Here is a 210,566-nt window from a genome sequence, read left to right as displayed (position 1 = left end):
GTGACCGCTGATCGAGTGACCGATCGGGCGTCACCGAACTACCAAGGCTAACATCAGATCCCGTCTGTACGGCGGACCGCAGGGGCGGGGTCCTCATCTTCTTCGTATTAAAACACAATCGCCGACCACTACTTAAGTCCTATGAACCTTCACTTCAAAGGTAGTTAGTACCACACAAGCTACCTGAAAGAGATACGAGTATAGAATGGAATTGAGTTTGCACGTGCAGTGAGGGCAGTTCTACGATAATAGATCAGTATCCTCAGCTGCGGACACTCCCGACCACAATAGTTAGCAACCAGCCACGGGAGTGTCACGTATGGCGAACGACTGTCGATCACAAGCACAAGGAATCTTGCTGGGGCTCGCGTGTGGAGACGCGCTCGGACGCCCAGTCGAATTCCAAGCGCCGGATCGAATCAAGCGAATCCACGGACAGGTAACAGAAATGCTCGCTCACGGCACCCACGGGCAGCCCGCGGGAACGATCACCGACGACACGGAGATGGCTCTCTGTATCGCTCGGAGTCTCGTAGAACACGGCACGTTCGAACCGGAGGATATCGCTGCCCGATTCGTCGACTGGAAGCAGTCCGGGCCGTTCGACATCGGGATTATGACCTCAAGTGCACTCCAACGGATCCAGAACGGCGAATCGTGGGACGAAGCTGGCCAGCGTGAGTGGCAGGCGAGCATGGAAGGTAGTAACGCCGGCAACGGCAGCCTGATGCGGTGTGCGCCATACGCCATCGCGTATCGAAACGAGCCAGCCGAACTCGTCGATATCAGCCGACAGTCATCAGCGATCACACACGCAGATCCGCGCTGTCAGTGGAGTTGTGCTCTCTTCAATCGGACGCTTGCAAATCTCCTAACTGGTGTCGAACGACCGCTCGAAACGATTCTGGATAACATTGGTTCAGAGCTGCCCGACGACGTTCGAAACGCCGTTGGACCGGTCACTGCCGCTCGCCATGGCGAACCGGCGGACATCTCTCTTGAGAACTCGGGATACGTCGTCACGACGCTCCAAGCAGGCCTATACCACGGATTGACAGCCGAGACTGCTGAAGACGCGATCGTCGACGCAGTGATGATGGGTGGAGACACGGATACGATCGGTGCCGTCACCGGCGCAGTTGCAGGTGCCCGCTTCGGAGACGGTGCACTGCCTGAGCGATGGTTAACCGAGATCAACGAAGCCAGCGAACTGCGGCAATTAGCGACCGATCTGATCGAATAGTGCGCCACCAGTTGCACTTTGCTCCCTGGACATATGTGTCTGTTCTGTCATTCGAATGTAAGCGAATCGCATGACACCGGCGAACCCGTTCCGAAACGTGATGAAATCAAATCGGCCGAAGAGGGGTTCCCCTATAGACGACGTACCGCCAGCTGTCAAATGTTGCCCGTCACGCAGAAGGATGGGCGCTGCAGGATTTGAACCCGCGACAGCTTGGTCCGAAGCCAAGTACTCTGTCCAGACTGAGCTAAGCGCCCTCATCGCTTCGTTCCCGATGGGACCGTATAAGTCACTCGATTTTCACCGGTTCCGACAGGGAGAGACACACCTACTATCGGTGATTTTCAGCCAATGACAATCACCGACGGGGGCCTTGGGTATGAGATTCCAAGAGCGACATAGACCATGACGGAAGCCGAGGCCCCGATACCAGGCGAGATGCGGTCTGACACGACGCCACTCGAGTTGCTGGCCGACGAAGAAGACGTCTGGACCGCCGTCCCCGCGGACGCAAGCGGCGACGAGCGGGTGAGCAAATGGCTCGCCGTCGAGGGGGAGGTGCTCTGTGATCTCGAGGAGTGGCGCTGAGACGCCGTTCCCGGAGCGGATCGAAGTTCGGATTTACTGACGATCGAATGGCGATCTGTTCGAGAGAGGGTGCCTGAGTCGGCGCTGCCATCGCAACGGTGGATCGCACCGTTTAACCAGTGTCCATGACCATCCCCGTGTATGACAGTCGGCGAGACGGGTCGTGGGTTGCTCGAGTTGACGCGGCCGATAAACGTCATTGCAGCGAGCGTCTTGACGTTTATCGGGTCGTTCGTCGCCGGCGGTGTCTCCGAAGAGCCGATGGCAGTCGTCGCTGCGGTCGCAGCGACGGGGCTCGCAGTCGGTGCGGGAAACGCGATCAACGACTACTTCGATCGGGAGATCGATCGGATCAACCAGCCCGAGCGGGCGATCCCCCGCGGGGCGGTGAGTCCACACGGTGCGCTGGCCTTTAGCGTCGTTCTCTTTGCTGGCTCGGTCGCCCTCGCGCTGACGTTGCCGTTGTTGGCGATCGGGATCGCGGCTATCAATCTCCTCGCACTGATCGCGTACACCGAGTTTTTCAAGGGACTGCCGGGGCTTGGCAACGCGCTCGTCGCCTATCTGGTCGGGAGCACGTTCCTCTTTGGAGCTGCAGCGATCGACAGCGGCGAGATCGGGCCAGCAGCTGTCCTCTTCGTGCTCTCGGCGATCGCGACGCTAACCCGGGAGATCATCAAGGACGTCGAGGACATCGAGGGGGACCGCGAGGAAGGGCTGCAGACGCTTCCGATCGCGATCGGAGAGCGCCGGGCGCTTTCCATTGCAGCGATCTTGCTCGTAGCCGCCGTCGTCGCCAGCCCGGTTCCCTACCTATATGCGGACTTCGGCGTCGCATACCTGCTTGTCGTCGCCCCTGCAGACGCTATCATGTTGGCCGCTGCCTACGAGAGCTTCGAGAATCCGACTGCCGGGCAATCACATCTCAAATACGGGATGTTTCTCGCTGCACTGGCGTTTATTGTCGGACGCGTCGCCCTCGAACTCTCGCTTTCGGTATAGGTGACGACACGTGCGATCACGATCAGTTAGGAGTCCACTAAATCGATCAATGTTTTATAATCAAAAGTACTATAAGCCGCTTCGCATAGTTCCACATAACACGCCGGCTACAGGGTGGGCTGTGGCACCAGCTCGTCGCGACGGCGATGGATGTGAGTATCCCGTATGTATGATCTTGCAGATGTCCTTCCGGACGTCGACCTCGAGCCGGGGACGAACGTACTCGTCACGGGCCCGCCACTAGCGGGCAAACGGCGAATCGCCTTCGACATCCTCGCAAGCGGTGCGAACCGCGGCGATGGCTCGATTATCGTCACCACGAAAGACAGTGCTGACAAGGTCCTCCAAGGCTTCGAGAGCCGCGTCGACGAGGGCGTCGACCCCGACGTCGGTGTCGTCGACTGTGTGACAAAGCAGCGCGGGATCGGGACGATCGACGACGACCCGCGGATCAAGTACGCCTCGTCGCCCGTCGATATGACAGGCATCGGGATCAAACTCTCCGAGTTCCTCCAGGAGTTCTACGAGACACGGGGCAACACCGAGAATCGTGTGCTCTTGCACTCCGTATCGACGCTGTTGATGTACTCGGATCTCCAGACCGTGTTCCGATTTCTCCACGTGTTCACGGGCCGCATTCAGAGCGCCGACGCACTGGGTCTCTACGTCATCGACACGACGTCACACGACGACCAGACGATGAACACGCTCAAACAGCTGTTCGACGCCGTCATCGAACTCGAGGAATCGGCCGACGGCGACGAGCCTACGATTCGGACGGCCGGATTCTCCTCTTGAGTGCTTGCAGTCGTCGCTGCCTATCCACTCGTTTTCACACCAGCGCCGAGAGACCGGTATTTTCACGCACAGGGCCCACGAAGGTCGTGTATGGACGACCCACGACGAGCGTTCCTCGAGACGTTGCTCACCACTGCGACGCCGTCCGGCTTCGAGGCGGCCGGCCAACGCCACTGGATCGAGTATGTCGAGGAGTTCGCCGACGAAGTGCGGACCGACGCGTACGGAAACGCCGTTGCCGTCCTCGAGGGTGGCGAGCCAACCGTCGCACTAGCTGGCCACAGTGACGAAATCGGCTATATGGTTCGGGATATCGAGGACAACGGCGCGATTCGTATGACGGCGATCGGTGGCGCCGATCGGACGGTTTCGAAGGGCCAGCACGTTCGCATTCATACGGACGACGGCCCGGTTCCGGGCGTGATCGGTCAGACGGCCATCCATATGCGCGACCGGGAGGACGAATCGCTCGACGACATCGACGAACAGCATATCGACATCGGCGTGAGCGATGCGGACGAGGCTGCGGAGTTGGTCGAGCGTGGGGATCCGATTACCGTCGAGCAGACGATCAGCGAACTGGCGAACGGCCGTATCGCCGCGCGGGGACTGGACAATCGCATCGGCGTGTGGGCTGCGGCCGAAGGGCTTCGCCGTGCCGCTGGCTCGGACCCCGACGCGACGGTCTACGCCGTCTCGACGGTGCAAGAAGAGCTCGGCCTGCAGGGTGCGAAAATGGTCGGGTTCGACCTCGAGCCCGATGTCGTCATCGCGACGGACGTCACCCACGCGACAGATGCGCCGGGCACACCCTCGGGTGAGAAAAACGGAATCGAACTCGGCAATGGGCCGGTCATCACACGCGGCAGCGCAAACCATCCGCGGGTCGTCGAGGCTGCCCGCGAGGTTGCCTCCGACGCCGCCATCGAGGTGCAATTACAGGCTGCAGGGAGCCGGACTGGAACAGACGCCGACGCCTTCTACACTGCACGTGGCGGGATTCCGTCGCTCAACCTCGGCGTGCCCAACCGCTACATGCACACCCCCGTCGAGGTACTCGATCTCGACGATCTCGACGCCACAGCGACGCTCCTCGGAGAGTTCGCGGCGGCTGCTCACGACTTTGAGTTCGCGGTCGATATCTGACGCCAGCGTGCTCGAGCGGCCGTGGCCGCTCTCCTCGCCGCGACCCTGAGACGTTTCACCGTTGCGTCCCTACGCCGTGGTATGACAGTCGACTCCACCGACGAGCTCGAGGCCGTGCTCGCCTTCGACACGATCGCTGTCGTCGGCTGTTCGAGCACGCCCGGGAAGGCAGCCCACAACGTGCCGAAGTACATGCTCGAGCAGGGCTACGATATCGTTCCAGTCAATCCGTTCGCGGACGAGATCTTCGGCCGCGAAGCCGCCGACACCCTCGCAGACGTCGCGGGAACGATTGATGTCGTCTGTGTGTTCCGACCCAGTGAGGAGGTCAGCGACGTCGTCGACGCCGTCCTCGAGCGCGACGACGTGAACGCGATCTGGACCCAATCTGGCATTCGCGACGACGACGCCGCGGCCCGCGCGGCGGCCGGCGCCCGACGGTCGAACCGTCGTCCAGGATCGGTGTCTGAAAGTCGAACATCGGCGGCTGGTGGCCTGAGACGACCCCTAGTCTCAGTCACGACCACCTGCGACCGCGTGTCCCTATTCGGCGGCCGCGTCGCCGGAGGCTGTCTCGGACGCTGCATCCGCGTTCGCCGCCGAGTCGGCGGTATCGGCATCGGCCTCGCGTTCGGCGTCGTCGATCGCCGCCTCTGCGAGGATTTCCTCGCCGTCGAGTCCTTGCTCTTCCGCGAGCGCGAGCAAGAGCGCGCGCTGTTCGGTGAGTTGGTGGTCCATACGCGTAACCGACTCGTGGGTTTCCTCTGCCTTCTCCTCGAGTCCCGTGATCCGCTGCTGGAGTTTCTGGACCTGCTTGTACATCGCCTCGGCCCGATCCGAGAGGTTCTGAATCTTCTTTGCAGTGCTGCCGAGTCCCATACCGGACAGATATGTCGTGGCGCTAATGGGCCTTTTCCCTCTGCCCGTTTTTAGAATGCGCATAGGTAACGAATAGCATTATTCGACAAATTTATTACGAACTATGGACAATCATGAAGTGAGCACGAGGTGATCAGCCATGGTGCGATCGAGCACACCGAGCACCTGGATGCAAGGCCTCGACCTGCCGTCCCAACTGTTCGGCGATATCGGTGGCAACGACTACGAACTGTACGAGGAGGACGACGAGTTCGTCCTCACGATCGACATGCCGGGCTTCGAAACCGACGAGATCGATCTGGCGTGGGACGACGGCGTCCTCAACGTCGCCGCCGAACACGCTGACGAGAGTCGTGGCCGCAAGAAGACCTACCACCGTCGGTTCCGCTTCCCCAAGACCGTCGACGACGAGGAGATCAGTGCCGAGTACACGAACGGCGTCCTCGAAGTCCGGCTGCCGACGGCCGGAACGACCGCCCAGGGCAAGGAGATTCCGCTCGAGGGGTAACTCGCCCGACGTGGGTGACGCCGCTCCCCCTCACATCCAGTGAGTCGACGCCCGGATTTCACCGGTGAACGGCGCCGTCGGCGCGTGTACCGCGTCGATCTGTGGGGTTCTGTTCTGAGTTCGTCGGTCGCGTCGACGAGCGGTCTCACTCTCGTTCGCACATCCGACACCTATGCGACTCCGCGTCAAGCCACTCAAACGGAAGGACGCAGGCAGCGGCCTGGCCGCGATCGATCGCGAGACGATGGCCGAACTCGGCGTCTCGAGCGGCGAGTTCGTCGCGATCGAGGGCCCCGACGGCCGCGTCGTCGCGCGCGTCTGGCCGGGCCGCAGCGAGGACTCCGGTCGGGGTATCGTCCGCATCGACGGCCAGCTCCGGCAGGCCGCCGGCGTTCGGATCGACGATCCGGTGGCCGTCGAACCGGCCGACGTCGAACCGGCCGAACGGATCACGATCGCGCTGCCGGAAAACGTCCGAATTCAGGGTGACGTCGGCTCGTATCTCAAAGAGCAACTCTCCGAACGGGCCGTCAGCGCCGGCGATACGTTCTCGCTGTCGCTTGGCTTCGGCCTCCTCTCGACGCGCTCGAATCGGCGGCTGCCGGTTACCGTCGTCGACACCGATCCGAGTGGTTCCGTCGTCGTCGGCAACGAAACCACCGTCGAGGTAACCGAACACGGCGGTGACGAGCTCGCCGTCGAAGCGACGGGGCCGCTCGAAACCGACGGCGAGACCGGCGGGCCGGACGTCACCTACGAGGACGTCGGCGGCCTCGACGACGAACTCGAGCAGGTCCGCGAGATGATCGAGTTGCCGATGCGCCACCCCGAACTATTCAGAGCGCTCGGCATCGAGCCGCCGAAAGGCGTCCTGCTCCACGGGCCGCCGGGGACCGGCAAGACGCTGATCGCCCGCGCGGTCGCCAGCGAGATCGATGCCCACTTCCAGACCATTTCGGGGCCGGAGATCATGTCGAAGTACTACGGCGAGTCAGAAGAGCAGCTGCGCGACGTCTTCGAAGAGGCTGCCGACAACGAGCCGGCGATCGTCTTCATCGACGAACTCGACTCCATCGCACCCAAACGTGAAGACGTCCAGGGAGACGTCGAACGGCGGGTCGTCGCCCAGCTCCTCAGCCTGATGGACGGATTGGAGCAACGCGGCGAGATTACCGTCATCGGCACGACCAACCGGGTCGACGCCATCGATCCCGCCTTGCGCCGCCCCGGCCGGTTCGACCGCGAGATCGAGATCGGCGTCCCCGACGCCGCGGGCCGTGAGGAAATCCTCCAGATTCACACGCGCGGCATGCCACTCGCCGACGACGTCGACCTCGAGCGCTACGCCGAGAACACCCACGGCTTCGTCGGCGCGGACCTCGAGAACCTCGCCAAGGAGGCCGCGATGACCGCTATGCGGCGAGTCCGGCCGGAACTCGACCTCGACGAAGACGAGATCGACGCCGAGGTGCTCGAGGCGCTCGAGATCACGGCGGCCGACTTCAAGAGCGCGCTGCGGGGAATCGAGCCTTCCGCAATGCGTGAGGTCTTCGTCGAGATCCCCGACGTGAGCTGGGACGACGTTGGTGGCCTCGCGGACGCGAAACAGCGTCTCCGCGAGAGCGTCCAGTGGCCGATGGAACACGGCGACGCCTACGAGCGGGTGGGTCTCTCGCCGGCCAAGGGCGTCCTCCTGTATGGGCCGCCGGGCACCGGGAAGACCCTGCTCGCGAAGGCAGTCGCCAACGAGGCCCAGTCGAACTTTATTTCGGTCAAGGGCCCCGAGCTCTTCGACAAGTACGTCGGGGAGTCCGAGAAGGGTGTCCGCGAGGTCTTCAGCAAGGCCCGCGAGAACGCCCCGACGATCGTCTTCTTCGACGAGATCGACGCCATCGCGAGCGAGCGCGGCAGCGGCGTCGGCGACAGCAACGTCGGTGAGCGCGTCGTCTCACAGCTGCTGACCGAACTCGATGGCCTCGAGGAACTCGAGGACGTCGTCGTGATCGCGGCCTCGAACCGGCCCGAACTGATCGACGACGCGTTGCTCCGGCCGGGCCGACTCGACCGTCACGTGGCGGTCGGCGAGCCCGACAAGGCGGCCCGCCGCGAGATCTTCGCGATCCACACTGCCGATCGGCCGCTGGCCGACGACGTCGACCTTGACGCGCTCGCGGCGGAGACGGACGGCTACACCGGCGCGGACATCGAAGCGGTCTGTCGCGAGGCTGCGACGATCGCGGTTCGGGATCACGTCCGCGCCGAGGCGACCGGCGAGGACCGCGACGTCGGGGCGATCGAACTCACCGCCGACCACTTCGAGCAGGCGCTCGAAGCCGTGTCGCCCGGTGAAGACGACACGTTCGGTGCCGAGGCAGTCCGGTTCGCGGACGTGCTCGAGGATGTCGAGGGTGAGAGCTGAGACCGGCCGCTTGACGAAGGCCGCAGTCGGCCGTGCTCGAGAATCGCTTCGAGATCGTGTTCGGGGCGTCGCTCTCGCAGACACCGTCTCATCGGCGACGACGTCCGCCATCGCACCCCCGCGTAGTCGGTCGCTTTTCGAGGCGAAAGGCCCTTAAGTACCGATCGCCTACCTGAAGTTGGATAGGTCGGGCAGTTAGGCCCTGCTCGCTACCCGCGCTATGGTCTTTAGCGGGGACCGAACGCCGCAGGCGTCCGGTCAGACCGACCGGGGCCTCGGGAGCCAACATAGAAGCCTCGTCCGTCGGGGACAGCGGTCTGCGATGGCCGTCCGCAGGGACGACCCATCGTAGTTAGTCGGCGACAGCCCATCAGGCGCGGAAGCGAGCAGTGGACCGCCGGACACCTGTCGCTCGACGGGTCGCGGGGTGGAGAAGGCAACCGAGATTCCCCCGGCCGGAACGCCGGGCAATTGCGGTCTTCCGCATTCATACAACGACCTTTTACACGGCACTCAGCGACGGCGACAGCAGCGTTGCTGCCGCACGCCGTCGCGTCGCTCGGTAAAAGGTCGATCAAAAGCATTCCTCCTTCCGTTCGTTACACTCACATCAGTCGTCAGCCCGCTCGCTCGGCCTGCGGCCTCGCTCGCGGTTCTATCGGTAACGGCCTGCCCTCCTCCGGGTCCTGCGGCCCTCACTGTCGTTCGAGCCGCGCTCCCGGCCATCGGATTTGAGACTCGAGGACCCGTACTGTTTCAAAAAGGAGCGGTTGGACAGCGTTATTCGGCCGGTTGGACGACGCTCTGGCCGCTGCCGCTCTCGAGGTGGAGACCGCCCTCGAGCGTGCGGACGGGGTAGGGGATGTCGATCCCTTCCTCGTCGAAGCGCTGTTTGACGGCGGTGACGTACTCGCCGCGGATGCGGACGAAGTCAGCGCGAGATGGGTTTGCGATCCAGAAGCGCGACTGGAGGCCGACATCGGACGAGCCGAGTTCGGTCAGTCGGACCGAAGGGGCGGGGTCGTCCATGATGTCGGGGTGGCGTTCGGCCTCCGCGACGATGATGTCGGTCGCCTGTTGGATGTCATCGTCGTAGCCGATCCCGAAGACGAACTTCAGCCGGAGTTTGTCGGCATCGACGGGATTTTTGAGGACGTTTTCGGTGAGCGCCGAGTTCGGCACCGTCAACAGTTCGTTGTCGAACGTTCGCACGCGGGTCACGCGGAGGCTGATGTCCTCGACGACGCCCGAATACGTCCCATCGTCCCACTCGATCCAGTCGCCGATGCGGAACGGTTTGTCCGTGTAGATGAAGACTCCGGCCACGAAATTCGAGATCACGTTCTGCATCGCCAGCCCGATCGCGAGCGCGCCGGCCGCAGCGATGCCGGCCATCGAGACGAGGAAGTTCCCGAACCCGGCGAAGCCGAAGGCGACCGAGAGCGCGAGAAAGGCGACGCCAAAGCGCGTGACCAACAACAGTGGGTTCTTGGCGTGCTCGTCGAGTTCGCGCCTGTCGAGGGCTCGCTCGACCAGCGGCACGAGCACCAGCCGACCGACTACCCAGATCACGGCGAGCGCGACGACGAACTTGATCGCGCCTTCCGCAGTACTGGCCTGTGCCGCAGTCAGTCCTGCGTCCTCGAGGGCGTTGCCGATCGGGCCGAGGTCCATAGTCCCGTTTTGGAGCGGGGCCACGGAACCATTCATCGATGCAACACTGCGGTGTGGCCGCGCGTGTCGACAAGGTCAGCGTTGACACGCTCGGCGAGGTCGGCCGCCTTCTCGTCGGTCGAACTGCCGGCACGGGCGGCCCGCAGGAATTTTACCTTTACGAGGTCTCTATCGGTCAGCTGGTCGTCGAGTTCGTCGACGACGGCGTCGACGCCGCTTTTCCCAACCCAGACGGTGACGTCGAGATCGTGTGCACGGCGCTTGCGTTCCTGAGTGTCCATATCCCCCTCTAAGAGAGCGAAGCGGTTTCAATCTTCCCGATACGGCACGTCGAGCAAATAGATCGATACTGCCGGCCAACAGTCATATGGTCTACTGTCACGGGTTCCTGCCGCACTCGCACCGTCACGCAGATGTGCCGGGACCCACTGACAGGCGTCCGTATCAGTCGTCGTAGGGATATCTCGCATGGGCACCGCACTCGCAGGTGATGACGACGTGGCCGTCTTGCAATCTGACGCGAGCGTTGTCTCCCGGCCGGAGATACGCATCACACTCGTCGCACGTAAATCGACGAAACGATCGCGGCAGCGTGAGCCGGTTTCGCTCTGCGACCCGCCGCGCAAGTCGGACGTAGTAGCGAGCCCGGTCGGCCTCGCCGTCCGCTGCCGCCGCTCGAGCGAGGTCGTGAAGCCGCTCGATCCGTTCGGCAGCAATGTCCATACCCCTCGTTTCGTCGGTGCGCCTATTGATGTTGCGCTCCGAACCGGCTTGGGTCTCCAGCGGATAGCTATCTTCTGTGCTAGATAACACCACGCAAATTATTCACTTGAAGAAACTATCTCTCAGAGTGAAAAGATTCTTTAGTGTGACACGTATTGCGTTAGAGTACGCAATATTGTTATATCGTAAATGATAGGAGGTGCTCTATAACGACATGAATTGGGACCCCATACCCCCTGACACCGGTGTCAGCCGCCGGTCGTTTTTGGCTGCCGGCGCAGCGGGGGCTGCACTCACGACAAGCGGTTGTATCGACCGTGTGCGGAGCGTGGTCGATTCGGCCGCGACCGAGCAACTGTCGCTGTCGATTACCACGCTGCCGGCGGAAGCAGACAGGCAGAGCGTCGGGATCGCCCGGCGGCTCGAGACGAATCTCAAACGGGTCGGGGTCGATGTTTCGATCGAGATGCGATCGCCATCGCAGCTACTGAAATCGGTGCTAATCGACCACGATTTCGATCTCTACGTCGGCCATCACCCTGCTGGATACGATCCCGATTTTCTCTATGAGATGCTTCACTCCTCGTTCGCCACCGAAGCCGGCTGGCAAAATCCCTTTGGGCTCACCAACATGGCCTTCGATACGCTCCTGGAAGACCAGCGGCGAGTTGACGGTGAGCAACGGAAACGACTCGTTCAGTCGGTCCTGACGGCACTGGCGGAGTCCAAGCCCTTCGAACCGATCTGTCATCCCGACGAATATCGTGTCGCCAATACGGATCGCTTCGACGGCTGGGACGAAACTGATCTCACGAGCCGACACGGCTACCTCGGGCTCGAGCCGGCCGACGGCGTCGAGCAGTTGCAGGCGCTCAAAACGGATTCCCGTGCGACGAGCAACCTCAATCCGCTGGCGGCGACGATGCGAGAGCGGGACACGACGATCCGGCTGCTCTACGATTCACTGGCGACTGTCCACGAGGGTGAGGTACAGCCGTGGCTCGCTACGGACGTGACGTGGACGGAGGAAACCACAAGCGACGAACAGGAACCGACGCTGACCGCGACGGTCACGCTCCACGAGGACTGTCAGTTCCACGACGGCGAACGGCTGACTGCCGAGGACGTCGCCTTCACTTACCGATTCATCAAGGACACGTCGCTCGGACGAGCGCCGACACCCTCGCCGGCGCCGCGGTATCAGAGCCACGTCGACGTGGTCGATCAGGTTACCGTCGACAGCGAGTACGAACTGACACTCTCGATATCAGGGAGTCGAGCGGTCGGCAAACGGGCGCTTACCGTGCCGATCCTGCCAAAGCACTTCTGGCGTGATCTGGTAGACCAGCGGGCAGCCAACGGCGAGTTCATGGCTTCACAAGGCCGATGGATCGCCGTTACGGGAGATCATATTCCGCCGATCGGCAGCGGGCCGTTTCAGTTCGAGGATCGGGTCAAGGACGACTATCTCCACTTTACACGATTCGACGATCACTTCACGCTTCGGGATGACGTCGAACTTCCCGGTCCATCCGTTGAGGAACTTCGCTTCGATGTCGCACCCAACAGTGAGACGGCGATTAGACAGGTAGTCGATGGTAACGCAGACCTGACGGCGTCGGAACTCGACACCAACACGCTAGATGCCATCCCTAATGTTCAGAACATCGAACAGTTGGACGAGCGCTCGCAAACGTTCTACCATCTCGGATTCAACGTCCGCAACGCGCCCTTCAGCAACACCCATTTCCGCCGTGCAGTCTCGCAACTGCTCCCCAAGCAAGCCATCGTCGACGATGCATTCTATGGGCACGCAACCCCAACCGCGACGCCGGTCACCGAGGAGTGGGTCCCTGAACGGCTCACGTGGGACGGCGAGGACCCAGTGACACCGTTCCTCGGGTCGAACGGCGAACTCAACGTGGATGCGGCGAAAGCGGCGTTCGAGACGGCTGGGTTCCGGTACGATGATAACGGTCGCTTGCTTGGAGGTTACTAGAAGCGATGCTCGCCGAGGTACTGACACAGCTTGCCCTCGTAATCACGATTCTGGTGCCGGTGTCAGTCGTCGTGTTCATCGGCCGTGAGCGCCTCGCTCGGACGCGTTCGGAGTGGCGAAACCGCCTCAGGATCGCTGGCCCGGTGATCGCCGTGTTGATCACCGTATTGCTGATCAACCGAGTCGCCAGACAGACCGCACCGGAGCTGTCGCAACAAATCGGGGTCCACCTCACCGGGACCTTTTGGGAAATCGAAGGAGAGTTCGTACTGATCTTCCAGTCGATCCAGACACCGGAAATAACAGCGTACTTCTCGGCTATTTATGTCTATGGCTATACGTTCCTGCTTATATTTCCGGTCATCGCGTACTTTACGCTCTCCGATACCCGTATCTTCCGGCGGCTGTTGACGGCGTATGCGCTTAACTACGCGATCGGTCTCGTCCTCTATATTCTCGTTATTGCATACGGCCCTCGGAACTGGTTGTCCGCCGAACTCACGGGTCGGATGCTGTATGAAACTCACCCTCAATATCAGTGGCTCACACGCGAGGTCAACGCCAGCACTAACGTTTTCCCGTCGCTTCACACCTCGCTGTCGGCGACCGTCGCGGCGTTCGCATGGGAGACACGATCGGAGTTTCCGAAGTGGTTCCCCGTCGCAATCGTCTTGGCGGTAAGCGTCGCGATTTCGACGATGTACCTCGGCATCCACTGGGGACTCGATGTCACCGCGGGCGTGATACTCGCAGCGACCTGTGTTGTCCTTTCGGATCGACTCGTCGACCGCTGGTCGGTCGCGGAGCTTTCAGAACAGGTCGCCAATCGGTTACCCTGGCCGCAGAAACAGGAGTGAACGATCGGTTTTTCGGTGACGGCATGTACCGTAACCGAAGCACAGCATCACGGACGATCTGGGCCCACCTCCGAACATAATACTGTTATATCCTGGCGCCCAACCATGGTAAACTGGCAACATGAACGGAGGACAGGCTGCCCCAGAACAAACCAGCACTGCTACCGACGGCACCGGTCTCAGTCGTCGGGCCGCGCTGGCAGCGACGGCTGGTCTAACAGTCTCGACCAGCGGTTGTATGAGCCGACTCCAGGATCTCATTACACAACAGAACGTCGACCAACTCTCGCTGACGATCACCACCCCTCCTGCCGAAAGCGACAGAGAAAGCACTCGGATCGCCCGGCGACTCGAGGAAGCCCTCAAAGCGGTCGGGATCGACATCTCGTTCGAGATGCGCTCTGGTGTCGACTTCCACCGGGCAGTACTATACGACCACGAGTTCGACATCTGTGTCGGCCGCCATCCGGGCGCAACTGATCCCGACTTCCTCTACGAGGCGTTGCACTCGCAGTATACCGACGAATCGGGCTGGCAGAACCCCTTCGGCTACTCCAATCTTGACGTCGACGACCTTCTCGAGAAGCAACGCCACGCCACCGAGACGGACCGCCGCGACGCCGTCACGAACATGCTCGAGGCGATTGCGCGCGAACAACCGTTCGTCCCGATCTGTATGCCCGACGAGTACCGCGTCGCCAACACGGACCGGTTTGCCGACTGGACCGACGGACACCTCGCGACCCGCAGCGGCTATCTCGGGCTCGAACCTGCAGCGGACGTCGAGACGCTGCGTGCCGTCCACACGGATGGGCGGCCGACGGAAAACCTCAATCCGCTCATGGCCGACTATCGCGGCCGCGGTACGTTCACCGAGTTACTCTATGACTCGTTGGCAACCGACAACGGAACCGGGGAGCTCACGCCGTGGCTCGCGGAGTCGTGGGAGTGGGACGGGGCGGTGCTCGACGTGCGTCTCCGAAACGGGTGTGTGTTTCACGACGACGAGCCGGTGACCGCCGCCGACGTCACGTTCACGTATGAGTTCCTCGCGGACATGTCCAGCGGCGATGATGAGGGTGAGACGCCCGCACCCCGGTTTCGCGGACAGGTCGACGCCGTCGAGGCGATCAGCATTCGGAATCGCGATCGCCTCGAGATAGAAATCGATGCGGGGCATGCGGCCGGTGAACGCGCGCTGCTCGTCCCGATACTGCCCGCCCATATCTGGCGCGATCGGTCCGACACTGGGGGGGGACTGGGGAATGGTGCCCTCGCTCAGGGCACCCCGACAGCGGTCGCCACGAACAACGTTCCGCCGGTCGGAAGCGGTCCCTACCAATTCGGAAGCCGAACCGAGGACAGCCGACTCGTCCTCGAGCGGTTCGACGAGCATTTTACGCGGCGCGCTGGCGTCGACCTGCCGGAACCGACCGTCGACGAGGTTTCGATCGACATCCCACCGAGTCAGGAGACGGCGATACAGGCCGTCGTAAACGACGCTGCTGACGTCACGAGTGCTCCACTCGATACGGAACTCGTCGACGGTGTCGAGACGTCGAGCGGCCGACAGGTGTTCACGTCGACGCCGTGGATGTTTTACTTCCTCGGGTTCAACACACGGAAAGCACCGCTTGGCAACCCTCGATTCCGGCAGGTCATCGCGCGGTTGATCGACAAGGAGTGGCTGGTCGAGAACGTATTTCACGGGTACGCCCGACCGATCGCGACGCCAGTCACCGAGGACTGGGTTCCCGACACTCTCGCGTGGGACGGACGTGACCCCGAAACGCCGTTTTTGGGCGCCGACGGCGAGGTGAACGTCCGCGAGGCTCGAGCGGCCTTCGAAGACGCCGGCTTCCGCTACGACGATCGGGACCGGCTCCGAGTGAGGCAGTAAGCAACTCACGTCGTCTTTCTTGTGCGAGAGAGACATCGCTCGTCGGAGTAGATGAGCGGCGAAAACGGGACGCTGAATTTTACTGGTCTTCGAGCGCGTCAGCGATGCGCTTGAGCGCGCGGGTCTGGTCGCGCATCTCGTCGCGGAGCTGTCGGACTTCGCGGACGAGTTCCTCGTTGCTCTCGTCCTGGCCGCCAGCGCCGGGCCCACCGGGACCAGCGCCGGGACCGCCGCCCATCATGCCGCCCATCATCTGGGCGAACGGATTGCCGCCACCCATGCCGCCAGGGCCGCCACCGCCGCCGCCGAACGGGCTTTCGGGGGCGTCGCCTTCGCCTTCACCCTCTTCGGCGCGCTTCTCGCGGATCTCTTCGACCCGCTCGCGGAAGGACTTTTCCTCGCTGTCGTCGCCTGCGTCTCCGTCGGGGGAATCGTTTTCGTCCGTCATACCATCGGATTCTGCTGCGGCGGGGAAAAGGATTGCCATGTCTCGAATGCTTCGATAGCTCGGGTGCTGGCAGGCGACGAGATGGTGCACCAGCTGTGAACAGGAACTACCCGAACGACCCCAGCGACGATTGCAGGTCACGACCTGTGGGGCCTTCCTCGAGGTCGTAGCCCACGAGGTCGCGCATGTCCACAGCGTAGATCGTCCCGCCGTTTTCGAGGACCAGCAGCCGGCCTTTGACGCCGACGACGGTCCCCGACGCGACCGTCTCGCGGACCGGTCGGGTTTCGAGGGCGAGCCCGTAGTCGAAGTCGAACCGATTGACGACGTCGAACTCCGAGAGGACGGCCTCCCAGGCGGCTTCGTCGACCGAGGCGGCGAGTGCAGCCACCTTTGGGCCGGTTCGAACCCGGTCGACCAGTCGCGTTGCGATCTCGGCCTCGAGTTCGCGGGCGATGCGACCGTTCGAAACGGTGTGGACGTGGGCCGCGCGGTCGGCTCCCTGTTCGCGCAGCCGGGTCTCGAGGCGCCACAGCTTGGTGACGCCGACCTTGAACGTGTCGGGGGCGAACGCTGCGATGTAGACGGCGTGGTCCTCGTGACAGTCCATCTCGTCTTTCAGACAGGTGCCGGTACAGCGGGCACAGACCCACGTGCTCGTATGATACTCGCAGTAGGGGGCCGACGGCCGGTCGCAGGCGATGTGCGTGCCAGTCTCGTCGATCGTTCCGGCGCAGTGGCGCTCGCCGAGCGTGTACGCGATCTCGTCACCGGCCGTGAGCGGACGGCTGTCGACCTCGCCGCTGCCGTTGCTGACCAGCAAGGCCGATCCCCGTCCGCTCGGTTCGTAGCCGACCAGTTGCACGGATTTGAGTTGTCACTGGGCGCAAATAGACGTAGCGTTCTCCGGACTCGAGCAGCGCGTGTCAGACCGTCGGACCCGGCGACGAGGACCGGCAGCGAAGGCCCTATACCGGTACTATCCTAAGCGCCGTCCATGCAAGCGCTGGTCATCGCGGCACACGGATCGCATCTGAATCCGGACGCCTCGGATCCGACCTATGCCCACGCGGATACGATCCGCGAGACGGGCGCGTTCGACGAGGTCCGCGAGGCGTTCTGGAAGGAAGAACCCCACTTCCGCGAGGTGGTCCGCACGCTCGAGGCAGACGAGGTGTTCGTCGTCCCCCTCTTTATCAGCGAGGGCTACTTCACCGAGCAGGTCATCCCGCGTGAACTGCGCCTGGACGACTGGGACCCAGAAAAGTGGGATTCGGACGGCACCAGCGCCTCACAGGCCACGCTCGAGGCCGCCGATGTCGGCAAGACCATTCACTACTGTGGGCCGGTCGGCACCCACGACGCGATGACGGACGTGATCGTCCAGCGGGCCGAAACCGCGATGGAGGACCCGGAAGTGGGTGAGGGCGTCGGCCTGTCGGTGGTCGGCCACGGGACCGAGCGCAACGAAAACTCCGCGAAGGCCATCGAGTACCACAGCGAGCGCATCCGCGACCGCGACCGCTTCGACGAGGTCAAAGCGCTGTTCATGGACGAGGAACCGGAAGTCGACGACGTTACGGACTACTTCGAGAGCGACGACATCGTCGTCGTGCCGCTGTTTATCGCCGACGGCTACCACACCCAGGAGGACATTCCCGAAGACATGGGGCTGACCGAGGACTACCGGCTCGGCTGGGACGTGCCCGCCGAGGTCGACGGCCACCGGATCTGGTATACGGGTGCCGTCGGTACCGAAGAGCTCATGGCCGACGTCGTCCTCGAGCGCGCGGCCGACGCCGGGGCCGACATCGGCGACGCCCGCGAGGCGGTTCGCGACCTCGCCGAGTCGGTCGCCGAGACCGACCACGAACCGAGCGCGGGAACGGGTGCGGGGGACTGACGCGTGACGATAGCGACGGACGACCTCGAGACGCTGACCGATCGCGCATCGGCCGGCGTCGCGTTCGACGGCCTCCGGATCGACGTGGAAGACGGCGACTACACTCTCGAGACGCCGGACAACGAGTGGCACGACCTCGACGAGGACGCCCTTCGGGAGGCGCTCGAGACCTGTGAGGAGTACGTCACCAACTGGCGCTACTGGCAGGAGACCGTCGGTGGAGAAGATACTGCCCGGCGTGCGTTCCTGCGGTGGTGTGAACACGCACCGATTCCGGATGCCGACGAGAACACAACCGAAGAGCTCGCGGTACCGACTCGGTACGACGCGCTCCGCGACGGTATCGACCGCCACTGGGGTCAGCTGGCGATCACGGCCCGCTTCGTCGACGTCGACGACCCCGACGGCGAGCGCGTTTACGACCTCTGGCACGTCGACGACGCCGACAGCGACCTCGCCGACCTCGAGGTCTACGACGACCCGCGCGACGCCCGCGAGATCGCAACCTACGACGAGGACGGCCGCTACCGGCCGCTGAAAACCGCGCCCACGCTCGTCTCCGGCTGGGCGTTTACTGGGCTTTCGGGTGCGGAACTCGTCGAAACGGTCGGCTTCCTCTATCCCGCCACGATCGCCAACTGGCACCGCGAACTGCGTGGCAACCTAGACGTCGACCACTGGACCGAGACCGCCGAGCGCCAGACCGGCATCTACGACGTGATCGACGAACTTCCCCGCGGGGCCGTCGACTGGATGGCTGAAGCCTGCTGTGTCGACTCGCAGTGTCTTCGGCGACGCGAGTGGGAGTACGACGAAGACGACGACTTGGACGTCGACGGCGGCGATGGGGCGTTCCCCTGCCGGGAACCCTGCTCGCTCGTCGTCGCAGCCGCCCGCAAGTGGGCTATCCTCGAGTCCGAAGAGGAACATACCTACGAACTCGAGCTCACGACCAGCGAACTCAACCAGCTCGAAGAGCTGATCGACGCCGTCGCCGACGGCCGGGTCGACGAGATTCGCGAGGCCGACGTCTACGACGGTGCGAACCGATATCGGGCGCGATATCTCCGGGCCAAGCGAGTCGGCGAGGACGGACTCGAGGCGACGCAGGTCGACGAATAGGTCTCCCGAGTCGCACTCGAACCGGACAGTTCGAACGCCAGCGTCCGATTCTACTGCAGTAACAGAAACAGCGCCACGACGACCCCGGCGACGACGATCGCCAGACCGGCCGTCGCGACCGGACCGCCGATCGACGCCGCGGTTAGCGCCCCGATCCCGAGCGCGACCACACCAAGCGCCAGTACCGCAAGCGTTCCCGAATCGAGTCCGCTGACGGCGGTCACCTGGTCGATCGCGCGCTCGAGCGGCGTCGGCTCGGGCGTCGAACGGGCCGGTTCGGCGAGCGATTCGTCGACGTCGACGTCCGGCGGACCGGGAACGACTGTGACCTCGATCGCGACCGATTCGGAGCCATAGCCCGTCAGGACCTCGAGGCGGCCGTCGACTGGTCGGTCGATCGCGTCGGCATCGACGGCGATCGGGACGGTCGTGACGCTGTTCGGTTCGACGTAGTAGTTCGCATCGCCGAGCGACGCGATCCGCTCGAGGTCGCCGTCGAGACGACAGTGGACGTGTGCGGGTGACTCGTGGCCCTGCAGTGAGAGGCAAAACGAGTCGTCGGTCTCGAGCACGGTGCTGGCCGGCTCGAGCGCGTTTGCGGACCTGCGGTTGACGTGGACGGTGACCTCGGTCGGTGACACGGTTTCGATGTCCGTCAGGCCGGCGTTTCTTCGCGCATGTCCGGTGGCAGCAGGTTCGGAATCCCGTCTTCGATCGGGTAGGTCTCGCCACACTCGGTACAGACGAGTTCGCCGCCGACGACCTCGTCGCCGTCGTACTCGGCGTCCTCGAGTTCCAGATCGTGTTTATCGAGCGGACAGCAGAGAATGTCCAGCAACGACTCCTTCATACTACGTAGGCTCGTCGCCTCCAGCAAAAGGTTTCGGGAACGTCCCGGACAGTCGCGAGTGATCCGCGCGGCTACTCGTAGGGGTTCTCGACGACGACTGTCTCCTCGCGGCCGGGGCCGACACCGACTGCGTAGATCGGCGTGTCGAGTTCGTCGCTGATGTACTCGAGGTACGTTCGTGCGTTCTCGGGGATGGCCTCGTAGCCCTCGGCGGCGACCGCGGCCCAGTCGACCTCGGGCCAGCCGTCGAAGGACTTGAACGTGGCCTCACAGCGGCCCCACTGTTCGGTCGTCGGGGGCACGGTGAAGATCTCCTCGCCGTCGAACTCGTAGCTGTGGCCGACTTTCACTTCGTCGAGACCAGCCAGCACGTCGATGTGGTTGATCGCGAGGCCGGTAAAGCCGTTCGCGCGGGTTGCGTGGCGCAACATCGGCATGTCGAGCCACCCGACGCGACGTGGGCGGCCGGTGACGGTCCCGTACTCGCCACCCTCGTCTCGGATCTGGGTCGCGAGTTCCTCTTCGTCCTCACCGGCACCCTCGTTCGGGTCGTAGTCGGGCGTCTGATCCTCGACGCCACCGAGTTCGGTCGGGAGCGGACCCGTGCCGACCCGCGAGAGGTAGGCTTTCACAATGCCGATGACGTCGCCCTGTCCGATGACGGTCGGGCCGAGGCCGGTGCCGACAGTCGCGCCACCCGAACTCGGATTCGAGGAGGTGACGTAGGGGTAGACACCGTGGTCGATGTCGAGCGACGTTCCCTGTGCGCCCTCGAGCATGACGTTGTCGCCGGCGTCGATACGTTCCTGGAGGAACGTCCCGCAGTCGACAGTCATGTCTTCCTCCTCGAGTCGCTTGCCGTACTCGCGGTAGGTCTCGTAGAGGTGGTCGATGTCGAACTCTTCGCCGGTTTCCTTCTCGAAGACCTCCTCTGCGAGGGCCTTCTTCTGGGGGACGACGTACTCGAGTCGCTCGCGAAGCACGTCTGGATCGAGTAGATCGCCGATTCGGACGCCGCGGCGGCCGGCCTTGTCCTCGTAGGTCGGACCGATGCCGCGTTTGGTGGTGCCAGCGGCGAGGTCGTCCTTTTCTTCTTCTTCGATCCCGTCGAGCGCGCGATGATAGGGAAGAATGACGTGTGCGCGCTCGGCCACGCGAACGTCCGGCTCGAGGCCGCGGTCGCGGAGCGTGTCGATCTCGTCGAACAGCGTCTCGGGATTGACGACACAGCCGTTGCCGAGGACGCCGACCTTTCCTCGGACGGCCCCCGACGGCACGAGCGACAGTTTGTACTTCTCTCCGTCGTGAACGACGGTATGGCCAGCGTTGTCGCCGCCCTGATACCGGGCGACGACGTCGGCGGCGTCGCCGTACAGGTCGACGACCCCACCCTTGCCTTCGTCGCCGAGTTGCGACCCGACGATAGTGACGGTCATAACAGCGTCGGGTTCTTGCCCGGCCGATAAACAGATTACGGTATACGGGTGTCACCACCGAGATCCACGAGGCAGGCTGCCGATCGATCGACGAGCCGCATCGACACTGTCTCTCCAGCATTCGGACGTCAGAGACGTCGAAACGGAGATTCAGGGACGTTCTGTCACCAGTTTCTCCCGCGACGGCTGACGGCCCTCAGACCGTTCGCTGCCAGTCGTATAATTCGATGGGAGGGACACGTCTTCTAACAGGAAACCGGCCACATCGGAAGCGTTAACTACTGACAGGAGTGATTGACATATTGGTCGTAGTCGTTTCAGCGCTCGAGAGTAACTTTTAAAAGGCCCAAAGACAAGTTAACAAATGCCATGATAGACCGACTTGAGAAGGAAGTCGATATGCTGGAACGACATCTGCAGGTCCTGAAGATGGTCATCGAGAACGAACCGATCGGGATCGTCAAGATGTCGAACGAGACGGGGTACCCGCACCACAAGGTCCGCTACTCGCTTCGCGTCCTTGAGGAGGAGAACCTCATCGAGCCCTCGAGCCAGGGTGCAATCAAGACCGAGCGCACCGCCGAGTTCGTCGATGAACTCGACGAAAAGCTCGACGACATCGTCGACAAGCTCGACGGCATGAAGATCGAAGACGTCGCAGAGATCGAAGGCTAGTCTCTCGTCCACGTCGGACGTTGTCGCCCGTCCCCGCGATCGACGCCGGTGCGACACGGACGGAGTACACTTCTTCCCACCGCGTTTCGGCCAGACTCGAGCGCTCGAGCAGCCGATCGTCTCCGGAAGTCACTCGTCAGAGCAACTGCTATCGGCAGCGATCAGAACGGCGATAACAGAATCGAGTGCGACCGGCTATAGCTCGGGCACGTTCATGTGGAACCCTTCCGAGCGCGACTCGACGAGACAGAGGTGATAGCCGGATTTGCGCGAGAGGTTGACGTAACTCAGCTTCGAGCTCCGGCTGAGGAAGCCGCTGCTCGTCGCCTGTTCGGCCACCTCGAGCGCACCGGGCTCGAAGTAACTCGAGGTAACGGCGATCGCGGCCGCCAGATCCGGATAGTTCGCCTTGACGGCGGAGGCGGCTTCCTCGAGTTCCGCGAGCAGGTCTTTCGTCGCGGGCTCGCGTGAGTCGTTGAGCGTGACCAGCAGTAACGGGTTCCCCATCTTGTCGAACGCGACGATGTCGAAGGTCACCTGCTCGGGGACGTCTTCAGTGTCGTCATCGGCAAGCGAGATGGTCGCACCGAGTTCCGCCCGATCGATCCGCGGGATCGCGTCGTAGAGGTCACCAAGTCCGTTCGCGTTCCCGGTGTCGCGGATCTCATAGAGGAGCATTTCGGTGAGCCAGTCGACGAACCGATACTCCATCGTCGTCTCGAGGAACTCGTCGTAAGACTGGCCGTCGACGGCAGTGTCGCTCGAGTCGAACCCGGTGTGGTGTTCCAGTCGCAGGTTCGAGGCGACCTCGCTCCGGTCGGCATCGCCACCGTGGGCCGTCTCGAGGGTCGGCTGGCTCTTCGAGGCGTACCTGACGAAGAGGTTCGTCTGCGAGAGCGCCTGCTGGGGCGAGAGCTGTGTGCTGGCACTGGTTCCGGCCTTCGCGTCGTCAGCCTCGCGCGTGCGGGCCTGCTCGAGTTCCGTCTCGAGGTCGTCGATCCGGGACTGGAGTCGGTCGATCGTCGCGGACAGGTCGTCGTTTTCGGCGCGCAGCCGGTCGCGTTCGGTCTCGAGTTCCTCGGCTTTCGTCGCGAGCGTATCGCGCTGTTCCTGCAACGTCTCGACTTTCTCGGTGAGCGCCGAAACCCGCTCGCGCTGTGTGTCGGCGGTGGCGGCGTCTCCCCCTGAGCGGGGGGGTTCCTGCGTCTGGGAGTGATCCGTCCGTGACTCGGACGTGCCCCCGGCCGACGCCGTGGCCGTCGCAGTTCGCTCCGTGGAACTGGCGTCGGACCGAGCGGTGTTCGACGGTGACGCAGCCGTGCTCGCGTCCGACGACGTCGACGGCTGGTCCATCCGGAGCTCGCGCCCACCCGTACTCGAGTCGGACTCCGAATCGCTGTTCTCCGGATCGATCGAGGGGATACGTCGTGTCTCGCGCCACTCCGCTTCGCGTTCGAACTCCTCCTCGAGTCCCTCGTCCTCGGTCGCCGCTCCGGACTCGGTGACGGAACCGTCACTGGCCGATCCGGTCGATGGCTCGCCGTCGTCGTCGACCCAGGAGATGTCGTTCCGATCGAGTTCCTCGGCCGCCGCTTCGATTTCGGCGAGGTCGGGGTTCGACGTCGACTCGGGATCGGCGTCCACTGTCGATGGTTCGTCGGTCGACGGTTCCTCGGCAACTGGCGCTTCCGCCGTCGACGCTGGCTCGGAGTCAATCGCTTCTGTCGATACCGCGTCGGCCTCGCTCTGCCCGCTCGAGTCTGGCTCCGTCGGGGCGTCTCGGTCCGGTGTCTGTGGAGTCTCGTCGACAGCGGACGGCTCGGAAGCGGACGCCGGGCCGGAATCATCAGTGGGCGCCGACTCGGTGATCCCGGCCGACGGCGACTCGGTCTCGGTCTCGCTGCTGTCGGTTGCCGTGATGCCCGACGGATCGTCCGTGAGGTCGATCTCCGACGACAGCGCCGACGGCTCGTCGTCAGTGGCGTCTTCGACCGACTCGGTCCCGGCCGTGCGAGCGGAATCAACTGCGTCAGTGCTCGAGACGTCGATCGGTTCGATCGATGACCCCGTCGTGTCGGGTTCCGAGTCGTCATCGGTCGCTGCGCTGGGTGCGCCGGCATCGACCGCGGCGTCGGAGGGTGGGGATTCGGTCGTCGATTCCGTCTCCGACGCCGAGTCGCCCGTTCCCGGCACGTCGACGACGTCGATTTCGACGTCGATGACCTCGTAGATGCCGACCTCGTCGGCCGCGCGTTCGAACGCCTCCTCGCCGGTGAGCAGCCGTTCGGCGTTCCCGATGTACGCCGCAGCCATCCGGCGACCGCCGTAGTAGACGGCGTAGTAGTCGCCGCTGAGGACGTTCTCGCTCAGTTCGACGTACCCGGTGAACGACCCACTCTGGAGCGTGTCGTCGACTTCCCGAAGCGGAGTCTCGTTCGTATAGTACTTCGCCCGTGTCTCGCCGCCCTGTTCTTCCATTGTACAGAGCAGGGGTAGCGACGGATGGGGTGCCTCGTAACACGTGCCCGAGACGGTTTCGAAATCTTCGATATCGCCATCGATGACACCGACGACGCGGCCGTTGAGCAGAAAAAGCCACGTGCCAGCCGCCGATACCGCACCGGAGAAATCAGCGTGGGCGAGATCGGAGAGACCGTCGAACCCGCCGTTGAACGGGCGGGAGTCCCACTCCTCGACGCGCTCTTGCGTGCGCGGATCCATACGTCAACAAGCGGGAACCGCACCAAATACGTTTCGCCTAGACAGTCACTAGATCTTGGATTCCGCGTCCTCGGCGAGTTCCTTCATCCGCTTGCCGATCCGGCCGGCACTCGAGAACTCGTCGTCGCTCATCGCGTTCGCGAGCGCATTGCCGAGGACGAAGACCGCGTGTTTGTGTTCGCTTTTCGACTTGTGGACGTGCGAGGGGTCGACGTCGAGCTGGCGGTAAGGGTCGAACAGCGTTTCGTCGACCTCCTCACGCTCCGAGAAGTACTCCATGATGACGACGAGTTCTTCGTGGAGCTCGAGGAGTTCGTCTTTATGCATACGCGCCGTTAGGAAGGGTTTCGATTTAAGCGTTGTGTGGCCACGTGTCGCAAAACCGAACCCGACCGCTCAGCGGCCGGGGTCAGCCGATTCGTCGTCGTCTCGAGACCGACGGGTAACCGCGAGCGTGACGATCCAGCCACCGAAAGCGACGGCGGCGACGAACTCGGGGACGGCAAACCACGTGCCGGTATCGACGCGGCCGCCGAGCGACAGCAGCCACCCTAGCCACGCGAGCGGGTGAACGTTCCCGAACCAGACCGACGCGACCGCCAGCCGGCCGTCGCCGGCCAGCGCCGCTCCCGAGCCGTAGACCCAGCTCGCAAACGGCGCCACGCCGAACACCGACAGCGCCGCGAGCCCGTGTAAGCTCCGCTCTACGTAGACGGCCGTGTGCTCGAGAAAGAAGACGCCGACACCGATCAGGCCGCCGACCGCGATCGCGAGCAGGACGACGCCGAGGCGTTCGACAGCGTTGCGACTCGTCGCCCAGCAGTGCCAGACGAACGGCAGGCCGAGCAGCCCGCCCGCGATCAGTCCACCGTTGAACAGGAAAAACGTCGAGGAACCGTACCGCCCCATCTCGGAGAGCGCTCTGTCCTGCCACGTGAACGTCTCGGGTGGGGCGATGATCGTCGCGAGGACGATCGCACCGAGGGCAACCGCCGGGGCGGTAACCCCATAGTACGTTGCGACCCGCGCCCTGTTAGCCATACGTCAATTCGTGCGTATATCGGTATCAAGGTACTCGTTCGAACCGCCGCTACGAGCGAACACGAAGGGCACAGTCCAGCGGACGCTCGAGCAGCAGGAAGGCACCCACACGACGGCAACGAGAATATCGATAGCCGGGGTCGAATAGGGTGACTGGACTACGTGACGGTTGCGATCAGTCGGCGCTCGCCGGGGTTTCGTCCGCGTTCGCGTCGACCGCTTCGCGGTGATCCGCGGGGAACCACGCGAGTTCGTGGTCGGCGGTGACGCGGACGCCGACGCGCTCGTCTAAGTCGATCCGATCGGAGTGGTTGTGCATACACTCGATGGTCTCGCCACTGTCGAGTTCGACGCGATAGAGGACGGTCGGACCGAGATAGCGCCGATAGACGACGTGGCCGTCGGCCTCCGCGCCGTCGGCGGGGTAGGCCGTGACGTCGTCGGGGCGAACGAGGAGGTCGACGGTGGAGCCGTCGTACTGGTGGGCCAATCCGTGGACGTCGTCGCGGAGAACGCGGCCGAGCGCGGTGTCGACGCTGTCGCCGTGGACCTCGCCCGAGAGGAAACTGGCGTGGCCCAGAAAGCCGGCGACGAACCGTGACTCGGGTTGCTGGAAGACCTGCTGGGGGGTGTCGATCTGTTCGATGTCGCCGTCGTTCATCACGGCGACGCGGTCGGAGATGGACAGCGCCTCCTCCTGGTCATGAGTCACGGAGATCGCGGTGACGCCCGTCTGCTTGATGATCCGGCGGACCTCCTCGCGCATCTCGACGCGCAGGTCGACGTCCAGACTCGAGAAGGGCTCGTCGAGCAACAGCATCTCGGGTTCGGGGGCCAGCGAGCGCGCGAGCGCGATCCGCTGTTGCTGGCCACCGGAGAGTTCGCCGGGATAGTGGTCGCCGTGGGCCTCGAGGCCGACGAGCTCGAGCAGTTCGTCGACGCGGTCCGCACGGTCGCCCTCGGGCCGGTCTTGTAGGCCGAATGCGACGTTCTCGCGGGCGGTCAGGTGTGGAAAGAGCGCGAAGTCCTGGAAGACGACGCCGACGTTGCGGTCTTCCGGTGGGACGAACCGGCCGTCGCCGGAGACGGGCTCGCCCTGGAGTCGAATCTGGCCGGCGTCGGGTTTCTCGAGGCCGGCGATCAGCCGCAGCGTCGTGGTCTTGCCACAGCCGGATGGGCCGAGCAGGGTCAGGATCTCGCCATCTCGGACGGCGATCGAGAGATCGCCGATGACATCCTGGTTCCCGTAGCGTTTCGCGATTCCGTCGAGTTCGAGAACCGTCTCCGTCGTCGATTTCGTGGACCGGTTCTCGACCGCTGATGTAAGCAGTTCTCCTTTGGCCATGTCTCGACCCCCCGGCAGCTGCCGGCGCACATTCCATTTAGGCGTGCCTAAATCACTTATAATTGCCGGTTCACTGCCAAACAGTGGAAACAGCCAGTCAGACGAGAGGAGACGGCCGATCCCGCCCTCGGTCAGAGTTCGACGCCGCTGGGGATCAGGCTGTGTTGCCGAAGGAGACTGCCCTCGTCGTCGTAGACCAGAAACGTCCGTTTGTCGTAGCTGACGAACGGCTCGCCGTCGAGTGTGATCTCGACGCGATACTGGCCCTCGTCGCCGTCGGTCTCGCCGTAGCGCCGTGCGGCTCGGATGAACTGCAAGACGTCACCGGCGTCTTCGTTGAGTTCGAGGATGAACTCGCCGGTGATGCGGTTAGTCACGCTCACTACCCCCTCAGTGTCGTCCTCGAGCGGTCCCTGTAGCCGGAGGGCTGCGTCCGTTTCGCTCGCCTCGAGAACGTCGCCGTCGGGACCAGTCAGGCGCTCGCGAAGCATCGCTTCCGGGCCGGTGAAGTCGATCGCTACCGAGGGCTTTTTCGGCTCGCCGTCGGTCTCGGCCCAGTCGATATTGGTGACATCTAACGTGAAGTGCTCGCGCCTCATTCCGTACGTGTTCCTTCGGTCTCGCGCAGTATGAACGTAACGCACGGAGAACACGTCTCCGGAGACACATCGAGATCGTCTGTTCGGCCAAGCTACCGGCGAGTACGTGATGTCTGTGTCGACGCCGGAGAGAGTAGAAACCCTTTAGTCTTCGACGGCGGTACGGACGGTGGGAAGCGCACGGCCGCAAATCCGACTCTGTCACCCCCTTTTCCGGGTGGCTTGGGATTGCGGAAGTGCACGGCGAGAGCCGGCTGCTGTCGGCGGACACGACGCCGCTCGAGGCGCGTGCGCGCTCGACAGCGAACACGAGCGGTCAGTGCGATTCCTATCCTCAAACAATGGCACGAATGCACACCCGCCGTCGCGGCTCGTCCGGTTCGGACAAGCCGTCGGCAGACGAACCGCCGGAGTGGAGCGACGTCGACCCCGAAGACATCGAATCTCGGGTCGTCGAACTGGCAGAGCAGGGCTACGATCCCAGCCAGATCGGGATGAAGCTGCGTGACGAAGGTGTCACCGGCACGCCCGTCCCGGACGTCAAGCTGGCGACCGGGAAGAAAGTCACCGAGATCCTCGAGGAAAACGACGCTACGTCCGACATCCCCGAGGACCTCCGGAACCTGATGGAGCGTGCCGTGCGTCTGCGCGAGCACGTCCGCGAGAACCAGCAGGACTACCAGAACAAGCGCGCCCTGCAGAACACCGAAGCGAAGGTTCGCCGCCTGGTCGACTACTACCGCGGCGACGAACTCGAGCCCGACTTCACGTACTCCTACGACGTCGCAGTCGAGCTCCTCGAGAACGAGTAACACCGAATGTCCACCGAGGGTCGATCCGTCGAGCCGGCGTCCGCCGCGAGCACGCTCGAGAGCGCCGGCTTCGTTCGGCTGATCGCCCGCGCCAGTGGTGACGCACTCGCCGCCAGCGGGCTCGTCGCGAGCGCGCTCGAGGCGACGGAGACGCCGTTTCAGGTAACCGTCGCGCGCACCGTCGCGGCGCGATCCGACCGAGTTCACACACCGACACACGAGGACGACGTGACCGTCGTCGTCGGCACCGCTGACGCGGCTTCCGACGCGAACGACGTCGTCGAACTCGCTACGGCCGATCGGCCGGCGACCCTCGTGGCAGTCGATCTCGTCCGCGAACTCGACGTGACGCCGGACCCGGTCGTCGCACTCGCCGGCGTCGTCGCAAGCGGCGGCGACCCCGGCGCGGGCGAAAGCGAGTGGCTCCTCGAGACGGCACGCGAGCAGGGCCTGCTCGAGCAGCGACCGGGCGTCGCGATCCCGACCGCCGACCCGATCGACGGGCTCGCACACTCGACCCGACTCCACGCGCCGTGGTCGGGCGACCGGGACGCGACCCGCGAGGCGCTCGCCGACGCCGTCGACAGTGATTCCACCGACTTCAGCGCGGACGACCACCGGGCGATCGGCTCGCTGGTCGCAATCGACGTCGTCGGTGCCGACGACGAAGCTGACGCCGCCGCAGAGACGATCGGTCGGGCCTTGCGACCCTACGCGACGCCAGACGGACCGTTCGCGACGCTCGGTGGCTTCGCCGATGTGCTCGCGGCGACGGCCAGCGCGGAACCCGGCACGGGCGTCGCGCTCGCGATGGGCCACGACGTCCGTGAGCCGGCACTTGCCGCCTGGCGCGAGTACGGCCGCCGCGCACACGACGCGCTCGAGACGGCCTCGACTGGCCGCTACGACGGGCTGTTCGTCGTTGGTATCGACGACGGCCCCGTCGACGCGGTCGCACGGCTCGGAGCGGCCTATCGGTCGCCGGAGCCGGCCGTCCTCGCTATCAGTGAGGGACAAAGTCCCTCGAGCAATCGGACGCAGTCCGATGATGGAACCGGCGAGGCGGCGATCGCGACCCGCGAGGCAGACCACCTCGGCGCGACCGTCGAGGCGGTCGCCCGCGAACTCGCGGATCGAGCGCCCGAAGCCGACATCGAATACGACGGCAGCCGGCGGCGTGGCTACCTGCGATTCAACCCCGACGTGGACGACGCGACGATCATCGCGGCAGTGAGGGAACTCCTATGAGTCGGCACGCGACGATTCGGACCGACCACGACGACGCGACGGTCGTCGCACGGGCGCTTCGCCCGGACAACACCGACGAGATGGAAACGACCGTCGAACGCGATGGAGAAACAGCGACGATCGTCACGCACATCGAACGCGAGACGACCAGCGGCCTGCAGTCGACGGTCGACGACTACGTCGCCAACCTCGAGGTCGCGATCGGCGTCGTTTCACAGGCACGGACCGTACAGGGCGACCAACCGACGGACACGGGAGCTGTGTCCGACCCCGATAGCGACTCAACACACGATACACAATGAGTGAACGATCAGTTTCACGCGCGAAACAGGAGAAGCGGTGGTACACCGTCCTGGCACCGGAGCAGTTCGACCGCCAGGAACTCGGCGAGACCCCCGCAGACGAACCGGAAAAGGTCTACGACCGAACCATCGAAACGACGCTCGGCGAACTCAACAACAACGCCAGCGAGAACAACACGAAGCTGACCTTCAAGATCACCGACGTCGGCAGCGACAGCGCCTACACGGAGTTCAAGGAACACTCCCTGACCCGTGACTACCTGCGCTCGCTGGTCCGCCGTGGAGCCTCGAAGATCGAGGCCTACGTCACCGTCCTCACGACGGACGACTACCGCGTCCAGATCCAGCCCGTCGCCTTCACGACCAAGAAGGCCGACGCGAGCCAGGAGAAGGCCATCCGCGAACAGATGGTTCAGATGATCGAAGACGCTGCCGAGGAGCGCTCCTTCGAGGAACTCATCGACAGCGTCGTCGAAGGTCGTCTCTCCTCCGCCATCTACGGCGAGGCCAAGACGATCTACCCGCTGCGCCGCGTCGAGATCCAGAAGACGACCCTCGAGGCCCACCCCGAGGAAGTCGCCGAAGAGGAAGCGACCGCCGTCGACGTCGACGAAGACGACGTCGCTGCGGACGACTGAAACGGGCAGTCGATACTCACGTTTTCGATCCTTTTTCGCAGCTCGCAGCAGTTAGGAGCCGACGGCTCGAGCACGGATGCGGCCGAAAATTACGTGTCGATCGACGAATCGAACCGGCGTGGTGTCGTCACTCGGAGACGATGATCTCGCCGAACATCTCCGCGCGTTCGTGTGGGATACAGAAGTACTCGTAGGTGCCCGGAACGTCGAACGTGTGTTCGAACGTCTCGCGTGGGCCGAGACGGCCGCCGCGTTGGCCCTGCCAGGCGTGGCGTGCCGATTCCTGATCCTCGAACCCACCGGTGGCGAAGAAGGAAGCCTCGTCCGGGATCCGGTCGTCGTAGGCGGTGACGGTGTGGTCGGCCTCGCTCGTGTTCTTCCAGACGACGGTATCGCCGACGGAGATCTCGTAGACGTCAGGGAGGAACTCGGTGCGGTTCATACCGATGTGACAGTCCTCGCCGGCACAGGGGCCATCTCCACCGGTACTGATCGCAGACGAACACCCTGCCAGCCCAGCCGAGACGGCGGTCCCGACGGCAGCGAGGTAGACACGCCGGTGCATATCCCATCGTTAGAAGAGTTGCCGTATAACCGCCCCGGTTCAGTTCTCGAAAGCAGCCCCGTGGAAACGAAAACACGTAAGGTACCTCCCCGTCGAATCGGCCCATATGCTCCCCCGGTTCGTCGGTCGACTGGGCGTCGCCGACGCGGTGACGATCGCCAACGCCGCGCTGGGGTTCGTCGCGGTCGTCGTTGCAGCCGTCGACATCGATCTCGCCGCCCGGCTGATCCTGCTCGCGGCGGTCGCGGACGGCCTCGACGGCATCCTCGCGCGCCGCTACGGTGGCACCGACGCCGGCCCCTATCTCGACTCGCTCGCCGACGTCGCCTCCTTCGCCGTCGCTCCCGCCGTCCTCTCCTTTACCGTCGTTACGACCGGCCTCGAGATCGGATTCGACGCGATCACCGCCGAACTTCTGGTTGTGACTGGCATCTGTGCGCTGTTCGTCGCGATGGCCGTCACCCGACTCGGGATGTACACTGCCTACGACGTTGCCGGCAGCCACACCGAAGGCGTCCAGACGACGCTGGCCGCGACGGTCCTCGGCGCAGCGATCCTCGCGGGCGAAACCCAGCCCGAACTCGTTCTCGCGGTCACCGCCGCGTTCTGTTACCTGATGGTCTCACGGATCGAGTATCCCGACCTGCTGGCTCGAGACGCCGCGATCATGGGTGTCGTCCACGTGCTCGCGATCCTCGTGCCGACCCTCGCCGGGCGGACGTTTCCGTACGCGCTGCTGACGCTCGGGCTGGCGTACATGACGCTCAGTCCCTGGTTCTACTGGGGCGAAACGGAGCGATCGTCGGAGACGGACGTCGACGTGCATGGAAACGCTTAGGACCGTGCTGACACGACTGTCGGGTATGCACACTGTCACGCGTCGGCGTCGTCCCCGGGTGGTACGATGAGCGAGGACGAGGCAAACGGTGACGACGCGGCCGCCGAAGCCGAACCGGACGAGGAGGAGTCGGTCGATCTCGAGGCCATCGACGAGCGACTCACGGCGCTTGCCGACGACCTCGAGGAACTCGATGCGGACCTCGAAGCGGCCGAGACCGAAGACGACCTCGACGTCGTCGAGGCGGATCTCGACTCGTTCCGAGACGAACTCGAGAGCGTCGAGGTTCCCGAACCGCCCGAGACCGACGAGGACGAGGAGGAAGACGAAGAGCCCGCACCCGAAGAGGAACTACAGGAGACGTACGACGAGATCGAGAGTGATCTCTCGGATCTCGAGTCCGATCTCGAAGACCAGCGCGGACCCTACGGCGAAGACGTCGTGGGCGAGATCGACAGCGCCAGCGGCACGATCACGAGCACCCGCTGGACCGAGGAGGGCAACGCCGAACTGATCGAGGCGGTCGAGGACTTCCTCGACGACCTCAACGGCCTGCTCGACAGTTCGGTCACGCTGGTCGACGAGGGCGACGACGTGTCGGCCCAACTCGACGCGACCCTCGACGATGCGACCGACGCAGTCGAGGCCGCAGCCCTCGATGCCGACGACGACGCGGAGACGATCGCCGGGCTCCTCGAGTCGACCGACGCTCTCCAGAGCGACATCGACGACGCGACCGAGTGGTCGGACCTCGAGGTCCGCGAACAGCTCCGTCGCGAGGGCTACTACGACGTACTCGACCACGTCAAAGACTACCCGCCGGAGTGGCACGCGCTCAAGGTCCACGAAAAGCGCGGCAACGTCGATCAGATCCTTCTCGCGCTCGAGACCTTCGACTCCGACTTCATGGAGGAACACTGTATGGAGGCCTTAGAACGGATGGGGCCCGAGGAAGCCATCGACCCGATGCTCCAGAAGGCAAACCGCCGTGACGAGGCTGCGATGGCCATCCTCGGCAAGATCGGCGTCGACGACGAGGAGGTCGTCGACACGCTCCTCGATTACGTCGACTCCAACCCGAACCTCCAGCAGCCCGCGTTCCGCGCCCTCGGGGAGATCGGCACCGAAGACGCCGTCGAGCCGATCGCCCAGCAACTCGTCGCCGACGAGGCCGACGTCCGTAGCTGGGCCGCCCGCGCGCTCGGCCTGATCGGCGACACCCGCGCCATCGAGCCGCTCGCGGACGTCCTCGAAGACGACGAGGCCGACCGCGTCCGCGCCAGCGCGGCGTGGGCACTCCGCCAGATCGGTACCCAGGACGCCCTCGAGGTCGTCGCCGACTACGACGACGACCGCGCCTACCTGGTGCAGGCCGAAGCCGAACGCGTCGATCTCGAGCCCGCAGCCTGACCACGAGACGACGTTCGTTCTTCGATTCGCATTCGACGCACACAGCGCTGAGCAGGTCCGGCCTCCGAGACTTTAAGTACGGACGCGCGCCCAAACCGGGCGATGACCTCTCGGCGGGCCGCCCTCGTCGCCGTGCTCGGCTGTTGTCTGATCGCCAGCGCAACGATACTCGTCGGATTCGCGTTCGCCACTGAAACGGCGGTGAGCGACCGGCCCGCCGCTCGAGCGGCCACGGAACCGAGTAGTAGCGACGGCGCGACTGACCGCGCTTGCCCCGCTGGAGCGTCCACAGCGCGTCCTACCGCTGAGCCACCGACGGACCCACAGATCGTCAGCCTCTACCCGAACCCCACGATCGCCGACAACGTCGGTGAGTTCGTCGTCCTCGAAACGCCATCCGAAACGCGGCTCTCGAACCTGACGCTCACGGACGGCCACACGACGGCGTCGCTTCCGAACGAAACGGTCTCCGGGCGCGTCGCCCTGAGCACGGCCCCGAACGTCACCGCGACGCTGACCGACGTCCCTGTCCTCGCACTCGAGGGCCACCTCCAGCTCGCCAACGACGGCGATCGCCTCAGCCTTCGAAACGAGACGGCGACGATCGATACGGTGTCGTACGACCGCGCGCCGACGGCCGAACGGTGGTATCGAACGGCGACTTCGGATGCGTCGACTCGCGCCACCGACGGCGAGTGGTGGCCCCGGGACGCGACCTGTCGTCCCGTCTCGCACACCGCGGTCGACGATGCGACGGCGTTCGTCCTCCCCGACGGCCCCGCCGTCCCACGGGAGACGATCCGATCCGCCGACGAGCGACTGTTCCTCGCCGGCTACACCGTCACCTCCGAGGAAGTCGCCGCCGACCTCGTCGACGCGGCCGACCGCGGCGTCGATGTCGAAGTCCTCCTCGAGGCCAGCCCCGTCGGTGGAACGCCGGCCCCGACCGCAGACGTCATTGAGACGCTCGAGGCCGGTAGCGTCGAGATCCGGGTCATCGGTGGCGACGGTGCTCGCTACCGGTATCACCACCCGAAATACGTCGTCGCCGACGATCGTGTGCTGGTCACCACCGAAAACTGGAAGCCATCTGGCGTCGGTGGCGAAAGTAGCCGCGGGTGGGGAGTCCGCCTCGAGGACGAGGCCCTCGCGACCGATCTTTCGGGCGTCTTCCGGGCCGATTTCGAGGGCTGGGATACGACCGCCGGCTCGGCCTATCGTGTGAACGCCTCGTTCGTCGACGACGAGGATCCGATCGTCACCTCGCGCGACACCGAGTTTCCGACGGCCCACGAACCCACGACGGTGTCCGTCGAGTCCGCCGAACTACTGGTCGCACCGGACAACGCCGAGCCTCGGCTCCAGGAACTACTCGCTGAAGCCGACGACGAGATTCTCGTCGTCCAGCCCAGTATCGCACCCGACGTCTCGCTACTCGAGTCGACCCTCGACGCAGCGCGGCGCGGCGTCGACGTTCGCATCCTGCTCGGATCGACGTGGTACAACGCCGAGGAAAACGAGCGACTCGCAGCCGACCTCGAGCGCCTCGCTGCCAACAACGATCTTCCGCTCGAGGTACAGCTCGTGGCGGACACCGATCGCTTCGAGAAGATCCACGCGAAGGGCATCGTGATCGACCGGGAGGTAGCGATCGTCGGTAGTGCCAACTGGAACGCGAACTCGCTCGAGAACAACCGCGAGGTGCTCGTCGTCCTCCACGGCGAGGAAATCGCGACCTACTACGCGGACGTGTTCGAGGCGGATTGGTCCGGCGACGCCTGGCGGTTTCCCATCGGGCTCAGCGCTACCGTTGTCGTCGCCCTCGTCGCTGCGGCGATCGTCGGCCGACGCTACGTGCGGTTCGGAGTTTCACCGTCCGAATACAAGTGAGAAAGTGGCGAATCCCGGCTGACAGTATCAATCCGCACGACCGCCGACCTCGAGGAGTTCGCAGTGATCGGCCTCAGGGTCGAAACAGTCGGGACACTGCTCGGGGCGGTCGATGATCGTGTCCAACCGCTCCGCGACAGTGTCGTCGATGACGCTCTCTAGGGCGCGGGCTTCGTCGCGAAACTCCTCGACTTCGAGGACGTTCGCGAGGAACCGTTCGATGATACAATAGGTCTGGAGGGCGTTGTGGGCTCGCTCGAGGCCCTCGTCGGTCAGGCTCGCGCCTTTGTACTTCTCGTGTTCGACGAGCTCGCGATCTTGGAGTTTCCCGATCATCTCGTTGACGCTTGCAGGGCTCACGTCGAGCAGATCCGCGAGCGTGCCGGTCGATGCGGGGCCGTCTTCGATTCGCTGAGCCAGATAGATCGCTTTGAGATATTGATCTGCAGTGTTCATGCCATCCCTCCGTCAGTGTCGCCGTGTGCTACGGCCGTGGTGCGCCGGTGTAACCGCATCCGGGTCCCGATACGGGCGTCGAACGGCGTCTCGCCGGTGGTGATCGCCGCAGGTTCCCGTCTCTCGCTCATGCTCTGTGCTCCATGATTTCGGTCACTTCTTCGACGCCCTCTTTTTCCTCCTCGCGGATCTCCGAGAGCGTCTCGAGCAGCCGATCGCGATCGACTGCGAACTCGGTATCGGAGGCTTCGATCGCCGTGATCAGGTCGTCGTAGAACTTGTAGGCCGTCTCCTCGTTGGCCAACTGATCGTAGAGGACGCCGTCCGTGTCCTCCGGCGGCCCGTACTGGGCGTCGACCAGCGCATTGATCTCGTCGTATTCGACCGTGTCAGCCTCGAGATCGTCGATCAGCGCCTCGAGTCGCTCACGGTGATCGGCCGACTCCGCGGCCGCTTCGGCGAGCAACTCTTCCACCTCCTCGTCGAAGTCCGCTCGCTCTTCCGGGGGGAGCGAGTCGATATGGAGGGCGGCGCGTGACTCGACGACTTCCTCCAGTACGACCCCGATCTGCAGCAATCGGGTCAACTGGTGGTCGCTCGAGACACGCTGTCCCAAACTCATATCTCCACAAGTGGGCCGCTGTTACTTAGGCGTCTCGGAGCACGGATAGCGAAAAACGGTAACGGACGGATCGAACAGAACGCGAAACGATCGGGTGCGACGCAGTTAGTCGCGCTGGCACAGGCGCCGTGGAATCTTCGATCCCACGAGCCGTTCACTCGCTCGTATAAACGAGACTCGGAGCGGAGCGAGAGTCTCGTTTACTCTCGCTCGCGCAGACGCGCCCCGATCAGTTCCTCGAGATCGTCACGGAGTTCGTCGACGTCGATCTCCTCGAGGACTGGCACGAAGAAGCCCTCGACGAGCATGTTGCGGGCCGATCGCGGGTCGACACCGCGGGAGGTCATGTAGAGCAAGTCCTCCTGGTCGATCTGGCCGACCGTCGCGGAGTGGCTGGCCTCGGTGTCGTGGTTGTTGATGATCAGCTTCGGGGAGGCGTCGGCCTCGGACTCGTCCGAGAGCATCAGCGTGTTCTCGCGCTGGTAGGAGCTGGTGTCCCACGCGTCGGCACCGACGTCCTGAACGCCCTCGTAGACCGAGCGAGCGACGTCGTCGGTGACGCCGCGGGTGACGAGGTCTGCCGTCGTGTGCTCGGCACGGTGCCAGACCTTCGCGTCGAGGTCGAAGTGCTGGTCGTTGTGGCCGTAGAAGGCGCCGACGATCTGCGTCTCCGAAGAGTCGCCGCTGAGCGTCGTCGAGACTTCAGTCTTCGTCAACTGCGTGCCGAGGTTGCCCTCGATCCAGTCGATCGTGGCGTAGGTGTCGGCGACGCCGCGTTTGACGGTGAAGTTGTAGGCCTCCTCCGAGAGGTTCTGGAGGCTGCCGTACTGGATGTAGCTGTTCTCGCCGGCAGCGACCTCGACGACGCCACTGTAGTACTGCTCCTCGGCCTCCTGGCCGGTGGACTGGCGCTCGAGGATCGTGACCGAGGACGACTCCTCGGTGACGACGAGCGTGTAGTTGAACAGCGAGCGGGAGTTCTGTTCGGTTCGGACGGTGACGTCTTCCGCATCGACGCCCTCGGGGACGTAGATGACCGTCCCGGTGCTGAAGAGGGCGGTCGACAGCGCGGTCAGGTAGTTCTCCTGAGGGTCAACGATGGAGCCGAAGTGCTCTTTCAGGAGGTCCTCGTGTTCCTGGACTGCCTCGGCCCACGGGAGGACCTCGGCGTCCTCGGGTCCGACCTGATCCTTGTCCTCGGCCGCGTTCAGCGGGTCCACGAGCGACTCGAAGTCGAGTTCGTGGAGGTTCGTCCAGTCCCGACCCGGCGTCCGGATGACGTCGGGCATGTCGAGGTTCTCGAGGGCCGCGAGGGCCTCGAGACGTGTCTCCAAGAGCCACTCGGGCTCGTCTAAGTCGCCCGAAATTTGGCGTACCTGTTCTTCCGTCAGATTGGCATGTACCTGCGTGCTCATATTATCCGAGGCTACCCTCCATCTCGAGTTCGATGAGGCGGTTGAGTTCGACCGCGTACTCGATCGGCAGTTCTTCCGTGATCGGCTCGATGAAGCCGGCGACGATCATCTTCTTGGCGTCGTCGTCGTCCAGTCCGCGCGACTGGAGGTAGAAGATGTCCTCGTCGCCGATCTTGCCGACGGTCGCCTCGTGGGCGACGTCGACTTTCGACTCCTCGATCTCCATGTACGGCATGGTGTCCGAGGTCGACTCGTTGTCGAACATCAGCGCGTCACACTCGACAGCGGTGCTCGAGTTCTCGGCACCGTCGGCGATGTGGACGAGGCCGCGGTAGTTGGTGCGGCCGCCGTCCTTGGAGATCGACTTGGACTCGATGGTCGAACTCGTGTTGGGCGCGTTGTGGTAGACCTTCGCGCCGGTGTCGATGTCCTGGCCTTCGCCAGCGAAGGCGATGGTGATGTGGGTGTCGGTCGCGCCGCGACCCTTGAGGATCGAGCACGGATAGAGCATGGTGGCTTTCGAGCCCATGCTGCCGGAGATCCACTCCATCGTCCCGTTTTCTTCGACGATAGCGCGCTTGGTGTTGAGGTTGAAGGTGTTCTTCGACCAGTTCTGCACGGTCGAGTACTGGACGTGTGCGTCCTCGCCGACGAAGACCTCGACGCCGCCGGAGTGGAGGTTGTGCGTGCCGTACTTGGGAGCGGAACAGCCCTCGATGTAGTGGACCTCGGAGCCTTCCTCGGCGATGATGAGGGTGTGCTCGAACTGGCCCATCCCTTCGGAATTCATTCGGAAGTACGCCTGGACGGGCATCTCGACGGTGACGCCCTCGGGGACGTAGACGAACGAGCCGCCGGACCAGACAGCGCCGTGCAGCGCAGCGAACTTGTTGTCGCTCGGCGGCACACAGGAGGTCATGAAGTGCTCTTTGACGAGCTCGGGGTGTTCCTGGACCGCGCGGTCCATGTTCATGAAGATGACACCCTTCTCCTCCCACTGTTCTTGCATGTTCTGGTAGACGACCTCCGACTCGTACTGGGCACCGACGCCCGAGAGGGCGTTCTTCTCGGCTTCCGGGATGCCAAGCTTGTCGAAGGTGTCTTTGATCTCGTCGGGCAGCTCCGTCCAGTCGTCGACGCCTTCGCGCTTGTCGACGTCAGGGCGGATGTAGGGAACGATCTCCTCGACGTCGAGCTCGGAGAGATCGGGCATGCCGGGCCAGCCGGAGGGCATCGGCATGTTCTGGTACTGCTTGAGCGCGCGGAGACGCCGCTCGAGCATCCAGTCGGGCTCGTCCTTGTCCTCGGAGATCATGCGGATGACCTCCTCGGTCAGGCCCTTGTCGGATTTCACCGCGGCGTTCTGTTCTTTCTTGAACTCGAACCGCGCTTCGGTGTCGGTTTCTTTGAGGTGGTCTTGTTCGGAACTCATAATTTGATTGTGTATATGGTTACGGCTGTAGGGTTATTACCGTTGTTCTAGCCGAATTCGGTTACGCAGTGCCGTAGACCTCTTCGCGGACCCAGTCGTACCCCTTGTCCTCGAGCTCCTCGGCGAGCTCGGGACCGCCGCTTTTGGCGATCTGGCCGTCGAGCATCACGTGGACGTGGTCGGGTTCGACGTAGTCGAGGATGCGCTGGTAGTGGGTGATCTGGAGAATGCCGGTGCCCTGCTCGTCGCGCAGCGCGTTGATGCCGGCGGAGACGTCCTGGAGGCGGTCGATGTCGAGTCCGGAGTCGATCTCGTCGAGGACGGCGACCGACGGCTCGAGGATGGCGGCCTGCAGCACTTCGTTCTGTTTCTTCTCCCCGCCGGAGAAGCCGGCGTTGAGGTAGCGCTGGGCGAACTTCTCGTCCATGTCCAGCTGTTCCATCTTCTCCTGGAGGATACCCTGGAACTCGGCGACGCCGACTTCGCCCTCGTCTGCCGGACCTTCCATCGGCGAGGTCTCGAAGCCTTCGTCCGCTTCTTCGTCTTCGCCGTCCTCGTCCTCGAAGAGCTCCTCGCGCTCTTCGATCTTGGCGTTGAGCGCCGTTCGGAGGAAGTTCGTCATCGTGACGCCTTCGATCTCGGCGGGGTACTGGAACCCGAGGAAGATACCGAGCGCGGCGCGCTCGTTTGGCTCGAGGTCGAGGAGGTCCCAGGTGCGCTGATCCTCGTCGATCTCGATGTCCTCACCGAACTCGTCGTCCTCGAGGTGCAACAGGACCTCACCGTCGGTGACCTCGTAGGCGGGGTGACCGGCGATGACCTTTGCTGTCGTCGACTTCCCGGAGCCGTTCGGCCCCATCAGGGCGTGGATCTCGCCGGACTCGACCTCGAGATCGACGCCCTCGAGAATTTTCTCGTCGCCCTCCGCTACTTCCGCATGCAGGTTGCGTAGTTCGAGACGTGCCATAGTATTCTGTCGTCTAATGAGTGGGTCGTACGACTAATAACGGTTTCGTATCCAATTGTATACAGTCTCCAATTAGCAAAATAAGTTTCCCATTCGAAAACCACTGTTTGGATAGGCCGTGACAACCCGTCATACGAACCCATCACTTACGGTGACGAAAACAGGCCGCTCGCAGGACAGACACGGCACCGCGCTCGATGCACGATCGTCGAATCGAAAGCGGCCACCTCGTCCGGCTGTTCGTGTCCCGCCTCGGTGATCGACGGTTCGTCCGCGTGAGACCGGTGTACAGTCACACCGGCCAGCTCACATGAACGAATCGAGCCCTTTCTGTTCCTGGCCGCTTTTGACTTCGTCCCAGGAGACGTCCAGCGCCTCGAGAATGCGCTCGATGGGGCCCTGCAGCGTCTTCTCGAGCATCTTCTCGTAGTCGACTTCGAACTCCTCGGGGATCTGGTCGTCGTACTCGAAACAGATCACGTCGGGATCGCGCTTGAACGCGCCGTAGAGGGGATCTGTGCGAGCGTCGAACCCCTCCTCCTCTTCGAGGCGCTCGAAGAACGAGGGATCGACGCGCTCGAGGTAGAGTCGCTTGGGTTTGCTCCCGCGCTGGAAGTTGGTGCCCAACAGGAGGTTGGCGTACTTCGCCCCGCGGACCTGTGCCGTGTCGGTGTCGTAGTTGTCCAGGCGCTTCCCGATGCCGCCAGGAATGGCGATCTCCTCGTAGGAGACCTCGCCCCCGAGGACGTCCTCGATGACGCCGTTGACGTACTCCTTTGCGCCCTCGATATCGCCCTCGCGGACGATCATCTCGATGACCTCGTGCTGGACTTCCTTCGTGATCGGCGCGATGTCCGAGCGCTGATACTCGAAGCCGACGATGTCGATGTCGTCGACGTTCTTCCCCTCCTTCCAGGTGATATGGCCCGCGTAGCGTTTCTTCTTGCCCGCCTGGAAGAACCGCCGGTAGAGTTTCTCGAACTCGATCTGGAACCGGTGTTCCTCGGCGTTCAGGTCCTCCTCCGCGAAGTCGTCGTAGCGACCGTTGATGTACTCCTCGATCTCGAAGGACTGCTCGAGCGCGTCGTCTTTGGGCACGTCGGGACCTAACTCGAGCATGACGCTGTCGGTGTCACCGTAGGTGACTTCGTAGTCGAGTTCCCGGGCGGCAGCGTCGGTAAACTCGATCACTTCGCGACCGGTTGCGGTGATCGCCGAGGCGGCCTCCTTGTCGTAGAGCCGGAACTGCTCCCAGCCGGAGACGCCGTACAGCGAATTCATGATGACCTTTACCGCACCCTGTTGGCGGTCGTACTGCTCGTATTCGGGCGAGCCGGGTTCGTGCTGGTTTCGCAGTTCCTTTTTCTCCTCGCGCTCGGCGAGCAGTTCCGTGATCATCTCGCGGTTGACGCCGTCGGGTTCCTTCCGGAAGTGGGTCCCCGTCGGCGCCTCGTAGGTCTCCCCTTCGTACTCGTCGGGGTCGACCCTCGTCTCCGGGCTGGCGTTGATCGTCGTCATGCACATCGGATACAGCGACTTCAGGTCGAGCACGGTGACGTTCTCCTTGACGCCCGTGATCGGCTCGAACACCGCGCCGCCCTCGTATTCCTCACCAGCCTCCTGTTGCCCTTTCGAGGGCAGTGCAAAGCGACCGTGGGCCTCGTGGAGGACGTACATGTCGACCGCGTCGCCAGGCGTGGGTGCGTCCTCTAACTTGCAGCCGACGAAAGACCGCACTTCGTCCCAGAAAGGGATGATCTCCTGCTGGCGGTCGAGTTCGACGCAGAGTTCGACGTCCCGGAGGTTGTACTCGAGCAGCCGGGTCGGATCGTCCTCCCAGAGGTCACCGATGTCGCCGGCGTAGCGCTCTTTGCCGACGCCGAGTTCGACTTCGCCGACGGCGTCGAGTCGGTAGGAATCGAGTTCCGAGAAGACCATCCGCTGGTAGCCATACAGCAGGTCGAAGACGATTCGGCCCTTGATGTCGGGGCCACCCCAGTTGCTGCGCCAGACCTCGTCGACTCGGGAAAGCCGGTCGATCGAGAGATCGTAGTCGTGGTGGGGGCCGGCGAGTTCCTCGAGGCGGTCGAGGAGATAGGGAGCGTCGAAATCTTCGAAGTTCCAGCCGGTCAGGATGTCCGGATCAGTTGCTTCGATGTACTCGATGAAGGCCTCGAGCATCGCTTCTTCTTCCGCGAAGCTCCGAATCTCGTGGTCGATCGCACCCTCGATCGGTTCGTAGTCGTCGATCTCGTCGGGAATCGGTCCGTCGCCGATCGGGGCTTCGTAGAGCCACATAATGTACTCGTCACGATAGGAGTCGTGGCTGGTGAGACAGACGATCGGTTCTTCGCCGTCCTCGGGGAAGCCCGAGCGGTCGTCGACCTCGATGTCGAAGGTGTTGACGCGCGGGTCGGCGTCGACGTCCGCGGCGTCGACCTCGTCGTGGGGAACGACCAGCGAGTCGTCGTCGGCCCGTCGCGCCGGAACCCGAATGCCGCTCCGGATGTCCTTGTCGATCAGAAATCGGTTCGGAAAGAGGATGTCGGCCTCGTAGTGGTCGAAGTCGTCACGCACCTGCCCGACGTCCCGTGGCGTCTGGCCGAAGATCTTGGTCAACTTCTCGCCGCGGATACTCTCGTATGGCTCGCCGTCCTCGTCGTACTCCCGGCTGCCCGTCAGCCGGTCGTAGGCCTCCTCAGGTGGCCGCTCGAGCGTGTCCGTCGGCGCGTAGAAGTACGGTTTGAAGCCGACCACCTGGACGTGTTCTAACTCGCCGTCGGGCGTGCGCCCGAAGACGTGCATGATCGGTCGCTCCTCGTCGCCGTAGCCGGCGATGGTGTAGTCGACCTGCATCACCGCGAGTTCGAGTTCACCCTCGGGTTCGGGGAGGGTCTCCTCGAGGACGTCGATCACCTCCGGGGCGTCGGTCCCGCCGTTGCCGGCGACGGCAACAGCCTCTTCTGCCGGCCGGTCGTCACTGTCGTCGGACTCGCCGCCGAAATCCGTGAGTCCGGTCTGGCCCGCCTCAGTCATGGTACTGGGGTTGGCAGGCGGTGGGTAAAAACCCCCAGATTCACCGCTCGCTGAGATCGTCTTCGGAACCGGCCTCGAGGCTCGGGGCGCTGCGTGGGCGGCGAGGGACCCGCCACGGACAAGCCTTGCAGCAGCAAGAAGACATTTAACGTGGTAACACATAGCACATAATCGGGTGATCGATATGTCTTCCCATCTAAACGACGACGCGGCAGATCGAAGTGAACTGAGTAGCATCCCTGAAGGGACTGCGACGATCGAATCCTACGAGACCGACGACGGCGTCGTCTTCTACGACGCGGAGAACCCCCTCGCGTGGGTAGAGACCTCCCGGACACTCACGCTCGAGGACCTGGCCTGATACGGACCGCTGTCTGTCAGTGCCGGCGCACCCACGATCGGTGTGCGTCGGGACACAGTTTCGACCGATTATCCGAAACAGATCGCGAAGCGAACGCTTTTCCGCTCGCTTATCATCGATTTCGATGTGGTATTCGACCGGACCGAGAACGAACCCGAGGAGTGGGACCCCGAGGAGGAACTCTACGATCCTGACAGTGACGGGCTGACGATCCCGCAGGTGGCGACCGAGGACGATCCGGACGAGGCGATAAGCGGGATCGACGTGCCGAGCGTGTCAACCGACGAGACAGACGTGTCAGGCGATCTTCTGCAGGCGTTCTGGGCGCTGGTGTTGGTCATCAACGCCGCCCTCTTCGTCGTCTCGCTCGGGGCCTTGCTGCTGGTGTTCGAAGGCGACGTGACCCGGGGTGGCATCCTCGTCGCGGCCGGCACCGTCCTGTTCGGGCTTGCCGGACGACGATACCGTTCGTTTCGAGCCGACAGGGACGACGGCACAGCGGACGACAGCCCCGCTGACGGGGATCGGTCCACGGACGATGCAACCGAAACGGCTTCGGGAGACGGTGCCCAACCACAGTCACCGACCCGATCAGATCGCAAATGAATACCGTAGAGGACGACACCGGCAAACGATACCTGCTTCTCAAACACTCCGACAGCGCGAGTCTCGTTCGCGATCCCGAAACCGGCAACGAGTGCTACGTTCAGAACGACCGCCTAGAGCCCGTCGACGGGCAATCGCCCCTCGAGACGGCTGCCCGAAGCGTCAGCGAGCCACTGCTAACGTTGCTGACGACCGTTCACGACGAGAAAACGCTCGGTCTGTTGCTCGAGCTCGCGACACGAGGGCCACTCGGCGTCCGCACCCTGCTCGACGCCTACGAGTTCTGCGAAAGCGACTTGCACGGCCGGCTGACAGTCCTCTCGGCTGCCGGCCTGCTCGAGGAGACCGACGTCGCAGGCGAACGGGGCTACCGGCTCACCGAGGATTGCGAGACCGCGCTCGAGGCGATTCGAGACATCGAACCAACAGGCATGCACGACGGGTCCGATTGACGCGAGAACCGACGTGTGGCTCGTCAGTCCGACGCGAGCAGTTCCGCCTCCGGGGGCTCGCCGCGCTCGAGTCGCGAGCGGTTCGACGTCGCGTCCTTCTCGACGCGGACGAGCGAATCGGCCGCCCCGACGAGTTCCTCGTCGTGGCTGACGACGACGATTTGCTCGACGTCGAAGTCGTTGCGCATCGATTCGATCAGCGAAACGAGTTGCGTGACGTGGCCCGAATCGAGGAACACCGTCGGCTCGTCGAGAATGAGCGGCGGCATCGGCGCGGTTCCCTCGACCCCTTCGGCCAGCAGCCGGTAGATCGCACACCGCAGGCTGAGATTGAACAGTGCCCGCTCGCCACCCGAGAGCTGTTCGGGCTCTAAGGCTTCGCCGTCTTTCTGGTAGACCGTCAGCCGGTAGTCACCGTCGAGATCGATCGCCGCGTAGGAGTCGTTCTGATAGACCAGCTCGAACGTCTCGTTGAGCAGCCGTTCTAGGGTCTCGACGTTGCGCTGGCGCAGTTCCGCCCGCAACTCGCCGTAGGTAGTCTGGAGCGTCTCGGCTTCCCCGTACAGCGACTCGAGGTGTTCACATTGTGCGTCGACGCGCTCTAAGCGCTCGCGGAGCCGCTCGAGGTCGGCAAGTTTCTCTTCGATGCCGCCAATCGCCCCCTGGACCTCGTCGCGTTCTGACTCGAGTTCTTCGAGTTTCTCGTCGACCTGCTCGATGTACTGCTCGGCGTTTCGCTTGTCCTCGCGGGCGGTTTCGACCCGCTCGTCGTCGAATTCGGACTCGAGGTCGCGTTTTCGCTCGCGCTTTGCCGACAGTGTTTCGCGGCGCTCGTCGTTCATCTCCTCCCAGTCCGCGATGCGCTCGCGAAGCGTGTCGATCTCGCGTTCGAGCGTGGCCCGTTCGTCGGCGATCTCGGCGATCCGCTCGAGGGTCTGGAGCGTCGCTTTGATCTCCCCGCGCTCCGTGTTGATCTCGCCGAGGGCGGCCCGTGCGTCGGCCACATCGTCCTCGCGTTCGTCGGCAGCGGACCGCTTCGCGTCGGCCTCGGCCTCGTACTCGTCGGCGTCTGCTCGCAGCTGATCACGCTGCTCGCGACGATCCGCGATGGCTTCGCGTTTCTCGGCGAGTAACTGCTCGACGTTTTCGCGGTTGTCCTCGAGTCGGGCAACCCGCCGTTCGACCTCGCACAACTCCTCGGCGCGGTCGATCCGCTCGTCTAGCTCGTCGCGTTCGGCCTCGAGGCGCTCGCGTTCGGCCTCGAGGGCAGTGAGTTCCTCCCGACGGTCGTCCAGCACGTCGACGTGTGGCGAGTCCTCGACGGGCTGGCCACACTCCGGACATTTGCCCTCCTCGAGCAGCCGTTCGCCCTCCTCGATCGCGTTCTCAGCGGTCCGGATGTCGGCGATGACGTCGTTGAGTTCCGTGGTCACCTCCTCGCGATCGGCTTCGAGGGACGTGCGGTGGGATTCAGCCGCGCCGAAGTCGACAGGTGCGTCGTCGAACGCGGCCCGCGCGTCCTCGATCTCCGCCTCGAGGTCCTCGAGTTTCGCCTCGCGATCGGCGATTGCCTCCTCGTCAGCGTCGATCCGTTCCGTGAGGTCGGCGGCGTCGTCGCGGGCGGCTGCGGCCTGTTTCTCGAGGTCAGCAGCTTCCTCGCGAAGCCGCTCGATCTCCTCGGTGCCGGTTTCGATCGTCACCGTGACGTCCTGGAGCTCGTCGGCGAGTTCATCGTCACGCGCCTCGAGTTCGTCGATACGAGCCTCGATCGTCGCTTCGTCGGGATCGGTCGTCTCGAGGGCCACTGTCTCGAGCAGGTCGGCACGCTCATCTGCCAGTTCCTCGCGTCGTGCCCTGCTTTCGCTGATCTCGTCGCGTGCATCCTCACGCTTGCGTTCGGTGGCTTCGATCTTCGATCGGAGATCGTCGATCTCTGCCTCGAGCGTCGCGATCTCCTCGCGGGTTTCTTCGTGGCGCTCGAGAACGTCTTCGGCCGTCTCGAGAGTCTCCTGAGCCTGCGTACGCTGCGTTTCGTAGTGATCGATCTCGTCACTGATCTCGGCACGGCGGGACTCGAGCTCGTTGAGTTGCGCGTGGAGATCCTGCGCTTCCTTTTGTTCGACCTGCTGCTGGAGGTCTTCGAGCACCTCGCGCTGGCCGTCGAGCACCGTTTTGACGCCGAGTCGGGCGTCGCTGGCCCGCTCGCGGTACTCCTCGAGTGCACCCAGTTGGAGGAGATCGTCGATCATGTCCTGGCGGTCGCTCGGCGACGCGTGGATGAGCTTGTTGACCTCGCCCTGCCGGACGTACGCGCAGTTGACGAACGCCTCGGCGTCCATCCGCAGGAGATCGGTCACCTCGCGGCGGACATCGCGAGCCCCCTCGATGGTCTCGGTCGGCGTCTCGAGGACGCATTTCGTCGTCGTCGCACGGTCACCGCGGAGTTTGAGTCGGCGCTCGACACGGTACTCGCGGCCGTCGTGGGTGAACCAGAGTTCGACTTCGCTTTCCTCCTCGCCGGTGGTGATCACGTCGTCTAACGTGCGGTCGTCTAAGGCCTTCGAGCCGTAGAGTGCGAAGAAGACGGCCTCGAGCAGCGTCGATTTGCCGCTGCCGTTGACGCCGTGGACGACGGTGACGCCGCGCTCGAGGGAGAGGTCGGCGTCGCCGTAGCACTTGAAGTTCAGTAGGCGGACGCGATCGACCCTCATGCGAAATCACCCAGGGAAGCGGTGTCTGCGTCGGCAGTTTCGTCGGCCTCGCCGGCGTCGTCGGTCGTGCGTTCGGCTGCGTCAGCCGTCTCGGCGTGTCCGTCCGCTCCGCCAGTGTTCGTATCGGCCACATCGGGCGCATCGGCTTCGGAATCGGGTTCGTCTGCGAGCTGGTCGGCGACCGTCGTCACGTCCTCGTTGCCCGGCTTGCGCTCCGGCGCGGGCTCGAAGGCCGACCGATCATCCTCGAGCAACTCGCGAACCCGTCGCTCGACTGTCTCGCGGACGTTCGCGTCGGCGAGGTCGCCGTTCCGGACGGTCTCGTCGATCTCGAGGGCGGCATCGCTGAGCCCCAGTTCACGGACGCGCTCGCGGACGGCGTCGTCCGGGTTGGCGAAGTTCACCGACACCTCGTCGTCCTCGTCCGGGAGTTCCCGCCGGTCGTTGACGCGGGCGACGAGCGCCCCGCGGTCGATCGCGAGTTCCTCGATCGCCGCGGGCGTGATCGGGCGGCCCTCGCCCTCGATGGTGACGATGACGACGGCGTCGTCGAGGTCGTGCTGGCGGACGCGTTCCTGCACACGGTCGATTCCTTCGCCCTCCTCGAGTTCGACGTCGACGAAGACGAACTCGCGAGTGTCGGTGAGCCCGCGACGGCTGATCGCGACCGACTCGTCGAACTCGACGATGTTATAGCCACGATCCGCACGCTCGCTGGCGCTTGCCCGTTCGGTCGAGCCACAGTAGGTGACCCACGTGTCACGCACCTCCGCAGTGTCGGGTTTGTGGTTGTCTCCCAGCAGGACGGCGTCGAAGTCGACCGTCGACTGCTCGAGGACGGTCTCGGTGTCCCAATCGGCGTGGGCAAAGGGTTCGAAAAGGCCGTGGCTCACCAGCGTGGCGTGATCGGCCGTCTCGGGGACCGGGTCGAACACGTACTCGAGGTCGTCCCGGCGCGAGCGGGGGACGAAGTCGAGGCCGTAGAACGCGGCGTCACCGACGACGACCGGTTCGGCACCGAGTCTGGTCGCCAATCCGAGATCCGCAAAGAGATCGAGCCACTGCGCGTCGCGTTTCGACTCGTGATTGCCGACGACGGCGAGAAAGGGGATATCGGCGTCGGACAGCGTTCGAAGCACGTCGATCGTCCCCTGCAAGTCGACCAGGCTCGGCCGGCGGTCGTGAAAGAGGTCGCCGGCGTGGACCACTGCGTCGACATCGTCGGCGACAGCGTCCTCGACGACCGAGCGGAACGCCTCGAGGAAGTCCCGTCGTCGCTCGGGCGAGTTGTACTGCTGGTACCCGATGTGGGTATCGCCCGTATGGATAACCCGCGTCATTGGCCAGTGGTTGGCGAGTCCACCCTAAAGGGATTCCGTCACCGGAGTGAAAGTAAAACCGAACCGTCACTCGAGGCAACGGATCTCGTCACACGGGAGCGAGACGCGCTGGCCGACAGGTTGTGAGACGATTACGTCGCTCCATCCACGGGCGCTGTCGGCACGAATCGAGAGGCGACCCAACCGATCGCGGCAGCGATAGCCGCGGGAATCGCAACGAGGAGTAACAATCCGAAGAAGGCACCACCGGCACCGCCGTCGACGGTGACACCCGGTCCGAACGCGATCAGGGGCACTGACAACAGGACGAGAGCGACGGCGTAGCAGGTCTTCGCGATCGCCTCCTGAACGGTCCGACAGCGGACGAGATAGCCGGTCGCACCCAGCCACACGGCGGGACCGACGAGAAGGATCCAGCCACTCTCAGTGAGGATTAACAGCACGAGGGTTTCGACGATGCCGACAGCAAGTCCGCCAGCAATGCCGACCAGAACAGTGAGCGTGTTGTCGACGAGGCCGTCCGGGTCCAGCAGTCGCTCCGAGTCGTCGTCGGCGAACGCGTCAGTCTCACCACGAGTGGCAAACGAGTCGGCGTCCGTACTGGCAGCGGATCGACGTTCGGTCGCGTAGTCGGCGGTCGTTGAGTCCGTGGGGAGATCCGCCCAGCAGTGCATGCAGTAGGTCGCCGTCTGCCCGACGGGTTCCCCACACTCCGGACAGTGCAGATCGAGAGGGCCCTCACTCATCGCTACTCCCCGGTCGAACGAGTCTCGTGGCAGTCGCGGTCATCGGTCGATCGTTTCCGGAGACAAGACACTCCCCGCTATTAACATATTCGTGCGGCAAGCGGCGGAGAAGACGCATCCGATGCGGCAAGCGGTACCGAGAGAGACATCGGTGAACTCACATCAACGAGCAACAGACGGCGACAAATTCGAGACCCCGATCAGGCGTCGATGTCGAGACTGTAGAGACGTTTGCGCGCGTCGGAGAACGAAAACCGCGAATCGACGACGTTCTTCTCGTCGAGTCGGTTGAGCGCATACCGGACCGTCCGGGAGGGCAGCAGCGTCTCGTCGGCGATCTGCTGTTGGGTCATCGTGTCGTTGTACTCGAGGACCTTCGCGACGAGTTTCGCACTCGGCGGCAGTTCGCGGACGTCGTCCCACGTTCCCCGATCGCTGGTCTCCTGTCGAATCGGCTCTGAAGCACTCATCTTACACCTCCATTTCGAATACGGGATAATAATATTTTCTATTCCATCTAATGCCTGCTAGTAATACATCGTAGTTGAGTGCACCTACCCGAAGCCTCTTAAGAACCAACACCCAAAGGACGGGTGATGAGCGACACTGTGGACGACGTCGACCTCCCATATGATGAGGACGAGGCGTCCCAACAGGAGAAAATCCAGGCGCTCGAGGAACGGCTGGAGATCCTCGAGGCGCAAAACGAGGAGATGCGCGACAAACTCCTCGATGCCAACGCCGAGAACAACAAGTACCAGCAGAAACTCGAGCGGCTCACGCACGAGAACAAGAAACTCAAGCAATCCCCGCTGTTCGTCGCCACCGTCCAAGAGATCACGGACGAAGGCGTCATCATCAAACAACACGGGAACAACCAGGAGGCGCTGACCGAAGTCACCGACGAGATGCGCGCCGACCTCGAGCCTGACGCTCGAGTGGCGGTCAACAACTCGCTATCTATCGTCAAGCCACTCTCGAGCGAGACCGACGTGCGCGCTCGCGTGATGGAGGTCACCGAGAGCCCGGATGTCAGCTACGAGGACATCGGCGGACTCGAGGAGCAGATGCAAGAGGTCCGCGAGACCGTCGAGATGCCCCTCGAGAAGCCCGAGATGTTCGACGACGTCGGGATCGACCCGCCAAGCGGCGTCCTGCTATACGGGCCGCCGGGCACCGGGAAGACGATGCTCGCCAAAGCCGTGGCCAACCAGACCGACGCCACCTTCATCAAGATGGCTGGCTCGGAGCTGGTCCACAAGTTCATTGGCGAGGGTGCCAAGCTCGTGCGCGACCTCTTCGATGTCGCCCGCGAGCACGAGCCCGCCGTCATCTTCATCGACGAGATCGACGCCATCGCCGCCAAACGGACGGAATCCAAGACCTCCGGCGACGCCGAGGTCCAGCGGACCATGATGCAACTGCTCTCCGAGATGGACGGCTTCGAGGAACGCGGCGAGATCCGCATTATCGCTGCGACCAACCGCTTCGATATGCTCGACCGAGCCATCCTCCGCCCGGGCCGGTTCGACCGCCTCATCGAGGTGCCAAAGCCAAACCAGGAGGGCCGCGAGATCATCTTCGAGATCCACACCCGTGGGATGAACGTCGCCGACGACGTCGACTTCGCCGAGTTGGCCGAAGAGGCCGAGGAAGCCTCCGGTGCCGACATCAAGGCCGTCTGTACCGAAGCCGGCATGTTCGCCATCCGTGACGACCGCACCGAGATCCGGATGGAAGACTTCCGCAGCGCCTGGGACAAGGTTCAGGCCGAATCCGAGGACACCGAGGACGTCTCGAAAACCTTCGCCTGAACGCTCTCGAGGTCGACAGCGATCTTTCTCTTCGTTTTCAATCGTCTACCGACGGCGCTCGAGAGACACGCTGGTGGGCCGTCGAACGCGATAGGAAACGCAGTCGCCGATTAGCAAAAGAAGACGACTCGTCGGGACGTGATCCAGTCGCTACAGCATCGAGAACACGAGCCACGGCACGATGAACATGGCCAGCGTCAGCACTGCGAGGATCAACACGTATCCGATGCCCGTTCCTGCTGCAGTGAGCCACGCGGGATGCTCGAAGTCACTGAGATCGACTGCCATGTCCCGTCTATCCGGTGACGCCCGCATAAGCATACCGGAAGCAGACTCGAGAATCGCCGTTTTCCGCAGGGCAGTCCACTAGCGGTAGATGTTCTGATACCGGTCGTGATACTCCTTGAGCGCGAGTCGCGCCCTGCGCCGCGAGGTGAAGCCGAAGCCGACCGCAGCGCAGTCCTCGTCGTCACACTCCCAGCGAAACGTGGCGGAGTTCGGGTCTCGAGTCACCGACGCATCCGTTTCGCACCGCGGACAGGTCCACCCCCACCGGATATCGCCTGCGTCCAGGCTCGGACGGTCCATATGGATCTACGCTCGAGTTGTAGCGAGCACATAAAAGTCTCCGACTCGATAGGTTTTGGCTTTAAATGAGAGCGATCAGCTCTCACACTCGGTCGGGAACTGACGGCTTATGCTGGACGAATCCAGGCGAGCCGATCGCCCCGCTCGAACTCTTCGTCTTCCCCGATCACGATCTCCTCGAGCGTGCCGGTGGCTGGTGCTGGCACGTCGACGCTCACCTTTTCGACCTGAAATTCGCAGATCGCGTTGCCCGCTTCGACGCGACTGCCCTTGGCTGCGAACCAGTTGACGACGACACCGACGTCCTCGTCTGCGTCGTCGGGCCAGCGATCGCTCGTCTCGACGGCGACACGGTCATCGGTCCCGCTCATTCGTCCCCTCGAACGGCGCGAACGGCAGCCGCGATGTCGTCCGTCCCCGGAACGACCTCGTCTTCCATCGGTCGCGCATACGGGATCGGCACGTCCGGAAGCGCAACGCGCTCGACACCCTCGAGGTCGTCGAGGCCGGCCTCGGCCACGCTCGCGATGATCTCGCCGGTGACGCCGTACGAGCGATAGTCCTCGTCGACGACGACCAAGTGGCCGGTCTTGGCGACGGAGTCGCGGATGGTGTCGGTGTCGAGGGGGACGAGCGTCCGGAGGTCGACGACCTCCACGTCGAGTCCGTCGTCGGCGAGGTCCGCGGCGGCCTCGAGCGCGCGATGGACGTGTAGCCCGAGGGTGACGACAGTCACGTCCGACCCCTCGCGTTTGACGTCGGCGCTGCCGAACGGAATCGTATAGTCATCCTCAGGAACCCCGGTCTTCGGGCCGTCGGGTGCCGGCAGCCAGCCGATCCCCATCAGCCGCTTGTGGAACATGTAGACGACCGGATCGTCGTCGCGGATAGCGTTGTGCATCAGCCCCTTCGCGTCGTAGGCGGTCGAGGGCACGACGACTTTCATCCCCGGGAGGTGTGCGAACGTCCCGTAGAGAGTCTGGGAGTGCTGGGCGGCGTCGTTGTACGTCCCGCCGACCGCAGCCGTCAGCACCATCGGGACGTTTATCGAACCGCCGCTCATGTAGGTGTTCTTCGCCAGCTGGTTGTAGATCTGGTCCATCGCGACGCCGAAGAAGTCGACGAACATCAGCTCGGCGATCGGCCGCATCCCCTCCTGAGCTGCACCGACGGCCGCGCCGATGTACGCCGTCTCGCTGATCGGGACGTCCATGATGCGGTCGCGACCGAACTCCTCGAGTAAGCCCTCGGTGCTGTCGAAGATGCCGCCGTAGTCCGCGACGTCTTCGCCCATGTAGAAGACCTCGTCGTCCTCGCGCATCTCGTGGGCGATCGCCTCGACCATCGCTCGGCTCATCGTCAGCGACCGGCCGGGCTGCTCGCTCGCGTCGTCTTTCTCCTGTTGTGCCATCAGTCGTCACCTCCCGTCTCCGCGGTCGATGGCTCGCTATCTGTCACGCCCGAGGGCGGATTCACGAACACGTCCTCGTAGGCATCCTCCGGCTCCGGTTCGGGCTGATCTTTCGCCCACTCGATGGCCTCCTCGACGCGGTCGTGAGCCCGCGAACGCAGGTCGTCGATCGTCTCATCGTCGACGCCGTGAGCCCGGAGGTCCGCCTCGAGCCGCTCGATCGAATCGCGCTGCTCGGCGGCGGCTTTGTCCTCGTCGGGGCGATAGGCCTCGGGATCGCCCATGAAGTGGCCCATGCGTCGGTGGACCTGGATCTCGAGCAGCGTCGGCCCGTTCCCGTCGCGGGCGCGTCCGACGGCCTCCCTGGCGGCGTCGGAGACGGCGACGGCATCGTCGGCGTCGACGCGCATACCCTGCAGGCCGAACCCGTCGGCGCGCTGAGCACCGTTCTCGACGTCGGTGACGCGCTCTTTGGGCATGCTGATCGCCCAGTCGTTGTCCTCGACGACGAAGACGACGGGCAGGTTCTGGACGCTCGCCAGGTTGAGCGACTCTAAGAACGCCCCCTGGTCGATCGCACCCTCGCCGAGGAACGCGACGGCGACGCTGTCGGTGTTGCGCTTTTTGGCCGCCAGTCCGGCACCGACCGCAGGTGGACAGCCCTCGGCGATGATGCCGCTGCACGCGAAGTTAACGTCGGGATCGAACAGGTGCATATGGCCGCCTTTTCCGCCACTCAGACCGCTTTCGCGGCCGAAAATCTCGGCGGTCATTCGCTTCAGGTCGACGCCTTTCGCGATGGCGATATGGTGGGGCCGGTGTGGTGCCGTGACCGTATCGTCGTCCCGGAGGTGCTGGCAGACGCCTGCGCCGGCGGCCTCGTGACCCGCCGCGAGGTGAAGTTCCCCCGGGATCGGGCCGGCGGAGATATCGAAGGCGGGCTGTTTACCCACCATGTACTCCTCCTGTAATCGTTCTTCGTACTGGCGCGCCGTCACCATGTTCTCGTACATCTCTTGTAACTCGCTAACAGCCACCATGATTCCTGTAGACGTAACGGAACGGACCGTCAAATAGCTATGCCGAGTCGAGGGATCGAACCACGATTGCTGGTGGAACTATCGCGGATACCGAACCGAACGAGCAGAAGCACACGTTTCGGACTGTTTTTACCGGGTGACCCGCTACGGACACCCAATGACGAAAATCGTCGTGGTGGACAATCACGGACAGTTCACCCACCTCGAGCGCCGGGCGCTTCGCGACCTCGGCGTCGACACGGACCTGATCGACAACGACACGCCACCAGAGGAGGTCGACGCCGACGGCGTCGTCCTCTCCGGCGGTCCAGACATGGACCGGATCGGAAAGTCTCCCGAGTACCTCGAGGCGGACATGCCGGTCCTGGGCATCTGTCTGGGAATGCAACTGATCGCCGAGGAACTCGGCGGACAGGTCGGGAGCGGCGAGTACGGTGGCTACGCCGACGTGTCGGTCGACATTGTCGACGAAGACGATCCCCTGACCGGCTCGCTGTACCCCGAAACCCGCGTCTGGGCGAGCCACGCCGACGAGGTCACGGAACTACCCGAGGGGTTCGAACTGACGGCGAAAAGTGACGTCTGCGACGTCGAGGCGATGAGCGACACCGACCGGGACCTCTACGGCGTCCAGTGGCACCCGGAGGTGGCTCACACTGAGGAGGGCGACGAGATCTTCGAGAACTTCCTGTCGATCTGCGAATCGCAGTAATTTCGCGGCCGATCCGACTCGGCTACTCTCGTGGATGTGATCGCTCTCGGACGGAAACTGGGCTCGTCACACAACTGAATTGAGCGATCAATAAGAGCGCATCAGGTCTGCCAGGCGAGCGAGAGTGTCGTATCGGATTCGATCCAGGCCGCATCGTTCGTTGTGTCGAAGATACGAACAGTACCATCATTCGTCTCTTTTGCGGCACATCGGGCGGGTTCGGACGGTGCTTCCGACATAGTAGGTTGGCGTCGGATGAGAACTATCAACACACGATATAGGTCTTGTGTCTCGCAGGCGCTCCACGAGTGGAGAATATAATAATACACTGGCTGAGACAGGTACCGGACGAAAACTGACCGAAATCGTGCCGGGGCTCGGCCGAGAGCGACTCGGCTGGTGACCAGCGGTGATTCGGTGACTACTCGGCCGGTTTCTCGCGCGCGGGACCCCGCTGGTGAAGTTCGATCCCGACGTCGTCCGGCTCGAGGACATCCGGAAGTTCCTGGTCTCGGTCGCCGGTAATGTCGGCGAGAATTTCTCTAATGTACGCGTTGAACAATTCGGGATGCTCGCTCATCGGGAAGTGACCGATTTCGGCGAGTTCGATCGCTGTTGCTCCCTCTCCAACTCCCTCGGCAGTCTGGCGGCCGTCTTCCGGCGTGGTCAGGTAGTCGTACTCGCCGTTGGCGATGTAGAGGGGACACTCGTCGGCGTTGACCTGATCGAGCTTGTCACGGTAGTCGTGATCGACGGAGTAGTAGTAGAGATCGCCCTTGAACACGCCCGTCGCGCCCTGCTCGTAGAGGTACATCGTCTCGCGCTTGGTTTGTTCGGGGCTCTGGGGAGCCATCAAACCCCAACACGAGTAGGCGTTGACCTCCGTCGTGTTCACCTCGGGGTGGTCGAGCCAGTCGATGTAGAACCCCGGGCTATGCGCACCGCACTCGAGGCCGATCAACGCCTGGAATCGCTCGGGATACCAGTCGGCTAACTCGAGCGCGATGTTGCCGCCCATGCTAGAGCCCATATAGATCGGGTCCTCGAGCTCGAGGGCGTCGGCAAGGTTGACGAGCGTCTCGGTAAACTTCTCGGCAGTCATCGTGTAATCGTCGGTCCACCACTTTTGGGTCGTCGGCGGCACCGACTTTCCGTGATAGGGCAGGTCGTGGGCGATGACGCGGAACTCCTCGGTGATTTGCTCGTCAGTCAGGAGGTGGCGCCATTCCTGACAGTTGTTGCCGGCCGTGTGCTGACAGAGGAGCGGAATGCCGTCCTCAGGACCGTTCTCCTCGAAATAGATCCGGTGGTTGACGCCCTCGACCTCCGTGTGGACGTACGACCCGCTGATCGGTTCGACGTCGCCTGGCTGGTAGGTCGTCGACATGTTAGCTCCCTCCGTCGTTGTGTGCGACCCGCATCAGATCGAGCGTTCGCTGGAACGCACGGAGATGCTGGAAGATTTTCTTGTTGTTGCCGGTCAGCTGGAGGTGGCCGTCCTCGTTGCGAACCGCGGTTCGATAGTGAGACGCGATAATCTCGTGGTTGAACGCGGGCGGTGTCTCCTGGACGAACTCCTCCCAAGTCTCGCGGTCGCCCTCGACGCCGAACGACCACTGGTTGTTCATCGTCGGGTTTGGCACGAGCTGTGTGATCTCGCCGCCGTCCATTTCGAGCAGGACGCGCTCGTCACCGATTTCGACGTAGAAATTCTCGGAAAATTTGTCATGTCCACGTACTTTCATTTCCTGATCGCTGTTGACGGTCTCTTTGTACGACTCCCACCACTCGTGGGTGCCGAGTTCTGTATCGTTCATCGAAACCACACGGCACGTTCGCCGAACGACCCGAAGTAGCTCACACAATAGTACCCGATAGCTCGAGCGTAAATACAACGACCGCTGGCCTGCAGCCACGGTTCACTCACAATCTGACGGTGTTTTAAATTGGCTCGAGCAGATGGTTTCGTCCGAAATGAGCAGATTGGGGATCTCATAACGCTGGGTGGCGCCATTTCTGACGCAGCCGCGCCGATCGTACAACTGTGCCGGAAACCAGTGATAGCAGCCCGTCTCAGTCGTGTTCGCGAGTCGCAGATGGCTGCGATACTCGGTCAGTCGTCGACCGATGCCGATCGTGACCGACGAACCCCGTCCAGTAGACGAGCAGGCTCGGCAGGACGAGCACGCTCGCGACGAAAGCGTACACGATCGAGGCCGCCGCGATGAGCCCGAAGTACTGCAGCGACGGCAGGAAGGCGAACGCGAGAATGCCAAACCCGCCGGCCGTCGTCGCCGCACTGCCCAGCAGCGCGCCGCCGGTCCCGGTCACCGTCCGTCGGAGTGGGTCGCCGGCCGCGTCGCTGCGCTCGAGTTCCTGGTGATAGCGCTCGCTGACGTGGATGCTGTAGTCGATGCCGAGCCCGATAGTGAGACTCGCGATCATGCCGGTGATGTAGTTGAAGGGGATCTCGAGCAGCCACATCGTCCCGAGGACCCAACACAGCGTCATGAGGACGGGACCGAGCGTCACGACGCCGAGCGAGGCAGCGCCCGCCGTCCGGCGGTAGACGACCAGCATCAGGCCGCCGACGACGGCGAGCGTGACGAGCAGGCTCGCGACGATCGTGTCGACGATCGCCCCTTCGGTTCGATAGTTCACCACGGTGGCCCGTCCCGTCGCCGTGGCGGTGAGTCCGTCGCCGTCGACGTGTGACGCCGCGTCCCGCATTGCCACCGTCACCTCCTCGTTGGACGCGTCGCCGGTAGCCGTCAGGACGAGCCGGGCGGCCGCGTACTCGCCGTCGTCGGTTCGGTGGACGACCGCCTCGGCCGTTGCGGGATCGGCGGCGACGAACTCGTCGTAGACGGTCTCGAGATCCGAATCCGGAACCCCGTCGCCGTCAGTGTCCGCCGCGTGGAACGTCGCGTTGAACGACTCGTTGGTCGCCGCGACGGACTCCATGGCCGTAAGCGGGCTCCGGACGGCGTGGTCGCCGCTCGAGAGTTGCGCGACCGTCCCGCTTGCCGTCGCCGCTCGCTCGGCGTCGTCGATCCGCTGTAGCGTCTCGGGATCGGTGAGATCACCTTCGACGAGCAACTGTGCGCGGCGATCCTGCCGGACGAACTCCTCCTCGAGCGTCTCGAGCGTCGCCGCCGCGGTGTACTCGTCCGGTGCCATCGCGTCGGGGAGATCGTGGGTCCAGTCGGGCTCCTCGGGGAGGAACGCGGCCGTCTCGAAGGTCGTCTCCACCTGCGTCGCGCCGTAGGCTCCGCCGGCACTGACGACGAGCGCGACGACGAGCACTACAGCCGGTGCCCGGCGGGCGAGCCGGCTGCCGACGGCGAGTACCGATCCCAGCCGGTCGCCGGTCCCGATCGCAGTTCGCCGCCGGTCGATGCCGCGGGCCTCGAGGAACGCGTCGAGTTCGACTTTGGCGGTCGGGACGAACAACCCGAAGACGGCGAGCGCGGCGACGATCCCGATCGCACAGACGAGGCCGAACTCCCTGATCGGGCCAATCGGGCTGACGAGGTTCGAGAGAAAGCCGGTCGCCGTCGTCCGCGTCACGGTGACGAGCGCGACGCCGACGCCGGCGAGCCCGGCGGCCATTCCAGCCGCTGGACCGCGATCACCCTCGTGTCGTTCCTCCCGGCTTCGCATGAGGAGGTGGATCGCGTAGTCGATCGACAGCGCGATCAGCAAGACAGGGACGGCGATGAAGACGAGCCCGAAGTCGATCCCGAGCCAGCCCATGGACCCGACCGTCCAGACGAGCACGAGCGCGACGCCACAGAGCCCGAGGACGACGTCGATCGGGTCCCGGTAGGCGATCGACAGGACGACGAGCACGAACACAAGCGCCAGCGGGCCGACGATACTGAGGCTGTCGGCCGACGCCGACGTGATCTCGTCCGCCGTGATTCCGTGGCCGAACACCGATGTCGATCCCTCGAGTTCCGACGCGGCGAGATCGCCGATCGCCCGCTGGCCGGTCACGATCGAGTCCGGAGCGGTGTCGGCGGCGACGTACTCGCCGTCAGTGTCCTGAACGACGGCGACGATAGTTCCCGACGCCGTCGGCTCGCCAGGCTCGTACGCGGTCGGCATGAGCGCGAACAGCTCGTCGCGGTCTGTTTCGGCGTCGAATACCCGTTCGATCGTCGCCGCGAGTTCGTCATCGTCCATGGACTCTACCTGCTCGATCTGGGCCGCCAAAGACGGCTCGAGACCGTCGGCAAGCGCCGCGCGATCGGTGGCAAGCGCCTCGTACTCGTCGGCGAGGAGGCCACGGGTTCCCTGCCGGATGGCTGCCTCGCGTGCCGTTTCGTTCTCGGCCTCGCGAAGCCGCTGGGCCGCCGTCTCGAACGTCGCGCCGTGGTCGTCGGTGAGTTCGACCGACGAGTTCGCGCGGACGGCGTCGAACTCGGCCTCGACGGATGCGTCGGGATCGTTTTCGAGGCGCTCGAGCGCCGCGGCAAGCGCCGCGTCGGTTCGGTTCAGCTCGGCCGCACGCGACTCGAGTTCGGCGGCTTCCTCCACCTGAATCGCTGCCGTCGCGATGGCGCTTGGAACGCTTCTGATCGGCTCGTCGTCGGCCAGCGTTTTCGACACGCGTTCGTCCTCGTGGAGCGCTCGCTGGAACTCGAGGATCGAGACGAGCGACGAGCGGTCGAGGACGTTCCCGTCGTCGGCCTCGACGACCACCTGTGCGGTCGTCGTCTCGGTGCCGCGTGTGGCGAAGTCGTCGTCGATCGCGTCGAGTGCCTCGCGTTCCTCGGATTCGACCTGAAATTCGTCCATCGCGGTGTCTTCCTCGACCGCGGCCGCGCCGGCCCCGATCCCGGCCGTCAGGAGCAAGACGACGACGAGAACGAGCCGCCTGTGCCCGACGATCGCATCGGCGAGGTCCTCAGCGTCCATCGCGACCACCGTACCGACCGAACGTTCGGTCCATAGCTGACCGAACGATCGGTAGGGTTGAAAAATGTGGTGGTTCTCGGTCGCGACCGCGGTGACAGCGAGGCCACGCGCTTATATACGGATCGACCGAACAGTCGGTCAGTATGGACGACACCCAGACGCCGTTCGACGAGTCGGCCGGCGGGAAGGAGGCGATCTTCGCAGCGACGTACCGGACGCTCGAGACGGACGGCTACGCCGACCTCTCGATGGGTCGTGTCGCCGACCAGGCTGCGGTGAGCAAGTCGACGATCTATCACCACTTCGAGAGCAAGGACGATCTGGTACGCGAGTTCGCGGAATCGCTGCTCATGCTGTACGGCGACGAACTCGTCCTCGAGACCGAGGGGAACGCCCTCGAGAGCGTCGAACGACTGCTCGACCTCGCGTTATTCGGGAAGACCGCCGACGGCGAACACCTCGCGGAGTTCGTCTCCGACGAGATTCACCGCGTCTATCTCGAGTTGCGAACGCAGGCCGTCCACGATCCCGACTACCGCGCGTACTTCGACGGCGTCGATCGACAGGCACGAGAGCGCCTCGCCGCCGTAATCGAGGCGGGAATCGAGGACGGGATCTTCCGCGACGTCGACCCCGACGCCGTCGCCGGTACGCTCTATCTCTTCGTCGAAGGGGCGCTCTTTCTCGGATGTACGACCGGCGATACCGAGTGGCTCGCGGACGTCCGCGATCAGCTCGACACCTATCTCGAGGGGCTGGTCCGCGACGAGTTCGCTGCCGACAGCTGACAGACTCGAGTTACACGCACACTCCCGTTGTGGTCGTCGACCCGTCGCAACTCGCCGGCTATCGGGCGAATCGACCGTCAGTATCTTGAGCGTCGGCTGAGATATGAGTGATAATGACAGCCGATACTGTCGGCCGGTTCGAACGCGCACTCGAGGGACTCGAGGTGGGGTTCGAGCGCGTTCCGGCCGCCGATGCGAGCGAGCGGATCGAAACGATCGTCGAGGAACCAGCCGTCGGCACGCCGCTGCCGTTCGAGGGCGTCACGCTCCCCGAGTCGGTGACGACGGCGCCGACGACCGCCGACCTCGAGACGGCCCGGACGGGCGTCACGCCGGTCGGCTTCGCGATCGCGGAGTACGGCACCGTCGCCGTCGAGTCGACGGTCGACGGCGTGGAGCCGATCAGCCTCTATCCAGAGCGCCACATCGCAGTCGTCGCGGAAAGCGACGTCGTCCCGGACTTAACGGCCGGCTTCGAGCGCCTCGAAGCAGGGTTCGAGCAGGGTCGAGACAGCGTCGTCTTCGCGACCGGCCGGAGCGCGACCGCCGACATGGGCGATCTCGTCCACGGCGTCCACGGCCCCGGTGATGTCGACGTGATCGTCCTGGAGGACCGCTAAGATGGCCCAGCGAACCCGATCGCAGCAAGCCGACCGAATCCGGCACCTGCTCGAGACCGAAGGCGAAGCCATCCACGCGACGGCGAGTGACTTCGACGCCAATCGACAGCGCGCGTACGGTGCGACCGACGACCTCGAGGCGCTACGAACCGAGGCCCGATCGATCAAGGAGGATGCCATCGATCGCCTTCCCGACTTGATCGACATGGTCAGGGACGCAGTCGAGGCCAACGGTGGCACCGTCTACGTCGCCGACGACGCTGCGGACGCGAATGCGTATGTGGCTGACGTCGTCCATACCGAGACTGAGGAACACGGGATCGCCGGCAGCGGTGACACCCCCTCGGTCGTCAAATCGAAGTCGATGACGACCGAGGAGATCGATCTCAACGATGCGCTTGCCGCCGATGGAATCGAGGTCACCGAGACCGATCTCGGCGAATGGGTCCTCCAGGTTGCAGACGACACGCCCTCGCACATCGTCGGGCCGGCGATGCACCTCTCCCGGTCGGAGATCGCCGAGTTGTTCAACGAGCGATTCGATCCCGACGAGCCGTTCGAGACGGCCGAAGCGCTCACCCGATTTGCTCGCGACTATCTCGCCGACCACATCCAGGAGGCCGATGTCGGGATCACCGGCGCGAACTTCGTCGTCGCCGACAGCGGGACGATCACCCTCGTCACGAACGAAGGCAACGCGCGCAAGTGTGCGGTCACGCCCGACACCCACGTCGCGATCGCGGGCATCGAGAAGCTAATTCCGACGCTGTCGGACCTCGAGCCGTTCGTCGATCTCATCGCCAAGAGCGCGACGGGCCAGTCGATCGCACAGTACGTGACGATGCTCTCGCCGCCGACCGACTCGCCGACACTGGACTTCGACGACCCCGAGGAGCCGATTACGGCCGGCGACGAAGCGAAGACGGACCGGGACTTCCACCTCGTCTTACTGAATAACGGCCGCATGGACATGCGCGAGGACGATCAGCTCCGTGAGACGCTGTACTGTATTCGGTGTGGGGCCTGCTCGAACTCGTGTGCGAACTTCCAGTCCGTCGGCGGTCACGGCTTCGGCGGCGAGACCTACTCGGGCGGGATCGCAACCGGCTGGGAGGCCGGCGTCCACGGCCAGGAGTCTGCCGCCGAGTTCAACGACCTCTGTACTGGCTGCTCGCGCTGTGTCGACGCCTGTCCGGTCAAGATCGACATCCCGTGGATCAACACCGTCGTCCGGGATCGGATCAACCGTAGCGAGGAGCCGGCGGCCACCGACTTCCTCGTCGACGGCCTCACACCTGATATGGAAGATGGTGGTCTCGACCCCGGCAAGCGCTTCTTCGGCAACATCGGCACGGTCGCGAAAGCAGCTAGCGCCACAGCACCCGTCTCCAACTGGCTCGCCGACGCCGACCCCGTCCGCGGGCTGCTCGAGCGCACCCTCGGAATCGACCGCCGCCGTGACCTGCCCGCGTTCCAGCGGGAGTCACTCGTCGACTGGTTCGAGAAGCGAGGTGGCGAAGCCGCCTCGAGTCGACGAGCCTCTCGAGCCGCACGGGACACCAGTACTGATATCGACCGTGAGGTCGTCCTCTATCCCGACGTCTATACGAACTACGTCGACACCGACCGCGGGAAAGCCGCGGTCCGAACGCTCGAGGCGCTTGGCGTCCCGGTACAGGTCCCCGACCTACCCGAAAGCGGGCGCGCGGCCCTCTCTCAGGGGATGGTCGCGACGGCCGACCGACAGGCCAGTCGACTCTACGCCGCACTGGCCGAGGACCTCGACGCCGGCCGGGACGTGGTCGTCGTCGAGCCCTCCGATCTGGCAGCCATGCACCGCGAGTACGAACGGCTACTGCCCGAGCGGTCGTTCGAGCGGCTCCGAGACAGTAGCTACGAGATCTGTGAGTGCGTCTACGGATTGCTCGAGAACGGGGCCGACCCGTCGGCGCTGTCGACTGGCGACGGCGCGGAGCCGGTAACGTATCACTCCCACTGCCAGCAGCGCACGCTCGACCTCGAAGCGCCGACGATCGCCGTCCTCGAGCGCTGTGGCTACGCCCCCGAGACGACGAGCGCCGAGTGTTGTGGGATGGCTGGCTCCTTCGGCTACAAACACGAGTACTACGAACTCAGTATGGACGTCGGCGAGCGACTCGCCGAGCAGGTCGACGGCGCGAAAACGGTCGTCGCGTCGGGCACCTCGTGTGGCGACCAACTCGAGGGGCTGCTCGAGCGGGACGTGCCACATCCGATCGAGTTGCTGGCACCCGGCTATCGGCTGTAGCGGCCGTCGGTACGTCCGTTCGAGCGATTCGTGGCACTCACCGGTTCGTCGCTTCGCACTGACGTTCACCGGAAACAGCCATACCACTCACACGTCGATCACCGATCTAGCACTGGCTAGGAACTCTCAAAGAGACCGAAAGAAGCCGTTCAGAACGCGAGACCGCGTCCGTTACTCCTCGAACAGCTCGTCGACCGCTTGCCGAGCCGCGAGCGCAGCATCGTCGGCGACCTGTTCGGGATCGGGGTCGGCCTCAGCGTCGGCCTCGGGCACGTTGAGGTAGACGTCGACCTCGAGGACGCCATCTTCGAACGTCACGGTGACGTCGAGATCGCGAACGGCCGACTGTTTGTACTGCGAGAAGACGTAGCCTTCCGCAGCGTCCGACGCCGTCTGGACGACGTCGTCGGCCGTCGGCTCGTTAGTCGGCATTTATGCGCCGCCAGCACCGGGGCCGCCAGCGGGGCTCGGACCGCCGCCCATGCCGCCACCGAGCAGCTCTTCGAGCTCGTCCTGCAGGCTCTCGAACTGGTCCTGTACGCGGTCTTCCTGCTTCTCGAGAGTTTCGAGGCGGAGCTCGAGCGAGTCGACCTTGTCCTCGAGGTCTTCCTCTGCCTGGTCGTAGTCGGTCTCGACGAGGAGTTCGCCGACGCTGCGGTACATGGTCGTTTCCTCGTCGATGTTCTCGAGTTCGTCGAGGGCGTTCTGGGCCTCGGTAAGGCCGGTTTCCGCTTCCTGCTTCTGGACGGCGACTTGCTGTGCCGTCTCCTGAAGGTCCTGTAGCTGTTCGATTTTCTCCTGTGCTTCCGGCGGCAGGTTTCCTTGCATACCTCGACCGTCGCCCTCCGGACTGATAAAGCCAAGCTTTGTGGTTCGCCGCGAATCGGCAGGCAACCAGTGCCACTGTTCTGCCGCGATCACTCCGATCCGCTACCGTCCGCCGCGACCGCGTCGGCTTCACCTGTCGGCGTCGCAGCGCTATCGGTTCGGATCGTGAGGTAGCCGACGACGAGGAACAGCGCCCCCCAGAGGAGGAAAACCGCGTCCCACAGGACGAGCGGGCCAGGACCGGCGGGCCAAACGTGGTGAATCCCGAGCAGGTGGTGATTCACGACCCCCTCGGCGAGGTTGAACACACCCCAACCCATGATCACCGCGCCGAGCAGCGTTCGGCCGGACTTCGGTACCGGTCGAAATCGCCACGCGCGCGAGAACAGGACGAGCCCGACGATCGTGAAGGTATACGTGCCGAGATGAAAGAGCCCGTCGGCAACCACGTTCAGCCGCAGGTTCGTCGCGACGCTCGCATCCGGATGCGACGACAGCATGTGATGGAACTGGAGGATCTGATGGAAGACGATTCCATCGAAGAACCCGCCGATCCCCAGTCCGAGCGCGAGTCCGGCAATCACGAGGGGCTTGGCGTCGGCGTCGAGGCCGAGCCACGTCGCAGGCTGTTCTGCCATACGGGTGGTTCGAAAGCGACGATAAAGACCGCGCGGCCTGCCGGTACAGGGCTCTGGCGGGTCACGCCTACTGGTTGGACTCGAGAATCCCTGCACCGGCGTCGGCAGTCCGCTCGGCGACGTCGACCAGCGAGAACCAGGTGTTCAGCGCGGCCCGCAGGGCGATCACGTCGTCGGCATCGATCTCGATACAAACGCGAGCGCCGTCACGCTCGAGGGTCGTCTGCGAGCGGTCGTCGTCGATCTCGCCGATCTCGCGGACGACGCTTTCGGCGACGAGTTCGGCACGCGAGACGCTCTCGTAGTCGAACTCGAGGGTCGCGTCGTGAGAAGACACGCTGACGCGTTACTGGACGTCGACTTCCTTGACGTCGCGGCTGCGTTCTTTCAGGAGCACGCGGTGGCCGCAGTAGGGACAGCGGACGCCGCCGTACTCGTCGAGCTGGACGTCGCGTTTACAGCGAGAGCATTTGTAACTCATACTGGACCTGAAGAGGTGGTTATTCGTCGTCCTCGGCGAGCGCAGCGCGGATGGAGCGCTGGACGGTGCGGCCGGCGGGGGTCTCCGGGCGGTAGGCACCGCCGGTGAAGACTTCGCCGGTCTCTTCGTTCTTCCAGATGCCAGTACCGACGCGGGTGACGTCGTCGCCGTCGACTTCGGCGTTCTGCATGTCGTCTTCGATCTCGCTGACGCGACGTCGTGCGACGCGGCCGTAGCGGGCACCGAAGCGGCCAGCGCTACCGACCTGTCCTTTCTTGGCCATAGTAGTGCTCTCTATCGCCAGCGGATTCTTAAACCTGTTGAGTCACGTCGCTTCGTGGACGCGATCGGCTCCGATCACGACCCACCGATTCGCTCGGTGGCCGGCCACGCCAGCAGTTCCAGCAAAACGACTGCGAGCGCAGCGAAATAGCCGACGACCGCAAGCGGCGCAGTGAACAGTCCCGATCCAATACCCGGTACCGCAAGCAGTGTGCGAACGGCGAGGCCGCTGACCGCCAGCAGCGGGATTAGCGTGAGGACGGCGTCCGGTCGCTCGAGCATAGCTAATTATATCTAATTACAGCCATCCCGTTAAGGCTCGGACAATCAGCAGCAAGTGTCACTTGCATCAGATACTGGCAGTATTCGCTCTCAGCATGTACTGTGCATGCCACACCTCGAGACCGGGCGGCAGCACGCACCCGCCTGTTTCGCGTCCATTTGCTGGTGAAGAATGACGATCAAGCAAACGGTGACAACGTATTATGCGTTCCGTCGTGGACAGCGTACCCATGCGGCGACGACGCTATCTCGCCGCCGGGGGCGGTCTGGCGGCGACGCTGACGGGGAGTGTGGAAGCGATCGAACGAGAGGTCGCGAAGCGGAGAAGTGCCGTTCAGGACGACGGCGCCACCGAGGTTCGAATCGTCGAGACGAACGCGCCCGTCGAGGGTGGATCGCTGCTCGAGGTGAGTGTGGCAGTCGAAAACACAGGTACGACGGCAGTGCGAGCAACAGTCGAGAGTTTTTACGAGGGCGAACATCGATCGACCGTCGAAACGACGGTTGGTCCCGGTGAAACCGAGACGATCGACTACTTCAGTTATCGCACCTATCCGGTCAGCCAGGACGGGACGGTCACGGTCCGGTTCGAGACCGACGACGACACGGCCGAACGCACCGTCGACGTCCTCGCCGTCGAGGAATTGGACACCGCACAGCTGTCACCAGACCCGGAGCTGACGGTACAGCCGGAGACGACGGTGCTCTTCGAGGTCGAATCCGACGCGCTCGGGGAGTACGGTGGACGAACACAGTGGTTCGTCGATGCCGAGTACGTCGGTTGGTCGATGGGACCCTGGTTTAGCACGTACTACGGCCATCGGGGAGCCGACTACTGGCAGACGACGTTCGACTCGGCAGGCACCTACGAGGTCGCTGCTGCCGTCGGCGACGACGAGCCCCGTCGAGCGACGTGGACGATCACCGTGGCGGAAACCGGGACCGCAGCGCCGACCATCGAGGGCAAGCGGCCGGCCGCCGAGTCACTCGCGGTGACAACCGACGAATCGATCGAACTCGAGCTGGATGTCGCACACTCCGACGGCGCGCTCGACCGCGTCGTCTGGTGGCTCGGCCACGCGGACGTCATCCTCGGTGAGACAGCGGTGAGCGGGAGCGAAGACACCGCGACGCTCTCGCTCGAGAGCGGCTGCCACGGGTGTCCGATCATCGCCTGGGTAATCAGTGAGAACGGAACGATCACGTCCGAACGGCCGTGGGTGATCGACGACGTCGGTGAAACCGATGCGGACCTGGCCGTGTCGATCCTCGAGACGAACGATCCCGTCGACGCCGGCGAGGTGCTCGAGGTCACGGCGACGGTCGAGAACACGATCGACACCGAAATAACACAGGATGTCGATCTGATCGTCGGCCACGATCCCGAACTCGTCGACAGCCAGTCGGTGACCGTCGGCGGGGGCGAGTCCGAAACGATCGATCTCGAGTTCGAAACGGCAGTCGTCAGGCGAACCCAGACGTTCCCCGCGCGGGTCGAAGCCGAAGACAGCGCCGACGAACGGACGGTCGAAGTGATCGGCACCGAGGATATCGGACTGGACGTGACGATCGTGGAGACCAATGCACCGGTCCAGACGGGCGAGTTTCTCGAGGTGACCGCCGAGTTCGAGAATAGCCACTCCACGGGACTTACGCGAGAGGTGCAGTTGATCGTCGGTCACGATCCGACGGTGGTCGATACGGCAGTGGTATCACTCGAGTCCGGCGAATCCGAGACGGTCACGATGGGGTACGAGACCGCACTCGTCAGGAACACTCAAGAGTTCCCGGCCCGGATCGAAACCGAGACTGGTTCGGACGAGGTTCCTGTCTTCGTCTACGTCGACGAGCCGCCGCTGACAGTGACGAACATCGAGACGAACGATCCGGTCGCGACCGGCGATGTCCTTGAGGTGACCGCAACACTCGAGAACACTGCCGAGTCGGAGACGACCCAGGAAATCGAACTGATCGTCGGTCACGATCCCGAACTCGTCGATTCCCAGTCGGTGACGGTCGCCGGCGACGAGACCGAGACGGTCGGTCTCGAATTCGAAACGGCGCTCGTCCGGCGAACGCAGACGTTTCCCGTACGGGTCGAAAGCGACGACGACGCGGCCGTCCGCGACGTCGAGGTGATCGGCACAGACGATGTCGATGTAACCGTGACGATCACCGGGACGAACGATCCCGTCGACGCTGGCGACGTACTCGAGGTGACCGCCGAAGTCGAGAACGCGAGCGAGGTCACCGTGACGCAGGATCTCGAGTTCGTCGTCGGTCACGATCCAACTGTCGTGGATAGCACGTCGAGACGGGTCGAACCGGGTGCCCGCGAGACGGTCACGATGGCGTTCGAAACAGCACTCGTGGAAAACGACCAGGAGTTCCCGGTTCGCGTCGAGAGCGCCGTTGCCTCGGACGAACGGACGGTCCTCGTCTACGGCACCGACGACAGGGACATCGAGATCGAGTTCGTCGACTGCACGCAGGCAACCGTCTCCGGAACGTTCGAAGACGGCGACGATCTGACCGTCGAGACGCTCTTCGTCGACCCAGCGGGCGTCGGCAACGCCCATCCGGGGATCACGATCGGCGACGCGATCGATGCCCCGTTTTCCGGGACGATTCGGCTCCAGATCAGCGATAACGAGGGGGTCCTCGAGCGGACCGACGACGAGGTCGTCGTCGGACTCCGAGACGACGGCTTCGGCTCGACTATCGGGACCGTCTTCGTCAACTGGTTCGAATCGGATGAGCGCCGCGAAAGCAACCCAAACGACTGCATCGACGAACGCCGGCCCGAGCGGCCGACGATCGCACTCGAGGACGTCACGCCCGCGGAAGACGACAGCTACACAGTCACGTTCGGCTACGAGAACCCGAACGCGCTCGAACTCTTTGGCGGCGCGTTCGTCGCGGGAACAACCGGGGACGAACCGCCCGCGCTCGAGCCTGGAACTCACTCGTTCACCGTCGAGTGGACACCCGAAACCGACGACGAGCGACTCGTCTGGGAGATCGACCTCGAGCACTACCTCTACGACGAGACGCTCCGGGCCGAGACGGAGCCAGCTGGCGAGTACCGAGATCCGGAGCCTGCGTTTTCGGTCGCCATCCTCGAGACGACAGATCCCGTGGTGGCCGGTGAGACGCTCGAGGTGACGGTCGAGGTCGAAAACGTCGGCGACGCCACTGGTTCCCAGGAACTCGCGCTCGCGGTCGACGGGCAGGTCGTCGACACCGCGCAGGTCGATCTCAAGGAAGGTGCGCTCGAAACGGTGACGCTGTCGTATCAAACCCGACCGGAGGACATCGGCGAACTCACGGTTACCGTTCGCAGCGAGGACGACGAGGCGACGGCGCAGGTGACCGTCGAGGAACCAGCCGAGCCGGCGACATTCGAGGTGACAACTGTGAACGCGACCGATCCGGTCGAAGTCGGAGCCACACTCGAGGTGACCGCCGAGGTGACGAACGTCGGCACCGAAGCCGGTGAGACTGACGTGTACCTGGATATCGACCAGCAACAGGGCGCCGGCACCCAACCTGTGTCACTCGCTGCCGACGAGACGGGATCAGTCACGCTGACGTATGCGACGACCCAGACGGATGTCGGCGACCGAACCGCAACCGTGCGCACCGACGATGACGCTGCGTCGATCCAGTTCACGGTGACTGAACCCGAAACGGCTGACGAATCGCCCGACAGCACTCCCGACGAGCAACCGGAAGAGCCAGAGACTCCCGAAGAATCAGAGCCACCGGAGGAACCTGTCCCCTCCGAGGAACCGGAATCGCCCGACTCACCCGGAGACGAACAGACAGAAGACTCCCCGGCGGAGCCGGTTGATGAGCAGCCGGATAATCAATCAGTTGAACCGGTCGACGAATAGCTATCGCCGCGATCGGCGACACTCGAGCGGCCGGCTTACCGACGGCCACCAGCCGCACGCCCATCGTCAGCGCTACTGAAACTCCGCTTCTGCGAGCACGTCGTTCAAATCCGCCCGAATTCGCTCCCCCATCTCCCGATCTCGAGCGGTCGTCACGACACGATTTTCCTGCACGCTCGAGCCGTCTCGGAGCAACATCCGCACGTTGCCGCCGTCGTCGGCGCGGGTAACCTTTGCGCGCATACCCGACTGGGAGCCCTTGCCGCCGGCGTCGATGGGGCCCGGAATGACCTTCTTGACGTGGGGGTGGCCCGCGACAGCGTGGATCGCCTCCATACCCGTTCGGCCGCCGATAAGCGTCGTGTGGCTGCCGCCGATCTTCTCGGCCGGCGGTGTCTCGACGACGTCGAGCGCGCGGTTGCCGCGGCGCTCGAGGACGGCCTGGACTGGCTCGTCGTCGTCGACGCGGTAGAAAGGATGGTGGAGTTCCTCGCGCACGGCGCGAATTACCGTCCGCGTGCCCCCGGCGTAGACCTCCTCGGGACGCTTGCGGCGGATTTCGTCGCCGATCAGGCCCGCGAAGTTCCGGAGTTCGATCGGCTCGTTCTCGCCGTCTTCCGGCGTCGTCGTGATCGTCGTCTCGCCGAGGATCTGCTCGTCGGGGTCCGCCGACCCATCGCGCTCGTGCGTCTCGTCCTCACCCGCGAGCATCGTGATGGTCGCCCTGTCACGTGCCGCCTCGAGGACGATCGCTTCGGTGTTGGCCTCCCGACAGACCAGACAGTAGTCCCCGGGTTTCTCGAGCGGCGATGCGCAGTGGCGACACTCCATGATCGCGTGTTGACACCGGCCGTGTAAAACAGCCGTGTTTTTCGCCGGCTGCCGCGGCGCTAGAGTATGTGCTCGAAGATCGTCCGGACGGACGCAGTATCGACGACCTCGTAGGGGATCCGGAGTGGCGAGACCGAGACCTGATCCGCGAGCACGGCGTGGCGGTCGGTATCGTCGGGATCGGGGATGTCCCGGTTGGCCATCTGTTGCCAGAGGCGGTTAGTCAACTGAAAGCTTCCGTCCTCGACCGTCGCATCCATCTCGTAGACGCGGGTCGGGCGCGTAATCGCATAGCCGTTTGGCTCGCGGTCCGGCCGAGGTACGTTGACGTTCAGGTAGTCGACGCGATCGAACAGACCGGTTCCGGGCGCGCCGCTGACGATCGTGGCGGTGATCTCGGCCGCTCGCTCGAAATCCGTCGGCTCGAGGTCGGTGTCGTAGCCGAGCGTATCCATCGAGACGGCGATCGATGGCGTCTCGAGGAACGCTGCCTCCATCGCCGCGCTGACGGTCCCCGATCGGGAGAAGACGTACGCACCGAGGTTCGCACCGGCGTTACAGCCCGAGACGACGATGTCGGGTTCGGGCTCGATGGCGTTGACGCCGACGATGGCACAGTCACAGGGCGTGCCGTCGATGGCGTACCCGAGTTCGTGGTTGGTGTGGGGAACTGGCGAGGTAAACGAATCCGACTCCAGATCCAGCGAGAGGTCGTCGGGCGAGGATCGCGTCCGGCCATACGACAGCGACCGGCCGACCGCGCTGCGGTTCCGATCGGGCGCGACGACGGTGACCGTGCCAACCGCCTGGAGTGCGTCGTACAGCGCCCGGATTCCGGGTGCGTCGATCCCGTCGTCGTTCGTCAGGAGAATGTGGGGGTCAGAATCCAGTTCCATTGCCGTATACCCCGTCTAGCGGTCGACGTACCTATCAGTTCGGTTCGCGGCTACCGTCCGCTACGAGGCCGTGTCGACCGTATCCCCCAGTTTTGCCCCGCAGGACGGACAGTATCGCGAGCCGTCAGTGACGACCGCCTCACAGTCGGGACAGGTGATCGCGCCGGTCGGGCCGGGGCCGCTCTCGAGAGCCTCACCACAGGACGGGCAGTAGTCGGCGGTCGCCGGCACAGCGGCGCCACAGGATGGACAGGCGTCGCCGTCCTCCCAGAGCACACGACGCCGTGAGTTCGAGACGTAATTGTACGCGGCCCAGACGACGTTTCCAACCCCCAGCGAGAACCAGAACGTCAGCAGCGCGACGACGATGTGCGAGCCGATCGATCCGAACTCCCGGTCGACCATCACGACACGGTCGGGCGTCTCCTCCTCGATTCGCCAGCCCTGCGCGACGAGGTCGTCGATCTCTCGCTGCACGCGTTTGCTACGCATGGGTGTCCGTTGGACACGAGCGGGCAAAAGGCTGTCAGCGGACCTGTACGCGATCGATGACAGTCGTGGTTACCATGGCAGGTATCGCCGGAGGCGAGCCAGCACTGATGGCTCGTGACGGACACGTAGTGTGGTCCCGTCGGCCTCGCAGACGGCCTCCGTCGCGGGAATCCGCTCGCCGTCCGGCAGCAGAAACGACTGTTCGCCGGCTGGCACCGTCCCACCGCTGCTCGCGCCGAAGAGGGCCTTCGATCGCCCGGTCGGCTCCGGAACCGGCTCGCTGTACTCGATTTCGTACACCGGCTGCCCGTCTTCGATCGTCTTCTGCCAATCGACGATCTCGCGGGTCTCGTCCGTGCCGATCATATGCGACCCTACTCGTACCACCGTCTAAACGCTTCGGCGACCGGCTCGAGACTCGTCGCTGCCGGGTACAACGGCGTTAGCCGAGATGGATCGGATCGACTTTCAGATACTCGCGGGAAACGACCGTCGCGTACGCCCCCTTCGGGAGCGCAAACGAGAGGGTCAGCGGATCGGTTTCGAGCGACAGATCCGTCCGCAGGAGGATCGCCCGCCGGGTACCGGTCGAGTGGAACTCACCGGGGAGGTCGAAGTCCGCGGGTTCTAAGCCGAGATCGTCGAGAACGGCGCGTTCGATCTCGCCCTGTTCACCGTCAGCCAGTTTCGTCTCGGTGCCGACCAGCGGTGCGGTGACGAACGCCCGGCCGCGCTCACAGTGGCGCGTCACCGAGTTGACGCGGCGCTCGTCGACCCGCTGGAGCCGGTCGGGGTCGGGCAACTCGAGGCCGTCGGGCGCGTCGGTATCGGAAAAACAGACGACATCACCTTCGACGGGCCGATCGAACGGCAGCCCGCGCTCGAGCCGTTCGGACAGCATCAGGTTGAACGCGTACGACTGGGCCGCGTGGACGAACAGCCGCTGGAGGTTCGAGGGGACGCGCTCGAGGGCCGCCCTGAACTGCGCGGGACCGGGCTCGCCGTCGTGTTCTGCGAGCGCGTGAATCATCGAGCGCTCGTACCGGAGGCGGTTGGGAACACGCTCTAAGGCTTCCTGCCAGTCGCGCGTCTCCTCGACGAAGGCTCTGGCTTCCTGGGTCGACTCCGGTTCCGCGTCCGTCGGGTTCCCGAGGTAGGCCATCACTGCGCCTTCCCAGTCGCCGCGAGCGATCGCGAGACCGACCTCGTGGGTGACCGGCCGGCGACTGCCGAACCGCTGCTGGCCGAAGAAGTTGGGGACGCCGATCGAGGTTGTGTCGCCTGAGTCGTCGCTCCCCTGGCCTTCGAGGCCGCCGAATTCGTGCAGTTCGTCGGTGATCACGGCGGCGTTGCCGGGACGCTCGGGATCGCTGATGACGAGTTCGAAGGCGTTGCCCGCGAGGTCGCCGAACTCGAGGTTCCGTCCCGCCCGACCCAGCACCTCGATATCGACACCATCTATCTCGGGGATCTCCTCGGGGTCGGCCCCGTAGACCGAGAAGAGCTGGGTCGTCACGGCGTACTTGTCTTTCGTCCCGGCCCAGTTGACTCGCTCGCGGGAGATTCCCAAGGCATCGGAGAGTCGCGCAGCGAAGTCGTTGGTGTCCCAGCCCTGTAGGGTCGCCCGGAAAACGAGATGGGGGTATGCGTCGGTGGGCGCGTCGACCGGTTCGGTGTCGAAGCGCTCGAGTTCGCGCACCCGGAAGTGCTCGTCGTCCGCGCGCAGGCGGCCGCCAACGCCGTCGGTCTCGGAGACGTAGTGATCCATGCCGACGGCCTGCTCGGTGGGATGGGCTGGGCGCATGCTAGTTGCCGGGGCTTGGTGTGCGGGGCCTAAATCGGTTCGTTCTCGCGGCCGGCGATTAGTCCGTCCGCGGAATCGATCGCGCACCGAGCGCGAAGGTGACGACGGCGAGCGCTGCGAGGATTCCGAGGTTCGCGAGTGCAGGGTCGACGCCGGCCACCGCGGATGTCGTCGCGTCCGTGTAGGTCGCGGCCCGCACGCCGCGTGCAAAGTAGGTCAGCGGCGAGAGATTGACGAGCGGTTCGAACCAGCCTGGTAGCTGGGACAGCGAGATGAACGTCTCCGAGAGGAACAACAGGGGAAGGCCGATCGCGTTGCTGGCTGCGACCGCACCGTCCTGGGAGTCGGTGTAGCTGCCGAGCATCGCGCCGACGCCACAGAAACAGACGACGCCGATCAGGATGTAGAGTACTAACAGCGGCGAGAACACGATCTGGGCACCCGTCAGAACGATCACCAGCCCGAGGATGAGCAGACTCGCCAAGCCGATGATCGCGGCGTTGACCGCCGTCTGGGCGAGCAACCACTCGGGACGGGTCAGCGGTGTCGTCGCGAGTTTCTCGAAGCGACTCCCCTCACGGTGACGTGCGACCTCGCTGCCCATCCGCGACAGCGGCGTAAAGAGGACGACGACGGCAAGATAGCCGGGCACATAGTAGGCCGCCGGCTCCGTGAACAGCCCATCGCCCGTCGGATCGGTCCGGATCAGTGCGCCGAAGATGACGATCAGGATCACCGGGAAGAAAAACGTAAAGAAGACCGCCGTCCGCCGGCGGACGAACGACCGCCAGCCGGCACTCGTCTCGGCCCTGACACGTCCCATCCGGCTCATGCTGTCTCACCCGTTTGCGCGAGATCCGATGCATCGCCCCCGGCGTCGTGGTCACCGCCGTCGAGGCGATCCGTTCGCTCGCGTTCGGTCGCGTCGGCCAGCGCGAGATAAACGTCCTCGAGGTCTGGCTCGGCCCACGAGAGTTCCGTGTACTCGATGTCCCGTGCCTCGAGGTAGTCGACCACCGTCCCGATCGCTGCGGGGTCGATTTCACGAACGACGACTGCGCTGTCGGGGTTGCGGTTGCGGCCGCGTTCCGGCCGCTCGACCGGGTACGCGAGGTCCGCGAAGGCGTCAGGGTCGGCCGCCGTCTCGACGGTGAGGCGGCTCGAGCCGCCGTGATCCCGAACGAGGTCCGCAGGCGTGCCCTGTGCGACGAGCGAGCCGTCGGCGAGCAGGCCGACGCGGTCGGCGAGTCGCTCGGCTTCGGCCATGTCGTGGGTGGTCAGCACGACCGTTGTCCCGGCGTCGGCGAGATCCTCGATCAGCCGCCAGACGGTGCGCCGGCCGGCGGGGTCGATGCCGGTCGTCGGCTCGTCGAGAAAGAGCAGGTCGGGGTCGTTGACCAGCGCGGAGCCGACGCAGGCCCGGCGCTGCTGGCCGCCAGAGAGGTCCTCGTACCAGGTGTCGCCAGCGTCGACGAGCCCGACGTCCGCGAGGACGTCTTCGGGATCACGTGCGTCGTCGTAGAGGCCGGCGTAGTACGCGAGCAGTTCGCGGGCACTGAGCCGGCCCGGTGGCGAGAATTCCTGTGGCAACACGCCGAGCCGGTCACGATCGACGGCTGCCGGCGATGCGCCGAGGATTCGTGCGCTGCCTCCGTCGGGCTCGGTCGTCCCCGTCAGCGCGCGGACGAGCGTCGTCTTGCCGGCCCCGTTCGGCCCGATCAGCGCGAAGACCTCGCCACGGGCGACCGACAGCGAGGCACCCGATAGGGCGACGGTCTCGCCGTAGGTCTTCTCGAGATCCGTTGCTTCGACTACGGCTTCCATAGCGGTCGGTTCCGGCGCATCGCGGGTAAGGGGTTCGATTCGACCGGCCGGAATGCGGCTCGAGCGACGCGAGCGAGAATCGCGCTCTTGCCCGTGCAGGCCCAACCGTTACTGGACGAACCGTGCTACTGGTTCGAGAATGACCCAGCTCGGATACACCCTCTCGAGCGAGGAACACGGCCCGACGGAGCTGGTCGACATCGCCCGTCGTGCCGAGGCCGCCGGCTTCGATTTCGTCTCGATCTCGGATCACTTCCATCCCTGGATCTCCGCGCAGGGGGAGTCACCGTTCGTCTGGTCGACGCTGGGTGCCATCGCGAACGCGACCGACGAAATCGAGGTCGGTGTCGGTGTCACCTGTCCGACGACCCGCATCCATCCGGTCAACGTCGCCCACGCCGTCGCCACCGTCGACGAGCTGCTCGGCGATCGCTTTACCTTCGGCATCGGTACCGGCGAGAACTTAAACGAGCACATCACTGGCGAGCGCTGGCCCGAACACGACGTCCGCCTCGAGAAACTCGAGGAGTCGATGGAGGTGATGCGAACGCTCTGGACCGGCGAGACGACGAGCCACCGCGGCGAGCACTACACGGTCGAGAACGCGCGCCTCTATACGGTCCCCGACGAGCAGCCGACGACGGTCGCCAGCGCCTTCGGCCCGCAGACGGCCCGGTGGGCGGCCGAGCACGCCGACGGACTGTGGTGTTCCGGGCCAAAGGGAGACATCGTCGACGGCTACGAGGACGCCGGCGGCGACGGGCCGAAGTACACCCAACTACACGGCTGCTACGCCGAGACCGAGCAAGCGGCGATCGACACCATCTACGAAGTGTGGCCCAACGGCTCGCTCCCGGGAGAACTCGGCCAGGAGTTGTCGACGCCCGCCCACTTCGAACAGGCCGCCCAGATGGTCGAAAAAGAAGACATCGCGGCGTCAGGGACCACCACGGAACCGGACCCGCAGGCCCACATCGACAGCATCGAGCAGGCGATCGACGCCGGCTACGATCACGTGTATTACCACCAGATCGGGTCGGCACAAGAGCGGGCGCTCGAACTCTACGAGGAGGACGTGCTGCCGTCGTTCTAGTTAAGTGGTCGCGAACGCGACGAACCGGTTGATCGCCTCGTCGTTCCCCGCGACGATCAGCATGTCGTCCTCGCGGACGACGAAGTCCGGTCCGAGGTCGGTTAACAGCTCGTCGCCGCGTTCGGCCGCAACGACGGTACACCCAGTTCGTGCCCGCAGGTCGACATCGCCGAGACTTCGACCGGCGATCTGTGGGGCGGTCGTCCGGACGAGTTCGAACTGCGTCTCCGGCGTGAGGATCTCTTCGTCCTCGATCAGTACAGACGCGAGCATTCGGCCGGTCACCGTCGAGAGCGACAGAACGTACTCCGCCCCGGCCCGGTAGAACTTCGGAACGTTCTCGGTTTCGTTCGCTCGGACGATGATCTCGACGCTCGGCGCCATCTGTTTGATCACCAGCGTCGCATAGATCGATGCCGCATCGTCGTCGAGCGTCAGCACGACCGACTGGCCGTCGGTGACCCCCGCCGTCTCGAGGACCGATTCGTCGGTGACACTGCCGACGATATCGACTCCCTCCGCGTCGGCGGTATCGATGGAGAACGTGGAGACGCCGTCGGCAGCCAGCGTTTCTACCACGGTTCGACCGACGACACCGTAGCCGCCGACGACCACACGATCCGGACGGCGTGGCAGGGTCGACACCGTTCGCGATTTCAGGTCCGTGAGGTCGTCACGGCGTCCCGCGACGAGCAGGATCGTGTTGCCGTCGATCACCTGGTTGGGGTCGGGGACGGGGACGAACTCGCCGTTGAACCACGCGCCGATGACGGTGATTCCCATCCGATCCCGAACTCCCGACTCGGCGATCGTCTGGCCGACGAGGTCGCTGTGATCCTGAACGAGCAGTTCGGTCACCGTGAAGTCCTCGCTGAGTTCGATCGTGTCCCGTAGCTCGGCCGAAATCGTCGTCGTCGCCTTCGTCGCGAGGCTCTCTCCGAGCACCCGCCGCGGGCGGACGATCTCGTCGGCTCCGGCGTAGCGGTGGTAACTCGCGACGTCTTCGCCCTCGGCGACGCTGACGATCGTCAGCTCGCTCGAGAGTTCGCGAGCAGTGAGGATCACCATCGCGTTGGTCTCGGCATCGATGTCAGTCACGAGCGCGCGGGCGTCGGTGACGTTTGCTGCCCGAAGCGTTTCCGCCTGATCGAGTTCGCCGTAGATGGCGTCGGCCCCTTCGTTGTCGAGTTCGACGACTAGTTCGGGATCGTCGTCGATGAAGACGTAGGGGACGTTCGCCGCATCGAGCTCATCCGCGAGCACGTCCGACCGCGGCGTATACGAACAGATGACGACGTGATCGGTCAGGTCGGTCGACTCTGGCGGCCGATCCTCGAGGGCCTGCTGGAACAGCGGCACGACGAGCAGCGGCAGCGCGAGGAAGACGAGCAGGACGCCGGTGAGGTTCATCGCGATCACCATCAGGTTCGTCGGGGCGCTCTGCCAGTCGGCTGAATCGCCGCCGAAGCCGGCGGTCGTCAGCGCTTCGATCACGAACTGGAGCGCCTCGAAGTACGACATGTTCACCTCCTCAAAGGCGGCCATTCCAGCCTGATAGATGCCAGCATAGACGAACACAAGGGCGAAAACAGCGGCCAGTGAGAGCGCGATCCGACGCCACCAGTAATTCATCACCGAGTGGTGACCGTCGAGCGATTTGTAACTTCGGGAACGACGCTCTCGAATGGCTTCTGACCAGCCATCGGCGGGCGATCACCGCTTCCAAACCCGTTTTGGCGGTCGCCGTCGAACGCGCATCCATGGAGTACACCACGCTCGGCAACACAGGCACGACGGTCTCACGGCTCTGTTTCGGAACTTGGCGCTTCGGTCGCGAGACCGGCGGCATCGTCGAAACAGACCGTGACGAGGCCCACGAGCTTCTCGATGCCGCCTGGGACCACGGGATCAACTTCATCGACACGGCCAACGTCTACGGCGACCCCGACGGGACCAGCGAGGAGTGGATCGGCGAGTGGCTCGACGACCACGACCGCGAGGACTTCGTTATCGCCTCGAAGGTCTACTTTCCCTTCGACGGCTGGGGCGAACCCGGGCCGAACGACTCCGGGCTCGGGCGCAAGCACATCCGCGCCCAGATCGAGGGCACCTTAGAGCGACTGGGGACGGACTACCTCGACCTGTACTACATCCACCGCTGGGACGAGGGCACGCCGATCGAAGAGACCCTGCGGACACTCACCGACCTCGTCCGGGAGGGGAAAATCAACCACCTGGGGGCCTCGAGCATGGCCGCTTGGAAGCTCACGAAGGCGCTGTGGACGAGCGACGTGGAGGGCCTCGAGCGGTTCGACGTGACACAGCCGATGTTCAACGCCGCCGACACGGACGACGTCGGCGACTACCTCGACGTCTGTGCGGATCAGGACATCGCGGTCTGTCCGTACTCGCCGCTTGCCGGTGGCTTCCTCACCGGAAAGTACGAGCGCGACGAGGACGGCACCGTCGTCGCGCCGGACGGCTCGCGGGCCAGCCTCACCGACCTGTTCGAAGATCGCTATACAAGCGCGACCGCCTGGGAGGTCCTCGAGGCCGTTGAATCCGTCGCCGACGACCTCGATGCCACGCCCGCACAGGTCTCCTTGCGGTGGCTGATGGAGCAGGATCGCTTTACCTGCGTGCCGATCGTCGGCGCACGCACCCCGGATCAACTCGCGGAGAACGTCGGCGCAGTCGACCTCGAGCTGAGCGACGAGCAGTTCGCCCGGATCGACGACGCTCGCGGTGGGGACGACGATGGCTATCGCTGAGTTCGCCGAGCGTTGCGACCCCGTCACGCGAGATTCGGTTCTGAACGTGAATACGAAAGACGCCAGTGGCATACGAATCTCGTCCATTGGCGTCGAATCGGCGGTTTGTCGACGGCCAGATGTCGGTGTCATACGGACTCCTGTCAGTCAGTTCCGGTGGGACCGCCACCGCCCTGCGGGTGCACCGGTAAATCGGTACAGCAGACCGTATCAGTCTCCCGTCGAATACGATGTGGATTCGTTCTCGGACGAACTCGTCGCTGATCCGAACCGCGGGCGGAACACGCGCCAGACGACGCTCGGGTGGAGCAGACTGGTTGCCGACCGTTCCAGTCGGAACACGCGGAAGAACGCCTCGGTTAGGGTGCCATCGTCGTGGGCTCGCCGGAGGAGGCGAGCGACGTACTTGTTGAAGAGGTCAGTGCCGAACGGTTTCGGTCCCGTCGTCCGATCAAACACGAAATCCTTTCCGACGGCGATTCTCCACGCCTCGTCGATGATCGCGTCCGTCCGGCGGAAGAACCGCGGTCCAAGGCCTGCAAGTCCGGCGGCGAGTTCGTGATGAAGCGCAAGCGCGTCCAGCGCCGCAACCGACATCCCCTGCCCGTAGATGGGATTGAAGCTAGCGATTGCGTCGCCCGTGACGACCAAGCCCTTCGGGAACCGGTCGAGAGAACTGTAGTGTCGCCGAACGCTAGCGGGGAACGGATAGCGCGTACTCTCCGAGACCCACTCCTGTTCGCGGAGTCGACGGCCGATTTCGTCCCGCGGTAACGCCTCGGCCCACTCGATAAACGTCTCGCGGTCAGCAGGGGCTTGCTCACCGTGGAGCCCCTGAAGAAGTACCTCCCACTGGCCGTCCTCGATGGGAAGCATCGCTGCACCTCGTGGCCGGTGGGGCTCCGGTGCGATGAGGACGCCACCCCGAACGTCCGGCGGCCGCTCGATCCGGACAGTGCTGTAGGTGACGTCGATCTCGACCGTGTCGACGTCGGGTACCGGATACCCGTGTGTCTCGAGCCACGTCGGGGTCCGACTCTGTCGGCCAGTCGCGTCGACCACGAGCGTTGCCTCGAGTATGGTCTCTTGTCCGTCTTCGTCGCGGAACCGCACCCCCGTCACTCGCTCCGTCTCGGCGTCGTGCTCGTAGCCGAGAACGTGACACCCCCCGCGTAACTGTACCTCGCTGAACTCCTGGAGTCGCTCGCGGATGACGTGCTCGAAGAGGGGTCGGCTCGCATAGAGGGCGGGCAGGTCGGCAGCCGCTTCCGTGACGGCCCCTCCCTGGTCGTACCACACGAAGTCTTTGGTCATATCGAGCTGTAGCCCGCCGGCGGACTGAACCGCGTTCCCGAACCCCGGAAAGAAGTCCTCGAGCGTCGTCCGCCCGGCTTCGAGCAGCGCGTGTGGCTGGCTCGTCTGTGGCGCCCCCTCGCGAGCCGCCGGCGTGCTGGGGAACGTGTCGCGTTCGAGTACCACGACCTCGGCGAACGAATCGTAGAGAACCCGTGCCGCACAGAGCCCCGCCACGCTCCCACCGACGACGACCGCCCGCTGGCCGAGAGATGGCGCTCGTCGCTCGTCGTATCGGGCGATGTTCGCCAGCGTCATTCGATCGTACTAGAAGTAATGACTGATACCGGATAGTAGCTCTGGAACGATCGCCGTCGGATCGGAGACGATTATAGTAGCCACTGAAAGTCAATGTACACCTGATCGCACGGCTGCGTTGCGATCAGTGTGCAAATCGTTTCAGTGGCTACTATAGAACCGTTCCTGAGTCAGGGTCCGCTGCTCCCGTCTACCGTGGATCGCCAGCCATCGGCTCGAGCCCAACGCGATACTCGGTCAGGTTCTCGTAGCCGTCCGCGGTGACGACGACGAGGTCCTCGATGCGGACGCCGCCGACGTCGGGATCGTAGAGGCCGGGCTCGATCGAGATCACGTGGCCCGGCCGCAGCTCGCCCCCGGCCGGCGAGACGCTCGGCTGTTCGTGAACGTCGAGGCCGACGCCGTGGCCGGTGCTGTGGATGAAGCCCGTCTCCGTGTTCGGATCGCTCCGCAGCGTCGCGTAGCCCGCGTCTTCGATCACGTCGCAGGCCGCGTCGTGGACATCTGCGCCGGTGACACCGGCTTCGACGGCCTCGAGGGCGGCTTCGTAGGCCTCGCGGGTAACCTCGTAGCGCCGACGGGCCTCTGCGCCGGGATCGCCGCGGGCGAACGTCCGGGTCATGTCGGCGTGATAGCCCGTCTCCTTGTCGCGGGGGAAGATGTCGATCACGATCAACTCGCCGGCCCCAAGTGGGCCGCTGCCCCGGTCGTGTGGGTCCGCGGCGTCGGCCCCACAGGCGACGATGGTCTCGTCTAACCCACAGCCGTGGCGCAGCAGGCTGATTTCGATCTCCTCTTTGACGCGTTCGCTGGTGAGCGGCTCGTCGTCGTGAACGAGGGTCCCATCCTCGATTTCGGCAGTAGCGATCAACTCCTCGGCGCGGGCCATCGCGGTCTCGTTGGCCCGCTGGCTCGCCCGAATCTGCTCGAGTTCCCAGTCGGTTTTCGTCGCGCGGATGTCCGTCACGATCCCGTCGGGCTCGACCGTGACTGCGAGGCCGTGCTCGCGGAGTCCGTCGGCAGTCCCGGTCGGAAACGTCCGTGGCACGGCGATCGCGTCGACGTCGTGGTCCGCGAGAAAGGCCGCGATCGTCCGGATCGTCCCCTCGTATCGGCCGTGCTCGGCCACCAGTTGCTGGTAGTCGTAGGCGGCCCGCCGGGTGATCGAGTCCGCGTTCGCCTCGGCGCTCGCACGGCCGTACTCGAGTCCGGAGACGAGCAAGTGGACCCCGTCGTCCGTGACGAGCGTCTGGTATGGGTCCGGCGCGGTAAACCCCGAGACGTATCGCTGGTCCGAATCCGAGGCGTCGTCGTCGATCAGGTAACCGTCCAGCCCGTCGGCCGCGAGGAACTCGCGAAGCGCGGAGAGCTCGGCATCGACGTTCATGACTGGACGTGTGAGTGCAGCCCACAAAACACCGGGGGTCGCGGCCATCGTCGACTGGTCGAACCCACAGACTTATCATTAGAGATGGTAATCACCTGCGTATGAATCGGCGGCGGCTTCTCGCTGCGGGAGTTACGGCTGCACTCGCCGGCTGTGTCAGCTATCCGGGTCGCGACGAGCCCCCCTCGAGCGAGGAGGTCATCAGCGACGCAATCGAGACGCGCCGCCACATGACCGACCTGCAGGCGCGTCGAATCATGACGGTCGAGACGCCCGACGAGACCGTCGAACGAACCGAGCGTATCGCACGCAAACCGCCGGCCAAACAGCGCATCGACGTCCTCGAGTCGACCGATCCCGACGTCCCGTCCGGTGCTGTGACCGTGACCAACCGGGCGACGACGTGGGAATACAACCCATCCGAGGAGGTCGTCGACAAACAGTATCATCCGAACAAGGTCGATGCCGATCGAACGCGGCTCGTCCTCGAAGGGCTCCTCGAGGAGTCCCGCCTCGGCTACGAAGGTGTCGAGACTGTCGACGGCCGCGAAGCACACGTCGTCGAGACGAAGCCGCCGGTCGAGGACATCGGTCCGACGATCGAACTCGTCGTCGGGGAAACGACCTTCGTCGTCCCACTTCGGACAACCGGCGATCCCGACGCGATGGACGTCTCCCGGATCGTCTGGATCGATGACGAGTACCGGTATCCGATCAAGGAACGAAATACGGTCACGATCGACGGCGAGGCCCGACACAGGCTGACCGTCACCTACGAGGATCTCCTGATCGACGAGGGGCTCGAGCCGGGAACGTTCACGTACGACCCGCCGACAGACGCGACTGTCGTCACCGAAGGTCGCAAGCCGAAGGGCGTCTTCGAGACACGGGCGGCTGCCACAGAACTCACCCCGTACGACCTGCCGCAGCCGACGGTCCCAGCGTCATACACCCTCGATCGAGTCACCGTCGTCGAGAAAGCCGAACGGTTCGGAACGACGACGACACTGTGGTACAACGATCCAACCGTCGTCGCACGCGAACTCTACGTGGCCGTCCGGGAGGTCCAGCGGTTCAACCCCGACGTCCTCGAGACGATCGAGATCGATGGCCACACCGCCTATCGTCGTGACGGCCGGATTCAAAGCGTGTTCTGGAGCTGTGACGACCTGCACTACGAGGTCTCGAGTCTCACCGACGACACGCCGCTGCTCGAGATCGCGTCGTCGATCAGCTGTCCCTGATGCTGATACGGTTTGCTGTCCGATGCCCAGCGCACCCACAGGACGGGTCGCAGGCGCGCCGCGACCACCGAACACGATCTCGAGAACACAGGTGATCGAACGCTCGAGACTGTCTCCGATGCAACGCTGGCGTTTCCGGCGGCCGAACTCGACGAGTGCTCCGACCAGTCGTTGGCTGCGATCGTCAGACGTCGATAGGCTTTTTCCATGCCTCTGCGAAACGGTCTCATGATGGACGACGTTACGAGCCGGGTGATGGGTCGATGACGGGTGTTCGTGAGTGGTTGCAGACCGCACGCGAGGAGCGGTGGGGAATGTTGACGGATCTGGTGTTTGCGATCGTCTGGGTGACGGGCGTCGATCTCATCTTCCGCGTACTCGACGGTCCAGACTGGGCGTACTACATGTTCATGGCTGCGGGAATCGTCGCGTACTTCGGACTCGTCTGGAGTGTCGAAGTCGCGAAAGAAAAGCAGTAGTGACCGCCGTCGGCTGCAGTCGATACCGGTATCGGTTCGATTGGTACTAGAGAAGCGGTGCGTTCGAATAAAACGCCGAAAAGCGCTGCGTCTATGCCGAGTCGCGGCTGTCGACGACCAATACCGGTGCCGTCACGCTACGAAGCGTCCGTTCGGCGACGCTGCCGAGCAGTGCACGCTTGATACCCGAGCGACCGTGCGACCCCATGACGACGAGGTCGATGTCGTTGTGCTCGACGTAGTCCTCGATCAGCGAGTGCGGTTTCCCCGCCGAGACGTGTTCGACGGACTCGAGGCCGTGTTCGGCGGCGCGGTCGGCGACGAAGCCGGTGGCGCTGTCGGCACGGTCTTTGATCTCGGTCATCTCGCCGAAGTGGCCCTGTTCGATACGATCGAGCTGCTCAGCGCCGAGGCTGAGACTCATCGAGTCGGTATCGACCACGTACAGGGCGTGTACTTCGGCCCCATACTTCTCAGCGAGGTCGACCGCGTGCTCGACTGCCGCTTCGGACGTTTCGCTGCCGTCTGTCGGAACGAGTATTTTCTCGTACATTGTCTTAGTCGTCGAGGGGTTCGCCGCCGTCGGTCACGACGTCTTCTGCAGACTGCTGCTGGCCCATCGGTTCGGGGCTATGACACTGTCGGACCATCTTCTTGGTCTTGAGCGACGGTTCATCGGTCATCACGGAGACGATGATGGTAACGGCGAACACGACTGGAACGCCGACGAGCGCCGAGCCGATCGCCGGCAGCCACTGTGCGAGTGCGGCCACGTACGGCTCACCGTTGCCGATGTACGTGGGCAAGACCTCGTTGATCATCGGGATGAACCAGATGGTCAAGCCAGTGAGCATCCCGGCAAGTGCACCCTGACGGTTCGTGTTCTCCCACCAGAGACCGAGGAAGAACATCGGGAACAGCACCGAGCCGGCCAGCGAGAACGCGTAGGACACCAGTGCACCGATCGGTGCGGCAGGGTCGAGTGCAGCCAGCGTGGTCAGGACGCCCAGGGCGACGATGCCCAGCCGACCGACGAGGATCTGCTGGCGCTGCGTCGCGTCCTCGTTGATGAGGTTCACGTAGATGTCGTGGGAGACCGCCGAGGAGCCGGTGATGAACAGCCCGGCAGTCGTCGCGATCGCGGCGGCGATCCCGCCAGCGGCCACGAAGCCGACGAACCACTGTGGGAGGTTCGCGAACTGTGCGGCAACCACGACGAGAACGTCGGCAGTTGCTGCGGACATGCCGCCCTCTGCGGCGTACGTCGTCGCGGTGTTGGGGTTCACGTCGAACAGCCGCACACCGAACGCCGTGTACGCCGGCGCACCGAGGTACAGCAGGAGGATGAAGAACAGCCCGGTCACGGTCGACCAACGGGCCGTTCGTTCGTTTTCGACCGTGTAGAACCGGACCAGGACGTGTGGGAGTCCGCAGGTCCCGACGACCAGCGAGAAACACGTCGCGATCCAGAGGTACGGGCTGGCAGTTGCGAACGGTTCGCTGAACTCGGCGCCGAGTTCACTGATCAGCATCCCGTATTCGATCTGCGGGAGCACCGTCGAGTAGCCCTGCGTCCAGCCGACCACATACATGCCGGCCAGGAAGGCACCGATAAGGATGACGTACTGGACGGCCATGTTCTTGGTCGCACCCATCATGCCCGAGAGGGTGAGGTAAAGGACCGTAATGGTCATCATGACGATGACCATCGCCTGGTAGCCGCTGAGCCCGGCGAAGCCGATGTCGCCGAAGATGTACAGGCCGACAAGGGCCATCCCACGGGCCTGCCCGATCGCGTAGACGAACGCGATGAGAAACGCCGTGACTGCTGCGATGCCGCGTGCGGTGTCAGAGTTGAATCGGTCGCCGACGAAGTCCGGTGCGGTGTACTTTCCGAACCGGCGCATCTGTGCGGCCATGAAGATGAGCAGGATGAAGTATCCCGTCGTCCAGCCGACGACGAAAGCCAGTCCGTAAAAGCCCGAGAGGGCGATCAGCGCTGCCATCCCGAGGTAGGATGCAGCCGACATCCAGTTGGCTCCGATCGCCATCCCGTTCTCGATGTTACCAATCGAACGACCCGCGACCCACATGTCCTCCGTGTCGGCCACGCGGAACACGAAGCCGATCAGGAGGAAAATCGCAAGCATCCCCAGGACGAGGACCGCCGGCGCGAGTTTGAACGAGACGTCCATTCCCTGTGGCAGCAGATCAGACTGCAAGAGGATTCCTGCGCCCGTCATTGGTCGACACCACCGTCAGTTGCTGCGGCATCTTCGGTGCTTCCGGCCGTTCCAGTCGGCTCCGAGTGGTCGATTCCGTACTTCGCGTCCAGCTGATCGCGCTTGCGGGCGTACCACGCCGAGAGGACCAGCGCACCGGATGGGGCACAGAAGGCCACCAGAAAGTAATGCAGCGGGAATTCGATGACCGGTATCGGCGAGGTCATCACGCCTGGGGCCGCAACCGTCGCGAGCACGGGACCGAACACAAGGATCGCCCAAGCGATAAAGCCAGTCCAGATCACGCGCAGGTGATCGCGCATGAACGGTGTACTTGGGTTCAGCAGATTTACCTCCGCGCTGAGGTAGTCAGTGTCTCGGTGGGCCTGCCCGGGCTGTCCGGCCACCCCCCCGTCCGTTTCGATCTGTTCGTCGGTCGATTTGTGGCTGTTATTATCTGGCATATTGTGACGAATCGTGTTATTGACTTGTTTATTATCTTAAAAAGGTATGGGTCGGTTAGTCGTTCGACACCTGTTCCGCGATGTCGTCGACGACGTCCGGGTTGCGCAGCGTCGAGGTGTTCCCGAGCTCGTTACCGCTCGCGATGTCCTCGAGCAGGCGGCGCATGATCTTGCCCGAGCGCGTCTTGGGCAGTTCGTGCGTGAAGGCGATCTCTTCGGGCTTGGCGATCGGGCCGATGGAGTCGAGGATGGCCTCGGCGGCACGCTCCTCGAGTTCCTCGTCGCCCTCGTAGCCGTCTTCGGGAATGGCGTAGACGTAGACGGCCTCGCCTTTGACCTCGTGGTCGCCGCCGACGACGGCGGCCTCGGCGATCCCTTCGACGCCGACGACGGCCGACTCGATCTCCATCGTGCCAAGCCGGTGGCCGGAGACGTTGATCACGTCGTCGACACGGCCGAGGATGGTGATGTAGTCGTCCTCGTCGATCTTCGCGCCGTCTTCGGGGAAGTAGACCCACTCGTCGGCGTCCGGATCGGAGTACTCCTGCCAGTACTCTTCGATGAATCGCTCGTCGTTGTTGTACAGGGTCCGGAGCATGCCGGGCCACGGGTTGTTGACCGTGACGTAGCCGGCCTTTCCGGCGTCGACTTCCTCGCCGTTGGCGTCGACGACCTGTGCGTCGATGCCCGGCAGCGGCGGTCCGGCGGAGCCGGGTTTCATCTCACAGATTCCCGGCAGCGTCGTGATCATCATGCCACCGGTTTCGGTCTGCCACCAGGTGTCGACGATCGGGCACTCCTCGCCGCCGATGTGCTTGTAGTACCACTTCCACGCACGCGGGTTGATCGGCTCCCCGACGGTCCCGAGCAGCCGCAGGCTCGAGAGGTCGTGCTGTTCAGGGTACTCCGTGCCCCACTTCATGAACGCGCGGATCGCGGTCGGCGCGGTGTAGAAGATGTCGACCTCGTTCTTCTCGACGATCTCCCACATGCGATCCTTGTCGGGGTAGTCCGGCGTGCCCTCGTACATGACGCTGGTGGTGCCCAGCGCGAGCGGCCCGTAGACGATGTAGGAGTGACCCGTGATCCAGCCGATGTCGGCCGAACACCAGTAGGTGTCGTCGGCCTCGATGTCGAGGACGGCGTGGCTCGTCCAGGCGCTATAGGCGAGATAGCCGCCGGTGGTGTGTTTGACACCCTTCGGCTGGCCGGTCGTGCCCGAGGTGTACATCAGGAACAGCATGTCCTCGGAATCGCGGGGAACCGGCTCGACCGTCGATCCCTCGTACTCGGCGACGAGGTCGTCGTAGTCGTGCTGGTTGTCCGCGAGCTCGTGGTCGAGATCGTCGCCCAGTCGGTCGACGACCACGACGTCGGAGACTTCGTGCTCGACGCCCTCGAGGCCCTCGTTGGTCTTCGAGATGTGATCGAGCGCGTCCCCGCGACGGTAGTAACCGTCGCAGGTGATCAGGTATTCGCTGTCGGCCGAGTTCATTCGCGTCGCGAGTGCGTCCGCCGAGAAGCCGGCGAAGACGACGCTGTGGGGAGCGCCGATGCGGGCACATGCCAGCATCGCGATCGGCAGCTCCGGAATCATCGGCATGTACAGCGTGACGATGTCGTCCTCTTCGACGCCGAGATCGCGCAGCATCGCAGCGGTGTCTTCGACTTCGTCCAGCAGTTCCTCGTAGGTGTAGGTGCGCGTCTCGCCGAGTTCGCCCTCCCACTCGATCGCGACGTTGTCGCCGGCGCCGTCCTCTACGTGCCGGTCGAGACAGTTGTACGAGGCGTTGAGCTCGCCGTTGGTAAACCACTCGTAGAACGGCGCGTCGCTGTCGTCGAGGACAGCGTCGTACTCTTCATCCCACGAAAGGAGATCGGCCGCACGCTCCCAGCAGCCCGGCCAATTCTCCTCGAACTCCTCATAGACCCCAGGGTCGGTGACGTTTGCCTGCTCGACGAACGACTCGGGCGGCTCGAAGGTGTCCTGCTCCTCGAGTCGTGCCTCGAGATCGGCATTGTCCTGTGACATGGTACACCCAGTCAATTATCGACTACCATAGTAAAGGCGGCCTCTAGTTGTGCAAAATCGACCCGACACTCACGGGGTGACATAGGGAATATTGACTATATTAGGAAGTGAGATGCCGTCATCGGCCGCGCAAAACGGGGCAAATCCGCGGCGCGACGAGGCGATCATCACCAGAACGCGGCCCCACCTGTGTCAATCGTCGCCGAGTTGACCGGTGGTGGCGCTGAATCGAGTCCTGTCTCTAGAGACTTAGTCTCGATTCGGTCGAGAAGGGGCTCCGACACACAGTATCTAGAATCGGCAGTCACCCGTCCGCACTCGAAACCGCGGTCGTCGCTTGCGCAACGCTAGCCGTCCGGCTCGTCGAAGAAAGTCCGAAGCAACTCGTGTTGGCCCTTTCGCAGGTGGTTATGTAGCGTTGGCGAGGAGACGCCCATTGCATCGGCGACCTCCTCGGCCGTGCTCTCCCGTGGCCAGTCGTAGTAGCCGCCGAAATACGCCGCTCGAAGCGCTGCCTCCTGGCGATCCGTCAGCCGATCCTCGAGGCCCTCCCGGAACTCGCGGGCAGTCTGGACGGTGCGTTCGGTTTCGCGTTTCCCGACCAGTTCGGAGTCCGGAAACGCGGACCGAAGGCCGTCGAGGATGGTTCGAATGTCCGCATCGACAGCACAGTCGCCGGTGATCGTCCCCGTTCCGTCCTCGAAGACCGCCTCGTGGACGGTGACACCGTACTCCGTCAGCGTGACGATCGGACAGGAGCCGTCGATGACGAACTCGACGCGCCAGCCGTCTTCGTCGGTCTCGACCAGCCGACAGTCCTCGATTCCGGGGTCGTCCTCGGCGAGTTCGAAGACGTCCGCCGGTGATGCCCCCTCGAGTCGGACGTAATAGAGCTGGGTCGACTCGTCGATCGGAACCAGCGAGTCGAGTTCGAAGCGACAGCCGAGTTGCTGTGATGCGCCGACGAAGAACGACCGCTCGTCACGACAGACGACCTCGAGTTCCGTCACGCGGTCGGACAACAGGAGGTTCCGGCGGCGGACGGCGGCGATCGCGTAGCCGACCTGCCGACCGATCGTCGCTAACCACGTCCGTTCGTCGTCGCCGAACGCCGCCGGGCGCTCTGTGGCGACCGCAAGCGTTCCGTAGACGGTATCGCCATACGAAAGTGGCACTCGCGCGACGGCTCCCTCGAACGTATCGTCCTCGAGCGTCGCTGTCACGTCGTCTGCGACGAGTACCGTCCGGTCGCCGGTCGACGACGCCGCGTCGGACTCGAGATCGGTAACCGACTCGTCGGCCCACGCCTCGGGGACGACGCGCTCGATCGTGTCAGGGTCGATGCCGCTCGAGGCACGCCACCGTCGGCGGCGATCGGACACCGTCGCGCGGTCGATCCACGCGAACTCGTAGGCCGTCCCATCGGTCAGCGAGGCACAGGTCGAGATTTCGATTTCTTCGTGGTCTGCAGAGTCTAGTAACGCGTGCGTGACGGCCCGGTGACGACGGGCGACCGCGTACAGCTGCTCGAGTTCGTCTCGCTGCTCGCGGGCGGCCGCGAGTTCCTCGTGGGCGACCGTGACGTCGCGGACGAAGACGGCGAACCCCCGGTGACGGCCCTGATCGTCCCGCAGCGGCGAGATGACCTCGGTCGCACGGAACTGCGATCCGTCCTTGTGGACGCGCCATCCCTCGGTTTCAGTGCCCGACTCTTCGATTGCCGTCGACAGTGCCCGTTCGGGAGCGCCGTCCTCGACGGCGTCGTCGGGGTAGAACGTCGAGACGTGCGTGCCGACGATCTCGCCGGCCCGATAGCCGAACATGGCCGCCGCGCTGCGGTTCCAGCGCTCGACGTAGCCATCCGAATCGAGCCGAAGCAACGCGTACCGATCGCTCGCCGCTAGCAACAGGCGGATGACGCTGTCGTCGCCCACGACCGGGCCCGACTGGCCGTCGTGGCGATCGTGACCGGGTCCCGACGGCCGCTCGACGGCATCGAAGGCGTCGACGATTTCGGTGTCTGTCGGTTCGGGGAGATACGACTCGAGCGCTTCGAAACTGCGCCAGCCGCCCGCAGTCTTGACGACGCGGGGGTTGACGTCGTGTTCGACCAGGGCAGTGTGGGCGAAGTACTGCCGGAGATCGCTCGTGGAGACCTCGGCGAGACCGGGATCGTGAAACAGCTTGCTTGCCCGGTCGGCGACGTCGGAGACCAGCATCTGGAGTCGGCGCGGCGTGACCGAAAAGATCCGATCGTCGGTCGAGAGCCCGTTACTCCGTGCGTATCGTCGGAGTTCTCGCTCGACGCGAGTCGGCAGGTAGGCGGTTCGGTCCCGCTCCCCGTCTTCAGACGGAACCCGGACGAGATACCGTGGTGGATCGATCCGCACCTGCTCGATGTCGTCGATCGTGAGCCGCGTGAGTTCCGCCGGCCGGAGGCCGACGTCGGCACAGAGGCGAATCACCAGCGCCTCGCGGTAGGTCTCGGCAGCGTCGAGAAGCGATTCGTACTCCTGGCGTCTGAGTACCGCTCCCACACCCTGCTCGAGGCTCATAGTTCGCTCCTTCTGGTTTCGCGAACATAATTGTATCGCCTCTTCCTGACGTTCGCAAGGGTTAATCGGAGCAGTTCGGATGAAACAACTTGGATCGATTTCGGATTACCTGTCTTTGCGAAACATCACTGGCCGGGGTCGACACCGTCTCCGACTTCGGCCTGAATCTCGCCGACGATCTCGGGGTTGCGAAGCGCACTCGTATCCCCGAGTTCCTCACCGTTGGCGACATCCTCGAGCAGGCGGCGCATGATCTTGCCCGAGCGGGTCTTGGGCAGCTCCGGCGTGAAGATCACTTCAGCCGGGCGGGCGATCGGTCCGATCGCCGACTCGATGCTCTCGAGGATCGCGGTGCGGACGGCCGCGTCCGGCTCGCGCTCGCGTTCGGTGCTGACGTACGCGTAGACCTCGGTGTTACCGGCGTCGTTCGAACGGCCCACGACGGCGGCCTCGGCGACGCCGTCGACGTCGGCGATCGCGCCCTCGATCTCCATCGTGCCGAGGCGGTGGCCGGAGACGTTGATCACGTCGTCGACCCGCCCGAGGACAGTGATGTAGCCGTCCTCGTCGATTCGGGCCGTGTCACCGCTGAAGTAGCGCCACTCGTCGGCGTCGGGATCGGAGAAGCGCCGCCAGTACTCGGTGACGAATCGCTCGTCGCCGTCGTACAGCGTCCGGGCCATTCCCGGCCATGGACGTCCGATCGTGAGATAGCCAGCCTCGCCGGGTTCGACGTCGTCACCTTGCGCGTCGACGACACGGGCGTCGACTCCCGGCAGCGGAGGACCCGCCGAGCCAGGTTTCATTTCGTCGACCCCCGGCAGCGTCGAGATCGTCACTGCACCGGTCTCGGTCTGCCACCACGTGTCGACAACCGGACAGTCGCCGCCGCCGATGTGTTCGCGATACCAGTTCCAGGGACGGGGGCTGATCGGCTCGCCGACGGTGCCAAGCAACCGGAGTGAGGAGAGATCGTGCCGGTCAGGATAGTCCGACCCCCACTTCATGAACGCGCGGATCGCGGTCGGCGCAGTGTAGAAAATATCGACCGCGTTACGATCGACGATCTCCCAGAGTCGATCCCGGTCGGGATAGTCGGGCGTCCCTTCGTACATCACCGACGTCGTTCCAAGCGCGAGCGGCCCGTAGACGATGTAGGAGTGGCCCGTAATCCAGCCGATGTCGGCTGCACACCAGTAGGTGTCGTCGGGTTTGATATCGAGGACCGCGTGGCTCGTCCACGCGACGTGGGCGAGGTAGCCGCCGGTCGAGTGGACGACACCTTTGGGCTCGCCGGTCGTCCCCGAGGTGTACATCAGAAATAGCATGTCCTCGGCGTCGCGCGAGACTGGTTCGACCGTCTCGCCCGCGAACTCCTCACACAGCTCGTGATAGTCCCACTCGTCGTCACCGAGAACGTGTGGCAGATCGTCGCCGAGCCGGTCGACGACGACCGTCCGGACGTCCTGCTCGAGACCGATACGGGCGTTATCGGCCTTGCTCTTCTGGTTGAAGGCGTCGCCACGTCGATAGTAGCCGTCGCAGGTGATCAGGAACTCGCTGTTTGCGGCGTCCATCCGTGTCGCGAGCGCGTCAGCAGAGAGTCCGGCGAAAACGACGCTGTGGGGGGCGCCGATCCGGGCACACGCCAGCATCGCGATCGGCAGTTCGGGGATCATCGGCAGATAGATCGTCACGACGTCGTCTTCTTCGACGCCGAGATCGCGCAGGGCCGCCGCGAATTCGTTGACCTCGACGTAGAGGTCCTGATAGGTGTAGGTCCGGCGTTCGCCCTGCTTGCCCTCCCAGCGGATCGCGGCATGGTTCTTTCGACCCGACTCGAGATGGCGGTCCAGACAGTTGTAGGCGGCGTTCAACCGACCGTCGGAGAACCATCGGTAGAAGGGCGCATCGTCGTCCTCGAGGACGGTGTCGTAGGGCTCGTCCCACGAGAGGAGGTCGGCCGCCCGCGTCCAGCAGTCCGGCCAGTTCGTCTCGAAGCGCTCGTGGATTGCCGGATCGGCGACGTTCGCCTGCTCGACGAACGAGTCGGGAGGACTGTGGGTGGAGCCCGACGGTGTCGTCTCCTGACTCCGCCCATTTCGTTCGACCATGTATCGTTCGAAACGTGGTCGGTCAGAGGAATAAACGTTCCTCTGGTCTACAGTGGTGTGAGACGCCTGGCAGACTGCCAGCGAGTTGTCGGCTGCCGAATCAAGCCATTCGACAGCAAGAATAGGTCGAAACCACGATCGTCGCAGCCAGCGATAGTAGCGAGCGCTCGAGCGCCAGTTCAGGCCATACTCAGAGTTCCTGCGTGGAATCGATGTCGGAGAACTCCGCGGAGTCGACTTCCTCACCGGGTTCACGGACGACGTAGACGTCGTACCGATGGTCGTTTGCGACCGGACTGCCGACGCTCGACTGGGGTGCGATGACCGAGCCTGCGTTCTCGGAGCCGATGAAGACGACTGACGCGTCGATCTCGCCGGCGACCCGCCGGATCTCGCGGACGACGTTCGTCGTCGAGGTCGCCGTCGGCTCGTCGGAACTGACTCGCTCGGATCGGACGGTCGCTTCCGGCGCGACCTCTTTGGCGCGGGTCTGCATGCCCGCAGCGATCGCTTCCGGCTCGAACGGTTCCCCCTGCGTGATCCAGCCCCGATCCCGCGCGTACTCGTCGTCGTCCGGAATGACCGTCAACACGACGACTTCCTCGTCGAGGAGGGTACCGAACGTGGCAGCGCGCTCGAGTGCGTTCATCGCCAACTCCGACCCGTCGAAGGGAACGAGCAGTGACATACGGCTATCTCATACGACAGCGGACGTAAATGTTCGCCCTCCGGCGGTACTCATACTGTCGGCTCGTCTGCATCGTCCCCGACGACCAGTACCGTCCGGTCGGCGACTCTGACGACTCTGTCGATGGTGCTGCCGAGTAGTGCGCCTTTGAGTGACGAGCGACCCCGGGCACCGACGACGATCACGTCGACGTCGTTCTCGGCAGCGTACGCGAGGATCTCCTCGTGGGGGACGCCGGTTCGCACCGTCGTCTCGACGGCCACGTCGGCGTTAGCCGCTCGCGTTTCGACCGTCTCGAGCCAGCCCGCAGCACGCTCTCGAAGACGTTGCATGGCCTCCCGGGGATCGACGATGCCCGTGTCGTAATCGGTCCGGTCGTCAGCGACGGCAATTCCGTACAGCGCCGCGTCGAACCGCGCTGCGAGTTCGACCGCGTGGTCGACCGCAGTCGTCGCCGTCTCGCTGCCGTCGGTCGCAACCAGAATCGAATCGTACATACATGCCGATAGGAGTCCCCTCGAGAAAGGCCTATGGCTCCGTCGCAGCCGTGCTCGATTCCGGTCTGTCCAGTTACTGCTTCGATCCTCGATCGCTCTGATCGTCCCGTGCGATCCCACGCGCCGCCGTCGCCTTCACCGAGGCGACGATCGACCGGCCGGGCTCGAGGCCCAGCGTCTCGACGCTTTGGCGCGTAACGAGCGCCACGAGCTCGATTGGTTCGGCGCTCTCGACACGCGAGTCGTGCTCGGCCTCGAGATCGATCCCGACGCGCGCGACGGCATCGCCGGCCTCGAGCCACGCGACGCTTCCGAAAAACCGGTTGCGGACGCTGGTGCCCTCGGCTCGTGGCACGTCGCTTGGTGCGTGGAGACTCACGGCGTCGGAGCGGATCGTCACGGCCGCGCTTTCGGCGTCGGCCGGAACGACAGCTAATACCTCGCCGACAGGCGTCTCGACGGTCGCGAGTTCGCCGTCGCGATTGACGACCGGTCCCGACAGGACCGTCTCGTCGACGCGCGCGACGCCCTCGTACGCCGCGACCAGTCGATCGAACCGCGCCAGCAGCTCCCGGGCCGTCTCCGTCAGGGAACTCCCGCCGCCGTCGGCCCCACCGCGGGTGCGCTCGACCAGCGGGCCGATCGCCTCCTCGAGCGCGACGACCCGCTGCTGCAGGCGGGGATAGGAGCGCTCGAGGGCCTCTGCCGCACCCGACAGCGAGCCACAGTCGTCGATCGCACGTAACATCGCGACGTCGCTTCGGTCGACGGCTACGTCGTCGATCTGCAGGTAAGGATCGAAGTCTTTCTCCATTATTTCGGTCGGCGAATACCCCGTTTGCGTTCCTTCACGGTCAGGCGAGAAGTTCGTTGTCATCGTACAGGAGGTCGCCGCGGACGAATCGTGCGGTTCGCTCGTCCCGTGGGGTCTCGAAGATCCGATCCGGCGGGCCGACCTCGACCAGTTCGCCCTCGAGCAAGAACGCGACACGATCCGAAATCCGCTCGGCCTGATGCATGTCGTGAGTCGCGAGCAAGACGCCGTGATCGTGCTCGCGGGCGCGTTCGATCGCCCGCTCGAGGATAGCCGTGTTCCGCGGATCGAGATCGGACGTCGGCTCGTCGAGCACCAGCAGGTCGGGCTCAGCAGCAAGCGCGCGGGCAAACGACACGCGCTGTGCTTCGCCGCCCGACAGTGACGCCGGATCGCGATCCCACGCGTCGCTGAGACCGACCAGCTCGAGGGCCTCGAGCGTTCGCTCGTCGACCGCCGGCGAGTCGTCGAGTCGGCGCGGCAGCAGTCGCTCGAGGAAGCCGCGAATCCGCTGGGGCCACGGCCGACGAACCCGCCGACCGATATCGACGTTGCGCGCGACCGGGGCGTCGAACAGGCACGCCTGCTGGAAGACCATGCCGATTCGTCGCCGGATCGCGAGGCGTTCGTCTCGCGACAGCCCCCACGGATCGGTCCTATCGAAGCGAATCGCGCCGTCTGTTGGCTGCTCGAACAGGGCGGCCAACCGTAGCAACGTCGTCTTGCCAGCCCCCGACGGGCCGATGATCGTCACGATCTCGCCCGACTCGAGCGAAAGCGAGACGTCCGTCAGGATCTCTGTCTCGTCGACACCGTAGGAGACGTCGGCTAACTCGAGGTTCATCGTCGGTTCACCACCGTGTCGGTCGGTTGCCTCGTGGAGAGGTAGTTCGTGTCCCACATCGTTATCGACCTCCAAGCCGCAGGACGACCCCGTTGACGAGCAAGACGAGGACGATCAACACGGCACCGAGCGCCAGCGCCGTCTCGAACTCGCCCCGGCGCGTCTCGAACGTGATCGCGGTCGTGATGGTCCGGGTCTTCGAGGTGCCGTCGGCGTAGGCGATGTTCCCCCCGACGATGAGGACGGAACCGACCTCGCTGATCGCCCGCCCGAAGCCGGCAAGGATGCCCGTGACGACCCCGTAGCGTGCTTCTTTGAGCGTGATCAGGGCGGCGTCGGTCCGGGTGCCGCCCACGCCGTAGGCCGCGTCGCGAACGGCGTCGTCGACGCTCTCGATCGCCGAGAGCGCGACGCCAGTGATCACCGGCGCGGCGAGGACACACTGTGAGATGATCATCGCCTCGGGCGTGTAGACGAGCTCCAGCGATCCGAGGGGCCCGTCGCTCGAGATGACCAGCAAGACGAGCAGGCCGACAGCGACGCTCGGAAATCCCATTCCGGTGTTGATGACGGCCGTAACTAGACGCTTGCCCCGGAAGTCCGCGAACCCGACGAGGAACGCGATCGGCAGGCTCAACAGGGTGCTCAACAGGACGGCAGTCAGGCTGACCGTCAGCGAAACCCCGATGATGCTTCGGAGGTAGGTCGGGTCGGCGATGGACTCGAGAGACATTAATCGTGGATATGACGTGTTGGGTGTGGACGGGTCGTGAACGCGACGATCATTCGCCGTTCGAGTTCGGCTGCCATCCGTCGGGGACGTACTGCTGGAAGTTCGGATCGTCCGACAGCGCCTCGGGGAAGAACAGCTGCTGGCCGTTCGAGGTGTAGTTCCCGATGACGTCCTGGCCCTCGGGACTCGTCACGAAGCCGATGTAGGCCATTGCGAGCTGGTAGTTGACGTTCGGGTGAATCTCCGGATTGATCGCCATGATCCCGTAGGGGTTCGCGAGTAGCTCCGGCCCGCCCTCGATCGGCCCCTGGAGCAGGATCTCGAGGTCGAGGTTGTCCTGCATCGAGAGGAAGGTCCCCCGGTCGGCGAGCGTGTACGCGTTCGATTCGTCGGCGATCATCAGCGTGTCGCCCATGCCGTCACCGGTCTCCTGGTACCACTCGCCGCCAGGCTCGCTGCTGGCTTCGGCCCAGATAACCATCTCCTTGGTGTGCGTTCCGGAGTCGTCGCCGCGGGAGACAAACATCGCCTGCACGTCGGCAATGGCCTCGAACGCGGCCGTCGCCTGTTCGGTGTCGCTCACGCCGGCCGGATCGTCGCTCGGACCGACGATCACGAAGTCGTTGAACATCAGGTCCCGCCGGTTGACCCCGTAGCCGTTCCGCATGAACTCGTCTTCCTGTGAGCGTGCGTGGACGAGGATCACGTCAGCGTTCCCGTTGCGGGCGGACTCGATCGCCTGTCCCGTCCCCTGTGCGTTGGCCGCGACCTGTGCTCCGAACCGCTCCTGAAACGCGGCGTTGATCTCATCGAGCAAGCCCGTGTCGTACGTGCTCGTCGTCGTCGCGAGTGCGAGTTCCTCGCCGGCGATCGATCCCTCGTCATCGGTACTGTTGCTGCCAAGACAGCCAGCCACGGCCGCGGCGATCCCCGCTGTGCCGGCCCGTAAGACCGTTCTCCGTCGATATTCCATGTCTGGAATAACGATGGTGCACAGTCGTATAAACGTACCGCTCGGTGAACCCGTATTCGGTTACAGATGGTGCCCGAGAGCTCATTAGCGGGAACATCGTAACTATGTTTGGTTACGTTCTCGAGCGAGCTCGAGGGACTCGCCGCGTCGGTGATCGTCACGAAACAGCGGTCTGTCTCGTCAGACGCTGGCCGTCCGCGAAAAGGGAGAAAGGGTAGCGGGAGACCGGCTTCCCTCGACCGTCCGCGTTCGAACCTGTGCTACCCGTGTTTGTCCGGCATCGTCGAGTGGCGCACGAGCCCGCGCATGTCCGCCCGCTGAGACGGCGGCGATGCCATCGTCGAGTGGCGACTCGGGCCGCCCGACGCCGTTCTGCGGTCTCCGTCGCCACCGAGCCCCGACCCGAGGAGCCCCTCGTCCTCATCGTCCTCGCCCGTTTCTGCGTCGGCCGCAGCCTCATCGTTTTCGTCGGCCCCGTTCGTCGTTTCGCTACTGGCGGTGCCGGCACTCGTTGACTCGAGCTGCTCTCTGAGCTGAGCGACATCGTCGCCGAACTCCTCGAACGAGGATTGCATCGACGACCGGAGGCGGTCTCCGAGGTCACCGGTCGGCTCGTCCTTGGCTTCGTCCTCTGGTGCGGCGACGTCGTCGCCCTCCGAGACCGCCGTATCGTCACGCTCGACCGTCTCTCCTTCGCCCTGGGACGCCGTCGACTCTGCGTCCGATTTATTCCCTGCGTCGGCTGCGGCGGATTCGGCCCGCTCGCCGATCGTCTCCCGAAGGTCATCGACGGCCCCCTCGAGACTCCCATCGTCGGCCCGGTCGGCCAGTTTCGCGAGGTGGAGCAGCCGCTGGAGGTCTGCCACGTTCTCCTGCTCACCCCGGGCGATGGCCTCGGGAATCGAATCCGGTTCAGTTCCGTCCGCGAGCGTGTCCAGGCCGACTGCGGCAAGCAACTCGTCGGGGTCGGCCGACTCGAGGAGGTCGCTCGCCTCGGTTGCAGTCTCGAGCAGATCCGTCTCGGCCGACTCGTCGCCATCGCCGGCAACGAGCGAACCGCTCGACGTGTCGGCCTCGTTCAGTACCTCGTGCACACGATCGTGTAGTTGCGAGTCACTCATAGGTGGCCCTCAGATATCACCGCCCGCTGGTTGTGTCGCCCGTCCCCCGTTCGACGCTGGAGCGGTGCATTTCAGTCGATCACTCGGCCTCCGCTTCTGTTTCCGCCTCCTCGTCCGGCTCGGAGTCCGGCTCATCGTCCGTCGCCGCCTCGATGATCTCGTCGGTCATCTCCTCACGGGAGAGGTTCGCTTTCACGCCAACGTCCTTCGCGACCGACTGCAGGTCGCTGTAGGACATCACTCCGAGGAAGTCCTCGAGCGTGTCCTTCCGAAGGTCCTCGAGGTCCTCCATGGACGGCTCGTCCTCGCCACCGCCGGACGATTCGGCTTCGTCGGCCGCTTCCTCGGATTCGCCAGCAACTCCTTCGACTGTCTCTTTCGTTTTGCTGGCAGCGTCCTTGACTGACCCTCCTGCTTTGCCCGCGGCTTCCTCGGTTGATTCTCCTGCTTTGCCTGCGGCTTCTTTGACCGCCTCTTTAGCGCCTGTTTCGTCGCTCTCTGCACCGTCGTCTTCCCGTTCTTCGGCTTCGTCAGTCGGTTCCTCGTCCTGTTCAGTCTGGGCCTCGCTCTCGTCGCCGCCGAGGCCGTCCAGGAGTCCTTCGACGCTGCTCCCGTCGGTGACGCCTTTGGCCATCGACTTGAGTGAATCCCGACCCTCGATCTCCGAGAACGATTCCCGGAGGGCGTCCCGAACCGCTGTCGAGAGGTCGGTACGGATCTCACCGAGTTCTTTCCCTTCTTCGACGCCTTCAGCGATCGTCTCGTGGACCTCTCGGCCGACCGATTCGCCGACTTCACGTCCGAGCTGCTCGCCGAACTGGCGACCGACCGCTGCGCCGACCGCGCCGCCGTCGATACTATCCTCGAGATCTCCATCACCGAGCATATCGGTGACGTCGAGCTGGTTGCCGACCTCGTCGGCTACCATTCCTTTCAGTCCGGATCCTTCACTCATGATGACCACCTCGATCCGATCCGTGAAGCGCGTGATTTTCTCGGGTCACAGTGTTACTCTTCGGCTTCGGTCGTTTGCTCCGGTGTTTCGTCCGCCGATTCATCGTCTTCTGCGTCCGATTCGGAGTCGTCTTCCGCTTCGGTGTCGTCCTCGGATTCGTCGCCGTCGCTCTCGTCTTCCTCGGCGGCCTCTTCGTCTTCTTCAGCGGCCTCTTTGTCGTCTTCCTCGGTGGTCTCCTCGTCTTCCTCAGCGGCCTCTTCGTCTTCTTCGGCGGCCTCCTCGTCTTCTTCGGCGGCCTCCTCGTCCGGTTCCTCAGCCGCATCTGCTTCGTCCGAACTGAGCAGCTCGTCGACGACTATGTTCCCGATCGTCCGTCCGAGCGATTCGCCGATCGCTCGCCCGAGGATCGCACCGATCTGGCCACCCAGCGCTTCACCGAGCGGTTTGTCGTCGTCGATCTCGTCTTCCCACTGCGTTCCCTCGACCAGTTCGCCGACGTCGATGTTGTCCGATATCTTCTGGGTATCGATCCGTTCCGTCAGTGTGTCGTCGCTCATGCTGTTGCCTCCGCCTGTGATGGCTCCGCTCCGTCGTCGGCGTCACCGGCGTGCTCGTCTCGTTCGGGCTCGAGTTGCTCGAGTAGCTGTTCGATCACTTGCGAGACGACGGTCGCGACGATCTCCTCGACGGGGAAGCTGGGGACAAGTCCCGACAGTTTCTCCCGTAACCACCCGCTCACTCTGGCGAGCGGACCCGGGGACTTTTCGCCCGCGTCGTCTTCGTCCGCGCCCTCTTCGGCTTCCTCGCCTTCCGTCTCTTCGGCTGCTTCGTCCTCAGCTTCCTCGCCTTCCGTCTCTTCGGCTGCTTCGTCCTCAGCTTCCTCGCCTTCCATCTCTTTGGCTGCTTCGTCCTCGGCTTCCTCACCGCCGATACCGAGGAGGTCGGTAAGCAGTTCCTTCGGCTTGCTCACCAACGCACTGAGGAACTCTTTGGGCTTCTCGAGGAGGCCACTGAGCACCTCTTTGGCCTTCCCCGGAACCTTCTTGAGCATCTCCACCGGCTTTCTCAGCAGCGACTTCACCTTGTCCAGCATGGCACCGGGGCCGTCGAGCAGCCCCGTCACCGCCGACAGCAGGTTCCCGAGCAAGTTGTTCCCGCCCGGCCGCGCCGAAACGTCTAACTGAACTGGGTTCAGATTCACCTCGAGCCCGAGGACGTCGAGGAAGAGCCCGTCGAGATCGAGATGCAGGACGCCAGCGGCGTCGTCGCCCTCGTAGACATCCTCGGCGTCCGCAGCATGGCCCTCCTCGCGGTCGTCCTCGACGAGATCACCGGTATCAGCACGTTCCTCGTCTTCTGCCTTCCCTTCGGCTTCTTCTGCTTCCTCGCTTTCTGCCTCCTCTTCAGCTTCTTCCTCCTCTGGCTCCTCGTCTTCGGCTTCTTCATCGGGCTCTGCGATCTCTTGAGTCGACTCCTCGTCCGACTCTTCTCCCGCCGCTCCCGAGGCGTCTTCGGGGCCCTCTTCCTCCGGTTCTTTTATTTCCGCCTGGCCACCGTCGGTCAGCACCCGGCGTGGCGGTCCTCCGGCGTAATCGATCTCCTCGAGACGGCTCGAGAGACGCTCGGACTCCGTGCGGTCCGAACGAACCCCGCCGCCGTCAGATGCGTGCTCGTCAGCCATTATACGACAATACAGCGCTGAGAGCGTTGTGGGGGTTGGCCTTGCGTGTGCGGCTACTCGACACGGTCCGCGGAAAATAGCCTCGACGATCGATCCGACGCTACGTGAGCGAGCCGACGCGAAGCGCGTACTCGCCGCGCGTCTCGCCTTCGTCGTGGTACTCGACGGGTTCCTCGATTGCCGCGATTGTGTCGTCGGCGACGGCAGCCGCCGTGGCGATCCCATCGATGCGTTCACAGGCGTCTGCGCCGGACTCGAGGTCGAACCGTCGAACGGCGTGCGTATCGGGATCGCGCACCCGGAAGTTCTGGGCACAGGGCGCGACGAGCCGATCGCCGTCGGCGGCCAACCCGTGGACGAAGCCGCGAACCGCGTCGTCCCAGAGCAGGTCACCGTCGGCATCGAACGCGGCGACACGGTGTTCGTTCGGATGCCGACCCTCGGTCTCGCGGCCCTCTTTCGCGTAGGTGTTGCCGGTCACGAACGCCACCCGGCCATCGTGGGCGTAGGCGTGGTTCGGATATGCATAGAGCGTCTCACCGTCGATCTCGGTTTCGACCGCGAGGTCGACGCGCCAGCGCTCGGCACCGCCGGGACCGAGCAGGTAGCCGCGTTTGTCACCGTGGCTCGAGACGGCGATCGATTCGCCGTCGAAGGAAACGTCGCCGACGCGGCGGTCGCCTTCGGTGCCGGGGTCCCAGGTCCACGCGAGGTTACCCGATCCCGCCTCAAGGACGACGAGCCCGGTGTCGTGGTCGCCCATACAGCGGTTGTAGCCGACCGCGAGGCGCTCGCCGTCGGCATCGAGATCGAGCGCGATCGGTGAGGCGTCGGTCTCGTAGGTCCAGCAGACCTCGCCGTCGCCGTCGAACGCATAGACCGTGCTGTGCCACCGCCGAACATCGCCGTCGCGTTCGTAGCGGCGTGCGGCGGCGTAGAGTCGCTCGTCGCCGTCGGCGTCCATGCCGGTCTCGAGCGCGACGACGTAGGGCAGGTAGAAGACGGTGTCTTTGACCGCCTCACCGACGTCGGCGGCGGTGTCGTAGCGCCAGCGCTGGTCGCCCGTTTCGGCGTCGTAGGCCGCGATCGTCCCCGTGTCGCCCCGGCCCGCGACGACGATCGCCCCGCTCCCCTCGAGCGATGCGATCCCGACCGCGTGGTCCGGGTGGCCGACCGTCCAGCGAGTCTCGAGTGAGTCGGTATCGCGGGCGATGACGGTCCCGTCCCACTCGCCGGTGACGACGAGATCGCCCGACTCGGCCACGCCTACCGCAGATCGGGTCCACATGTGCCGGCTTCGCGCGGGTTCGATCTCGCCGAGCGGCACGCGTCGAACGCCGGACTCGTTGTCGCCTTCGGATACAGTTTCGGCCATCGTCACTCCTCGACCGGGAACGTCTCGTGAAGGGTGTCGTGGGCGTCGCCGAGCCCGTCGACGATGCTCTCGCCCTGCGTGGCCAGCCGACCGACCGCTCGCTCGGCGTCGCGGACGGCCAGCAGCCGCCCCCGGGTGTAGTCGTACTCGGGGTCGTCGCTGTCCATCGTGGCGACTTCTTCTTCGAGGTCGACCAGCGCCGCATCGAGGTGGCGCTGGAGCTCCGTGAGGCTGTCGGCCTCCACGAGGCCCTGAATCGGGCCCTCGAGGTGGCCCTCGAGTTCTTTCTCCGCGTGCTCGCGGGCGCTGTCGTCCCCGACGCCGAGGACGTTCATCAGTCCGAGTCGTAGTGCTTCGATTTCGTGGCAGCTCATGGGTTGGTAGGGTATGGTGAATCGTGTGTCGTCTCAGGGGTCGATACAACTCCGCTACAGCGTCTGATCGACGAGGTCGCTGACGATGCGGTCCCGATCGAGGTGGTCGGCGACGATCCGTTCGGCATCGTCGTCCGCAACGTCGCCGTACCAGATTCCATCGGGGTAGACCGCGACCATCGGCCCGTCGCCACAGCGGCCCAGACAGGACGAGCGCGTGATGCGGGCATCTGCGTGCTCGGAGTCCCGGACCTCCTGACGGAGGCGCTCGAGGACCGCCGGCGAGCCCATCTTCGCACAGGTCTGGTTGGTACAGACCGCGACGTGCTTCTCGGGCGCGTCGTGGCTGTGAGGTTCATCGTCGATATCCTCCCGGTCGGCGTGGGCCTCCTGATGGGCCAACGCCCGCAACATCGCTCGTGCGCCGCCGACGTCTTCCTCGTAGCCCTCGAGGTCGACCTTGTACTTGCACGTGTCACAGGACATCTCGACGCTGCCCGACCGGGCCTCCTGCCAGCGGTCGGCGAAGACATCCAGCAACCGCGAGTCCGTGCCGAGCGGGTCGCCGGCCAGTGCGTCGACGTAGGGATAGTCCGCGTCGAACTCCGCGGTCCAGTCGCGGACCCGCTGGGTGAGGACGCCGTCGCCGAGCATGTACGGCAGGACAACGACCGCGTCGGGGCGGTGTTTCGAGAGCCCGTGGAGGGTGTCCTCGAGCGTCGGCTCGGTCACGCCGATGAACGTCGCCTCGGCACGGTCGAAGTCCCGGCCCTCGAACAGTAAGCGGGCCAGCTTGTGCACGTCGCCGTTGGCGTCCGGATCGCTCGAGCCCCGGCCACAGACGACGACGGCAACGTCGTCCTCCGTGCGGTCGACACCCAGCTCGCGTTCGACAGCGGCGGCGCGGTCGTCGAGCAGATCGAGGATTGCAGGATGGACCCCCAGATGTGCGCCGTTGTTGATCGCAATGTCGTGTTCGGCGCGGGCCTGCTCGATCGCCAGCGGTACGTCGTTTTTGACGTGGCTCGCGGCGAAAAGCGAGCAGTGGACGACCGTCACCCGATCGGCGACGGGCGCGAGTCCCGCAAAAGCCTCGTCGATCGACGGCTCCGCGAGTTCGAGGAACGCGGCGTCGACCGGGATTCCCAGCCGGGACTCGAGTCCGGCAGCCAGTTCGCGGACCTGTTCGTTCGACTTCTCGCGTCTGGAGCCGTGGCCGATCAGGAGGACGGCTTCGTCGTCGAAGCCGGCCACCGACGCGGGCGTGGAGTTGTCAGGTGTGCTCATCGATCGTCGATCGTGTTACGTTTCGTCGCCGTCGTACGCCGACGCTTGCTCGAGACTGCGCTCGAGTTTGCGGCGGCGACTCGGCGCGAACAGTCCGGTTTCCTCGCAGTTCTCGTAGAGCCAGGTGCCGAAGGCGGGCACAGCGTCGTCGTCGACACCGAACCAGTAGCCACCCGACGAAGTCGCCGAGAGATCGCCCGTGGGGGCGTCGATCGGACAGTCGGCGATCAGTTCCTGGGTTACCTCGAGCAGTTCGCGGTCGTCATGGACGAAGGAGATGCCCACGGTGCCACTCGAGGACTTGAAACAGATCGTGCCACAGCCCTCGAGCAGCCCTCGAAGGAGTTCCCGCTCGTAACTCGCAAAGGCTCCGAAGCGGTAGTTGCCGCGGCCATCAACGGGAAGGCTGAGCGCACTGTTGCGGCCCAGCAGTCCCGCACCGTCCGCTCCCTCGTCGATCGACAGCGTGTACTCGTCTTCCGTGCGCGTGATCGAGGTGTCGTGGGCGTACTCGCGGGTCGTCGTCTCGTGTGCGACGTCGCCGCCCGCGATCGCGGCCAGCACCTGCGCGGACTCTTCGTCGTTGGTGACGACTTCGATGCTGTCGTCCGAGATATCGCCACTCCCGGCGACGTGGCCCCAGAAGTACGCCGTCGCAGCGTGGCCCGCAAGCGGGTCCGATGGGACCGCGATCTCGAGTGCGTCGCCGTCGGTCATTCGCCCACCTCCTCGACGATGATCGCGTCCGTGGGGCAGGCCGCGGCGGCCTGCTGGGCCTCGTCGATGCGGTCGTCGTCGAACGTCGCGACGACGCGTTCCTCGTTGTCCGTGACCTCGCCCTCACAGTCGTAGACCGGATCCGCGTCCGGGTCGACCGTCGCGAGGCCGTCCGCGCCCTCGATAAAGCGCGGATCGCGGGTCAGACAGGCGAAGATGCCGTCGCAGGCGTCTTTCTCGATGGTGACTTCGTATCGTGGCATAGTGCTCTCAGTAGTCGTACTTCGTCTCGTAGCCACGCGGCGTGACCATCCGGTCGTCCCAGACGTAGGTGTCTTCGGTGCCGACGACGATCGTCGTCGTCATGTCGATGATCTCGCTCTCGCCTAAGTCCTCGAGTTCGCCGAGTTCAGTGATCATCACCTGTTCGTCCTCGCGGCCGGCGCCGTGGACGATGCCGACCGGCGTGTCTTCGTCGCGGTGGGTCAGCAGGATCTCACAGGCCTTCTCGAAGTTCTCGCGGCGCTTGCGGCTCCACGGGTTGTAGATCGTGATCGTGAAGTTCTCGCTCGCGACCGAGTGCAGTCGGGATTCGATCTCGGGCATCGGGACGAGGTGGTCCGACAGCGAGACCGAGACGGTGTCGTTGACCAGTGGTGCGCCGAGGCGGGCCGCACAGGACTGGGCCGCCGGCACGCCGGGCACGACCTCGAAGTCGACCATCGAGGCCGTCGCGCCCTTCGACTCGAGGATCTCGAGTGCCAGGCCCGCGAGCGCGTAGACGTTGGGGTCGCCGCTGCCGACGATGGCCACGTCGTTGCCCGCGAGCGTGCGGTCGATCGACTCCTCGGTCCGGGAGACTTCGCCACACATCGGCGTGTCGTAGATGTCGTCGGCCTGCTCGGTGATCTCGTCGGGAATCAGCTCGATGTAGGTCGTGTAGCCGACGATGTGGTCGGCCTCGAGCAAGGCGTTTTTGGCGCGCTCGGTCATCCCCTCCGGGTGACCGGGGCCGAGGCCGACGGCGATCAGCTGGCCGGGCTCGGCGTCGAAGTCGTCGATCGTCGCACCGACTTCCTGCTCGTTCGACTCGTCGTCGTCGGAACTGGAAGCGCCGCACTTGCTCGAGGACGAAGAACTGGAACTGGAACTCGAGGAGCCACCGCATTTGGAGCTACTCGAGTCGTCGGTGCTGCTCGAGGCACCACACTTCGAACTCGAGGACTCGCTGCTACTCGATGCGCCACACTTGGAAGTCGATTCGTCGTCAGCGTCTGCGTCGGTGTCCGTGCTCATGGGTATTAGAAATCGTCGACGTCACGCCCGCCGCGCGGGGTGACAAGGTACGTTCGGTCGTCGTTGCGCCAGGTTTCGGTCTCGTGGTTGCCGATGATCAGCGAGGTGCCCATTCCGGAAACCTTGTCGTCGTGGTCGGCGGCCTCGCCGAGTGTCGTGATGAAGTGACTCTCGCCGTTGCGGCCGGCGTCTTCCCGGCCGGCATCGTTGACGATCGCCACGTAGGCGTCGTCGGTCCGCTCCTCGCGGACGATCTCGACGGCCTCCTCGTAGTTGCGCCAGCAGTTGTAGAGGACGATCACGAAGTCGCTGATTGCGGCCGCGCGCAGTTTCTCCTCGATCTCGTCCCAGCCGCGCCACTTATCGGACAGCGAGATCGTACAGAAGTCGTTGCACAGCGGCGCGCCGACGTTCGCCGAGCCGCCAAGCGCTGCGGTGAGGCCGGGAACGATTTCGATCGGCACGTCCGTCGCGTCGTCCTCCTCGGCCATCTTGAAGATGAGGTCGGACTTGCCGTAGACCGACGGATCGCCGCCGGAGACGTGGGCCACGTCCTTTCCCTCCCGGACGTGGTCGAACGCCGCGCGAGCGAGTTCGATCTGTCGGCCCATCGTCGAGCGAACGATCTCCTGCTCGAAGCCGTCCTCTCGCATTGCGACGCCATCCTCGTCAACCGCCTCTTCCGGCGGGAGCGTCCCGTCGTCGCGCAGGAACTCCTGATAGAGGCTCGAGGCGATGACCACGTCCGCCGATTCGATGACCTCCTTGGCCCGCTTGGTCATGTGCTCGGGCAGGCCGGGGCCGATACCGACGACGTAGAGGGTGCCGTGGTCGTCGGGCGTGCCATCGGCGGGTGTGGTGTCTGTGTCAGAACTCATCGGCCGATCGCCACCGTGACCTCGTTTTCGTAGCCGATCTTCTCGAGGACGAGTTCCTGTTCAGCGCCGCCGGCGATCGCCGACGCTTCCGAAACGCCGGGCCAGCCGATCAGCTCCTTCGATTTCGAGGGGGTCGGCCCCTCGTGGTCGAGCAGCGTCTCCTTGTCGAAGGCAACCACGCCCAGATCGAGTTCTTGGGCGGCTTCGAGCAGCCCCTCCTCGTCTTCCTTTCGGGTCGCCGTCGCGACGAACTCGACGTCGTCGACGTCGTAGTCGGTCTGTTCGAGGGCTTGCTCCCACGCGGCGAGGAACGATTCCTTGCTCGCGCCGGAGACGCTGCCGGTGCCGATGACGACGCCGTCGTCCTTGTTGCGTTTGAGGACGGTGACGTCGTCGCCGACGAGGACGGCCTTCGGGCCCTCGAGGCGGGCCACAGGACCGAGGTTGTCGTCGAGGACGGCGAGATTCGTTTTGACCGTCGAGTCGCCGTTGACCACGTGGGCGTCCATCGCTTTCGCCTTCGATTCGACGCCCTGCTTGCCTGCGGCCTCGCTTGCAGTCGTCATGGCTGGGACGGCACCCATCGTCGCCAGGTCCTGTGCGACCTGGTTCGCGCCGTGGTGGCCGCCCGTGATCGGGATGGCCCACGTCAGTTCCTCGTCGACGACACAGATCGCGGGGTCCTCCCACTTGTCGTCTAACAGGTGGGCCGTCTTGCGCATCGCGATGCCCGACGCCATCAGGCCGATAAAGCAGTCGTACTCGCCCCAGTGCTCCTCGAAGACGTCGCCGTGGTACTCGATGATGTCGATCGTCTCGTACCGGTCGCCGATCTCGGCTTTGATCTCCTCGGCGGTGTCCATCTTCCGGCCGAAGGAGATGATCGCGATCTCCTCGGCGACTTCACCGTCCGAATCCGGCGTCGAACAGTGGCCGCCGGAATCCGATCCAGCATCGTCGGTCGCGTCGTCAGCGTTGTCCGTACTCATAGGTTAGTCGTCTCCTGCCTGTGTTTCCGATTCGGTCGCGTCGCTCGAGTCAGCGCCCCGATTCGCCCAGTCACCGTAGAGGAACGAGCGCTCGTAGCCCGCGCCGGTCACGGCGTCGCCGATGACGACCAGCGCCGAGGCGCGATAGCCGGCGTCCTCGACCTTGTCCGCGATCGTCCCGATATCGCCGATGATAACGTCCTCGTCCGGCCAGGAGGCGTGATAGATCACCGCCACGGGCGTCTCGGGGTCGTGATCGTCTGCGAGCAGCCGATCCATCGTGTCGCGAACCGCGTGGGTTCCCAGATAGATGCAGGTCGTTACGTCACCCATCTCCACGAACTCGGAGATGTGGTCTTCTTCTTCGGTCAGGGTCTTACCCTGCGGGCGGGTGAACGCGACGTGATTCGAGACTTCGTTGAGCGTCAGTTGAGTCCGCAGCGTCGCGCTAGCCGCGAAGGCCGACGTGACGCCCGGCACGAAGTACGTCGGCACGCCCTCGTGTTCGAGCGCGTCCATCTGCTCCAAGGCGGCCCCATAGATCGCGGGATCGCCGCTGTGGAGTCGAACGACGTTGTCGCCGTCCTCGTAGGCGTCCCGCATCAGCGGGATCAGTTCCTCGAGATCCTTTCCGACCGAGTTCACGAGCTCCGCGTGGGCACAGTACTCGTCGAGGAGTTCGCTGTTGACCAGCGAGCCGGCGTGGACGACGAGGTCTGCCTCCTCGAGCAGTTCCTTCCCGGCGACGGTCAGCAGTCGCGGGTTGCCGGGACCGGCCCCGACGAAGGGAACGCCCTCCTGGTCGTCGCCGGCGCTGTATTCGAAGATCCGGTCGTCCAGTTCCTCGCGGCGGCGGTCGCTCTGTGAGTCGATCGCGTCCTGCGGGTCGTTGGGTGTCTCGTCAGTCATCGGTTTCCTCCACGGCTGCCGCAGAACGGCGTCCGGAATCGGTGTTTTCGGTCTCGAAGGCGGCCGTCGCCTGTTCGACCTCGAGGTCTTCTTTCTCGGCGTAGGCGAGCGTGTAGTAGTCGCGCTCGTCGATTTCCTCGGGGTCGTCGGTGACGATCGTCTCGCCCTGTTCCATGAACAGCCGGCGGCCGTAGGTCACGTCGTAGCCAGCCTCGACGAGCCCCTCGTGGGTCGCCGGCGCGTCGGTGACCTTGAACAGGATCATCCGATCCGGCCCCGTGGGGCTCACGCCAGCGGCGGCCTCCCGTAGCGAGAGGCCCGCACCGGCTTCGATCTCGACGCCCATCGCGGTCGCGAAGGCTGTGACGGCGCTGACGCCAGGAACGATCTCGAGGTCCACGTCGGGGTGGAACGCATCGATCGTCCGGCGCAGGTGGCCAAAGGTCGAGTAGACGTTTGGATCGCCGAGCGTCACGAACGCGACGTCGCCGTCGCGTGCGTTCGGGGCGATCTCCGCCGCGGCCTCCTTCCACGCCCGGCGCAGTTTCTCCTCGTCTTTCGTCATCGGGAAGTCCAGGTCCCCGATCTTCGACTCGTCGACGTGGTTCAGCGCGACCGTCCGCGAGAGCCGACCCGGCGAGTAGACCACGTCGGCCGACTCGAGGACTTCTTTCCCGCGAACCGTCACGAGGTCGGCTTCGCCGGGGCCGAGCCCAACGCCGTACAGCGTCATCGGCTCACCTCGGCGTCTGTCTCGTCAGGGGTCGCGCTCCCGACCAGCATGTAGACTGGATTGTCCGAGTCGAAACTCGTCGCGCCGGCGAGTTCGTAACCGTGGCTCACCTGGAACTGGACGACCTCCTCGAGCAGATCACGCTCGCGGAAGGCCTCGGTCGCTCTGCCGGCGACCTCGAGCCGCGAGACGTTCATCACCACGCGGTCGACCTCGGTGTCGACGGCGTGGTCGAGCACTGCTTCGAAGTTCCGGCTCCCGCCCAGAAAGAGCGCGTCGGCGTCGTCGGGCAACCCGTCGGGCGCTTCCGCGTTCCGAAGTTCGACATCCGCTCGAATCGAGTCCTCGTTGGCAGCCAGGTTCTGCTCGGTCGTCTCAAGTCGTTCGGGTTTGCGCTCGATGGCGGTCACCCGCCCGGCTCGCTGTGCGGCTTCGATCGTGATGGCTCCAGTACAGGAGCCGACTTCCGCGAAGTGGTCGTCGGGCTCGAGTGCGAGCTTCGAGCCGACGACGGCGCGGACCTCTGGCTTGGTCGGTCCGGCCTTCGCGTCGTGTGGAAGCGCGATGGGTGGCATCATCCGTGGGAAGTGAGTCCGGCACTAAAACAATTTTGTTTGTGGTAGAACAACTGCGATTGCTCAGCTATGGTTGCAGTAGCACAACTCATGTTGTCGAACGTGAGCGGACAGTCAGCCTAACGGGAACGGTCGGCTGGGAGGCCCCGGCGCGAACACAGGATGAACGCGGAAAACGAAACTCGAGTCAGAGCCTGTGACTCGAGCGAACGCGGTCGCCGCGCGACTACCACTCCATGCCGCCGTTGATGCCAAGCACCTGGCCGGTCATGTACTCGGCCTGATCGCCGGCGAGGAACCGAACCATGCCGACGACGTCCTCGGGTTCGGCGAACCGATCCAGTGGGATATCCTCGAGGATCTTTTCCCGGACCCGTTCGGGAACCTTCTCGAGCATGTCGGTCTCCGTGAAGCCGGGTGCGACGCAGTTAGCCGTCGAGCCATGGCTGGCGAGTTCCAGCGCGAGCGTACGCGTAAACGCAAAGAGACCGCCCTTCGAGGTCGCGTAGTTCGCCTGGCCATAGTTTCCTTGCTGGCCGACGACGCTCGAGATGTTGATCAACCGACCGTTCTCGGACGTCTTGATGTCCTCGTAGAACGCGTTGGTGCAGTTGAACGTTCCAGTGAGGTTGACGTCGATGACCGTCTGCCAGTCCTCGTAGGTCATCTCTTCGAACGTCCGATCGATGGTGATCCCCGCATTGTTGACGAGGACGTCGATCGCCCCGAGTTCCTCGTGGATCTCCGCGGCCATCCGCTCGACCTGTTCGGGGTCGGAGACGTCGGCCTGAACGGGAACCGCCGTCTCACCGTTTTCTTCGATCGTTTCGGTTACCTCTCGAGCTTGCTGTTCGGACGAGCGGTAGTTGACCGCCACCTCCGCACCGCAACGGGCGAGTTCGAACGCGATCTCGCGGCCGATTCCCCGCGAGGAGCCGGTGACGAGACAGGTGCGGTCGGTCAACGGCCTGCGTTCTAGGGGCTCGAGGCGCTGGATTGTTTCAGCCATGCTTAGTGGTACGCGTTCACACGTGTTAACTATTTGACCGCGTTTCAAAATCCGTGAATGGCTGTGCGACCGTTACGTCGTCTCGAGGCGCTCGAGGAACCGGTCGAACGCGCCGCTCTCGGGGTGGACGTGGACGTACGTGCCCAGTGAGTCGTGCTCGGTCAGGCCGTCGTGGTCGCCGTCGATGCCGTCGCCGCGGACCGTTTCGAAGGCGAACCGGGCGTCGGCATCGACGTCGGCGCTCGAGTAGTGGAACTCGTGGCCCCGGATCGTCTCGCCGGCGCGAGCCGTCAGCGTTCCCTCGACGGCCTCGAGTTCGACGTGATCGAGCGCCTGATAGCGGTCGCACATGGTCACGTCGGCGGGCAGGATGCCGGCCATCTCGCTTTGGTCGCCTTCGGCCGTCGTCAGCGACCGGCACATGGCCATCAGGCCGCCACACTCGCCCAGCACTGACAGTCCATCGCTGGCCCGTTCACCGAGTTCAGCGAGCGTGCCAGCCGACTCGAGTTCGGCGGCGTGCAGTTCGGGGTAGCCGCCGGGCAGGTAGACCGCATCACACTCGGGCACGGGATCGCCCGCGACCGGCGAGAACGTGACCAGGTCGGCACGCTCGCGGAACCGTTCGATCGTCGCCGGATACCGGAAGCAGAAGGCCGCGTCGCTGGCGACGGCGACCGTGGCGTCGACTGGCCCCGCGGTCGTGGCGTCGGTCCCCGTCTCCGGCGCGGGTGGCTCGCTGGCGACGGCCGCCAGCCGATCGGCCCGCAGCGATTCTGCAGCGTCGGCGAGCGCCTCGCGCGGCAGCGCGGCCTCGTCGCCCATCTCGAGTCCGAGATGCCGGTCGGGGATCTCGAGGTCGCCCGAGGGCGGAATCCGACCGAAGTACTCGAGGGAGTCGGGCAAGGCGTCGCGAATCCCCTGCTCGTGGCGGCCGCCGTGGGCACGCTGGGCAACGACGCCGGCGACCTCGACGTCGCGGTCGATCGCGTCGGCGTACTCGCGGAAGCCGAGGGCGGTCGCCGCGACGCTTTCCATGCCCGCTTTGGCGTCGACCACGAGGACGACAGGGAGGTCGAGCGCCTCGGCAACCATGGCGGTGCTCGAGCCATCACCGTCGTACAGGCCCATGACTCCCTCGACGACACAGATGTCGCCCTCACCACGCCAGTAGTTCCGGCGGAGGCCGTCTTTCCCCTCGAGCCACAGGTCGAGCGTCCGAGAAGGTCGGCCCGCGATCGCTTCGTGATGGCTCGGATCGATGAAATCCGGACCCGCCTTGGCGGGCTGGACCGCGTACCCGGCGTCCTCGAGCGCCTGGATGATCGATAGCGTCGCGACCGTCTTCCCGACGCCGGAGCTGACGCCGCCGAGGACGAACCCCTTCATTGGTTCCACACCGGGACGACGGCAGCCGTCCCTGCAGTTGCAGTCCGTGTCCGCGCGAGCGCGGTCGTTCCCACTAGCATCATTGTACTTGCGTTAGTACAAGTCGACTTGAACCCGTCGGTACGTCTAACAGTTCTCGCGGGAGGAGTTCGGGACGAACGGGCTCGCCGACAGTCAGTGCCAATCGGCAGGATACTTGTCTATCGTTTGCATCGGCCAGAACGAATGCGTTCCATCGAATCCACGACGGACCCGATGCCCGCGCTGAAAGAACGCGCCGGCGTCGTCAACGCGCTGATCGACGGCGCACAGACCGTCCTCGTCCGCCACCCGACGCTCGATCCCGGCGAAATCGACGAACCGTTCGTCCTCTACCCGGCCTACAGCCACCAGAAGCCGGCCCGCTATCAGGCCAGCTACGAGGACTATTACCACCGAGCGAGTGCCAAACCCGACGCTGGCGTGCCGATCCGCGCGATCGCCGACGTCCGCGAGGAGTACACCGTCTCGAGCGACGATCTCGCAACGCTGGCCCGCCACTACGTCTACACGCCCGACGGGCTGCGTGACAAGTTCGATCCGGACGACGAGCTCCGGGTGCTGTTGCTCCGTGTCTCGACGCTCGAGTCACCGCGGCTGATCGAGGAACGCGGCAGCTACCGGGGCTGTCGGGCCTGGATCGACTTGGCTGAGGCGGTCCAGATTGACCCTGAAGCGGCCACACCCGTCCTCGACGACGCGACCTTCGCCGAACGCAAGGCAGCAGTTCGCGACGCACTCGAGTAACCACCACCGACGAGTTTAACCGCTCGTGTCGGTTACGACCGCACCCTCGACTCATCATGAACGACACGACCGACACCGAGACCCGCGAGCACCTTCGTGCGGCGCTTCGCCACCTCGAGGCGGCCCGCCAGCAGGGAGAGCTCCGGAAGACGAACGCCGTCGCGCTCGAGAACGTGTCGAATACCGTGTCGACGGTGCTTCGCGAATACGAAGACGACGGGTAGCGGCCAGCCGTTTTTCAGCCAACCGAGAGCGTCGCCGCTGCTCGCGACTTTAACACCGATCGGCGCGTACGAGCGTGCATGCCATCCGACTCGAGCGATCGCGACCCCGCGTTCCGATTCGACTACGATCCCGCGACGATCAGCTTCGGCGCAGGCTGTGTCGACGACCTCGCAGCCGACCTCGAGCGACGGGGGCTCGAGCGTGCGCTGCTCGTCTGTGGCTCGACCGTCGGCAGCACACCGGCAGTGATCGATCCGGTCAGGACAGGCCTGGGGGATCGATTGGCGGGTGTCTTCGACGAGACGACGCCAAAAAAGCGGCTGGCGACGGCACTCGAGGGTCGCGAGCGGCTGCGGGAGGTCGACGCCGACGTCATCGTCAGCCTCGGCGGCGGCAGCAGTCTCGACGTCGCGAAAGTCGTCAGTACCCTCGCGGCGAGCGACCGATCGGTCGATGACGTCGCCGCCGCGTTCGCCGAAACAAGAACGATCGCCGTCCCCGCTGACGGATTGGTCCCGATCGTGGCGATCCCGACAACCCTGGCCGGCGCCGATCTCTCGACGGGCGCCGGCATCACCGCCGCGCCCGCAACGTTGCCGGTCGACGAGGAGGTCGGCGGTGGCGTCGGCGATCCGAGATTGATGCCAGCAGCCGTGTTCTACGATCCTGAACTGATCGCGACCACACCCGACTCGGTGCTCGCGGGGTCGGCGATGAACGGTTTCGACAAAGGGATCGAGACGCTCTACGCGAACAACGCGACGCCGGTGACCGACGCGACTGCCCGCCACGGTCTCGAAAAACTCGTCGACGGGCTCGAGGCGTTCGGCAACGGAAATCGCGATCTCGACACGTTCGAGACGATCCTCGAGGGAACCGTCCTCGTCCAGTACGGCATCTCGCGCCCCGGCGAGACGACGCTCTCGATCGTTCACGCCTTCGGCCACGGGCTGACGCGAACGGACGACGTCCAGCAAGGGGCCGCCCACGCCGTCGTCGTCCCCCACGTCCTCGAGTATCTATTCGAGCAGCCGGATGTCGACGCTCGCGTGGGGTTGCTCGCCGACGCACTCGGCGTCGGCGACGCCGCGGACCAGGCCGCTGCAGTCGTCGAGGCGGTCACCGAGGTCCGGGACGCGCTCGAGCTCCCGACACGGCTGCGCGACGTCGACGGTCCCGAACCCGACGCGTTCACTGCCGTCGCGGAGGCGATCCTGGCGGACAGCTTCATGGCGAACGCGCCGCCGGGACTGGATCCGACCGTCGCGGAGATCGAGCGCGTGCTCGAGGCGGCGTGGTGATCCCCGGCGCAGAACATAAATACGTGGGACTACCAAGCATAGTTCTTATCGCAGCGGAGCGTGGAGTGGGGCCTGTCGCTGGGCGATAGCAAGTCCGGTGATCGGCAGGCTGTCTCGTGTGTCAAGCACCGATGATACTGGCCACGCGTCCTCGAGGAACGGAGAGGGACCAAGCACGAACGAGGATCTGAGCACCGTTTCGCGTGGCCTTTTAGGGGCACCCGGTAACGGACCACCGCTACCGTTTTTCGACCGGTATCCGCGAGCACTACGCGTCGCCGTACGCCGGCCGTTCGGCGTACTCGATCGGATCGCGAACGCCGATATTCTGGAACGCCTGGAGCCGGAACGCACAGGCGTCGCAGGTCCCGCAGGCGGGTTCGTTCTCCCGGTAACAACTCCAGGTGTGTTCGTACGGAACGTCGAGTTCGACGCCGCGTGCGGCGATGTCGGTCTTCGAGGCCTCGACGAACGGCACTTCGATCGCGATCTCGGTCTCGGGTTTCGTGCCGACATCGACAACCCGTTCGAAGGCCTCGAAGAACTCGGGCCGGCAGTCGGGATACCCCGAGAAGTCCTCGCTGTGGGCACCCATGAACACCGCGTCGCAATCGTTGGCCTCCGCGTAGGAGACCGCCATCGCCAGCAGGTTCGCGTTCCGGAAGGGAACGTACGACGAGGGAATCTCGTCGCTCTCTAAGTCGGCGTCTTCGACGGCGAGCTCGTCGTCGGTGAGACTCGAGGCCCCGATCGCCGCGAGGTGTCCGGTCTCGATCCGCAGGAAGTCGGCCGCGTCGAGCTCGTCAGCGAGCCGGCGGGCACACTCGAGTTCGCGATCCTCGGTGCGCTGGCCGTAGGAGGTGTGGAGGGCGAAGATCTCGTAGCCCCGCTCGCGAGCCTCGTAGGCGGCAGTGGCGCTGTCCATTCCGCCAGAGAGGAGGACGACGGCGCGGTCAGTGGTCGATTCGTCGGTTGCGGAGTCGCTGGGGGTGTCAGTCATCGTGAGGTCGAATAACGGATAAATTATGTTTCGGGCGCGTCGTTCCAGAGATCGACGTGGAGCCGCGGCGTGTACCGGAAGCCGTACTCCATCGCGAGGTCGGCGACCCTGCTGCGCGTTTCGGCGAGTCGCTCGCGAGTCGCCCCCTCGGGCATCAGGAGCACGTCGTCGTCTCGGATCGGACTCTCGGCGGTCGCTCGCAGGTCCGCGAGCAACTCGAGGATCTCCGGCATGTCGTCGGCGTCGGTCACGACGAACTTGAGCTGACAGTCGTAGTCAGCGACGAGCCGGGCGAGTACGTCGAGGTCGATTCGGTCTGCCTCGTGGCGTTCTTCCCACTCACCCTCGCCTTGCGGATCGCGTTCGGGCGTCGGCGTACTGCTCGCGAGTTTCGGGCTGATCGAGGCGAGGTCGATCGGCGCGTCCCGGTAAATCGTCCCGTTGGTCTCGACAGTAGTGTGGTAGCCACGGTCAGCGAGCGCCTCGAGCAAGGCGACGCTATCGTCGTGAAGCAGGGGTTCGCCGCCGGTGAGGACGACGTGATCGGCGTCGTAGGCCTCGATCTCGGCGAGGATCTCCTCGAGGGACTGCCAGGCGTGGGTCGGTTCCCAGGAGGTGTGATAGGAGTCGCAGAACCAACACCGGAGGTTACAGCCGCTCGTGCGGACGAACACGGACGGAACGCCGGCGAGCGTGCCCTCGCCCTGCAACGAGTAGAACAACTCGTTGATCGGCAGGCCCTCGGCCGGCTCGTCGCCGCGCTCGCCGATGGTCTCACGTCCGGAGTCGCGGTCGACGGAGTCTGATACCGGCATCTCAGAGCGTGCTCCCTCCGCAGAGTTCGTTCGTCTCGTTGACCTGTACCGCGACGTCGGTCACCGTTTCGGGCAGCGCCGCCGCGAGCTTCCGTTCCAAGACGACGCTCATCACCTCGGCCGTTGGCGGGTGCTCTAAGACGACGACCGCGTCGTCGTCGCCGGCCGCTTCGAAGGCCTCGATGAGGGGATCGCCAGCCTCGAGCAGGAACATGTGATCCCACTCGTCGATGACGTCGGTAATAGCACCTTTGTCGGCGATCCATCCCTCTTCGGTCAGGTGGCCCGCGACGGCGACCGAGATTTCGTAGTTGTGGCCGTGCGGCCGCGAACACTTGCCGTCGTGGTGTCGAATCCGGTGTCCAGTACTGATTCTGATCGGCCGATCGCGACCGACGTGGAGGACGCGACGGTGTCCGACAACGTCGTCCGTCGTGGCGGGCCCCGTCGCGTCGCGAGTCTCGGAAGGATCCATCATACTCCGGTATTCTTTCGAGAATACTTAAGGATGACCGCTTGCTGCCGAGGGGTCCTCGCGTCTGAGACGATTGCCAGTGTGTTTCGGTCCCTCTGTAAGCCGACCGCAGGTTCGTGGCACTGACCGAGAATCGACGGTCTAAGCCGCAGCTGACCGGCGAACGAAGCACTCTGATCGGCGTTGCTGTTGGCGGTAAGTGCCACACGCCCGAAAAGCCGTGATCGCACACGAGCGGTCGTCACCATCGGACGTGCTCGCGTGGGTGCCGACGGGACGACCGTGTTCGGCAGTATCAGCGCTCGAGCTGGTCTTGTAGCCTGTTTTTCGCTTCAGTACGTCGTTTTCGCGAAAATTCGGGCGTCTCGTCCGAGAAATCGATCTCGATCTCGTCTAGCGTTCGACGGTAGATGTTCGTTCGTCGCCCTTCGTCAGACAGTCGCCGTCCCTCACAGATCAACAATCCAGCATCAACGAGTTCCTCGATCCGACGATAGCAGGTCGCGATCGGGATCTCGATATCTTCGCTGAGTGCCTGCGCCGACTTCGGTGTCCCCGCTGCACAGAGTATTTCAACGCTGTATTTACTCCCCAACGCGGAGAGTACCGCAGCTGAATCCCCCTCAGTTTGTTTTGTTTGGCTCCGAGACATACTCTCTCCGTTACCAATTATCAAAATTGAATCTTGTGGTTACTACCACTTTATCGAAAGTCATCACGGGACGGTAATATCAGCAGTCGAACTGATGTGAGCGAGACGCATTTGAACGGCGGGTGCAAACGGCCCAGTATGAACGTCGCGGTCGTGACGGTCGGAGACGAACTGCTCGCCGGACGAACGACGGATACGAACGCTACGTGGCTCTGCAAGCAACTCGATGATCGCGGCGTCGACGTCGAACGCGTCACGACGGTTCCGGATCGCGTCGCCGACATCGCTCGCGTCGTCAACGAGTACCGCGCCGAGTACGACGCCGTCATCGTTACGGGCGGGCTGGGTCCGACCCACGACGATCTCACGATGGAAAGCGTCGCTGCCGCACTCGGGCGTGACCTCGAAGAACACGAGGATGCCCTCGCCTGGCTCGAGGCGGACGGCTACAGCCGTGACGATCTCGTGGCAGGGACGGCCGCGCTGCCGGCCGGTGCGCGGGCACTTCACAACGACGCGGGCGTCGCCCCTGGTGCCGCACTCGAGGGCGTCTACGTGCTCCCTGGCGTGCCCGCAGAGATGAAGGCGATGTTCGAGACGATCGCGGACGAGTTCGCCGGGACGCCGACCTACCGCGAGGCGGTCGTCGCCGACGAACCCGAAAGCGCGCTCCTCGATCGAATCGCCGAACTGCGAGACCGCTTCGACGTCTCCGTCGGGAGCTATCCGGGTGACTCGGTCCGGATCGAACTCAAAGGAACCGACGAAACGACCGTCGCCGACGCGGCCGCGTGGCTCCGTGAACGGGTCGAATCACCGTAGCCCGGTTCCCCACCGTCTGCTGTAACGATTCACCCGCAAAACCGCAGAGGGATCGCGATTTTATCGGAAATGACGTACAGCGGTCCGTATCAGCGGTAGAGGTAGAGCGTCCAGGCGACTGCGACGAGCAGGCCCAACACGAGCGCGCCCCAGCCGACGAGGTCCATCGGGAGTTCCGTTTCCGTCGCGAGAACAGCGGCGTCGATCAGTGTATTCATGATCTGCGATCGGTCCGCATCCCTCTTAATCCTTCAGAAATCGTGCGCGTCACTCGGTGCGTCGCCGCCTGCTCGCTGGCCCCAGCGACGGTGAGATCCCCAGTCGGCGACACGATACCGCTTTCCGGCTGGCGTGCGACGCTCGGGTATGGAATCCATCGGGATCGTCGTCAACCCGATCGCCGGGATGGGTGGCCGGGTCGGGCTGAAGGGGACCGACGGAAAACTCGAGGAGGCGCGTCGTCGCGGTGCCGAGCCGCGAGCGCCGGAGCGGGCACGCGAGGCGTTGCGATCGCTCCACCGGCGGGCACCTGATCTCACCGTCTACACCGCCGCCGGCGTGATGGGCGAACGAGCGGCCCGAGACGCCGGCTACGAACCGACGGTCGTCTACGATCCAGCAACGGTTCGCGAGGACGAATCGGCCGATCCGGCACGGCCAGGTGATCCTGCGGACGCCGAAACGACGGCAGCCGATACGCGACGGGCCGTCCGCGCGTTGCTCGAGCACGACGTCGAACTGGTCCTGTTCGTCGGCGGCGACGGCACTGCCGTCGATGTCGCCGACGTGCTCGAAGACGCAACCACCGCGGAGGGAACCGCAACGACACCTCGAGACGCGGCCGAGACGCCGATGCTCGGTGTCCCGGCTGGCGTCAAGATCTACTCGTCGGTCTTCGGCGTGACGCCGGCCGACGCCGGCCGGATCGCCGCCGAGTTCGACCGTGTCGAACCCCGCGAGGTCAACGACATCGACGAAGACGCCTACCGCGAGGGAGAGGTTCGGACGGAACTGCAGGCGATCGTGCCGGTTCCCGTCGCGCCGGACCTGCAGTCGGGCAAGCAAGTCTCGAGCGGCAGCGTCGATTCGCTGGCGACGGGATTCGCCCGGGAAATCGAACCCGGCCGGACCTACGTCTTCGGCCCCGGTAGCACCGTGGGGGCGATCGAGGCGGAACTGGGCATCGATCCCTCGCCGCTTGGCGTCGACGTCTGGCGGGCCGGCGAAGACGACGCAGAATCAACCGGTCAGCACAGCGAGGTCCTGGCCCGCGACGCCGCGGAATCGGATATTCTCGCTGTCCTCGCGGATCCGGTCACGATCGTCGTCTCACCCATCGGCGGACAGGGCTTTCTCTTCGGACGGGGGAACCACCAGATCTCGCCGCCGGTGATACGGCAGGCCGACGAGATCGCCGTCGTCGCCTCGGACGAGAAATTGGACGGGATCGACTCGCTGCACGTCGACACCGACGACGAGGAACTCGACGAGCAACTCCGGGGCTGGCTCCAGGTACGGACAGGGCGGTTTACCACGCGAATGGTGCCCGTCTCCTGATACGGCCTGCTATCACGCTGTACTGAATGGGGTCGCAGCCGGCAGGCACCCACTGACAGGAGGCCGTCTGAGTCTGCCGGCGGACACGTATCACACACCGATCGCACACCCACAGTCGACGGCGTCTCGAGCAGTCGCTCCGAACACCACACGCCAGATCGACCAAATTATTTAAGGGCTTCGTCGTAACTGCCATCAACCTCAACCATATAACGATCGCACTCGAGATAATGACCATATAGTCAAGATTAAGGTCGAGTCATCCCTACGGTAGAATATGGAAACGCGGAAAGTGCAACGACTCGGCCCGTCGACACTCGCGATGACCCTTCCTGCGGAGTGGGCGTCCGAACACGGCGTCGAGAAGGGCGACGAGGTGTCGTTGCGGACCAGCGGCAAGGGTACCCTGACCGTGATGCCCGAGTCCGCAAGCACGGAGGAGACGGAAGCGATCATCCACACCGACAACCTAGACGCCGCCGCCGTCGAACGGGCGATCGTCGCCCAGTACGTTCTCGGGCGGCGTATCATCCGCATCGAGCGCGAAGACGGCGCGCTCGAGTCGGATCACATCAACGCGGTCTATCAGGCCGAAACACAGCTCATGGGGCTGGGCGTCATCGAGGAGACCCCCGAGAGCATTTCGATCCGCTGTTCGGTCGACCCCGAAGACTTCACGCTCGACAACCTCCTGGAGCGCCTCGAGCGAACGGGCCAGACGATGCGCGGCGAGTCGATCAAGGCGCTGGCCCACGGGAACCCCGATCTGGCTCAGCGCGCCCTGAATCGGGAACGACAGGCCAACAAGATCTTCGTTCTCCTGTTGCGTCTGATCTTTACGGCCTACCAGAACCCGAACCTCGCGCGAGCGGTCGGCTTAAATAGTGGCTTCCCGCTGATCGGCTACCGGTCGATCGCGAAGAACCTCGAGTTGACCGCCGACAACGCCGAGGATATCGGCGAGATCGTCATGGAGACCGAGGGTCACACGTTGAACGTCGACAGTTCCGTGATGCGTGAGATCCGCGAGCTGAACGACATGGTCGACGAAATCACGTCTCGAGCCGTCGAAGCCGCCGTCGAACGTGATTACAACAAATCCAACGAGGTCCGGACACTGTTCCACGAGATCGCCAATCGGGAACAGGAAATCCTCGCCGAACTCCCAGAGATGTCAAACGAAGATCTGCTTCGCGTCCGCGAAGTGCTCGTCAGTCTCCAGCAGACCGCCCAGTACGCGATGCGAAACGCCGAAATCGCGGCGAACCTCGCGCTCAACGAGGAGTCCGAACACACCACGATCAAGTGACCTGCTCCTCGTCGTGGCCTGGTTGATACGGTCTGCTGTCACGATTTACCGGCATATCTGCAGGACGGGTCGCGGATACGCCGGAACTGACTGACAGGAGTCCGTATGAGCTGGCGGATTTCGCTGTTCACGGGGGGACGACGTGGAATCCGCTCAGCAATGAGTGAAGTTAAGAGACCCCACACACAACGCCCGAGCATGGCTACGCAAACCGAGACGACGGACAAGGGTATCGGACTGGGGCTCGCACTGGGCGCACTCGCAGTGATCGGCGCACTGGTCATGCTCGTCGGTGCACCGGAGGTAACGGCGGCCTGGGGCTTCGCCGGGGCCGTTCTCTTTAGCTCGCTGGCAGTCGTCGGCATCCACCTCTCCTCGTAAGCGACTCGAGGAACTGGAACCGCCGGACCGCGCGCCGAACGACAGCAGATCCCGCCTTCTCCGCTGTTAAGAGTTAAGACCAACGAACACTTAGTACCGTGTACGGACGATGAACGACTACTCCGACGAAGAGCGGCGAATCATCTCGTACCTCCGCGAGAGCGCCGCCCGCGGCGAGCAATACTTCCGAGCGAAAAACATCGCGGATGCGATCGGACTCTCGTCGAAGCAGGTCGGCGCTCGGCTGCCACATCTTGCGGAGAAAACGGACGAAGTCGACATCGAGAAATGGGGTCGTGCCCGCTCGACGACCTGGCGAGTCACCATCAGCTGATCGCCTCGCCACCGCTTGCAGACCACCTCGACGTCGATTACTCCATCGACGGGACGGGTCCCAGTCGGTCCACGGATTTTTATCCGTCTACCCCACACGTACGGGCATGACTGTCCGTGTCGATCGGTCGTTCGACGTCGCGGCGTCGCCCGAACGCGTCTGGGAGTTCATCGCCGATCCGGCGAACCGGGCGCGGGCCATCAGCGTCGTCGAGACGTACACCGTCGAAGATCAAGAGGGACGACGCGTCACCTGGCAGGTCTCGCTTCCGATCCCTCTCGTTCGGAAAACCGTCAAGGTCGACACCAAAGACGTCACGCGACGACCGCCGGAGTACGTCAAGTTCGTCGGCAAGTCGAAAGTGATGCACGTCACTGGTGAACACGAGATCGTCGCCACCGACTCCGGGTCCCGCCTCGAGAACCACTTCGTCGTCGACGGCAAGCTTCCGGGCGTCGAGAAGTTCTTCAAGCGAAACCTCGATTCGGAACTCGAGAACCTCCGGCGCACACTCGAGCGGGACTTACAGACGACACAGTAACGGTAGTTGGGAAGACAGAGTCTGACAATGACACCCAACGCTGCCAGCGAGGAGTCCGACGACGCCCTCACGATCGCGCTCGCACAGCTCCAGATCGAGGCCGGTGCCGTCGAGGCAAACGTCGATCGCGCGCTCGAGGCGGTCGAACGGGCCGCCGATCGCGGTGTGGACCTGGTCGCCCTGCCGGAACTGTTCAACGTGGGCTACTTCGCGTTCGATCTCTATACGCGCCACGCCGAACCGATCGCCGGCGAGACGTTCACCCGACTGGGGGACGCGGCGGCCGAGCACGATATTGCCGTCCTCGCGGGGAGCATCGTCGAGGATCTGGCGGCAACTGAAACCGTCGACACACCCGCCGACGAGGGGTTGGCGAACACGTCCGTCCTGTTCGATGCCGACGGTACTCGCCGGCTCGTCTACCGGAAACACCACCTGTTCGGCTACGAGTCCGCGGAATCCGAGCTGCTCGTTCCTGGCGAGCGCCTCGAGACGGCGACGATCGGCGGCGTGACCGTCGGCGTGACGACCTGTTACGATCTCCGATTCCCGGAACTCTACCGGGAGCTGGTCGACGACGGCGTCGAACTGGTCCTCGTCCCAAGCGCGTGGCCATACCCCCGTATCGAACACTGGCAGACGCTCTCGCGGGCCCGCGCGATCGAAAACCAGTGTTACGTTGCGACGATCAACGGGACCGGCGCGTTCGACGACGCCACGTTACTGGGTCGTTCGACCGTCTACGACCCCTGGGGCGTCTCGCTGGCCTCGAGCGGCGACGGGCCGGCGCTGGTGACGGCCACCGTCGAGCCGAGCACGGTCGCGGACGTCCGCGCGGCGTTCCCGGCGCTTCGGGATCGCCGTCTGTAGCCCGGAGACGGCTCCACTCGCGGTCGCCGTCGGTCGGTCCTCAAGCGTGAGCGCTCGACCGCTGACTTTTTGGTTGGGCACGCCTTCGGTACGGACGCCGGCACAGACGCTTTTCACGTCCAAACCGGCATTGCGCGTCGCTCCGGCCCGTCGCATGCGCTCGGTTCCCGGGACCGAGCGCACACCCGTCTCCTCGTCTTCCGCACCCCCTCTCCGCGTCCACCTTTCGCCTCTTCGTTCACATCCTAAAACGGGAAGCCGCCGTACCGGAGATAGACCATATCGAGAATCAAGAGCAACTGGAAGAGCCCCTGCACGCCGCCGAGCATCGCGTTTTGTTTGCCGATGGCGGCGATAACCGATGGATCGGGGTCGACCGAGCGCATCTCGCGGTACATCCGCAACTCGCCGGGCAGCAGAAATCCGAAACCCTGTACCGAGAGGATCGTGACGATGGCGAGCGCGACGGCGACCGTGGGCTCGGTCATCGCGAACTCGTCGATCGTGAGCGCGACCCAGGCCAGCGAGCCGACCGTCGCGAGGGCGAAGGGAACCTGCCAGCGCCGATCGCCCCACGTCTCGAGTCGCCAGCCGAGCAACAGTAGGATCGGAATAACGTTCACCGCAGTGAACAGCGCCAGCCACGATTCGGCATGCGGGAAGATACCGATCCGCTGGGCCAGCGTGATACCGCCGGCGATCGTCACGAACGCAAGCGATGGCAGGAGAAACGCCGTTTTCGGTGTGAGCCGCTGGAACACCGCCGAACTCTGTTCGTCATCGAGGCCACCGATGACCGGCCCGAGGACAGCCCCCATGAAGACGTCGATCCCCGTCCAGAGGACCCCCGCCATCACGTGGACGTACGTGTGCTGTTGAACCGTCGCAATCGTTACCGCGTAGCCGAGTGCAGCCAGTGGCAACAGTATCACTGCCGCCGCGAACGCCGGATTCGCTCGTCGTCCCATCCCCCTGATCGTTCCACGAACCGTTGCCGTCGACATGTATGATGAATGCTACGTCTAATATATAAAAGATTGTTTACACGCAACGGCGTCGGTCTGGCCCCTCTATACCACTCCGATCGGTCGTCAGCAGGAGAGGCATCGCCGAAACGAGTAATACTCCACCGGAGAGCAATCGGGCGATCGAGTGTGCCGTGACGGTCAGTGGCTCCTATCGCTACCGATCCCGCTCGACGGTTTCGCTGGGCATGGTCGTCGCGCCGGTCGTGAGCTTCAGGCCAGGCGTGAGACTCGTGTTGATCCCGGTTTTGACGCCGTCGCCGGCAACGACACCGAACTTCCGCCGGTCAGTCGAGACGCGCTCGCCCTTGACCGTAAACCGGATGTCGTCGTCGTCGTGGCGCAGGTTCGCGACGTTCGTTCCCGCGCCGAAGTTGACGTGCCGGCCGAGGACGCTGTCGCCGACGTAGGAGAGGTGACTGACCGACGTCCCCTCCGAGATGACGCTGTTTTTGACCTCGACGGCGTGGCCGACTTCGGCGTCGGCTCCGATCAGCGTCGCGCCACGGACGTAGGCGTTCGGTCCGATCTCCGCTCCCTCGCGAATCAGCGCCGGGCCCTCGATCACGACGCCGGACTCGACCGTCGCACCCTCCTCGACGACGACTGGACCCTCGAGCGTGGCGTCCTCGCTGACGTCGCCGTCGACGCGGCGCTCGAGGTCCGCGAGTTTCCACTCGTTTGCCTCGAGTAACTCCCAGGGGCGGCCGACGTCGAGCCACCGCTCGAGGGTGACGGGCGTGACGTCGTATTCGTCGATCACGCGGGCGACGACGTCAGTGATTTCGTGTTCACCGCGCTCGCTTTCGGGCACCTCGAGCCACTCGCGGGCGTCGGCTGGGAAAGCGTAGGCCCCCGCGTTGGCGAGGTTCGTCGGCGGCTCGGCGGGTTTCTCGACGATCCCCGTCACGGAGCCGTCCCGCCCGGGTTCGGTGCTGAGAACGCCATAGTTGCTCGGATCGGCGACCTCGATCGCACAGACGGCCGGACAGGCGTCGAACAGCCGGTCGATCGCAGCCTGATCGTAGAGGTTGTCACCGTTGAGGACGGCGAAGGGGCCCTCGAGGTGATCGCGGGCGGCGTTGACGGCGTCGGCCGTCCCGGCCTGTTCTTCCTGGACGGCATACGAGATCGGGACGCCGCGGTATTCGGCGCCGAAGTAGTCCCGGACCGTCTCGGCCTCGTAGCCGATTACCAGCACGACTTCGGTGGCACCGGCCTCGATCGCCGCGTCGACGGTATGGGCCGCGAGCGGCCGGTCGGCGACCGGCAGCATGGGTTTCGGAATCGATTCGGAGAGCGGTCGCATGCGCGTGCCCTGGCCTGCAGCGAGGACGACTGCCTTCATGTACCGACCTCTTCCATGAATCGTCGGATAAGCGGTTCGTTTGCCGGTGAGAACTGAGAGGTAACCGGCCCGTTGATAACGAGGGGACTGCTACCGTGGCACTGGTACTATCAGAGGCCGGTAAATAGAGACCGTCTCAGTCTTCGGAGGTCTTGATGTCGGCCGACAGCCCCTGGGCCATCTCGATCTCGTCGGCGTTGTTCATCGTCCAGGCGGTGCGCTCGGTGACGGCTTCGATGGCCTCGCGCGCGCTCGGATACCCGTTGCCGGACTTCTTGACGCCGCCGAAGGGGAGTTGAACCTCCGCGCCGATACACGGCAGGTTCGCGTAGGCGAGTCCCACCTCGGCGTGATCTCGGAAGTAGTTGAGTTGGCGGTAGTCCTCCGAGATGATCGCGCCCGCGAGCCCGTATGGGGTGGCGTTGTGGATCTCGACTGCACGTTCGACGTCGCCCGAGTACTCGAGCAAGGCGACGTGCGGGCCGAAACACTCCTCGTTCAGACAGCGCAGATCGGGCTCGTAGTCGATCTCGTAGACGAACGGGCCGACCCAGTGGCCGCCCTCGTGGCCGTCGGGAATCTCGCTGTCCTCGAGTTCGAAGCGATCGACCAGCACGTCCGCACCTTCCTCGCGTGCGAGGTCGTTGTACTCCCGGATCTTCTCGACGTGGTCGGCCTCGATCGCCGGCCCCATGAAGGTGTCCGCTGCGAGCGGATCGCCGACCGCGACGGCTTCGGCGACGTCGACGAATCGGGCTTTGAACTCGTCGTAGACATCCTCGTGGACGATCAGGCGCTCGCTCGAAACACAGCGCTGGCCGGTCGTCTTGAAGCTCGACATAATCGCCGCGTGGACCGCGGTGTCCATGTCGGCCTCTTCCGTAATCACGATCCCGTTCTTACCACCCATCTCACAGGCCGCGAGCTTCCCGGGTTCGCCGCCGACCTTGTCGCCGATCTCGTGGCCGACCTCGGCCGAACCGGTAAAGAGGACCGTATCCACGCGCTCGTCGTCGGTGATGGCTGCGCCGGCGTCGCCGAAGCCCTGGACCATGTTGAAGACGCCGTCGGGGATACCGGCGTCTTCGAACATCTCGGCGATGATCTGGCCACACCACGGCGTCTGTTCGGCTGGTTTCCAGACGACCGTGTTGCCCTCGACCAGCGCGATGGCCATGTGCCAGAAGGGGATCGCGACCGGGAAGTTCCACGGCGTGATACAGCCGACGACACCCCGCGGTTTGCGCCGCATGTAGGAGTCCTTGCCCGCGACCTCGGAGGGGACCACGTCGCCGTGGGGGTGGCGTGCGTTCCCCGCCGCCCACTCGACCATGTGCCAGGCCTCGGTTACGTCGGCTTTCCCCTCCGAGATCTCCTTGCCACACTCCTTGGTGACGACCTCACCGAGTTCCTCGTGGCGATCGCGCAACTCGTGATAGATGTCCCAGAGGTACTCCGCGCGGTCGATATACGACAGGTTGCGCCACGCCGGAAAAGCCGATTCGGCGACCTCGAGCGCCGCGTCGACGTCGGCCCCGGTCCCGCGCCGGAACGTCGCCAGCGTCTCGCCGGTAGCGGGATTCTCGCTCTCGAAGGTGGCGCCATCGCCATCGGTCCACTCGCCGCCGATGTAGTGGCCGTGTACCTGTTCGGTGGCTTGCTGGCTCATACGAGAGGTAAGGGCGGGCGCGCTGAAAATCTTGATGGTAGTTCACATATATCGAGGCAGCCGCGGAGTCGACGTGACGAGCGTTCGACTGGCATCGAATCGGTTCCAGAACGATCGGTCCAGTTGGACCGACTATCGATCCTCTTCTTCCCCGCGTTCCGTCGTCACGGTTCGGTCTCCCTCCGGCGGTGCGTCCTCCATATCCGGATGTCGCTCCTCGCCTGCCTCCGTCATCTCCTCCGTCGACGGCTCGAGGCCCTGTCCCGTCCGCCCCTCCTCGCTCTCGGCCGGCTCGCCGGGTGCGCCCGGCTGTGGCCCCAGCGTCCGCTGTTCGTCGCTGTCGTCTCGCCGTTCCGTGTGCTCGTCGCGCTCGATGACGGGATCCGTCCCGTTGGTCGATTCGTCCAGCGACGAGCGATCGGCCTCGAGCCGGATCACATCGCCGGTGACCTCGCTTACGGCGGCTTCGTCCAGCGGGACGACACTATCCTCGTCGGCGTCCGACTCGAGGATGGCCCGGATGGCACTCGTCGCCCCGTCGATCGCGTCCACGTAGGCCGTCTCCGGTTCTGTCATCCGGACGGTACCCAGCGGCTCGCCATCCACGGTTTCGACCCGCTTGCCGACGTCGTCGTCGGTGAACAGTGCACACATACGCCGCGGTAGTGCCACGCCGCGAAAACCCGTGGTGCCTGCAGTGGCGTGTGGCGAGCAGTCGGTACTGTTCGGACCCGGCGCTGGCAGCCGATCGACGGTCGCTCACCCGCCGCCGAGATCAGCCGCCTTCTCGAGTTCGCTCCGCAGCGTCGTCGAGTCGAACTCGTGGTCGGGGCGCAATCGGACGAAATCGATAAACTCCCGTGCCGAGAGTAGCGTCGATGGATCGTAGGCTGTCGCCGCGGCGTTGACGGCCTCGCGCGGCCCGATCCGCGGCTCGAGGACCGCCAGCGCGCAGGCCAGATCGTAGGCCGTCGTCTCCTCGACGCGGTCGTCGTGGACGCTCGTGGCATCGATGAAGTAGAACTCGTCGTCACAGAGCAGGATGTTTTCCGCGCGCAGATCGCCGTGAGCGAGCCCGTGGTCGTGAACGGTCGCGAGCATCGCGAACAGCTCCGGCGCTCGCCGCGCGACCACGGCGTCGGAGACGTCATCGAGCGACTCGAAGTCGGGGAGGTACTCGAGGACGAGCACGCCGAGCCCGTTGACCTCGAAGGCGTCGATCGGCCGTGGCGCGTTGACGCCGATCTCGCGCATCCGCTGGGTCGCCTCGTACTCGTGTTCGACCATCTCGCGGGGCGTGTCGAAGCGGTCGAAAAATCCCTCGGTACCCGAGGAGAACGCGCCGACGTTCCGGCCGGTTGTCAACACCGCGTGGACTAGGGCGTTCTGCCGGGAAACGATCTTGACGAACCACTCGTCGTCGATCACACACGGCGTCGAGAGCCAGTTGTCGGCCTCGAGGAACTCCACGCGGACCGTCTCGCGGTCGTAGCGGTCCGCCAGCGTCCGGGCGACGCGCTCGATGCGGCTCCACTCGACGGTTCCTCGCGCGAGCCGGCGGATATCCATATCACCCACTCAGGGCCGTGGGCGTTAAATGCGTCTCGACCTGTTACCGCCGGAACGTGTCTGCCGTCTTGGAGTCATACGCCGACGATGCTGGCGGTTCGTGACGTGTCCAGTCCCAGATAACACGGATCGAATCAGTGACTGTGACGTTAGTAACAGAACAACAATATTATCACTCGAGGAACGATAATCGACGACTATGTTCGCGATCGACGACCTGAGTGACGCGATCGACGTGACTCGCGAGTTCCTGACGCCGATCCGTCCCTGGATGTGGCTCAAGCTGGCGTTCGTCGTCTTCTTCGTCGGCGGTGCCGGCGTCGGTTCGCCGATGTCGTTCGGCGGCGGTGGTGGCTTCGGCGGCGAACCGACACCGGAGCCAGGGACTGACCCGGGGGCGAGCGTCGACGTTGGAGAGATGTTACCGATACTGATCGCGATCGCGCTCGTCGTACTCGTCGTCGGACTCGGCTTTCTCTTCCTGAGTTCGCTGTTCGAGTTTACCTTCCTCGAGTCGCTGCGCTCGGGCGAAGTCCACATCCGTCGCTACACGAAACGCAACGTCGGCCACGGCACCCGTCTATTCGGATTCCGCGTCGGACTCGGACTGATCGGCCTCGTCCTGTTCGGTCTTCCCGTACTTGCCATCGTCTTTTCGACGTCGGGGACCGTCTCGCTGGGTTTGATCGGTGTCCTGGTTCTGCTCGCGATTCCGGTCGGTCTCGCCTTCGCCATCGTCGATCGATTCACCACCGTCTTCGTCGCGCCGACGATGCTCGAGCACGATCTCGGCGTCGTTGCCGCCTGGAAGCGGTTCTGGCCGACGCTGCGAGCGAACTGGGCCGAATACGCCGTCTACCTCCTGCTCGTCTGGGTGCTCCAGTTGGTGCTGTCTTTCGTCACCGGCATCCTCTTTCTCGTTCTGCTGATCCCGTTTCTGATTCTTCTGATCATTCCGCCTCTCGCCATCGTCGTGCTCCTGTTCGGCCTCCCAGTGATCCTCCTGGCTGCCCTGTTGATCCAGGTGCCGATCGTCAGCTACCTCCGCTACTACGCGCTGTTGGTGCTTGGCGATACGGACCCGGATCTCGATCTGATCCCTGAGCAGCGAGCGGCGGTTCGGGGCGACAGTCCCGGCCGAACCGGCGACTCGAGCGGTGGCTGGACCGCGGACCGCGACGGAGCCGATGAGGACGGAGACGATCGTGGATGGGACGACACATCCGATCCGTGGGGACACGACGACGCTCAGGACGAGCCGAACTCGAACGACCGGACCGATGAATCCGGCCGGGGCGACTCCAACTGGGACGACGAGGACGACGAAGACGACGGCTGGCGATAAGAGGAGGTTCGTTGGCCGTCAGTCGGCGGCTTCAGCCGAGGAGACCGTCGTCGTCACTTTCGTTCTTGCTGCTCTCGTTGTCGTCGGTTTCGTTGTCACTGTCCTCGTCGCTTCCGCTGTCATCGGTGCTCTGGTTCCCACTATCGTCGGACTCGGTCCCGTCACTCGAGGCGTCCTCGTCGACGTCGGTCGTCACCCCTTCCACGAGTGTCGTGATGTTCGGTTCCTCCTGGGGCTGTACGTACTCGGGATAGACGCCGATGGTCACGAGCAGGTCATCGTCGGCTTCGACGGCTTCGGTGATGTGGACGTTGACGGGGACGTCCTGTCCGTCGAACTCTGCGTCGGCGGTGAACCGCGATTGCGTCGTCGACTGGCCGAGAACCGTGACGTCGGTGTCGTCTTCGTGCTCGATGTTCTCGATCCCGTCGTAATTCTGTCTGACGAGATCGACGAGTTCCTGTGTCGACATCTCCTCGACGGGATTGAGTTCGCGGCCGAGAATGCTCACCTGCGGAGTCGTCAAGACGTTGAACACGGCACCGCGTCGGCTGCCCAGGAGCTGCATGTCCACCGACTTCTCGTGGGCGGTCATGTAGTTGGTGACGGTGACGGTCTCGTTCGTCGGTCCGACCTCCCGCTCGACGGAGAGCGGTTCGATAGCCGTCTGTTCGTAGCCTGTCTCCTCTCGAGCACCAGCCTCGACACCCGCGGGCGACGACTCGTGTTCGTCCAATCCGACCAGCCCCAGACAGCCCGAAAGCCCTGCAAAGCCAGCAGCTCCGAGCCCTGCGAGAACGGTTCGTCGATTCATCTCACCGTAACTGGCTCGTCAGTTACTAAGTGTTTGTTGGTCCCGAGACTATCTGTGTCGCCGAAAAATCAGTGTTCGAATCGTACGGCGAGCGGCGGTCCCGAACTCATGCGGACTCCTGTCAGTCAGTGCCGGAGAGACCGCGACCCGCTGCGGTTCCATCGGTAAATCGGGACAGCAGACCGTATCAGGGCCAGCTGCCGGCTTCCTCGAAGGCGTCGGCGACGCGCTGGATCGCGACGACGTACGTGGCAGTTCGTGGGTTGTCGAGGTCGTGTTCCTCGTAGGTCTCGACCAGTGCGTCGAAGGCGTCGACGATGACTCCCTCGAGTTCCTCGTTGACACGTTCTTCGGACCAGGAGAAGCGCTGGCGGTTCTGGACCCACTCGAAGTACGAGACGGTGACACCGCCCGCGTTCGCGAGGATGTCCGGGATGACGAAGACGTCCTTGTCCTCGAGGACTTCGTCGGCGGCGGGCGTAAGCGGCCCGTTCGCGGCCTCCGAGATGACGTCGGCTTTGACGTCTTCGGCGAGGTCGGCGTCGATCGCGTTCTCGAGTGCGGCGGGAATCAGCAGGTCGACGTCGAGCGTGAGCACGTCCTCGTTGGTGATTTCCTCGTCGCTCTCCGCGTAGCCGACGACGCTGCCGGTCTCGTTCTTGTGATCTTTCACTGCGACGGGGTCGAAGCCGTCGGGGTTGTAGATGCCACCGCTCGAGTCACTGGCGGCGACGACGGTCGCACCCATCTCGTCGATCAGTTTGGCTGCGATCCAACCCGCGTTCCCGTAGCCCTGGACGGCCACGGTCGCACCCTCGAGGTCCTTGTCGAGGTAGTCGAAGGCCTCGCGTGCGGCGATGACCGTCGAGCGACCGGTTGCCTCGACACGACCCTCGCTACCGCCCGAATCGAGCGCCTTGCCCGTGATGACGCCCGGTTCGGTCGTGTTTTCGAGGGTCTCGTAGGTGTCTTTGATCCAGTTCATCTCCCGCTGGCCCGTGTTCACGTCGGGCGCAGGGACGTCGCGGTCCTCGCCGATCATCGGCCGAAGTTCCTTCGCGAACGCACGGGTGAGTCGCTCGAGTTCGCTCTCGGAGTACTCGGCAGGGTCGATGATGATGCCACCCTTACCGCCGCCGAGTGGGATGTCGACGATCGCCGTCTTGTAGGTCATCCAGCCGGACAGCGCTTTGACCTCGTCGCGGGAGACGCCCGGGTGGTAGCGGATGCCGCCCTTGTAGGGACCGCGGTCACCGTTGAACTGCGAACGGAACGCCTTGAAGCGCTCGAGTTCGCCGTCGTCACGCTCGATCGTGAGGTTCGTTTCGAGAACTCGCTCGGGGTGTTTGAGACGCTCGATCACGTCATCGCCGATGTCGAGGTACGCTGCAGCCTCGTCGATCTGCGATTGCAGACTTTCGAACGGGTTGGCTTCGTCTGACATTGCCAGTAGCTTCCGAGGTAACCAAAATAAACGTGACGAATGCACCTCATAGTGCATAAAAGACAATATAAGGAATTGAAAGAGAATTAAATATTGAGAGAAACGACACCGACGACACAGGTAATTAACCCCTTCAGACACAGGTCGTTTAGACTCGATTAAACCAGTATTTAACGACTATTAAGGATTCTACAGCTGCGAGAGTGTCGCAGCAAGTAGCTAAGGATGACGGTAACTTTCGGTGACGGACACCCCTCGTTCAGAGTGAAAGGCGAATCGAAGCGATGGCTGTGATCGAGCTCGGCGCGCACGCAGACCTGCTACGATACGTGGGTCGTTCACACCCCTCGTTCAGAGTGAAGTAACATTCCTGGTGTGATAGCCGGTAGTCACTCTGAATTGGGTGTCACTCCGGACGGTGTGCGTCCGGCGGAAAACGAAAGTGGGGGGACGCACACCCCCTGTTCAGAGTGAAAACAGTCCTAAACAAGGGAGGGGTGTGATTGGACTGGACGAGATCAGGCGAATAAGACGGTCTACCGTGGGAATATCATCGAGATTTGAATTTTTCTGGACGAGGACTATTTTACCTATACCATAACATTCAATACTAATTTCTAGATAGTAGTATGCTCTCTAGAACCACCATGATAATTTAACACATTATGTTGGGGTGGTCTTTTGAGAAACTGGATTCATTGTCCGCCTGTAGTTCTCGTTCGGTCACCAACGATCGCATTCGCCGCTGATCAGCGCCACGTCTCTTCGAGACCAACTAACCACGTACATGTCAGTTTCAGTCTGAACGAGGGGTGGGTGTGCCGGAGGAAGAGTACACCGTGGTGGCGTATCTGCCGTAACGTATCTGATCCAGAGTTGACGCTGTAAAGTGCGTAAGAGCTGTGGGGGAAGGTGCTGGTGTTCAGTCTGCATCCGGCCGATTGATTGCTCGATCTGTGTATCGATAAAACTCGGCTTCAGCCTTTCTCTCTCCAATTTATCAGTCTGAACCACCTTCCACAGATTTATACGTACTGTCTGCCAGAACGGAACTATGGCTGAGCAGACCAGTGGGGACCCGCTTTTCCAATCTCACGATCCTATCTTCAATCGGAAGGAACTCCTCCACGTCGGCCACGTCCCGGACGAGGACCGTATCGTCGGGCGTGACGACGAGATCCAATCTGTCGCTGCAGAGGTCGGCGCGATCACACGTGGCGATCCGCCGAACAACGTGATGATCTACGGAAAGACCGGAACCGGTAAGAGTCTCATCTCTCGACACGTCGCGACTCGAGCTCAGAACGCCGCTCGAAGCAACGAAATCGACTGTGCCGTTCTCTACGTCGACTGTTCGGAAGCGAACACCGAAACCCGTGCCACACGGCAGTTAGCACTTCGCTTGAAAGAGCAGACCGAGTATCAACAGAACATCCCGCTTCGCGGTGTCGGGACGATGGAGTACTACCAGCACATCTGGAGGATTCTCGAGGACTGTTTCGACGCGGTCATCGTTATTTTAGACGAGATCGACAAACTCGACAACAGCAATATTCTAATGCAACTCTCTCGTGCGCGTGAGGCACAGAAGACTGACACCTACATCGGCGTCATCGGGATCAGTAACAAGGTCCAGTACCGGGAAACCCTCGACGAACGGATCGACAGCAGCTTCGGTCATCGGGAACTATTCTTCCACCCGTACGACGCCTCACAGCTTCGCGAGATCATGCGCAACCGTGAGGACGCCTTCCAGCCAGACGTACTCGAAGACGGGACGATCGAACTCTGTGCAGCCCTCGCAGCCAAAAAACACGGCGACGCCCGAAAGGCGATCGAGATCCTCAAGGAGGCCGGCGAACTCGCCCGCCGAACGGGCAGCGAGACCGTCTCGGAAGCCCACATTCAACAAGCACAGGAGGTCGCCGAGATCAACCGGATCGAGGAGCTCACCAGCGGGGCGACCGTCCACGCGAAACTCGCACTCTATGCGCTCGCGAGTCGCATCATTACGGGCAGTCGAGAGACGTACAAGACGCGGGAGATCTACGAGCGCTACGTCGGCATCTGCGAACTGGTCGCCAACGATCCGATCACCGAAAACGGCCTCTATCGCCAGCTCAAAGAACAGGCGTTTCTCGGCGTCATCGAGTCCGAAAAGACCGGCGGTGGCCGGTCACAAGGGAGCTATCTCCTTCATCGTCTCGTTACCGATCCAAAACACATCGTCAAGGCCGTCCGCCGTGATTCCTCGCTCGAGGAACTCCCGACGTATGATCAACTTCGTGATACCACACCCTCGACGACGAACCGGGATCTCGAGCTCGACTCCTTTTCGTAAGGTCGCTGCCGACTCGTCGATGTGAACGATACTGTCGTCCGAGAATATGTGCACCCCCAGGTGCTCGAGACGCGTTTCACTCTGAACGAGGGGTGTGGGTCCCACGAAGCCAGTTGCTCGGACGGGACGAACGCTGTGAGCGCAGTGGCGAGCGGACGACAGTAACTGGAGCGTATCAGCGCCCCTACGTTGCTTCCATGGGGTCTGATCGCCGGTCGACGATCGATCCACAGACAGTACAGACCAGCAATCGCTCGTCGGCGGTCGTCGTGATGTCCCAATCACCGGTGATCGGACTCCAGTGGCCACAGTCCGGACAGAAGAGGACCGTCTTCTGCGCTTCGGGTGGGGGAGGCGAGTCGTCGTGAGTCGGAGGCGTTGGCATTGTCACTACTAGCAACTCGAGCGAAATAGGGATTGTGCGAAACGATCGATCGTGAGGGATCGAGCAGGCCTCTCGTGTGCCGTGCGTACGTCGACCACCCGCCGACAGTGGTCACCGCCCGAGCGCCGTCCCCTCGACCGACTGATAGGTGTCCGTATTAAACCACGGCCGAAATCATGTAAGTGTTCAGGGCCGCGGCTACCAGCCACGGCACCGCGAGTCCGGCCGGGACGATCGGGCGATACGGCCGCTCGAGGAGCGGGCGACAGACGAGGCCGACGGTGACCGCAAACGCCTTCAGGGCGAGCATGCCGGCCAGTCCGTGGTCCTCGATCGCGCCGCGTGCGGCCGGGTTCGACTCGGACAGCCCCAGATTGAGGCCGACGAACGTCGTCACGACGTCCGCGATCAGGGCAAGCGCAACGACGACCCAGAGCAGTCGCTCGAGTTCGCCAGGCGTGACGTCACCCGGCAAGTGCTGGCACAGAAACGCGCCCTCGGAACACATAGCCTCCCCACCGGAATCGAACCGGCGTCGTGCCAGTGGGAGCACGCGCCGATTCCATCACACGAGGTATTGTTATGACAGGCGTAGCGCGCCGACAGCTATCAGTAACCGCGCATAACAGTTCGAAACAGGCTGCTACCGATCGAACCGACGCGTCCTCGGCACCTGCAGGCAGAATCTCTTTTGTCGGTTTTGTCGTTCCTTTCGACGGTTACCGACTTCGTTCCACGACGGGAACAGCAGCGGAACGGAACTGTAGCGATGGCAGGAGCTCGACATGCCGGAGACAGAGACCGATCAATCAGTCCACCGACTCGCGACGCTTCGAGAACGGCTCGATCACGGAATGGATCGACGCGCGTTCCTGCGGACGCTCGTCAGCGGCGGCTACGCCGCTGGGATGGCTGCCGTACTCGGCGTCGACGACTTTCTCACAGCCGACGACGGCGAGGTCCCCGTCGTCACCGCCCTCGTCAGGGACGACCCTGCCGATCCGTGGTCGATCCGGGAACGGACGCAAACGGTTCCCGCTGAGTGGTACGCTGCCGTCCAGAAGGCCTTCGAGGTAAACGAGCAACTGGCCCGACTCGGCTTTACAGGTTACCTCGGCAGCGCAGTCGTTCCCGGTAACCTCGACAGCGGGACCGCCACTGTCTCCGTCGGGCTCTCGAACGACGGTCACTCCATCCCCGAGATGGTCGCAGATCTCGCAGAGGGCATCGACCTCAACGCGGAGACGATCATCGACGTCGACGAGATTCAGCACGGCCCGAAACACCGAAACCCGCGCCTGGCGGACGCACTCGTGGACGATCAGGTTCCCAGCGGCGTCACCTGCGAAACGCCCACGAGTATCGCGACGCTCGGCCCGGCGCTGTATCACCCTGACGGGCAACGACGGTTCTTCGTGACTGCCGAACACGCGTTCGTCGGCGATCACGACGTGAGCGATGGGACCGTCGTGCTTCCACGCGAAAACGAGGACTCGATCGAGTTGGGAACCGTTGCACGCCATCACCCGATGGTAGACATCGCGGCTATCGAACCCACCGGGACGCTCGAGCCCGCAAGCAGTATCGACGCGCCGTCACGACCCCGGGTTCGCGGCCAGTTCACCAGGTTCGGCCTCGCCACACTCGTCGCTCAGGACGCGGACCTCGAGAAGGTCGGCGCGCTGACTGGCCACACGACCGGCAAGATCCAGGGTATCGACGCCGTGACTTGCTTTACCGACGACTTCTGTCGCCGCGGCCAGCTCCGCTGGGGCGGCGAGATGGACCTGACCGACGGCGACAGTGGCTCCGTGAGCTATCACCGCGACCCCGAAGGCGACGACCGCGACGTGCTCATCGCGGGCTTTAACAACGCCCGCACGTGGTGGCCCGGCCAGAGCTACGTCTGGGGTGTCGGGGCCTATCGACTGACAGAACAACATGGATACCACTTCTGAGCACCGGCAGACCCCACAATTCACATGAGTAACGATTCCGCTCGCCGTTCCCGAACCGCCCGTGCCCGACACGCTCTCAGCGCCGTCACGACCGGGACCCTCCGTCTCCTCGCCGACCTGCTCGTCGTCTCGCTGTGGGTCCTGTTTCTGACGCTGTTGTTCCTCGCAACCGGCTGGCCACGCTGGGCGTTTTACGGCGCACTGCTGCTCGGCGTCGGCGTCTACGTGTCGGTCACGAGCGGCTGGTGAGCGTCGACGACCACCGACGATAGAGCGTCAGGTAAGGGGCGTTCCGCAGGGGACGTGACTGGGGCCTCGGCTTTACTGGTCGTCGGGAATCCGAGTGTACGCTCCGATCAGGGCACGCTCGAGGTCGAACCCGCTGATTCTGGCCCCCTCGTCGACGAGAGAGTCGCGAACGGTCGTAGACTCGAGTTCCACGTCCGGGAAGATTACCGACCGTTCGATGTCGGCGTCGACGAGGGTCGCGCCCGGCATCACGTGGACGTCGTCGCCGACGGCGCTCTCCCGAACGGTCGCCGAATCGGCGACCAGCGAGTCGCCGTCGAGGTGCCAGGAAACGGCGTCGAGGTAGCTCCTCCTGGTACCGATGTCGAACCACGCGGTGTCGAAGGTGTAGGCGTAGGTCGGCTCCCGGTCCTGGAGCCACTGGATGAACCAGCCGGGTTCATCCGGATCGTTCCCCGCTTCGAGGTACGGGGTGAACAGTGACAGCATCTCCCCGGGGAACGCGTAGCAGCCGATCGAGACGAGGGAACTCTCCGGTTCGGACGGCTTTTCCTGAAAGTCGACGACGCGGTCGTCGTCCAGTTCGATCACGCCGTAGGACGTTGCTCGCTCCCGAGAGCCGACGTCGTAGGCAGCGATCGCCGGCCCATCCCGTCGGTCGAAATAGTGGAGAAAGTCCTCGATAGCGAAGTCGAAGAGGTTGTCCCCCGCGATCACCAGCAGATCCTCGTCGAGCCCTTCCCGGTCGATCAACTGCTCGAGCGCCCCGACGACGCCGAGTTTCTCGTCCTCGTGTGCCGTTTCCTCGACGGACAGGCGGGGCTTGTCGTAGGGTGTGTTCTCGAGGTGGACCTCGAAGTCGGCGGCGAACCGTTCGTTCGTGCTCACGTAGACTTCGTCGATCCGATCGAGGCCCTCGAGTTCGGCGTAGATCCGATCGATAACGGTCGTCTTGCCGAGCGGGAGGAACATCTTGGGTCGATACCTCGTGATCGGCCACAGTCGGGTCGCGTAGCCGCCGGCCAGGACGACGGCTGTGGTGGATCCAGTCATTTCAGTGATGGGATTCGAGTACGTCGACGCCGACGAGCGGATCGCCGGTGAGCGCGCGAACGTATGCCCCGCCGGCGATCGTGATGCGCGAGAAGTCGTTCTCGTCGAAATCGTACAGTTCGACTGCGCGGGCGGTGTCACCGCCGCCAACGACCGAGAAGCAGTCGGCCTCGGCCATCGCGGCGAGGACCGTGACGGTCCCGTCGGCGAACCGCTCGTCCTCGAACACGCCGAGCGACCCCTTGATGAACACAGCCGCGGAGTCGGCGACGACGTCGGCGTAGCGCTCGGCCGTCTCGGCACCGACGTCGAGGAACGGCCATTCCTTGGTCGTTCCCTCGACCGCCACCTCCGCGCGCTCGCCGTCATCGTCCTCGTAGGCGAGCTCGGTCGGGAGGTGCAACCGGTCGCGATAGGCCTCGAGGATGCGCTCGAGGTCGTCCCGATGGTCGTCCCACTGGTGGTCGAAAAGCGAGGTATCCGCGACGTCGTAGCCCACAGTATGGCCATCGGCCCGCAAGAAGAGTTCCCCGACGACGCCACCGAGACAGAACCGGTCGACGGTGTCGTCGAGTTGCTCGACGATCGGGATCGCGTCTTCGGCCTTCGTCCCGCCGAGGACCATCGTGACCGGGCCGTCGAATGTCCGGTCCCGGACGGCCGTGATCGCCGTGTACTCCTGTTCCATCACACGACCCGCGTAGGCGTCCATAACGTGTGGAAAACCGACGATCGAGGCGTGTGAGCGGTGCGCAGTCGAGTACGCGTCCCCGACGTAGGCGTCGAACTCCGGGGCGAGCGTCCGGACGAGGTCCGTCTCGGCCTTCGTCTCCGGCTCTTCCTCGGGAAGCTCCCCGTCGCACATCCGGACGTTCTCGAAGAGAAGCACGTCGCCCGGTTCGAGGTCGTCGATCGCCGAAAGCGCATCCTCGCCGCAGGTATCGGAGACGAACGCGACGGGATGGTCGAGGTGGTCGCCGAGGATCTCGGCGTGTTCCTCGAGCGAGACGAATGTATCCTCGCCAGGCCGGCCCTGGTGGGCCAGTACGGCGATGGCGTGATTGTCCGCGAGCAGTTCGTGGATCGTTTCGGCGTGGCGGGCGAAGCGACGACTGTCCTGTACGGTACCGTCCTCGACGGCGGCGTTGATGTCGATCCGGACGAGGAGTCGCTGGCCGGGCTCGAGGTCGTCGATTGGTCGAAACGTGGTCATGGCTGGGGATTGGTGCTCGCGTGTCTCGGTCCCGTCAGTGGACGACGGTCCGTCCGACGTCGATGCTCCGTGATTCCCTCGCGACGTGTTTTGCGAGTTCGATCATCTGATTCGAGAAGCCGTACTCGTTGTCGTACCAGGCCAGCACTTTCACCGTATCGTTCGCCGCGACCATCACGGACTCGAGATCGACGTACGAGGCGAACGGCAGCCCGACGATGTCCCGTGAGACGATCTCTTCGTCGGTGTAGCCGAGGACGCCGGCCAACCTGTCGTCGGCCGCCGCACGGATCGCGTCGAGTACGTCGTCTCGCTCCACCGCTTCTTCGATGTTGACGGTGATGTCGGTGATCGAGCCGTTCGGGACCGGAACCCGCATCGCCATCCCCTCGAGCTTCCCTTCGAAGGCAGGCAAGACCTCGCTCGTCGCGCCCGCGGCTCCGGTCGTCGTCGGGACGATGTTCTCGGCGGCGGCGCGGCCGCGCCGTCGCTTGTCCATGGGGCCGTCCACGAGTCCCTGGCTGCCGGTGTAGGCGTGGACGGTCATCAGGAGGCCGGAGACGACGTGGAACTCGTCGTCGAGAACCTGTAGAACCGGCGCGACGGAGTTCGTCGTACAGGAGGCGTTCGAGACGACGTCGTCCCCGTCGTACTTCTCGTGGTTGACGCCGTAGACGAACATCGGGACCTCCGTCTCGCCTTTCGGCGGCGCCGAGATGATCACCTTGTCGGCGCCGGCCTCGAGGTGCTGGGCGGCCTCCTCGCGGGCCCGGAACAGCCCGGTCGCTTCGAAGGCGACGTCGACATCGAACTCGCCCCACGGAATCTCCGACGGCTCGCGCTCGGAGAGGAGCTGGAACTCCTGGTCGTGGACCAAGAGGGTGTCGCCGCGACGGGAGACCCCGTCGAGCCGGCCGTGGACCGAGTCGTATCGGAGCAGATACTCCATGTCGTCGTCGTCCATTACGTCGTTGATCGCCACGATGTCGACGTCGTCGTGCGTCAGCGACGCGCGCAGGAGGCTCCGTCCGACTCGTCCGAAGCCGTTGAGCCCGATTCGAAGCGTTTCGTCGCCTCCCGAACCGTCGCTGTTGGTATCTGATCTCATGGTCGGACGTCACCACGTCCGGGTAAATCTGTTCCCCCCGAACGTCAGGAATAGAGAGGTACAGAACTTCTAACTACTGTTCCGCCCCGCAGGGTCCCCAACTGATACGAGCGTCGTCGTCGTCCGAACGGGTACGGACGATGCACGCTCCCTCGTTACCGGACCGATCGATCGACGCGTACGCCGCCGTGACGGAACGCGACCGCCTCGAGCGACTGCGTTCACTCGCCGAGGCGCTTTCGGACGTCCGGATCCTCCACGTCAATTCGACGGCGACCGGCGGCGGGGTCGCGGAACTGCTCCGTTCGATCGTGCCGGTCTGCAACGACCTCGGTATCGACACTGACTGGCTCGTCATGGACGCCGACGACGACTTCTTCGAGGTCACGAAGGCGATCCACAACGGCCTCCAGGGGAGCGGCGAGCCGTTGACCGACGAGATGAAAGCGACCTATCGAGCGGTGACAGCACGGAACGCGGCCGAGATCGAGGACGAATACGACCTCGTCGTCGCTCACGATCCACAGCCGCTCGGCATGCTCGAGGGACTCACAGAGCGACTGTCGGACGCGCCGATCGTCTGGCGGTGTCACGTCGATCTCACCGACCCGGTCGAGGAGTACCGCGCGTTCGTGTCGGCGTACGCGGATCGGATCGATCACGGGATTTTCAGCCGCTCCGCGTACGCGGCGGCGATCGACGTGCCGGAGACGAGCATCGTCTACCCGTCGATCGATCCGGTGACGGAGAAGAACCGATCGCTCGACGAGGCGGAGGTCGCGACCGAACGGGACCGACTGGATCCGCTCTCGTTCGACGCGCCAGTGGTGACACAGGTGTCGCGCTTCGATCCCTGGAAGGATCAGTTCGGAACGCTCGAGGCGTATCGACGTGCCCGGAAGGACGTTCCGGAGCTCCAGCTGGTGCTTGCCGGTGGGATGGCCGGCGACGATCCGGAGGGGCTGGCGCTGTACGAGCAAGTCGCCAACGAAGCGGTCGACGATCCGAACGTCCACGTCCTGACGGATCTCCCGGATACGACGATAAACGCCCTCCAGCGGCTGTCGGACGCCGTCGTCCAGAAGTCCCTCCGCGAAGGATTCGGACTCGTCGTCTCGGAGGCACTCTGGAAGCGCACGCCGGTCGTCGGATCGACGGTCGGTGGCATCCCGCTGCAGATCGAGGACGGCCGGAACGGCTACCTCGTCGAGCCGGACGACGCGACGGCCGCCGGCGACCGGATCGTCGCGCTCCTCGAGGACGACGAGCGGCGAACGGAGTTCGGCGCGAACGCCCGGGAGCACGTTCGCGAACGCTTCTTGCTCCCTCGGCAACTCGTGGCTCTCCTCGAGGTTTTCGTCGAGACGCTGAAACGTGATCGCTGATAGCGATACCGACCGGCAGCCCCCCACACAGTTAACCGCCGAGCCGGTGAAGCAATGCAGGACTCTCCAATGAGCCGGTTCATCGAATCGATACTGATACCGACCGACGGCAGCGACGGGGCGCTCGCGGGTGCGACACACGGGATCGCGCTCGCGTCGCGGACGGACGCGAACCTCCACGTCCTGTCGGTCATCGAATCCCGACTCTCGACGGCGGATTTCGACGAGTTCGGACGGCCACCGCTCGAGGAGGAGGCCGAGGAAGCGGTCGAGGACATCGCGGGGCTGGCAACGGAGTACGACACCGGCCTCGACGTCACGACACGGGTCAGGGAGGGAACGCCGTTCCAGTCGATCAGGGAGTACGCCAATCGGCGCGAGATCGACGTCATCACGATGGGGACGAAAGGCCGCACGGGGCTCGACAGGGTTCTTCTCGGGAGCGTGACCGAGAACGTCCTCCGAACGGCGCGAACGCCCGTACTCGCGGTCCCACCGACTGCCGGCGAACCCGATATCGACGACGTCCCGTTCGACCGACTCCTCTTGCCGACGGACGGCAGCGACGGGGCAGCGATCGCGACCGAGTGGGGGATCGAACTCGCGAGTCGGCTCGAGTCGTCGGTACATGCGCTCTACTCGATCGACACCAGTTCACTGGGCGACGAGCGAGAGAGCGACGAATTCCTCGAGGTCCTCGAGGAAAGGGGCGAAGAAGCAATCGACGCGGTCCGGGAGCGCGGCGAGGAAGCCGGGGTTGACGTCTCGGGATCGATCGTGACCGGCTCTCCAGTGAAGGAGATTCCCACGTACGCGACCGAGAACGATGTCGACCTGATCGTCATGGGAACGCACGGTCGGACGGGGATCGGCCAGTGGTTCCTCGGGAGCGTCACCGAGAACATCGTCCGCCAGGCCGACGTGCCGGTGTTTTGCGTGCCGGTGAGCGCCGAGTCGCCGTGATGCCGTCGGCGACTACCGGTCGTTGGCCACGGCGAGTTCGAGAACGAAACTCGAGGACGAGACGATGTCGCCGATGCCGACCGTGCCCGCTGGCTCGTCGACGACGCGATTGGGGCAGGCGGCGACCGTGGGGGTCTCGAGGACCCCGTCCGCGGCCGTCTCGTCTATCTGATCCGCCAGCAGCTCGATCGCCTCGCGGCCCAGCGCTGAGGGCTCGTACGCCAGCCCGGTCTCGAGGTCGTCGGGCGACGTGATCTCCCCGCGGGCCGCCTTCGTCGCGGCGTTGACGGCAGCGAACTCGAGTCCCCGCCGAACGGCCGCCGGCGAGGGGAACGACTCCATCACGGCGAGGTGATACTCCATGGCGTGTAATTGAACGCAGTCGACGCCGAGTTCCTCGCGAACCGCCGCGAGCATCCGGTAGTGATCGAGTATCTCGTCCGGTTCGAACGGCGTCGCCTCCGACGGCGGATCCGCCACCGCCCCCAGGTTCGCGTCGTCGTGGAGCATCGTCAGCTCGTGCGTATCGGCACCCACGACGTTCGCCGCCGGCAAGATCCACTCGTACATGCTCTCCCTGAGGTCGTCGTCGTGGGTGACGGCGTACTCGATGTGGACGTCGACGTCGTTGCTCGACCGGAGTCGGTGGATGACCTCGCGTGCGTGGCGGTGTGTCTCCCCGTACCCGTCCGCTACGTGGTCGGGCGTGAGGTTGTGATACCCCGCGAGGAGGGCACCGCCGACGTCCTCGCCAACCTGGTCGATCGCCTCGTCGAGTTCGCCGGTAGTCAGGTCGAACTCCGGTGGTCTCGAGGCGGCGATGAAGCGGGTGTCCTCCGTCGCGGTCACGCCGAAGCATTCGTCACCCTCCCTGAACTCGAACACCCAGTTGATCTTCGTTCGATCCGTGTTGACGGCCTCTGACAGCGGGACGTAGCTCACCTGGCCGTCCTCGACGGTCGGATACCGAACCGCCTCGGGGTGTTCGAACATCGACAACTGTCGTTCGGAAACCAGGTACGTATACGTGATCGGGGCCGTCCCCAGCGCGGTGAGCAGGTTGGTCATGATTCCCGCCTGGCCGCCCATCTGCTGGCTGTCGGGTGGCAACTCCGACTCGAGGCTCGTCGCGAACTCGTCGGTCATCGCGATCTCGTCGCCCTGGCCGGCCGCCATCGTGTGTGCGATCGCCGCCGCGAGCTCTTGTTTCGACTCCAGCGGACTCGCGGGAACGTCCGCCCCGGGATCGGCCGGTCGATCGAGGAACGACTCCAGTTCCTCGTCGACCCGAACGATCGCGTCGACGTTCGCGTTGTAGGCGACGAACACCGGCAGCGCCTCGAGCGCGGCGATATCCCTCTCCAGTTGGGCGTGGGCGTCCTGCATGACACGGCTTCCTCCCAGACACAGCGGAATAATCCTGGGGTGCTCGTGCCGTCCGTCGTCCCCCTGCGAACTTATTGCCGTGCTCGTCGTCCGAGTGACGAACCGATGTCACGAGAGACGTTCGTCCGGTGGTTAGATGAGTTGAGCGGCGACGACACGGACGCGGTCGGCGGAAAGAGCGCGAACCTCGGCGAACTCGCCGACCTCGACGTGCCCGTCCTGCCCGGCTTCACGACGACCGCGTCGGCGTACGACTACTACGTCGAAGAGACGGGGACACACGCGGCAATCGAGTCGGAACTCGACGGACTCGACGTCGACGACGTCGCGGACCTCCAACGTCGCGGAGAGCGGATCAGGCGCACGATTTCGGAGGCATCGATGCCGCCACAACTCGAGTCGGCGGTCCTCGAGCGGTACGCCGAACTGGGGGACGAACTCGGAATCGACGACCCGGAGGTCGCCGTCAGGAGCTCCGCGACGGCCGAGGACCTCCCCGAGGCGTCGTTCGCCGGCCAGCAGGAGACGTTCCTGAACGTCGCTGGCGAGGCGGAGCTGCTCGAGTCGATCAAACACTGCTTCGCGTCGCTGTTTACCGATCGTGCGATCGCCTACCGCGAGAACAACGACTTCGACCACTTCGACGTCAAACTGGCCTGTACCGTCCAGAAGATGGGGCGGGCCGACCTGGCGTCCTCGGGCGTCCTGTTCACGCTCGATCCCGACACCGGATTTGACGAGGTCGTCACGATCGAGGCTGCCTACGGATTCGGCGAACCGATCGTCCAGGGCGTCGTCGACCCCGACCGGTACGTCGTTTTCAAACCCACCACCGGGATCGTCGAGAAGGAACGCGGCGGGAAGTCCCAGCGAATGGTTCGCCGAAACGGCGGCACCAAACTCGAGTCGGTGTCGGACGAGGATCGCGAGCAGTTCGCGCTCTCGGACGACCGGATCAGGGAACTGGCGACGTACGCGACCCGGATCGAGGACCACTTCGGGACGCCACAGGACGTCGAGTGGCTGGTCGACGGCGACCTCGACGAACTGTTCGTCGTCCAGGCCAGACCCGAGACGGTCCACGGGGCGGCCGAGGGGAACGTCCTCCGCACATACAGTCTCGAGGGCGAGGAAACCGACGAGCCACTGCTCGAGGGCGTCGCGATCGGGAACGCGATCGCGAGCGGGGCCGTCCGCGTCCTCTCCGACCACCGGGAGATGGCCCAGGCCGAGGAAGGCGACGTCCTCGTCACCGAGATGACCGATCCCGATTGGGTGCCGGTCATGAAACGCGCGAGCGCTATCGTCACCGATAGAGGTGGCAAGACGTCCCACGCCGCGATCGTCTCCCGGGAACTGGGGATCCCCGCGATCGTTCGCACGGGAGATGCCACCGACACGCTGGCCGACGGCGACCGCGTGACGGTCGACTGCGCTGCCGACACCGGCCACGTCTACGAGGGCGAACTCGAGTACGAGGTCGACGAGGAGGCCGTAGACGACCTTCCCGAGACCGACACTGACGTCAAACTGATCCTCGGCGACCCCGGCCGAGCGTTTTCGCTCGCGGACCTCCCTGTCGACGGCGTCGGCCTGGCGCGCGAGGAGTTCATCGTCACCTCCCACGTCGGCTCCCATCCGCTCGAGTTACTCGAGCGGGGCGAGGAAGAGCGGTTCATCGACGCCCTCCGGACGGGAATCTCGAAGATCGGTGCCGCGTTCTACCCGAACGAGGTCGTCTTCCGGCTCAGTGACTTCAAGACCGACGAGTATCGCAATCTCGAGGGCGGCTGGAAGTACGAACCCGACGAGGCGAACCCGATGCTCGGCTGGCGTGGCGCCTCCCGGTACTACGACGAGGAGTTCCGGGACGCGTTCCGGCTCGAGTGTGAGGCGCTCCGCCAGGCTCGCGAGGAGGTGGGACTGGACAATGTGATCGTGATGGTCCCGTTCTGTCGGACGCCCAAGGAGGGCGAACGGGTCCTCGAACTGACGGACGACTACGGCCTCTCGCGCGACGAGATGGACGTCTACGTGATGGCGGAACTGCCCGCGAACATCGTGCTCGCGGATCAGTTCTCGGAGCTGTTCGACGGCTTCTCCATCGGATCGAACGACCTCACGCAACTCACTCTCGGCGTGGATCGCAACTCGGAGAAACTCGCGCCGCTGTTCGACGAGACCGACGAGTCAGTGACGCGGTCGATAACGTCGTTGATCGAGGAGGCCCACCGCCACGACCGTCCGGTCGGAATCTGCGGCGACGCACCCTCGACGATTCCGGAGTACACCGAGTTCCTGCTCGAGGCCGATATCGATTCGATCTCGGTTTCGCCGGACGTCGTGGTGGAGACAATCCTAACGGTGGCGGCGTTCGAATCCTAAGCGAGTGCGTCCTCGAGCCGGTCAATAAGCCTGGCGTTGCCGACGTGTAGCGGCACCCTGTCGTGGAGGTCGGTGGGTTCGACCTCGAGTATCGACTGACTCCCGTCGGAGGAGCGACCGCCGGCCGCTTCGATGAGGTACGCGATCGGGTTCCCCTCGAACTGCAGGCGGAGCTTTCCACGGGGGCTGTCCTCGAGGGCGGGGTAGGCGAAGATTCCGCCGTAGGTTAGCACCTGGTTGACGTCGCCGATCATCGCGCCGCCGTACCGGAGTTTGTGATCGGGATTCGACTCGATCTCGCGGACGTACTCCCGAAAGTCGTCGTGCCAGTGGGGGACCCGGCCGCCGAAGCCGTAGACGAGCGGGTCGTCGGGCAGAGTGATGTCTTCCTCGACGACCGTTCGTTCGCCGCCGGTGAGTTCGTACTTCGTGACCGAGCCGTCACGGGCACATGCCATCGTCGTAATCGGGCCGTAAAGAACCCAACCGGACGCGACGAGCGCGGAGCCCGGCGCAGGGAGGGGTTCGTCGTAGATGCCGAACACCGTCCCCATCGTGTTGTTCGATTTGAGGTTCGACGAGCCGTCGAGAGGATCGACGGCGACGTAGACCCGTTCGTCGCCGGCATCGATGATCTCGGACCGCTCCTCGCTCGCGTACTGGCCGACGCCGTCGATCGACGACAGCCGGTCGGCGAGCAGTTCGTCGGCCCAGATATCGGCCTCGGCCTGTGTCTCGCCGCTGGGGTTCTCATCGTCGGCTTTCCCCCGGCGACCGACCAGTCCCTGACGGATCTCGGCCGCCGAACGGGCGATCGTGGCGACGACGTCGTCGATCGGATCGGGATCGGAGGCGGTCATCCTATTCGGTCGCCTCGAGCGCGGCGTCGGCCGTCTCCTCCTCGTAGATGACTTTCTCGAGCGCGTCGAGCAGCCGGGTGGGGTCCTCGCGCTGCCAGACGTTGCGGCCGACGGCAAGGCCCTTCGCACCAGCGTCGATGACGGCCTCGACGGTCGAGAGGAACTCGTAGTCAGACGTTTTGGAGCCGCCGGACATGACGACCTTCATGTCGCCGGCACACTTGACGGCGTGGGCCATCGCGTCCTTGCTGCCGGGGTATTTGACCTTCGCGATGTCGGCACCGAGCTCGAGTGCCAGTCGGGTCGCATAGGAGATCGTCGAGGGCTTGGTATCGTTTTTCAGGCCCTGTCCGCGCGGGTACGACCACATGACCATCGGGAGGTCGTACTCGCGGCCCTTCTCCTGGGCATCGCGGAACTCCTCGACCATCTCGATCTCGTGGTTCGAGCCGCCGTAGACGGTAAAGCCGAGCGCGTCGGCACCCAGTTCCGCGGCGTAGTCGACCGAGCAGTTGACCGCCGAGTCGGGTTCGCCCATCCAGAGGTTCGAGGTGCCGTTTAATTTCAACAGGAGGTTTACGTCGTCCTCGTAGCTGGGGTAGTAGCCCTCGGCGATCCCCTTCTGGACCGCCATCGCGGTGACGGCGTCGTGGGTCGCCGTTTCGAAGACCGTCGACGGATCGAGTTTCTCCGGAACATCCTCGAAGTCGACTGGGCCGTGCTCGAGTCCGTGGTCCATCGCCAGAATCAGTGACTTGCCGTCGCGAACGATCGGAGAGTCGTCGATCGGAATCATCTGTTAGACGGTCCAACAGGCCGCTATAAATCTCTGATGATCCGCTGCATCGAATATTGAGTACGGCTATAGTTAGCAACTCCAGCAGCGACGGTCGGGAGCCGGTTCGGGCCCGAGGTGAACACCGCGCACCCACACGCTTACTCGAGCAGCTCTCGGGCGTTGTGTCGCCACGTCCGGACGTGCAACACGTTGAGGTCCAGGAGATCGGCGACGGTCATCGCGTCGATCGTCGCTAACCGCTCGGCCGACTGGATACCGGCCTCGGCCAGGGTGTCGGCGTCGGCGGGGCCCACACCCGTGACCGCCGTTACCGGTGTCGGCTTCGGGTACGGCCGCTCCGCGGGTCGGTTCCGGCCGACCGAGATCGACTCCGTGTGCTCGTATTCGAAGGCCTGCCAGGTCTCGTCCCCGCTGACTTCGATCCACTCGCGTTCGGCTTCGCCGAGCCCGCGAACCGCCGTCGACCGCTGATCGAGGTCGCCGTCGTTCTCGAACGACCACGGCAGCGACAACCGTCTGCGGAGGGCGTCCGCGATCGACTCGGCGACACCGTCGTCACGTAACTGTCGGTACGACCGCTCCCGTTCGAGGACCGCGTCGGGGTCGATCCCGGCGTCTACGAGCGCTTCGCGTTCTGCAGGCTCGAGTTCGGTTTCACCATCGAACACAGCTCCGATAGTGGTCGTTGCGTCTGACTCGGCCGCCGCATGAAGGTCGGCTTCGTCGAACTCGAGTTCGATACCGGTCGCGCCCTCGTCCTCGTCGTCGGCCCCGACGTCGACGGTGATCCCGATATCGACGACGTGGGACCCGCCGGTCTCGCTCTCGTGTTCCCCCTCGCTCGAGTCAGGGACGACGTCATTCTTGCTCACGCGATTCACCAGTCATCCATAGCTCACACTGTCTCGTCTTGAAACTTGTCTTCAGACGGATTACTGTCAGTCAGTTCCGGCGCACCCACGACCCGTCCTGCGGGTGCGTCGGTCACTCGGGACAGCAGACTGTATCACTCGTCGATCGGTCAGTGACAGCGATCGGGCTCGACTACTCGGCGACGCCGGTTGACGGACGCGCCGGGTTTTGCCCCGAACACGCGTCTCGTGTGCGACCCACGTTGAGGGTCCGTCTCGTCACGCAGCAGCCGTCACTGGTGAAGCGGCTGTTCGGACATCGTGGCGCGCAGTTCGTCGAGTCGCGAGCGGGAGACGCCGTCCTCGAACTGCTGAAGGAGTTCGTACACTTCGGCGCGAGAGACCTTGACGTCGCCCTCTCGGACCACGTCCTCGGGGCGTTCACGTAGCTCTCGGAGCGTGCCGACCGCCAGCAGATAGGGGATCGCCCACGCCGAGAGGCGGTTGCCGTGGTGTTCGGGGACGATCTCGAGATAGCGCTGTGCGTCGTCGAGGTAGCGTTCGGCACGGCCCGTCACGCGCTTGATGACGTTCGTGACGCCGCTCTGGTGGGCTTCGTCGGTGACTGCCTCGACATCGACGTCCTCCGCCGCGAGCCACTCGGCGGGGAGATACACGTTGTTTTCCTCGTGATAGTCGTCGTCGACGTCTTTCGCGATGTTGACCAGTTGCAACAGGAGCGCGAACGAACGGGCGTTTTCGCGCATCTCCTCGGCACGCTCCTGTGTGGTTCCCCGGGCGACCAGACCGGTGATCAGGGTGCCGACGGTGCCGGCAGCGTACCAGCAGTATTCCTCGAGTTCCTCGATGGTCTGCAGACGCAGGCCGCCCTCGTTCGCATACCGGTCGGTGAACATCGCCATCCCGTCGACGAGTTCGCGGACCGGTTCACGCATGATCTCACGAGGGTTCTCCTCGAGCGATTCGAACGTTCGGAGCACCCGCGGCGTCTCGGCGACGACTTCCCAGTCGTCGGTTCGCTCGTCGGGGATCCAGGGTTCGACGTCGTCCATGAACGCCGCTACCGACTGCTCGGCGTCGGGATCGAGCAACGCATCGTACGTTGAGAGCAGGTCGGTCTGGGTCTCCGGCGGGATATGTCCCGCGTCCTCGATCGTATCCGCGATTCTGCACAAGAGATATCCGAGACAGATGTGTCTCGCCATCGGCTCTTCGAGCCGATCGATCGTGATCGAAAAGGTTCGCGAAACGCCATGAACCGCATCGTAACACCACTCGAGGTCGGCATCGGTGGCGGGTTCGGGCTGGCCCGTGGTCATCTACTTACGTTAGTTTGGTGACCATCCGGAAAAACGCCGCGGTCGCGGCGTGATCTTCCGATCGAGTGCAGGCTGGATCGAATCCGGTGTATTAGCCCGTCTCTCGCCATCTCTGTTCTGATACCTGCGTTTATCCATCCGCTGGCCGTCGGCGACGGCAGCGGTGTTTGCGATCCACGCCGCGACGACAGGAGCGGCCGACGAAGTGATAGCCGAGCGATAAAAAGAGTAATGCGGTGTTTGAACATATGACATAGACACCGATGCCAGGGGGAACAAGCCAGACACTGCGACCGTTTTTGTGGCGTGCAACCAACCTGTATCCCGACACGGAGATCGTCTCCCGCAATCACGACGGATTGCAGCGATACACCTACAGCGAGTACGAGGACCGGACCTGCCAACTCGCGAACGCGCTCGAGGAATCCGGAATCGAAGCGGGTGACCGGATCGGTACGTTTTGCTGGAACCACTCGCGGCACTTCGAGACGTACTTCGCCGTCCCCTCGATGGGGGCACAGCTCCATACGATCAATCCGTTGCTGCCCGATGCCCACATCCAGTACATCGTTGACAACGCCGACGATCAACTGCTCTTCGTCGATCCATCGCTCGCGCCGAAACTCGCGAGTGCGGTCGCCGATGCCGACGACGAGTTCGACGGCGTCGACTTCGTCGTCATGGGCAGCGAGGAAGTCGACGATCTCGAGGCGACCCCCTACGAGTCGTTCATCGGGGATCACGAGTCCGATTACGACTGGCCCGACGTCGACGAGGACCAGCCGGCGGGGATGTGTTACACGTCGGGGACGACCGGCAACCCGAAAGGCGTCGAATACACCCAGCAGATGCTCTGGTGCCACACGATGGCTTCCCAGACCCCACAGGGGATTCCGATGGCCGACGACGACGTCGTCATGCCCGTCGTGCCGATGTTCCACGTCAACGCCTGGGGGATGCCGTTTACGGCGACCGCGGGCGGTGCCAAACAGGTCTTCCCCGGCCCCTCACCGGAGCCCGAAGACCTCGCCACCCTCATCGAAACCGAGGGCGTGACGATCAGCGCCGGCGTGCCGACCGTCTGGCTCGGCCTGATGGAGTACTGCTCGGAGAACGAGGTCGACCTCTCGGCGCTCGAGACGGTGATCGTCGGCGGCTCGGCGGCGCCGAAAGCGATGATCGAGTGGTTCGACGAGCAAGGTGTCGAGGTGCTCCACGCCTGGGGAATGACCGAGTTAGCGCCGATCGGGACGGTCTCACATCTCAAAGCCGACCTGCAGGACGCGGACTACGACACGCAGGTCGACAAGCGCAGCAAGCAGGGGCTGGTGGTTCCCGGCCTCGAGTTCAAAGTGATCGGCGACGACGGCGAGGAGGTCGCCTGGGACGGCGAGGAGTTCGGTGAACTGTGGATCCGTGGGCCGTGGGTGACGACGGAGTACTTCAAACGGCCCGAGGCGAACGAGACGGAGTTCGAAGACGGCTGGCTCAAGACTGGCGACGTCGTCACCGTCGACGAGGACGGCTACATGGAGCTCGTCGATCGAGAGAAAGACGTCATCAAGTCCGGCGGCGAGTGGATCTCGTCGGTCGAACTCGAGAACGCGATCATGGCCCACGACGACGTCTCCGAGGCGGCCGTCGTCGGCGTCCCTCACGAGCGCTGGCAGGAACGGCCGGTCGCGTTCGTCGTCCCTAGCGAGGACGCCGACCGCGAGTCGTTGCGCGACGAAATCGACGACATGCTCGCCGAGGAGTACCCCAAGTGGTGGCTGCCCGACGAGATAGAATTCATCAAGCAAGTGCCGAAGACGGCGACGGGCAAGTTCTCCAAGAAGGACATCCGCGAGGAGTACGCCGACCAGTCACTCGTCGAGGGACAGGTTCCGGAAGAGGCCGCTCCCGATCGCGACTGATCCCAGTCGCACCGCAGGCCCGGTGACTCGACACACCGATGTTTACTCGCTTCACAACCTGTACTAACAGTTCTAAGTCGAACAGTCCCTTAACAATACGATAGACGAAATAGCGAACAATAAAGAGTCGAGACCTCGAACCGACGTGTATGGACTTTGCACTCTCCCCCGAACAACAACAGATTCGGGATATGGTATCGGAGTTCGTCGACGAGGAGATCGTCCCTGTCGCCGACGAAATCGATCACGACGACGAGTTCCCGTCCGATCTCATCGACGAGATGGCCAAGCTGGGGCTGATGGGGATGCCGTTCCCCGAGGAGTACGGCGGTGCCGGCCTCGACTATCACTCCTACGCGATCGGCCTCGAGGAGATTTCCCGTGGCTCGGGCGGGGTCGGGACGATCGTCGCCGCCCACACCTCGCTGGCGGGGAACATGCTCTACGAGTTCGGCGACGAGTCCCAGAAAGAGGAGTACCTGACGCCGCTTGCCGCCGGTGAGGACGTCGGTGCGTTCGCGCTCTCGGAAGCCGGTGCGGGCAGCGACGTCCCCGCCATGGACACGACTGCCGAGAAAGACGGCGACGAGTACGTGATCAACGGCGGCAAGCTCTGGATCTCGAACGGCTCGGTGGCCGACACGGTCACCCTCTTTGCGAAAACGGACCCCGACGCTGGTAACAAAGGGATCTCCTCGTTTATCGTCCGCCCCGAGGAGGACGACGGCTTCATCGTCGAAGGCACCGAGGAGAAACTCGGCGACAAGGGCTGTCCGACCGCCGAACTCCGCTTCGACGACCTCCGCATCCCCGAAGACCGACGGCTCGGCGACGAGGGCGAGGGCTTCGTCCACGCGCTGAAGACTCTCAACGGCGGCCGGATCACCATCGCCGCTCGCGGTGTCGGCATCGCCCGCGCGGCCTTCGAGGAGGCACGGGACTACGCGAACGAGCGCGAGCAGTTCGGCCAGCCCATCGGCGAGTTCCAGTCGATCAAACACAAGCTCGCGGACATGGACACGAAGATCCAGGCCGCGAAGCTGCTCATGCACAAGGCCGCCGACAAGAAGATTCGCGGCGAGAACTACATCAAAGACGCCGCCCAGGCCAAACTCTACGCCTCCGAAGTGAGCCGCGAGGTCGCAAACGAGGGCATCCAGATCCACGGCGGCTACGGCTACACCAAGGACTTCGCCGCCCAGCGGTTCTACCGCGACGCCAAGCTCAACGAGATCTACGAGGGCACCAGCGAAGTGCTTCGGAACACGATCGGCGATCAGCTGCTCGAGGGGTAGCGACCGCCCGACCGCCCGACATAGCCCTATTCTTCGAGGCAGTCCCGAATCCACGCGTAGTGGTCACGCACGCGCTGTGTGCCGGCGTCGGTCAGCGCGTAGACGTCGTGTAATCCCACCGTTCGCTTCTCGACGAAGCCCGCATCGACCAGCGCCGACAGCGAGCCGTAGAACGACTTGGGCTCGAGTCGGTCATCGTAGTGCGACTCGAGGCGTGATTTCAGTTGCTGGCCGCGCAGTTCCCCGTCCTCGGCCGCGGCGAGCAGGAAACAGATGTCCCGACGGCGGCCGCTCCGGAGCCACTTGGTCATACTACGGTTTCAGCGTAGTAGGGGCTCGAGCGTTACGGTTTCTTAGTCCGCTGCGAGCCAGCGGTGGGCGGTCGCGACGACCGTCCATGCGAGCCCACCGAGGGCGGCGACGGAGAGTAGAGCGCGGTCGCCGAGTTCGACCAGCGCGGTGCCGTCGGGCAGACGATAGTGACGAAACAACAGCCATCCCGACTCTGGATCGCCGAGGACGACGTCGCCGGAGCCGACGGCAAGCGAGAACAGCACGGCACCCACGGCGTAGAGTCCGAACATGGCGAGGGTACCGACGCTGCCGGCCAGAAACCGTGCGAGCAGTGGCATGCCCGGCCGTCGGCTGAGTGTCCGGCTGCGTGCGCCGTAGATGCCGAAGCCGCGAACGTCACCGGGTGGGTCGCCCACGCGAACGTCGGCGGGGTACTGCCAGAGAACGGCAGCCATCCAGAGGTCGCCGATCGAGCCGGCCGCGTTCGCCGCCAGTGGAACGATCAAAAGCGGTGTCGGGACGACGACCATCACGGCGACGCCGACGGCTGTGAGCACCACGAACGGAGCGAGCAGGGCGACGAGTAACTGATTGCGGGTGTAGTGTGTACCGCTGGTCCCGGCGTAGGCGTACGGGAGGACGAAATGGGAGACGCCGATCCCGTAGTCGGGGCTATCGCCATAGCGTGCCAGAAACACACCGTGGAGCAGTTCGTGGGGGACGACGACGCAGACGAGCAGCCCGACGGAGACGGCGAGCCAGCCAAGGACGGTCGGCGGTGACGAGGGCGCGATCACGATCGGCTCGAGTGAGGTGCCACGAATCCAGGCGAGGGCGTGGCCGAACACGTACGCGAAGCCGAAAAAGCCGACAGCCGAGACGGCGAGCCACTGCAACGTGACCGTTCGCGTCAGTTCGAACGCCGCGAGCGGTCGGCGGGCTGTCTGTGACTCGGAACGGCTCACGAGGCGAGCCTCGAAGGCAACCGAAAAATCGGTGTCGATGTATGCCTGCCAGTGGCGATCGTGACCCGACTCCCGAGACGGACTCTCCGCAGTGAAACCGACAGATATCCGGTTGTCGCCTCGTGAGTTCTCCGCATGACCGACGATCGGACGGCCGACGCGAACGGCATCACGGCCACCTACGAGGAAACCGAGACGGAGCGGCTCCTCTCGTTCGAGCGCGACACGGGCACCACGGCAGCGATCGCACAGAACCGCGAGGGGTACGCGATGTTGAAAGTGCGGCCGGCGGCCGATGGCGACGAACTCGAGCGCTACTATGGGTTCGATATGGCACTCGACCACGCCGGCGAGTTGCTGGGCGTCTCACCGCACGACCTCCCGATTCCGGACGCGGCTGCAGACATGGGAATGTAGCGTCGGACGACGACCACAGCGACCGGTGTCGCCGCCTCGGCGTCGACTCACTTGCCGGATGGGCTCACGGTTGTATCACGAGCCGATCGGCTGAAAGCGGAAAAAACTAGTCGGAACACGAGGGGGCCGGATGAAAGCGGCAAAAGCGGGAGCCCTAAATATACGGAGTCGAAGGGTGTAGACGATACTAGCCGTGGCAACAGAGTCGTTTCCCCGTCCGATCGGTACGCGACGACGCTTTTCAGCACTGCTCGCAGCGACCGCGCTGGGCGTCTACCTGCTGTTGATCGTCGGCGCGACGACCTCCCTGACGAACGCGACCGCGGCGTGTTCGACGTGGCCGACCTGTCACGCGCCGGTCGATCCGCTGAGCCAGACCGAACTCGCGATCGCGTGGGCCCACCGGCTGACGGCCGCCGTCGTCGGCCTGCTCGTCGCCACGACGGCGATCGCTGCGGTCCTCGGCAACGTCTCGAGCCGTGTCCAGTCGATACTCGTCGTTGGGGCACTCCTCTATGTCGTCCAGATCGGCGTGGGTGCCCTCACCGCGACGGTCGGTCCTGCTGCGATCGTCCCCGGGCTCCACCTCGCACTCGGGCTCGTGATCTTCTCGGCGGTCGTCCTCGCGCTCGCCTGGGACCTAGAGCTCGCGACCGGCAGCGACGACGACGCCATCGACTCACCGACGCCGCTCGAAGAACTCGAAGAGGACGTCCCGACCGCGTCCGGACGCACGCTGCCGACGAGTCGCCTCGCTCGCGCCCGACTCACTGCGATCGCGTACTTCCGAATGACGAAACCGCGGCTGATGTGGCTGCTCTGTCTGGTCGCTGCCGCCGGCATGGCGCTGGCTGCTGGCCCCGGCCTCGAGCTGTCGACTGTCCTCGCGACGCTCGGCGGCGGCGTCTTAGCGATCGGCGCGAGCGGCACGTTCAATCACGTCCTCGAGCGTGACGTCGACCAGCAGATGTCGCGGACGGCAGAACGGCCGCTCGCGGTCGATCTGATTCCGGTTCGGAACGCGCTCGCGTTCGGACTCGCGTTGACCGTCGCGTCGCTCGCCCTGTTCCTGACGATCAACCGACTGGCCGCGGCGCTCGGACTCGCCGCGATCCTGTTTTACAGCGTCGTCTATACGCTGATGCTCAAGCCGAACACGGTCCAGAACACGGTCATCGGCGGCGCTGCGGGGGCGCTCCCCGCGCTCATCGGCTGGGCTGCGGTCACCAACGAGATCGGCATGCCGGGGCTCGCACTCGCGGGTCTGATCTTCCTCTGGACGCCGGCACACTTCTACAACCTCGCGCTGGCCTACAAGGACGACTACGCCCGCGGTGGCTTCCCGATGATGCCGGTCGTTCGTGGAGAGACCGTCACCCGAAAGCACATCCTCTACTACATCGCCGCGACGCTCGCGAGCGCGATCGCGCTGACCTGGATCACCGACCTCGGCATGCTGTACGCCGTGACGGTCGTCCTCTTCGGCGGGATCTTCCTCTGGGCCGCCGTTCGCCTGCACTTCGAACAGACCGAGGCTGCCGCGTTTCGCTCGTTCCACGCCTCGAACGCGTTCCTCGGGGCCGTGTTGGTCGCGGTCCTCGTGGACGCGATGGCGTTCTGAGCCGTCGGATACCGACGCTCGTACGGTGCGTTTCATACGGTCTGCTGTCCCGATTTACCGGTGCACCCGAAGCACGGTCACGGTTGCACCAGCAATACTGACAGCAGTCCGTATCAGACATCTGCTCTCCGGTGTGCTCGCTCTCGAGTCACGACCGTCGCTCAGTTCGTGAGTGGAACGCAGATACGAAAGCAGTGAGCCGTTCGGAGAAGTTGGAGTCCCCTTTCAGTAATAGCCACCCCCATCAGAGCCGCTGTCATCGCCGAGTGGGTTCTCGATGGTGGCATCACCGATGCTCACCTTCATACTCATCCCCGAAAGGTCGGCGTCGCCGTGGACGGCACAATACACGTTGTACACCCCACTTTCCCCGAACGTGTGGGTCGTCTCTGCGCCGCCGGGGACCTCGCTGTCTTTCTCCCAGTTGTCCGAGGCTGCCGTGACCGTGTGGCGCGTCTCGTCCTCGTTGATCCAGGTGATCGTCGCATCCGTGTCGGCGTGGACGTTCCGCGGATCGAACTGCTCGCCGACCATCGACACGTCGGTGGTCGCTTCGCCAACCGGACCGCTCCCACCCAGACAGCCCGTTACGAACAACGTCGACAGACCCCCTGTCGCCGTGAGGAGCGTTCGACGGTTCATGTGTGCTAGCATACGTATTCCGACACAATAGCTGTTCGGAGCGATCGCGTTGCCCGACTGTACCGATCCGTTGTCGCTACCGCTGACAGGTGTCGAGCGTCGGCCACCCTGGTCGAACTCCCGCCAGGCGAGCGAGTGTCTGTCCCTCGAGGAGATCGACCGGCGTACCGCCAGCCGGTTTCGCACAACGGCAACCGAAGCGAGCCCTGACCGAGGCCGACAGTTGTCCGCTGAGAAGAGAACGAAACGACGGTCGCTGCTCGAGCCCACCTCGAGCCAGCCGAAACCAGCTATGCGAACGTCAGTCGGCTGTCACCACAGCAGATGTGGCCAGACGAACGTAAACAGCAGCCAGATAATTCCCGTCAGGACAGCCGTCATGATGGCGTTCAGGATGAGTCCCGTCCGGAGCATGTGACGCTGTTTGATATAGCCGCTACCGAACACGATAGCGTTGGGCGGCGTCGCAACCGGAAGCGCGAACGCGAAGCTCGCGGCGATCGCCCCGGAGACCGAGAGGAAGAGTGCGGTCGAGAAGTCGGTCAGTCCGAGCGTCGCCGAGAAGACGCTGCCCAGACTGATCAGGATCGGAACGATGATGCTGGTCGTCGCGGAGTTCGACGTCATCTCGGTGAGGAAGATGACCAGCAGGACGACCGCGCCGATGACGAGCACGATGGGTGCGCCGACGAGGTTGCCGAACACCGTCTCGGCGATCCACTCCGTCGCGCCCGTGTCCGCCAGCGCGTTCGCAAGCGAGATGCCGCCCCCGAACAGCAACAGCGTCCCCCAGTCGATGTCGACCAGTTCGTCCCACTCCATCGTGTCGGCCAGGACGAGCGCCGGCACTGCAGCGACGCCGACCATCACGTAGTAGAGCAGGCCCTGGTGCCCTTCGACGCCGAAGACCGTCATGTCCTCGCCGCCGAACAGCGTCGTCATCCAGGTACTCGAGAGGTACGGCTCGAAGAGCTCGCCGAGGCCACCGAGCATCCAGAGGCCAGCTGTCGCGGCGAAGATCATCGCTACGCGTTTGCCCCGCGGGTCGAGCTCGCCTTCCGCCTCGAGTTGCTCGCGGGCGATCGATCGCGCCTGGTCGACCTGTGGAATCTCCGGTGGGTAGAGGACGTACGTCAGGAGGAACCAGATCAGCGGGAGCGTCACGACGACGATCGGGAAGCCGACGAGGAACCAGTCGGCAAAGCCGATCTCGTAGTCGAGAATGGCGTTGAGCTGGCCGACGAGGATCGCGTTCGGCGGCGTGCCGATGATCGTTCCGACGCCGCCGACGCTCGCGGCATAGGCGGTCCCCAGCAGCATCGAGATCTGGATGTTCGTGAAGTCGGCCGTCGAGCCGACGGCGCCGCCATCAGGGACCGCGTCGGCGTCAGCCACGTCGGCGTCGGCCGCCGACTCCTGCGACGACGCGAGGTCGTCACGGTCGAGCACCTGGGTAAGGATGCCGACTGCGATAGGTGTCATCATCGCGGCCGTTGCAGTGTTGGAGACCCACATCGACAGGACGGCGGTCACGATCATGATCGCGAGCACCAGTCGACGCGGCGAGCTGCCCATCTTGGCGATGGTATACAGCGCGATCCGCCGATCGATATCGTACTTCTGAATACCGTTCGCAAGCATAAAGCCCGCGAGGAACAGGAAGACGATATGGTCCGCGAACCCCGCAAGTGCGGTGTCCATGGAGTCGTAGATGCCGGTTCCAGTCAGCAAGACCGGAATCGTCAGCGCGGTGACCGCCAGCGGGAGCGTGCCCGTCACCCAGAGGAAGCCAGCAAAGAACATGGTCGCGATCGCGTACTGGCCCGCGACCGACAGACCGGCCGGCGTGGGTGCTGCTGCGATCGCCACCATCCCAATCCCTGCAAGGAGAAATTGTACTAATCGCCTGTGTGAACCACCCAACAGTCCGTGTATCATTGATACAGGCGGGAATTATCATTATTGTTCTTAAGCCCTTCTATTTGGGAACGAGCCACTAGAAGTGGTCGACGATCGCCCGGATCTGCTCGTCGGTGAGTTCCGTCGCGTAGAGTTCGAGCAGTGTCATTCGACGCGCTCGAGACAGCGATCGGTTCCCGCTCTCGAGCATCGAGACGTGCGCCTGCATGAGTTCGTCTATCTCCCGTTCGACCGCTCGCTGCTCGTATCCGGCCGCGACTCTGAGGAGTCGCCACGCAAGCGGCGAGATCCCATCCGGATCAGCCAGGTCCGAAGCACCCATGCATAATCTGACAGAGAAGGCATAGAAGTGTCTGTTGGAACCCACGTCAGGAGAGGGTATCGCTCGGCAACCGATCGTAGCCACTGCCAGTCACCGCACACCCGATCGAGATTGTGAGAGTGGCAGCTGACACGGGTCGCCGACCGTTGCACAGCCGTCGTGCGAGCGGGTCTGCAGCGACTGTCGGCCGCTATCGGGTCCCCGATCGAACCTGGGTGGCGTAAAACGTGATTACCGAATCCCGGTTGCCGTCGCCAGTCACTGATTGGACGGGTATAATACGTATTTGGAAGTCCCTCATCGGGAATTAGGGAATTCGGGTGAACCGAGTGCTCGGCCGGATTCTCGCGGGCAGACTGGAACGGTCGACACGCTTTTTCAGCGTTCTCGCGGTAGCACCGACTATGAGCGAGTCCACGACCAACGACCCGACGACCGGTGAATCGACCACCCGTCAGCGTGGTTCGGACGGGGAGAAATGGCTGAGTGGATTCGTCTCTCTGATCGGGCTGTGGATCGCCGTCTCGCCGTTCGTCTACGGGCCGGCGGCGTCTCTGCTGTGGAACAACCTGCTGGTCGGCGGTGCGATCTTCCTGCTGGCTGGCTACAACTACTACCGGCTCACCAACGGCTACGCCACCAGCACCGGCGTGATGTCGCTCGTCGCCCTGCTGGCGCTGTGGATCTTCATCTCCCAGTGGGCCCTCGGCGGCGAGTTCGCGATGAGCGGCCTCGGGGCCGCTTCCACTGGACTGATCTGGAGTAACGTCGTGTCCGGCCTGATTGCCGCAGGGCTGTCGGCGCACATCGCCTACACCGGCGGCCGCGAGGTTCCGACTGGGACGGCCGCGCGAACGTGATCACCGCCGTGGATACGGCTCGGCCCCCGTCTCGGGCGTCCGTCGCTCGAGCAACTCGAGAACGGGTTCGCTCGCAACCAGCCGAACCCCGAGTTTCGTGAGTTGATCCCGTAGCGCGGCCGGCACGAGCGTGCCGTACAGCGATCCGAGGAGCGGCAGCGGACCGACGCGATAGTGTGTATCGGGATCCGGAACCGTCGCGGCCGTCAAAATCGTCTCGGCGACGTCTTCGGGATCGTTGACGAGGCGCCCGCCACCCTCGACGGCACGAACTTGCTGGAGGACCCGGTAGAGATCGGTATACTGTGTCGGTCTGACGACGGTCACCTCGTCGTCCGCGGCCACGGTCGTCGCGTCACCGTCGGCCTGGACCGGTGATCGCGCGGCCGCGGCCGCCGCGTCAAGTTCACGGACGGCGCGATCGTAAAACGGGGTCGCGACGAGGCCAGGCTGAACGACGACGACCTCGACGTCCGAGCCGACCAGTTCCTGTCGGAGCGCGTCGCTCAGACTCGCAAGCGCCCATTTCGAGGCCGTATAGCCGCCGATACCGGCCAGCGCGAGCCGATCCGCAGCGCTGGTGACGTTGACGATCCGACCGCGACCGCGCTCGCGCATGCCCGGCAGCACCGCCTGCATCAGTCGATGCGGGCCGAAACAGTGGACGGCGAACTGGCGCTCGAGTCGGTCCGTCGGCACGTCTTCGACCGGGCCGAACTGGCCGTAGCCCGCGTTGTTGACCAGACAGTCGACGCCGCCGGCTTCGTCGCGGACGCGACCGACGACACGCTCGATGTCCGCAGGCGCAGTCAGATCGAGCGCCGCGAGCTCGGCACCGCGATCGGCCAGGTTCTCGAGGCCGTCCCGATCGCGGTCTCGCGCGGTCGCGTAGACGTGCCAGCCATCAGCAAGCAGCGCGCGGGCCGTTTCGTAGCCGATACCCGACGAACAGCCGGTGACGAGTGCAGTCGAGGTCATGCGACGAGCTACGATACCACGGTTCAAGGGCGTCCCGTTAGTCTCGTTCGGTGAGTGTCACGAGACGCGATCGGTTCGGAATGCTGTGCGGAACGCTCGTACCGACCGTCTCATACGGACTCCTGTCAGTGGGTGCCGGCGGGCCCGCGACCCGTCCTGCGGGTGTGCCGGTCACTCGGGACCGCAGACCGTATCACCCGTCGAACGGACCTGCATCGCCCGGCGGCCCTGCATCGTCAGGTGGTCCGGCGTCGTCCGGAGGTCCGACACCGTCCGGTGGGCCTGCGTCGTCGGGCGGCCCCCGCTCGCGCTCGTCCGAGTCGTCGTCGGTGACGCCGGCGTCCTCGAGCGTCCGGTCGACGATCTCGAGGCCATCGTCGGCAGCATCACCGGCATCGACTGGTGGACCGTCGCCGGGGGCACCGTCGGAACCGCTATCGGCGTCGTCGCCGGTCGACTCGCTCCTGGTCGCCGTCGACTCAGACTCATCGACGCGCTCGTGACCCTCGCTTGTCGCGTTTGGCTCGTTCGAGTCGACCGCGGACGGCGTCGGCTCGTCGGCCGTCAACGCCGGTGCGAACACGACTGCGAGCGCGCCGAACACGAGCAACACGACCGCGATGGTGACGAACAGCGCGACCGTCGACAGGCGATCGTCGCGGGAGCGGGACATTCAGACGACTCGAGTGAAGCAGCGCCATCCGTTTTGTTAATGTCAGCCCACAGCACCCACACACTGGATTCGCTGCCCGCTGTCGACCCGGGTGGAAGCGGGCAGCCGAGTCGTCGACACCGGCCGGACCGCTCGCCGAGACTGTCACACGTGGCCGAACAATGATATAGCCGGCCCACCGAGTGACACCCAACGGATCTCCCGATAATGACGAGCCATTACGATCACGCGCAGGTACAGGAGTTCTGGCAGTACGTCTGGGAGCGCGACGACGTCTACGCGCTCGACGATGACGCCGAGGATCCGACCTACGTCCTCGGGATGTTCCCCTACACGTCGGGGACGCTCCACATGGGGCACGTCCGCAACTACGCGATCACGGACGCCTACGCGCGATACCGGCGAATGCAGGGCGACGACGTGCTCCACCCGATGGGGTGGGACGCCTTCGGCCTTCCCGCCGAGAACGCCGCGTTCGAACGCAAGACCGACCCCGAGTCCTGGACCCAGGCCTGTATCCGGCGTATGCGCGAGGAACTCGAGACGATGGGCTTTGGCTACGACTGGTCCCGGGAGATCACTACCTGCGAGCCCGACTACTACCGGTGGAACCAGTGGCTGTTCGAGCGGTTCTACGAAGACGGACTCGTCGACTACGAGGCGGCGACGGTCAACTGGTGTCCCGACTGTGAGACGGTGCTTGCCGACGCACAGGTCGAAGAACGTGACGGCACCCGCGTCTGCTGGCGCTGTGAGACCCCCGTCGGCCGCCGGGAACTCGACCAGTGGTTCTTCACCATCACCGACTACGCCGAAGAGTTATACGAGGGCCTCGACGACCTCGAGGGCTGGCCCGACGGCGTCCGCGAGATCCAGCGCAACTGGATCGGCCGTCAAGAGGGCGCACGGATCACGTTCGAGCTGTCCCACGACGCCGACGGGGGCGGTACCGACACCGAGCCCGTCGACGTCTTCAGCACCCGTCCGGAGACGATCCACGGTGCGACCTACCTCGCGGTCTCGCCTGGCCACGACCTGGCGCGGACGCTGGCCGAGACCGACGAGGACGTGGCCGACTACGTCGAAGACGTCCGCGAGCAAGATCCCGACGAGGTCGGCTTTTCGGGCATCGAAACCGACGCGACCGCGACCCACCCGCTGACCGGCGACGAACTCCCCGTCTACGTCGCCGGCTACGTCTTGGAGGACGTCGGCACCGGGGCCGTAATGGGCGTCCCCGGCCACAACGAGCGTGACCACGAGTTCGCGATTGCACACGACCTGCCGATCGAGCACGTGATCGTCCCCGAAGGCGACGGTAACGACAGTGAACGCGACGAAACGGGACCCTACACCGGCGAGGGGATCCTCGAGAACAGCGGCGAGTACGACGGCCTCGACAGCGAGACGGCGCGTGAGCGACTCGTCGCCGACCACGATGCGCTCGAAGACGACGTCACCTACCGGCTACGCGACTGGCTGATCTCCCGGCAGCGCTACTGGGGGACGCCGATCCCGGTCGTCCACTGTGACGACTGCGGGCCGGTCCTCGTGCCCGAGGAAGAGCTCCCGGTCGAACTCCCCGAGTTCGTCCGGACCACGGGGAATCCGCTCGACGCCGCCGAGGAGTGGAAGGCGACCACGTGTCCGGAGTGTGGCGGCTCGGCCGAGCGCGAGACGGACACGATGGATACCTTCGTCGACTCCTCGTGGTACTTCCTGCGCTTTCTCTCGCCCGAACTGGCGGACGCGCCGTTCGATACTGACATCGCAAACGAGTGGCTTCCCGTTGATGTCTACGTCGGCGGCGAAGAACACGCCATCCTCCACCTGCTCTATACGCGCTTTTTCACCAAAGCGCTGGCCGATCTAGGGCTGCTCGAGCACCGGGAGCCGATCGAGGAACTTCGGAGTCAGGGGACGGTGCTATACGACGGCGAGAAGATGTCCAGTTCGAAGGGCAACGTCGTCGCACCCCAGGAGTACGGCGCGGAGACGACGCGGCTGTTCGTCCTCTCGGCGGCCCACCCCGAACAGGACTTCGAGTGGACGGCCAACAACGTCCGCGGTGCCTACGACCTCCAGCAGACGCTCTACGGAATGGCGACCGACTTCGTCGACGAGGGTGACACCCGCGTCGAACGCCGCGATCACGACGCGTACGTCGACCGGGAGATCGACCGGACGATCGCCGCCGTCACCGAGGAGTACGAGCGGTTCCGGTTCCATCGGGCCGCCACCGAGATCCAGGAACTCGCGCGCCTGCTTCGGCGCTACCGTGCGTACGACCGGCCACACGACGAGATCTACAGACGTGGCCTCCTGACGCTGGCCGCGCTGGTCGCCCCGATGGCCCCCCACCTCGGGGAAGAACTCTGGAACAAACTCCGGGGTGACGGCCTGGTCGTCGAAGCCGACTGGCCCGAGCCAACGGGCGAGCGGTCGGCCTACCAACTCGAGCGCCAGCTGGTCGACCGAACCCTCGAGGACGTCCGGGACATCGTCGACGTCGCGGCGATCGACGAGCCCGAACGGATCGAACTGGTCTGTGCTCGCGAGTGGAAATACCGGGCCGCCGAACTGGTCGACGAGGCGGACGCCGTCGATACCGACGCCATCATCGAGCAGGTGCTCGCGGCTGACGATGTCACGGCCGACCGCGAGACCGTGGGTACGTTCGTCGGCCAGTTGCACGGTCGCGAGGGCGGTGCGGAGTCCGGCCAACTACTCGACCCGGCCCACGAACTCGAGGTGCTCGAGCAGGCGACCTGGCTCGTCACCGACGAGTTCGGGGCGACCGTCACCGTCCGCCGGGCGGACGCCGCCGACGAACTGGCGGCGAAAGCGCGACCGGGAAAACCGGCAATCCATATCGAATGATCAGCCGCCGGCTGGGGGACCAGACGGCGGTTCTCGTTGCCACTCCCCTGTAGTCGAATCGCCGCGAAGACGCCGGACACGTGGCTATGACCGCCGATCTCGAGGCCAGTGACGCGGTCGGAATCACGAATAACAGTTTTTATTCCACCGGGTTTGAAAGGGCCAAATACCATGGTGGAGGGTGGCGATAGTAGCGACGGACAGTCAGCAAAACCACCGAGTCAGGCGGTGATCGAAACAGTTGCCGACGCGGAGGGCGTTCAGTCAGTCGAACTCGCTCCGCCGCAGTACGAATCGCTTCACGCGGTCGTCGATCCAGCAGCGCTCGACGCGCTCTTTGCCGAGCGGCCGACCGGCGCGCCAAGACCGGGCGGGACGGTCTCGTTTCCGTTCTGTGGCTACTGGGTTACCGTCGGCCACGATGGAGCGGTCACGCTCGAGAGGTCGACCGAATCCGCAGACTGATACGGACTCCTCTCAGTGGGTGCGCCGGCACCCAGTGATAGCAAACCGTCTGACACCAGGGCGCTGTCGCCTGCCGGCGACCGGGGTGGGGGCTCCGAAGACGTGTGTCGTCGGTGGTGACGGCGTCTGCGACGGCGACTCGAGAGGCGAGAGCTGCACCACCGTCGATCCGGACTGGTCTCGCAGCGAACAGCAAGCATGATACGGCGGTGCTCCCAACGTCCGATAATGGCAACCGCTGATGCGAGACGGCGACTCCGGGAGCAGCCGATGGGCGTCACGATCCTCCTGACGATCGTCGGCTACACGCTGGTGCTCGGAACGTTCCTACTGGACGTGCCGATCTATCCCGACCTGACGAACGCACAGGTCAATCTCCTCTCTCACGTGATCGCGGTCATCAACACGACCGCGACGGTAGTGCTGACGCTGGGCTGGTACTGGATCCGCACGGGCGAGGTCGAGAAACACCGCCTGGCGATGGTCAGTGGCTTCGTGTTGATCCTCGGATTCCTGGTCGTCTATCTGCTCAAGGTCGGCGGCGGCGGCACGAAGGAGTTCGTCGGCCCGCAGGGCGTCTACTACGCGTACCTCGTCATGCTGGCGATCCACATCATCCTCTCGATCGTCTCGGTACCGGTCGTCCTCTACGCGCTGGTGCTCGGACTGAGTCACACGCCTGCCGAACTCCGGCACACGGCCCACGCCAGAGTCGGCCGGATCGCCGCCGGCGCGTGGATTCTGAGTCTCGTCCTCGGCGTCGTGACCTACGCGATGCTCAACCACATCTTCGACTACGAGTTCGCGGCGATGCTCGTGCCGCTACTCTAGCTCCCCAGCGGACCAACAACTTCTCACGTCAGCCGCCCGTACTCTCGAGCAACGAATGCAATTCGTCGAAGAAATCGTCGTGGACGAGTTCCTCCCGACCGTTCGGTCGCTGCTAGCCGGCGATCTTCGCGATCGGGGATTCACTCAGAGCGAGGTTGCCGAGGTACTCGGCATCAGCCAGAGCGCCGTCTCGAAGTACGCCCACGGCGACGTGACCGTCAACGATCGCATCGCCACCGACGACCGCGTCCAGGATCTCGTCGAGCAACTCGGAACGGGCCTGGCCGCTGGCGAAATCTCTCCGGTGCAGGCACTGATCGAACTCGAGGTGCTAATTCGTGAACTCGAGGCCGGCGGGGACCTGCTGGCCCAGCTCCACGAGGAGGCCGTCCCCGAACTGGCCGATCACGGATCGGGCTTCCGTGTGCACGATCCTGAAAGCGACCTGCGGACCAGCGAGCGGGTCCTCTCGTCGCTCCGGCGCGGACTGCGTATCCTCGAGACGGCGGGCGGCTTTACCGCGCTCATCCCTGCGGTTGGGTCGAACCTCGTCGCCTGCACGCCCGACGCCGACGACGTCGACGACGTGGCTGGCGTGCCGGGCCGAATTTTCGACGTGAAAGGGCGGGCGACCGTCCCCGCGGACCCCGAGTTCGGTGTTTCCGAGCACGTCGCCCGCGTGTTGCTCTCCGCGCGTCGCCACGGTGCCGACGTCGCGGCGGGGATCAACATCACCTACGATCCGGAACTGATCGACGAACTGGCCGCACAGGGCCACGTCGCGGCCGAATTCGACGAATCCGACGACGTCGCCTCGAGCGTCGGCGCGGCGATCGAGGACGAACCCGCGGCGACGGTGCTCTACCAGACCGGTGGGATGGGGATCGAACCACTGATCTACGTGCTCGGCTCCGACGCGGAGTCGGTCGCGGACACGATCCGGTCGCTGGTCTGAAGCCACGATGGCGACGGAATCACAGGCGTTCTACGGCCGCTGGGCACGGCTCTACGATCTGATCGCGCGGCGAACGCCCGGGATCGCGCGGCTCCGCCGGCGAGCGGCCGCCGCCTGTCGGCTCGAGCCCGGCGATACCGTCGTCGAGATGGGCTGTGGCACGGGAGCAAATCTCCCCTATCTCCGCGAGCGGGTCGGCCCCGAGGGAACTGTGATCGGGATCGATTTCACCCGGCCCGTCCTCGAGCGGGCGCGGAGGGCGACTGCGGAGTACGACAACGTCCACGTCCTGCAAGGGGACGCGACGCAACCACCGCTCGGGTCCGACGCGCCGGCTGCGATCGACGGCGAAATCGACGCCGTCCTCGCGACGTTCGTCGTGGGGATGCTCGACGACCCGGCCGGCGCGGTCGACGACTGGTGTGACCTCGTCGGCCCCGGCGGCACCGTCGTACTTGCCAACGCCGCCCCGAGCCAGGAATGGTATGCGCCGCCGGTCAATGCCGTCTTCCGGGCGATCGTCGTCCTCTCGACGCCGCCGACGACGCGGCTTCGCTACGAGACTGATCCCCAGCGACGCCTCGAGGAAAAGATCGACGCCGCACATACTCGACTCCGCGAGCGGGCGGTCGCCATCGCGGACGAAACGCACGTCTTCGGCGTCGTCCGGCTAACCGGTGGTCGACTCGAGTAACCGAACCGATACTTATCTATCGGCTCGTCACGCGAGCCACTTACGCCGACGGACCGACGTTTTCTGACGGTTGCATCCGCGCTCGAAGCTCGTCGGGCAACGGCGTCGCCCGCCCCGTGTCGGGATCGACGTGGACCATCGTCGTTTCGGCGGTCGCCGCGACCGTTCCGTCGGCCCGGATCTCGTAGTCCATCGTACAACTGGTCTCGCCGAGTTCGGCTATCCAGAGCGCGACCGTGGGATCGTCCCCCTTCGTGATCGGCCGCTCGTAGTCGATCTCGAGGTTCGCAATGACGAACGAGATGTCTTCGGCCGCGATATCGGCTACGGCTTCCAGATAGTCGACACGGGCAGTCTCGAGATAGCTCACGTAGACGGCGTTGTTGACGTGACCCAGCGGATCGAGGTCGCGATACCGAACCGGAATGTCGACGGTAAACTCCTCGTTCATCGTGGGATTTCGAACGTGACTGCGACGAAAATACGCACCGATCGCGGAAGCGTCGGACGACCGACAGCCGTCCGTCTCAGTCCGCGTACTGCCGCGCGTGCTCGCTGCAGAAGGCGGGCTCGCGCAACTGGGCGTCGATCAGGTCCTCGTGGTAGTGGGCGTTGAACAGCCGGCAGCCCTCCCGATCGCAAAACGCCTCGCCGGTCTCGAGGTAGTGGTACGCTCCCAGAACGTACCCACACAGCGCGTCGGTCGTCCGCGGGTCGTCTTCGACCAGAAAGTCGCCTTCGACCTGGTTCTCGAGGACCTCCCGCGGTGGTGCATCACCCGACAGCAGGGCGTGGCGCTGTTTTTCCTTGTAGTACGCCTCGGGCTTTGCGGGGGCCTCGTAGAGGCCGGGGACCGACACCAGCGCCGGCTGGCCGAGGACGGTCACGCGCTTGTGCCAGCGGCCGTCGTGGTCGCCCCAGGTTCCGATCGCCCGATCGAGGAGCGGGACGTGCAGCGTCTCGAGCCCCCGCTCGTCGGCGGGGAGTGCGGCATTGAGTGCGCGCTGAATTTGGACCCCGTCGTAGAGGACCCCGCCTTCGCGCTCGGGATGCTCGAGGGCGCGCTCCTCGTACCGGATCGTCCCGAGCATCGTGTTGCCCGTCTCGCGGTCGTACGGCGAGGTGACTCGCGCCTCGGCGAACCGTTCCGCAAGGTCGTCCGTGCGGTGGACCTCGAGGAAGCGGTCGCAGACGTTCACGTCGGCATCGATCCGCGCGGCAAGCCAGTCGGCGATCGCGTCGGCGTCGGCGACCGTCGTCGGGGCGCGATAGCAGATGACTCGGTCGACCATCTGGGGTGTGTGGTTAGTCGTCGGCTGGTGCGGCCCGCGAGGTCAGTTCGACGGGGTCTGCATCGACCTCGAGTTCGTCGAGCGCGACCTGGGCGGCGCGCTTGCCCGAGACGAGCATGGCACCGAAGGTCGGACCCATCCGTGGGAGACCGTAGGTCGTCGCGGTGGCCATCCCGGTGGCGATGAGGCCGTCGTGGACGAGGCCAGTATGTTCGACGACGGCGTCCTCGCTTTTGCCGACCCACATCGAGTCGTGGCCGGGTGAGTCGTGGCCGGGCGCGCCGTAGCTGTCGTCGCCGGTCTGGTCCATCCCGGTCGCCGACTCCTTCGCGTCGGCGATGCCGGGCGCGTCGAGGACGCCGCGCTCGTCGAGTTTCTTGACAGCCATCGCGTCGTGGCCGGTCGCGTCGATGACCAGATCGGCCTCGACGGCGATCGGATCGACGCAGGTGATCTCGCGGGGCAGGGCGTGGACTGGCGTCCAGTTCATCACGATCCCCGAGACCTTGTGGTCCTCGCGAATAACGATATCGGTGAACTCGGTCATGTTCTGCATCTTCGCGCCCGCGTCGCAGGCGGCCTTGATCAGGCCCGAACAGGCCTCGGGCCCGTTCGCGACGTACAGCCCTTCGCTGTCCTGTGCCTGCTTGTAATCCACCTCGAGGTCCTCGAGGATCCCCTGGGCGGGGTCGCGTACCGTCACCTTGTTCATCAGGAAGCCGCCGAGCCAGAAGCCGCCGCCGAGGTAGTTGTTCTTCTCGACGACCATCGTCTGGACACCGCGCTCGGAGAGTTCCTTCGCGGCAGTCAGCCCCGATGGGCCGCCGCCGACGATGATGACGTCCGAGTCCGAGAAGTCCATGAACTCCTCGGTCCACTCCTGTCCGATTGCGCGCGTTACATCTGCTTCGCCGACCTGACTGAATTGCTCGAATTCGCTCATACAACTAGGTGGTATGACCTAGTGGTTAAAAATCTATCGTAGCGATTGCTTGAAAGACGATTCAGCGTGAGAGTCACACACAAAAGAGTTGTCGTCGACCGATTTCGACCGATCGGCTGCTCGAGTCGACGGTTAGCTCGGCCGGTCCGCGGATATCTCGTCCATCCGGTCGGTCTCTGCCTCTTCACCGCGGTAGGTGTCGAGTCCCACCAGCCGGTTGAGGACGCACTTCTGGACGACGCCGGTGGCGAAAAACACGACACCGAGGACGACCAGCAGGGCCGGGAGAAGGGTGCCAATCGAGATGACACCGACCAGCGCGGCTACACCGATGACCGCCAGGAGCGCGCCGCCAACGAGCCGCCAGGTACGATCGAATCCGCCTACGTTTTTTTCCATGATTAGGTAGCTCCGCGTTTACACGCAGTAGAGACTACACCTCGAGCAAAGATAAGCGAGTCGGCACCATATCCCATGGGTCGAGATGACGGTCGAACCGAGACATCATCGGGTGGTGCTCGACGCACGCGCCCACGCGACACGTAGCCGCACGCACACCCGCGCTGTCGGCTGGTTTTGGCGAAAGCGTTATCAGACGCTCAATCGTACCGAGCGACGATGACCGATACTCGTCCGCGACGACGGCGACCGGACGCTCGAGGACCCGGGGGTGGTCCGCGGTGGAACTGATCATCACCGAGAAGGACAACGCAGCCCGCCGGATCGCCGACATCTTAAGCGGGGGAACCTACGACTCGAGTCGCGAGAACGGGGTGAACGTCTACGAGTGGGGCGGCAAGCGCTGTGTGGGGCTGTCGGGCCACGTCGTCGGCGTGGACTTCCCGCCGGAGTACTCCGACTGGCGAGACGTCGAGCCCGTCGAGTTGATCGACGCCAGCGTCGAGAAGACACCGACGAAAGAAAACATCGTGGCGACGTTGCGGCTGCTGGCCCGCCGTGCCGAACGCGTAACGATCGCGACCGACTACGACCGCGAGGGGGAGCTGATCGGCAAGGAGGCCTACGACATCGTCCGCGATGTCGACGAGGACGTTCCCATTCGCCGGGTGCGGTTCTCCTCGATCACTGAAAACGAGGTGCAAAACGCCTTCGACGAGCCCGACGACCTCGACTTCGATCTGGCAGCCGCCGGCGAGGCCCGTCAGATCATTGATCTGATCTGGGGGGCCGCGCTCACGCGCTTTCTCTCCCTGTCGGCGGGCCAACTCGGCGAGGACTTCATCTCCGTGGGCCGGGTGCAGTCGCCGACGCTCAAGCTGATCGTCGACCGCGAGCGTGAGATCGAGGCGTTCGATCCCGAGGACTACTGGGAGCTGTTCGCCGATCTCGCCAAAGACGACACGACCTTCGAGGCCCAGTACTTCTACCGCGACGAGGACGGCAACGAGGCCGAACGCGTCTGGGAGGAGGCCATCGCCGACGAGGTCTACGAAACCCTTGCCGAGCGTGACACCGCAACAGTCGTCGACGTCAACCGACGAACGCGGACTGACACGCCGCCGACGCCGTTCAACACGACACAGTTCATCCGTGCAGCCAGCGCACTCGGCTACTCGGCCAAGCGCGCGATGTCGATCGCCGAGGACCTCTATACCGCCGGCTACATCACCTACCCACGGACGGACAACACCGTCTACCCCGACGACTTAGATCCCGAAGAGCTGCTCGACGACTTCGTCGGCCACTCGACGCTCGGTGAGTCGGCCGAGTCGCTGCTCGAGGCCGACGAGATCACCCCGACGGAGGGCGACGAGGAGACGACCGACCACCCGCCGATCCACCCGACGGGCGAGATTCCGTCTCGTGGCGATATCTCGGACGACGAGTGGGAGATCTTCGAACTCGTCGTCCGGCGCTTTTTCGCGACCGTCGCCGACGCCGCGGTCTGGGAACACCTCAAGGTCGTCGCCGAGGTCGACGACTACCGGCTCAAGGCCAACGGCAAGCGCCTCGTCGAGCCCGGCTACCACGACGTCTACCCCTACTTCAGCACGAGCGAAAACTACGTCCCCGACGTCGACGAAGGCGAGCAGCTGGCGCTGTCCGACGTCGAACTCGAGGAGAAACAGACCCAGCCACCCCGCCGATACGGCCAGTCGCGGCTCATCGAGACCATGGAGGACCTGGGGATCGGGACGAAATCGACCCGCCACGACATCCTCGAGAAACTGTACGACCGAGGTTACGTCGAAGGTGACCCGCCGCGGCCGACGCGACTCGCGATGGCCGTCGTCGAGGCCGCCGAGGACTACGCCGACCGCGTCGTCAGCGAGGAGATGACCGCCCAGCTCGAGGCCGACATGGACGCCATTGCCTCGGGTGAAGCGACCCTCGACGACGTCACTGACGAATCCCGGGAGATGCTCGAGGAGATCTTCGCGAACCTCGCGGAGTCACGCGACGAGATCGGCGACCAGCTTCGCAAGTCCCTGAAAGACGACAAGCGGCTGGGGCCGTGTCCCGAGTGTGGCGAGGACCTGCTCGTGCGCCGGAGCCGTCACGGCTCCTATTTCGTCGGCTGTGACGGCTACCCCGACTGTGAGTTCACGCTGCCGCTGCCGTCGACGGGCAAGCCGTTGATCATGGAGGAGACCTGCGACGAACACGACCTCCATCACGTCAAGATGCTCGCCGGCCGGCAGACGTTCGTCCACGGCTGTCCGCTCTGCAAGGCCGAAGACGCCGGCGAGGGACCGATCATCGGTGACTGTCCAGAGTGCGGTGACGAACATGGCGGCGAGTTAGCGATTAAAACACTACAGAGCGGCTCGCGGCTCGTTGGCTGTACGCGATATCCCGACTGTGAGTACTCGCTGCCGCTGCCCCGCCGCGGCGAGATCGAAGTCACCGACGAGTATTGTGACGAACACGACCTGCCCGAACTCGTCGTCCACAGCGGCGACGAGCCCTGGGAACTGGGTTGTCCGATCTGCAACTACCAGGAGTTTCAGGCCCGCGAGAGCGAGTCGGGCTCCGATCTCGAGTCGCTCGACGGAATCGGTGCCAAGACCGTCGAGAAACTCGCCGACGCGGGGATCGAGGATCTCGATGACCTGACCGCGGCCGATCCCGACGCAGTCGCCGAGGACGTCGACGGCGTCAGCGCCGACCGCGTCCGAAGCTGGCAGGCGAAAGCCTAGCGTGACACCCGTTTTTCGACCTGGCAGACGCCCACAGGAAGCCGTCCGTCGAGGACCGAGTCGGTACGGAGGCTCGATTCGAGATCCGCCGGTCGAACTGCCGGACAGTCACTGTCGACTGACGAGACGGACCAGCCGACCGTCGTGTCTATCTGACTGTGCCGGGTATACCATTAACTGCGTGTGTGTATACGTATCGTTCTCGATCAGATCGCGTCGTTCGCGATCGCACATGTTACGGGACGGACTATGTCACGCCACAACGAGATCACGACCGACGAGGGGCTCGAAGTTACCCTCGGTATCGACCAACTCGAGACCTTTCTGACGGCGGACGACCCAGATGTCAGGGAGTACGCAGCCCGCACGCTGGCCGAGGAGGCGTCCGATCGGCCGGCGGACGTGCGATCGGCGGTGGCGTCGCTGACCGACTGTTTCGAGGACGAGCCGGCGATCAGAACCCACGCAGCCGCGGCGCTGTCGGCCGTCGCGGCAGACTATCCGGCAGCGACACGGGATTCCGTGCCGGCGCTGCTCGAGTGGCTCGACGGTTCGCCCGCGATTCGAACGGACGTCGCCGACGCGCTCGCGTCGATTGCAGCCGACGAGCCCGCTGCCGTCGTCGACGCGACGCCCGATCTTGCGGCCGCCGTCACCGATGACGAGCGACGCGTTCGAGTCCGGGTGACGGACGCCCTCGCCGCGATCGCCGCAGCCGAGCCCGAGGCCGTCGTGCCGATCACCGACGAGATCGCAACAGCGATCGACAATGACGTCCGCTCAGTCAGGGAAAACGTGACGGCGATCCTCGCAGCCGTCGCCGAGGTCGATCCCGACGCCGCCCTCGAGACCCGTGATCGACTCGTCGATCGCCTCGAGGACGAGCCGGCCGTCCGGGAGCACGCGACACGGGCGCTGCACGCGATCGCGATCGAGCGGCCGGTCGCGGTCGCATCATCAGTCGACGCCCTCGTGGCAGGGCTGACCGACGAGCGCGAGTCCGTCCGCGTCGACTCCGCGACGGCGATCGCGGCCGTCGCGGCGGCCCGCCCCGAACCGGTCAGCGAGATCGTCGACGCGCTGGCTGCAAGTCTCGACGACGAGGCCGTCGTCAGAACGAAAACCGTCGGCGCGCTTCGAGATGTCGCCGAGTACGACCCCGACGCGGTCGTCCCGGCTGTCGACGCGCTCGTCGATCGGCTCGCGGACGAGCTCGAGGCCGTCCGGGTCGACGCGGCCGCGACGCTGTCGACGGTTGCCACAGCCCAGCCCGACGCGGTCACCCCTGCCGTCGAGCCCCTCGCCCGCCGCGTGACTCGCGACGACCCGCCGATTCGGGACCACGCCGTGAGGACCATCGCTGCCGTGGCCGACGTGGCTCCCGGGGCCGTTGTGCCTGTCGTCGCCGATCTCGCCAGCGCTCTCGAGATCGACGACGACGACGTCCGACTCGAGGCCGTCCGTGCGATTGCCGCCGTTGCGACGACCGACGCGGCCGCCGTCCGCCCCGTCGCGCCGGCACTCGCCGAGCGTCTCGTCGATTCACACGAGCCGGTCCGTCATCGAGCGGCCGTGGCGCTGGGTGCGATCGCTCGCGAGGACGCCGGCGACGCCGGCGACGTCCCGGCGCTGATCGAGGGACTCGAGGACGACGACGAGTGGATCCGCGGCTACGCCGCCAGTCGGTTGGCGACGATCGCCACGTCGTGGACCGGCGACCCCCATCCGGCGGTTCGATCGCTGTGTCGGCGACTCGACCACGAACGCGCGTCGGTCCGGCTCGGGGCGGCTCGCGATCTGGTGACGGTCGCTTCCGAAACACCCCAGGAGGCTCGCGTGGCCGTCGATGCGCTCGGCGAGCGGTTGTCGGACGACGACGCAGACGTCCGCCACACCGCGGCGCTGGCGCTCGAGCGGATCGCGACGACCTCTCCCGATGCGATCCGACCGGCGCTATCGGGACTGTTCGACGCGCTCGACGACGACGATCGGAGCGTCCGCGAGACGGCCCACCGGACGCTCGCGACGGTCGCCGCCGATCCGGACGCGGACTGCCGGCCGACGGTCGCACTTGCCGTCGCGGAAACCGACGCCGACGCCCAGCGGCGTCGCGTCGCCGCCTGCGAGGCGCTTTCCGTCCTCGGCCTCGAGAGCGGTGCCGAGACCGAGGCCGCCGTCGGTGCGGTCTGTGACCTGCTCGTCGAGCCGACGCCGGCCGTCCGCGCTGCGACGCTGGACACGCTCGAGACACTGCTCGGATCCGATTTCGAGACCGAGCCGACACCGCTCGAGGCACTCACGACGGTCCTGTCGGCCGGCGACGAACGCGCGGCGGCTGTCGCGACGGCGCTTCCCGACGTTGCCCGGATGAACCCCCAACTGATCGCCGCGGCGACGCCGCTTTCCGAGCGGCTGCGAGCGGCGGATGGCCGCGAACGACGCGGCCTCGAGCGCGCGCTGGCGACGGCTATCGCAGAGACCGATGGACAGCCGGTCACCGAATTGCTGTGTGACGAACTCGAGGCAGCCGAGACGGATCGGGAATCGATCGCCGGCGAGGTTGCTCGGCTGGCGGCCGCTGCACCCGACGACGCGGCGGCCGCGCGGGAGCGACTCGTCGCGTTGCTCGAGACCGACGACGAGGCGATCCGCGGATACGCGGCACTCGCGCTCGGTATCCTCGCGGTAACGGGTCGAGATAGCGCCACTGCGATCGGCGACGCGATCGACGGCTCCGACGACCGGCTGCACGCGGCTGCCTCGTTCGTCAGTGGCACCACGGCGCCGACTCACACCGACGAGATCGACGCGCAACTCTCCGAAATGGCGCGGCGGCTCGACGACGAGCCGTGGGTTGCTGGACTGGCCGTCCTCGCGCTGTCGGTCCTCGCCGAAAGGTCAGAGCAGTTGCGCCAGACGGGCCTCTCGAAGATCGTGGCCGCCCTCGACGTCGAGAACCCGGTCGTGCGTGTCACCGCCGGACGAACGCTGGCGTCGATGGCCGACGACGATCCCGACGGGTTCGACGCGGTAACCGACGACCTGCTCGGGGCACTGTCGGATTCCGACGCCGACGTCCGTGCCACAGCTGGGGCCGCGCTGGCCGACGTCGCCGAACTCACGTCCGCACTCGAGGGGGACGGCGATCGAATCACCGCCGACCTGCGTCCACGGCTCGCCGATCCCGACGGTCGCGTTCGGACCTGCGCGCTCCGGACTCTGACGGCCGTCGATGCCGTCGACGCGCTTTCGGCCGTTCGACCACTCACTGCCGACCCGGTTCCCGGCGTGTCGGGCGCGGCGACGACCGCGACGGAGCGACTCGAGTACGTCCGCGACAGCGAGGCCGACACCGATCGCGACTGGCCGATGGCGGGTGCAGGGCCGGCGGGAACCAACGCCGTCGCGGACGGCGACCCACTCGGCGCCCGACCGACGGCCCAGTGGCACGTCGAGACCGACGGCGAAGTCACGACCCCACCGGCGCTGGTCGGCGACACCGTCTTTGTCGCCGACGGAAGCGCCGTAGCCGCGCTGTCGATTGTGGACGGGACCGAGCGCTGGCGCGTCGAGCTGGACGCGATCGAGGCGACGCCCACAGTCGTCGACGACACCGTCTACGTGAGCGGTGACACCACGGTCGCCGCGCTCGAGGCCGACACTGGCGACCGCGTCTGGCGACACGCGCTGGACGAGTCAGTCCAAACACCGCCGATCGTCGCCGATGGGACGGTCTACGTCGGCGGCGACGCACTCACCGCGATCGACGTCGAAACCGGCCAGTCGGTCTGGACGGAGCCAGTCGATGGTCGAATCGCCGGGCTCGCCGTCGCCGACGGCGTCGTCTACGTCACCTGTAACGAGTTCGTCGCCGCGTTCGCGGCCGCCGATGGGGACCGGCGCTGGGAGACGGGTATCGAACTCGAGGGAACGGCCCGTGGCCCGGCGGCGGTCGCGGACGGGAGCGTCTTCGTGAGGTGTGGCGATACGCTGTGCGTGCTGACTGCCGCCGACGGCTCACAGGAGTTCCGCTTCGAGACCGGCGGTCGGCTCTCGGTGTCGCCAGCGGTCTCGGATGGAACGGTCTACGTCGCCAGCGACGACGGCAGTGTCTACGCGATCGATGCGGGTACTGGGAGTGAACGCTGGCGAGAACCCCTCGGCCGGCCGGTGACCGCGCCGGTCGTCCTCGCCGACACCGTCTGCCTGGGGACTGCCGATGGGCGGCTGCACGCACTCTCGACTGCCGACGGGTCCCGGTGGTGGGAGTACACGCCGGACACGACGGCTGCAGTCGACGAGTCGGCGATCGTCGCCGCGAGCGGCCGGCTCTGCCTGGGCGATGCATCCGGATTCACTGCGTTCAGCGTCGACCAGTCGTCCTGGACGGAGTCGATCACTGGCCTCCTCACTGGACTCGGCAACGGCTCGGCAGAACGGTAGCTGTCCGCGAACACTGTGGGCTGGATCGCTTGCCCGGAACGTGCTATCCTGGACCGCCGTTCAGGCGGATTCCGATTCGTTTGTGCCGGTCGACGCGTTCGTATCCCCGTCGCCGCTCGTTTCGAGGACCGGCTCGACTGCGTCGACGATCTCTGCCGGCGACGTGATGCCGAGCTTTTCCCAGCGTTTCTCGCCATCCCCATCGATAACGACGGTCACGGGGTAGCCGACGATGCCGTACTGGGACGCGATATCACCCGTCGGATCGTAGCCGACGGGCCAGTTCCCGCCGTGGCCGCGCCACCAGTCTCGAAGCTCGGCCGGCGGCTTGCTCTCGGCTGACTGGTAGGTTGCCCCCAGAAACGTCAGCTCGTCGCCATGGTCTGGGGCGAGTCGCGCGTGTGCCTCGGCGAGGTTTGGCATCTGGGCCTGGCAGTTGCCACACCCCGTGACGAAGAGTTCGACGATCATGACGTCGCCGTTGGGGACGGACAGCGTCCCGGCGTCGCTTCCCCGCGCGTCGATCGTCTCGACGGTGACCGGCCCATCGTCGTCACCGCCGTCGTCCGCGTCGGCGGTGTCGCCTCCGAACGATGGAACGTCCCCCAGGAGGAGGCCTCCTGCGCCGGCGAGGGCGCCGATACTGCCGATTCCGGCCACGATCTCTCTGCGTCTCATGGCAGTCTCACTGTCCAGGTGGAACGCGATCGACACCGATGGGTCGCCATACGGGAGTGTATCGGCGTCAGTGAGTAAGCAGTCACTGGTTTGCGAGTCGAACTACACGATGAAATTAATGTTCATCGCGTTCGGTCGACCGACATCTACTGCTGCCCACCGGACGAGCCACGTCCTGCGTAACCCGCGCATTGGCCTCGTAGCTGTGGGTACACGACCGGTGTGTACCGCCGTTCACGACGTCCGAACGGCCAGTCGATCGGAACTGCGATCGGCCCAGGGCGTTCGCTGCGCTTTTGGCGCTGTATCACCCACTCGCGACCGAGACGCATGGCTTCGCTCATCGTCACTGCACTGGCTGGCGTCGTCTTCGGACTCGCGCTGGCAGCCCCACCAGGGCCCATGAACGCCATCATCGCCGAGGAGAGCGTCGTCCGCGGCTGGGTAGCCGGCTTCCGGGCCGGCCTCGGAGCCATGCTCGCGGACGCGGTCTTTTTCGTCCTCACGCTGGCCGGCGTCGTCGCCATCATCGACCGCCTGTCGGGGCTTCGCCCCGCGCTGTACGTCGCCGGCGGCTGTCTCATGTTGTACTTCGCCGTCGGCGCGATCGACGAGGCCAGAGCCGCCACGTCGTTTACCGACGCCGCCGAAGCCGCCACCTCGGGATTTCGCAAGACCTTCGCACTCTCGCTGACCAACCCCTACCAGATCAGCTTCTGGCTCACCGTCGGCGTCGGCCTGCTCGAGCCCGGGACGCTCGACGTCCTCGCACACGCCCCGGCGGTTGGGAGCGCGCTCGCGGGATCACTGGTCGTTCAGACGGGATCGCCGGCGCTGTTGGTCGGCTTCTTCGCCGGCATCGCGTGCTGGATCGTCGCCTATCCGGCGGCGCTGGTCGCGGCGGGCCGCCGCATCGACGCCTTTGCACCCGCCGTCGCCGCGCTGAGCGCCGTCGTCCTCGTCGGGTTTGGCCTACTCTTTCTCGCGATGGGACTCGGGGTCGTATGAGCGATTGAATTCGGTGCCTCAGCTACAACTGACGCGGCGACCGCACCAGTCGCTGCTCCGAACGCTTTCGTCTCGGAAGAATCCCGTCTCGGCTGGCCGATCCCGTCGACGAGCGACGGTTACTCGCCCAGCGCCGCGATCTCGTCTTCGAGCCACTCGCTGAACCACTTGACGCGTTTCAGGCGCTGGTGGGCGATGCTCTCTGCGGTGTCGCTCTGGACCCGCGAAGCGGCGTCGTAGCCGCGCTCTAAGACGCGCTCGACCATCTCGTCGCTGTCCATGTGCGTGCGGGCCTCATAGCCCATCCGTAACAACATGAGGGCGGTGCCGTTCGCGCCGACCTTGTCGAGTAAGTCGGCCTCGATGAGACACTGGGTCTCGAGCGGGAGGTCGGTCAGATCGCCCTGATAGGAGTGGTGTTCGATGGCGCGACACACCTGCTGGATGAACGAGTCGGGATACTCGCCGTGGGACTCGAGGTACTCACGGGCGACGCGAGCGCCGGCCTCGGCGTGGAGTTCCTGGTCGGTCTCGAGTTTGGCGACGTCGTGAAAGAGGGCGGCGACGCGGGTGACGTCGATGTCTGCGCCCTCGCCGTCGGCGATTTCCGTCGCGAGGTCGACCACGTTGAGGATGTGGTTGTGGCGGTACTCGGCGGAGTGCCACGGGTACCAGCGCATCCGCCCGCCTTCGTCTTCTTTCTCGACGCTGGCTGCGAGATACTCGAAGACGAATCCTTTCATCTCCTCGAACTCGGCGTCGGTCACCCTGGTTTCCTTTATCTCGACACCCACGATAGATCCCTCCGCAGCAGACGAACGATAGTCATTACTGGAATGTTCGGTCGTTTCGCTCTTTAGCCTTTGGTTCGGTCCAGTTTTGGGAGACATGACAGTCAGAGTGTCAACGACCAGCCGATCAATGATCGCTGATTCGCACGCGGCCGGAACCTCGTCGCTGGGCCGGCGGATGGAAACAATTTTCCGTTAAAGTCAAACAGTGGGCTCGGAAAGAGGATGGTATGAGCAGCGAACAGGAAGCGGAGTCGATTCGGTGTCTCGTCGCCAAAGTCGGCCTCGACGGTCACGACCGCGGGGCACACGTCATCGCACGCGCGTTCCGTGACGCCGGCTTCGAGGTCATCTATTCCGGACTGCACAAATCCCCCGAGGAAATCGTTCAGGCGGCCGTCCAGGAAGACGTCGACGTCCTCGGCATCTCCATCCTCTCGGGTGCCCACGACACGCTCGTCCCCAAGATCATGAACGGACTCGAGGAGTACGGCGCGAAAGATGACACGCTCGTCCTCGCCGGCGGCGTCATCCCCGACGAGGACCGCGAGGGACTCAAAGACGAGGGCGTCGCGGCGATCTTCGGCCCCGGGACCTCGATCGAGGAGACCATCGAGTTCGTCCGCGAGAACGCGCCGGAGCGATGACGATGGATCCCGACGATCAGGCGCTGCTCGAGGACCTGCTTGCGGGTGAACACCGCGCACTCGCTCGGGTCATCTCGAAGATCGAGAACCGGTCGCCGGGCTATCGCGACCTCGTCTCGGAGCTGTACGCTCACACCGGCAACGCCGACGTGATCGGCATCACCGGCTCGCCGGGCGCGGGTAAGTCGACGCTGGTCGACAAGCTCGCCGAGGCCTACCGCGACCGCGGCGAAACAGTCGGCGTCATCGCGATCGATCCTTCCTCGCCGTTTACCGGCGGCGCCGTGCTGGGCGACCGCATCCGGATGGCGTCGACCGTCGGCGACATGGACGTCTTCGTCCGGTCGATGAGCGCCCGCGGCACTCTCGGCGGGCTCTCGACGGCGACGGCAGACGCCGTCAAGGCGATGGACGCCTTCGGCAAGGACAAGATCATCATCGAGACCGTCGGCGCCGGCCAAAACGAGATCGACATCGTCCGGACCGCCGACACCGTGGCCGTGCTCGTCCCGCCGGGCTCGGGCGACGACATCCAGACGCTGAAAGCCGGAATCTTGGAGATCGCCGATGTCTTCGTCGTCAACAAGGCCGACCGCGAGGGCGCGGATCGGACCGTCCAGGAACTACGTGAGATGGTCCACCTCGGCGAGGAAAGCGGCCCCGCTGGCAGCGGTGGCCACCACGGCGTCGGTGCGATGGGTGGCGACGGCTCGAGTTGGGGCGATGCCGACGAGGACAGTGCCGAGGACGACGCCGACAGCTGGACCCCGCCGATCGTCGAAACGATTGCCACGAAGGGAACCGGCGTCGACACCTTCATCGACGAGCTCGCGAACCACCGGTCCTACCTCGTCGACTCCGGAACCCACGCCGAGAAGGTCCGCCAGCGCTACGCCGAAGAGATCCGGACGCTGCTGCGCGAGGACGTCCACGCTTTACTCGAGGACGAACTCGCCGACAGCGGCGGGATCGACGACCTCGCCGAGGGCGTCCGACAGGGTGAGACCGATCCCTACACGATCGCGACCGACGTGCTCGCACCCGTCGAGGCCTGCGTCGAGAACATGGCGACCGACACGGACGACGCGAACGAGTAGTCCTATAGTAGCCACTGAACGTCACTGTACACCCGATCGCACGAGGGCTATGCGATCGGTGTGTGAATCGTTTCAGTTGTTACTATAGACTCGAGCCGAGCGACCACAGCGATTCGGGCACGCTCGGTGACAGCGGGACCGGTTTTTGCAGGCAGACGGTGTCCCCGAACCCGAGGCCTAAGGCCGTTGCCTTCCTACACGTCCGTATGAAAGCCCGAACAGTCCTCGGTGCAACTCTCGGAACCATCGGTGGGGCCGTCCTCGGGAATCGCCTCCTGAAACGGCGCGCCGGCGACCTCGCAAACCCGCTGGTCGGCATCGAACGCACCTATCGCTGGCGGGGGATCGAGACGACCTACACCGTCGCCGGCGATCCGACCGATCCGGACATGCTCTTGTGCCATGGAATCTACGCGGGCGCGAGCAGCCACGAGTTCGCACCAATCGTCGAGCGACTGGCAGAGGACTATCACGTCTACGCGGTCGACCTCCCCGGCTTCGGTCGCTCGGAACGGCCGCCGCTGGTCTACTCGTCGTCGCTCTACGCCGAGTTCGTCCGCGACTTCGCGGCCGACGTCACCGACACACCGATCGTCGTCGCCTCATCGTTGACCGGCGCGTTCGCGGTCGACGCCGCCGACGAGACCGACTTCGAGCGGCTGGTGTTGATCTGTCCGACCGACGAGACGGCACCCGAGCGGCCGTGGGTCCGAACCCTGCTTCGGACGCCGATCGTCGGCACGACGCTCTATAACCTGCTGGCGAGCAAACCGTCGATCCGCTACTTCTACAACCGTGACGGCTACTACGACGCCGACCGGATCGATCCCGAGGAGGTCCAGTACGCCTGGGACAGCGCCCACCAGCCTGGCGCACGATACGCCCCCGCTTCCTTCGCCGCAGGGACCCTCGATCCCGACTTCGACCTCGCGACCGAACTGGCCGCCCTCGAGACGCCGACCACGCTCGTCTGGGGCCGCGATGCGGGCCTCGTGCCGCTTCGGGACGGCCGCGACCTCGCGGAGGCAGCCGCACTCGATCTGGTCGTCATCGACTACGCGACGCAGTTGCCCCATGCCGAACATCCCGCCGAATTCGTCGAGTATCTGCGCGCGGAACTTGCACCCGTCGACGCAAACGATTGATTTCCCTCGGGGTGTGCTCGAGAGACGGTAGCGACGCTGGCTCTCGGTTATCCTCCACTAGTGGCGACCACGAGACGCATCCTACGGCGAACAGCCATGTCAGATCCAACACCTGTGTCCGGATAGCAACACGGGTCGGCCGGCAGTGGGGGTCGGGCTGCTCGGAATGGCGACGTTGTAGATGCACTGGGCTACCACGCGGAGACCCCTGCGGGCTCTCGTCCGTGACGAAGCAGATCGTGTCGATTCCCGCGGGGTTTCCCACCTAAAATACCTGTCAGTGTTCGTATCCGGCCGTCAAAAGCGGCGGGGCAGCCTATACTGGCCGGAATCCGATCACGCGCTCGCCGGTCGTCTCGGAGACCGTGATCTCGAGTTCGACTTCGAGTCCGGTGTCGACGGCCGCGGGATCGACGCCGACGACCTGGCCCGTAATTCGGACGGGACCGAAGTTCGCGATCGCCGTCGCGTAGGGGGCATCCTGCTCGAAGGCCGGTGTCGGAACGTGCGTGATGGTGAACGTCTCGATCTCACCGGTTTCCGGCAGGTCAACCCGCTCGAGATCGGTCGCGCCACAGTCGGGACAGACCCGCCGCGGCGGCAGGGAGCCGTGGCCGTTGGCACACTCGAGACAGTAGGCGTCGCCGGTTTCGGCGGCGTCGAGCCACTCGTCGAAGCCGGCATCCGCGACATCGTCGGGATCGTTCATGCAACCACCTCCAGCGTGCGCGCTGGCGTCATCGCACTCACGTCACTTCGTTCGTTCATGCAACCACCTCCAGCGTGCGCGCTGGCGTCATCGCACTCACGTCACTTCGTTCGTTCATGCGACCACCTCCAGGACGTGCACCATCGCACTCGCAACCGTGCCACCCGCGTTGTGGGTGATGCCGGTCGTCGCATCCGCGACGTGGTCGCTGTTCGGATGCGTGCCCGCGAGTAGCATCGTGATCTCGGCGATCTGGGACGCCCCGGTCGCGCCAACCGGGTGCCCCTTGGCTTTCAGCCCGCCCGAGAGGTTGACCGGCAACTCGCCGTCTGCGGTCGTTCGCCCGTCGCGGGCTGCCGAGATCCCCTCACCGATCGGCTCGAGATCGAGCGCCTCGAGCGCCAGCACTTCGGCGATCGTAAAGCAGTCGTGGACCTCCGCGACGTCCACGTCGCCGGCGTCGATGTCGGCGTCGACGTAGGCTTCCCCGGCGGCTTCGCGGGCGGCCGGCGAGCGCGCGAGGTGTTCCCGGTCGTGGAGTGCCATCCGATCGCCGCCCTGACCGGTGCCCGTGATCGCGACGGGAGCCTCGAGGTCGTGCTCGGCGGCGTAGTCCTCGCTGGTGAGCACGAGTGCGGATGCACCGTCTGAGATCGGACAGGCGTCGTAGAGACCGAGCGGCTCCGAGACCGGCGGGGCCTCGAGAACGTCGTCGACCTCGATCGCACGCTGGTACTGGGCCTTCTCGTTGTCCAGTGCGTTGGCGTGGTTCTTGACGGCGATGTGGGCCAGGTCCTCGCGGTCGCCGCCGAACGCGTCGAAGTAAGCCTGGGCCATCAGCGCGTACGCGCCGGGGAAGGTCGTTCCAGCGCGCACCTCCCAGAGGTCGTCCGCGGCGATCGCAAGCGCCTCCGTCGCGCCCGCGGTGCCGAGATTCGTCATCCGCTCTGCGCCGCCGACGAGGAGCACGTCGTTCTCGCCGGTTCGGATCCGTTTGACCGCTTCGCGGACCGCAGCGCCGCTCGAGGCACACGCGGACTCGAACCGCGTCGCGGGTGCCTGGACACCCGCGGCTTCGGCCATCAGTGGCCCCTGATGGCCCTGGTGTTCGGCGATTTCACCCATGAAGTTGCCGTAGAGGACGCCCTCGACGTCGTCTCGAGGCACATCGCTGTCCTCGAAGGCCTCGATGCTCGCTTCGGCGAAGAGGTCCCGTCCGGTCCGCTCGGGACTGTTCCCGAACGGCGTCAACCCTGTTCCAGCGACACGTACGTTAGCCATGTGCACATGTACTGGATGGACCCGTTAATAGTCCGCGGTTACGGAACAATTGTCACACCGGACGATCGTCGTCATCACAGCGCTGTTCTGCGTATTCGGTGTGGAACCTGTCGAGTGCCGTTTCGAACCGAACTCGAGCCGCGCCGTTCTCAGGCGGAGCGAGCGATAAAGCGGGCGAACTGACAGTTTTGAACGTCCTCGAGTGGGCGCCGTAGCCACTGCCCAGGTCACGTTTGTCGAGCAGTGAGCGCTCGAGGACGTCGCGACTCGCTGACGGACAGTCTGCACTCGGAGAGGTGGAAGTACGAGCGGTGAGTCGTTGCGTATGAACGTAACCAGCGTCCCCCTGGAAAGCCGGTGTCGGACCGGCTTACGGGTCTATGGGTGGGTGTACGCATGTCACCCCGAAATTGAGCAGTGATGCCTGCAGGAATCGACTGCGTCAGATTCTCGGGGCGATTCATCATACTGTATCAAAAGGTGATAAAATGCTGGTAATGTGGCACGGGTTGCCGTATCACAGTCGGTTGACGACTGCTCGACGCTCGCTACAGGTGGACACTTGCCGTGGAGATAACCGATACGCGACGAGATCGACGAGCTCACCGGCCGTGATCGTCACCATTCCCGCGTGTGGTGATAGCAGAACGTAAACGTCGTTACACGTCGCGGGCAGCTTGCAACGCTGCGTGTGTTCCTCGAATTCTGCGCGTCGATCGACGCCGTTCCAGAGCTGAATCACACTACCTCGGTTCCCTCAGCAAACCGCCAGCAGGCCTAACCCGCACCTGGGTTTCTGCTGAAGCCTCTTTTGGAGTCGTTCGTAGCCCAAAGTGACGAATCCATCCGCACCATGCGGTAGCGAACCCTGATCACAGCGAAGAAATCGAAGTGGACTCGCCGGGATTTGAACCCGGGGCCTCTCCCATGCCAAGGGAGTGATCTACCCCTGATCTACGAGCCCTCGTACGCATTCCACAGTTCCCGTCGGGTATAGATAAACCCCTCGAATTTCTCGAGCCCCGTCACAGGTCCACATTCTCGCCAGAGAATGTCGATTCGACCTGCCACCCCATCACAGCATAGCGGCTCCGTCTTGGCGCGGGTTGCGAACGCTTTTTGCGGGTTCCCCGACGAAACCCGACCGATGGCCGGGGATCAGAACCGTGACCGTCGAGACGACGAGCGCACCCGCCGCGCCGAGGTGCGTGACACCTACGACCGAATCGCGACCCACTTCGCCTCGACGCGGGAGTACGCCTGGCCCGAAGTCGAAGCCTTCGTCGACACCTATGCGACCGACCGCGGCACCGCCGGCGTCGGTCTCGATCTCGGCTGTGGCAACTGCCGCCACGCCGAACTGCTCGCAGCCGACCTCGAGTCCGTTGTCGGACTCGACGTCAGCCGCGGATTGCTCGAGACGGGCCGGGAACGCGCGCTCGAGCGCGACTTCGACGTCGCACTGGTCCAGGGCGACGCGGCCGCACTGCCGCTGGCGGGCGACACCGTCGACGTCGCGGTCTACGTCGCGACGCTGCATCACCTGCCGACCCGACGCGCCCGCCGGGCAAGTCTCGACGAACTCGCGCGGGTACTGTCCCCCGACGGCCGCGCGCTCGTCAGCGCGTGGTCGACCGCCCACGACCGGTTCGACGAGACCGAGGGTTTCGACACGACGGTCGAGTGGACGCTACCCGGTGGCGAGACGGTCGATCGTTTCTACCACATCTACGCGCCCGACGAGTTCGAAACGGATCTGGCAGACAGCGACCTCGAGGTGCTCGAGTGGGAAGTCTCGAGCGGGAACTGTTATGCGACGGTGGCAGGTGCGGGGCAGACACCGTAGCCGGACTCGGACGGGGACCGAGACGCCGTTTTTCGGTCGGCGATCGGCTGGCGGACGACGGGAATCGCTGGCGGGCGACGGATCGGAAAAGGAAGAGCCTTAAACGTGGAACGAAAATCGGGGAATGCGCGCGGATGGTCTAGTGGTAGGACCTGAGCCTTCCAAGCTCATGGCCCGGGTTCAAATCCCGGTCCGCGCATTCCTGCTGCGAGCATTATCGCGAGCGACAGCATCGTCGCCACTGGGAACATACTCCGAAAAAGAGTGCAAACTCCGTGGATTGTAGTAGGCTGCGTTCCAATACAGCCCGTGGAGTACGACCTGCTCGGCTGGCCGCCCGACGGCCCCACGCTTCGGCTCGATTACGAACGGTTCAGCTACGCTGGCAAGTTCGTCATGACGAACACCGGCAAGGCAGTGGCGCGGTCAGCGGACGACGAGATCGTCGCGGCAGTTGCGTTCAACGAGGATCGAACCGACGCGGACACGCTGTGGCTGCGCTACGTGACCGTCGACCGTGACCGCCGCGGCGAGGGCATCGGTCCCAGCCTCTGCCGAGAGGTCCGCAACCGTGCCCTCGAGCGCGGCTACGAGCGGCTTCGAATCGCCGTCAACAATCCCTTCGCCTACGAGGCACTCTACCGGACCGGCTTCGGCTACACCGGCGAAACGACGGGAATCGCCGAACTAATCCTCAAGCATCCGACGCCGACTGACGGCGACTGGCCCGACGACGAGCGCTATCAGGCCGGTCTCGAGGAGTTTCGCGACCGCGACCTCTCCGACGAAGAGGAGGCGTTTCTCGACTCGCGGCGTGACAGCGAGCCGCCGGCCCTCGAGTCGCGCGAGGAGTGACCGAGAGCGGCCAGGTCTGAACGGGAGCACGTCGCTGGAACGACGTTTGTGTCAGACCACAGCATAGAACCGTAACTCGAGATCCGACCATCAATTAGAGTTGTGAATACCACACAAGATAGTTTCTGTGTGAGCCGGTGGCTGATCGTTCAACTGGCCATCACCAATCGCTTCGGCCGATCGAAACTGCCTTTAGAACGCCGTAGGAACATCTCTGGAGATGACAGAGCCGGAAGACACCGCCGACGAATTTCAGAAGAAAACGTTCACGATCCGAACACTGCCGCTTGGTATTGCTCGGTTCGTACATAATATCCCGCGACTCGTTCGTGCCAGACGAGCCGACAGAGTTACTGATCAGTTCGCAGAGAAGATCATGCTCGCGGTCACGGCAGTCAACGAGTGCCAGTACTGTACCCGATACCACACCGATCTCGCACGCGAGACCGGGATGGATCAGGAGACGATCGCGAAGATCCTCGAGAACGACGTCGGGTCGGCCGTCGACGACGACGAGCAGCCCGCACTCGTGTTTGCCCAGCGGTACGCAGAGACGGACGAGAACCCGGATCAAGAGGCACTGACTGGGTTGCGAGAGGCGTATGGCCGGGAGACGGCCGCGGATATCCTCGCGTTCGTCCGTGCGATCTACTTCGGGAATCTACTGGGCAATACGTACGACGGAGTCCGGTTTACACTCTCACAGCGCGCGCAAACGGGACGACAGTACTTTCGGTCCGCGTCGGCCCGTCTCGGCCGTGCCGTCGAACGGCTGCGCGAGCGGTGTCCAGTCTAACCGCAGGCAGCTAGGTACGGTGGAGTAAGTGTCGTAGGGTGTTTGGCGCTCGGTGTTAGTCGGCGGCTGATGGTGGGGTACCCGCGTTCTCGCGGAGCATGGTGATACTGCTGTAGACGACGGCCCCGCTGACGAGCAGCGCCGCGCCGAGGATGATCGCCAAGCTCACAACGTCGAGGACGGGCATTCCCAGGACACCGCCGAGTTCGCGGACCGCGACGGCGATGGCGCCGAGCAACAGCATGACGCCGAAGTAGACCTTGATGTCTTCTTCGTTGACGAGGTTGGTCGCGGCGGCGCCGACGCGGGCGCCGAGGGCGCTGCCGGCCAGCAGCGGCGCGACGATGCTCAGGTCGACGGCGCCGGACTGGGCGTAGAGGAAGCTACCGATCCCACCCGAGAAGACGATCTCGAACAGGTCGGTCCCGACTGCGACCGGGACAGGTACGCCGATCAGGTAGAACAGCGCGGGCATGCGAATGAATCCGCCGCCGACGCCGAGGAACCCTGACAGCACCCCCGTCGCAAAGGCCACCAGCAGCACCATCCACAGCGAGACCCGGAAGCCGCCGCGGATCGAGATCATCGGCGGCACGTTGTACGACTGGATCTTCTGGGCGATCTCGGGGATCTCCTCGTCCTCGAGATCGGCGTCCTCGTCGACGTCGTGTTCTAGGCCGCCACCGCTGCCTTTCAGCGCTTCGTAGGTGACGAAGACGCCGATCCCACCCAGCAGCAGGACGTACGCGACGCTGACCACCGACCCGGCCAGCCCGAGCTCTTGTAAGTGCTCGAGGCCAATCTTGCCGACTTCGATGCCGGCAGTGGTGCCGGCGATCATCAGGATGCCGAGTTTGTAGTCGACCTGCCCGAGGTCACGGTGTTTGAGCGTCGCGATCACGGAGGTCCCGAAGACGAACGCCAGACCGGATCCGACCGCCACGTTCGCGTCGTACCCCATCACCAGCAGTGCAGGCGTCACCAGGAACGACCCGCCCATCCCGAAGAATCCAAAGAGGATCCCGATGAGCAGGCCGAACCCGGTAAACATCCCGATGAGGAGGACGCTCATTCCGAACAGTTCCATCGCTAGTCACCTCGTAACAGCCCGACGACGTACTCACCGAGGAGCTGTTCGAGGCTGCCGTACCCGACGTAGAGGACGATCGCCTCGAGTAATACGAGACCGACGAGGGCGACTGCTTGCGCGTTCCCAGAGAGGGATTCGATTCCAGACATTATGGGACAGGGACTCGTTGCTCAGTCGTCGGCGACGGCGCTATCCGACGTAGCGGCACAGCGGTTCGGCCCGAGCTCGAGTTCGGTTTCTTCGTCTTCGTCTTCGGGTTCGTACTCGCCGGCGTTGGTCGCGATGACCTGCTCGTAGTTCGGCGGCTTCGACGGCAGGTTCTCGAACATGTGCTCGACGAAGTCGTCTTCTTCCATGCGGAGGATCTCGTTGTTCTCCCAGAGGTAGCCGACGGTCGAGAACATCGGCTGGCCAGGCGTCACGTCGATGTACTCGCCGTCGTTGGTGACCGAGAAGTGCCCCGGCAGGATCTTGACGTCGTTGGGCTCGGTCATGATGACGTTGTGGAGCGTCTCGTACTGGACGCGAGCGCCGTCGCGGGCGTCCTTGTCCGCGAACTGGAGTTCGGTGCGGCCGATGGATTCGACGAACAGCGTGTCACCGGTCAGCAGCGCCTCGTTGTCGACGAGATAGGAGGTCATTCCCGTCGTGTGGCCCGGCGTATGAACGGCCTTGATCTCGACATCGCCGAGTTCGACGACGTCGTTGGGCTCGATGGGGTCGAACTCGAACTGCGGGTCCCGGGTCTCGGCGGGTGCGCCGAGGTGGTATGGCACGCCGAGCTTGTCGGCGAGCTGTCGACCACGCGAGATGTGGTCGGCGTGGATGTGCGTGTCCAGGACGTGGGTCACTTCGAGACCGCGTTCGTTCGCGGCCTCGAGGAACTCGTCGGTGGCGCGGGTGACGTCGACGAGTGCGGCTTCGCCGGCGCGTTTCGAGCCGACGAGATAGCCCAGGCAACCCTTCGAGCGGCGCTGGAGCTGTACGATGACGACATCGTCGTTTTCCGTGGCGATCGGCACGACGTCGTAGACCATACTCCAGGCCTCCATGCCGTTCTCGACGGTCTTGACCTCGTCGACGTATCCTTCTTCCTCGAGGTAGTTCGCGAAACAGTTCGCGGAGCGACCCGTCGCACAGATCGTCACGACGGTATCATCCGCGTCGAGAGCGTCTTCGTCGAACTCGCCGACGAGCTCGTCGTCACTCCCGGAGTACTCGACGTTCTCGGCACCAGCAATATGCCAGTCCGCGAAACTCTCGGGCGATCTGGTATCGAAGAGGACGAAGTCCTCGTCGGCGTCGATCATATCTCGCAACGCTTCAGCCGTGATTGTCTCGACCATCGTCACTGTATTGTATATAGAGCCCACGTAAAACGGTTTGAGCGGGGAGAATAATTTCCCTCAAATATCGGGGATATGAGCGAATTGCGGAGGTACCCCACATAATTTCCGCAACTTTGCCCGAAACTAGGGGCGTATACACCGGGACCGGACCCAAAGCTGACACTACAGACAAATATACCAATAGCGTCTTTACGCGCAAGCCGCTACTGATATTGTAGGGACAATGCAAACCTCAGATATCGAGGAGGCGCTGATGGATCTCCCGCCGAGCTCGAAATTCATTTATAAGACACTGTCACGGGAGGGGTCGATGACGCTCAAACAGATCACGGAGGAGACGCTTCTCTGCTCGCGGACAGCCCGGTACGGACTCACGCAACTCGAGGACGAAAACCTGATCGAGGCCGCACCGGCACTTCACGACGGGCGACAGACCTGTTACAGTATTAGCCACCGGTCGATCGGAAACGACCGCACTGGCTATCCCGAGCAAGTCCTCGTTGAGCCGGACAGTGCCCACAAGCGGCTCGAAGCGTTCAAAACGGACGATCCCGACCTTCGACTGGTCGAGATTTCGACCGAGTACGAGGAGGGCCACGTCCCGGGCGCTATCAAACTCGATCCACGGGCTGACTTCCTCGATGCCGGCACGCGGACGATTCCTAGCGCCGACCGGCTCGAGAAGATTCTGGGTGAGCGTGGGATTACGCCCGACAGCACGGTCGTCCTCTACAGCAACGGCTACAACGAGTTTGCGGCGTTCGTCTACTGGACGCTCAAGTACTACCGTCATCGGGACGTCCGGTTGCTCAACGGGGGCAAATACTACTGGACCGAGAACAACTATCCGACGACGAAGACGACACCGACGGTCACTCCCGTCGAGTACGAGACGCAGCCGCCGAACGACCACATCCGCGCGTACCGACAGGACGTCCAGAGCGCGCTCTCGGAGGACGTCTCCATCATCGACGTCCGGTCGCCCGAGGAGTACTGTGGCGAGGCCGACGCACCCGCGCGTGCAAGCGGACACATTCCTCGAACGGTAAATATCGAGTGGGAGAGCGTTGTCCGAGAGTGTGGCCGATTCGAGCACCAGCAGGTCCTCGAGCGACCGTTTGCCGAGGCTGGAATTACCGAAGACGACGAGATCCTCGTCTACTGTAACGTCGGCGAACGCTCGGCCCTGGTCTGGTTTGCGCTCTCGGAACTGCTCGGCTATCCGAACGTCGCAAACTACGATGGCTCGTGGTCCGAGTGGGGGAACCTCGTCGATGTCCCGGTCGAAACCTGCGATTCGAGCGACCTGTAACCGCTGTCCTGCCATTCATCCGTCAGCCGCTATACTCGAGTGTCTCCACCGCCAGCCACTGCAGACATGATCGCACGACGGGTCCCCGAGGTGCCCTGTTGCCGTCGTTAGTATCGATTGACGCACAACACGGCCTGCGGTTCCGGAGAGGATTGTAGCTAACGGCCATGACCGACCCTGTGCAATTCCTGGCGGCGGCCGGAGAGCGAGTCGTCGTGTTCGCAGCGAGCGATCGCCGCCGTATCGCCGTGCTTCGCCCGTCTGTGAGCGTGTTGACCGCATTCCAGTCCGTTTTCGATGGGTCATCGATGGCATCGACGAAACCAAGCAATAATTACGGGTTGTGAACCGAGTGTCTCACGACGGATCGCTCGAGCCGGCACGCCGTTGGCCGCTATCCAGCGCGACAGTCGAAAGCCGACCGGCGTGTGACTGGCACTTCCCAGCAATTTTTTCTGGAACTCTCAGTATGGGAGAATATTCCCAACTATTATTTCAGGTACCTCAGCATTCAGGTAGTATACGTCTAAAGGCTAGGTGTCTATGGACCATATAGTCGTGCTTGGTGCTGGCGTCGGCGGCACGATGACCGCCAACATGCTTCGCCGTCGATTGGACCGCTCCGACGCGGAGATCAGCATCGTGGACAAGAGTACAGAACACGCCTACCAACCCTCGTTCTATCTGCTCCCGTTCGAGTATATGGAGCCCGAAGATCAATTCCGTGATATCCGTGGGCTCCTCCGTGACGGCATCGAGTTCGTGCACTCCGCCGTAACAGGTGTCGATCCCGACGCGAAGACCGTCGCACTCGAGGACGGTGAACTGTCGTACGACTACCTCGTCGTCGCGCTGGGCCACCGACTTGCACCCGAGACGACGCCCGGCATGCTCGAGGGCTGGGAGGAGACCGACTCCGTCTACCCGTTCTATCACTTCGATGCCGCGATGGAGCTGCGAGACGCGCTCAAGGACTTCGACGGCGGCACCTTCGTCGTCTCGGTCCCCGATACGTCGATCAAGTGCGGCGGCGCGCCGCTGAAGATGACGATGCTCGCGGAAGATTACTTCCGGCGACAGGGCATCCGCGACGACGTCGATGTCGTCATGACAAAGGGCAGCGACGCCGTCTTCGGCGTCTCGCCCTACCGCGAGAAACTCGAGGAAATCTGGGCCGACCGCGATATCGAGGCCAAACTGAACTTCACGGTCGACGAGATCGACCACGAAGCACAGGTCATCCACTCCGAAGAGGGAGACACACAGGAGTACGACCTCTATGCGCCTGTGCCGCCGCAGTACGGGCAGCCGGCGCTCACCGACAACTCGCCGCTGACTGAAGCCGACAAGGAAAACGACGGCGAATACGTCGCCGTCGACGAACATACTCTCCAGCACGTCGAGTACGAAGACGTCTTCGCACTCGGTGATGGCTGTAGCACACCGAACGCCAAGACGGCCGCCGCGGCACGCAAGCAGGCCCACGTCGTCCTCGACAACCTCACCGCCCATATGGAGGACAAACGGCAGACGGCGACGTACAAGGGCTACGCTGCCTGTCCGCTGCTGACGAAGAAGGGCAAGGCCATGGTCGCCGAGTTCGATTACGAGGAGAGCATCTCCGCACCCGTCGAGAGCCGGATGAACTGGATCATGGACGTCAACATCCTGCCCAGTTTCTACTGGGACTCCTGGCTGCGCGGCTACGACCCACTCCCATAACGATGGCGAGCAACGAACGAACCCTCGACGCTGACAGTGCGATCACCGACGAAACCGAACTGGCACGCGCGATCGAGGAAAACGAAGCGGAGCTCGCGGAACTGCTCCGGCTGCTCACGGTCGCGGAGGAACTCGCGGCGGACCTGACCCCGGAACTCCGCGAGACCGTCCGTGAGAACCGCGAACCCATCCGCGAGCTTCGGATGGCCTTCGAGCGTGAGGAGACGCTGGTGCTCTTACAGAAGGTCGGCGAAGAATCGGACACGCTCATCGAACTGCTGGACATCCTCGCGGTCTCGAAAGAGCTGTCCGACGACCTCGTTCCGGAACTGCAGGTCGCGATTCGAGAGAACCGCGAAGTCATCGAGCGCGTTCGACTCGCCCTAGAAAGCGAGGAGACGATCATCCTCCTCGAGAAACTCGGCGACAACGCCGACACGCTCGCGGAGCTGCTCGAGTTGCTCGATGCGACCTACGATCTGGCGATGGATCTGACCCCGGAACTGCGGGACGTTGCCCAGGATAACCGGAACGTGATCCGCGATCTTCGGATGGCCGCGGCGGGCTTTGCGGACGCCCACGAGGATGCCGACGTCGACATGTACGAACTCGGTCGGAACGCGGGCAACATGGTCGCCCTTGTCGAGACCATGGGTGATCCGCAGTTCACCTCCGCCATCGACGCTACGATCGAAGGGTTCACACAGGACGACCCCGAGCCAGTCGGACTGATCGGGCTCACCAAGGCGCTGTTCGACGCCGACGTCCGGCGTGCGCTCGGGCGACTCCTCGCGGCGGCGCGTGCACTCGGCAGTGCCTCGCTCGAGGAGTCAGACGAGCGAAACCAATAGCAGACACCACTGAACCACCGTTTTTGCGGTTCCGAACGACGATACGCCGTTCCAGCACCGCCGCTACGTCGTCTCGATCGAACTACCGGAAAATATGTTCAGTACCAGCTAGTACACTTCTCGAAATAGAAAATATAGTTGGTAGAATACGAGTTTAATAGGTGGGTTCCCAAGATGAAGATGGAGAATGACGCAACCATCCGCTTCATCGGACGAACCGACTGCAACGCCCGGCATCGGCGATACGTTCCCCGACCTGACGGTCGAGACGAGTATGGGCGAGCTCTCACTCCCCGACGACTACGAGGGCCAGTGGCTCGTCCTGTTCAGCCATCCTGGTGACTTCACGCCGGTCTGTACCTCGGAGTTCGTCGCCTTCGAGCAACGCCGCGAGGAGTTCGAGGAACTGAACGCCGAACTGCTCGGGCTGTCGGTCGACCGCGTCCACTCGCACATCAAGTGGACCGACTGGATCGACGAGAACCTCGACGTCGACATCGGGTTCCCCATCATCGCCGACGACCAGGGATCGGTCGCCCAGCGACTCGGCATGCTCCACCCCGGTGCGGGGACGGCTACTGTACGCACCGTTTTCGTCATCGATCCCGAGGGGACGGTCCGGCTGCGTCTGACCTACCCCATGGAGATCGGCCGCAACATCGACGAGATCCTCCGCTCGCTTCGCGCGCTCCAGAAAAGCGATGCCGACGGCGTCGCCGCCCCTGCTGACTGGCCGAACAACGACACCTTCGGTGACCAGGTCCTCCTGTCGCCGCCGGGGACCGAAGCGGACGCTGCGGCGCGCAAAGCCGAGGCTGCCGACGACGAGAACCTGAACTACTACGACTGGTGGTTCGTCACGCGCGAGCAGTAACGGACACTGACACACGGACTGACACCCGCTGAACAGCACCCCTCCAGCGTCACCCCCTCCGCCGGGTGACCACCACCGAAACCGACATCACTCAATTGTACTATGATCGATCCAGTCATCGCCAGCAGACTTCAGTTTGCGGTGACGACGATAGTCCACATCATCTTCCCAGTCATGAGTATGGGGCTCGCGCCCTTTCTCATCTACTTCACGTGGAAGGAGATACGGACGGGTGAACAGGTATACGAACAGCTGCGGACCTTCTGGACGAAGATCTTCGCCATCTCCTTCGTCGTCGGCACCGTAACCGGGATCGTCCTCGAGTTCGAGTTCGGGACGAACTTCGCGGCGTTTGCGACGGCTGCTGGCGAACTCTTCGGCGGCCCACTCGCGCTCGAGGGGATGATGGCGTTCATGCTCGAGGCGACGTTTCTGGGCATCTTCGTCTTCGGGCGCGACCGGGTGGGCGACCGGCTCTACATGCTCTCGAGCGTGCTCGTCGGACTCGGGACGTGGCTCTCGGCGGTCTGGATTCTGGTCGCCAACTCGTGGATGCAGACGCCCCGTGGCTACGAGATGGCGACGAAAAACGGCCAGCCGATCGTCACGCTCGTGGACCCGATCGCGGCCTACGCCAATCCCCGATTCCCGTGGATGTTCGTCCACATGCAGAACGCGGCAGTCCTGTCGGTCGCGCTGTTTCTGACCGGCGTCGCCGCCTACTTCGTCTGGACGAACCGCGACACCGAGTTCTGGCGCACAACGATGAAAGTTGGCCTCGCCGTCCTGCTCGTCACCGCCCCGTTTCAGGCGATCCACGGCGACGCCTACGGGCGACACGTCGCAGACACGCAACCACAGAAGTTCGCCGCCATGGAGGCCCAGTACGAGACCGACTCTGGAGCCGGACTGAAGCTGATAGCGATTCCGACGAGCCTGAGCGATATCACTGATCCCCATGCTGACGACCTCTTCGTCATCGAGATTCCGTTCGTCGCATCGCTGCTCGCAAGCGGGGGCGATCCCGGGGCGACAATAACCGGGTTGGACGATATCGACGCCGAGAGTCCGCCAGTCGCCATCGTCTTCTGGGCGTTCCGGGCGATGGTCGGCCTCGGAACGTGGTTTATCCTGCTGGCGTTCTGGGGCGGCTACCGATGGTACCAGGGCACCCTGTTCGATGACGATCTGCTGGCGAAAGCGTTCATGGGATCGTCGGTACTGGGAATCTTCACCGTCGAACTGGGCTGGATCGTCACCGAGGTGGGCCGTCAGCCCTGGGTCATACAGGGCGTGATGAAGACGCATGCGGGCGTTTCGCCGTCACTGAGCGGTTCGGAAGCGCTCGCTACACTCGTCGGCTTCGTCGGGGTGTATACGGCGTTGCTCGTCCTCTACTGGTACGTCGTCATCCGACTCATCCGGACGGAGGCGCCGACCCGCCCACCCACGCCGAAGCGTGAGACGAACATCCCCGAGGAGGTCGTTCCGAGCGATGACTGACGTATCGATCGTGGCGACGCCTGCCCTCGCTAATGGACCACTCTTTGGCCTGCCGCTCGAGGAACTCTGGTTTGGGCTAGTGTTCGCCGTCTTCGGAACGTTCCTGTTTCTCGACGGGTTCGACTTCGGCGTCGGCGCGCTGTTTGCCACGCGAACGACCGACGGCGAGCGTGAGCAGTTGCTGGCTTCGATCGGCCCGTTCTGGGACGGTAACGAGGTGTGGCTGGTCGTCTTCGGCGGTATGCTGTTCGCCGTCTTTCCGTCGGTGTATGCGGCGCTGTTCAGTCGCCACTACCTGCTGATGTTCGCGATTCTGGGCGCGCTCATCGTGCGTGGACTCGCCCCCGAGATGTACGAACAGCGCCACGACGAGGACTGGCAACGCTGGTGGGGCCGCGCGTTCATCGTCGGGAGCATCGCGTCACCGTTCTTCCTCGGTGTCTTCGTCGGCAACTGGCTGTTCGGCGTCGAGGGCGTCGCCTCGATCGCTAGCCTGCTGGCTGGTCTGGCTGTCGTCGCACTGACGATCGTCGACGGTGCTGCCTTCCTCGGACTGAAAACCCGGGGCGACGTCCGACTCGAGACGCAGTCACTCGGCCATCTCGCGCAGGTCGTCTACCTCCTGTTGGCGGTCGCGACGCTGGTCGTCGGCAGTCGATCGTCACCGCACGTCGCGTTGCTGTCGGTCCCGACACTCGGACTGCTTGGACTGACGGTGCTACTCGCCGGTGTGCACGTGGTCGCCGGGTGGGCCGGCCGCTACTATCTGGCCTTTGTGGCTGTCGCGGGGCAGGTGTATGGGCTCGTCGCACTCGTGGCGACGCTGCTGTTCCCGCTGGTCGACCCAGCGACTGGACTCACGGTCGCGGATGCGATCGTATCGTCGCTGTCGCTGAACCTGATGACCATCGGTTCGTCGATCCTGTTGCCACTGGTCGCGACATACTTCATTGTCCTGTACTCGTCGTTCAGCGGCCCCGTCGAAGAGGACGAGTCCTACGTATAGGACTGCTGTCCCTTTTCAAACGAGCGCAACCGTGCCGGTCCCGGTGCGAAAGTTCTCGAATACGATGTGCGAACCGGGCGCTCACTGCATGTTTCTGAGACCTGCCCGCCGTACGGTCGTCCACATACGGTTTTGGGTGTAGCTCCGCTAACTCGAGCGGCAGCAGTGACGGAAGCGAAAACGACGCAGGCGACGGTCCCGGAGTGATCGACTCAGCGGTCACGCTGGGACCGGTCACGTCCCATGCCACTTGCGATAGAAGCCGACGCTGAACAGCAACAGGAGCACCCCGATGCCGAGGCTCCGGAAGAACGAGCCGTAATCACGGCTGAGATACAGTTGTAGCAGGCCGACGCCGACGAGTACCGCGATCACGAGGATCGACAACACGAGCATCCACGTCGCATCGTCGACCGTGTCAGTACTGTTCATGGCCGGTTCCACCCCACCAACGGTGACTGCAGGCGACAGCAGTTAGTCACAACGTGTTTACTCGAGTCGTCTGCTGGGGCGGAGTGTCTAGTTGGCATATGCAGAGTACCGAGGCCGGGGATAAGGAGCGCGGGCGTCAGTGCGTCGTCGCCTCGGGCGAGAGACCGATTCCCGCCAGCAGGAGGCCGGCGGCGACGATCAGTCCGAGGCCGAGTGCCGTGACGATATCGCCGAGTCTGAACATCCAGACGGCCGTGATGATGCTCGCGAGGACCATCGCGAGGCCGCTTACAAACAGGGAACTGTTGTACGGCTTGTGTCCATTGTGCTGTGGCATGGGGTGGCTCACATGTGGTACAACGGCCCGAACGCGCTAAAGTGGTGGCCTGCTGGAGAGTATTGTCCGCTCTAGGGGATACTTCGCGGTTCGAGGTAATAATTGCGAACGGAGGTCTCGAGTCGGACATGGGTCGTTACGGGTGGTCTCCTGTCATCTGTAGCCAGCCCTTGATCAGTGCGTTCACGTTGTAGAAGATGACGCCGACGGTGAGAAGTGACGTCGCAAGGTAGATGAGAAAGCCAACCGGGCCACCGACAGTAGTGCCGAGGAAGCTACCGGTAATTCCGACGACAGTCAGTTCGAACCACGTGATGAGTATTCGCGAACCGAGTTGCGGAGGCGACTGTTCGCGATCGGATTGGCGGTGTTCGACACCGGTGCTCTCCTCGTCATGAATCGAGTCGTCCTCGACGGTGCTCGTTCCATCGCCATCCGTCTTGTTACGATCCATCAGTACGATTCCTCCACGTCGATCGGTCCGCTGAACGCCGAGTACAGGACGCTGAAGTAGATAAAGATCAACGGCAAGAGCAGCCCTGCACCGATCGACATGAGATTGAGCGGGACCGTCGAGACGATCGCTGCGTCGACGGTCAAGCCGGTGGCAGGATCGATGGTCGGATACATCATCCCGGCAACGATACTCACGAGGCTGAAGACGAGGCCCGCAGCGGCGATGAATGCCACGTAGTACCGATCACGGCTCGTCGATACGGCGTACGCGCCGGCGAGGACGAGCGTCAGCACGACGAGTGCTATCACGAGCGGTGAGACGAGTGCCGACCGCAGATCCGGGACTGCGACGGCGATGTACCCAAGCGTCAGGACGACCAACACGAGATAGGCGCCAAGAGCGCGGTAGCCGTCTACTTGGAGATCATCACGGAGCTCGCCCCGTGTTTTCAGCCGGAGGAAGGCGACGCCGTCGACGACGGTGAGTGCGACGACGGCCAGGCCAACGACGAGGCCGGGCAGCGTAATGATGGTCGTCGCGCCAACCAACCAGTTGGCGGTGAACATGCCGAGGAAAAACGGTGCTGCAATGCTGCCAAAAATGAACGCACGGCCCCACCAGTATTGCCACCGGTCGTCCTCGCGCTGTTCGTACATTTCGGGGGCGAGCCCACGCACGATGAGCGCGCCCAGAATCGCGAACATCAGCAGGTAGTGACGGCTAAACAGGTTGGCGTAGACGGCCGGAAACGCCGCAAAGAGTGCACCACCGAAGACGACCAGCCACACCTCGTTGCCGTCCCAGAACGGGCCGATCGCGGCCAGTAACTGCTCACGTTCGTGACTGTCTGCACGAGTTGCAAACAGTAACCCGACGCCGAAGTCGAACCCATCGAGAAACAGAAACATCGCGAAGATAAAAAACACCAGCCCGAACCAGATATCTGTGAGCGGCAAGCCAAACAACGGGCCGTTTGCGAGCCAGCCGCCGTCAGTCATCGGCGCCCACCTCGTCCGTCGGCGTCTCCGGACGCTCAGCCACCGCGAGGTCAGCCGGCGCTGGCGGTCCGGTGCGGATGATTCGGGCGATGACATAGAGATACAACACGAGCAACACCAGATAGACGACGACGAAGCCGATCAGCGTCGTCGTCGCCTCGGCTCCGGTGAGGTCCGACGAGACGCCGGCGCTCGTCTTCATGACGTCTTGAATAATCCACGGCTGGCGACCGACTTCGGTGACGATCCAGCCGAGATGGACAGCGAAGATGCCAAGTGGCGTCGATGCCATCAGCGCCAGGTGCAACAGGTCGTCCTCGAGGAGCTGGCCACGAATCCAGCGGTAGCCACCCCAAACGGCCAGGAGGATGAACCAGAACCCGAGGCCGACCATCGCCCGGAACGACCAGAAGACGAGGGCAACGGGCGGCTGTGGGCCTTCGAACTCCTCGAGGCCGCGGATCGTCGCCTGTGGATCGCCACCGCTGGCGAGCCACGATGCGCCGCCTGGGATCCCGATGCCGAAGATGTCCTTCGCCCGGGGATCGAGGAGGTCTTGCATACTCGTGGGAAATGCAATGATGTACTCGGGGACGTACGACTCGGTCTCCCAGATGGCTTCCATCGCGGCGAACTTCTGTGGCTGCGTTTCGAACACGTGTCGTGCATAGAGGTCGCCGTGGAGGACCTGTAGTGGCGCAGTGATGATGAGGGCAATGAGCCCGAATTTGAGTGTCGTCTCCCAGAAGTCGATGTTCTCGATCGGGTAGCCCCAGATGTGGTGGCGGAACACGAAGTACGCACCCAGCCCCGCCAGAACGAGCGCCACGGATTCGACGGCGGCGTTTTGCATGTGGACGTACATCCAGATGAATCGCGGATTCAGGTACGCAGCGAGCGGATCGACGAGTATGACCACCTGCTGGCCGTTTTCGGAGACCAGTTCGTACCCCCGTGGCGTCTGCATCCAGGAGTTCGCAACTAAGATCCAGACGGCAGAGAGCCAGGTGCCGATGCCGACTGCGACCGCTGAGATCATATAGAGGACGTTCCCGACGCGCTGGCGGCCGAAGACGAAGATACCCAGGAACGTCGCCTCGAGCATGAACGCCATCATCCCCTCGAGCGCGAGCGGTCCGCCGAAGAGGTCGCCCGCGGCCGTCGAAAACACCGCGAAGTTCGTCCCGAACTCGAACTCAAGGACGATCCCCGTAACGGTGCCCACGACAAAGGAGATGGCAAAGATCTTCGTCCAGAACCGCCGAAGTTGCTCGTAGATTGGCTTGCCAGTGCGGATATCCTTCCAGGTAAAATAGATGAGAAAGGGCGCGAGGCCCATACTCATCACGGGGAAGATGATGTGGACTATCGTCGTCACGGCGAACTGTAACCGGCTTGCAGCAACGGGGTCAAGCATGACTGGAGCGTGGGGATGGCAGCCCGGATCTAGCTTCGGTGTAGGTATCCCAGAAAGAGTGTTCGGATTTATGTGATATAGCTGTCATTCTTGGCAGAGAATTAGGACTGAGTAGGCTTATATCTCTCCCAGCACTCGTCACGAGTGATCTGTTTTGTCAGCCGGTGCGACGACAGCCAGTCATAACTCCGGTCGGTCGACCGACGGAACGGCCAGTCGCCGGTCTACAGGTCGGGAATCGCCGCGAAGACGAACTACATCGGAAGCCAACGATTGAAATCCCAGTCGTCCCAAGTATCCTGCAATGGGAAACGCTGCACTTCGGGATATCGCCGTCATCGAGGAGATCCCGTTCGCCGACATCGAGGGCGTCGTCGCCGTCGACGCGCACAACTGGCTCTATCGGTATCTGACGACGACGGTCAAGTGGACCGACAGCGAGACGTACACGACCGCCGATGGCACCGAAGTCGCCAACCTCGTCGGCATCGTCCAGGGCCTCCCCAAGTTCTTCGAGAACGACGTGACGCCAGTGATGGTCTTCGACGGCGGCCCTTCCGAACTCAAAGACGACGAGATCGAATCCCGCCGCGAGCAACGCCGCAGCTACGAGGCGCAACTCGAGACCGCCCGTGAGGAAGGCGACGCGGTCGCTATCGCGCAACTCGAGTCCCGAACCCAGCGGCTGACGCCGACGATCCAGGAGACCAGCCGCGAACTGCTCCGACTGCTGGACGTGCCGATCGTCGAAGCACCCGCGGAGGGGGAAGCCCAGGCCGCCCACATGGCCACCCGCGGCGACGCCGACTACGTCGGCTCGGAGGACTACGATGCCTTGCTCTTTGGCGCACCGCTGACGCTCCGACAACTCACGAGCAAGGGCAACCCCGAACTGATGGATCTCGAGGCTACGCTCGACCACCACGACCTCACGCTCGAGCAGTTGATCGACGCGGCGATCCTCATCGGGACGGACTTCAACGAGGGCGTCTCCGGGATCGGCCCCAAGACGGCGCTCTCCGAAATCGCCGACCACGGCGACCTCTGGAGCGTGCTCGAGGCTCGCGGCGACCACATCGAGCACGCCGACCGCGTCAGACAGCTGTTTCGCGATCCGAACGTGACCGACGACTACGAGTTCGAGACGACGCTCGAGCCGGATCTGGCGGCGGCCCGCGAGTACGTCACCGACGAGTGGGAGATCCACGACGACGAAGTAGCACGCGGGTTCGAGCGCATCGAGGAGAGCGTCACCCAGACCGGGCTGGATCGCTGGACGTAATCGGGGTTGCGTGTTCGCTCGAGTGATGTGACTGGCTTCGAAAGAGAGTGCGACACTCAAAACTGATGGCCGGGAGCGGGGTCAGCCGCAACACGCGGCTGACCCCGCAACTCGGGGGAAGGCAGGCGGCTACCCAGTCTGACCGCGAGCGAACCCATGCGCGGCGCGTAGCGCCGCGCGTAGTCGAGCGGCCGACGGCCGTGAGACAGGGTGAGCGAGCGGGCCGACGACCGACCCGTAGGGGAGGAAAGAGTGCTTTTGATCAACCGTTTACCGAGGGACGCCGCGCTGTGTGGCAACGCCACCAGCGCGGCAGACTGCAGCGTAAAAGGTTGGTTAGAAGAGATGCTGGTCGTCGTCCAGCAGTTTGGCAGGGCCTCCGACGTCCCAGATGGTCGTGGAGACGCCACAGTCGGCGACCGCTTCCTCGACTCGCTCGGCGTACTCCTCGGTGGTGTTGACGTAGACGCTGGCGCCGGTGTCGGTCGAGAAGTAGACGGGGATGTCCTCTTCCTCGCGGAGTTCACGAACCGTGTTGAAGATCGCGAGGGTCGCGGGCTGCCAGTAGACCCAGCCCGAGGGACCGGTCATCGTGGTCGCGGCCAGCGACAGCGAATCCTGTTCGGCGAGTTCGAACGTCCGCTCGAAGTCGTTGTTCCGCAAGGCATCGCGCATCTCGGCGATCTGTTCGTGGATGTGGGCGTTGCGCGCCTGGAACATGTGGCTGTCGGCGGCCTCGCGGTGGGCGTCTTCGGTCTCCTTGTGGTAGGGGACGAGTCCGACGACGATCTTCAGATTTTCGTGGAGGTCGGACGGAATCCGCTCGGAGTGACAATCCTCGTCGTTGAGCCCGGTGTAGAGTTGGGAGAACGCGCCGGTGACCGCTCGAGCGGACGACGCCGAGCCGACGCGGGCGATCGTCGAGACCTCCTGGCGCGAGGCGTCGAGGTCGGCTGCTTCGGCAAGTGCCATCGCGGCGGCCGCAAAGCCCGAGGAAGACGAGCCCAGCCCGACGTTCGAGGGGAAGCTGTTCTCGCTCTCGAGACGAACGGGGTACACGGTGTGGGCGGCGTCGGATTTCGAGCGGGCCTTCTCGACGACGGCCTCGACGCGTTCGTACGCGCGGCCGTCGAGTTCCTCGCCGTCGACGATGAAGGTGTCCTCGTCGTAGTCCATCGAGAACTCGACGGTCGTCCGCGTGTGGCTTGGGGCCGTACAGACGCTGATGCTGTCGTGATACGGGAACCGCTTGATGTCGTCGCGCATCCCGTGATACTTGACCAGCCCCTGAATGGGGTGGGCCATGGCCGTGGCTTTCATACCCTGATAGGTGGCTGAGGGCCGCTTAAAGCTCACGGCATTCGGCTACCGCCCGACCATCGCCGTGTCGGTCGACATCGAACCCGAACGCTGAAACGAACCGGCTTCTACCACACCGCTATGGGCACCCCACGCGAGACACGGCAGGCACAGGCTGAGGAGGTCGTCAATCGACTCGAGGCCGAGTATCCGGACTCGACGATTTCACTGCGGTACTCGGATCGTCTCGAGTTGCTGATCGCGGTGATCCTCTCGGCGCAGTGTACCGACGAGCGGGTGAACACGGAGACGAAACACCTCTTCGAGAAGTACGACGGGCCCGCGGACTACGCGAACGCCGACCAGGAGGAACTCGCCGAGGACCTGAACTCGATCACCTACTACAATAACAAGGCCAAGTACATTCGTAGCGCCTGCGAGACGATCCTCGAGGAGCACGACGGCGAGGTTCCGGACACGATGGACGAACTGACCGAGCTGTCGGGTGTCGGGCGGAAGACGGCGAACGTCGTCCTCCAGCACGGCCACGACGTCGTCGAGGGGATCGTCGTCGACACGCACGTCCAACGGCTCTCACAGCGGCTCGGATTGACCGAGGAGGAACGGCCCGAGCGGATCGAGGAGGAGCTGATGGAAATCGTTCCCGAGGGGTACTGGCAGCAGTTCACCCACCTCTGTATCGACCACGGGCGGGCGGTCTGTACGGCTCGGAACCCCGACTGTGATGATTGCGTGCTGGCGGATGTCTGTCCGTCGGAGAAAGGCGACAGCGGGATCGACCTCGCGTCCGGCGAGCCGTGGTAATTGGTCGATTCGAGACGTACTGATACGGTCTAGTGTAACGATTTCCCGGCGCACCCGCACGGGTCGCGGGTGCGCCGGAACTGACTGACAGTCGTCCGTATGAGCCGATATCCACCGGTCACCGACCTTGGCAAGCCCAACGCCTTTTCACAAACCGCCGGTATCCACGTCCGGGATCACGATGTCCGACGACACCGACGAGCGTGAGAACACCGGCAAAGAGGAACACGGACGGGACGTCCAGCTCGAGCACGAGCAGACCGACCCCGAGGCGGCTCGAGACGAAGACGAACTGACCGAGGAAGAACAGGAAGCGCGCGAGCGACAGGACGAGGAGCAGCGCCGACAGGACATCGAACACAAGTCTGACGACCGGGAAGACGACGCGCTCGAGCAGGAGAATCCGGATGCCCACCGGGACGAAGAACCGTACAACAGCTGAGCCGTCCGATCACCGTGTTTTCACGTGAGACAGTCATACGGTCTACTGTCCCGCTGTCCCGGCGCACCCACAGGACGGGTCGCGGGTGCGCCGGCACCCACTGACAGGAGTCCGTATCAGGCCTTCGGCACGACCAGTGTCGGGAGCGTGTCGGTAACGGAGACGGTGACTCGAGCGTCCATCGGCACCACCCCGATCGATCGATCGTCGACGACGAGACAGACATCGCTATCGTTTCGCTCGACGGTAAACGCGAGGCCATCGTCGGGGAGGACCCACTGACGGGTCTGGGTGACGAACGGGCCGATCGGGGCGACTGCGACCGCGTCGATGGCTGCCGAGAGCTGTGGGGCGTCGACAGCGCTGGCGTAGCCGTGGCTGCCGGCGGGCGTCGCCGCGACGACGCCGTCAGCGCGAAACGTTGCGACGTGCTGGCCGCGACTGTCGACGCCGTATTCGGAGATGCGCGCCGGCTCGTCGGTGACGAGCGTGACGTCGAACAGCGCACGATCGCGGACGACGGTGTCGTTCGACTCGAGGGCGGCCTCCAGTACCGGCCGCGGACGACGAACGGCGTCGCCCGCGAGGACGGCTTCGAGCGCGTCGAGGAGTCGGTCGGGAGCGACCGAGTCGATGCCCGATACTGGGCCAACCGGGAGCACGGGAGCCTCGACGCCAGTCCGTGCGAGTGCTGTTAGTGTCGTTTCGCTGGCCGCGACTAGCACCGACGGCTCTGCCTCGAGCACGGTGTCGACCTCGTCGCTGACGATCGTCACGTCGGTGTCGGCCGACTCGAGGCGAGTACCGATCTCGATGGCGTCGGTCGCGTCCGCTTGGCCATCGATGACACCGACGACGGGCTCTTCGCCGGCGCTCCACGCGGCATCCATGGTCGTCAGTTCACACGGCCCAATGAAAAGGGTACGGTTGTCGTCGCGGACCGCATGTCGGCGGTCGATCCGTCCGGTGTGTCCGGGGGCGACGACGCGTTACAGCGGTAGCAGCGCGAACGCCAACGACTTCAGTCGTCGAAGGGCCAGTCGCCGGTGATCTTCATGCCTTCGGCCAGATCCTGCGCTTCGAGGTCGGCTGCGATGGCGTCGGGCGTGCGGTGGTCGACGGTCACGTCTTCACGGGCGAGTGCGACGACGTACGCGGTCAGGAGGATCGCCTGCTCGCGCAGGGTCCGTGGCTCGAGTTTCTCGATCGTATCGGCGAACGTGTGCCCCCAGCCCCGTCCCGAGCCCTCGGAAACCGATCTGACGTAACAGCCGGGAATGCCATCCACGACGAACGGCCAGTGATCGCTGTGGGGGCCAAGTGTCGGCACCGTCTCGATCGGGTGGTCGTATCGTTCGGCGATCTCGTCTGCGGTGTCTGCGAGCGTGTCGAAACCGTGCGTGACGAGCTCGAGCGTCCGGTCGTTGACGACGCCGTCGTTGTTGACCACCGCTTTGATCGCGTTGGCGTCGGCCGACTCGGCGTATCGAGTAGAGCCGACCAGGCCGACCTCTTCGGCGCCGAAGGTGACGAACTCGACGCGGGTCTCGAGGTCGTCCTCGCGGGCGGCCAGCGCGGTCGCGAGTTCGACGACCATCGCGGTGCCGGCGCCGTTGTCCATCGCGCCCTCGGCGATGTCGTGGGCGTCGACGTGGCTCGTCACGAGCACGCGCTCGTCGGTGTCGGGGCCGAGTTCGGCGCGGACGTTTTGACTCTCGGCGGGATGAATATCGGCCTCGACGGCGAGCGTGATCGACTCGCCGTCGAACCGGCGGGCCAGTCGCGCGCCGACCTCGCTCGAGACGCCGACGGCCGGGATCTCGCCGATCGGGTCCGCGTCGGTTCCGACGCTGCCGGTCGGCGGCAGACAGCCCTCAACGTGGTTGCGGTAGACGAAGCCGACGGCACCGTTCTCGACGGCGTGATAGTACTTCTCCCGGCGGTGGAGGTACCGGTCGTAGTAGTCGGGGACGTCGCTGCGGACCATGACGATCGCGCCCTCGATGTCGGTCGCCTCGAAATCCGCGGGGAGGCCGTAGCCGAGGTCGATCAGCGGTGCGACGACGCGATCGTCGGGGCTGCGCGGCAGCGCGATACAGTCCTGTGTCGTGTCGCCGGCCGTGATCACACTGTCACCGCGGGTCCAGCCCTGTATCTCGAAGGTCTCGAGGCGGGCGTTTCGCGCGCCAGCGTCGCCCAGCGCGTCCCGGGTCAGTTCGGCAGCCTCGCGTTCCCCCTCGCTGCCGGCCATGCGATTCCCGACGTCGACGAGGGACTCGAGATGGTCCCAGCCGACGTCGCTCTCGAAGATCGAGCCGATCCAGGCGGTCATGACCGTATCGTGGACCGACGGCCGGGTAACTGTACCGTTCGCCCTCGCCGCGCTCGCAGGCTCCTGGCAAACGCCGGCACTGAAAGAACGG

The 210,566-nt window shown here is 64.3% G+C and carries 207 protein-coding genes, 3 tRNA genes, 1 other RNA gene and 1 pseudogene; 81 read left to right on the top strand and 131 right to left on the bottom strand.

Features of this window, described 5'->3' with window-relative positions; all coding sequences use genetic code 11:
* Positions 1 to 319 precede the first annotated feature (319 nt).
* Entirely contained in the window at positions 320 to 1,243 is a 924-nt protein-coding gene (locus ACFR99_RS11235; RefSeq protein WP_390287340.1) for an ADP-ribosylglycohydrolase family protein, read from the top strand.
* A gap of 182 nt (positions 1,244 to 1,425) precedes the next feature.
* Here the strand turns inward: ACFR99_RS11235 and ACFR99_RS11230 are convergent.
* Positions 1,426 to 1,500, bottom strand: a tRNA-Arg gene (locus ACFR99_RS11230).
* A 148-nt stretch (positions 1,501 to 1,648) separates the two neighbouring features.
* Between ACFR99_RS11230 and ACFR99_RS11225 the strand changes: the two genes are divergently transcribed.
* The 5 genes and pseudogenes from ACFR99_RS11225 (at position 1,649) to ACFR99_RS11205 (ending at position 5,276) form a co-directional block, all read left to right on the top strand.
* Positions 1,649 to 1,831 (top strand): DUF7511 domain-containing protein, encoded by a 183-nt coding sequence (locus ACFR99_RS11225; RefSeq protein WP_390287338.1) that lies wholly within the window; start codon positions 1,649 to 1,651, stop codon positions 1,829 to 1,831.
* A 141-nt stretch (positions 1,832 to 1,972) separates the two neighbouring features.
* Entirely contained in the window at positions 1,973 to 2,833 is an 861-nt protein-coding gene (locus tag ACFR99_RS11220) for a geranylgeranylglycerol-phosphate geranylgeranyltransferase (RefSeq protein WP_390287336.1), read from the top strand.
* Between the two features lie 165 nt (positions 2,834 to 2,998).
* Positions 2,999 to 3,631: an RAD55 family ATPase gene (locus ACFR99_RS11215; RefSeq protein ID WP_390287334.1), complete on the top strand. Its 633-nt coding sequence runs from the start codon at positions 2,999 to 3,001 to the stop codon at positions 3,629 to 3,631.
* A gap of 90 nt (positions 3,632 to 3,721) precedes the next feature.
* On the top strand, positions 3,722 to 4,777 hold the full coding sequence (locus tag ACFR99_RS11210; protein ID WP_390287332.1) for a M20/M25/M40 family metallo-hydrolase: 1,056 nt from the start codon (positions 3,722 to 3,724) through the stop codon (positions 4,775 to 4,777).
* 81 nt (positions 4,778 to 4,858) lie between these two features.
* A pseudogene (locus ACFR99_RS11205) lies at positions 4,859 to 5,276 on the top strand (CoA-binding protein).
* A gap of 44 nt (positions 5,277 to 5,320) precedes the next feature.
* On the opposite strand, the gene ACFR99_RS11200 reads toward ACFR99_RS11205, so the two are convergent.
* Positions 5,321 to 5,656, bottom strand: coding sequence for a DUF5798 family protein (locus ACFR99_RS11200; RefSeq protein ID WP_390287329.1), 336 nt, complete (start codon positions 5,654 to 5,656; stop codon positions 5,321 to 5,323).
* 139 nt (positions 5,657 to 5,795) lie between these two features.
* On the opposite strand from ACFR99_RS11200, the gene ACFR99_RS11195 reads away from it, so the two are divergent.
* The 3 genes from ACFR99_RS11195 to ffs all read left to right on the top strand — a co-directional run bounded on the left by ACFR99_RS11195 (position 5,796) and on the right by ffs (position 9,071).
* Positions 5,796 to 6,164 (top strand): Hsp20/alpha crystallin family protein, encoded by a 369-nt coding sequence (locus ACFR99_RS11195; RefSeq protein WP_390287327.1) that lies wholly within the window; start codon positions 5,796 to 5,798, stop codon positions 6,162 to 6,164.
* Between the two features lie 172 nt (positions 6,165 to 6,336).
* The gene (locus ACFR99_RS11190) at positions 6,337 to 8,583 is read left to right on the top strand and encodes a CDC48 family AAA ATPase (RefSeq protein ID WP_390287324.1); all 2,247 of its coding nucleotides are present in this window, start codon (positions 6,337 to 6,339) and stop codon (positions 8,581 to 8,583) included.
* Between the two features lie 175 nt (positions 8,584 to 8,758).
* An RNA gene (gene ffs, locus ACFR99_RS11185) (signal recognition particle sRNA) lies at positions 8,759 to 9,071 on the top strand.
* 292 nt (positions 9,072 to 9,363) lie between these two features.
* On the opposite strand, the gene ACFR99_RS11180 is transcribed toward ffs, so the two are convergent.
* The 3 genes from ACFR99_RS11180 to ACFR99_RS11170 all read right to left on the bottom strand — a co-directional run bounded on the left by ACFR99_RS11180 (position 9,364) and on the right by ACFR99_RS11170 (position 10,980).
* The gene (locus ACFR99_RS11180; protein ID WP_390287322.1) at positions 9,364 to 10,257 is read right to left on the bottom strand and encodes a mechanosensitive ion channel family protein; all 894 of its coding nucleotides are present in this window, start codon (positions 10,255 to 10,257) and stop codon (positions 9,364 to 9,366) included.
* Positions 10,258 to 10,289: 32 nt separating this feature from the next.
* On the bottom strand, positions 10,290 to 10,538 hold the full coding sequence (locus tag ACFR99_RS11175; RefSeq protein WP_390287320.1) for a YhbY family RNA-binding protein: 249 nt from the start codon (positions 10,536 to 10,538) through the stop codon (positions 10,290 to 10,292).
* Positions 10,539 to 10,701: 163 nt separating this feature from the next.
* Positions 10,702 to 10,980, bottom strand: coding sequence for a ribonuclease P protein component 4 (locus ACFR99_RS11170; protein WP_390287318.1), 279 nt, complete (start codon positions 10,978 to 10,980; stop codon positions 10,702 to 10,704).
* A gap of 214 nt (positions 10,981 to 11,194) precedes the next feature.
* Between ACFR99_RS11170 and ACFR99_RS11165 the strand changes: the two genes are divergently transcribed.
* The 3 genes from ACFR99_RS11165 (at position 11,195) to ACFR99_RS11155 (ending at position 15,736) form a co-directional block, all read left to right on the top strand.
* Entirely contained in the window at positions 11,195 to 12,979 is a 1,785-nt protein-coding gene (locus tag ACFR99_RS11165) for an ABC transporter substrate-binding protein (protein WP_390287316.1), read from the top strand.
* Positions 12,980 to 12,984: 5 nt separating this feature from the next.
* Positions 12,985 to 13,836 (top strand): phosphatase PAP2 family protein, encoded by an 852-nt coding sequence (locus ACFR99_RS11160; protein ID WP_390287314.1) that lies wholly within the window; start codon positions 12,985 to 12,987, stop codon positions 13,834 to 13,836.
* Positions 13,837 to 13,957: 121 nt separating this feature from the next.
* Positions 13,958 to 15,736 (top strand): ABC transporter substrate-binding protein, encoded by a 1,779-nt coding sequence (locus tag ACFR99_RS11155; RefSeq protein ID WP_390287312.1) that lies wholly within the window; start codon positions 13,958 to 13,960, stop codon positions 15,734 to 15,736.
* 79 nt (positions 15,737 to 15,815) lie between these two features.
* Here the strand turns inward: ACFR99_RS11155 and ACFR99_RS11150 are convergent, their stop codons facing one another.
* Positions 15,816 to 16,184: a hypothetical protein gene (locus tag ACFR99_RS11150; RefSeq protein WP_390287309.1), complete on the bottom strand. Its 369-nt coding sequence runs from the start codon at positions 16,182 to 16,184 to the stop codon at positions 15,816 to 15,818.
* Positions 16,185 to 16,290: 106 nt separating this feature from the next.
* The gene (locus tag ACFR99_RS11145; protein WP_390287306.1) at positions 16,291 to 17,049 is read right to left on the bottom strand and encodes a DUF2797 domain-containing protein; all 759 of its coding nucleotides are present in this window, start codon (positions 17,047 to 17,049) and stop codon (positions 16,291 to 16,293) included.
* Positions 17,050 to 17,181: 132 nt separating this feature from the next.
* On the opposite strand from ACFR99_RS11145, the gene ACFR99_RS11140 reads away from it, so the two are divergent.
* Complete coding sequence (locus tag ACFR99_RS11140; RefSeq protein ID WP_390287304.1) at positions 17,182 to 18,087, top strand: CbiX/SirB N-terminal domain-containing protein; 906 nt, start codon at positions 17,182 to 17,184, stop codon at positions 18,085 to 18,087.
* A 3-nt stretch (positions 18,088 to 18,090) separates the two neighbouring features.
* Positions 18,091 to 19,209: a DR2241 family protein gene (locus tag ACFR99_RS11135; RefSeq protein ID WP_390287302.1), complete on the top strand. Its 1,119-nt coding sequence runs from the start codon at positions 18,091 to 18,093 to the stop codon at positions 19,207 to 19,209.
* A 50-nt stretch (positions 19,210 to 19,259) separates the two neighbouring features.
* Here the strand turns inward: ACFR99_RS11135 and ACFR99_RS11130 are convergent, their stop codons facing one another.
* The 3 genes from ACFR99_RS11130 to ACFR99_RS11120 form a co-directional block, all read right to left on the bottom strand.
* Positions 19,260 to 19,850, bottom strand: coding sequence for a DUF7524 family protein (locus tag ACFR99_RS11130; protein ID WP_390287300.1), 591 nt, complete (start codon positions 19,848 to 19,850; stop codon positions 19,260 to 19,262).
* Between the two features lie 14 nt (positions 19,851 to 19,864).
* Positions 19,865 to 20,059 carry a methytransferase partner Trm112 gene (locus ACFR99_RS11125; RefSeq protein WP_390287298.1) on the bottom strand — a complete coding sequence of 65 codons (195 nt, stop codon included), beginning with the start codon at positions 20,057 to 20,059 and terminating at the stop codon, positions 19,865 to 19,867.
* A 71-nt stretch (positions 20,060 to 20,130) separates the two neighbouring features.
* Positions 20,131 to 21,495, bottom strand: coding sequence for an adenylosuccinate synthase (locus ACFR99_RS11120; protein WP_390287296.1), 1,365 nt, complete (start codon positions 21,493 to 21,495; stop codon positions 20,131 to 20,133).
* A gap of 369 nt (positions 21,496 to 21,864) precedes the next feature.
* Here ACFR99_RS11120 and ACFR99_RS11115 point away from each other — a divergent pair, with 369 nt between their 5' ends.
* Positions 21,865 to 22,170, top strand: a complete 306-nt coding sequence (locus ACFR99_RS11115) for a hypothetical protein (protein WP_390287294.1) — start codon at positions 21,865 to 21,867, stop codon at positions 22,168 to 22,170.
* Positions 22,171 to 22,365: 195 nt separating this feature from the next.
* On the opposite strand, the gene ACFR99_RS11110 is transcribed toward ACFR99_RS11115, so the two are convergent.
* The 5 genes from ACFR99_RS11110 to ACFR99_RS11090 all read right to left on the bottom strand — a co-directional run bounded on the left by ACFR99_RS11110 (position 22,366) and on the right by ACFR99_RS11090 (position 27,876).
* The gene (locus ACFR99_RS11110; protein WP_390287292.1) at positions 22,366 to 24,891 is read right to left on the bottom strand and encodes a DUF7527 domain-containing protein; all 2,526 of its coding nucleotides are present in this window, start codon (positions 24,889 to 24,891) and stop codon (positions 22,366 to 22,368) included.
* 48 nt (positions 24,892 to 24,939) lie between these two features.
* Positions 24,940 to 25,218, bottom strand: a complete 279-nt coding sequence (locus ACFR99_RS11105; protein ID WP_092928810.1) for a UPF0058 family protein — start codon at positions 25,216 to 25,218, stop codon at positions 24,940 to 24,942.
* A 69-nt stretch (positions 25,219 to 25,287) separates the two neighbouring features.
* Positions 25,288 to 25,932, bottom strand: coding sequence for a DUF998 domain-containing protein (locus ACFR99_RS11100; protein ID WP_390287290.1), 645 nt, complete (start codon positions 25,930 to 25,932; stop codon positions 25,288 to 25,290).
* A gap of 175 nt (positions 25,933 to 26,107) precedes the next feature.
* Positions 26,108 to 27,277, bottom strand: a complete 1,170-nt coding sequence (locus ACFR99_RS11095; RefSeq protein ID WP_390287288.1) for an ABC transporter ATP-binding protein — start codon at positions 27,275 to 27,277, stop codon at positions 26,108 to 26,110.
* 131 nt (positions 27,278 to 27,408) lie between these two features.
* Positions 27,409 to 27,876 carry a DUF5793 family protein gene (locus ACFR99_RS11090; protein WP_390287286.1) on the bottom strand — a complete coding sequence of 156 codons (468 nt, stop codon included), beginning with the start codon at positions 27,874 to 27,876 and terminating at the stop codon, positions 27,409 to 27,411.
* Positions 27,877 to 28,217: 341 nt separating this feature from the next.
* Between ACFR99_RS11090 and ACFR99_RS11085 the strand changes: the two genes are divergently transcribed.
* Genes ACFR99_RS11085 through ACFR99_RS11070 form a run of 4 tightly spaced genes read left to right on the top strand, consistent with a single transcriptional unit; the run spans position 28,218 to position 30,876 of the window.
* Positions 28,218 to 28,688 (top strand): 30S ribosomal protein S15, encoded by a 471-nt coding sequence (locus tag ACFR99_RS11085; protein ID WP_390287284.1) that lies wholly within the window; start codon positions 28,218 to 28,220, stop codon positions 28,686 to 28,688.
* Between the two features lie 6 nt (positions 28,689 to 28,694).
* Positions 28,695 to 29,936: an exonuclease gene (locus tag ACFR99_RS11080; protein ID WP_390287281.1), complete on the top strand. Its 1,242-nt coding sequence runs from the start codon at positions 28,695 to 28,697 to the stop codon at positions 29,934 to 29,936.
* Complete coding sequence (locus ACFR99_RS11075) at positions 29,933 to 30,238, top strand: KEOPS complex subunit Pcc1 (RefSeq protein WP_390287279.1); 306 nt, start codon at positions 29,933 to 29,935, stop codon at positions 30,236 to 30,238. The genes ACFR99_RS11080 and ACFR99_RS11075 overlap by 4 nt, the downstream gene beginning before the upstream one ends.
* Complete coding sequence (locus ACFR99_RS11070; protein WP_390287276.1) at positions 30,235 to 30,876, top strand: 30S ribosomal protein S3ae; 642 nt, start codon at positions 30,235 to 30,237, stop codon at positions 30,874 to 30,876. The genes ACFR99_RS11075 and ACFR99_RS11070 overlap by 4 nt, the downstream gene beginning before the upstream one ends.
* 127 nt (positions 30,877 to 31,003) lie before the next feature.
* Here the strand turns inward: ACFR99_RS11070 and ACFR99_RS11065 are convergent, their stop codons facing one another.
* Entirely contained in the window at positions 31,004 to 31,441 is a 438-nt protein-coding gene (locus ACFR99_RS11065; RefSeq protein WP_390287273.1) for a cupredoxin domain-containing protein, read from the bottom strand.
* Positions 31,442 to 31,547: 106 nt separating this feature from the next.
* Here ACFR99_RS11065 and ACFR99_RS11060 point away from each other — a divergent pair, with 106 nt between their 5' ends.
* The 3 genes from ACFR99_RS11060 to ACFR99_RS11050 all read left to right on the top strand — a co-directional run bounded on the left by ACFR99_RS11060 (position 31,548) and on the right by ACFR99_RS11050 (position 35,579).
* Positions 31,548 to 32,279: a protein sorting system archaetidylserine synthase gene (locus tag ACFR99_RS11060; RefSeq protein WP_390287270.1), complete on the top strand. Its 732-nt coding sequence runs from the start codon at positions 31,548 to 31,550 to the stop codon at positions 32,277 to 32,279.
* A 66-nt stretch (positions 32,280 to 32,345) separates the two neighbouring features.
* The gene (locus tag ACFR99_RS11055) at positions 32,346 to 33,689 is read left to right on the top strand and encodes a HEAT repeat domain-containing protein (protein ID WP_390287268.1); all 1,344 of its coding nucleotides are present in this window, start codon (positions 32,346 to 32,348) and stop codon (positions 33,687 to 33,689) included.
* A 102-nt stretch (positions 33,690 to 33,791) separates the two neighbouring features.
* Positions 33,792 to 35,579, top strand: a complete 1,788-nt coding sequence (locus ACFR99_RS11050) for a phospholipase D-like domain-containing protein (RefSeq protein WP_390287265.1) — start codon at positions 33,792 to 33,794, stop codon at positions 35,577 to 35,579.
* Between the two features lie 27 nt (positions 35,580 to 35,606).
* On the opposite strand, the gene ACFR99_RS11045 is transcribed toward ACFR99_RS11050, so the two are convergent.
* From ACFR99_RS11045 to ACFR99_RS11015, 7 genes are all read right to left on the bottom strand, one after another.
* Entirely contained in the window at positions 35,607 to 36,035 is a 429-nt protein-coding gene (locus tag ACFR99_RS11045; protein ID WP_390287263.1) for a metal-dependent transcriptional regulator, read from the bottom strand.
* Positions 36,032 to 36,166, bottom strand: a complete 135-nt coding sequence (locus tag ACFR99_RS11040; RefSeq protein ID WP_390287260.1) for a hypothetical protein — start codon at positions 36,164 to 36,166, stop codon at positions 36,032 to 36,034. The genes ACFR99_RS11045 and ACFR99_RS11040 overlap by 4 nt, the downstream gene beginning before the upstream one ends.
* Complete coding sequence (locus tag ACFR99_RS11035; protein ID WP_390287258.1) at positions 36,163 to 36,657, bottom strand: ferritin-like domain-containing protein; 495 nt, start codon at positions 36,655 to 36,657, stop codon at positions 36,163 to 36,165. The genes ACFR99_RS11040 and ACFR99_RS11035 overlap by 4 nt, the downstream gene beginning before the upstream one ends.
* A 200-nt stretch (positions 36,658 to 36,857) precedes the next feature.
* Positions 36,858 to 38,072, bottom strand: a complete 1,215-nt coding sequence (gene sufD / locus ACFR99_RS11030; RefSeq protein WP_390287256.1) for a Fe-S cluster assembly protein SufD — start codon at positions 38,070 to 38,072, stop codon at positions 36,858 to 36,860.
* A 1-nt stretch (position 38,073) separates the two neighbouring features.
* Complete coding sequence (gene sufB, locus ACFR99_RS11025; protein WP_390287253.1) at positions 38,074 to 39,504, bottom strand: Fe-S cluster assembly protein SufB; 1,431 nt, start codon at positions 39,502 to 39,504, stop codon at positions 38,074 to 38,076.
* Positions 39,505 to 39,565: 61 nt separating this feature from the next.
* Entirely contained in the window at positions 39,566 to 40,471 is a 906-nt protein-coding gene (locus ACFR99_RS11020) for an ABC transporter ATP-binding protein (protein ID WP_390287251.1), read from the bottom strand.
* A gap of 306 nt (positions 40,472 to 40,777) precedes the next feature.
* The gene (locus ACFR99_RS11015) at positions 40,778 to 43,507 is read right to left on the bottom strand and encodes a DNA-directed DNA polymerase (RefSeq protein WP_390287249.1); all 2,730 of its coding nucleotides are present in this window, start codon (positions 43,505 to 43,507) and stop codon (positions 40,778 to 40,780) included.
* 184 nt (positions 43,508 to 43,691) lie between these two features.
* Between ACFR99_RS11015 and ACFR99_RS11010 the strand changes: the two genes are divergently transcribed.
* The 3 genes from ACFR99_RS11010 (at position 43,692) to ACFR99_RS11000 (ending at position 44,926) form a co-directional block, all read left to right on the top strand.
* On the top strand, positions 43,692 to 43,868 hold the full coding sequence (locus ACFR99_RS11010; RefSeq protein WP_008009606.1) for a DUF7331 family protein: 177 nt from the start codon (positions 43,692 to 43,694) through the stop codon (positions 43,866 to 43,868).
* Between the two features lie 126 nt (positions 43,869 to 43,994).
* Complete coding sequence (locus ACFR99_RS11005) at positions 43,995 to 44,474, top strand: DUF7322 domain-containing protein (RefSeq protein ID WP_390287247.1); 480 nt, start codon at positions 43,995 to 43,997, stop codon at positions 44,472 to 44,474.
* Entirely contained in the window at positions 44,471 to 44,926 is a 456-nt protein-coding gene (locus ACFR99_RS11000; RefSeq protein WP_390287245.1) for a DUF7346 family protein, read from the top strand. The genes ACFR99_RS11005 and ACFR99_RS11000 overlap by 4 nt, the downstream gene beginning before the upstream one ends.
* A 23-nt stretch (positions 44,927 to 44,949) precedes the next feature.
* On the opposite strand, the gene rad50 is transcribed toward ACFR99_RS11000, so the two are convergent.
* The 4 genes from rad50 to ACFR99_RS10980 form a co-directional block, all read right to left on the bottom strand.
* A complete protein-coding gene (rad50, locus tag ACFR99_RS10995) occupies positions 44,950 to 47,637 on the bottom strand; it encodes a DNA double-strand break repair ATPase Rad50 (RefSeq protein ID WP_390287243.1) in 2,688 nt (895 codons plus the stop codon).
* Entirely contained in the window at positions 47,634 to 48,977 is a 1,344-nt protein-coding gene (gene mre11, locus ACFR99_RS10990) for a DNA double-strand break repair protein Mre11 (protein WP_390287240.1), read from the bottom strand. The genes rad50 and mre11 overlap by 4 nt, the downstream gene beginning before the upstream one ends.
* A 131-nt stretch (positions 48,978 to 49,108) precedes the next feature.
* On the bottom strand, positions 49,109 to 49,723 hold the full coding sequence (locus ACFR99_RS10985; RefSeq protein ID WP_390287238.1) for a zinc ribbon domain-containing protein: 615 nt from the start codon (positions 49,721 to 49,723) through the stop codon (positions 49,109 to 49,111).
* Positions 49,724 to 49,923: 200 nt separating this feature from the next.
* Complete coding sequence (locus ACFR99_RS10980; protein ID WP_390287236.1) at positions 49,924 to 50,193, bottom strand: MarR family transcriptional regulator; 270 nt, start codon at positions 50,191 to 50,193, stop codon at positions 49,924 to 49,926.
* A 126-nt stretch (positions 50,194 to 50,319) separates the two neighbouring features.
* Here ACFR99_RS10980 and pan1 point away from each other — a divergent pair, with 126 nt between their 5' ends.
* Positions 50,320 to 51,537: a proteasome-activating nucleotidase Pan1 gene (gene pan1, locus ACFR99_RS10975; protein ID WP_092928852.1), complete on the top strand. Its 1,218-nt coding sequence runs from the start codon at positions 50,320 to 50,322 to the stop codon at positions 51,535 to 51,537.
* 150 nt (positions 51,538 to 51,687) lie between these two features.
* On the opposite strand, the gene ACFR99_RS10970 is transcribed toward pan1, so the two are convergent.
* The 5 genes from ACFR99_RS10970 to ACFR99_RS10950 form a co-directional block, all read right to left on the bottom strand.
* Complete coding sequence (locus ACFR99_RS10970) at positions 51,688 to 51,825, bottom strand: hypothetical protein (RefSeq protein WP_390287234.1); 138 nt, start codon at positions 51,823 to 51,825, stop codon at positions 51,688 to 51,690.
* Positions 51,826 to 51,903: 78 nt separating this feature from the next.
* Complete coding sequence (locus ACFR99_RS10965; protein ID WP_390287232.1) at positions 51,904 to 52,125, bottom strand: hypothetical protein; 222 nt, start codon at positions 52,123 to 52,125, stop codon at positions 51,904 to 51,906.
* A gap of 107 nt (positions 52,126 to 52,232) precedes the next feature.
* Positions 52,233 to 52,496, bottom strand: a complete 264-nt coding sequence (locus tag ACFR99_RS10960) for a lipoyl domain-containing protein (RefSeq protein ID WP_390287230.1) — start codon at positions 52,494 to 52,496, stop codon at positions 52,233 to 52,235.
* Complete coding sequence (locus ACFR99_RS10955) at positions 52,493 to 53,536, bottom strand: alpha-ketoacid dehydrogenase subunit beta (protein WP_390287228.1); 1,044 nt, start codon at positions 53,534 to 53,536, stop codon at positions 52,493 to 52,495. The genes ACFR99_RS10960 and ACFR99_RS10955 overlap by 4 nt, the downstream gene beginning before the upstream one ends.
* A complete protein-coding gene (locus ACFR99_RS10950) occupies positions 53,536 to 54,549 on the bottom strand; it encodes a thiamine pyrophosphate-dependent dehydrogenase E1 component subunit alpha (RefSeq protein ID WP_390287370.1) in 1,014 nt (337 codons plus the stop codon). The genes ACFR99_RS10955 and ACFR99_RS10950 overlap by 1 nt, the downstream gene beginning before the upstream one ends.
* 184 nt (positions 54,550 to 54,733) lie before the next feature.
* Between ACFR99_RS10950 and ACFR99_RS10945 the strand changes: the two genes are divergently transcribed.
* Positions 54,734 to 55,288 (top strand): GMP synthase subunit A, encoded by a 555-nt coding sequence (locus ACFR99_RS10945; RefSeq protein ID WP_390287225.1) that lies wholly within the window; start codon positions 54,734 to 54,736, stop codon positions 55,286 to 55,288.
* A gap of 101 nt (positions 55,289 to 55,389) precedes the next feature.
* On the opposite strand, the gene ACFR99_RS20365 is transcribed toward ACFR99_RS10945, so the two are convergent.
* The 4 genes from ACFR99_RS20365 to ACFR99_RS10930 form a co-directional block, all read right to left on the bottom strand.
* The gene (locus ACFR99_RS20365) at positions 55,390 to 55,527 is read right to left on the bottom strand and encodes a DUF7331 family protein (RefSeq protein WP_465260896.1); all 138 of its coding nucleotides are present in this window, start codon (positions 55,525 to 55,527) and stop codon (positions 55,390 to 55,392) included.
* 182 nt (positions 55,528 to 55,709) lie between these two features.
* Entirely contained in the window at positions 55,710 to 56,675 is a 966-nt protein-coding gene (locus tag ACFR99_RS10940; RefSeq protein ID WP_390287223.1) for an alpha/beta fold hydrolase, read from the bottom strand.
* Position 56,676: 1 nt separating this feature from the next.
* Complete coding sequence (locus ACFR99_RS10935; RefSeq protein ID WP_390287221.1) at positions 56,677 to 57,105, bottom strand: hypothetical protein; 429 nt, start codon at positions 57,103 to 57,105, stop codon at positions 56,677 to 56,679.
* A 256-nt stretch (positions 57,106 to 57,361) separates the two neighbouring features.
* A complete protein-coding gene (locus ACFR99_RS10930; protein WP_390287219.1) occupies positions 57,362 to 60,211 on the bottom strand; it encodes an efflux RND transporter permease subunit in 2,850 nt (949 codons plus the stop codon).
* A 143-nt stretch (positions 60,212 to 60,354) separates the two neighbouring features.
* Here ACFR99_RS10930 and ACFR99_RS10925 point away from each other — a divergent pair, with 143 nt between their 5' ends.
* The 3 genes from ACFR99_RS10925 (at position 60,355) to ACFR99_RS10915 (ending at position 63,906) form a co-directional block, all read left to right on the top strand.
* Complete coding sequence (locus ACFR99_RS10925) at positions 60,355 to 60,999, top strand: TetR/AcrR family transcriptional regulator (RefSeq protein WP_390287217.1); 645 nt, start codon at positions 60,355 to 60,357, stop codon at positions 60,997 to 60,999.
* Between the two features lie 113 nt (positions 61,000 to 61,112).
* The gene (locus ACFR99_RS10920) at positions 61,113 to 61,619 is read left to right on the top strand and encodes an LUD domain-containing protein (protein ID WP_390287215.1); all 507 of its coding nucleotides are present in this window, start codon (positions 61,113 to 61,115) and stop codon (positions 61,617 to 61,619) included.
* A 1-nt stretch (position 61,620) separates the two neighbouring features.
* On the top strand, positions 61,621 to 63,906 hold the full coding sequence (locus ACFR99_RS10915; RefSeq protein WP_390287212.1) for an LUD domain-containing protein: 2,286 nt from the start codon (positions 61,621 to 61,623) through the stop codon (positions 63,904 to 63,906).
* Positions 63,907 to 64,077: 171 nt separating this feature from the next.
* Here the strand turns inward: ACFR99_RS10915 and ACFR99_RS10910 are convergent, their stop codons facing one another.
* From ACFR99_RS10910 to ACFR99_RS10880, 7 genes are all read right to left on the bottom strand, one after another.
* Positions 64,078 to 64,338 (bottom strand): DUF3194 domain-containing protein, encoded by a 261-nt coding sequence (locus ACFR99_RS10910; RefSeq protein ID WP_390287210.1) that lies wholly within the window; start codon positions 64,336 to 64,338, stop codon positions 64,078 to 64,080.
* The gene (locus tag ACFR99_RS10905; RefSeq protein WP_008009632.1) at positions 64,339 to 64,734 is read right to left on the bottom strand and encodes a prefoldin subunit beta; all 396 of its coding nucleotides are present in this window, start codon (positions 64,732 to 64,734) and stop codon (positions 64,339 to 64,341) included.
* An 89-nt stretch (positions 64,735 to 64,823) separates the two neighbouring features.
* The gene (locus ACFR99_RS10900) at positions 64,824 to 65,372 is read right to left on the bottom strand and encodes a DUF2243 domain-containing protein (RefSeq protein WP_390287207.1); all 549 of its coding nucleotides are present in this window, start codon (positions 65,370 to 65,372) and stop codon (positions 64,824 to 64,826) included.
* Positions 65,373 to 65,439: 67 nt separating this feature from the next.
* Complete coding sequence (locus tag ACFR99_RS10895; RefSeq protein WP_390287205.1) at positions 65,440 to 65,709, bottom strand: KEOPS complex subunit Pcc1; 270 nt, start codon at positions 65,707 to 65,709, stop codon at positions 65,440 to 65,442.
* Between the two features lie 9 nt (positions 65,710 to 65,718).
* Entirely contained in the window at positions 65,719 to 65,853 is a 135-nt protein-coding gene (locus ACFR99_RS10890; RefSeq protein ID WP_006181151.1) for a DNA-directed RNA polymerase subunit P, read from the bottom strand.
* A 19-nt stretch (positions 65,854 to 65,872) separates the two neighbouring features.
* Positions 65,873 to 66,136 (bottom strand): eL43 family ribosomal protein, encoded by a 264-nt coding sequence (locus ACFR99_RS10885; RefSeq protein ID WP_008009665.1) that lies wholly within the window; start codon positions 66,134 to 66,136, stop codon positions 65,873 to 65,875.
* 74 nt (positions 66,137 to 66,210) lie between these two features.
* The gene (locus tag ACFR99_RS10880; protein ID WP_390287201.1) at positions 66,211 to 66,417 is read right to left on the bottom strand and encodes a hypothetical protein; all 207 of its coding nucleotides are present in this window, start codon (positions 66,415 to 66,417) and stop codon (positions 66,211 to 66,213) included.
* 230 nt (positions 66,418 to 66,647) lie between these two features.
* Here ACFR99_RS10880 and ACFR99_RS10875 point away from each other — a divergent pair, with 230 nt between their 5' ends.
* Positions 66,648 to 70,313 (top strand): CARDB domain-containing protein, encoded by a 3,666-nt coding sequence (locus tag ACFR99_RS10875; protein ID WP_390287198.1) that lies wholly within the window; start codon positions 66,648 to 66,650, stop codon positions 70,311 to 70,313.
* Positions 70,314 to 70,385: 72 nt separating this feature from the next.
* Here the strand turns inward: ACFR99_RS10875 and ACFR99_RS10870 are convergent, their stop codons facing one another.
* The 7 genes from ACFR99_RS10870 to ACFR99_RS10840 all read right to left on the bottom strand — a co-directional run bounded on the left by ACFR99_RS10870 (position 70,386) and on the right by ACFR99_RS10840 (position 76,160).
* Positions 70,386 to 71,144 (bottom strand): DUF2103 domain-containing protein, encoded by a 759-nt coding sequence (locus ACFR99_RS10870; RefSeq protein ID WP_390287195.1) that lies wholly within the window; start codon positions 71,142 to 71,144, stop codon positions 70,386 to 70,388.
* Between the two features lie 59 nt (positions 71,145 to 71,203).
* The gene (gene surE / locus ACFR99_RS10865) at positions 71,204 to 72,040 is read right to left on the bottom strand and encodes a 5'/3'-nucleotidase SurE (protein WP_390287191.1); all 837 of its coding nucleotides are present in this window, start codon (positions 72,038 to 72,040) and stop codon (positions 71,204 to 71,206) included.
* A 60-nt stretch (positions 72,041 to 72,100) separates the two neighbouring features.
* The gene (locus ACFR99_RS10860) at positions 72,101 to 72,532 is read right to left on the bottom strand and encodes a zinc ribbon domain-containing protein (protein ID WP_390287189.1); all 432 of its coding nucleotides are present in this window, start codon (positions 72,530 to 72,532) and stop codon (positions 72,101 to 72,103) included.
* A 69-nt stretch (positions 72,533 to 72,601) separates the two neighbouring features.
* Positions 72,602 to 72,898, bottom strand: coding sequence for a hypothetical protein (locus ACFR99_RS10855; RefSeq protein WP_390287187.1), 297 nt, complete (start codon positions 72,896 to 72,898; stop codon positions 72,602 to 72,604).
* Positions 72,899 to 72,974: 76 nt separating this feature from the next.
* Positions 72,975 to 74,336 carry a tRNA pseudouridine(13) synthase TruD gene (gene truD / locus ACFR99_RS10850; RefSeq protein WP_390287184.1) on the bottom strand — a complete coding sequence of 454 codons (1,362 nt, stop codon included), beginning with the start codon at positions 74,334 to 74,336 and terminating at the stop codon, positions 72,975 to 72,977.
* Positions 74,337 to 74,394: 58 nt separating this feature from the next.
* A complete protein-coding gene (locus ACFR99_RS10845) occupies positions 74,395 to 75,168 on the bottom strand; it encodes an ABC transporter permease (RefSeq protein ID WP_390287182.1) in 774 nt (257 codons plus the stop codon).
* Complete coding sequence (locus tag ACFR99_RS10840; protein ID WP_390287179.1) at positions 75,165 to 76,160, bottom strand: ABC transporter ATP-binding protein; 996 nt, start codon at positions 76,158 to 76,160, stop codon at positions 75,165 to 75,167. Before ACFR99_RS10840 ends, ACFR99_RS10845 begins: the two co-directional genes overlap by 4 nt.
* A 139-nt stretch (positions 76,161 to 76,299) precedes the next feature.
* On the opposite strand from ACFR99_RS10840, the gene ACFR99_RS10835 reads away from it, so the two are divergent.
* A complete protein-coding gene (locus tag ACFR99_RS10835) occupies positions 76,300 to 77,253 on the top strand; it encodes a TIGR03557 family F420-dependent LLM class oxidoreductase (protein WP_390287177.1) in 954 nt (317 codons plus the stop codon).
* Here ACFR99_RS10835 and ACFR99_RS10830 read toward each other — a convergent pair whose 3' ends face one another.
* Positions 77,254 to 78,885, bottom strand: a complete 1,632-nt coding sequence (locus ACFR99_RS10830; RefSeq protein WP_390287174.1) for a potassium channel family protein — start codon at positions 78,883 to 78,885, stop codon at positions 77,254 to 77,256.
* Between the two features lie 128 nt (positions 78,886 to 79,013).
* Between ACFR99_RS10830 and ACFR99_RS10825 the strand changes: the two genes are divergently transcribed.
* A complete protein-coding gene (locus tag ACFR99_RS10825) occupies positions 79,014 to 80,024 on the top strand; it encodes an aldo/keto reductase (RefSeq protein WP_390287171.1) in 1,011 nt (336 codons plus the stop codon).
* 210 nt (positions 80,025 to 80,234) lie between these two features.
* Here ACFR99_RS10825 and ACFR99_RS10820 read toward each other — a convergent pair whose 3' ends face one another.
* A complete protein-coding gene (locus ACFR99_RS10820) occupies positions 80,235 to 81,635 on the bottom strand; it encodes an FAD-dependent oxidoreductase (protein ID WP_390287168.1) in 1,401 nt (466 codons plus the stop codon).
* A 190-nt stretch (positions 81,636 to 81,825) separates the two neighbouring features.
* Positions 81,826 to 83,022, bottom strand: a complete 1,197-nt coding sequence (locus ACFR99_RS10815; RefSeq protein WP_390287165.1) for a M24 family metallopeptidase — start codon at positions 83,020 to 83,022, stop codon at positions 81,826 to 81,828.
* 101 nt (positions 83,023 to 83,123) lie between these two features.
* Here ACFR99_RS10815 and ACFR99_RS10810 point away from each other — a divergent pair, with 101 nt between their 5' ends.
* Both ACFR99_RS10810 and ACFR99_RS10805 read left to right on the top strand, forming a co-directional pair.
* The gene (locus ACFR99_RS10810) at positions 83,124 to 84,266 is read left to right on the top strand and encodes a LolA family protein (protein ID WP_390287162.1); all 1,143 of its coding nucleotides are present in this window, start codon (positions 83,124 to 83,126) and stop codon (positions 84,264 to 84,266) included.
* A 263-nt stretch (positions 84,267 to 84,529) separates the two neighbouring features.
* Positions 84,530 to 84,745 (top strand): hypothetical protein, encoded by a 216-nt coding sequence (locus ACFR99_RS10805; RefSeq protein WP_390287159.1) that lies wholly within the window; start codon positions 84,530 to 84,532, stop codon positions 84,743 to 84,745.
* Positions 84,746 to 84,836: 91 nt separating this feature from the next.
* Here the strand turns inward: ACFR99_RS10805 and ACFR99_RS10800 are convergent, their stop codons facing one another.
* The 29 genes from ACFR99_RS10800 to ACFR99_RS10660 all read right to left on the bottom strand — a co-directional run bounded on the left by ACFR99_RS10800 (position 84,837) and on the right by ACFR99_RS10660 (position 113,969).
* Entirely contained in the window at positions 84,837 to 85,298 is a 462-nt protein-coding gene (locus ACFR99_RS10800; RefSeq protein WP_390287157.1) for a universal stress protein, read from the bottom strand.
* A gap of 4 nt (positions 85,299 to 85,302) precedes the next feature.
* On the bottom strand, positions 85,303 to 86,988 hold the full coding sequence (locus tag ACFR99_RS10795) for a sodium:solute symporter family transporter (RefSeq protein WP_390287154.1): 1,686 nt from the start codon (positions 86,986 to 86,988) through the stop codon (positions 85,303 to 85,305).
* Positions 86,985 to 87,431: a DUF4212 domain-containing protein gene (locus tag ACFR99_RS10790; protein WP_390287151.1), complete on the bottom strand. Its 447-nt coding sequence runs from the start codon at positions 87,429 to 87,431 to the stop codon at positions 86,985 to 86,987. Before ACFR99_RS10790 ends, ACFR99_RS10795 begins: the two co-directional genes overlap by 4 nt.
* Before the next feature lie 55 nt (positions 87,432 to 87,486).
* The gene (gene acs, locus ACFR99_RS10785; protein ID WP_390287149.1) at positions 87,487 to 89,463 is read right to left on the bottom strand and encodes an acetate--CoA ligase; all 1,977 of its coding nucleotides are present in this window, start codon (positions 89,461 to 89,463) and stop codon (positions 87,487 to 87,489) included.
* A 347-nt stretch (positions 89,464 to 89,810) separates the two neighbouring features.
* Positions 89,811 to 92,018 carry a bacterio-opsin activator domain-containing protein gene (locus ACFR99_RS10780; protein WP_390287147.1) on the bottom strand — a complete coding sequence of 736 codons (2,208 nt, stop codon included), beginning with the start codon at positions 92,016 to 92,018 and terminating at the stop codon, positions 89,811 to 89,813.
* Positions 92,019 to 92,143: 125 nt separating this feature from the next.
* A complete protein-coding gene (gene acs / locus ACFR99_RS10775) occupies positions 92,144 to 94,132 on the bottom strand; it encodes an acetate--CoA ligase (protein ID WP_390287145.1) in 1,989 nt (662 codons plus the stop codon).
* A gap of 190 nt (positions 94,133 to 94,322) precedes the next feature.
* On the bottom strand, positions 94,323 to 94,820 hold the full coding sequence (locus ACFR99_RS10770; protein ID WP_390287143.1) for a universal stress protein: 498 nt from the start codon (positions 94,818 to 94,820) through the stop codon (positions 94,323 to 94,325).
* 50 nt (positions 94,821 to 94,870) lie between these two features.
* Positions 94,871 to 95,317 carry a universal stress protein gene (locus ACFR99_RS10765; protein ID WP_390287141.1) on the bottom strand — a complete coding sequence of 149 codons (447 nt, stop codon included), beginning with the start codon at positions 95,315 to 95,317 and terminating at the stop codon, positions 94,871 to 94,873.
* Positions 95,318 to 95,390: 73 nt separating this feature from the next.
* Entirely contained in the window at positions 95,391 to 96,131 is a 741-nt protein-coding gene (locus ACFR99_RS10760; protein ID WP_390287139.1) for a TOBE domain-containing protein, read from the bottom strand.
* Positions 96,132 to 96,171: 40 nt separating this feature from the next.
* Positions 96,172 to 96,975, bottom strand: a complete 804-nt coding sequence (locus ACFR99_RS10755; protein ID WP_390287137.1) for an amino acid ABC transporter ATP-binding protein — start codon at positions 96,973 to 96,975, stop codon at positions 96,172 to 96,174.
* Between the two features lie 61 nt (positions 96,976 to 97,036).
* Positions 97,037 to 97,708, bottom strand: coding sequence for an ABC transporter permease (locus tag ACFR99_RS10750; RefSeq protein ID WP_390287135.1), 672 nt, complete (start codon positions 97,706 to 97,708; stop codon positions 97,037 to 97,039).
* A gap of 49 nt (positions 97,709 to 97,757) precedes the next feature.
* Complete coding sequence (locus ACFR99_RS10745) at positions 97,758 to 98,681, bottom strand: ABC transporter substrate-binding protein (RefSeq protein WP_390287133.1); 924 nt, start codon at positions 98,679 to 98,681, stop codon at positions 97,758 to 97,760.
* A 260-nt stretch (positions 98,682 to 98,941) separates the two neighbouring features.
* Complete coding sequence (locus tag ACFR99_RS10740; RefSeq protein WP_390287131.1) at positions 98,942 to 99,802, bottom strand: prolipoprotein diacylglyceryl transferase; 861 nt, start codon at positions 99,800 to 99,802, stop codon at positions 98,942 to 98,944.
* Between the two features lie 79 nt (positions 99,803 to 99,881).
* Positions 99,882 to 100,757 (bottom strand): hypothetical protein, encoded by an 876-nt coding sequence (locus ACFR99_RS10735; protein ID WP_390287129.1) that lies wholly within the window; start codon positions 100,755 to 100,757, stop codon positions 99,882 to 99,884.
* 53 nt (positions 100,758 to 100,810) lie between these two features.
* Entirely contained in the window at positions 100,811 to 101,314 is a 504-nt protein-coding gene (locus ACFR99_RS10730; protein ID WP_390287127.1) for a hypothetical protein, read from the bottom strand.
* A complete protein-coding gene (locus ACFR99_RS10725; protein ID WP_390287125.1) occupies positions 101,311 to 102,438 on the bottom strand; it encodes a DNA primase in 1,128 nt (375 codons plus the stop codon). The genes ACFR99_RS10730 and ACFR99_RS10725 overlap by 4 nt, the downstream gene beginning before the upstream one ends.
* A 100-nt stretch (positions 102,439 to 102,538) precedes the next feature.
* Positions 102,539 to 103,813, bottom strand: coding sequence for an outer membrane protein assembly factor BamB family protein (locus ACFR99_RS10720; RefSeq protein WP_390287123.1), 1,275 nt, complete (start codon positions 103,811 to 103,813; stop codon positions 102,539 to 102,541).
* A 2-nt stretch (positions 103,814 to 103,815) separates the two neighbouring features.
* Entirely contained in the window at positions 103,816 to 104,187 is a 372-nt protein-coding gene (locus ACFR99_RS10715) for a DUF3209 family protein (RefSeq protein ID WP_092928947.1), read from the bottom strand.
* 54 nt (positions 104,188 to 104,241) lie between these two features.
* Positions 104,242 to 105,474 (bottom strand): CbiX/SirB N-terminal domain-containing protein, encoded by a 1,233-nt coding sequence (locus ACFR99_RS10710; protein ID WP_390287121.1) that lies wholly within the window; start codon positions 105,472 to 105,474, stop codon positions 104,242 to 104,244.
* Positions 105,475 to 105,489: 15 nt separating this feature from the next.
* The gene (locus ACFR99_RS10705; RefSeq protein WP_390287119.1) at positions 105,490 to 106,191 is read right to left on the bottom strand and encodes a cobalamin biosynthesis protein; all 702 of its coding nucleotides are present in this window, start codon (positions 106,189 to 106,191) and stop codon (positions 105,490 to 105,492) included.
* Positions 106,188 to 106,454, bottom strand: coding sequence for a ferredoxin (locus ACFR99_RS10700; RefSeq protein WP_373616366.1), 267 nt, complete (start codon positions 106,452 to 106,454; stop codon positions 106,188 to 106,190). Before ACFR99_RS10700 ends, ACFR99_RS10705 begins: the two co-directional genes overlap by 4 nt.
* 7 nt (positions 106,455 to 106,461) lie before the next feature.
* Positions 106,462 to 107,487 carry a precorrin-3B C(17)-methyltransferase gene (cobJ, locus tag ACFR99_RS10695; protein WP_390287117.1) on the bottom strand — a complete coding sequence of 342 codons (1,026 nt, stop codon included), beginning with the start codon at positions 107,485 to 107,487 and terminating at the stop codon, positions 106,462 to 106,464.
* A 5-nt stretch (positions 107,488 to 107,492) separates the two neighbouring features.
* Positions 107,493 to 108,365, bottom strand: a complete 873-nt coding sequence (locus ACFR99_RS10690; RefSeq protein ID WP_390287115.1) for a precorrin-3B C(17)-methyltransferase — start codon at positions 108,363 to 108,365, stop codon at positions 107,493 to 107,495.
* A complete protein-coding gene (gene cbiG / locus ACFR99_RS10685; protein WP_390287113.1) occupies positions 108,362 to 109,354 on the bottom strand; it encodes a cobalt-precorrin 5A hydrolase in 993 nt (330 codons plus the stop codon). Before cbiG ends, ACFR99_RS10690 begins: the two co-directional genes overlap by 4 nt.
* 3 nt (positions 109,355 to 109,357) lie before the next feature.
* On the bottom strand, positions 109,358 to 110,263 hold the full coding sequence (locus tag ACFR99_RS10680; protein ID WP_390287111.1) for a cobalt-precorrin-4/precorrin-4 C(11)-methyltransferase: 906 nt from the start codon (positions 110,261 to 110,263) through the stop codon (positions 109,358 to 109,360).
* On the bottom strand, positions 110,256 to 110,996 hold the full coding sequence (locus tag ACFR99_RS10675; protein WP_390287109.1) for a cobalt-factor II C(20)-methyltransferase: 741 nt from the start codon (positions 110,994 to 110,996) through the stop codon (positions 110,256 to 110,258). Before ACFR99_RS10675 ends, ACFR99_RS10680 begins: the two co-directional genes overlap by 8 nt.
* On the bottom strand, positions 110,993 to 111,571 hold the full coding sequence (cbiT, locus tag ACFR99_RS10670; protein ID WP_390287107.1) for a precorrin-6Y C5,15-methyltransferase (decarboxylating) subunit CbiT: 579 nt from the start codon (positions 111,569 to 111,571) through the stop codon (positions 110,993 to 110,995). The genes ACFR99_RS10675 and cbiT overlap by 4 nt, the downstream gene beginning before the upstream one ends.
* Positions 111,572 to 111,797: 226 nt before the next feature.
* Positions 111,798 to 112,580 carry a 3-oxoacyl-[acyl-carrier-protein] reductase gene (gene fabG, locus ACFR99_RS10665; protein WP_390287105.1) on the bottom strand — a complete coding sequence of 261 codons (783 nt, stop codon included), beginning with the start codon at positions 112,578 to 112,580 and terminating at the stop codon, positions 111,798 to 111,800.
* A 72-nt stretch (positions 112,581 to 112,652) separates the two neighbouring features.
* Complete coding sequence (locus ACFR99_RS10660) at positions 112,653 to 113,969, bottom strand: cobyrinic acid a,c-diamide synthase (RefSeq protein ID WP_390287103.1); 1,317 nt, start codon at positions 113,967 to 113,969, stop codon at positions 112,653 to 112,655.
* 225 nt (positions 113,970 to 114,194) lie between these two features.
* Between ACFR99_RS10660 and ACFR99_RS10655 the strand changes: the two genes are divergently transcribed.
* From ACFR99_RS10655 to ACFR99_RS10645, 3 genes are all read left to right on the top strand, one after another.
* A complete protein-coding gene (locus tag ACFR99_RS10655) occupies positions 114,195 to 114,755 on the top strand; it encodes a DUF1802 family protein (protein ID WP_390287101.1) in 561 nt (186 codons plus the stop codon).
* 56 nt (positions 114,756 to 114,811) lie between these two features.
* Positions 114,812 to 114,979 carry a hypothetical protein gene (locus ACFR99_RS10650; RefSeq protein ID WP_390287099.1) on the top strand — a complete coding sequence of 56 codons (168 nt, stop codon included), beginning with the start codon at positions 114,812 to 114,814 and terminating at the stop codon, positions 114,977 to 114,979.
* 78 nt (positions 114,980 to 115,057) lie between these two features.
* Entirely contained in the window at positions 115,058 to 116,281 is a 1,224-nt protein-coding gene (locus tag ACFR99_RS10645; protein ID WP_390287097.1) for an iron-containing alcohol dehydrogenase family protein, read from the top strand.
* A 268-nt stretch (positions 116,282 to 116,549) separates the two neighbouring features.
* Here ACFR99_RS10645 and queC read toward each other — a convergent pair whose 3' ends face one another.
* The 4 genes from queC to ACFR99_RS10625 all read right to left on the bottom strand — a co-directional run bounded on the left by queC (position 116,550) and on the right by ACFR99_RS10625 (position 119,223).
* Complete coding sequence (gene queC, locus ACFR99_RS10640; protein ID WP_390287095.1) at positions 116,550 to 117,281, bottom strand: 7-cyano-7-deazaguanine synthase QueC; 732 nt, start codon at positions 117,279 to 117,281, stop codon at positions 116,550 to 116,552.
* Positions 117,282 to 117,304: 23 nt separating this feature from the next.
* Entirely contained in the window at positions 117,305 to 118,096 is a 792-nt protein-coding gene (locus ACFR99_RS10635; protein ID WP_390287093.1) for a 7-carboxy-7-deazaguanine synthase QueE, read from the bottom strand.
* 1 nt (position 118,097) lies between these two features.
* Positions 118,098 to 118,574 (bottom strand): 6-pyruvoyl trahydropterin synthase family protein, encoded by a 477-nt coding sequence (locus tag ACFR99_RS10630; protein WP_390287091.1) that lies wholly within the window; start codon positions 118,572 to 118,574, stop codon positions 118,098 to 118,100.
* 292 nt (positions 118,575 to 118,866) lie between these two features.
* On the bottom strand, positions 118,867 to 119,223 hold the full coding sequence (locus tag ACFR99_RS10625) for a helix-turn-helix domain-containing protein (protein ID WP_390287089.1): 357 nt from the start codon (positions 119,221 to 119,223) through the stop codon (positions 118,867 to 118,869).
* A 138-nt stretch (positions 119,224 to 119,361) separates the two neighbouring features.
* On the opposite strand from ACFR99_RS10625, the gene ACFR99_RS10620 reads away from it, so the two are divergent.
* Complete coding sequence (locus tag ACFR99_RS10620; protein ID WP_390287087.1) at positions 119,362 to 120,045, top strand: competence/damage-inducible protein A; 684 nt, start codon at positions 119,362 to 119,364, stop codon at positions 120,043 to 120,045.
* 89 nt (positions 120,046 to 120,134) lie between these two features.
* On the opposite strand, the gene ACFR99_RS10615 is transcribed toward ACFR99_RS10620, so the two are convergent.
* Positions 120,135 to 120,263 carry a hypothetical protein gene (locus ACFR99_RS10615; RefSeq protein WP_390287085.1) on the bottom strand — a complete coding sequence of 43 codons (129 nt, stop codon included), beginning with the start codon at positions 120,261 to 120,263 and terminating at the stop codon, positions 120,135 to 120,137.
* Between the two features lie 148 nt (positions 120,264 to 120,411).
* On the opposite strand from ACFR99_RS10615, the gene ACFR99_RS10610 reads away from it, so the two are divergent.
* The 6 genes from ACFR99_RS10610 (at position 120,412) to ACFR99_RS10585 (ending at position 125,037) form a co-directional block, all read left to right on the top strand.
* Positions 120,412 to 121,602, top strand: a complete 1,191-nt coding sequence (locus tag ACFR99_RS10610) for an ATP-NAD kinase family protein (protein WP_390287083.1) — start codon at positions 120,412 to 120,414, stop codon at positions 121,600 to 121,602.
* Positions 121,603 to 121,879: 277 nt separating this feature from the next.
* Positions 121,880 to 122,911 (top strand): PhoU domain-containing protein, encoded by a 1,032-nt coding sequence (locus ACFR99_RS10605; RefSeq protein WP_390287081.1) that lies wholly within the window; start codon positions 121,880 to 121,882, stop codon positions 122,909 to 122,911.
* A gap of 198 nt (positions 122,912 to 123,109) precedes the next feature.
* Positions 123,110 to 123,292 (top strand): DUF7525 family protein, encoded by a 183-nt coding sequence (locus tag ACFR99_RS10600; RefSeq protein ID WP_390287079.1) that lies wholly within the window; start codon positions 123,110 to 123,112, stop codon positions 123,290 to 123,292.
* A gap of 109 nt (positions 123,293 to 123,401) precedes the next feature.
* On the top strand, positions 123,402 to 123,626 hold the full coding sequence (locus ACFR99_RS10595; protein WP_092928986.1) for a DUF7123 family protein: 225 nt from the start codon (positions 123,402 to 123,404) through the stop codon (positions 123,624 to 123,626).
* A 106-nt stretch (positions 123,627 to 123,732) separates the two neighbouring features.
* Complete coding sequence (locus ACFR99_RS10590) at positions 123,733 to 124,167, top strand: SRPBCC family protein (RefSeq protein WP_390287077.1); 435 nt, start codon at positions 123,733 to 123,735, stop codon at positions 124,165 to 124,167.
* Between the two features lie 27 nt (positions 124,168 to 124,194).
* Positions 124,195 to 125,037: a carbon-nitrogen family hydrolase gene (locus tag ACFR99_RS10585; RefSeq protein WP_390287075.1), complete on the top strand. Its 843-nt coding sequence runs from the start codon at positions 124,195 to 124,197 to the stop codon at positions 125,035 to 125,037.
* Between the two features lie 245 nt (positions 125,038 to 125,282).
* Here the strand turns inward: ACFR99_RS10585 and ACFR99_RS10580 are convergent, their stop codons facing one another.
* The 5 genes from ACFR99_RS10580 to ACFR99_RS10560 all read right to left on the bottom strand — a co-directional run bounded on the left by ACFR99_RS10580 (position 125,283) and on the right by ACFR99_RS10560 (position 130,648).
* Complete coding sequence (locus ACFR99_RS10580; RefSeq protein WP_390287368.1) at positions 125,283 to 126,005, bottom strand: hypothetical protein; 723 nt, start codon at positions 126,003 to 126,005, stop codon at positions 125,283 to 125,285.
* Positions 126,006 to 126,219: 214 nt separating this feature from the next.
* On the bottom strand, positions 126,220 to 127,410 hold the full coding sequence (gene glmU / locus ACFR99_RS10575) for a bifunctional sugar-1-phosphate nucleotidylyltransferase/acetyltransferase (RefSeq protein WP_390287073.1): 1,191 nt from the start codon (positions 127,408 to 127,410) through the stop codon (positions 126,220 to 126,222).
* Positions 127,411 to 127,546: 136 nt separating this feature from the next.
* Complete coding sequence (locus ACFR99_RS10570; RefSeq protein WP_390287071.1) at positions 127,547 to 129,079, bottom strand: aldehyde dehydrogenase family protein; 1,533 nt, start codon at positions 129,077 to 129,079, stop codon at positions 127,547 to 127,549.
* Positions 129,080 to 129,211: 132 nt separating this feature from the next.
* Entirely contained in the window at positions 129,212 to 129,733 is a 522-nt protein-coding gene (locus tag ACFR99_RS10565; protein WP_390287069.1) for a prolipoprotein diacylglyceryl transferase, read from the bottom strand.
* Positions 129,734 to 129,838: 105 nt separating this feature from the next.
* A complete protein-coding gene (locus ACFR99_RS10560) occupies positions 129,839 to 130,648 on the bottom strand; it encodes an RIO1 family regulatory kinase/ATPase domain-containing protein (protein WP_390287067.1) in 810 nt (269 codons plus the stop codon).
* 199 nt (positions 130,649 to 130,847) lie between these two features.
* On the opposite strand from ACFR99_RS10560, the gene ACFR99_RS10555 reads away from it, so the two are divergent.
* Positions 130,848 to 131,993, top strand: coding sequence for a DUF7544 domain-containing protein (locus ACFR99_RS10555; RefSeq protein WP_390287065.1), 1,146 nt, complete (start codon positions 130,848 to 130,850; stop codon positions 131,991 to 131,993).
* 31 nt (positions 131,994 to 132,024) lie between these two features.
* Here ACFR99_RS10555 and ACFR99_RS10550 read toward each other — a convergent pair whose 3' ends face one another.
* Positions 132,025 to 132,807: a DUF6517 family protein gene (locus tag ACFR99_RS10550; protein WP_390287063.1), complete on the bottom strand. Its 783-nt coding sequence runs from the start codon at positions 132,805 to 132,807 to the stop codon at positions 132,025 to 132,027.
* 187 nt (positions 132,808 to 132,994) lie between these two features.
* On the bottom strand, positions 132,995 to 134,251 hold the full coding sequence (locus ACFR99_RS10545; RefSeq protein WP_390287061.1) for a Glu/Leu/Phe/Val family dehydrogenase: 1,257 nt from the start codon (positions 134,249 to 134,251) through the stop codon (positions 132,995 to 132,997).
* Positions 134,252 to 135,305: 1,054 nt separating this feature from the next.
* Here ACFR99_RS10545 and ACFR99_RS10540 point away from each other — a divergent pair.
* Positions 135,306 to 136,592 (top strand): Cdc6/Cdc18 family protein, encoded by a 1,287-nt coding sequence (locus ACFR99_RS10540; RefSeq protein WP_390287059.1) that lies wholly within the window; start codon positions 135,306 to 135,308, stop codon positions 136,590 to 136,592.
* Between the two features lie 184 nt (positions 136,593 to 136,776).
* Here ACFR99_RS10540 and ACFR99_RS10535 read toward each other — a convergent pair whose 3' ends face one another.
* A complete protein-coding gene (locus ACFR99_RS10535; protein WP_390287058.1) occupies positions 136,777 to 136,977 on the bottom strand; it encodes a DUF8106 domain-containing protein in 201 nt (66 codons plus the stop codon).
* A 157-nt stretch (positions 136,978 to 137,134) separates the two neighbouring features.
* Entirely contained in the window at positions 137,135 to 137,485 is a 351-nt protein-coding gene (locus tag ACFR99_RS10530) for a DUF5658 family protein (protein WP_390287056.1), read from the bottom strand.
* Between the two features lie 277 nt (positions 137,486 to 137,762).
* Here ACFR99_RS10530 and ACFR99_RS10525 point away from each other — a divergent pair, with 277 nt between their 5' ends.
* Both ACFR99_RS10525 and ACFR99_RS10520 read left to right on the top strand, forming a co-directional pair.
* Positions 137,763 to 138,935 carry a hypothetical protein gene (locus ACFR99_RS10525; RefSeq protein ID WP_390287054.1) on the top strand — a complete coding sequence of 391 codons (1,173 nt, stop codon included), beginning with the start codon at positions 137,763 to 137,765 and terminating at the stop codon, positions 138,933 to 138,935.
* Positions 138,936 to 138,959: 24 nt separating this feature from the next.
* Complete coding sequence (locus ACFR99_RS10520) at positions 138,960 to 139,184, top strand: hypothetical protein (RefSeq protein WP_390287052.1); 225 nt, start codon at positions 138,960 to 138,962, stop codon at positions 139,182 to 139,184.
* 72 nt (positions 139,185 to 139,256) lie between these two features.
* Here ACFR99_RS10520 and ACFR99_RS10515 read toward each other — a convergent pair whose 3' ends face one another.
* The 3 genes from ACFR99_RS10515 to gap are packed head-to-tail and all read right to left on the bottom strand — an operon-like array spanning position 139,257 to position 142,558.
* On the bottom strand, positions 139,257 to 140,237 hold the full coding sequence (locus tag ACFR99_RS10515; protein WP_390287049.1) for a sugar phosphate nucleotidyltransferase: 981 nt from the start codon (positions 140,235 to 140,237) through the stop codon (positions 139,257 to 139,259).
* Between the two features lies 1 nt (position 140,238).
* Positions 140,239 to 141,450 carry a phosphoglycerate kinase gene (locus ACFR99_RS10510; protein WP_390287047.1) on the bottom strand — a complete coding sequence of 404 codons (1,212 nt, stop codon included), beginning with the start codon at positions 141,448 to 141,450 and terminating at the stop codon, positions 140,239 to 140,241.
* A 34-nt stretch (positions 141,451 to 141,484) separates the two neighbouring features.
* Positions 141,485 to 142,558, bottom strand: coding sequence for a type I glyceraldehyde-3-phosphate dehydrogenase (gene gap, locus ACFR99_RS10505; protein WP_390287045.1), 1,074 nt, complete (start codon positions 142,556 to 142,558; stop codon positions 141,485 to 141,487).
* Between the two features lie 140 nt (positions 142,559 to 142,698).
* Here gap and ACFR99_RS10500 point away from each other — a divergent pair, with 140 nt between their 5' ends.
* Positions 142,699 to 143,943 carry a glycosyltransferase gene (locus tag ACFR99_RS10500; protein ID WP_390287043.1) on the top strand — a complete coding sequence of 415 codons (1,245 nt, stop codon included), beginning with the start codon at positions 142,699 to 142,701 and terminating at the stop codon, positions 143,941 to 143,943.
* 69 nt (positions 143,944 to 144,012) lie between these two features.
* Positions 144,013 to 144,906 carry a universal stress protein gene (locus tag ACFR99_RS10495; protein ID WP_390287041.1) on the top strand — a complete coding sequence of 298 codons (894 nt, stop codon included), beginning with the start codon at positions 144,013 to 144,015 and terminating at the stop codon, positions 144,904 to 144,906.
* Positions 144,907 to 144,918: 12 nt separating this feature from the next.
* Here the strand turns inward: ACFR99_RS10495 and ACFR99_RS10490 are convergent, their stop codons facing one another.
* The gene (locus ACFR99_RS10490; RefSeq protein WP_390287039.1) at positions 144,919 to 146,292 is read right to left on the bottom strand and encodes an ADP-dependent glucokinase/phosphofructokinase; all 1,374 of its coding nucleotides are present in this window, start codon (positions 146,290 to 146,292) and stop codon (positions 144,919 to 144,921) included.
* Between the two features lie 105 nt (positions 146,293 to 146,397).
* Between ACFR99_RS10490 and ppsA the strand changes: the two genes are divergently transcribed.
* On the top strand, positions 146,398 to 148,677 hold the full coding sequence (gene ppsA / locus ACFR99_RS10485) for a pyruvate, water dikinase (RefSeq protein ID WP_390287037.1): 2,280 nt from the start codon (positions 146,398 to 146,400) through the stop codon (positions 148,675 to 148,677).
* Here the strand turns inward: ppsA and ACFR99_RS10480 are convergent.
* From ACFR99_RS10480 to ACFR99_RS10465, 4 genes are all read right to left on the bottom strand, one after another.
* Positions 148,674 to 149,537 carry a class 1 fructose-bisphosphatase gene (locus tag ACFR99_RS10480; RefSeq protein ID WP_390287035.1) on the bottom strand — a complete coding sequence of 288 codons (864 nt, stop codon included), beginning with the start codon at positions 149,535 to 149,537 and terminating at the stop codon, positions 148,674 to 148,676. The genes ppsA and ACFR99_RS10480 overlap by 4 nt on opposite strands.
* Before the next feature lies 1 nt (position 149,538).
* The gene (locus ACFR99_RS10475) at positions 149,539 to 150,333 is read right to left on the bottom strand and encodes a class I fructose-bisphosphate aldolase (protein ID WP_092929029.1); all 795 of its coding nucleotides are present in this window, start codon (positions 150,331 to 150,333) and stop codon (positions 149,539 to 149,541) included.
* Positions 150,334 to 150,473: 140 nt separating this feature from the next.
* Positions 150,474 to 151,208 (bottom strand): hypothetical protein, encoded by a 735-nt coding sequence (locus ACFR99_RS10470; RefSeq protein ID WP_390287033.1) that lies wholly within the window; start codon positions 151,206 to 151,208, stop codon positions 150,474 to 150,476.
* Between the two features lie 272 nt (positions 151,209 to 151,480).
* Positions 151,481 to 152,527: a phytoene/squalene synthase family protein gene (locus ACFR99_RS10465; RefSeq protein WP_390287031.1), complete on the bottom strand. Its 1,047-nt coding sequence runs from the start codon at positions 152,525 to 152,527 to the stop codon at positions 151,481 to 151,483.
* Between the two features lie 263 nt (positions 152,528 to 152,790).
* Here ACFR99_RS10465 and ACFR99_RS10460 point away from each other — a divergent pair, with 263 nt between their 5' ends.
* Positions 152,791 to 154,443 carry a long-chain fatty acid--CoA ligase gene (locus ACFR99_RS10460; protein ID WP_390287029.1) on the top strand — a complete coding sequence of 551 codons (1,653 nt, stop codon included), beginning with the start codon at positions 152,791 to 152,793 and terminating at the stop codon, positions 154,441 to 154,443.
* 149 nt (positions 154,444 to 154,592) lie between these two features.
* Positions 154,593 to 155,738, top strand: a complete 1,146-nt coding sequence (locus ACFR99_RS10455; protein WP_390287027.1) for an acyl-CoA dehydrogenase — start codon at positions 154,593 to 154,595, stop codon at positions 155,736 to 155,738.
* Positions 155,739 to 155,764: 26 nt separating this feature from the next.
* Here the strand turns inward: ACFR99_RS10455 and ACFR99_RS10450 are convergent, their stop codons facing one another.
* Both ACFR99_RS10450 and ACFR99_RS10445 read right to left on the bottom strand, forming a co-directional pair.
* On the bottom strand, positions 155,765 to 156,049 hold the full coding sequence (locus ACFR99_RS10450) for a helix-turn-helix transcriptional regulator (RefSeq protein WP_390287025.1): 285 nt from the start codon (positions 156,047 to 156,049) through the stop codon (positions 155,765 to 155,767).
* A gap of 42 nt (positions 156,050 to 156,091) precedes the next feature.
* Positions 156,092 to 156,997, bottom strand: coding sequence for a DUF3267 domain-containing protein (locus ACFR99_RS10445; protein ID WP_390287023.1), 906 nt, complete (start codon positions 156,995 to 156,997; stop codon positions 156,092 to 156,094).
* Positions 156,998 to 157,132: 135 nt separating this feature from the next.
* Between ACFR99_RS10445 and ACFR99_RS10440 the strand changes: the two genes are divergently transcribed.
* Together ACFR99_RS10440 and ACFR99_RS10435 are read left to right on the top strand one after the other, a co-directional pair.
* Complete coding sequence (locus ACFR99_RS10440; protein ID WP_390287021.1) at positions 157,133 to 157,414, top strand: DUF7111 family protein; 282 nt, start codon at positions 157,133 to 157,135, stop codon at positions 157,412 to 157,414.
* A gap of 193 nt (positions 157,415 to 157,607) precedes the next feature.
* Positions 157,608 to 159,035, top strand: coding sequence for a heme o synthase (locus tag ACFR99_RS10435; protein WP_390287019.1), 1,428 nt, complete (start codon positions 157,608 to 157,610; stop codon positions 159,033 to 159,035).
* Between the two features lie 225 nt (positions 159,036 to 159,260).
* Here ACFR99_RS10435 and ACFR99_RS10430 read toward each other — a convergent pair whose 3' ends face one another.
* From ACFR99_RS10430 to ACFR99_RS10420, 3 genes are all read right to left on the bottom strand, one after another.
* Positions 159,261 to 159,677, bottom strand: coding sequence for a cupredoxin domain-containing protein (locus ACFR99_RS10430; protein ID WP_390287017.1), 417 nt, complete (start codon positions 159,675 to 159,677; stop codon positions 159,261 to 159,263).
* Positions 159,678 to 159,989: 312 nt separating this feature from the next.
* On the bottom strand, positions 159,990 to 161,615 hold the full coding sequence (locus ACFR99_RS10425) for an SLC13 family permease (protein ID WP_390287015.1): 1,626 nt from the start codon (positions 161,613 to 161,615) through the stop codon (positions 159,990 to 159,992).
* 58 nt (positions 161,616 to 161,673) lie between these two features.
* Positions 161,674 to 161,919 (bottom strand): hypothetical protein, encoded by a 246-nt coding sequence (locus ACFR99_RS10420; RefSeq protein ID WP_390287013.1) that lies wholly within the window; start codon positions 161,917 to 161,919, stop codon positions 161,674 to 161,676.
* A gap of 404 nt (positions 161,920 to 162,323) precedes the next feature.
* Here ACFR99_RS10420 and ACFR99_RS10415 point away from each other — a divergent pair, with 404 nt between their 5' ends.
* Positions 162,324 to 162,779 (top strand): SPW repeat protein, encoded by a 456-nt coding sequence (locus tag ACFR99_RS10415; protein ID WP_390287011.1) that lies wholly within the window; start codon positions 162,324 to 162,326, stop codon positions 162,777 to 162,779.
* Here ACFR99_RS10415 and ACFR99_RS10410 read toward each other — a convergent pair whose 3' ends face one another.
* Both ACFR99_RS10410 and ACFR99_RS10405 read right to left on the bottom strand, forming a co-directional pair.
* Positions 162,780 to 163,757, bottom strand: a complete 978-nt coding sequence (locus tag ACFR99_RS10410; protein WP_390287009.1) for an SDR family oxidoreductase — start codon at positions 163,755 to 163,757, stop codon at positions 162,780 to 162,782.
* A 193-nt stretch (positions 163,758 to 163,950) separates the two neighbouring features.
* Positions 163,951 to 164,430 carry a hypothetical protein gene (locus ACFR99_RS10405; protein WP_390287007.1) on the bottom strand — a complete coding sequence of 160 codons (480 nt, stop codon included), beginning with the start codon at positions 164,428 to 164,430 and terminating at the stop codon, positions 163,951 to 163,953.
* 207 nt (positions 164,431 to 164,637) lie between these two features.
* Between ACFR99_RS10405 and leuS the strand changes: the two genes are divergently transcribed.
* From leuS to ACFR99_RS10380, 5 genes are all read left to right on the top strand, one after another.
* Complete coding sequence (gene leuS, locus ACFR99_RS10400; protein WP_390287005.1) at positions 164,638 to 167,310, top strand: leucine--tRNA ligase; 2,673 nt, start codon at positions 164,638 to 164,640, stop codon at positions 167,308 to 167,310.
* A gap of 171 nt (positions 167,311 to 167,481) precedes the next feature.
* Positions 167,482 to 167,775: a HalOD1 output domain-containing protein gene (locus ACFR99_RS10395; protein WP_390287003.1), complete on the top strand. Its 294-nt coding sequence runs from the start codon at positions 167,482 to 167,484 to the stop codon at positions 167,773 to 167,775.
* 228 nt (positions 167,776 to 168,003) lie between these two features.
* On the top strand, positions 168,004 to 168,606 hold the full coding sequence (locus tag ACFR99_RS10390) for a DUF420 domain-containing protein (protein ID WP_390287001.1): 603 nt from the start codon (positions 168,004 to 168,006) through the stop codon (positions 168,604 to 168,606).
* 55 nt (positions 168,607 to 168,661) lie between these two features.
* Complete coding sequence (locus ACFR99_RS10385; protein WP_390286999.1) at positions 168,662 to 169,561, top strand: thiamine-phosphate synthase family protein; 900 nt, start codon at positions 168,662 to 168,664, stop codon at positions 169,559 to 169,561.
* A 7-nt stretch (positions 169,562 to 169,568) separates the two neighbouring features.
* Positions 169,569 to 170,255, top strand: coding sequence for a class I SAM-dependent methyltransferase (locus ACFR99_RS10380; RefSeq protein ID WP_390286997.1), 687 nt, complete (start codon positions 169,569 to 169,571; stop codon positions 170,253 to 170,255).
* A 40-nt stretch (positions 170,256 to 170,295) separates the two neighbouring features.
* On the opposite strand, the gene ACFR99_RS10375 is transcribed toward ACFR99_RS10380, so the two are convergent.
* The 4 genes from ACFR99_RS10375 to ACFR99_RS10360 all read right to left on the bottom strand — a co-directional run bounded on the left by ACFR99_RS10375 (position 170,296) and on the right by ACFR99_RS10360 (position 172,889).
* Positions 170,296 to 170,706, bottom strand: a complete 411-nt coding sequence (locus tag ACFR99_RS10375) for an acyl-CoA thioesterase (protein WP_390286995.1) — start codon at positions 170,704 to 170,706, stop codon at positions 170,296 to 170,298.
* Between the two features lie 76 nt (positions 170,707 to 170,782).
* Positions 170,783 to 171,547, bottom strand: a complete 765-nt coding sequence (locus ACFR99_RS10370; protein ID WP_390286993.1) for a DUF7001 family protein — start codon at positions 171,545 to 171,547, stop codon at positions 170,783 to 170,785.
* 13 nt (positions 171,548 to 171,560) lie between these two features.
* A complete protein-coding gene (locus ACFR99_RS10365; protein ID WP_390286991.1) occupies positions 171,561 to 172,490 on the bottom strand; it encodes a sulfide-dependent adenosine diphosphate thiazole synthase in 930 nt (309 codons plus the stop codon).
* A gap of 132 nt (positions 172,491 to 172,622) precedes the next feature.
* Positions 172,623 to 172,889: a YgaP family membrane protein gene (locus ACFR99_RS10360; protein ID WP_390286989.1), complete on the bottom strand. Its 267-nt coding sequence runs from the start codon at positions 172,887 to 172,889 to the stop codon at positions 172,623 to 172,625.
* Between the two features lie 281 nt (positions 172,890 to 173,170).
* Here ACFR99_RS10360 and ACFR99_RS10355 point away from each other — a divergent pair, with 281 nt between their 5' ends.
* Both ACFR99_RS10355 and ACFR99_RS10350 read left to right on the top strand, forming a co-directional pair.
* Positions 173,171 to 175,651 (top strand): DNA topoisomerase I, encoded by a 2,481-nt coding sequence (locus ACFR99_RS10355; RefSeq protein ID WP_390286987.1) that lies wholly within the window; start codon positions 173,171 to 173,173, stop codon positions 175,649 to 175,651.
* A gap of 249 nt (positions 175,652 to 175,900) precedes the next feature.
* Positions 175,901 to 180,094 carry an outer membrane protein assembly factor BamB family protein gene (locus ACFR99_RS10350; RefSeq protein ID WP_390286985.1) on the top strand — a complete coding sequence of 1,398 codons (4,194 nt, stop codon included), beginning with the start codon at positions 175,901 to 175,903 and terminating at the stop codon, positions 180,092 to 180,094.
* 60 nt (positions 180,095 to 180,154) lie between these two features.
* Here ACFR99_RS10350 and ACFR99_RS10345 read toward each other — a convergent pair whose 3' ends face one another.
* Positions 180,155 to 180,772: a TlpA family protein disulfide reductase gene (locus tag ACFR99_RS10345; RefSeq protein ID WP_390286983.1), complete on the bottom strand. Its 618-nt coding sequence runs from the start codon at positions 180,770 to 180,772 to the stop codon at positions 180,155 to 180,157.
* 330 nt (positions 180,773 to 181,102) lie between these two features.
* Here ACFR99_RS10345 and ACFR99_RS10340 point away from each other — a divergent pair, with 330 nt between their 5' ends.
* Positions 181,103 to 181,780 carry a LysE family translocator gene (locus ACFR99_RS10340; RefSeq protein ID WP_390286981.1) on the top strand — a complete coding sequence of 226 codons (678 nt, stop codon included), beginning with the start codon at positions 181,103 to 181,105 and terminating at the stop codon, positions 181,778 to 181,780.
* Between the two features lie 119 nt (positions 181,781 to 181,899).
* Here the strand turns inward: ACFR99_RS10340 and ACFR99_RS10335 are convergent, their stop codons facing one another.
* Positions 181,900 to 182,574, bottom strand: a complete 675-nt coding sequence (locus ACFR99_RS10335; protein ID WP_390286979.1) for an HD domain-containing protein — start codon at positions 182,572 to 182,574, stop codon at positions 181,900 to 181,902.
* A gap of 227 nt (positions 182,575 to 182,801) precedes the next feature.
* Between ACFR99_RS10335 and ACFR99_RS10330 the strand changes: the two genes are divergently transcribed.
* From ACFR99_RS10330 to ACFR99_RS10320, 3 genes are all read left to right on the top strand, one after another.
* On the top strand, positions 182,802 to 183,218 hold the full coding sequence (locus ACFR99_RS10330) for a cobalamin B12-binding domain-containing protein (protein ID WP_390286977.1): 417 nt from the start codon (positions 182,802 to 182,804) through the stop codon (positions 183,216 to 183,218).
* A gap of 2 nt (positions 183,219 to 183,220) precedes the next feature.
* Positions 183,221 to 184,315 (top strand): methylmalonyl Co-A mutase-associated GTPase MeaB, encoded by a 1,095-nt coding sequence (gene meaB, locus ACFR99_RS10325; protein ID WP_390286975.1) that lies wholly within the window; start codon positions 183,221 to 183,223, stop codon positions 184,313 to 184,315.
* Positions 184,316 to 184,521: 206 nt separating this feature from the next.
* Entirely contained in the window at positions 184,522 to 185,460 is a 939-nt protein-coding gene (locus ACFR99_RS10320; protein WP_390286973.1) for an alpha/beta fold hydrolase, read from the top strand.
* Between the two features lie 316 nt (positions 185,461 to 185,776).
* On the opposite strand, the gene ACFR99_RS10315 is transcribed toward ACFR99_RS10320, so the two are convergent.
* The 3 genes from ACFR99_RS10315 to ACFR99_RS10305 form a co-directional block, all read right to left on the bottom strand.
* Positions 185,777 to 186,169 carry a Zn-ribbon domain-containing OB-fold protein gene (locus ACFR99_RS10315; protein WP_390286971.1) on the bottom strand — a complete coding sequence of 131 codons (393 nt, stop codon included), beginning with the start codon at positions 186,167 to 186,169 and terminating at the stop codon, positions 185,777 to 185,779.
* 114 nt (positions 186,170 to 186,283) lie between these two features.
* Positions 186,284 to 187,450, bottom strand: a complete 1,167-nt coding sequence (locus ACFR99_RS10310; RefSeq protein ID WP_390286969.1) for a thiolase C-terminal domain-containing protein — start codon at positions 187,448 to 187,450, stop codon at positions 186,284 to 186,286.
* A gap of 892 nt (positions 187,451 to 188,342) precedes the next feature.
* Positions 188,343 to 188,414, bottom strand: a tRNA-Ala gene (locus ACFR99_RS10305).
* A 183-nt stretch (positions 188,415 to 188,597) separates the two neighbouring features.
* On the opposite strand from ACFR99_RS10305, the gene ACFR99_RS10300 reads away from it, so the two are divergent.
* The 4 genes from ACFR99_RS10300 (at position 188,598) to ACFR99_RS10285 (ending at position 190,947) form a co-directional block, all read left to right on the top strand.
* The gene (locus tag ACFR99_RS10300; protein WP_390286967.1) at positions 188,598 to 189,296 is read left to right on the top strand and encodes a class I SAM-dependent methyltransferase; all 699 of its coding nucleotides are present in this window, start codon (positions 188,598 to 188,600) and stop codon (positions 189,294 to 189,296) included.
* A gap of 128 nt (positions 189,297 to 189,424) precedes the next feature.
* Positions 189,425 to 189,495, top strand: a tRNA-Gly gene (locus ACFR99_RS10295).
* Between the two features lie 110 nt (positions 189,496 to 189,605).
* On the top strand, positions 189,606 to 190,151 hold the full coding sequence (locus ACFR99_RS10290; RefSeq protein ID WP_390286966.1) for a GNAT family N-acetyltransferase: 546 nt from the start codon (positions 189,606 to 189,608) through the stop codon (positions 190,149 to 190,151).
* A gap of 220 nt (positions 190,152 to 190,371) precedes the next feature.
* The gene (locus tag ACFR99_RS10285; protein ID WP_390286965.1) at positions 190,372 to 190,947 is read left to right on the top strand and encodes a carboxymuconolactone decarboxylase family protein; all 576 of its coding nucleotides are present in this window, start codon (positions 190,372 to 190,374) and stop codon (positions 190,945 to 190,947) included.
* Between the two features lie 55 nt (positions 190,948 to 191,002).
* On the opposite strand, the gene ACFR99_RS10280 is transcribed toward ACFR99_RS10285, so the two are convergent.
* Genes ACFR99_RS10280 through ACFR99_RS10270 form a run of 3 tightly spaced genes read right to left on the bottom strand, consistent with a single transcriptional unit; the run spans position 191,003 to position 193,383 of the window.
* The gene (locus ACFR99_RS10280; RefSeq protein ID WP_390286964.1) at positions 191,003 to 192,034 is read right to left on the bottom strand and encodes a sulfite exporter TauE/SafE family protein; all 1,032 of its coding nucleotides are present in this window, start codon (positions 192,032 to 192,034) and stop codon (positions 191,003 to 191,005) included.
* A gap of 2 nt (positions 192,035 to 192,036) precedes the next feature.
* Positions 192,037 to 192,186: a DUF7512 family protein gene (locus tag ACFR99_RS10275; RefSeq protein ID WP_390286962.1), complete on the bottom strand. Its 150-nt coding sequence runs from the start codon at positions 192,184 to 192,186 to the stop codon at positions 192,037 to 192,039.
* Positions 192,187 to 192,207: 21 nt separating this feature from the next.
* Entirely contained in the window at positions 192,208 to 193,383 is a 1,176-nt protein-coding gene (locus tag ACFR99_RS10270; RefSeq protein ID WP_390286960.1) for an MBL fold metallo-hydrolase, read from the bottom strand.
* 226 nt (positions 193,384 to 193,609) lie between these two features.
* Here ACFR99_RS10270 and ACFR99_RS10265 point away from each other — a divergent pair, with 226 nt between their 5' ends.
* The 6 genes from ACFR99_RS10265 (at position 193,610) to cydB (ACFR99_RS10240) (ending at position 200,654) form a co-directional block, all read left to right on the top strand.
* Positions 193,610 to 194,698: a sulfurtransferase gene (locus tag ACFR99_RS10265; RefSeq protein ID WP_390286959.1), complete on the top strand. Its 1,089-nt coding sequence runs from the start codon at positions 193,610 to 193,612 to the stop codon at positions 194,696 to 194,698.
* A gap of 543 nt (positions 194,699 to 195,241) precedes the next feature.
* Positions 195,242 to 196,420: an NAD(P)/FAD-dependent oxidoreductase gene (locus tag ACFR99_RS10260; protein WP_390286957.1), complete on the top strand. Its 1,179-nt coding sequence runs from the start codon at positions 195,242 to 195,244 to the stop codon at positions 196,418 to 196,420.
* A 2-nt stretch (positions 196,421 to 196,422) separates the two neighbouring features.
* Positions 196,423 to 197,271, top strand: a complete 849-nt coding sequence (locus tag ACFR99_RS10255; RefSeq protein WP_390286955.1) for a helical membrane plugin domain-containing protein — start codon at positions 196,423 to 196,425, stop codon at positions 197,269 to 197,271.
* A 187-nt stretch (positions 197,272 to 197,458) separates the two neighbouring features.
* On the top strand, positions 197,459 to 198,145 hold the full coding sequence (locus tag ACFR99_RS10250) for a peroxiredoxin (protein WP_390286953.1): 687 nt from the start codon (positions 197,459 to 197,461) through the stop codon (positions 198,143 to 198,145).
* Between the two features lie 102 nt (positions 198,146 to 198,247).
* Complete coding sequence (locus tag ACFR99_RS10245; RefSeq protein ID WP_390286951.1) at positions 198,248 to 199,648, top strand: cytochrome ubiquinol oxidase subunit I; 1,401 nt, start codon at positions 198,248 to 198,250, stop codon at positions 199,646 to 199,648.
* Positions 199,641 to 200,654, top strand: a complete 1,014-nt coding sequence (cydB, locus tag ACFR99_RS10240) for a cytochrome d ubiquinol oxidase subunit II (protein ID WP_390286949.1) — start codon at positions 199,641 to 199,643, stop codon at positions 200,652 to 200,654. Before ACFR99_RS10245 ends, cydB (ACFR99_RS10240) begins: the two co-directional genes overlap by 8 nt.
* A gap of 234 nt (positions 200,655 to 200,888) precedes the next feature.
* Here the strand turns inward: cydB (ACFR99_RS10240) and ACFR99_RS10235 are convergent, their stop codons facing one another.
* The 5 genes from ACFR99_RS10235 to ACFR99_RS10215 all read right to left on the bottom strand — a co-directional run bounded on the left by ACFR99_RS10235 (position 200,889) and on the right by ACFR99_RS10215 (position 204,295).
* On the bottom strand, positions 200,889 to 201,086 hold the full coding sequence (locus ACFR99_RS10235) for a DUF8073 family membrane protein (RefSeq protein WP_390286947.1): 198 nt from the start codon (positions 201,084 to 201,086) through the stop codon (positions 200,889 to 200,891).
* A 136-nt stretch (positions 201,087 to 201,222) separates the two neighbouring features.
* A complete protein-coding gene (locus ACFR99_RS10230) occupies positions 201,223 to 201,435 on the bottom strand; it encodes a hypothetical protein (RefSeq protein ID WP_390286945.1) in 213 nt (70 codons plus the stop codon).
* 124 nt (positions 201,436 to 201,559) lie between these two features.
* The gene (locus ACFR99_RS10225; protein WP_390286943.1) at positions 201,560 to 201,877 is read right to left on the bottom strand and encodes a hypothetical protein; all 318 of its coding nucleotides are present in this window, start codon (positions 201,875 to 201,877) and stop codon (positions 201,560 to 201,562) included.
* Positions 201,877 to 202,878, bottom strand: coding sequence for a cytochrome d ubiquinol oxidase subunit II (gene cydB / locus ACFR99_RS10220; protein WP_390286941.1), 1,002 nt, complete (start codon positions 202,876 to 202,878; stop codon positions 201,877 to 201,879). Before cydB (ACFR99_RS10220) ends, ACFR99_RS10225 begins: the two co-directional genes overlap by 1 nt.
* Positions 202,871 to 204,295, bottom strand: a complete 1,425-nt coding sequence (locus ACFR99_RS10215; protein WP_390286939.1) for a cytochrome ubiquinol oxidase subunit I — start codon at positions 204,293 to 204,295, stop codon at positions 202,871 to 202,873. Before ACFR99_RS10215 ends, cydB (ACFR99_RS10220) begins: the two co-directional genes overlap by 8 nt.
* Positions 204,296 to 204,599: 304 nt before the next feature.
* On the opposite strand from ACFR99_RS10215, the gene fen reads away from it, so the two are divergent.
* On the top strand, positions 204,600 to 205,577 hold the full coding sequence (gene fen / locus ACFR99_RS10210; protein WP_390286937.1) for a flap endonuclease-1: 978 nt from the start codon (positions 204,600 to 204,602) through the stop codon (positions 205,575 to 205,577).
* Between the two features lie 336 nt (positions 205,578 to 205,913).
* Here fen and mvaD read toward each other — a convergent pair whose 3' ends face one another.
* Complete coding sequence (mvaD, locus tag ACFR99_RS10205; RefSeq protein ID WP_390286935.1) at positions 205,914 to 206,897, bottom strand: phosphomevalonate decarboxylase MvaD; 984 nt, start codon at positions 206,895 to 206,897, stop codon at positions 205,914 to 205,916.
* A gap of 120 nt (positions 206,898 to 207,017) precedes the next feature.
* On the opposite strand from mvaD, the gene nth reads away from it, so the two are divergent.
* Positions 207,018 to 207,701, top strand: a complete 684-nt coding sequence (nth, locus tag ACFR99_RS10200) for an endonuclease III (RefSeq protein WP_390286933.1) — start codon at positions 207,018 to 207,020, stop codon at positions 207,699 to 207,701.
* A 181-nt stretch (positions 207,702 to 207,882) separates the two neighbouring features.
* Entirely contained in the window at positions 207,883 to 208,143 is a 261-nt protein-coding gene (locus tag ACFR99_RS10195; RefSeq protein ID WP_390286931.1) for a hypothetical protein, read from the top strand.
* A gap of 116 nt (positions 208,144 to 208,259) precedes the next feature.
* On the opposite strand, the gene ACFR99_RS10190 is transcribed toward ACFR99_RS10195, so the two are convergent.
* Both ACFR99_RS10190 and ACFR99_RS10185 read right to left on the bottom strand, forming a co-directional pair.
* Entirely contained in the window at positions 208,260 to 209,033 is a 774-nt protein-coding gene (locus tag ACFR99_RS10190) for an NAD(+)/NADH kinase (RefSeq protein ID WP_390286929.1), read from the bottom strand.
* A gap of 131 nt (positions 209,034 to 209,164) precedes the next feature.
* Complete coding sequence (locus ACFR99_RS10185) at positions 209,165 to 210,475, bottom strand: M28 family peptidase (RefSeq protein WP_390286927.1); 1,311 nt, start codon at positions 210,473 to 210,475, stop codon at positions 209,165 to 209,167.
* Between the last annotated feature and the right edge of the window lie 91 nt (positions 210,476 to 210,566).

This window comes from Haloarchaeobius amylolyticus, assembly GCF_042678045.1.
GTDB lineage: Archaea > Halobacteriota > Halobacteria > Halobacteriales > Natrialbaceae > Natrinema > Natrinema amylolyticus_A.
Note: the sequence above shows the minus strand (reverse complement) of the source record. Positions and strands in the feature narration are given on the sequence as shown.

Excerpts from the sequence above, each read along its gene's own strand:
- ACFR99_RS11235 (WP_390287340.1), top strand. The coding sequence starts at position 320 with ATGGCGAACGACTGTCGATCACAAGCACAAGGAATCTTGCTGGGGCTC.
- ACFR99_RS11225 (WP_390287338.1), top strand. The coding sequence starts at position 1,649 with ATGACGGAAGCCGAGGCCCCGATACCAGGCGAGATGCGGTCTGACACG.
- ACFR99_RS11220 (WP_390287336.1), top strand. The coding sequence starts at position 1,973 with ATGACAGTCGGCGAGACGGGTCGTGGGTTGCTCGAGTTGACGCGGCCG.
- ACFR99_RS11215 (WP_390287334.1), top strand. The coding sequence starts at position 2,999 with ATGTATGATCTTGCAGATGTCCTTCCGGACGTCGACCTCGAGCCGGGG.
- ACFR99_RS11210 (WP_390287332.1), top strand. The coding sequence starts at position 3,722 with ATGGACGACCCACGACGAGCGTTCCTCGAGACGTTGCTCACCACTGCG.
- ACFR99_RS11200 (WP_390287329.1), bottom strand. The coding sequence starts at position 5,656 with ATGGGACTCGGCAGCACTGCAAAGAAGATTCAGAACCTCTCGGATCGG.
- ACFR99_RS11195 (WP_390287327.1), top strand. The coding sequence starts at position 5,796 with ATGGTGCGATCGAGCACACCGAGCACCTGGATGCAAGGCCTCGACCTG.
- ACFR99_RS11190 (WP_390287324.1), top strand. The coding sequence starts at position 6,337 with ATGCGACTCCGCGTCAAGCCACTCAAACGGAAGGACGCAGGCAGCGGC.
- ACFR99_RS11180 (WP_390287322.1), bottom strand. The coding sequence starts at position 10,257 with ATGGACCTCGGCCCGATCGGCAACGCCCTCGAGGACGCAGGACTGACT.
- ACFR99_RS11175 (WP_390287320.1), bottom strand. The coding sequence starts at position 10,538 with ATGGACACTCAGGAACGCAAGCGCCGTGCACACGATCTCGACGTCACC.
- ACFR99_RS11170 (WP_390287318.1), bottom strand. The coding sequence starts at position 10,980 with ATGGACATTGCTGCCGAACGGATCGAGCGGCTTCACGACCTCGCTCGA.
- ACFR99_RS11165 (WP_390287316.1), top strand. The coding sequence starts at position 11,195 with ATGAATTGGGACCCCATACCCCCTGACACCGGTGTCAGCCGCCGGTCG.
- ACFR99_RS11160 (WP_390287314.1), top strand. The coding sequence starts at position 12,985 with ATGCTCGCCGAGGTACTGACACAGCTTGCCCTCGTAATCACGATTCTG.
- ACFR99_RS11155 (WP_390287312.1), top strand. The coding sequence starts at position 13,958 with ATGAACGGAGGACAGGCTGCCCCAGAACAAACCAGCACTGCTACCGAC.
- ACFR99_RS11150 (WP_390287309.1), bottom strand. The coding sequence starts at position 16,184 with ATGACGGACGAAAACGATTCCCCCGACGGAGACGCAGGCGACGACAGC.
- ACFR99_RS11140 (WP_390287304.1), top strand. The coding sequence starts at position 17,182 with ATGCAAGCGCTGGTCATCGCGGCACACGGATCGCATCTGAATCCGGAC.
- ACFR99_RS11125 (WP_390287298.1), bottom strand. The coding sequence starts at position 20,059 with ATGAAGGAGTCGTTGCTGGACATTCTCTGCTGTCCGCTCGATAAACAC.
- ACFR99_RS11120 (WP_390287296.1), bottom strand. The coding sequence starts at position 21,495 with ATGACCGTCACTATCGTCGGGTCGCAACTCGGCGACGAAGGCAAGGGT.
- ACFR99_RS11115 (WP_390287294.1), top strand. The coding sequence starts at position 21,865 with ATGATAGACCGACTTGAGAAGGAAGTCGATATGCTGGAACGACATCTG.
- ACFR99_RS11110 (WP_390287292.1), bottom strand. The coding sequence starts at position 24,891 with ATGGATCCGCGCACGCAAGAGCGCGTCGAGGAGTGGGACTCCCGCCCG.
- ACFR99_RS11105 (WP_092928810.1), bottom strand. The coding sequence starts at position 25,218 with ATGCATAAAGACGAACTCCTCGAGCTCCACGAAGAACTCGTCGTCATC.
- ACFR99_RS11100 (WP_390287290.1), bottom strand. The coding sequence starts at position 25,932 with ATGGCTAACAGGGCGCGGGTCGCAACGTACTATGGGGTTACCGCCCCG.
- ACFR99_RS11095 (WP_390287288.1), bottom strand. The coding sequence starts at position 27,277 with ATGGCCAAAGGAGAACTGCTTACATCAGCGGTCGAGAACCGGTCCACG.
- ACFR99_RS11090 (WP_390287286.1), bottom strand. The coding sequence starts at position 27,876 with ATGAGGCGCGAGCACTTCACGTTAGATGTCACCAATATCGACTGGGCC.
- ACFR99_RS11085 (WP_390287284.1), top strand. The coding sequence starts at position 28,218 with ATGGCACGAATGCACACCCGCCGTCGCGGCTCGTCCGGTTCGGACAAG.
- ACFR99_RS11080 (WP_390287281.1), top strand. The coding sequence starts at position 28,695 with ATGTCCACCGAGGGTCGATCCGTCGAGCCGGCGTCCGCCGCGAGCACG.
- ACFR99_RS11075 (WP_390287279.1), top strand. The coding sequence starts at position 29,933 with ATGAGTCGGCACGCGACGATTCGGACCGACCACGACGACGCGACGGTC.
- ACFR99_RS11070 (WP_390287276.1), top strand. The coding sequence starts at position 30,235 with ATGAGTGAACGATCAGTTTCACGCGCGAAACAGGAGAAGCGGTGGTAC.
- ACFR99_RS11065 (WP_390287273.1), bottom strand. The coding sequence starts at position 31,441 with ATGCACCGGCGTGTCTACCTCGCTGCCGTCGGGACCGCCGTCTCGGCT.
- ACFR99_RS11060 (WP_390287270.1), top strand. The coding sequence starts at position 31,548 with ATGCTCCCCCGGTTCGTCGGTCGACTGGGCGTCGCCGACGCGGTGACG.
- ACFR99_RS11055 (WP_390287268.1), top strand. The coding sequence starts at position 32,346 with ATGAGCGAGGACGAGGCAAACGGTGACGACGCGGCCGCCGAAGCCGAA.
- ACFR99_RS11050 (WP_390287265.1), top strand. The coding sequence starts at position 33,792 with ATGACCTCTCGGCGGGCCGCCCTCGTCGCCGTGCTCGGCTGTTGTCTG.
- ACFR99_RS11045 (WP_390287263.1), bottom strand. The coding sequence starts at position 36,035 with ATGAACACTGCAGATCAATATCTCAAAGCGATCTATCTGGCTCAGCGA.
- ACFR99_RS11040 (WP_390287260.1), bottom strand. The coding sequence starts at position 36,166 with ATGAGCGAGAGACGGGAACCTGCGGCGATCACCACCGGCGAGACGCCG.
- ACFR99_RS11035 (WP_390287258.1), bottom strand. The coding sequence starts at position 36,657 with ATGAGTTTGGGACAGCGTGTCTCGAGCGACCACCAGTTGACCCGATTG.
- sufD (WP_390287256.1), bottom strand. The coding sequence starts at position 38,072 with ATGAGCACGCAGGTACATGCCAATCTGACGGAAGAACAGGTACGCCAA.
- sufB (WP_390287253.1), bottom strand. The coding sequence starts at position 39,504 with ATGAGTTCCGAACAAGACCACCTCAAAGAAACCGACACCGAAGCGCGG.
- ACFR99_RS11020 (WP_390287251.1), bottom strand. The coding sequence starts at position 40,471 with ATGGCACGTCTCGAACTACGCAACCTGCATGCGGAAGTAGCGGAGGGC.
- ACFR99_RS11015 (WP_390287249.1), bottom strand. The coding sequence starts at position 43,507 with ATGACTGAGGCGGGCCAGACCGGACTCACGGATTTCGGCGGCGAGTCC.
- ACFR99_RS11010 (WP_008009606.1), top strand. The coding sequence starts at position 43,692 with ATGTCTTCCCATCTAAACGACGACGCGGCAGATCGAAGTGAACTGAGT.
- ACFR99_RS11000 (WP_390287245.1), top strand. The coding sequence starts at position 44,471 with ATGAATACCGTAGAGGACGACACCGGCAAACGATACCTGCTTCTCAAA.
- rad50 (WP_390287243.1), bottom strand. The coding sequence starts at position 47,637 with ATGAGGGTCGATCGCGTCCGCCTACTGAACTTCAAGTGCTACGGCGAC.
- mre11 (WP_390287240.1), bottom strand. The coding sequence starts at position 48,977 with ATGACGCGGGTTATCCATACGGGCGATACCCACATCGGGTACCAGCAG.
- ACFR99_RS10985 (WP_390287238.1), bottom strand. The coding sequence starts at position 49,723 with ATGAGTGAGGGCCCTCTCGATCTGCACTGTCCGGAGTGTGGGGAACCC.
- ACFR99_RS10980 (WP_390287236.1), bottom strand. The coding sequence starts at position 50,193 with ATGAGTGCTTCAGAGCCGATTCGACAGGAGACCAGCGATCGGGGAACG.
- pan1 (WP_092928852.1), top strand. The coding sequence starts at position 50,320 with ATGAGCGACACTGTGGACGACGTCGACCTCCCATATGATGAGGACGAG.
- ACFR99_RS10970 (WP_390287234.1), bottom strand. The coding sequence starts at position 51,825 with ATGGCAGTCGATCTCAGTGACTTCGAGCATCCCGCGTGGCTCACTGCA.
- ACFR99_RS10965 (WP_390287232.1), bottom strand. The coding sequence starts at position 52,125 with ATGGACCGTCCGAGCCTGGACGCAGGCGATATCCGGTGGGGGTGGACC.
- ACFR99_RS10960 (WP_390287230.1), bottom strand. The coding sequence starts at position 52,496 with ATGAGCGGGACCGATGACCGTGTCGCCGTCGAGACGAGCGATCGCTGG.
- ACFR99_RS10955 (WP_390287228.1), bottom strand. The coding sequence starts at position 53,536 with ATGGCACAACAGGAGAAAGACGACGCGAGCGAGCAGCCCGGCCGGTCG.
- ACFR99_RS10950 (WP_390287370.1), bottom strand. The coding sequence starts at position 54,549 with ATGTACGAGAACATGGTGACGGCGCGCCAGTACGAAGAACGATTACAG.
- ACFR99_RS10945 (WP_390287225.1), top strand. The coding sequence starts at position 54,734 with ATGACGAAAATCGTCGTGGTGGACAATCACGGACAGTTCACCCACCTC.
- ACFR99_RS20365 (WP_465260896.1), bottom strand. The coding sequence starts at position 55,527 with ATGTCGGAAGCACCGTCCGAACCCGCCCGATGTGCCGCAAAAGAGACG.
- ACFR99_RS10940 (WP_390287223.1), bottom strand. The coding sequence starts at position 56,675 with ATGTCGACGACCTACCAGCCAGGCGACGTCGAACCGATCAGCGGGTCG.
- ACFR99_RS10935 (WP_390287221.1), bottom strand. The coding sequence starts at position 57,105 with ATGAACGATACAGAACTCGGCACCCACGAGTGGTGGGAGTCGTACAAA.
- ACFR99_RS10930 (WP_390287219.1), bottom strand. The coding sequence starts at position 60,211 with ATGGACGCTGAGGACCTCGCCGATGCGATCGTCGGGCACAGGCGGCTC.
- ACFR99_RS10925 (WP_390287217.1), top strand. The coding sequence starts at position 60,355 with ATGGACGACACCCAGACGCCGTTCGACGAGTCGGCCGGCGGGAAGGAG.
- ACFR99_RS10920 (WP_390287215.1), top strand. The coding sequence starts at position 61,113 with ATGACAGCCGATACTGTCGGCCGGTTCGAACGCGCACTCGAGGGACTC.
- ACFR99_RS10915 (WP_390287212.1), top strand. The coding sequence starts at position 61,621 with ATGGCCCAGCGAACCCGATCGCAGCAAGCCGACCGAATCCGGCACCTG.
- ACFR99_RS10910 (WP_390287210.1), bottom strand. The coding sequence starts at position 64,338 with ATGCCGACTAACGAGCCGACGGCCGACGACGTCGTCCAGACGGCGTCG.
- ACFR99_RS10905 (WP_008009632.1), bottom strand. The coding sequence starts at position 64,734 with ATGCAAGGAAACCTGCCGCCGGAAGCACAGGAGAAAATCGAACAGCTA.
- ACFR99_RS10900 (WP_390287207.1), bottom strand. The coding sequence starts at position 65,372 with ATGGCAGAACAGCCTGCGACGTGGCTCGGCCTCGACGCCGACGCCAAG.
- ACFR99_RS10890 (WP_006181151.1), bottom strand. The coding sequence starts at position 65,853 with ATGAGTTACAAATGCTCTCGCTGTAAACGCGACGTCCAGCTCGACGAG.
- ACFR99_RS10885 (WP_008009665.1), bottom strand. The coding sequence starts at position 66,136 with ATGGCCAAGAAAGGACAGGTCGGTAGCGCTGGCCGCTTCGGTGCCCGC.
- ACFR99_RS10880 (WP_390287201.1), bottom strand. The coding sequence starts at position 66,417 with ATGCTCGAGCGACCGGACGCCGTCCTCACGCTAATCCCGCTGCTGGCG.
- ACFR99_RS10875 (WP_390287198.1), top strand. The coding sequence starts at position 66,648 with ATGCGGCGACGACGCTATCTCGCCGCCGGGGGCGGTCTGGCGGCGACG.
- ACFR99_RS10870 (WP_390287195.1), bottom strand. The coding sequence starts at position 71,144 with ATGGAGTGTCGCCACTGCGCATCGCCGCTCGAGAAACCCGGGGACTAC.
- surE (WP_390287191.1), bottom strand. The coding sequence starts at position 72,040 with ATGGAACTGGATTCTGACCCCCACATTCTCCTGACGAACGACGACGGG.
- ACFR99_RS10860 (WP_390287189.1), bottom strand. The coding sequence starts at position 72,532 with ATGCGTAGCAAACGCGTGCAGCGAGAGATCGACGACCTCGTCGCGCAG.
- ACFR99_RS10855 (WP_390287187.1), bottom strand. The coding sequence starts at position 72,898 with ATGATCGGCACGGACGAGACCCGCGAGATCGTCGATTGGCAGAAGACG.
- truD (WP_390287184.1), bottom strand. The coding sequence starts at position 74,336 with ATGCGCCCAGCCCATCCCACCGAGCAGGCCGTCGGCATGGATCACTAC.
- ACFR99_RS10845 (WP_390287182.1), bottom strand. The coding sequence starts at position 75,168 with ATGAGCCGGATGGGACGTGTCAGGGCCGAGACGAGTGCCGGCTGGCGG.
- ACFR99_RS10840 (WP_390287179.1), bottom strand. The coding sequence starts at position 76,160 with ATGGAAGCCGTAGTCGAAGCAACGGATCTCGAGAAGACCTACGGCGAG.
- ACFR99_RS10835 (WP_390287177.1), top strand. The coding sequence starts at position 76,300 with ATGACCCAGCTCGGATACACCCTCTCGAGCGAGGAACACGGCCCGACG.
- ACFR99_RS10830 (WP_390287174.1), bottom strand. The coding sequence starts at position 78,885 with ATGAATTACTGGTGGCGTCGGATCGCGCTCTCACTGGCCGCTGTTTTC.
- ACFR99_RS10825 (WP_390287171.1), top strand. The coding sequence starts at position 79,014 with ATGGAGTACACCACGCTCGGCAACACAGGCACGACGGTCTCACGGCTC.
- ACFR99_RS10820 (WP_390287168.1), bottom strand. The coding sequence starts at position 81,635 with ATGACGCTGGCGAACATCGCCCGATACGACGAGCGACGAGCGCCATCT.
- ACFR99_RS10815 (WP_390287165.1), bottom strand. The coding sequence starts at position 83,022 with ATGAACGTCGATGCCGAGCTCTCCGCGCTTCGCGAGTTCCTCGCGGCC.
- ACFR99_RS10810 (WP_390287162.1), top strand. The coding sequence starts at position 83,124 with ATGAATCGGCGGCGGCTTCTCGCTGCGGGAGTTACGGCTGCACTCGCC.
- ACFR99_RS10805 (WP_390287159.1), top strand. The coding sequence starts at position 84,530 with ATGACGGGTGTTCGTGAGTGGTTGCAGACCGCACGCGAGGAGCGGTGG.
- ACFR99_RS10800 (WP_390287157.1), bottom strand. The coding sequence starts at position 85,298 with ATGTACGAGAAAATACTCGTTCCGACAGACGGCAGCGAAACGTCCGAA.
- ACFR99_RS10795 (WP_390287154.1), bottom strand. The coding sequence starts at position 86,988 with ATGACGGGCGCAGGAATCCTCTTGCAGTCTGATCTGCTGCCACAGGGA.
- ACFR99_RS10790 (WP_390287151.1), bottom strand. The coding sequence starts at position 87,431 with ATGCCAGATAATAACAGCCACAAATCGACCGACGAACAGATCGAAACG.
- acs (WP_390287149.1), bottom strand. The coding sequence starts at position 89,463 with ATGTCACAGGACAATGCCGATCTCGAGGCACGACTCGAGGAGCAGGAC.
- ACFR99_RS10780 (WP_390287147.1), bottom strand. The coding sequence starts at position 92,018 with ATGAGCCTCGAGCAGGGTGTGGGAGCGGTACTCAGACGCCAGGAGTAC.
- acs (WP_390287145.1), bottom strand. The coding sequence starts at position 94,132 with ATGGTCGAACGAAATGGGCGGAGTCAGGAGACGACACCGTCGGGCTCC.
- ACFR99_RS10770 (WP_390287143.1), bottom strand. The coding sequence starts at position 94,820 with ATGTCACTGCTCGTTCCCTTCGACGGGTCGGAGTTGGCGATGAACGCA.
- ACFR99_RS10765 (WP_390287141.1), bottom strand. The coding sequence starts at position 95,317 with ATGTACGATTCGATTCTGGTTGCGACCGACGGCAGCGAGACGGCGACG.
- ACFR99_RS10760 (WP_390287139.1), bottom strand. The coding sequence starts at position 96,131 with ATGGAGAAAGACTTCGATCCTTACCTGCAGATCGACGACGTAGCCGTC.
- ACFR99_RS10755 (WP_390287137.1), bottom strand. The coding sequence starts at position 96,975 with ATGAACCTCGAGTTAGCCGACGTCTCCTACGGTGTCGACGAGACAGAG.
- ACFR99_RS10750 (WP_390287135.1), bottom strand. The coding sequence starts at position 97,708 with ATGTCTCTCGAGTCCATCGCCGACCCGACCTACCTCCGAAGCATCATC.
- ACFR99_RS10745 (WP_390287133.1), bottom strand. The coding sequence starts at position 98,681 with ATGGAATATCGACGGAGAACGGTCTTACGGGCCGGCACAGCGGGGATC.
- ACFR99_RS10740 (WP_390287131.1), bottom strand. The coding sequence starts at position 99,802 with ATGAGTGACTCGCAACTACACGATCGTGTGCACGAGGTACTGAACGAG.
- ACFR99_RS10735 (WP_390287129.1), bottom strand. The coding sequence starts at position 100,757 with ATGAGTGAAGGATCCGGACTGAAAGGAATGGTAGCCGACGAGGTCGGC.
- ACFR99_RS10730 (WP_390287127.1), bottom strand. The coding sequence starts at position 101,314 with ATGAGCGACGACACACTGACGGAACGGATCGATACCCAGAAGATATCG.
- ACFR99_RS10725 (WP_390287125.1), bottom strand. The coding sequence starts at position 102,438 with ATGGCTGACGAGCACGCATCTGACGGCGGCGGGGTTCGTTCGGACCGC.
- ACFR99_RS10720 (WP_390287123.1), bottom strand. The coding sequence starts at position 103,813 with ATGGCCGAAACTGTATCCGAAGGCGACAACGAGTCCGGCGTTCGACGC.
- ACFR99_RS10715 (WP_092928947.1), bottom strand. The coding sequence starts at position 104,187 with ATGAGCTGCCACGAAATCGAAGCACTACGACTCGGACTGATGAACGTC.
- ACFR99_RS10710 (WP_390287121.1), bottom strand. The coding sequence starts at position 105,474 with ATGAGCACACCTGACAACTCCACGCCCGCGTCGGTGGCCGGCTTCGAC.
- ACFR99_RS10705 (WP_390287119.1), bottom strand. The coding sequence starts at position 106,191 with ATGACCGACGGCGACGCACTCGAGATCGCGGTCCCATCGGACCCGCTT.
- ACFR99_RS10700 (WP_373616366.1), bottom strand. The coding sequence starts at position 106,454 with ATGCCACGATACGAAGTCACCATCGAGAAAGACGCCTGCGACGGCATC.
- cobJ (WP_390287117.1), bottom strand. The coding sequence starts at position 107,487 with ATGAGCACGGACACCGACGCAGACGCTGACGACGAATCGACTTCCAAG.
- ACFR99_RS10690 (WP_390287115.1), bottom strand. The coding sequence starts at position 108,365 with ATGAGTTCTGACACAGACACCACACCCGCCGATGGCACGCCCGACGAC.
- cbiG (WP_390287113.1), bottom strand. The coding sequence starts at position 109,354 with ATGAGTACGGACAACGCTGACGACGCGACCGACGATGCTGGATCGGAT.
- ACFR99_RS10680 (WP_390287111.1), bottom strand. The coding sequence starts at position 110,263 with ATGACTGACGAGACACCCAACGACCCGCAGGACGCGATCGACTCACAG.
- ACFR99_RS10675 (WP_390287109.1), bottom strand. The coding sequence starts at position 110,996 with ATGACGCTGTACGGCGTTGGGCTCGGCCCCGGCGAAGCCGACCTCGTG.
- cbiT (WP_390287107.1), bottom strand. The coding sequence starts at position 111,571 with ATGCCACCCATCGCGCTTCCACACGACGCGAAGGCCGGACCGACCAAG.
- fabG (WP_390287105.1), bottom strand. The coding sequence starts at position 112,580 with ATGGCTGAAACAATCCAGCGCCTCGAGCCCCTAGAACGCAGGCCGTTG.
- ACFR99_RS10660 (WP_390287103.1), bottom strand. The coding sequence starts at position 113,969 with ATGAAGGGGTTCGTCCTCGGCGGCGTCAGCTCCGGCGTCGGGAAGACG.
- ACFR99_RS10655 (WP_390287101.1), top strand. The coding sequence starts at position 114,195 with ATGCGTTCCATCGAATCCACGACGGACCCGATGCCCGCGCTGAAAGAA.
- ACFR99_RS10650 (WP_390287099.1), top strand. The coding sequence starts at position 114,812 with ATGAACGACACGACCGACACCGAGACCCGCGAGCACCTTCGTGCGGCG.
- ACFR99_RS10645 (WP_390287097.1), top strand. The coding sequence starts at position 115,058 with ATGCCATCCGACTCGAGCGATCGCGACCCCGCGTTCCGATTCGACTAC.
- queC (WP_390287095.1), bottom strand. The coding sequence starts at position 117,281 with ATGACTGACACCCCCAGCGACTCCGCAACCGACGAATCGACCACTGAC.
- ACFR99_RS10635 (WP_390287093.1), bottom strand. The coding sequence starts at position 118,096 with ATGCCGGTATCAGACTCCGTCGACCGCGACTCCGGACGTGAGACCATC.
- ACFR99_RS10630 (WP_390287091.1), bottom strand. The coding sequence starts at position 118,574 with ATGATGGATCCTTCCGAGACTCGCGACGCGACGGGGCCCGCCACGACG.
- ACFR99_RS10625 (WP_390287089.1), bottom strand. The coding sequence starts at position 119,223 with ATGTCTCGGAGCCAAACAAAACAAACTGAGGGGGATTCAGCTGCGGTA.
- ACFR99_RS10620 (WP_390287087.1), top strand. The coding sequence starts at position 119,362 with ATGAACGTCGCGGTCGTGACGGTCGGAGACGAACTGCTCGCCGGACGA.
- ACFR99_RS10615 (WP_390287085.1), bottom strand. The coding sequence starts at position 120,263 with ATGAATACACTGATCGACGCCGCTGTTCTCGCGACGGAAACGGAACTC.
- ACFR99_RS10610 (WP_390287083.1), top strand. The coding sequence starts at position 120,412 with ATGGAATCCATCGGGATCGTCGTCAACCCGATCGCCGGGATGGGTGGC.
- ACFR99_RS10605 (WP_390287081.1), top strand. The coding sequence starts at position 121,880 with ATGGAAACGCGGAAAGTGCAACGACTCGGCCCGTCGACACTCGCGATG.
- ACFR99_RS10600 (WP_390287079.1), top strand. The coding sequence starts at position 123,110 with ATGGCTACGCAAACCGAGACGACGGACAAGGGTATCGGACTGGGGCTC.
- ACFR99_RS10595 (WP_092928986.1), top strand. The coding sequence starts at position 123,402 with ATGAACGACTACTCCGACGAAGAGCGGCGAATCATCTCGTACCTCCGC.
- ACFR99_RS10590 (WP_390287077.1), top strand. The coding sequence starts at position 123,733 with ATGACTGTCCGTGTCGATCGGTCGTTCGACGTCGCGGCGTCGCCCGAA.
- ACFR99_RS10585 (WP_390287075.1), top strand. The coding sequence starts at position 124,195 with ATGACACCCAACGCTGCCAGCGAGGAGTCCGACGACGCCCTCACGATC.
- ACFR99_RS10580 (WP_390287368.1), bottom strand. The coding sequence starts at position 126,005 with ATGGGACGACGAGCGAATCCGGCGTTCGCGGCGGCAGTGATACTGTTG.
- glmU (WP_390287073.1), bottom strand. The coding sequence starts at position 127,410 with ATGAAGGCAGTCGTCCTCGCTGCAGGCCAGGGCACGCGCATGCGACCG.
- ACFR99_RS10570 (WP_390287071.1), bottom strand. The coding sequence starts at position 129,079 with ATGAGCCAGCAAGCCACCGAACAGGTACACGGCCACTACATCGGCGGC.
- ACFR99_RS10565 (WP_390287069.1), bottom strand. The coding sequence starts at position 129,733 with ATGTGTGCACTGTTCACCGACGACGACGTCGGCAAGCGGGTCGAAACC.
- ACFR99_RS10560 (WP_390287067.1), bottom strand. The coding sequence starts at position 130,648 with ATGGATATCCGCCGGCTCGCGCGAGGAACCGTCGAGTGGAGCCGCATC.
- ACFR99_RS10555 (WP_390287065.1), top strand. The coding sequence starts at position 130,848 with ATGTTCGCGATCGACGACCTGAGTGACGCGATCGACGTGACTCGCGAG.
- ACFR99_RS10550 (WP_390287063.1), bottom strand. The coding sequence starts at position 132,807 with ATGAATCGACGAACCGTTCTCGCAGGGCTCGGAGCTGCTGGCTTTGCA.
- ACFR99_RS10545 (WP_390287061.1), bottom strand. The coding sequence starts at position 134,251 with ATGTCAGACGAAGCCAACCCGTTCGAAAGTCTGCAATCGCAGATCGAC.
- ACFR99_RS10540 (WP_390287059.1), top strand. The coding sequence starts at position 135,306 with ATGGCTGAGCAGACCAGTGGGGACCCGCTTTTCCAATCTCACGATCCT.
- ACFR99_RS10535 (WP_390287058.1), bottom strand. The coding sequence starts at position 136,977 with ATGCCAACGCCTCCGACTCACGACGACTCGCCTCCCCCACCCGAAGCG.
- ACFR99_RS10530 (WP_390287056.1), bottom strand. The coding sequence starts at position 137,485 with ATGTGTTCCGAGGGCGCGTTTCTGTGCCAGCACTTGCCGGGTGACGTC.
- ACFR99_RS10525 (WP_390287054.1), top strand. The coding sequence starts at position 137,763 with ATGCCGGAGACAGAGACCGATCAATCAGTCCACCGACTCGCGACGCTT.
- ACFR99_RS10520 (WP_390287052.1), top strand. The coding sequence starts at position 138,960 with ATGAGTAACGATTCCGCTCGCCGTTCCCGAACCGCCCGTGCCCGACAC.
- ACFR99_RS10515 (WP_390287049.1), bottom strand. The coding sequence starts at position 140,237 with ATGACTGGATCCACCACAGCCGTCGTCCTGGCCGGCGGCTACGCGACC.
- ACFR99_RS10510 (WP_390287047.1), bottom strand. The coding sequence starts at position 141,450 with ATGACCACGTTTCGACCAATCGACGACCTCGAGCCCGGCCAGCGACTC.
- gap (WP_390287045.1), bottom strand. The coding sequence starts at position 142,558 with ATGAGATCAGATACCAACAGCGACGGTTCGGGAGGCGACGAAACGCTT.
- ACFR99_RS10500 (WP_390287043.1), top strand. The coding sequence starts at position 142,699 with ATGCACGCTCCCTCGTTACCGGACCGATCGATCGACGCGTACGCCGCC.
- ACFR99_RS10495 (WP_390287041.1), top strand. The coding sequence starts at position 144,013 with ATGAGCCGGTTCATCGAATCGATACTGATACCGACCGACGGCAGCGAC.
- ACFR99_RS10490 (WP_390287039.1), bottom strand. The coding sequence starts at position 146,292 with ATGCAGGACGCCCACGCCCAACTGGAGAGGGATATCGCCGCGCTCGAG.
- ppsA (WP_390287037.1), top strand. The coding sequence starts at position 146,398 with ATGTCACGAGAGACGTTCGTCCGGTGGTTAGATGAGTTGAGCGGCGAC.
- ACFR99_RS10480 (WP_390287035.1), bottom strand. The coding sequence starts at position 149,537 with ATGACCGCCTCCGATCCCGATCCGATCGACGACGTCGTCGCCACGATC.
- ACFR99_RS10475 (WP_092929029.1), bottom strand. The coding sequence starts at position 150,333 with ATGATTCCGATCGACGACTCTCCGATCGTTCGCGACGGCAAGTCACTG.
- ACFR99_RS10465 (WP_390287031.1), bottom strand. The coding sequence starts at position 152,527 with ATGACCACGGGCCAGCCCGAACCCGCCACCGATGCCGACCTCGAGTGG.
- ACFR99_RS10460 (WP_390287029.1), top strand. The coding sequence starts at position 152,791 with ATGCCAGGGGGAACAAGCCAGACACTGCGACCGTTTTTGTGGCGTGCA.
- ACFR99_RS10455 (WP_390287027.1), top strand. The coding sequence starts at position 154,593 with ATGGACTTTGCACTCTCCCCCGAACAACAACAGATTCGGGATATGGTA.
- ACFR99_RS10450 (WP_390287025.1), bottom strand. The coding sequence starts at position 156,049 with ATGACCAAGTGGCTCCGGAGCGGCCGCCGTCGGGACATCTGTTTCCTG.
- ACFR99_RS10440 (WP_390287021.1), top strand. The coding sequence starts at position 157,133 with ATGACCGACGATCGGACGGCCGACGCGAACGGCATCACGGCCACCTAC.
- ACFR99_RS10430 (WP_390287017.1), bottom strand. The coding sequence starts at position 159,677 with ATGAACCGTCGAACGCTCCTCACGGCGACAGGGGGTCTGTCGACGTTG.
- ACFR99_RS10425 (WP_390287015.1), bottom strand. The coding sequence starts at position 161,615 with ATGATACACGGACTGTTGGGTGGTTCACACAGGCGATTAGTACAATTT.
- ACFR99_RS10420 (WP_390287013.1), bottom strand. The coding sequence starts at position 161,919 with ATGGGTGCTTCGGACCTGGCTGATCCGGATGGGATCTCGCCGCTTGCG.
- ACFR99_RS10415 (WP_390287011.1), top strand. The coding sequence starts at position 162,324 with ATGAGCGAGTCCACGACCAACGACCCGACGACCGGTGAATCGACCACC.
- ACFR99_RS10410 (WP_390287009.1), bottom strand. The coding sequence starts at position 163,757 with ATGACCTCGACTGCACTCGTCACCGGCTGTTCGTCGGGTATCGGCTAC.
- ACFR99_RS10405 (WP_390287007.1), bottom strand. The coding sequence starts at position 164,430 with ATGTCCCGCTCCCGCGACGATCGCCTGTCGACGGTCGCGCTGTTCGTC.
- leuS (WP_390287005.1), top strand. The coding sequence starts at position 164,638 with ATGACGAGCCATTACGATCACGCGCAGGTACAGGAGTTCTGGCAGTAC.
- ACFR99_RS10395 (WP_390287003.1), top strand. The coding sequence starts at position 167,482 with ATGGTGGAGGGTGGCGATAGTAGCGACGGACAGTCAGCAAAACCACCG.
- ACFR99_RS10390 (WP_390287001.1), top strand. The coding sequence starts at position 168,004 with ATGGCAACCGCTGATGCGAGACGGCGACTCCGGGAGCAGCCGATGGGC.
- ACFR99_RS10385 (WP_390286999.1), top strand. The coding sequence starts at position 168,662 with ATGCAATTCGTCGAAGAAATCGTCGTGGACGAGTTCCTCCCGACCGTT.
- ACFR99_RS10380 (WP_390286997.1), top strand. The coding sequence starts at position 169,569 with ATGGCGACGGAATCACAGGCGTTCTACGGCCGCTGGGCACGGCTCTAC.
- ACFR99_RS10375 (WP_390286995.1), bottom strand. The coding sequence starts at position 170,706 with ATGAACGAGGAGTTTACCGTCGACATTCCGGTTCGGTATCGCGACCTC.
- ACFR99_RS10370 (WP_390286993.1), bottom strand. The coding sequence starts at position 171,547 with ATGGTCGACCGAGTCATCTGCTATCGCGCCCCGACGACGGTCGCCGAC.
- ACFR99_RS10365 (WP_390286991.1), bottom strand. The coding sequence starts at position 172,490 with ATGAGCGAATTCGAGCAATTCAGTCAGGTCGGCGAAGCAGATGTAACG.
- ACFR99_RS10360 (WP_390286989.1), bottom strand. The coding sequence starts at position 172,889 with ATGGAAAAAAACGTAGGCGGATTCGATCGTACCTGGCGGCTCGTTGGC.
- ACFR99_RS10350 (WP_390286985.1), top strand. The coding sequence starts at position 175,901 with ATGTCACGCCACAACGAGATCACGACCGACGAGGGGCTCGAAGTTACC.
- ACFR99_RS10345 (WP_390286983.1), bottom strand. The coding sequence starts at position 180,772 with ATGAGACGCAGAGAGATCGTGGCCGGAATCGGCAGTATCGGCGCCCTC.
- ACFR99_RS10340 (WP_390286981.1), top strand. The coding sequence starts at position 181,103 with ATGGCTTCGCTCATCGTCACTGCACTGGCTGGCGTCGTCTTCGGACTC.
- ACFR99_RS10330 (WP_390286977.1), top strand. The coding sequence starts at position 182,802 with ATGAGCAGCGAACAGGAAGCGGAGTCGATTCGGTGTCTCGTCGCCAAA.
- meaB (WP_390286975.1), top strand. The coding sequence starts at position 183,221 with ATGGATCCCGACGATCAGGCGCTGCTCGAGGACCTGCTTGCGGGTGAA.
- ACFR99_RS10320 (WP_390286973.1), top strand. The coding sequence starts at position 184,522 with ATGAAAGCCCGAACAGTCCTCGGTGCAACTCTCGGAACCATCGGTGGG.
- ACFR99_RS10315 (WP_390286971.1), bottom strand. The coding sequence starts at position 186,169 with ATGAACGATCCCGACGATGTCGCGGATGCCGGCTTCGACGAGTGGCTC.
- ACFR99_RS10310 (WP_390286969.1), bottom strand. The coding sequence starts at position 187,450 with ATGGCTAACGTACGTGTCGCTGGAACAGGGTTGACGCCGTTCGGGAAC.
- ACFR99_RS10300 (WP_390286967.1), top strand. The coding sequence starts at position 188,598 with ATGGCCGGGGATCAGAACCGTGACCGTCGAGACGACGAGCGCACCCGC.
- ACFR99_RS10285 (WP_390286965.1), top strand. The coding sequence starts at position 190,372 with ATGACAGAGCCGGAAGACACCGCCGACGAATTTCAGAAGAAAACGTTC.
- ACFR99_RS10280 (WP_390286964.1), bottom strand. The coding sequence starts at position 192,034 with ATGGAACTGTTCGGAATGAGCGTCCTCCTCATCGGGATGTTTACCGGG.
- ACFR99_RS10275 (WP_390286962.1), bottom strand. The coding sequence starts at position 192,186 with ATGTCTGGAATCGAATCCCTCTCTGGGAACGCGCAAGCAGTCGCCCTC.
- ACFR99_RS10270 (WP_390286960.1), bottom strand. The coding sequence starts at position 193,383 with ATGGTCGAGACAATCACGGCTGAAGCGTTGCGAGATATGATCGACGCC.
- ACFR99_RS10265 (WP_390286959.1), top strand. The coding sequence starts at position 193,610 with ATGCAAACCTCAGATATCGAGGAGGCGCTGATGGATCTCCCGCCGAGC.
- ACFR99_RS10260 (WP_390286957.1), top strand. The coding sequence starts at position 195,242 with ATGGACCATATAGTCGTGCTTGGTGCTGGCGTCGGCGGCACGATGACC.
- ACFR99_RS10255 (WP_390286955.1), top strand. The coding sequence starts at position 196,423 with ATGGCGAGCAACGAACGAACCCTCGACGCTGACAGTGCGATCACCGAC.
- ACFR99_RS10250 (WP_390286953.1), top strand. The coding sequence starts at position 197,459 with ATGACGCAACCATCCGCTTCATCGGACGAACCGACTGCAACGCCCGGC.
- ACFR99_RS10245 (WP_390286951.1), top strand. The coding sequence starts at position 198,248 with ATGATCGATCCAGTCATCGCCAGCAGACTTCAGTTTGCGGTGACGACG.
- cydB (WP_390286949.1), top strand. The coding sequence starts at position 199,641 with ATGACTGACGTATCGATCGTGGCGACGCCTGCCCTCGCTAATGGACCA.
- ACFR99_RS10235 (WP_390286947.1), bottom strand. The coding sequence starts at position 201,086 with ATGAACAGTACTGACACGGTCGACGATGCGACGTGGATGCTCGTGTTG.
- ACFR99_RS10225 (WP_390286943.1), bottom strand. The coding sequence starts at position 201,877 with ATGGATCGTAACAAGACGGATGGCGATGGAACGAGCACCGTCGAGGAC.
- cydB (WP_390286941.1), bottom strand. The coding sequence starts at position 202,878 with ATGACTGACGGCGGCTGGCTCGCAAACGGCCCGTTGTTTGGCTTGCCG.
- ACFR99_RS10215 (WP_390286939.1), bottom strand. The coding sequence starts at position 204,295 with ATGCTTGACCCCGTTGCTGCAAGCCGGTTACAGTTCGCCGTGACGACG.
- fen (WP_390286937.1), top strand. The coding sequence starts at position 204,600 with ATGGGAAACGCTGCACTTCGGGATATCGCCGTCATCGAGGAGATCCCG.
- mvaD (WP_390286935.1), bottom strand. The coding sequence starts at position 206,897 with ATGAAAGCCACGGCCATGGCCCACCCCATTCAGGGGCTGGTCAAGTAT.
- nth (WP_390286933.1), top strand. The coding sequence starts at position 207,018 with ATGGGCACCCCACGCGAGACACGGCAGGCACAGGCTGAGGAGGTCGTC.
- ACFR99_RS10195 (WP_390286931.1), top strand. The coding sequence starts at position 207,883 with ATGTCCGACGACACCGACGAGCGTGAGAACACCGGCAAAGAGGAACAC.
- ACFR99_RS10190 (WP_390286929.1), bottom strand. The coding sequence starts at position 209,033 with ATGGATGCCGCGTGGAGCGCCGGCGAAGAGCCCGTCGTCGGTGTCATC.
- ACFR99_RS10185 (WP_390286927.1), bottom strand. The coding sequence starts at position 210,475 with ATGACCGCCTGGATCGGCTCGATCTTCGAGAGCGACGTCGGCTGGGAC.